The 221,119-nt window shown below is 62.9% G+C and carries 224 protein-coding genes, 1 tRNA gene and 4 pseudogenes (2 of these 229 only partly in view); 123 read left to right on the forward strand and 106 right to left on the reverse strand.

The genetic code is table 11. The annotated features are described in order from the left end of the window. On the forward strand, nucleotides 1–375 hold the 3' portion of the coding sequence (locus WDX12_RS00295; RefSeq protein ID WP_434723556.1) for a CBS domain-containing protein. It extends 327 nt beyond the left edge of the window; 375 of the gene's 702 nt are visible here — the last part of the coding sequence; its start codon lies off the left edge, out of view; it ends in the stop codon at nucleotides 373–375. Nucleotides 376–491: 116 nt separating this feature from the next. Here the strand turns inward: WDX12_RS00295 and WDX12_RS00300 are convergent, their stop codons facing one another. The 4 genes and pseudogenes from WDX12_RS00300 to WDX12_RS00315 form a co-directional block, all read right to left on the reverse strand. Next, the gene (locus WDX12_RS00300) at nucleotides 492–1,043 is read right to left on the reverse strand and encodes a hypothetical protein (RefSeq protein WP_434723557.1); all 552 of its coding nucleotides are present in this window, start codon (nucleotides 1,041–1,043) and stop codon (nucleotides 492–494) included. Between the two features lie 18 nt (nucleotides 1,044–1,061). Further along, a pseudogene (locus WDX12_RS00305) lies at nucleotides 1,062–1,315 on the reverse strand (cytochrome c maturation protein CcmE domain-containing protein); the annotation flags it as partial. Between the two features lie 69 nt (nucleotides 1,316–1,384). Further along, complete coding sequence (locus tag WDX12_RS00310) at nucleotides 1,385–1,645, reverse strand: DUF6455 family protein (protein ID WP_320297223.1); 261 nt, start codon at nucleotides 1,643–1,645, stop codon at nucleotides 1,385–1,387. A gap of 128 nt (nucleotides 1,646–1,773) precedes the next feature. Then, on the reverse strand, nucleotides 1,774–2,469 hold the full coding sequence (locus WDX12_RS00315) for a VIT1/CCC1 transporter family protein (RefSeq protein WP_434725749.1): 696 nt from the start codon (nucleotides 2,467–2,469) through the stop codon (nucleotides 1,774–1,776). A 261-nt stretch (nucleotides 2,470–2,730) separates the two neighbouring features. Between WDX12_RS00315 and WDX12_RS00320 the strand changes: the two genes are divergently transcribed. The 3 genes from WDX12_RS00320 to WDX12_RS00330 are packed head-to-tail and all read left to right on the forward strand — an operon-like array spanning nucleotide 2,731 to nucleotide 5,766. Next, nucleotides 2,731–3,513: an FMN-binding protein gene (locus tag WDX12_RS00320; RefSeq protein ID WP_434723558.1), complete on the forward strand. Its 783-nt coding sequence runs from the start codon at nucleotides 2,731–2,733 to the stop codon at nucleotides 3,511–3,513. A 31-nt stretch (nucleotides 3,514–3,544) separates the two neighbouring features. After that, nucleotides 3,545–4,258, forward strand: a complete 714-nt coding sequence (locus WDX12_RS00325) for an FAD:protein FMN transferase (protein WP_434723559.1) — start codon at nucleotides 3,545–3,547, stop codon at nucleotides 4,256–4,258. Continuing rightward, nucleotides 4,255–5,766, forward strand: coding sequence for an RnfABCDGE type electron transport complex subunit D (locus WDX12_RS00330; RefSeq protein ID WP_434723560.1), 1,512 nt, complete (start codon nucleotides 4,255–4,257; stop codon nucleotides 5,764–5,766). Before WDX12_RS00325 ends, WDX12_RS00330 begins: the two co-directional genes overlap by 4 nt. 4 nt (nucleotides 5,767–5,770) lie before the next feature. Here the strand turns inward: WDX12_RS00330 and WDX12_RS00335 are convergent, their stop codons facing one another. Genes WDX12_RS00335 through WDX12_RS00345 form a run of 3 tightly spaced genes read right to left on the reverse strand, consistent with a single transcriptional unit; the run spans nucleotide 5,771 to nucleotide 8,117 of the window. Then, entirely contained in the window at nucleotides 5,771–7,111 is a 1,341-nt protein-coding gene (locus tag WDX12_RS00335) for an ATP-binding protein (protein ID WP_434723561.1), read from the reverse strand. Next, on the reverse strand, nucleotides 7,111–7,776 hold the full coding sequence (locus tag WDX12_RS00340; protein ID WP_320297228.1) for a response regulator transcription factor: 666 nt from the start codon (nucleotides 7,774–7,776) through the stop codon (nucleotides 7,111–7,113). Before WDX12_RS00340 ends, WDX12_RS00335 begins: the two co-directional genes overlap by 1 nt. After that, complete coding sequence (locus tag WDX12_RS00345; protein WP_347349931.1) at nucleotides 7,773–8,117, reverse strand: PepSY domain-containing protein; 345 nt, start codon at nucleotides 8,115–8,117, stop codon at nucleotides 7,773–7,775. The genes WDX12_RS00340 and WDX12_RS00345 overlap by 4 nt, the downstream gene beginning before the upstream one ends. 110 nt (nucleotides 8,118–8,227) lie before the next feature. On the opposite strand from WDX12_RS00345, the gene WDX12_RS00350 reads away from it, so the two are divergent. Together WDX12_RS00350 and WDX12_RS00355 are read left to right on the forward strand one after the other, a co-directional pair. After that, on the forward strand, nucleotides 8,228–8,491 hold the full coding sequence (locus tag WDX12_RS00350) for a hypothetical protein (RefSeq protein WP_320297230.1): 264 nt from the start codon (nucleotides 8,228–8,230) through the stop codon (nucleotides 8,489–8,491). A gap of 48 nt (nucleotides 8,492–8,539) precedes the next feature. Further along, a complete protein-coding gene (locus WDX12_RS00355) occupies nucleotides 8,540–9,007 on the forward strand; it encodes a DUF2231 domain-containing protein (protein ID WP_320297231.1) in 468 nt (155 codons plus the stop codon). Between the two features lie 41 nt (nucleotides 9,008–9,048). Here the strand turns inward: WDX12_RS00355 and mgtA are convergent, their stop codons facing one another. Together mgtA and WDX12_RS00365 are read right to left on the reverse strand one after the other, a co-directional pair. Next, nucleotides 9,049–11,724: a magnesium-translocating P-type ATPase gene (gene mgtA / locus WDX12_RS00360; RefSeq protein ID WP_434723562.1), complete on the reverse strand. Its 2,676-nt coding sequence runs from the start codon at nucleotides 11,722–11,724 to the stop codon at nucleotides 9,049–9,051. A 10-nt stretch (nucleotides 11,725–11,734) separates the two neighbouring features. Continuing rightward, complete coding sequence (locus WDX12_RS00365; RefSeq protein WP_434723563.1) at nucleotides 11,735–12,544, reverse strand: universal stress protein; 810 nt, start codon at nucleotides 12,542–12,544, stop codon at nucleotides 11,735–11,737. A gap of 266 nt (nucleotides 12,545–12,810) precedes the next feature. Here WDX12_RS00365 and WDX12_RS00370 point away from each other — a divergent pair, with 266 nt between their 5' ends. The 6 genes from WDX12_RS00370 to WDX12_RS00395 all read left to right on the forward strand — a co-directional run bounded on the left by WDX12_RS00370 (nucleotide 12,811) and on the right by WDX12_RS00395 (nucleotide 18,364). Beyond that, entirely contained in the window at nucleotides 12,811–14,298 is a 1,488-nt protein-coding gene (locus WDX12_RS00370; protein ID WP_434725750.1) for a PAS domain S-box protein, read from the forward strand. Beyond that, on the forward strand, nucleotides 14,288–14,899 hold the full coding sequence (gene fixJ, locus WDX12_RS00375; RefSeq protein WP_434723564.1) for a response regulator FixJ: 612 nt from the start codon (nucleotides 14,288–14,290) through the stop codon (nucleotides 14,897–14,899). Before WDX12_RS00370 ends, fixJ begins: the two co-directional genes overlap by 11 nt. Nucleotides 14,900–15,362: 463 nt before the next feature. Then, a complete protein-coding gene (hemA, locus tag WDX12_RS00380; protein ID WP_434723565.1) occupies nucleotides 15,363–16,640 on the forward strand; it encodes a 5-aminolevulinate synthase in 1,278 nt (425 codons plus the stop codon). A 70-nt stretch (nucleotides 16,641–16,710) separates the two neighbouring features. Next, the gene (locus WDX12_RS00385) at nucleotides 16,711–16,899 is read left to right on the forward strand and encodes a hypothetical protein (RefSeq protein WP_434723566.1); all 189 of its coding nucleotides are present in this window, start codon (nucleotides 16,711–16,713) and stop codon (nucleotides 16,897–16,899) included. A gap of 3 nt (nucleotides 16,900–16,902) precedes the next feature. Beyond that, nucleotides 16,903–17,625 carry a phosphoribosyltransferase gene (locus tag WDX12_RS00390; protein ID WP_434723567.1) on the forward strand — a complete coding sequence of 241 codons (723 nt, stop codon included), beginning with the start codon at nucleotides 16,903–16,905 and terminating at the stop codon, nucleotides 17,623–17,625. Between the two features lie 205 nt (nucleotides 17,626–17,830). After that, on the forward strand, nucleotides 17,831–18,364 hold the full coding sequence (locus tag WDX12_RS00395; protein ID WP_320293781.1) for a flavin reductase family protein: 534 nt from the start codon (nucleotides 17,831–17,833) through the stop codon (nucleotides 18,362–18,364). 590 nt (nucleotides 18,365–18,954) lie between these two features. Here WDX12_RS00395 and WDX12_RS00400 read toward each other — a convergent pair. From WDX12_RS00400 to WDX12_RS00425, 6 genes are read right to left on the reverse strand one after another with little or no spacing between them, the layout of a single operon-like run. Further along, on the reverse strand, nucleotides 18,955–20,217 hold the full coding sequence (locus tag WDX12_RS00400; RefSeq protein ID WP_434723568.1) for an ABC transporter substrate-binding protein: 1,263 nt from the start codon (nucleotides 20,215–20,217) through the stop codon (nucleotides 18,955–18,957). A gap of 49 nt (nucleotides 20,218–20,266) precedes the next feature. Further along, nucleotides 20,267–20,695: a DUF4440 domain-containing protein gene (locus WDX12_RS00405; protein ID WP_434723569.1), complete on the reverse strand. Its 429-nt coding sequence runs from the start codon at nucleotides 20,693–20,695 to the stop codon at nucleotides 20,267–20,269. A gap of 5 nt (nucleotides 20,696–20,700) precedes the next feature. Further along, nucleotides 20,701–21,756: an aldo/keto reductase gene (locus tag WDX12_RS00410; RefSeq protein ID WP_434723570.1), complete on the reverse strand. Its 1,056-nt coding sequence runs from the start codon at nucleotides 21,754–21,756 to the stop codon at nucleotides 20,701–20,703. Further along, nucleotides 21,753–22,112 (reverse strand): TIGR04076 family protein, encoded by a 360-nt coding sequence (locus WDX12_RS00415; RefSeq protein ID WP_434723571.1) that lies wholly within the window; start codon nucleotides 22,110–22,112, stop codon nucleotides 21,753–21,755. Before WDX12_RS00415 ends, WDX12_RS00410 begins: the two co-directional genes overlap by 4 nt. Nucleotides 22,113–22,115: 3 nt before the next feature. Next, complete coding sequence (locus tag WDX12_RS00420; protein WP_434723572.1) at nucleotides 22,116–22,604, reverse strand: DUF3830 family protein; 489 nt, start codon at nucleotides 22,602–22,604, stop codon at nucleotides 22,116–22,118. Nucleotide 22,605: 1 nt separating this feature from the next. Further along, complete coding sequence (locus tag WDX12_RS00425) at nucleotides 22,606–23,334, reverse strand: GntR family transcriptional regulator (RefSeq protein ID WP_320293743.1); 729 nt, start codon at nucleotides 23,332–23,334, stop codon at nucleotides 22,606–22,608. A gap of 140 nt (nucleotides 23,335–23,474) precedes the next feature. Between WDX12_RS00425 and WDX12_RS00430 the strand changes: the two genes are divergently transcribed. From WDX12_RS00430 to WDX12_RS00455, 6 genes and pseudogenes are all read left to right on the forward strand, one after another. Then, nucleotides 23,475–24,275: an ABC transporter ATP-binding protein gene (locus WDX12_RS00430; RefSeq protein WP_434723573.1), complete on the forward strand. Its 801-nt coding sequence runs from the start codon at nucleotides 23,475–23,477 to the stop codon at nucleotides 24,273–24,275. Beyond that, nucleotides 24,272–25,039: a branched-chain amino acid ABC transporter ATP-binding protein gene (locus WDX12_RS00435; RefSeq protein WP_434723574.1), complete on the forward strand. Its 768-nt coding sequence runs from the start codon at nucleotides 24,272–24,274 to the stop codon at nucleotides 25,037–25,039. Before WDX12_RS00430 ends, WDX12_RS00435 begins: the two co-directional genes overlap by 4 nt. After that, nucleotides 25,036–25,944, forward strand: a complete 909-nt coding sequence (locus WDX12_RS00440) for a branched-chain amino acid ABC transporter permease (protein ID WP_434723575.1) — start codon at nucleotides 25,036–25,038, stop codon at nucleotides 25,942–25,944. Before WDX12_RS00435 ends, WDX12_RS00440 begins: the two co-directional genes overlap by 4 nt. Beyond that, nucleotides 25,941–26,918, forward strand: a complete 978-nt coding sequence (locus WDX12_RS00445; protein WP_434723576.1) for a branched-chain amino acid ABC transporter permease — start codon at nucleotides 25,941–25,943, stop codon at nucleotides 26,916–26,918. The genes WDX12_RS00440 and WDX12_RS00445 overlap by 4 nt, the downstream gene beginning before the upstream one ends. Beyond that, complete coding sequence (locus tag WDX12_RS00450) at nucleotides 26,915–28,213, forward strand: NAD(P)/FAD-dependent oxidoreductase (protein ID WP_434725751.1); 1,299 nt, start codon at nucleotides 26,915–26,917, stop codon at nucleotides 28,211–28,213. Before WDX12_RS00445 ends, WDX12_RS00450 begins: the two co-directional genes overlap by 4 nt. A gap of 423 nt (nucleotides 28,214–28,636) precedes the next feature. Continuing rightward, nucleotides 28,637–28,816 (forward strand): annotated as a pseudogene (locus WDX12_RS00455) (hypothetical protein); the annotation flags it as partial. Nucleotides 28,817–29,176: 360 nt separating this feature from the next. Here WDX12_RS00455 and WDX12_RS00460 read toward each other — a convergent pair. Continuing rightward, nucleotides 29,177–29,374 carry a hypothetical protein gene (locus tag WDX12_RS00460; protein ID WP_320293737.1) on the reverse strand — a complete coding sequence of 66 codons (198 nt, stop codon included), beginning with the start codon at nucleotides 29,372–29,374 and terminating at the stop codon, nucleotides 29,177–29,179. A 698-nt stretch (nucleotides 29,375–30,072) separates the two neighbouring features. Between WDX12_RS00460 and WDX12_RS00465 the strand changes: the two genes are divergently transcribed. Next, nucleotides 30,073–30,363, forward strand: a complete 291-nt coding sequence (locus tag WDX12_RS00465; protein ID WP_320293736.1) for a DUF982 domain-containing protein — start codon at nucleotides 30,073–30,075, stop codon at nucleotides 30,361–30,363. Between the two features lie 440 nt (nucleotides 30,364–30,803). Beyond that, complete coding sequence (locus tag WDX12_RS00470) at nucleotides 30,804–31,103, forward strand: DUF1236 domain-containing protein (protein ID WP_320293735.1); 300 nt, start codon at nucleotides 30,804–30,806, stop codon at nucleotides 31,101–31,103. 354 nt (nucleotides 31,104–31,457) lie between these two features. On the opposite strand, the gene WDX12_RS00475 is transcribed toward WDX12_RS00470, so the two are convergent. The 4 genes from WDX12_RS00475 to WDX12_RS00490 all read right to left on the reverse strand — a co-directional run bounded on the left by WDX12_RS00475 (nucleotide 31,458) and on the right by WDX12_RS00490 (nucleotide 33,409). Then, entirely contained in the window at nucleotides 31,458–31,967 is a 510-nt protein-coding gene (locus WDX12_RS00475) for an Hsp20/alpha crystallin family protein (protein ID WP_320293734.1), read from the reverse strand. An 84-nt stretch (nucleotides 31,968–32,051) separates the two neighbouring features. Then, the gene (locus WDX12_RS00480) at nucleotides 32,052–32,528 is read right to left on the reverse strand and encodes an Hsp20 family protein (protein ID WP_434723577.1); all 477 of its coding nucleotides are present in this window, start codon (nucleotides 32,526–32,528) and stop codon (nucleotides 32,052–32,054) included. Between the two features lie 241 nt (nucleotides 32,529–32,769). Then, nucleotides 32,770–33,048 (reverse strand): usg protein, encoded by a 279-nt coding sequence (locus WDX12_RS00485; RefSeq protein ID WP_320293732.1) that lies wholly within the window; start codon nucleotides 33,046–33,048, stop codon nucleotides 32,770–32,772. 13 nt (nucleotides 33,049–33,061) lie between these two features. Beyond that, a complete protein-coding gene (locus WDX12_RS00490) occupies nucleotides 33,062–33,409 on the reverse strand; it encodes a hypothetical protein (RefSeq protein WP_320293731.1) in 348 nt (115 codons plus the stop codon). Nucleotides 33,410–33,756: 347 nt separating this feature from the next. Here WDX12_RS00490 and groES point away from each other — a divergent pair, with 347 nt between their 5' ends. The 5 genes from groES to WDX12_RS00515 all read left to right on the forward strand — a co-directional run bounded on the left by groES (nucleotide 33,757) and on the right by WDX12_RS00515 (nucleotide 36,802). Next, nucleotides 33,757–34,071 (forward strand): co-chaperone GroES, encoded by a 315-nt coding sequence (groES, locus tag WDX12_RS00495; protein ID WP_320293730.1) that lies wholly within the window; start codon nucleotides 33,757–33,759, stop codon nucleotides 34,069–34,071. 62 nt (nucleotides 34,072–34,133) lie between these two features. Then, complete coding sequence (groL, locus tag WDX12_RS00500; protein ID WP_320293729.1) at nucleotides 34,134–35,762, forward strand: chaperonin GroEL; 1,629 nt, start codon at nucleotides 34,134–34,136, stop codon at nucleotides 35,760–35,762. 67 nt (nucleotides 35,763–35,829) lie between these two features. Further along, nucleotides 35,830–36,042: a hypothetical protein gene (locus tag WDX12_RS00505; protein ID WP_320293728.1), complete on the forward strand. Its 213-nt coding sequence runs from the start codon at nucleotides 35,830–35,832 to the stop codon at nucleotides 36,040–36,042. A gap of 72 nt (nucleotides 36,043–36,114) precedes the next feature. Continuing rightward, on the forward strand, nucleotides 36,115–36,516 hold the full coding sequence (locus WDX12_RS00510) for a hypothetical protein (RefSeq protein ID WP_434723578.1): 402 nt from the start codon (nucleotides 36,115–36,117) through the stop codon (nucleotides 36,514–36,516). Then, entirely contained in the window at nucleotides 36,497–36,802 is a 306-nt protein-coding gene (locus WDX12_RS00515) for a DUF982 domain-containing protein (RefSeq protein ID WP_320293726.1), read from the forward strand. The genes WDX12_RS00510 and WDX12_RS00515 overlap by 20 nt, the downstream gene beginning before the upstream one ends. A 343-nt stretch (nucleotides 36,803–37,145) precedes the next feature. Here the strand turns inward: WDX12_RS00515 and WDX12_RS00520 are convergent, their stop codons facing one another. After that, the gene (locus WDX12_RS00520) at nucleotides 37,146–38,123 is read right to left on the reverse strand and encodes a LysR family transcriptional regulator (protein WP_434723579.1); all 978 of its coding nucleotides are present in this window, start codon (nucleotides 38,121–38,123) and stop codon (nucleotides 37,146–37,148) included. Between the two features lie 126 nt (nucleotides 38,124–38,249). Between WDX12_RS00520 and WDX12_RS00525 the strand changes: the two genes are divergently transcribed. The 8 genes from WDX12_RS00525 to WDX12_RS00560 all read left to right on the forward strand — a co-directional run bounded on the left by WDX12_RS00525 (nucleotide 38,250) and on the right by WDX12_RS00560 (nucleotide 47,401). Beyond that, nucleotides 38,250–39,290: a Rieske 2Fe-2S domain-containing protein gene (locus WDX12_RS00525; protein WP_434723580.1), complete on the forward strand. Its 1,041-nt coding sequence runs from the start codon at nucleotides 38,250–38,252 to the stop codon at nucleotides 39,288–39,290. Next, the gene (locus WDX12_RS00530) at nucleotides 39,287–40,399 is read left to right on the forward strand and encodes a 2Fe-2S iron-sulfur cluster-binding protein (protein WP_434723581.1); all 1,113 of its coding nucleotides are present in this window, start codon (nucleotides 39,287–39,289) and stop codon (nucleotides 40,397–40,399) included. The genes WDX12_RS00525 and WDX12_RS00530 overlap by 4 nt, the downstream gene beginning before the upstream one ends. A gap of 53 nt (nucleotides 40,400–40,452) precedes the next feature. Beyond that, nucleotides 40,453–41,580: a histidinol-phosphate transaminase gene (hisC, locus tag WDX12_RS00535; protein ID WP_434723582.1), complete on the forward strand. Its 1,128-nt coding sequence runs from the start codon at nucleotides 40,453–40,455 to the stop codon at nucleotides 41,578–41,580. Nucleotides 41,581–41,729: 149 nt separating this feature from the next. Next, nucleotides 41,730–43,064, forward strand: coding sequence for an FAD-binding oxidoreductase (locus tag WDX12_RS00540; protein ID WP_434723583.1), 1,335 nt, complete (start codon nucleotides 41,730–41,732; stop codon nucleotides 43,062–43,064). Further along, nucleotides 43,057–45,024: a DUF2817 domain-containing protein gene (locus WDX12_RS00545; protein ID WP_434723584.1), complete on the forward strand. Its 1,968-nt coding sequence runs from the start codon at nucleotides 43,057–43,059 to the stop codon at nucleotides 45,022–45,024. Before WDX12_RS00540 ends, WDX12_RS00545 begins: the two co-directional genes overlap by 8 nt. A 72-nt stretch (nucleotides 45,025–45,096) precedes the next feature. Next, nucleotides 45,097–45,891, forward strand: a complete 795-nt coding sequence (locus WDX12_RS00550; RefSeq protein ID WP_320293719.1) for a transporter substrate-binding domain-containing protein — start codon at nucleotides 45,097–45,099, stop codon at nucleotides 45,889–45,891. A gap of 111 nt (nucleotides 45,892–46,002) precedes the next feature. Further along, complete coding sequence (locus WDX12_RS00555) at nucleotides 46,003–46,710, forward strand: ABC transporter permease (protein WP_320293718.1); 708 nt, start codon at nucleotides 46,003–46,005, stop codon at nucleotides 46,708–46,710. Nucleotides 46,711–46,714: 4 nt separating this feature from the next. Continuing rightward, on the forward strand, nucleotides 46,715–47,401 hold the full coding sequence (locus tag WDX12_RS00560) for an ABC transporter permease (RefSeq protein WP_320293717.1): 687 nt from the start codon (nucleotides 46,715–46,717) through the stop codon (nucleotides 47,399–47,401). 92 nt (nucleotides 47,402–47,493) lie between these two features. Here the strand turns inward: WDX12_RS00560 and WDX12_RS00565 are convergent, their stop codons facing one another. The 5 genes from WDX12_RS00565 to WDX12_RS00585 form a co-directional block, all read right to left on the reverse strand. Then, nucleotides 47,494–48,693, reverse strand: coding sequence for a mandelate racemase/muconate lactonizing enzyme family protein (locus WDX12_RS00565; protein WP_320293716.1), 1,200 nt, complete (start codon nucleotides 48,691–48,693; stop codon nucleotides 47,494–47,496). Nucleotides 48,694–48,702: 9 nt separating this feature from the next. Next, on the reverse strand, nucleotides 48,703–49,029 hold the full coding sequence (locus tag WDX12_RS00570) for an NIPSNAP family protein (protein ID WP_320293715.1): 327 nt from the start codon (nucleotides 49,027–49,029) through the stop codon (nucleotides 48,703–48,705). 101 nt (nucleotides 49,030–49,130) lie between these two features. Further along, complete coding sequence (locus WDX12_RS00575; protein ID WP_434723585.1) at nucleotides 49,131–50,489, reverse strand: mandelate racemase/muconate lactonizing enzyme family protein; 1,359 nt, start codon at nucleotides 50,487–50,489, stop codon at nucleotides 49,131–49,133. Between the two features lie 60 nt (nucleotides 50,490–50,549). Next, entirely contained in the window at nucleotides 50,550–51,716 is a 1,167-nt protein-coding gene (locus tag WDX12_RS00580; protein WP_434723586.1) for a mandelate racemase/muconate lactonizing enzyme family protein, read from the reverse strand. Between the two features lie 47 nt (nucleotides 51,717–51,763). Beyond that, the gene (locus WDX12_RS00585; protein ID WP_320293712.1) at nucleotides 51,764–52,474 is read right to left on the reverse strand and encodes a GntR family transcriptional regulator; all 711 of its coding nucleotides are present in this window, start codon (nucleotides 52,472–52,474) and stop codon (nucleotides 51,764–51,766) included. 215 nt (nucleotides 52,475–52,689) lie between these two features. On the opposite strand from WDX12_RS00585, the gene WDX12_RS00590 reads away from it, so the two are divergent. The 6 genes from WDX12_RS00590 (at nucleotide 52,690) to WDX12_RS00615 (ending at nucleotide 59,196) form a co-directional block, all read left to right on the forward strand. Beyond that, a complete protein-coding gene (locus WDX12_RS00590) occupies nucleotides 52,690–54,171 on the forward strand; it encodes an ABC transporter substrate-binding protein (RefSeq protein WP_292316210.1) in 1,482 nt (493 codons plus the stop codon). A 79-nt stretch (nucleotides 54,172–54,250) separates the two neighbouring features. Next, nucleotides 54,251–55,210, forward strand: coding sequence for a carbohydrate ABC transporter permease (locus WDX12_RS00595; RefSeq protein ID WP_434723587.1), 960 nt, complete (start codon nucleotides 54,251–54,253; stop codon nucleotides 55,208–55,210). Next, nucleotides 55,207–56,097: a carbohydrate ABC transporter permease gene (locus WDX12_RS00600; RefSeq protein WP_320293710.1), complete on the forward strand. Its 891-nt coding sequence runs from the start codon at nucleotides 55,207–55,209 to the stop codon at nucleotides 56,095–56,097. Before WDX12_RS00595 ends, WDX12_RS00600 begins: the two co-directional genes overlap by 4 nt. A gap of 9 nt (nucleotides 56,098–56,106) precedes the next feature. Beyond that, entirely contained in the window at nucleotides 56,107–57,204 is a 1,098-nt protein-coding gene (locus WDX12_RS00605; RefSeq protein WP_434723588.1) for an ABC transporter ATP-binding protein, read from the forward strand. 61 nt (nucleotides 57,205–57,265) lie between these two features. After that, the gene (locus WDX12_RS00610; RefSeq protein ID WP_320293708.1) at nucleotides 57,266–58,429 is read left to right on the forward strand and encodes a mandelate racemase/muconate lactonizing enzyme family protein; all 1,164 of its coding nucleotides are present in this window, start codon (nucleotides 57,266–57,268) and stop codon (nucleotides 58,427–58,429) included. A gap of 23 nt (nucleotides 58,430–58,452) precedes the next feature. Continuing rightward, nucleotides 58,453–59,196: a ribonuclease activity regulator RraA gene (locus WDX12_RS00615; RefSeq protein ID WP_320293707.1), complete on the forward strand. Its 744-nt coding sequence runs from the start codon at nucleotides 58,453–58,455 to the stop codon at nucleotides 59,194–59,196. Between the two features lie 140 nt (nucleotides 59,197–59,336). Here WDX12_RS00615 and WDX12_RS00620 read toward each other — a convergent pair whose 3' ends face one another. The 3 genes and pseudogenes from WDX12_RS00620 to WDX12_RS00630 all read right to left on the reverse strand — a co-directional run bounded on the left by WDX12_RS00620 (nucleotide 59,337) and on the right by WDX12_RS00630 (nucleotide 61,055). Then, entirely contained in the window at nucleotides 59,337–59,930 is a 594-nt protein-coding gene (locus WDX12_RS00620) for a DJ-1/PfpI family protein (protein WP_320293706.1), read from the reverse strand. Between the two features lie 70 nt (nucleotides 59,931–60,000). Then, nucleotides 60,001–60,197 (reverse strand): annotated as a pseudogene (locus WDX12_RS00625) (ABC transporter substrate-binding protein); the annotation flags it as partial. Nucleotides 60,198–60,356: 159 nt separating this feature from the next. Continuing rightward, nucleotides 60,357–61,055: a GntR family transcriptional regulator gene (locus WDX12_RS00630; RefSeq protein WP_320293705.1), complete on the reverse strand. Its 699-nt coding sequence runs from the start codon at nucleotides 61,053–61,055 to the stop codon at nucleotides 60,357–60,359. Between the two features lie 227 nt (nucleotides 61,056–61,282). Here WDX12_RS00630 and WDX12_RS00635 point away from each other — a divergent pair, with 227 nt between their 5' ends. From WDX12_RS00635 to WDX12_RS00645, 3 genes are read left to right on the forward strand one after another with little or no spacing between them, the layout of a single operon-like run. Continuing rightward, nucleotides 61,283–62,509: an iron-containing alcohol dehydrogenase gene (locus WDX12_RS00635; RefSeq protein ID WP_434723589.1), complete on the forward strand. Its 1,227-nt coding sequence runs from the start codon at nucleotides 61,283–61,285 to the stop codon at nucleotides 62,507–62,509. A gap of 15 nt (nucleotides 62,510–62,524) precedes the next feature. Then, nucleotides 62,525–64,012: an NAD-dependent succinate-semialdehyde dehydrogenase gene (locus tag WDX12_RS00640; protein ID WP_434723590.1), complete on the forward strand. Its 1,488-nt coding sequence runs from the start codon at nucleotides 62,525–62,527 to the stop codon at nucleotides 64,010–64,012. Continuing rightward, entirely contained in the window at nucleotides 64,012–64,845 is an 834-nt protein-coding gene (locus tag WDX12_RS00645; RefSeq protein ID WP_434723591.1) for an alpha/beta hydrolase, read from the forward strand. The genes WDX12_RS00640 and WDX12_RS00645 overlap by 1 nt, the downstream gene beginning before the upstream one ends. A gap of 45 nt (nucleotides 64,846–64,890) precedes the next feature. Here WDX12_RS00645 and WDX12_RS00650 read toward each other — a convergent pair whose 3' ends face one another. The 8 genes from WDX12_RS00650 to WDX12_RS00685 all read right to left on the reverse strand — a co-directional run bounded on the left by WDX12_RS00650 (nucleotide 64,891) and on the right by WDX12_RS00685 (nucleotide 74,218). Next, nucleotides 64,891–65,634, reverse strand: coding sequence for an amino acid ABC transporter ATP-binding protein (locus tag WDX12_RS00650; protein ID WP_320293701.1), 744 nt, complete (start codon nucleotides 65,632–65,634; stop codon nucleotides 64,891–64,893). After that, nucleotides 65,631–66,605 (reverse strand): amino acid ABC transporter permease, encoded by a 975-nt coding sequence (locus WDX12_RS00655; protein WP_434723592.1) that lies wholly within the window; start codon nucleotides 66,603–66,605, stop codon nucleotides 65,631–65,633. The genes WDX12_RS00650 and WDX12_RS00655 overlap by 4 nt, the downstream gene beginning before the upstream one ends. Before the next feature lie 54 nt (nucleotides 66,606–66,659). After that, nucleotides 66,660–67,493, reverse strand: coding sequence for a transporter substrate-binding domain-containing protein (locus WDX12_RS00660; protein ID WP_434723593.1), 834 nt, complete (start codon nucleotides 67,491–67,493; stop codon nucleotides 66,660–66,662). Between the two features lie 203 nt (nucleotides 67,494–67,696). Next, nucleotides 67,697–68,524, reverse strand: a complete 828-nt coding sequence (locus WDX12_RS00665; RefSeq protein ID WP_320293779.1) for an alpha/beta fold hydrolase — start codon at nucleotides 68,522–68,524, stop codon at nucleotides 67,697–67,699. Between the two features lie 2 nt (nucleotides 68,525–68,526). After that, on the reverse strand, nucleotides 68,527–69,603 hold the full coding sequence (locus WDX12_RS00670) for an LLM class flavin-dependent oxidoreductase (RefSeq protein WP_320293698.1): 1,077 nt from the start codon (nucleotides 69,601–69,603) through the stop codon (nucleotides 68,527–68,529). A gap of 32 nt (nucleotides 69,604–69,635) precedes the next feature. After that, entirely contained in the window at nucleotides 69,636–71,147 is a 1,512-nt protein-coding gene (locus WDX12_RS00675; RefSeq protein ID WP_320293697.1) for an aldehyde dehydrogenase, read from the reverse strand. Nucleotides 71,148–71,169: 22 nt separating this feature from the next. Further along, the gene (locus WDX12_RS00680; RefSeq protein ID WP_320293696.1) at nucleotides 71,170–72,147 is read right to left on the reverse strand and encodes a flavin reductase family protein; all 978 of its coding nucleotides are present in this window, start codon (nucleotides 72,145–72,147) and stop codon (nucleotides 71,170–71,172) included. A gap of 277 nt (nucleotides 72,148–72,424) precedes the next feature. Then, the gene (locus WDX12_RS00685) at nucleotides 72,425–74,218 is read right to left on the reverse strand and encodes a helix-turn-helix domain-containing protein (protein ID WP_320293695.1); all 1,794 of its coding nucleotides are present in this window, start codon (nucleotides 74,216–74,218) and stop codon (nucleotides 72,425–72,427) included. Between the two features lie 162 nt (nucleotides 74,219–74,380). Here WDX12_RS00685 and WDX12_RS00690 point away from each other — a divergent pair, with 162 nt between their 5' ends. Continuing rightward, nucleotides 74,381–74,962: an amino acid synthesis family protein gene (locus WDX12_RS00690; RefSeq protein ID WP_320293694.1), complete on the forward strand. Its 582-nt coding sequence runs from the start codon at nucleotides 74,381–74,383 to the stop codon at nucleotides 74,960–74,962. A gap of 146 nt (nucleotides 74,963–75,108) precedes the next feature. Further along, nucleotides 75,109–75,473 (forward strand): annotated as a pseudogene (locus WDX12_RS00695) (bifunctional hydroxymethylpyrimidine kinase/phosphomethylpyrimidine kinase). Nucleotides 75,474–75,520: 47 nt separating this feature from the next. Here the strand turns inward: WDX12_RS00695 and WDX12_RS00700 are convergent. Continuing rightward, the gene (locus tag WDX12_RS00700; protein ID WP_320293692.1) at nucleotides 75,521–75,751 is read right to left on the reverse strand and encodes a hypothetical protein; all 231 of its coding nucleotides are present in this window, start codon (nucleotides 75,749–75,751) and stop codon (nucleotides 75,521–75,523) included. A gap of 114 nt (nucleotides 75,752–75,865) precedes the next feature. Beyond that, a complete protein-coding gene (locus tag WDX12_RS00705) occupies nucleotides 75,866–76,150 on the reverse strand; it encodes a hypothetical protein (protein ID WP_320293691.1) in 285 nt (94 codons plus the stop codon). Between the two features lie 231 nt (nucleotides 76,151–76,381). On the opposite strand from WDX12_RS00705, the gene WDX12_RS00710 reads away from it, so the two are divergent. The 8 genes from WDX12_RS00710 to WDX12_RS00745 all read left to right on the forward strand — a co-directional run bounded on the left by WDX12_RS00710 (nucleotide 76,382) and on the right by WDX12_RS00745 (nucleotide 85,593). Then, a complete protein-coding gene (locus tag WDX12_RS00710) occupies nucleotides 76,382–77,533 on the forward strand; it encodes a helix-turn-helix domain-containing protein (RefSeq protein ID WP_434723594.1) in 1,152 nt (383 codons plus the stop codon). A gap of 416 nt (nucleotides 77,534–77,949) precedes the next feature. Next, nucleotides 77,950–79,599 carry a putative bifunctional diguanylate cyclase/phosphodiesterase gene (locus WDX12_RS00715; protein WP_320293689.1) on the forward strand — a complete coding sequence of 550 codons (1,650 nt, stop codon included), beginning with the start codon at nucleotides 77,950–77,952 and terminating at the stop codon, nucleotides 79,597–79,599. Nucleotides 79,600–79,775: 176 nt separating this feature from the next. After that, nucleotides 79,776–80,291, forward strand: a complete 516-nt coding sequence (locus tag WDX12_RS00720) for a ubiquinone biosynthesis methyltransferase UbiE (RefSeq protein WP_320293688.1) — start codon at nucleotides 79,776–79,778, stop codon at nucleotides 80,289–80,291. A gap of 2 nt (nucleotides 80,292–80,293) precedes the next feature. Then, entirely contained in the window at nucleotides 80,294–81,472 is a 1,179-nt protein-coding gene (locus tag WDX12_RS00725; RefSeq protein ID WP_434723595.1) for a methyltransferase domain-containing protein, read from the forward strand. Next, nucleotides 81,469–83,835, forward strand: a complete 2,367-nt coding sequence (locus tag WDX12_RS00730) for a SpoIIE family protein phosphatase (RefSeq protein WP_434723596.1) — start codon at nucleotides 81,469–81,471, stop codon at nucleotides 83,833–83,835. The genes WDX12_RS00725 and WDX12_RS00730 overlap by 4 nt, the downstream gene beginning before the upstream one ends. Nucleotides 83,836–83,837: 2 nt before the next feature. After that, nucleotides 83,838–84,398, forward strand: a complete 561-nt coding sequence (locus WDX12_RS00735) for a slr1658 superfamily regulator (protein ID WP_320293685.1) — start codon at nucleotides 83,838–83,840, stop codon at nucleotides 84,396–84,398. 18 nt (nucleotides 84,399–84,416) lie between these two features. Continuing rightward, nucleotides 84,417–84,755, forward strand: coding sequence for a slr1659 superfamily regulator (locus tag WDX12_RS00740; RefSeq protein WP_320293684.1), 339 nt, complete (start codon nucleotides 84,417–84,419; stop codon nucleotides 84,753–84,755). 229 nt (nucleotides 84,756–84,984) lie between these two features. Then, a complete protein-coding gene (locus WDX12_RS00745; RefSeq protein ID WP_434723597.1) occupies nucleotides 84,985–85,593 on the forward strand; it encodes a DNA ligase in 609 nt (202 codons plus the stop codon). 117 nt (nucleotides 85,594–85,710) lie between these two features. Here WDX12_RS00745 and WDX12_RS00750 read toward each other — a convergent pair whose 3' ends face one another. Beyond that, nucleotides 85,711–86,163 (reverse strand): hypothetical protein, encoded by a 453-nt coding sequence (locus tag WDX12_RS00750; RefSeq protein ID WP_320293682.1) that lies wholly within the window; start codon nucleotides 86,161–86,163, stop codon nucleotides 85,711–85,713. Nucleotides 86,164–86,445: 282 nt separating this feature from the next. On the opposite strand from WDX12_RS00750, the gene WDX12_RS00755 reads away from it, so the two are divergent. Both WDX12_RS00755 and WDX12_RS00760 read left to right on the forward strand, forming a co-directional pair. Beyond that, nucleotides 86,446–86,745, forward strand: coding sequence for a hypothetical protein (locus WDX12_RS00755; protein WP_434725752.1), 300 nt, complete (start codon nucleotides 86,446–86,448; stop codon nucleotides 86,743–86,745). Between the two features lie 38 nt (nucleotides 86,746–86,783). Next, nucleotides 86,784–87,056, forward strand: a complete 273-nt coding sequence (locus WDX12_RS00760; protein WP_434723598.1) for a hypothetical protein — start codon at nucleotides 86,784–86,786, stop codon at nucleotides 87,054–87,056. 199 nt (nucleotides 87,057–87,255) lie between these two features. On the opposite strand, the gene WDX12_RS00765 is transcribed toward WDX12_RS00760, so the two are convergent. Further along, nucleotides 87,256–88,158 carry a GNAT family N-acetyltransferase gene (locus WDX12_RS00765; protein WP_434723599.1) on the reverse strand — a complete coding sequence of 301 codons (903 nt, stop codon included), beginning with the start codon at nucleotides 88,156–88,158 and terminating at the stop codon, nucleotides 87,256–87,258. A 236-nt stretch (nucleotides 88,159–88,394) separates the two neighbouring features. Between WDX12_RS00765 and argE the strand changes: the two genes are divergently transcribed. From argE to WDX12_RS00795, 6 genes are all read left to right on the forward strand, one after another. After that, nucleotides 88,395–89,519 carry an acetylornithine deacetylase gene (gene argE, locus WDX12_RS00770; RefSeq protein ID WP_434723600.1) on the forward strand — a complete coding sequence of 375 codons (1,125 nt, stop codon included), beginning with the start codon at nucleotides 88,395–88,397 and terminating at the stop codon, nucleotides 89,517–89,519. A 12-nt stretch (nucleotides 89,520–89,531) separates the two neighbouring features. Next, nucleotides 89,532–90,455 (forward strand): 2-hydroxyacid dehydrogenase, encoded by a 924-nt coding sequence (locus WDX12_RS00775; protein ID WP_434723601.1) that lies wholly within the window; start codon nucleotides 89,532–89,534, stop codon nucleotides 90,453–90,455. A gap of 23 nt (nucleotides 90,456–90,478) precedes the next feature. Continuing rightward, entirely contained in the window at nucleotides 90,479–90,832 is a 354-nt protein-coding gene (locus WDX12_RS00780) for a cupin domain-containing protein (RefSeq protein WP_434723602.1), read from the forward strand. Nucleotides 90,833–90,981: 149 nt separating this feature from the next. After that, nucleotides 90,982–92,445 (forward strand): aldehyde dehydrogenase family protein, encoded by a 1,464-nt coding sequence (locus WDX12_RS00785; RefSeq protein ID WP_434723603.1) that lies wholly within the window; start codon nucleotides 90,982–90,984, stop codon nucleotides 92,443–92,445. 10 nt (nucleotides 92,446–92,455) lie between these two features. Further along, on the forward strand, nucleotides 92,456–93,499 hold the full coding sequence (locus WDX12_RS00790; RefSeq protein ID WP_434723604.1) for a tartrate dehydrogenase: 1,044 nt from the start codon (nucleotides 92,456–92,458) through the stop codon (nucleotides 93,497–93,499). A gap of 18 nt (nucleotides 93,500–93,517) precedes the next feature. Further along, complete coding sequence (locus WDX12_RS00795; protein ID WP_434723605.1) at nucleotides 93,518–94,975, forward strand: NAD-dependent succinate-semialdehyde dehydrogenase; 1,458 nt, start codon at nucleotides 93,518–93,520, stop codon at nucleotides 94,973–94,975. Between the two features lie 8 nt (nucleotides 94,976–94,983). Here the strand turns inward: WDX12_RS00795 and WDX12_RS00800 are convergent, their stop codons facing one another. Both WDX12_RS00800 and WDX12_RS00805 read right to left on the reverse strand, forming a co-directional pair. Further along, nucleotides 94,984–96,258 (reverse strand): NAD(P)/FAD-dependent oxidoreductase, encoded by a 1,275-nt coding sequence (locus tag WDX12_RS00800; protein WP_434723606.1) that lies wholly within the window; start codon nucleotides 96,256–96,258, stop codon nucleotides 94,984–94,986. Between the two features lie 16 nt (nucleotides 96,259–96,274). Then, entirely contained in the window at nucleotides 96,275–96,943 is a 669-nt protein-coding gene (locus WDX12_RS00805; protein ID WP_434723607.1) for a haloacid dehalogenase type II, read from the reverse strand. A gap of 319 nt (nucleotides 96,944–97,262) precedes the next feature. Between WDX12_RS00805 and WDX12_RS00810 the strand changes: the two genes are divergently transcribed. From WDX12_RS00810 to WDX12_RS00840, 7 genes are all read left to right on the forward strand, one after another. Then, a complete protein-coding gene (locus tag WDX12_RS00810) occupies nucleotides 97,263–98,102 on the forward strand; it encodes a GNAT family N-acetyltransferase (RefSeq protein ID WP_320293670.1) in 840 nt (279 codons plus the stop codon). Between the two features lie 125 nt (nucleotides 98,103–98,227). Then, complete coding sequence (locus WDX12_RS00815) at nucleotides 98,228–99,601, forward strand: aspartate aminotransferase family protein (RefSeq protein WP_320293669.1); 1,374 nt, start codon at nucleotides 98,228–98,230, stop codon at nucleotides 99,599–99,601. 267 nt (nucleotides 99,602–99,868) lie between these two features. Then, entirely contained in the window at nucleotides 99,869–100,561 is a 693-nt protein-coding gene (locus WDX12_RS00820; RefSeq protein WP_434725753.1) for an HAD-IA family hydrolase, read from the forward strand. A 64-nt stretch (nucleotides 100,562–100,625) separates the two neighbouring features. Next, nucleotides 100,626–102,236: an ABC transporter substrate-binding protein gene (locus tag WDX12_RS00825; protein WP_434723608.1), complete on the forward strand. Its 1,611-nt coding sequence runs from the start codon at nucleotides 100,626–100,628 to the stop codon at nucleotides 102,234–102,236. Between the two features lie 86 nt (nucleotides 102,237–102,322). Then, entirely contained in the window at nucleotides 102,323–103,273 is a 951-nt protein-coding gene (locus tag WDX12_RS00830; protein ID WP_320293666.1) for an ABC transporter permease, read from the forward strand. Further along, entirely contained in the window at nucleotides 103,270–104,121 is an 852-nt protein-coding gene (locus tag WDX12_RS00835) for an ABC transporter permease (RefSeq protein ID WP_434723609.1), read from the forward strand. Before WDX12_RS00830 ends, WDX12_RS00835 begins: the two co-directional genes overlap by 4 nt. Beyond that, nucleotides 104,118–105,773: an ABC transporter ATP-binding protein gene (locus WDX12_RS00840; RefSeq protein ID WP_434723610.1), complete on the forward strand. Its 1,656-nt coding sequence runs from the start codon at nucleotides 104,118–104,120 to the stop codon at nucleotides 105,771–105,773. The genes WDX12_RS00835 and WDX12_RS00840 overlap by 4 nt, the downstream gene beginning before the upstream one ends. Nucleotides 105,774–105,874: 101 nt before the next feature. On the opposite strand, the gene WDX12_RS00845 is transcribed toward WDX12_RS00840, so the two are convergent. Then, nucleotides 105,875–106,351 carry an Lrp/AsnC family transcriptional regulator gene (locus tag WDX12_RS00845; protein ID WP_320293663.1) on the reverse strand — a complete coding sequence of 159 codons (477 nt, stop codon included), beginning with the start codon at nucleotides 106,349–106,351 and terminating at the stop codon, nucleotides 105,875–105,877. A 224-nt stretch (nucleotides 106,352–106,575) separates the two neighbouring features. On the opposite strand from WDX12_RS00845, the gene WDX12_RS00850 reads away from it, so the two are divergent. Beyond that, nucleotides 106,576–107,901, forward strand: a complete 1,326-nt coding sequence (locus tag WDX12_RS00850; protein WP_434723611.1) for an NAD(P)/FAD-dependent oxidoreductase — start codon at nucleotides 106,576–106,578, stop codon at nucleotides 107,899–107,901. Between the two features lie 128 nt (nucleotides 107,902–108,029). Here WDX12_RS00850 and WDX12_RS00855 read toward each other — a convergent pair whose 3' ends face one another. From WDX12_RS00855 to WDX12_RS00875, 5 genes are all read right to left on the reverse strand, one after another. Next, nucleotides 108,030–109,397, reverse strand: coding sequence for an FAD-dependent oxidoreductase (locus tag WDX12_RS00855; protein ID WP_434723612.1), 1,368 nt, complete (start codon nucleotides 109,395–109,397; stop codon nucleotides 108,030–108,032). Then, a complete protein-coding gene (locus WDX12_RS00860) occupies nucleotides 109,394–109,696 on the reverse strand; it encodes a (2Fe-2S)-binding protein (RefSeq protein ID WP_434723613.1) in 303 nt (100 codons plus the stop codon). Before WDX12_RS00860 ends, WDX12_RS00855 begins: the two co-directional genes overlap by 4 nt. Then, nucleotides 109,693–111,678, reverse strand: a complete 1,986-nt coding sequence (locus tag WDX12_RS00865; RefSeq protein WP_434723614.1) for a hydantoinase B/oxoprolinase family protein — start codon at nucleotides 111,676–111,678, stop codon at nucleotides 109,693–109,695. Before WDX12_RS00865 ends, WDX12_RS00860 begins: the two co-directional genes overlap by 4 nt. A 4-nt stretch (nucleotides 111,679–111,682) precedes the next feature. Beyond that, the gene (locus tag WDX12_RS00870; RefSeq protein WP_434723615.1) at nucleotides 111,683–113,761 is read right to left on the reverse strand and encodes a hydantoinase/oxoprolinase family protein; all 2,079 of its coding nucleotides are present in this window, start codon (nucleotides 113,759–113,761) and stop codon (nucleotides 111,683–111,685) included. Nucleotides 113,762–113,851: 90 nt separating this feature from the next. After that, nucleotides 113,852–114,757: a LysR family transcriptional regulator gene (locus tag WDX12_RS00875; protein ID WP_434723616.1), complete on the reverse strand. Its 906-nt coding sequence runs from the start codon at nucleotides 114,755–114,757 to the stop codon at nucleotides 113,852–113,854. 115 nt (nucleotides 114,758–114,872) lie between these two features. Between WDX12_RS00875 and WDX12_RS00880 the strand changes: the two genes are divergently transcribed. Then, a complete protein-coding gene (locus tag WDX12_RS00880) occupies nucleotides 114,873–115,991 on the forward strand; it encodes an NAD(P)/FAD-dependent oxidoreductase (RefSeq protein ID WP_434723617.1) in 1,119 nt (372 codons plus the stop codon). A 160-nt stretch (nucleotides 115,992–116,151) separates the two neighbouring features. Here WDX12_RS00880 and WDX12_RS00885 read toward each other — a convergent pair whose 3' ends face one another. Then, entirely contained in the window at nucleotides 116,152–117,057 is a 906-nt protein-coding gene (locus tag WDX12_RS00885) for a LysR family transcriptional regulator (protein ID WP_434723618.1), read from the reverse strand. A gap of 143 nt (nucleotides 117,058–117,200) precedes the next feature. Here WDX12_RS00885 and WDX12_RS00890 point away from each other — a divergent pair, with 143 nt between their 5' ends. The 4 genes from WDX12_RS00890 to WDX12_RS00905 all read left to right on the forward strand — a co-directional run bounded on the left by WDX12_RS00890 (nucleotide 117,201) and on the right by WDX12_RS00905 (nucleotide 121,735). Next, a complete protein-coding gene (locus WDX12_RS00890) occupies nucleotides 117,201–118,640 on the forward strand; it encodes an aldehyde dehydrogenase family protein (RefSeq protein ID WP_434723619.1) in 1,440 nt (479 codons plus the stop codon). A 51-nt stretch (nucleotides 118,641–118,691) separates the two neighbouring features. Beyond that, entirely contained in the window at nucleotides 118,692–119,915 is a 1,224-nt protein-coding gene (locus WDX12_RS00895) for a DSD1 family PLP-dependent enzyme (RefSeq protein ID WP_434723620.1), read from the forward strand. Then, complete coding sequence (locus WDX12_RS00900) at nucleotides 119,912–120,310, forward strand: RidA family protein (protein WP_434723621.1); 399 nt, start codon at nucleotides 119,912–119,914, stop codon at nucleotides 120,308–120,310. The genes WDX12_RS00895 and WDX12_RS00900 overlap by 4 nt, the downstream gene beginning before the upstream one ends. A gap of 102 nt (nucleotides 120,311–120,412) precedes the next feature. Continuing rightward, the gene (locus tag WDX12_RS00905; RefSeq protein WP_434723622.1) at nucleotides 120,413–121,735 is read left to right on the forward strand and encodes an NAD(P)/FAD-dependent oxidoreductase; all 1,323 of its coding nucleotides are present in this window, start codon (nucleotides 120,413–120,415) and stop codon (nucleotides 121,733–121,735) included. Nucleotides 121,736–122,304: 569 nt separating this feature from the next. On the opposite strand, the gene WDX12_RS00910 is transcribed toward WDX12_RS00905, so the two are convergent. The 3 genes from WDX12_RS00910 to WDX12_RS00920 form a co-directional block, all read right to left on the reverse strand. Further along, nucleotides 122,305–122,796, reverse strand: coding sequence for a hypothetical protein (locus WDX12_RS00910; RefSeq protein WP_434723623.1), 492 nt, complete (start codon nucleotides 122,794–122,796; stop codon nucleotides 122,305–122,307). After that, on the reverse strand, nucleotides 122,793–123,377 hold the full coding sequence (locus WDX12_RS00915) for a DUF5343 domain-containing protein (RefSeq protein WP_434723624.1): 585 nt from the start codon (nucleotides 123,375–123,377) through the stop codon (nucleotides 122,793–122,795). The genes WDX12_RS00910 and WDX12_RS00915 overlap by 4 nt, the downstream gene beginning before the upstream one ends. 543 nt (nucleotides 123,378–123,920) lie before the next feature. After that, nucleotides 123,921–123,996: transfer RNA gene (locus tag WDX12_RS00920), tRNA-Ile, on the reverse strand. 224 nt (nucleotides 123,997–124,220) lie between these two features. Here WDX12_RS00920 and WDX12_RS00925 point away from each other — a divergent pair. Beyond that, the gene (locus tag WDX12_RS00925; protein ID WP_320293512.1) at nucleotides 124,221–124,931 is read left to right on the forward strand and encodes an SIMPL domain-containing protein; all 711 of its coding nucleotides are present in this window, start codon (nucleotides 124,221–124,223) and stop codon (nucleotides 124,929–124,931) included. Nucleotides 124,932–125,140: 209 nt separating this feature from the next. Here the strand turns inward: WDX12_RS00925 and WDX12_RS00930 are convergent, their stop codons facing one another. Further along, nucleotides 125,141–125,500 (reverse strand): hypothetical protein, encoded by a 360-nt coding sequence (locus WDX12_RS00930; RefSeq protein ID WP_434723625.1) that lies wholly within the window; start codon nucleotides 125,498–125,500, stop codon nucleotides 125,141–125,143. Nucleotides 125,501–126,160: 660 nt separating this feature from the next. After that, complete coding sequence (locus WDX12_RS00935) at nucleotides 126,161–126,607, reverse strand: YcgN family cysteine cluster protein (protein WP_434723626.1); 447 nt, start codon at nucleotides 126,605–126,607, stop codon at nucleotides 126,161–126,163. Nucleotides 126,608–126,802: 195 nt separating this feature from the next. Between WDX12_RS00935 and WDX12_RS00940 the strand changes: the two genes are divergently transcribed. Both WDX12_RS00940 and WDX12_RS00945 read left to right on the forward strand, forming a co-directional pair. Continuing rightward, nucleotides 126,803–129,196, forward strand: a complete 2,394-nt coding sequence (locus WDX12_RS00940) for an OmpA family protein (protein ID WP_434723627.1) — start codon at nucleotides 126,803–126,805, stop codon at nucleotides 129,194–129,196. 405 nt (nucleotides 129,197–129,601) lie between these two features. Then, nucleotides 129,602–130,120 carry a TIGR00645 family protein gene (locus tag WDX12_RS00945; RefSeq protein WP_320293508.1) on the forward strand — a complete coding sequence of 173 codons (519 nt, stop codon included), beginning with the start codon at nucleotides 129,602–129,604 and terminating at the stop codon, nucleotides 130,118–130,120. A gap of 11 nt (nucleotides 130,121–130,131) precedes the next feature. Here WDX12_RS00945 and WDX12_RS00950 read toward each other — a convergent pair whose 3' ends face one another. The 3 genes from WDX12_RS00950 to WDX12_RS00960 form a co-directional block, all read right to left on the reverse strand. Further along, nucleotides 130,132–130,998: an SDR family oxidoreductase gene (locus tag WDX12_RS00950; protein ID WP_434723628.1), complete on the reverse strand. Its 867-nt coding sequence runs from the start codon at nucleotides 130,996–130,998 to the stop codon at nucleotides 130,132–130,134. 103 nt (nucleotides 130,999–131,101) lie between these two features. Next, on the reverse strand, nucleotides 131,102–131,749 hold the full coding sequence (locus WDX12_RS00955) for a response regulator transcription factor (protein ID WP_434723629.1): 648 nt from the start codon (nucleotides 131,747–131,749) through the stop codon (nucleotides 131,102–131,104). 8 nt (nucleotides 131,750–131,757) lie between these two features. Then, the gene (locus WDX12_RS00960; protein ID WP_434723630.1) at nucleotides 131,758–132,633 is read right to left on the reverse strand and encodes a S1C family serine protease; all 876 of its coding nucleotides are present in this window, start codon (nucleotides 132,631–132,633) and stop codon (nucleotides 131,758–131,760) included. Nucleotides 132,634–132,802: 169 nt separating this feature from the next. Between WDX12_RS00960 and WDX12_RS00965 the strand changes: the two genes are divergently transcribed. Next, nucleotides 132,803–133,750 (forward strand): S1C family serine protease, encoded by a 948-nt coding sequence (locus tag WDX12_RS00965; protein ID WP_434723631.1) that lies wholly within the window; start codon nucleotides 132,803–132,805, stop codon nucleotides 133,748–133,750. Nucleotides 133,751–133,765: 15 nt separating this feature from the next. On the opposite strand, the gene WDX12_RS00970 is transcribed toward WDX12_RS00965, so the two are convergent. After that, nucleotides 133,766–134,191: a VOC family protein gene (locus tag WDX12_RS00970; protein ID WP_434723632.1), complete on the reverse strand. Its 426-nt coding sequence runs from the start codon at nucleotides 134,189–134,191 to the stop codon at nucleotides 133,766–133,768. A 66-nt stretch (nucleotides 134,192–134,257) separates the two neighbouring features. On the opposite strand from WDX12_RS00970, the gene WDX12_RS00975 reads away from it, so the two are divergent. Beyond that, nucleotides 134,258–134,884, forward strand: coding sequence for a TetR/AcrR family transcriptional regulator (locus WDX12_RS00975; protein WP_434723633.1), 627 nt, complete (start codon nucleotides 134,258–134,260; stop codon nucleotides 134,882–134,884). Here the strand turns inward: WDX12_RS00975 and WDX12_RS00980 are convergent. Then, on the reverse strand, nucleotides 134,826–135,773 hold the full coding sequence (locus tag WDX12_RS00980) for a LysR family transcriptional regulator (protein WP_434723634.1): 948 nt from the start codon (nucleotides 135,771–135,773) through the stop codon (nucleotides 134,826–134,828). The two genes, WDX12_RS00975 and WDX12_RS00980, sit on opposite strands and share 59 nt — an antisense overlap. 115 nt (nucleotides 135,774–135,888) lie before the next feature. Between WDX12_RS00980 and WDX12_RS00985 the strand changes: the two genes are divergently transcribed. The 3 genes from WDX12_RS00985 to WDX12_RS00995 all read left to right on the forward strand — a co-directional run bounded on the left by WDX12_RS00985 (nucleotide 135,889) and on the right by WDX12_RS00995 (nucleotide 137,931). Then, entirely contained in the window at nucleotides 135,889–136,518 is a 630-nt protein-coding gene (locus WDX12_RS00985) for an FMN-dependent NADH-azoreductase (protein WP_434723635.1), read from the forward strand. A 156-nt stretch (nucleotides 136,519–136,674) separates the two neighbouring features. Further along, nucleotides 136,675–136,953, forward strand: a complete 279-nt coding sequence (locus WDX12_RS00990) for a hypothetical protein (RefSeq protein ID WP_434723636.1) — start codon at nucleotides 136,675–136,677, stop codon at nucleotides 136,951–136,953. A gap of 45 nt (nucleotides 136,954–136,998) precedes the next feature. Continuing rightward, nucleotides 136,999–137,931 carry a 3-keto-5-aminohexanoate cleavage protein gene (locus WDX12_RS00995; protein WP_320293498.1) on the forward strand — a complete coding sequence of 311 codons (933 nt, stop codon included), beginning with the start codon at nucleotides 136,999–137,001 and terminating at the stop codon, nucleotides 137,929–137,931. Between the two features lie 33 nt (nucleotides 137,932–137,964). Here the strand turns inward: WDX12_RS00995 and WDX12_RS01000 are convergent, their stop codons facing one another. Both WDX12_RS01000 and WDX12_RS01005 read right to left on the reverse strand, forming a co-directional pair. Further along, nucleotides 137,965–138,258 (reverse strand): HlyU family transcriptional regulator, encoded by a 294-nt coding sequence (locus tag WDX12_RS01000; protein WP_434723637.1) that lies wholly within the window; start codon nucleotides 138,256–138,258, stop codon nucleotides 137,965–137,967. A gap of 51 nt (nucleotides 138,259–138,309) precedes the next feature. Further along, entirely contained in the window at nucleotides 138,310–138,951 is a 642-nt protein-coding gene (locus WDX12_RS01005) for a TetR/AcrR family transcriptional regulator (protein WP_434723638.1), read from the reverse strand. 169 nt (nucleotides 138,952–139,120) lie between these two features. On the opposite strand from WDX12_RS01005, the gene WDX12_RS01010 reads away from it, so the two are divergent. Together WDX12_RS01010 and WDX12_RS01015 are read left to right on the forward strand one after the other, a co-directional pair. Beyond that, nucleotides 139,121–139,798, forward strand: coding sequence for a PspA/IM30 family protein (locus WDX12_RS01010; RefSeq protein WP_434723639.1), 678 nt, complete (start codon nucleotides 139,121–139,123; stop codon nucleotides 139,796–139,798). Between the two features lie 53 nt (nucleotides 139,799–139,851). Then, a complete protein-coding gene (locus WDX12_RS01015) occupies nucleotides 139,852–140,112 on the forward strand; it encodes a YiaA/YiaB family inner membrane protein (protein WP_040996673.1) in 261 nt (86 codons plus the stop codon). A 176-nt stretch (nucleotides 140,113–140,288) separates the two neighbouring features. On the opposite strand, the gene WDX12_RS01020 is transcribed toward WDX12_RS01015, so the two are convergent. The 6 genes from WDX12_RS01020 to WDX12_RS01045 all read right to left on the reverse strand — a co-directional run bounded on the left by WDX12_RS01020 (nucleotide 140,289) and on the right by WDX12_RS01045 (nucleotide 147,022). Then, nucleotides 140,289–140,945 carry a PadR family transcriptional regulator gene (locus WDX12_RS01020; RefSeq protein ID WP_320293494.1) on the reverse strand — a complete coding sequence of 219 codons (657 nt, stop codon included), beginning with the start codon at nucleotides 140,943–140,945 and terminating at the stop codon, nucleotides 140,289–140,291. A 138-nt stretch (nucleotides 140,946–141,083) separates the two neighbouring features. Continuing rightward, entirely contained in the window at nucleotides 141,084–141,464 is a 381-nt protein-coding gene (locus WDX12_RS01025) for a thiol-disulfide oxidoreductase DCC family protein (RefSeq protein WP_434725754.1), read from the reverse strand. Between the two features lie 163 nt (nucleotides 141,465–141,627). Further along, the gene (locus WDX12_RS01030) at nucleotides 141,628–141,921 is read right to left on the reverse strand and encodes a GYD domain-containing protein (RefSeq protein WP_320293493.1); all 294 of its coding nucleotides are present in this window, start codon (nucleotides 141,919–141,921) and stop codon (nucleotides 141,628–141,630) included. Between the two features lie 198 nt (nucleotides 141,922–142,119). Continuing rightward, nucleotides 142,120–144,147, reverse strand: coding sequence for an RNA polymerase sigma factor RpoD (gene rpoD / locus WDX12_RS01035; protein ID WP_320293492.1), 2,028 nt, complete (start codon nucleotides 144,145–144,147; stop codon nucleotides 142,120–142,122). Between the two features lie 429 nt (nucleotides 144,148–144,576). Then, nucleotides 144,577–146,523 (reverse strand): DNA primase, encoded by a 1,947-nt coding sequence (dnaG, locus tag WDX12_RS01040; RefSeq protein WP_434723640.1) that lies wholly within the window; start codon nucleotides 146,521–146,523, stop codon nucleotides 144,577–144,579. 136 nt (nucleotides 146,524–146,659) lie between these two features. Then, nucleotides 146,660–147,022, reverse strand: coding sequence for an RcnB family protein (locus WDX12_RS01045; protein ID WP_320293490.1), 363 nt, complete (start codon nucleotides 147,020–147,022; stop codon nucleotides 146,660–146,662). 363 nt (nucleotides 147,023–147,385) lie between these two features. Here WDX12_RS01045 and WDX12_RS01050 point away from each other — a divergent pair, with 363 nt between their 5' ends. From WDX12_RS01050 to WDX12_RS01060, 3 genes are all read left to right on the forward strand, one after another. Continuing rightward, a complete protein-coding gene (locus WDX12_RS01050) occupies nucleotides 147,386–149,050 on the forward strand; it encodes a Na/Pi cotransporter family protein (RefSeq protein WP_434723641.1) in 1,665 nt (554 codons plus the stop codon). A gap of 184 nt (nucleotides 149,051–149,234) precedes the next feature. Next, on the forward strand, nucleotides 149,235–149,444 hold the full coding sequence (locus WDX12_RS01055; RefSeq protein WP_095766624.1) for a DUF2061 domain-containing protein: 210 nt from the start codon (nucleotides 149,235–149,237) through the stop codon (nucleotides 149,442–149,444). 126 nt (nucleotides 149,445–149,570) lie between these two features. Continuing rightward, nucleotides 149,571–150,752, forward strand: coding sequence for an MFS transporter (locus WDX12_RS01060; protein ID WP_434723642.1), 1,182 nt, complete (start codon nucleotides 149,571–149,573; stop codon nucleotides 150,750–150,752). 28 nt (nucleotides 150,753–150,780) lie between these two features. Here the strand turns inward: WDX12_RS01060 and WDX12_RS01065 are convergent, their stop codons facing one another. Continuing rightward, the gene (locus tag WDX12_RS01065; protein ID WP_434723643.1) at nucleotides 150,781–152,157 is read right to left on the reverse strand and encodes a PLP-dependent aminotransferase family protein; all 1,377 of its coding nucleotides are present in this window, start codon (nucleotides 152,155–152,157) and stop codon (nucleotides 150,781–150,783) included. A 115-nt stretch (nucleotides 152,158–152,272) separates the two neighbouring features. Here WDX12_RS01065 and WDX12_RS01070 point away from each other — a divergent pair, with 115 nt between their 5' ends. After that, nucleotides 152,273–152,659, forward strand: coding sequence for a DUF983 domain-containing protein (locus WDX12_RS01070; RefSeq protein ID WP_140804369.1), 387 nt, complete (start codon nucleotides 152,273–152,275; stop codon nucleotides 152,657–152,659). 3 nt (nucleotides 152,660–152,662) lie between these two features. Here WDX12_RS01070 and WDX12_RS01075 read toward each other — a convergent pair whose 3' ends face one another. Both WDX12_RS01075 and WDX12_RS01080 read right to left on the reverse strand, forming a co-directional pair. Then, a complete protein-coding gene (locus WDX12_RS01075; RefSeq protein ID WP_434723644.1) occupies nucleotides 152,663–153,220 on the reverse strand; it encodes a GNAT family N-acetyltransferase in 558 nt (185 codons plus the stop codon). 46 nt (nucleotides 153,221–153,266) lie between these two features. Beyond that, nucleotides 153,267–153,977 (reverse strand): DNA helicase, encoded by a 711-nt coding sequence (locus tag WDX12_RS01080; RefSeq protein WP_434725755.1) that lies wholly within the window; start codon nucleotides 153,975–153,977, stop codon nucleotides 153,267–153,269. 287 nt (nucleotides 153,978–154,264) lie between these two features. On the opposite strand from WDX12_RS01080, the gene WDX12_RS01085 reads away from it, so the two are divergent. Further along, complete coding sequence (locus tag WDX12_RS01085) at nucleotides 154,265–155,263, forward strand: hypothetical protein (protein ID WP_434723645.1); 999 nt, start codon at nucleotides 154,265–154,267, stop codon at nucleotides 155,261–155,263. Nucleotides 155,264–155,373: 110 nt separating this feature from the next. On the opposite strand, the gene WDX12_RS01090 is transcribed toward WDX12_RS01085, so the two are convergent. Beyond that, complete coding sequence (locus WDX12_RS01090) at nucleotides 155,374–155,823, reverse strand: GatB/YqeY domain-containing protein (protein ID WP_320293482.1); 450 nt, start codon at nucleotides 155,821–155,823, stop codon at nucleotides 155,374–155,376. Between the two features lie 316 nt (nucleotides 155,824–156,139). Between WDX12_RS01090 and carA the strand changes: the two genes are divergently transcribed. Both carA and WDX12_RS01100 read left to right on the forward strand, forming a co-directional pair. Continuing rightward, nucleotides 156,140–157,342: a glutamine-hydrolyzing carbamoyl-phosphate synthase small subunit gene (gene carA, locus WDX12_RS01095; RefSeq protein ID WP_434723646.1), complete on the forward strand. Its 1,203-nt coding sequence runs from the start codon at nucleotides 156,140–156,142 to the stop codon at nucleotides 157,340–157,342. Between the two features lie 323 nt (nucleotides 157,343–157,665). Next, entirely contained in the window at nucleotides 157,666–158,049 is a 384-nt protein-coding gene (locus WDX12_RS01100; RefSeq protein WP_434723647.1) for a helix-turn-helix domain-containing protein, read from the forward strand. A gap of 108 nt (nucleotides 158,050–158,157) precedes the next feature. Here the strand turns inward: WDX12_RS01100 and WDX12_RS01105 are convergent, their stop codons facing one another. From WDX12_RS01105 to mntR, 4 genes are all read right to left on the reverse strand, one after another. Next, nucleotides 158,158–159,426 carry a TCR/Tet family MFS transporter gene (locus WDX12_RS01105; protein ID WP_434723648.1) on the reverse strand — a complete coding sequence of 423 codons (1,269 nt, stop codon included), beginning with the start codon at nucleotides 159,424–159,426 and terminating at the stop codon, nucleotides 158,158–158,160. Nucleotides 159,427–159,591: 165 nt separating this feature from the next. Further along, the gene (ypfJ, locus tag WDX12_RS01110) at nucleotides 159,592–160,494 is read right to left on the reverse strand and encodes a KPN_02809 family neutral zinc metallopeptidase (protein ID WP_320293477.1); all 903 of its coding nucleotides are present in this window, start codon (nucleotides 160,492–160,494) and stop codon (nucleotides 159,592–159,594) included. A gap of 177 nt (nucleotides 160,495–160,671) precedes the next feature. Continuing rightward, the gene (locus WDX12_RS01115) at nucleotides 160,672–160,860 is read right to left on the reverse strand and encodes a hypothetical protein (protein WP_140640705.1); all 189 of its coding nucleotides are present in this window, start codon (nucleotides 160,858–160,860) and stop codon (nucleotides 160,672–160,674) included. Nucleotides 160,861–160,957: 97 nt separating this feature from the next. Continuing rightward, nucleotides 160,958–161,416 (reverse strand): manganese-binding transcriptional regulator MntR, encoded by a 459-nt coding sequence (gene mntR / locus WDX12_RS01120; protein WP_040996705.1) that lies wholly within the window; start codon nucleotides 161,414–161,416, stop codon nucleotides 160,958–160,960. A gap of 226 nt (nucleotides 161,417–161,642) precedes the next feature. On the opposite strand from mntR, the gene WDX12_RS01125 reads away from it, so the two are divergent. The 4 genes from WDX12_RS01125 to WDX12_RS01140 all read left to right on the forward strand — a co-directional run bounded on the left by WDX12_RS01125 (nucleotide 161,643) and on the right by WDX12_RS01140 (nucleotide 165,426). Continuing rightward, nucleotides 161,643–163,001 carry an Nramp family divalent metal transporter gene (locus tag WDX12_RS01125; protein ID WP_434723649.1) on the forward strand — a complete coding sequence of 453 codons (1,359 nt, stop codon included), beginning with the start codon at nucleotides 161,643–161,645 and terminating at the stop codon, nucleotides 162,999–163,001. 39 nt (nucleotides 163,002–163,040) lie between these two features. Beyond that, nucleotides 163,041–163,883 carry a protein-L-isoaspartate O-methyltransferase family protein gene (locus tag WDX12_RS01130; protein WP_434723650.1) on the forward strand — a complete coding sequence of 281 codons (843 nt, stop codon included), beginning with the start codon at nucleotides 163,041–163,043 and terminating at the stop codon, nucleotides 163,881–163,883. Nucleotides 163,884–164,038: 155 nt separating this feature from the next. Continuing rightward, entirely contained in the window at nucleotides 164,039–164,689 is a 651-nt protein-coding gene (locus WDX12_RS01135) for a dihydrofolate reductase family protein (protein ID WP_434723651.1), read from the forward strand. An 86-nt stretch (nucleotides 164,690–164,775) separates the two neighbouring features. Beyond that, complete coding sequence (locus WDX12_RS01140; protein WP_434723652.1) at nucleotides 164,776–165,426, forward strand: glutathione S-transferase family protein; 651 nt, start codon at nucleotides 164,776–164,778, stop codon at nucleotides 165,424–165,426. A gap of 16 nt (nucleotides 165,427–165,442) precedes the next feature. Here the strand turns inward: WDX12_RS01140 and WDX12_RS01145 are convergent, their stop codons facing one another. Beyond that, the gene (locus WDX12_RS01145; RefSeq protein ID WP_434723653.1) at nucleotides 165,443–166,318 is read right to left on the reverse strand and encodes a LysR family transcriptional regulator; all 876 of its coding nucleotides are present in this window, start codon (nucleotides 166,316–166,318) and stop codon (nucleotides 165,443–165,445) included. A 91-nt stretch (nucleotides 166,319–166,409) separates the two neighbouring features. Between WDX12_RS01145 and WDX12_RS01150 the strand changes: the two genes are divergently transcribed. Then, nucleotides 166,410–167,009 (forward strand): LysE family translocator, encoded by a 600-nt coding sequence (locus WDX12_RS01150; protein ID WP_434723654.1) that lies wholly within the window; start codon nucleotides 166,410–166,412, stop codon nucleotides 167,007–167,009. A gap of 402 nt (nucleotides 167,010–167,411) precedes the next feature. On the opposite strand, the gene WDX12_RS01155 is transcribed toward WDX12_RS01150, so the two are convergent. Continuing rightward, nucleotides 167,412–168,206 (reverse strand): SDR family NAD(P)-dependent oxidoreductase, encoded by a 795-nt coding sequence (locus WDX12_RS01155; RefSeq protein ID WP_434723655.1) that lies wholly within the window; start codon nucleotides 168,204–168,206, stop codon nucleotides 167,412–167,414. A gap of 190 nt (nucleotides 168,207–168,396) precedes the next feature. Here WDX12_RS01155 and WDX12_RS01160 point away from each other — a divergent pair, with 190 nt between their 5' ends. After that, entirely contained in the window at nucleotides 168,397–168,861 is a 465-nt protein-coding gene (locus WDX12_RS01160; RefSeq protein WP_434723656.1) for a MarR family winged helix-turn-helix transcriptional regulator, read from the forward strand. A 176-nt stretch (nucleotides 168,862–169,037) separates the two neighbouring features. Here the strand turns inward: WDX12_RS01160 and WDX12_RS01165 are convergent, their stop codons facing one another. Further along, nucleotides 169,038–170,216 carry an MFS transporter gene (locus tag WDX12_RS01165; protein WP_434723657.1) on the reverse strand — a complete coding sequence of 393 codons (1,179 nt, stop codon included), beginning with the start codon at nucleotides 170,214–170,216 and terminating at the stop codon, nucleotides 169,038–169,040. A gap of 194 nt (nucleotides 170,217–170,410) precedes the next feature. Between WDX12_RS01165 and WDX12_RS01170 the strand changes: the two genes are divergently transcribed. The 4 genes from WDX12_RS01170 to carB all read left to right on the forward strand — a co-directional run bounded on the left by WDX12_RS01170 (nucleotide 170,411) and on the right by carB (nucleotide 176,126). Then, complete coding sequence (locus WDX12_RS01170) at nucleotides 170,411–170,767, forward strand: ArsR/SmtB family transcription factor (RefSeq protein ID WP_320293467.1); 357 nt, start codon at nucleotides 170,411–170,413, stop codon at nucleotides 170,765–170,767. 3 nt (nucleotides 170,768–170,770) lie between these two features. Continuing rightward, complete coding sequence (locus WDX12_RS01175; protein ID WP_434723658.1) at nucleotides 170,771–171,529, forward strand: metallophosphoesterase family protein; 759 nt, start codon at nucleotides 170,771–170,773, stop codon at nucleotides 171,527–171,529. Between the two features lie 16 nt (nucleotides 171,530–171,545). Further along, entirely contained in the window at nucleotides 171,546–172,358 is an 813-nt protein-coding gene (locus tag WDX12_RS01180; RefSeq protein WP_434723659.1) for an SH3 domain-containing protein, read from the forward strand. Nucleotides 172,359–172,622: 264 nt separating this feature from the next. Further along, nucleotides 172,623–176,126, forward strand: coding sequence for a carbamoyl-phosphate synthase large subunit (carB, locus tag WDX12_RS01185; protein WP_434723660.1), 3,504 nt, complete (start codon nucleotides 172,623–172,625; stop codon nucleotides 176,124–176,126). Between the two features lie 9 nt (nucleotides 176,127–176,135). Here carB and WDX12_RS01190 read toward each other — a convergent pair whose 3' ends face one another. Beyond that, the gene (locus tag WDX12_RS01190) at nucleotides 176,136–177,227 is read right to left on the reverse strand and encodes a site-specific DNA-methyltransferase (protein WP_434723661.1); all 1,092 of its coding nucleotides are present in this window, start codon (nucleotides 177,225–177,227) and stop codon (nucleotides 176,136–176,138) included. 80 nt (nucleotides 177,228–177,307) lie between these two features. Between WDX12_RS01190 and WDX12_RS01195 the strand changes: the two genes are divergently transcribed. Further along, nucleotides 177,308–178,516, forward strand: a complete 1,209-nt coding sequence (locus WDX12_RS01195) for a DNA adenine methylase (RefSeq protein WP_434723662.1) — start codon at nucleotides 177,308–177,310, stop codon at nucleotides 178,514–178,516. On the opposite strand, the gene WDX12_RS01200 is transcribed toward WDX12_RS01195, so the two are convergent. The 3 genes from WDX12_RS01200 to WDX12_RS01210 all read right to left on the reverse strand — a co-directional run bounded on the left by WDX12_RS01200 (nucleotide 178,517) and on the right by WDX12_RS01210 (nucleotide 180,445). Next, complete coding sequence (locus WDX12_RS01200) at nucleotides 178,517–178,960, reverse strand: hypothetical protein (RefSeq protein ID WP_434723663.1); 444 nt, start codon at nucleotides 178,958–178,960, stop codon at nucleotides 178,517–178,519. It abuts the gene before it with no gap. 205 nt (nucleotides 178,961–179,165) lie between these two features. Beyond that, nucleotides 179,166–179,558, reverse strand: a complete 393-nt coding sequence (locus WDX12_RS01205) for a Rid family hydrolase (RefSeq protein ID WP_434723664.1) — start codon at nucleotides 179,556–179,558, stop codon at nucleotides 179,166–179,168. A 326-nt stretch (nucleotides 179,559–179,884) separates the two neighbouring features. Further along, nucleotides 179,885–180,445 carry a DUF4142 domain-containing protein gene (locus WDX12_RS01210; protein WP_434723665.1) on the reverse strand — a complete coding sequence of 187 codons (561 nt, stop codon included), beginning with the start codon at nucleotides 180,443–180,445 and terminating at the stop codon, nucleotides 179,885–179,887. A gap of 160 nt (nucleotides 180,446–180,605) precedes the next feature. Here WDX12_RS01210 and WDX12_RS01215 point away from each other — a divergent pair, with 160 nt between their 5' ends. Then, nucleotides 180,606–180,950 carry a hypothetical protein gene (locus tag WDX12_RS01215; protein ID WP_434723666.1) on the forward strand — a complete coding sequence of 115 codons (345 nt, stop codon included), beginning with the start codon at nucleotides 180,606–180,608 and terminating at the stop codon, nucleotides 180,948–180,950. Between the two features lie 27 nt (nucleotides 180,951–180,977). Here the strand turns inward: WDX12_RS01215 and WDX12_RS01220 are convergent, their stop codons facing one another. The 3 genes from WDX12_RS01220 to WDX12_RS01230 all read right to left on the reverse strand — a co-directional run bounded on the left by WDX12_RS01220 (nucleotide 180,978) and on the right by WDX12_RS01230 (nucleotide 183,315). Next, nucleotides 180,978–181,505 (reverse strand): phage tail protein, encoded by a 528-nt coding sequence (locus WDX12_RS01220; RefSeq protein WP_434723667.1) that lies wholly within the window; start codon nucleotides 181,503–181,505, stop codon nucleotides 180,978–180,980. Nucleotides 181,506–181,844: 339 nt separating this feature from the next. After that, nucleotides 181,845–182,342 (reverse strand): GNAT family N-acetyltransferase, encoded by a 498-nt coding sequence (locus WDX12_RS01225; RefSeq protein ID WP_434723668.1) that lies wholly within the window; start codon nucleotides 182,340–182,342, stop codon nucleotides 181,845–181,847. A gap of 40 nt (nucleotides 182,343–182,382) precedes the next feature. Beyond that, entirely contained in the window at nucleotides 182,383–183,315 is a 933-nt protein-coding gene (locus WDX12_RS01230) for a transglycosylase SLT domain-containing protein (protein ID WP_434723669.1), read from the reverse strand. Between the two features lie 245 nt (nucleotides 183,316–183,560). Between WDX12_RS01230 and WDX12_RS01235 the strand changes: the two genes are divergently transcribed. Further along, nucleotides 183,561–184,130 (forward strand): methylated-DNA--[protein]-cysteine S-methyltransferase, encoded by a 570-nt coding sequence (locus WDX12_RS01235; RefSeq protein WP_434723670.1) that lies wholly within the window; start codon nucleotides 183,561–183,563, stop codon nucleotides 184,128–184,130. 11 nt (nucleotides 184,131–184,141) lie between these two features. Here the strand turns inward: WDX12_RS01235 and WDX12_RS01240 are convergent, their stop codons facing one another. After that, nucleotides 184,142–184,468 (reverse strand): hypothetical protein, encoded by a 327-nt coding sequence (locus tag WDX12_RS01240; RefSeq protein WP_320293454.1) that lies wholly within the window; start codon nucleotides 184,466–184,468, stop codon nucleotides 184,142–184,144. 258 nt (nucleotides 184,469–184,726) lie between these two features. On the opposite strand from WDX12_RS01240, the gene WDX12_RS01245 reads away from it, so the two are divergent. The 3 genes from WDX12_RS01245 (at nucleotide 184,727) to WDX12_RS01255 (ending at nucleotide 185,718) form a co-directional block, all read left to right on the forward strand. Beyond that, nucleotides 184,727–184,939: a cold-shock protein gene (locus WDX12_RS01245; protein ID WP_027168154.1), complete on the forward strand. Its 213-nt coding sequence runs from the start codon at nucleotides 184,727–184,729 to the stop codon at nucleotides 184,937–184,939. 327 nt (nucleotides 184,940–185,266) lie between these two features. Continuing rightward, a complete protein-coding gene (locus WDX12_RS01250) occupies nucleotides 185,267–185,467 on the forward strand; it encodes a hypothetical protein (RefSeq protein ID WP_320293453.1) in 201 nt (66 codons plus the stop codon). Between the two features lie 86 nt (nucleotides 185,468–185,553). Beyond that, nucleotides 185,554–185,718 (forward strand): ParE family toxin-like protein, encoded by a 165-nt coding sequence (locus WDX12_RS01255; protein ID WP_318012247.1) that lies wholly within the window; start codon nucleotides 185,554–185,556, stop codon nucleotides 185,716–185,718. Between the two features lie 252 nt (nucleotides 185,719–185,970). Here the strand turns inward: WDX12_RS01255 and WDX12_RS01260 are convergent, their stop codons facing one another. The 3 genes from WDX12_RS01260 to WDX12_RS01270 all read right to left on the reverse strand — a co-directional run bounded on the left by WDX12_RS01260 (nucleotide 185,971) and on the right by WDX12_RS01270 (nucleotide 188,489). Next, nucleotides 185,971–186,579, reverse strand: coding sequence for a glutathione S-transferase family protein (locus WDX12_RS01260; RefSeq protein WP_434723671.1), 609 nt, complete (start codon nucleotides 186,577–186,579; stop codon nucleotides 185,971–185,973). 150 nt (nucleotides 186,580–186,729) lie between these two features. Then, on the reverse strand, nucleotides 186,730–187,590 hold the full coding sequence (locus WDX12_RS01265) for an EAL domain-containing protein (RefSeq protein WP_320293451.1): 861 nt from the start codon (nucleotides 187,588–187,590) through the stop codon (nucleotides 186,730–186,732). After that, nucleotides 187,587–188,489, reverse strand: a complete 903-nt coding sequence (locus WDX12_RS01270) for an EAL domain-containing protein (RefSeq protein ID WP_434723672.1) — start codon at nucleotides 188,487–188,489, stop codon at nucleotides 187,587–187,589. The genes WDX12_RS01265 and WDX12_RS01270 overlap by 4 nt, the downstream gene beginning before the upstream one ends. Nucleotides 188,490–188,711: 222 nt before the next feature. On the opposite strand from WDX12_RS01270, the gene WDX12_RS01275 reads away from it, so the two are divergent. Further along, entirely contained in the window at nucleotides 188,712–189,914 is a 1,203-nt protein-coding gene (locus WDX12_RS01275) for a pyridoxal phosphate-dependent aminotransferase (protein ID WP_320293449.1), read from the forward strand. A gap of 61 nt (nucleotides 189,915–189,975) precedes the next feature. Here WDX12_RS01275 and WDX12_RS01280 read toward each other — a convergent pair whose 3' ends face one another. Further along, complete coding sequence (locus tag WDX12_RS01280; protein WP_434723673.1) at nucleotides 189,976–190,371, reverse strand: (R)-mandelonitrile lyase; 396 nt, start codon at nucleotides 190,369–190,371, stop codon at nucleotides 189,976–189,978. Nucleotides 190,372–190,682: 311 nt separating this feature from the next. On the opposite strand from WDX12_RS01280, the gene WDX12_RS01285 reads away from it, so the two are divergent. From WDX12_RS01285 to WDX12_RS01295, 3 genes are all read left to right on the forward strand, one after another. Next, on the forward strand, nucleotides 190,683–192,212 hold the full coding sequence (locus tag WDX12_RS01285) for a putative bifunctional diguanylate cyclase/phosphodiesterase (RefSeq protein WP_434723674.1): 1,530 nt from the start codon (nucleotides 190,683–190,685) through the stop codon (nucleotides 192,210–192,212). 224 nt (nucleotides 192,213–192,436) lie between these two features. Then, entirely contained in the window at nucleotides 192,437–194,485 is a 2,049-nt protein-coding gene (locus WDX12_RS01290) for an elongation factor G (protein ID WP_434723675.1), read from the forward strand. Nucleotides 194,486–195,170: 685 nt separating this feature from the next. Continuing rightward, on the forward strand, nucleotides 195,171–195,671 hold the full coding sequence (locus tag WDX12_RS01295) for a methyltransferase family protein (protein WP_320293445.1): 501 nt from the start codon (nucleotides 195,171–195,173) through the stop codon (nucleotides 195,669–195,671). A gap of 15 nt (nucleotides 195,672–195,686) precedes the next feature. On the opposite strand, the gene WDX12_RS01300 is transcribed toward WDX12_RS01295, so the two are convergent. Continuing rightward, the gene (locus tag WDX12_RS01300) at nucleotides 195,687–196,583 is read right to left on the reverse strand and encodes a LysR family transcriptional regulator (protein WP_027168144.1); all 897 of its coding nucleotides are present in this window, start codon (nucleotides 196,581–196,583) and stop codon (nucleotides 195,687–195,689) included. A gap of 72 nt (nucleotides 196,584–196,655) precedes the next feature. Continuing rightward, nucleotides 196,656–197,630: a thioredoxin-disulfide reductase gene (trxB, locus tag WDX12_RS01305; protein ID WP_140541479.1), complete on the reverse strand. Its 975-nt coding sequence runs from the start codon at nucleotides 197,628–197,630 to the stop codon at nucleotides 196,656–196,658. Nucleotides 197,631–197,907: 277 nt separating this feature from the next. Here trxB and WDX12_RS01310 point away from each other — a divergent pair, with 277 nt between their 5' ends. Next, nucleotides 197,908–198,384 (forward strand): Lrp/AsnC family transcriptional regulator, encoded by a 477-nt coding sequence (locus WDX12_RS01310; protein ID WP_140629863.1) that lies wholly within the window; start codon nucleotides 197,908–197,910, stop codon nucleotides 198,382–198,384. Between the two features lie 173 nt (nucleotides 198,385–198,557). Here the strand turns inward: WDX12_RS01310 and WDX12_RS01315 are convergent, their stop codons facing one another. From WDX12_RS01315 to WDX12_RS01330, 4 genes are all read right to left on the reverse strand, one after another. Next, nucleotides 198,558–199,187 (reverse strand): D-glycero-alpha-D-manno-heptose-1,7-bisphosphate 7-phosphatase, encoded by a 630-nt coding sequence (locus tag WDX12_RS01315; RefSeq protein WP_434723676.1) that lies wholly within the window; start codon nucleotides 199,185–199,187, stop codon nucleotides 198,558–198,560. Next, entirely contained in the window at nucleotides 199,180–199,752 is a 573-nt protein-coding gene (locus tag WDX12_RS01320) for a D-sedoheptulose-7-phosphate isomerase (RefSeq protein WP_434723677.1), read from the reverse strand. The genes WDX12_RS01315 and WDX12_RS01320 overlap by 8 nt, the downstream gene beginning before the upstream one ends. Nucleotides 199,753–199,759: 7 nt before the next feature. Further along, the gene (gene rfaE1, locus WDX12_RS01325; protein ID WP_434723678.1) at nucleotides 199,760–201,244 is read right to left on the reverse strand and encodes a D-glycero-beta-D-manno-heptose-7-phosphate kinase; all 1,485 of its coding nucleotides are present in this window, start codon (nucleotides 201,242–201,244) and stop codon (nucleotides 199,760–199,762) included. A gap of 153 nt (nucleotides 201,245–201,397) precedes the next feature. Beyond that, a complete protein-coding gene (locus tag WDX12_RS01330; protein ID WP_434723679.1) occupies nucleotides 201,398–202,030 on the reverse strand; it encodes a LysE family translocator in 633 nt (210 codons plus the stop codon). A 139-nt stretch (nucleotides 202,031–202,169) separates the two neighbouring features. On the opposite strand from WDX12_RS01330, the gene rfaD reads away from it, so the two are divergent. The 3 genes from rfaD to waaC are packed head-to-tail and all read left to right on the forward strand — an operon-like array spanning nucleotide 202,170 to nucleotide 205,071. Continuing rightward, nucleotides 202,170–203,120, forward strand: coding sequence for an ADP-glyceromanno-heptose 6-epimerase (gene rfaD / locus WDX12_RS01335; protein WP_434723680.1), 951 nt, complete (start codon nucleotides 202,170–202,172; stop codon nucleotides 203,118–203,120). After that, a complete protein-coding gene (gene waaF / locus WDX12_RS01340) occupies nucleotides 203,093–204,100 on the forward strand; it encodes a lipopolysaccharide heptosyltransferase II (protein WP_320293437.1) in 1,008 nt (335 codons plus the stop codon). Before rfaD ends, waaF begins: the two co-directional genes overlap by 28 nt. Continuing rightward, entirely contained in the window at nucleotides 204,097–205,071 is a 975-nt protein-coding gene (gene waaC, locus WDX12_RS01345; protein WP_434723681.1) for a lipopolysaccharide heptosyltransferase I, read from the forward strand. Before waaF ends, waaC begins: the two co-directional genes overlap by 4 nt. Before the next feature lie 294 nt (nucleotides 205,072–205,365). Here waaC and greA read toward each other — a convergent pair whose 3' ends face one another. Both greA and WDX12_RS01355 read right to left on the reverse strand, forming a co-directional pair. Beyond that, complete coding sequence (gene greA / locus WDX12_RS01350) at nucleotides 205,366–205,839, reverse strand: transcription elongation factor GreA (protein ID WP_027168132.1); 474 nt, start codon at nucleotides 205,837–205,839, stop codon at nucleotides 205,366–205,368. 262 nt (nucleotides 205,840–206,101) lie between these two features. Continuing rightward, nucleotides 206,102–206,638 (reverse strand): tetratricopeptide repeat protein, encoded by a 537-nt coding sequence (locus tag WDX12_RS01355; protein WP_320293435.1) that lies wholly within the window; start codon nucleotides 206,636–206,638, stop codon nucleotides 206,102–206,104. Nucleotides 206,639–206,816: 178 nt separating this feature from the next. Here WDX12_RS01355 and WDX12_RS01360 point away from each other — a divergent pair, with 178 nt between their 5' ends. The 6 genes from WDX12_RS01360 to WDX12_RS01385 all read left to right on the forward strand — a co-directional run bounded on the left by WDX12_RS01360 (nucleotide 206,817) and on the right by WDX12_RS01385 (nucleotide 213,004). Next, nucleotides 206,817–207,242, forward strand: coding sequence for a DUF3775 domain-containing protein (locus WDX12_RS01360; protein WP_320293434.1), 426 nt, complete (start codon nucleotides 206,817–206,819; stop codon nucleotides 207,240–207,242). Nucleotides 207,243–207,317: 75 nt separating this feature from the next. After that, on the forward strand, nucleotides 207,318–208,364 hold the full coding sequence (locus tag WDX12_RS01365; protein WP_434723682.1) for an extensin-like domain-containing protein: 1,047 nt from the start codon (nucleotides 207,318–207,320) through the stop codon (nucleotides 208,362–208,364). A 159-nt stretch (nucleotides 208,365–208,523) separates the two neighbouring features. Further along, a complete protein-coding gene (locus tag WDX12_RS01370; RefSeq protein WP_430699216.1) occupies nucleotides 208,524–209,333 on the forward strand; it encodes an extensin family protein in 810 nt (269 codons plus the stop codon). Nucleotides 209,334–209,399: 66 nt separating this feature from the next. Next, nucleotides 209,400–210,107, forward strand: a complete 708-nt coding sequence (locus WDX12_RS01375) for an LssY C-terminal domain-containing protein (RefSeq protein ID WP_320293431.1) — start codon at nucleotides 209,400–209,402, stop codon at nucleotides 210,105–210,107. Nucleotides 210,108–210,274: 167 nt separating this feature from the next. After that, entirely contained in the window at nucleotides 210,275–211,585 is a 1,311-nt protein-coding gene (locus WDX12_RS01380) for a hemolysin family protein (RefSeq protein WP_320293430.1), read from the forward strand. 123 nt (nucleotides 211,586–211,708) lie between these two features. Then, nucleotides 211,709–213,004, forward strand: a complete 1,296-nt coding sequence (locus WDX12_RS01385; protein WP_434723683.1) for a glucoamylase family protein — start codon at nucleotides 211,709–211,711, stop codon at nucleotides 213,002–213,004. 46 nt (nucleotides 213,005–213,050) lie between these two features. Here the strand turns inward: WDX12_RS01385 and WDX12_RS01390 are convergent, their stop codons facing one another. The 5 genes from WDX12_RS01390 to WDX12_RS01410 form a co-directional block, all read right to left on the reverse strand. Then, a complete protein-coding gene (locus WDX12_RS01390) occupies nucleotides 213,051–214,613 on the reverse strand; it encodes a DHA2 family efflux MFS transporter permease subunit (RefSeq protein WP_320293428.1) in 1,563 nt (520 codons plus the stop codon). A gap of 7 nt (nucleotides 214,614–214,620) precedes the next feature. After that, nucleotides 214,621–215,715, reverse strand: coding sequence for an HlyD family secretion protein (locus WDX12_RS01395; protein ID WP_434723684.1), 1,095 nt, complete (start codon nucleotides 215,713–215,715; stop codon nucleotides 214,621–214,623). Beyond that, a complete protein-coding gene (locus WDX12_RS01400; RefSeq protein WP_434723685.1) occupies nucleotides 215,712–216,260 on the reverse strand; it encodes a winged helix-turn-helix transcriptional regulator in 549 nt (182 codons plus the stop codon). The genes WDX12_RS01395 and WDX12_RS01400 overlap by 4 nt, the downstream gene beginning before the upstream one ends. A 351-nt stretch (nucleotides 216,261–216,611) precedes the next feature. Beyond that, the gene (locus tag WDX12_RS01405; protein ID WP_320293425.1) at nucleotides 216,612–216,977 is read right to left on the reverse strand and encodes an avidin/streptavidin family protein; all 366 of its coding nucleotides are present in this window, start codon (nucleotides 216,975–216,977) and stop codon (nucleotides 216,612–216,614) included. Nucleotides 216,978–217,171: 194 nt separating this feature from the next. Continuing rightward, the gene (locus WDX12_RS01410) at nucleotides 217,172–217,777 is read right to left on the reverse strand and encodes an NADPH-dependent FMN reductase (protein WP_320293424.1); all 606 of its coding nucleotides are present in this window, start codon (nucleotides 217,775–217,777) and stop codon (nucleotides 217,172–217,174) included. Nucleotides 217,778–217,867: 90 nt separating this feature from the next. On the opposite strand from WDX12_RS01410, the gene WDX12_RS01415 reads away from it, so the two are divergent. Continuing rightward, nucleotides 217,868–218,236, forward strand: a complete 369-nt coding sequence (locus WDX12_RS01415) for a winged helix-turn-helix transcriptional regulator (RefSeq protein ID WP_320293423.1) — start codon at nucleotides 217,868–217,870, stop codon at nucleotides 218,234–218,236. A gap of 170 nt (nucleotides 218,237–218,406) precedes the next feature. Here the strand turns inward: WDX12_RS01415 and WDX12_RS01420 are convergent, their stop codons facing one another. Next, entirely contained in the window at nucleotides 218,407–218,610 is a 204-nt protein-coding gene (locus tag WDX12_RS01420; RefSeq protein WP_434723686.1) for a hypothetical protein, read from the reverse strand. A 117-nt stretch (nucleotides 218,611–218,727) separates the two neighbouring features. Next, nucleotides 218,728–219,123: an acyl-CoA thioesterase gene (locus WDX12_RS01425; RefSeq protein WP_320217521.1), complete on the reverse strand. Its 396-nt coding sequence runs from the start codon at nucleotides 219,121–219,123 to the stop codon at nucleotides 218,728–218,730. Between the two features lie 188 nt (nucleotides 219,124–219,311). On the opposite strand from WDX12_RS01425, the gene WDX12_RS01430 reads away from it, so the two are divergent. Next, complete coding sequence (locus WDX12_RS01430) at nucleotides 219,312–220,928, forward strand: GMC family oxidoreductase (RefSeq protein WP_434723687.1); 1,617 nt, start codon at nucleotides 219,312–219,314, stop codon at nucleotides 220,926–220,928. Beyond that, nucleotides 220,925–221,119, forward strand: partial view of a mandelate racemase/muconate lactonizing enzyme family protein gene (locus WDX12_RS01435; protein WP_320293420.1) — the beginning only. 1,017 nt of this gene lie beyond the right edge of the window; only the first 195 of its 1,212 coding nucleotides appear in the window; it begins with the start codon at nucleotides 220,925–220,927; the stop codon falls past the right edge of the window. The genes WDX12_RS01430 and WDX12_RS01435 overlap by 4 nt, the downstream gene beginning before the upstream one ends.

Raw genomic sequence — 221,119 nt, forward strand, 5'->3', positions numbered from 1 at the left:
ATCGTAGACCTCATGGCGACCCACGACATCAAGAACGTCCCTGTCCTTGACGCGGGGAAGATCGTCGGCATCGTCAGCCGCTCCGATCTGATGCGCACCCTCCTTCGCACATTGCCAAAATCAGGCGCGGCGACGGTCGATGACGAGGTCATCCGCAGGAACATTCTTGCCGAGCTGAGAGGGCAATCCTGGAGCGTCGGTGCCGACCTCATCGGCGTTACCGTCAGAGAGGGAGAGGTCGAACTGAACGGCGCCATTTTCGACGAGCGCCAGCGACAGGCCGCCGTCGTTGCCGCGGAGAACGTCGCCGGGGTCAAGAAAGTCACGGACAAGCTCTTCTACGCCGGACCGTTCTCGGTCGTGCTCGTCTCCTGACGAGCGTGGCAGCGGGCTGATCGCTCGATGTCGGCCATGCGCCTTGCCCTGCGGGCTATTGCTCCGCTGCGATCATCGCGCCGAGATGGATATGGCCCGGATTTTCCCGTCGGGCGTTAGAGCGCGGCCACGGCTAACAGTGGTCGAAGCAGGAGCAGGGCAAATCCAAGAAGCGCCGCGCCCGCCACCCTATCGGCGATCCTCCTGCCTCCGAGAAGCCGCTTGCCCAGCAGAATCCAAAGCGACCCCGTGGCGGCGGTAATCCCGACAAGTACTATCCAGGAGATCCACAGAACGCCGGGCCCGGCACCCATTGGCACCATCGCCAAGCAATAGATGAAAGCCTTCGGATTGAGGGCGGTGGTTGTCAGCACGGAAAGGCCGTCACCGCGCTCGGATATCTTCATGGGGTTCCTGCCCATCAGGCGCAGGCCCAGAACCGAAAGCCATCCAACCGCGACCAGCCTGAGTATCTGGATGGCATCGAGCGGCATCAAGCGACGCGAAAAAAACCAGAACCCCGCCGCAATCCCATAGCCGCACGCCTGCGCCACCAAGAGCTTGGTCGCCTTCTCACGCTTGACGGCGCCCGCCATCAGGAGGGCGTTGGTCGGCCCTGGGGCCGCGAAAAGCAGGAACGCTTCGAGAATAAACAGGCTGTTCAACATCGGTCGGCCGCCGTGTTACTATTTGCTGGCACTTTCGTTCCAGACGCCCTTGGCTTTCAGCCCGTCGGCGACATCCTTTGGCATACAGCGCTCGTCATGCTTGGCAAGCACGCTGTCGGCAATGAAGACTTCGTCCTGACCGAAAGCACCCTCGGTTATGACGCCCTGTTCTTCGCGAAACAGATCGGGAAGGATGCCGGTATAGGTGACCTTGACCGATCGTTGCGTGTCGTGACCGAGAAGGCGACGGTGGCGCCCTGCCCGCGCACGACGGCGCGACGGCAAGAGCGCGGTCAAGGCGCTTCGCCACGCTCCCGATTGCGCTCAGCGCCGATGCTCGATCAGCGGACAGACTGCAGCCGAGCGATCAAGTCGCTGTTGCGGCAATAGGCCGGCGGATGATCCACATGCGGGGTTTCGTCGAGCCAAATCGCGCATTCGTCCTGGTGCCCGCAAGACCGGCACCGATCCACGGCGCGACTGGTGACGGCGGCGTGATCCGCCACAACTTTCAGCTGCCTGTCGACGCCCATCTTCTGCATCATGCGCCCCATCAAGGCAGTTCTGGCGTCAACCCCGATCAGATATTCGAGAAAGCTCATGTCGTCACACTCCTCAGTTGACAATTCATTGCCATCTCAGGCGGCCTGCGACGTTGATCTCGATCAAGGAGCGCTATTCATTTCGTGGAATTGCTTCGCCAGACGGGCCAAATTTCTCGCCCAGGAGCCTAGCTGACGGTACCGAATATTGCTCCAATGCCTGCGGTCAATGCCATTGCCAGCGCTCCCCAAAAAGTGACGCGAGCAGTGGCTTTCAGTACATTGGCGCCGCCGGCCCTCGCGCCGATTGCGCCGAGCACGGCCAGGAACAACAGCGATGCGATCGAAACGACGGCAACAAGTCGGGAGGGCGGTGAAAGCAGCACCATCGCCAGCGGCATGATCGCGCCGATTGAAAACGCCGCCGCCGACGCCAGCGCGGCCAGAATCGGTCGTGCCGCGGTTGTCTCGGAAATACCAAGTTCGTCGCGGGCGTGGGCGCCGAGCGCGTCCTTGGCCATCAACTGGTCAGCCACCTGCAACGCCAACTGAGGTTCCACGCCGCGATCGATGTAGATCTGGGCAAGCTCCTGCCGCTCGAACTCGGGTTGGCTCGCCAGTTCCTTTCGTTCACGCGCGAGATCCGCGTGCTCGGTGTCGGCTTGGGAACTGACGGATACATATTCGCCGGCGGCCATCGACATGGCGCCTGCCACCAGGCCGGCAACGCCAGCTACCAGCACGCTGGCGGTGGTGGCGTTGGCGCTTGCGACCCCAATGATCAAGCTGGCGGTCGAGACGATGCCGTCGTTTGCGCCGAGCACCGCGGCGCGTAACCAGCCGATGCGTGAAACCAGGTGATTTTCGGTATGAAGACGACTCATCTGAGCAAAGCAACAATTGTCGGTTCGGTCATGGTTGGCGTCCACATCGGCAAGCACAGAAAGGCAGTCCAACCGTTCACTGGCCCTGGACCCGAGCAAATGCCTTGATCAAAGTCAAATAGCGCCCCCCAGTTCGCCGATCGGACATTTCTCGCAAGCCAAGGCGCGCTGACAGCCAGTTGTCAGCTAGCCCATGAGATATTGTTCCCAACATGCACGCAACGGCTCGGCCGCAGCGCGCTCGAAACTGGAACAATGCTTATGAAACAGATCGCCTTGTCTCTCTTCGTGATCGCCTCGTCCGGGGCTTATGTCTGGGATCAGACGGGCAAGCTTCCCGACAGCGATCTGATCGACACACAAGGGGCCAACGCGGCGGAGCAGACTGCGTTGCCGCGGGTCACTCCGCTTCCCACTGCCGATCCGGTCCTGGCGCCGGCGGCGACCCAGCCGGTAATTCCCCAGTCGGATGTACCAAAGGCGCCGGCGCCACGCACAACCGTCGAAGCCTGGAAGGATCCCCCCGCGGCGATTGCGGCCGCAGTACCGCAGGCCATCGTTGCCGATAGCCAGCCGGAAGTCACACAGCCACCGCCTTCGCCGCCGGAGCCAAAAGTGGAGCTCCCGAGAGTAAACGCCGCGCCGCTTCAGACACCGTCATTCGCCATCACGCCTGCCGTCTACATTCCCATCCCGAAGCCGCGGCCGGACTATCCTCAAGTACGCGCCATCCATACGGGCATGAAGTTCGCGACACACAGCTATACCGACGGAGTCTACACCGGCCCTTCGGCCGACGCCTACTACGGCATCATTCAGATCCAGGCACTTGTTCAGGGCGGCCGTGTCACGGCACTCAAAGTGCTGAAATACCCCAATGATCGTCGTACCTCCGTCAACATCAACCGGCAGGCGTTGCCCATGCTGCGTGACGAAGCGATCAACGCGCAAAGCGCCGATGTGGACATCATTTCGGGGGCCACGCTGACCAGCAAAGCCTTCATCCAGTCGCTCGGCGGCGCCCTGAAAAAGGCTTCCTCCTGACGCCATGCGTGAAACGCGGATCCTGATGGGAATGCCGATCACGGTCGACATTGGTGGCGCGCGTGCCAGCCTGGTCGATTCCGTCTTCGACTATTTCGAGCAAATCGATCGGCGCTTCAGCACATACAGGACCGACAGCGAGATTTCCGCCATCAACCGGGGCGACGTTCCGGTCAAGGATTGGAGCGGCGAGATGATGGAAGTGCTGGCGCTGGCCGAGCGGACCAGGAACGAGACGGGCGGATATTTCGACATCCGCAGGGCCGACGGTTCGCTTGATCCTTCCGGGATCGTCAAGGGCTGGGCCATCCGCAATGCCGCCGGTATCGTTCGCAAGGCCGGGGCCGGTGATTTCTTCATCGAGGCAGGTGGCGATATTCAGTCTTTAGGCAGGAATGCGTCCGGCGGAGACTGGAGTGTCGGCATCCGCAACCCCTTCAAGATGGATGAGATCATCAAGGTCGTATATCCGCGCGGTCGCGGCGTCGCCACATCCGGCACCTATGCGCGCGGCCAACATATCTACAACCCCCATGAGCCTTCCGACGCCATCTCCGACATCGTCAGCCTGACGGTCGTCGGATCCGACGTGCTTGAAGCCGATCGCTTTGCCACCGCTGCCTTCGCCATGGGCCGGGACGGCATCCTGTTCATCGAGCAGACTCCGGGGCTGGAGGGATATCTCGTCGACATCAACGGCCGCGCCACGCCGACAAGCGGCTTCGGAGACCTTTGCGAACCATGATCAAGGCAGTCGACCGGTTCCTCGATCACCTGACCATGTACCGGCTGGTGCTCAACTATTTGGTGGTGCTTCTGGGCACGGCCTTCGCCTTTGGCTTCGTCAAGCTCGTGCCGCATGATCCGCTTGCACTCGCTTTCACCACCGCCCTGGCAGTCGGCGCCTGCTGGGTCACCAACAAGGCTTTCGCGCTGGTCTTCGAGGTCCCGGCAAACAGCGAATCCGTCTATATCACCGCGCTCATTCTGGCCCTCATCCTCGATCCGGTCGCCGTCACGGACCTGAAGGGTATCGCGGCAGTTGCTTTCGCCTCTGTTTGGGCGATCTCATCGAAATACATCCTGGCCGTTGGTCGAAAACACCTTTTCAATCCAGCGGCCGTCGGCGTGGCACTGTCGGCATTGCTGCTGAACCAGCCCGCCACATGGTGGGTCGGTGGCAACCCCTGGCTGCTTCCCCTGGTGGTGATCGGCGGCATTCTTATTGTCCGAAAGCTGCGTCGCCTGGATCTCGTCGCGACTTTTGTGGCCGTGGCCCTGGTTACCGTCCTGGCAACAACCCAGCCAGCGCAATATGGCACTGCCTTCAAGGAAACGTTGAGCTCGTCACCGCTATTGTTCTTCGCTTTCGTGATGCTGACCGAGCCGCTGACGGCGCCCGCACAGCGATGGCCGCGGGTCGCCTTTGCGGCCATCGTCGGCTTCCTTTTCGCGCCCAACATTCATGTCGGCTCGCTCTATTTCACGCCCGAGCTTGCGCTTCTAGCAGGCAATCTTTTCGCCTATGCGGTCGGTCCGAAAGGTCGCTTCGTGCTGACGTTGGACCGTATCGAGCAAACCGCCGCCGACAGCTACGACTTCATCTTCAGGTCACCGCGAAAGCTTGCCTTCCAGGCAGGCCAGTACCTTGAATGGACGCTTGGCCTCGACCGTTCCGACAATCGCGGTAACCGCCGCTACTTCACCGTCGCCTCATCGCCTACCGAGCAATCGGTACGGCTGGGCGTCAAGTTCTATCCACAATCGAGCGCCTTCAAGCAGGCGCTTGGCAGCATGAAGCCCGGTGCCACGATCCACGCTTCACAACTTGCCGGCGATTTCACGTTGCCGTCCGACCCGAAAACCAAGATCGCGTTCCTGGCGGGCGGCATCGGCATCACGCCGTTCCGTTCGATGTTGCAGTATCTTGTCGATCGCAAGGAAGTGCGGCCGATCGTCGTCCTCTACGGAACAGAGGGACAAGACGACATCGCCTATCGCGACGTGCTTGGCTTGGCGAGACGCGAACTGGGGATAAGGACGTTTCATGCCGTGGCCAAAGGTGCTGAGCGCGGCCAATATCCCGGCTATATCGATGCCCGCCTGGTGCGGCTGACAATGCCCGATTATCTCGAACGCACCTTCTACATTTCCGGCCCACAGGCGATGGTCAAGGCATTGCGCCAGAAGCTCCTGGCCATGGGCGTCAGCCGTTCGAAGATAAAGGTCGACTATTTTCCCGGTTTTGCCTGAGGTCTCAACCATGCCGAGGCAGGTAGATCGTTACCGCCAGACCAGGGCTGGCATTCGCCATTTCGAGGCGGCCGCCATAGGCTTCGACGATATCCGAGACGATCGCCAGGCCGAGACCGCTGCCGCCGCCCTTGCTATCGAGCTGAACGCCACGCAACAACGCCGCATGTCTGGCGGCCTCGGGAATACCCGGCCCATCATCGGCGACCTTGATGATCGTCTCGCCAGCGCTCGCGGATGCGCTTACGTGAACCAGGGATTTCGCGAAGCGCGTCGCGTTTTCCACCAGGTTGCCGAGAATCTCAGATAGATCGCCCTCTTCGACCGGCGCCATGAAATCCTCGGCGGCATCGATCCCGAATGACAGCTGCCTGCCCCTTGGCGTACGTTTGACAACGGCAACGACGCCCTTCGCCACTTCTCGGACAAGGCACGCGGCATCGCCCGAAACGCCAGGCGCCAACCGGGCGCGCGCCAATTCCCGCTCGACGTGGCGGCGAATCGCGCCGGCGCTTTTCTCGATCTCGTCGGCAAGCTCGGTCTCGCCTTTCTTGCGCAGCGCCCGGATATCGGCGGACAGCACCTGCAGGGGCGTCTTGAGGCCGTGCGCCAGGTCAGTGGCGCGCGAGCGCGCGCGAGAGAGGGCTTTCTCCTGGGCGGCGAGCAAGCGATTGATTTCGTCGGCGAGTGGCTGCACTTCGCTTGGCGCGGCCACGTCGAGCCGAGCCTTGCGCAGCGCGATCACGTCTCTGACGGCGACCCGCAGGCCTTCCAATGGCGCCAGACCGACGGTGATCTGGATGAAGAACGCGCCCATCAGGGCAAGCGCGAGCACCATGAGTGCCGGCGCGAGGTCACGGACATATTCGCCTACGGAGACTTCCACATTGCGATGGTCTTCCGCCACGACGGCACGAAACGCCCGCCCGTCGGCATCGGTGATCGTGCGCACAACGGCAACGGTGAGCTCGCCGCCCGGCCCGTTGAGCTCTTCCTTGCGCAGCTCGCCGCCAGCTGCCAGGTCAGGCAAGGCAAGCGTGGCATCCCATAGCGAACGCGATCGAACGAGGTTGTGCGTGGCCAGATCCTCCACTTGCCAGTAGTGCCCGGATAGCGGGCTGGCGAAGCGCTGGTCCGACAGCGTCGAAGCGACCGACAGGCGGCCATCGGCTGCGAAGCTCGTCGCGCCGATCAGCTCGTTGAGGTCGACGGTCAGCTCGCTGACGACCCGCCGCTCGACGTTGAGCTCGAACAGATAGCGCAGGCCGACACCAGCGATGGCAAGCGCAACCACGATCGATATGGCCGCGGCCGACCAAAGCCTGAGGCGGATCGAATTGCGCATCAGCCGGGCCCGTCCGGCACGAAATATCCGAAGCCGCGCCGGGTTTCGATGATATCGCTGCCGAGTTTCCGCCGAAGCCGCGCAACGATAACTTCGATCGTATTCGGGTCGCGATCATGCTCGGAGCTGTAAAGATGTTCCGCCAGTTCAGTCGGCGCAACGACACGGCCTGCATGATGCATCAGGAACGCGAGGAGCCGATACTCAAGCGGCGAAAGCGCCACGGGGATGCCGCGGAGCAAGATGCGCATCTGGCGCGTGTCGAGCAGCAAGGGGCCCGATTTCAGCACCGGAGCCGCCTGCCCGCTCGAACGGCGCAGGATGGCGCGCAATCGCGCCAGCAGTTCCTCCATTTCAAAGGGCTTCGGAAGGTAATCGTCGGCGCCGGCATTGATGCCTTCCACCCGCTCGGTCCACAGTCCCCGCGCCGTCAGGATCAAGACCGGAAAGCGCCGGCCATTGGCACGCCAGCGCTTCAGCACCGTGAGGCCGTCAAGCTTCGGCAATCCCAGATCGAGGATCGCGGCATCGTAGTTCTCGACATCCCCTGCAAACCAGGCCGCTTCGCCATCGCCGACGATATCGACGGCCATGCCCGAGGCCTTCAGGACCGCCGCGATATCGGCCGCGATGCGCGGTTCGTCTTCCGCCACGAGGATCTTCATTTATGGTCACCTTCACTGCGCAAGACGCCGCCGGCGCCGGCATCGACGTCAACGATCCTCCGCCGGCCATCGGCCGCAACCACCTGGAACCTGTAGATCCACTTGTCCCCGGCGCGAATGAGGTCGACCGCGACGATCTCACCGGGGGCCTTGGCGCGGACAATGGCCATGATGTCGGCGAGGCCCTCGATCTCGCCGCGCTCATGGAGATCGCGCGCCCGATCGTGGTCATCATCGTCATCCTGTGCCCTGACGACCAGCGGCGAGGCCAACACGAGCGCGGCCACCCCCAGAGCCGCCAGGCGTATCAAAGCGGTTTTCATGGAGGAGAGCTGTCGCATGCCGAAGCTGTCAAAACGCTGTCAGTCATCGTCAGCCGGCGGCAAGCAGAAGGCCTCTATCAAGGCCATCGCGCCCGATGACGGGTGTGCGAAGAAGGATACGAAAAACCATGCGCAATCTCCCTGTCCTGCTCGTCTCCCTTGGGGGGCTCACCGCTTTTTCCCTACCTGCCGCCGCGGAATCCATCCAGACATCATGCGCGGCCGCGTCGACCACTGCGACAACCATCGACCTCCAGGCCATCCCCATGATGAGCACCACCGGGCCTAAGTCCGTCGAAGGCGTCGGCGATGACGAGTGTGACGGCGGCAAATCCGCGTCCGGCGCTCGTGCCGGTCACCAAGACGAGGAATTCGGCGACAGCGACGATTGATCGACACTTGAGCTCCATACCTGCCCTCATTCCCCGGAGACATTTCGGATGCCCGCGATTCAGCACGTCCATCCCATTCTGGTGCATTTCCCCATCGTGCTCATCTACACGCTCGTGATCATCGATCTTGCCGCGCTTGGCGGCAGAAATGCCATAACGATGCGATCAGGCGTAGGAACGATATCCACCTTTGTCGCCGTCGCCGCCGGATTGTTCGCCATCGCCACCTGGCTCTTCGGCGGCATGGCCCTCGATTACGCCGAGGCTGCCGGTTTCAGCAGCGAGATAGCGGAGATGCATGAGAGCTTGGGCACGATCAGCGCCTTCACCTTTCTGACCTGGGGCGTCATCCGGCTCGCATTGTGGGCACGAAATCGCGAACTGGGAACGTTGGCTCTCGCCATTCCCGCCGTTGAAATAGCCGGCGCGGCCCTGGTCACGATAACTGGCTACTATGGGGGCCAGCTTGTCTATGACCTCGGCGTGAACGTCACCAAGACCGCCATCGGAGGCTGACACCGGAATGCTCTCCCTTGCTTGCCGGCTTCCCACCTGGTTCAGCCGGCCAAGCGGACCGATTTGCTTGTGGCCCGGTCCCGGTGTGGATTCTCTCGTCCGCGCCGGCTGCCGTTTCCGCGGTCGAAGAGCCAATGCTTGGTCAACTCAGACACAAGAACATATGTAGCCGTGATCGCGAGCAATCCCAAAAGCACAGGCAGGGGCAAAGGCACCATGGCCAACCAATTTGCGACGGGCGTGTAGGGAATCGCTATAGCGATACCGCCAACCGTTAATGCGAGCGCTGCGAGCAACCGGCTGGGGCGGCTCGTCCAGAAGGTTTTCCGGGTACGAATGACGAGCAGGATCAAGAGCTGCGTCAGCAGGGATTCCACAAACCAGCCGGTCTGAAATGTCGAGGCCCCTGCGTGCACCACGTATAGGAGGAAGGCAAACGTCAAAAAGTCAAAGAGCGAGCTGACGAGCCCGAAGCTGATCATGAACCGTCTGACGAAATGAATATCCCAATGACGGGGGCGTCGGAGTTGATCCGGATCGACGTTGTCACTCGCGATCGCGAGCGCGGGGATATCCGCCAGAAAGTTGTTCAGCAGGATCTGCTTGGCCAGCAGCGGCAGAAACGGCAGGTAGAGGGACGCGGCCGCCATGCTGATCATGTTGCCGAAGTTCGCGCTGGTCGTGATGGAGATGTATTTCATCGTGTTGGCGAATGTTCTGCGACCGTCGTCAACGCCCTTGACGAGAACGCCCAGGTCGCGTTTGAGCAGGATGATGTCCGCGGCCTCGCGGGCCACGTCGACAGCCGTATCGACCGAGATGCCAATGTCGGCCTCATGAAGCGCCGGCGCGTCGTTGATGCCGTCGCCGAGATAGCCGACGACGTGTCCGCTGCGGCGCAGCGCCTCGACAATGCGCTCCTTCTGGTTCGGATCGATCTCGACGAAAAGATCGGTCTTGCGCACGCCGGCGAGAAGGCCGTTTTTCGTCAGCTTCGAGAGATCTTCGCCGGTCATGATCCTGTCGGATCGGAGGCCTACAGCGTCGGCCAGATGCGCCGCCACGTAGCGGTTGTCGCCGGAAATGACTTTTACCCCGATGCCTCGATCGACGAGCGCCGACAGTGTCTCCCGCACTCCCTCCTTTGGCGGATCGAGAAAGAGCAGGAACCCCGCGAACGCCATTTCGGTCTCGTCGTCGCGGCTGAAGCCAGCCTTGTTGCGAAAGCGTCGGATCGCAAGGCCAAGAACTCGATATCCTTGTGCACTCCAGCGTCGGAATTTCTCATCGACAGCCTCGCGCTCCGACAAGTCCAGGGATTTCAAACCGTGCGGCCCCTGCACGAAGGAACACGCATCGAGAACGTTCTGGATGGCTCCCTTGGTGATGAGTGTCTGTTCGCGCGCCTCGTCCCGAACAGCCACCGACAACCGCTTGCGAACAAAATCGTATGGGATCTCGTCGATCTTGGTGAAATGGGACAGATCTTCCTGGCCAGGCTGCGCTGTCGTTATTGCTTCGTCCAAAGGGTTCTTCAATCCGGTCTGCAGCGTAGCGTTGAGCCGTGCCCAAAGCAGGACTTCATTCGAAGGATTGCCCTCGACGTCGAACGATCCGTCGAGGTGAATGACGCCTTCCGTCAGCGTTCCGGTCTTGTCCGTGCACAGCAAGTCCATGCTGCCGAGATTCTCGATCGCATCCAGACGGCGCACGATGACACCGCTGGCAGCCATGGTCCGTGCGCCCCTCGCCAGGGTGACGCTGATGATTGCGGGAAGCAGTTCGGGTGTCAGGCCAACCGCGAGGGCGAGCGAAAACAGCAGCGACTCTATCAACGGCCGCTCGAGCGTCACGTTGGCGAAGAACACCAGGACGACGATCACAAGCATGATCTCGGTCATCAGATATCCGAACATTCTGATGCCGCGCGCGAATTCGGTCTCCGGGATGCGTCGCTTCAGGGCCTCGGCGATCGATGCGAACTCAGTCTGGGTTCCAGTGGCAACGGCAAGCACCTTTGCCGTTCCACTGCGGACCGACGTGCCGGTGAAGACCGCATTTGTCCGCTGCGCAATGCCGGCATCGGGCGCCGACTGGCCAGCGGACTTCACAACGGGAAAGGTCTCGCCGGTAAGAACAGATTCGCTGACATTGAAATCCCGCGACTCCAGGATCACACCGTCAACGGGGATGAGATTGCCGGCTGACAGGCAGACGACGTCGCCGGGAACGATAGTCTCGACATCCACACTTCGCTCGAAGCCATCCCGAAGCACGGTGGTCTTGCGGGAGATACGCTGCTGCAGCACCTCCATGGCGCGGGAAGCGCCATATTCCTGCGTGAAGCTGAGAACACAGCTGGCAAGCACGATAGCGCCGATGATCGCGGCCTCGTGACCCTCGCCGACGAACACCGAAACCACGGCGGCAAAGACAAGGATAAGGACCAGTGGGCTGCGAAACTGGCGAACGAAGACAGCGAATGCAGATCCGCTTGAGCGCTGGGTCAGCGCGTTTCGCCCGAATTTGGCAAGCCGGGTCGCTGCATCGACGCTCAAAAGACCAGAGGTAGAGGTCTCCAACTGCTGGACCAACTGATCTGTCCCGAACGACCAGTAGGCGTGCTCGACAGCGCCAGCTCTCCAGCGATCGATCAATTGCTGTCCGGTTGCCCCGGCTGACGGCCGGTCCTTGTCGTCTGCCGAACGGGTCGCCATCGCCGGCACATCAATTCGACAGCAGGCGAGTAATGCCGCTTTGGCCGATCAGCGAGCGCGTGACGCCACCGAAGGCCCATTCCCTCAATCGGCTGTGCCCGTAGGCGCCGGAAACGATCAGATCGGCATGGATCGAGCGTGCAAATGCGACCAGCCTGTCACCGTCCGCGTCCCCTGCGATCACCTCGGTTCGTGTGGTGATGCCATGCTGCTCCAAAAATACCGCGACGTCGGCCAGGCTGTTTCGAACATCCTCGCTCGAGTGAGGTTCCATGCTGGCGACAACCACTTCATTGGCCGTGACCAGGAATGGCAAGGAGTCCGACAAGGCTCTTCGCGCTTCCCTACCGTCCTTCCAGGCGACCAGCACGGTCTTTCCAAGGAGGTGTTCGGCATTCTCAGCGGCGATAAGCACCGGGCGGCCGACGCCGAGCACGAGGCCACCGATATCGACGGCGCGGAAGACATCCTCGCCGCCGTTCGCAGTCACGATAAGATCGGCCGAACGCGCCGCCACGCCCAGGGCGCGGGTCGGACCGCAAATATGTTGCGTCCATTCGTTGCTGATCGAGGAGGGAACAAGCTCCTCGAAAATGTCGCGCAATTCGGCAAGGCGCTTCTCGATCTCGGTGCGCTGGATCTGCATGACCTCGCCTTCGTAGACCAGGCCTTCACCCGTGGCCACCAAAGGCGGGACGTCCGCTGCCGCCAGGCCGATGAGGTGGGCATCGAAACGCTTCGCCAGTTCGGCCGCAAGCTTCACAATTGGCGCGGGTTTCGTGTCGACGGCCAAGTTGACGACGATCGTTCTGTAGGACATGCGGGCACCTCGCTGGAGACGCGTAATGTCCCGTCATTTGCACTCTGCGGGGATGCAATGCCTTGATACCGATCAAATCGTCACGCGATCGTTTGGCGGGCCGGCGGATCAGTGCTAGATCAGCGGCTGATGCTGTTCCTCGATCCGGAGACTGCTTCGTGAGCAACAAGAGGCAAGCTTCGCCCGAGACCGCTGCCAAACCCGCTCCGCCGGACGGCAAACCGCTGGAGCACGACAATCAGCCGGAGCATGAGCTTCTTGCGCTGATGTTCGATCAGGCTCCGGGCTTCATGACGCTGCTCAGCGAGCCGGACCATGTTTTTCAATTGACCAATGCCGCTTACCAGCGCCTGATCGGTCACCGGCAGGTTATCGGCAAGCCAGTTCGGGAAGCCCTGCCGGAACTTGAGGGTCAGGGGTACTTCGAATTGCTCGATCGCGTGAGCGACACCGGCGAGCCTTATGTTGGCCGCAACGCCAAAATCATCCTGCACAACGCTGAAACTGGCCTCGCGGAAGAACGCATACTGGACTTCGTCTATCAACCCATCAGAGCCGAGAATGGCAGGATCACTGCTATCTTCGTTCAAGGCACCGACGTCAGCGACCTGTCGTTCGCCAATGCTTCGCTGCAATTGCGTGAGGACCACTTGCGCTCGATCCTGGCGACCGTGCCGGATGCAATGATCGTCATCGACGAAAGCGCGAACATCCAATCCTTCAGTACGGCGGCCGAGACATTGTTCGGCTACAAGGCCGGCGAAGTCATTGGTCAAAACGTCAGGATGCTGATGCCCTCACCATATCGGGAAGAGCACGACACATACCTGCAGCGTTACCTCACGACGGGAGAACGCCGCATTATCGGACTCGGCCGTACGGTAACTGGGTTGCGCAAGGACGGGTCGACCTTTCCGATGGAACTAGCCGTCGGCGAAATGCATCCGGGAACGGGCCGTTTCTTTACGGGCTTCTGTCGCGACCTGACCGAGCGCCATAGAACGGAAGCGAGGATGCAGGAACAACAGCAGGAACTGCTTCATATGGCAAGGTTCACGGCGCTCGGCGAAATGGCCTCGACATTGGCGCATGAAATCAATCAGCCGCTGACGGCCATCACCAACTACCTCAAAGGCAGCCGCCGTCTGCTCGAGAAGAGCAACGACGAGAACGCCGCAATGTTGCGAGAGGCTGTCGAAAAGGCTGCAGAGCAGGCCTTGCGTGCCGGCGACGTCATTCGTCGTCTCAGGGATTTCGTCGCCAGGGGCGAAAGCGAGCGCCAAGTCGAACGCCTGCCAACACTTATCGAAGACGCTTCATCGCTCGCTCTGGTTGGCGCAAGGGAGGCCAATGTCCGCGTCACCTACGATCTCGATCCGGCGGCCGAGCTCGTTCTGACCGATCGAATCCAGATCGAGCAGGTTTTGCTGAACCTTATGAGAAACGCCGTGGAGGCCATGCAGGGCGCGTCGCGCCGGGAGCTGCGCGTCTCTACCACCGCTCGGCATGACGGGATGGCGGAGGTTGGCGTGGTCGACACCGGTCCGGGGCTGGCGCCGGAGGTTTCGGCCCAGCTTTTCCAGCCCTTCGTCACCACGAAAAAGCAGGGGATGGGCGTGGGGCTGTCTATTTGTCGCACTATCGTCGAGTCGCACGGTGGTCATATCTGGGCAGAGTCGATGCCAGGCGGCGGAACCGCCTTCCGCTTCACTTTGCGCGCGGTGGAAAAGGAAGAGGTCGCCAGTGGTCAGTGATGTCGTGCATGTTGTCGACGACGATGTCGACGTCCGCAAATCGCTGGGCTTTCTTCTCGCGACAGCCGACTTTGCCGTGCGACTCCACGAGTCGGCAACCGCATTTCTGGCGACAGAGCCGAAGGAGGTCGAGGGCTGCATCGTCACCGACGTGCGCATGCCTGGTATAGACGGCATCGAGTTCCTGCGGCAACTGAAGTCCCGCGGTTTGAACGTGCCGGTGATTGTGATGACCGGGCACGCCGATGTCGCGCTGGCCGTCCAGGCGATGAAGGAGGGCGCCGCCGACTTCATCGAAAAGCCCTTCGACGATCAGGTTCTCATCGACGCGCTGCGTTCGGCCCTGGACAACCGCAGCCAGCCTGTCGCCGCGCACCCGCAATCAACTGAGATCCGGAAGAACCTTGCCACTCTGTCGGAGCGCGAGCGCCAGGTGCTCGACGGGCTTGTTTCCGGATTACCGAACAAGACGATTGCCTACGATCTCGGGATCAGCCCGCGCACGGTTGAAATCCATCGTGCCAATGTCATGAGCAAGATGGGTGCCGGCAGCCTCTCGCACCTTGTGCGCATGGCGTTGATAGCCGAGCCCAAGCATTAAGGTAGGTCGCACTGGTGGTTGATGTTGCGCTTTGAGGCAACCCTCAGGACAGGTCTCGCAGCAAGCTCGCCCGCCGCTCTCTTGGATTCCAGTCTCGCCAGTGGGTCGGCCTGATGTCGACACGAACGTGCGTAGCGACGTCCACCCACCCTTCCCGACCCCTTTCGCAAGGAAAAACAAGCGCGTGCAGGCCATCCTCATCCAGAACGGCTAGTTCGAGGCTTCGGCCAAAGGGGGCGCTTGCTATTGGATTCCACATCCGGTCATCGTGGATCGAGACGCCGACGATCGCTTTGATTTGAATCAGTTTTCGCAGGGATATTCGCGGCGAAAACAGCTCGTTCTGAGTTCGAAGCGCAAATTGATGTGGCTCAAAGCTGAGCCCTGCAAGCCGAGTATGGTGACGTTCGAGGGACGAGACCTGCCGCGACCGGTGGCGGGTGTCCGGCACAAGGAGTCCACCATGAATTACCAGCGGTTCTTCGAAGATGCGATCGACCAGCTCCACGCCGAGCGTCGCTACCGCGTTTTCGCCGACCTCGAGCGCATCGTTGGCAAGTTCCCGCGCGCCATCTGGCGTTCCAACGGCCGCGCCCAGGAAATCACCGTATGGTGCTCCAACGACTATCTCGGCATGGGCCAGAACGCGGATGTGATTGCCGCCTTCCAGAACGCGGCAGGCCGGATGGGTTCGGGCGCCGGCGGCACCCGCAACATCTCCGGCACCTCCAACCCGCTGGTCGAGCTCGAGCATGAGCTCGCCGACCTGCACGACAAGGAAGCGGCCCTGGTCTTCACCTCCGGCTTCGTCTCCAACGAGGCCTCGATCTCGACCATCGCCAGGCTTTTGCCCAACTGCCTGATCATCTCGGACGAGCTCAACCATGCCTCGATGATCGAAGGCGTGCGCCGCTCGGGCGCGGAAAAGAAGATCTTCCGCCACAATGACGTCGCGCATCTGGAAAGCCTCTTGCAGGCGGCCGGCCGCGAGCGCGCCAAGCTGATCGTCTTCGAGAGCGTCTATTCGATGGACGGCGACATCGCACCGATCAGGCAGATCGTCGAGCTCGCCGAACGCTACAACGCCATGACCTATATCGACGAGGTCCATGCGGTGGGCATGTACGGGCCGCGCGGCGGCGGCATCACCGAGCGCGAGGGCCTGGCCGACCGCATCGACGTCATCCAGGGCACGCTGGCCAAGGCGTTCGGCACGCTGGGCGGCTACATCACCGGCACGAGCGCGGTGATCGACGCGGTTCGCTCCTATGCGCCGGGCTTCATCTTCACGACCGCGCTGCCGCCGGCGATCGCCGCCGCCACCACCGCCTCCATCCGTCACCTCAAGCGCTCGCAGGCCGAGCGCGACGCACAGCAGCGCCAGGCAGCCAGGACCAAGCAGGTGCTTGCCGCCGCCGGCCTGCCGGTGATGGAATCGGCCACCCACATCGTGCCGGTGCTGGTCGGCGACCCCGAGCTTTGCAAGATGGCGAGCGACCGCCTGCTTGGCGTGCACGGCATCTACATCCAGCCGATCAACTACCCGACGGTGCCGCGCGGCACCGAGCGGCTGCGCATCACGCCGACGCCGTTCCATTCGGACGCGCTGATCGCCGAATTGCAGGACGCGCTGGTCGAGACCTGGGATGCGCTGGGCATCCCCTATGCCGGCTCCGGCCGTCCCGCCGTCGCCAAGACCGACCGGATCATTCCGCTCCTGGTGAACAAGGCAGGTGGGTGAAAACCACAGGACGCCGAACTTGATCCCGCGCAACGCGTGTGGATCTCCGCAGACTTGAGAGCCAACGACGATGACCCACTCGGTTTCGCACGCTTCCATCCAACATGCCGCCGACCAGGCGCAGCAATGGGTGAACGAGCTCGCCAGAGATCTGAGCTGGAACGAGCAGAGCGCGTTCCGATTGTTGGAAGCGGTCCTGCACACTTTGCGCGACTGGCTCTCCCGGAAGTCGCTCCGTCAATTGTGGCCGGAGAATTGACCTATGTTCCGCGATCGCCAGGAAGCCGGACAGATGCTCGCATTCGAGCTCGCCAAACTGACCCTGCAAGATCCGATAGTCATGGCTTTGCCGCGAGGCGGCGTTCCCATCGCAGTTGAGGTCGCCAAGACCCTCCAGACACGACTCGATCTGATCCTCGTCCGCAAAGTCGGAGCGCCGGGAAACCCCGAGCTGGCGGTCGCGGCCATCGTCGACGGGGATCCCCCGGACGTTGTTCTCAATCGGGAGATCGTTGAAACCTATGGGCTGGGCGACGATGCGCTCCGGGCGCGGATTGCGAACGAGCGTCCGGAATTGGCGCGCCTGCGCATGGCGTATCGCGGCGGCGAGGCACCTTTGCCAGTCGACGGCAAAACCGTGATCCTCGTTGACGACGGGGCTGCTACGGGCACGACAATGAAAGCTGCCATCAGGGCGCTGAAGCGACGCTCGCCGCGAAAGATCATCGCTGCGCTTCCGGTGTCGCCCCCAGATACCGCGACCGAGCTGGCTCAGGAAGCCGATCTGGTCATCTGCCTGAGTCAGCCGGCTCGTTTCCGCGCGCTGAGTTATTACTACATGAGCTTCCCACAGCTGACGGATCGGGATGTTCTGGATGCCATGAATATGGTCGCGCAGTCGGGACCAGTCGCTGGCAGCGGCAACGGAAAACAGCCCGCCGCGCGCTCCGCCAGAGCACGACGAGAGGCAGACACCAAGGAATAGGCGTCATGCACATTCGGACGCTTTCCTTGCAAGGGCGGGACACGCTCAAGCCGGCATCGATCGTGATCAATCGGTGCCGGTTGTCACGCTGGTCCGAGCGCCCTCCCCGCAACCCGGCATCGAAGCTTTGACCCTGATCAAGGCGAAGGAAGATATTGGCGGCAACAAAGTCGATGGGGGAAGAAGTGCAAAGCGAGGGATAAAGATGAAGGAACTGCCGCTTGCCGAAGTGTATCGGCTCATCGAGCCCGGTCCGGTCGTCCTGCTGACGACGAGGTCCAAGCGAGGCCGCGCGAATGTCATGGCTATGTCCTGGCACATGATGGTGCAAATTGCGCCGCCGACGATTGCCTGCATCGTGTCGAGCGGCGACTTCTCGTTGTTCGCCTTGCGTCAGACAAGGGAGTGCGTGATAGCAGTGCCTCCCGTGGGATTGGCGGACAAGGTCGTCAAGGTCGGCAATTGCTCTGGCCGCGACACGGACAAGTTCGCAACGGCCTGGCTGACACCGTTGCCCGCCGAGCGGGTGTCGGCGCCGCTGGTGGCCGAATGTTTCGCCAATCTCGAATGTCGCGTCGTCGATACGCGCATGGCCAACAGGTACAATCTATTCGTTCTGGAAGTCCTCAAAGCCTGGATCGATCCGGCACAACCGAAGCCGAAAACAATCCATCACGTTGGAAACGGTGCCTTTACGGTGGACGGCGAAGTGATCCATTTCGAGTCTCGGATACCTTGATGGTCCGATGCCGCGACATTGATCCTCATCAATCGGCTGATGTCGAGTTGAAGCCAGCTGAATGCATGCAGCTGAGATTCACTTGCCGAAGGGTGTGAGACAGCGTTGGAGATGGCCGATCGACATGTCCCTGATTATGTCCACGGCGGCGACAGGCGGGAGGAAACCCACCGGTGCAAAATGCGCGTCGCGCCAGGCGCTGATGGCCAAACAAACGGTTATGCTTGGTGGATCTCGTGGATCAGAACACGCAGTTGACCGAGACCATCAAGGCTCTCACCGAGCGTGTCGAGGCATTGACGACCGAGCTTCACAGGCGATTGATCGACGCGGCGACCTGAAAGAAAGATCGCACGCTTTCCATTTGCGCCTGGCTTGGCAGAGCGTCGACTAAAGCATGTCTCCCGAAAGTGGGCCCGGTTTCGGGACAAAGACATGCTTAAAATCAAAAACTTAAAGCAGGTCGCGTGAATTCTTTTTCACGCGACCTGCTTTAGGTCGACGCCAAGTACCGGTCCAGGTGGTCGGCCGTCTCACGTCCTCCCGCACGAAGACCCCGGATCGGGCGACCCGGGGTCTTCGCGGAGGGGTTATTTGTTCAATTTCGCCTGCAGCGCGTTGACGTCATCCGTCGTCATCTCGCCGTCGGTCGTCACCTTGCCGTCGACGATCTTCCACAGCCGGAATGGCCCGGTGATGTCGCCATATTTGTCGAAGGAAACCGGGCCAATGACGCCTTCATAGCGGATCGGCTTGCCATCCTTGATCAGGCCGAGTGCCTTGGCGAATTCCTCCTTGCCGGCATAGATCGGCGTGCCCGTCGGATCGACCGCCTTGTAGATGGCGTCCTTGATCTTGGCCGGGTCTTCCGAACCGGCGATGGCGATGGCAAGCCCGACAATGGCGCCGGCGTCGTAGGAGCGGTCGGCGGCCGGGTTCGACGGCTCGATGCCGGAGAACTCCTTGTAGTTCTTGTTGAAATAGTCGGTCGACGCGGTAGGGCTGGTGCCGGAGGAGGTGCCATAGGCGTCCTTGAGATAGTCGGCCCCAACGGAATCGATGAAATCGGGGCTGTTCATACCGTCATTGAGCAGGAACTTCTGCACGCCGCCCTGCGAGATCCAGGTGCGCGCAACAGTGGCGCCGTCGACCGGCGTGCTGACGAGGTAAAGCCCGTCCGGTTCGCCGGCCATCGCCGCCGTCACTTCCGAGGCATAGCTCGACTGCTTCTCGTTGTAGGGCGTGTCGGAGACGATGGTGCCGCCGAGCGCCTTATAGGCGCGCGAGAACTCGGCCACCATGTTGGCGCCGAAATCGTTGTTGACGTGGATGATCGACAACTTCTTGAAGCCCTTGTCGATGGCGTATTTGGCGGCGGCCACGCCCTGCAGCGCATCCGAGGTTATGGTGCGGAAGAAGATGCCGTTTGTCTTCCCGTCGCGGCCGAGCGCGGTCAGCGTCGGCGAGGAGGACGCAGGCGACACCTGCACGATCTTGGCCGGCGCGGTCACCGAGGTGAGGATCGGGATCGAGACCGAGGAGATGATGCCGCCGATGATCACAGGCACTTTCTTGACCTGCACGAGCTGGGTCGCGGCGTCGACCGCCACATTGCCCTGGCTCTGGCTGTCGCGCGTGTCGGTCGCGAGATCGCAGCCGCGCACGCCGCCCGCGGCATTCATGTCGCGAAAGGCCATCTCGACCGACTTGGCGCCGGCCTGGCCGTATTCGCCGGCCGGGCCGGTCAGCTCCATGACGAGGCCGACGGTGATCTTGCAATCGGCGGCCTGAGCCGCACCTGCCAGCGCGACGAGAGCAATCGCGCTGGTGAGTTTCAGTATCGTGTTTCTCATTGTTGTTCCCCTTGAGTTACTCGACAGTGGTTTGATCTCTTGAGCCTGTTCAGTGTTCCGGCACCTGCAGCCAGGTCTCATGCAGATGTCGCCATTCGACGCCGTTGGGCGCCGATGAACTGGTGGTGAAGACGGCGCTCGACTGGCGGCGGCTGCGCTTGCCGTCGCGAAGCTGCGCCTCGACATAGAGGACGACGATCGTGTCGTCAGTCTGCCAGCCGGGCCGGATATCCTCTATCGAAATCGCAAGGCCGTCGTCGCAGGTGGCGCGGCTTTGCCTGACATGGTCGACGACGGCGTCGCGATCGAGGACCGCACCGCTCGGCGCGACCATGGTCAAGCCTTCGCCCATGACGGCTTCGAAACGTGCGAAGTCGACAGTGTCGGCGCGCGCGGCGACGAACCAGTCAACGAAGAAGCGGTGCAGGTCGACGATCTCGGTGCTGGCGCGGGAAAACAGCGAGGCCTCCTGGCTCATGGCGCTCATACCCGGCCAGCATTCAGATTGTAGTGCATGATCGAGCCGTGGCGGCCATAGCGGTCGCGCTCCAGCGTGTAGACGTCGCCTTCGAGACCTGGGCTTTGCGCGATCACCGCCCCGATCGCCGCCTTGTCTTCAAGGCTCAGTTGCACGTCCATGATTGCCGCGTTGGCAAGCGCATGCGCCTGGTTGCGGGCGCCCACGATGACGGCCGCGACCTGAGGCTGTTGCAGCACCCAGGCGCTGGCGATGGTGGCGATGTCGACGCCGTGGCGGTCGCCGACCACCTTCAATACGCGTAGCAATTGCTGGAAGAGATCCCAGCCGCCGAAATCGTCGATGATCAGCTTGTATTTGACCAGCGAACGGTTTTCGAGCGGCGTCGCCGGTTCGGCAGCGCCAAGCCATCGATCGCTGAGGAAGCCGCCGGCGACGGAACCGTAGCAGAGGAAGCTGACGTCGTTCCTGGCGGCAAGAGCTGCAAGGCTGCCCGCCGGCCGCTGGTCGAGCACGGAATATTGCAACTGCTGACTGACCAGCGGAATGCCCGCCGCGAGAATCTCGGCGAGCCGCGGCGTGTCGAAATTGGTGGCGCCGAGATTGCGAACCTTGCCCTCGCGGCGCAGTTCGTCGAGCCAGGCCATAGCCTCGACATAGCGAGGTTGCGCATAGTCCCACCAGTGGAACTGCACGAGGTCGATGCGCTCGGTCTTCAGCCTGCGCAGCGACTGGTCGACGATTCCCCTGATATAGTCGCGGCTGATGCCGGCCAGCCGCTCGAGGTCGGGCACCAGCTTGGTGTGCACCTTCATCCTGGCGGCGGCATCGAGGCCGCGTTCGTTGGCAAGCCGCAGACGCGTGGCGCCGATCAGTTCCTCGACGCCGGTGTAGATGTCGGCGCAGTCATAGGTGAAGATGCCGGCGTCGAACGTGGCGATAAGATCGGCCACCGCCTGCTCACGGTCTATCGCGCCATGGCCGCCGGCCAGTTGCCAGCCGCCGCGAATGACGCGCGAGATGGTGTAGCCCGAGGCGAGTTCGAAAGTCTTGGCGGTCATTTATGCTCCGTCTTCCCGGGCAACGGCACCGCCGTCGTTTCGGCATGACTGAACCGCCGCTTGGCCACCCTGACGATCCTGAGCCGGCTGGCGCAGTTGGGATCGGGACAGGCGATCTCGGCGTCAGACGTCATCCAGTCGTTGGCGTGCGTCGGCCGCTGCTTGGCCGCCAGCAGCGGAAGCACGGCGGCAATCGAATAGATCGAAAAGCCCTGCCCCGCCGGCAGCGACAGCATCTCGCCCTTCAGTTCGAAATAGTCGCCGGTCTTGGCGCCGCAATAGATCGGCTTGCCCTCGGGGATGACTGCCTCGACGCGAAGGTCGAAGAGCTCGAAACTGTCGTCGCGCTCGGCCATTTTTCAGGTCTCCACTCGCGTGAAGGTGACGTCGCAGGCGCCATTGCGGCGGATGACGCCGCAGCCGGCGGCGAACTGTTCCCGCTGCTCCGGCAGCACCTGTGCTACGACGCTTCCAGCGAGCCACCCAATCGGAAACAAGAGCCGCGCGCCCTGCCCGTAGAACAGGCCGATGTCGAAGATCGCGTCAGGATTGCCGCCCCACATGCGGGGCGGCACATAAGAGAGCACGATGTCGCCGGGCTGAGGCGTCAGTGTCGCATTCTCGGCCGGCAACGGCTGGACATAGAGCTGGCCCTCCAGATGCGACGGCGGCACCGGACAGGAGATTTCAGGACCGGTCCACATCGCGTGGATGCCGGCGACCACGCGCGGCTCCTCCAGATAGCTCCAGAGAAAGGCAGCATTGCCCGGCGCCTTTTCCGGCAGCAGCAGCGCCGTCGCCGACAGGCCCGAACGCGGCTCGGTGATTTTTATGGCGCGCTTCGTCATGTCACTCCGTTCGGGCCTTGGATTGCAGCTTGTCGCGAAGGAAGGCAAAGGGCCGACTGATGTCGGCCACCAGTGCTTCGCGCGCGGCCTGCGCGTTCTGCGCCGCAAGCGCGGCGACGATGCTGCGATGGTAGTGCGCGGTGTCCACTTCGCCGGCTTCGGAAAAGGCGTAGATGGCGACGCGAATGCATGGGCCGGATTGCAGCCAGAGACTCTCTATCATCGGTATCAGCACTGCAGACCCGCAGGCACGGTAGATTTCGAAGTGAAAGCTCTGGTTGAGCGTAACCTCGCGGTCGACATCCTTCTTGTGCTTCAGCGCCCGGACCTCGTCCCATTCGCGCAGCAGGGCCTCGACGGTCGCGATTCCACGCGGCCCCATCCGCGTTGCGGCGAGCGAGATCGCCTCCCCCTCGATCAGGATGCGCACGCGCAGCAGGTCGTCGATCCGCTCCAGCGTGATAGGCGGCACGCGCACCGAGCGGTTGGGCAGCGCCTCGAGCGCTTTTTCCGTGATCAGCCGTCCGAGCGCCTCGCGCACCGGCATGGTCGAGGTGACCAGCGCATCGGCAAGTCCGCGAATGGTCAGCACCTGGCTTGGTTCGAACAGGCCGCCAATCAGAGCGCGGCGCAGCTCCGAATAGACGCGATCCTGCACAGTCTCGCGGCCGACCGGCGCGAGTTGCGCGGCGAAAGCGTCATTGTTCCGCTCCACGGCTGCCTTGTGCATGCGCTCCCGACTCCAGCCTTTTTGGCCGACCTGCCTGTTTTCGGCTTGCGGAGAAAATTAAAGCTGATTAGCGTGATCAAAGCAAGTGTGATCACATATCAAAATCAGGAAACGATAAACGCTTCCGGCCCGAGGGACTGATGGGTGAGACAGTGAAACGGCACGGGCCTGGAACTCAGGAGCCGGTGCTGGCGGCAAAAAACGTCGTCAGGCGCTTTGGCGGGCTCGTCGCCGTGAACGATGTCTCGTTCGATGTCCGCCCTGGCGAGATTCTGGGCCTGATCGGCCCGAACGGCGCGGGGAAAACGACGATGTTCGACCTGCTTGCCGGCAGCATCCTGCCATCCAGCGGAGAGATCTATCTGGGCGGTCTCCCCGTTTCCGGCGAGGCCGCGCACCGCCGCATCGGACGAGGCCTCGGCCGCACGTTCCAGATCCCACGGCCGCTTCCCAACCTGACGCTGATCGAGAACGTCATGCTTGCCGCGCAAGGGCAGACCGGCGAACGGCTGCTTGCCAATTTCCTCACGCCGTGGCGGGTCGCCGCCGAGGAGAAAGCCGCTGCGAAGAAAGCCGCCGAGCTGCTGGAGCTCGTCTCGCTGACCCGTCTGGCGTACGAGCCGGCTCGAGTGCTTTCCGGCGGCCAGCGCAAGTTGCTTGAGCTCGCCCGTGTGATGATGGCCGATCCGGCGATCATCCTGCTCGACGAGCCGGCTGCCGGCGTCAACGCGACACTGCTCGAAGTCATCATCGACCGTATCCGCGATATCAACGAGAGTGGCATTACCTTCCTGTTGATCGAGCACAACATCGACATGGTGACGCGGCTTTGCCACCGCGTTCTGGTGATGGCGAGCGGCGAACTCCTGCGCGAGGGCACCGCCGACGAGGTGGCGCGCGACCCACGCGTCATCGAGGCCTATCTCGGGGGTGTGGCATGACCGAACCCGTGCTTGACGTCAGCGATCTCGAGGCCGGCTACGAGCCTGGCGTGCCGATCGTGCGCGGCGCCTCGATCACCGTCAACAAGGGCGAGATCGTCGTCGTCCTCGGCCCGAACGGCGCCGGCAAGTCGAGCCTGATCAAGGCCATCGCCGGCCTTGTCCCGATCAGCCGGGGCAAGGTGCTGCTCGATGGCAAGGACATCACCACGGCGCCCGCCCACACCATGGTCCGCCTCGGCCTTGCCTTCGTGCCGCAGACCGAAAACGTCTTTCCGCGGATGTCGGTGGAGGACAATCTGAAGGTCGCCTGCGGGATCCTCGAACGACGCCAGGCGCCCGCCCGCATCGACGAAATGTACGCAGCCTTTCCCGACCTTCTGCGCCAGCGGTTGACCCCTGCCGGCAACCTCTCGGGCGGACAGCGGCAGATGCTCGCGGTGGCGCGGGCGCTGATTGTCCATCCCAAGGTGCTGGTGCTGGACGAGCCCTCGGCCGGGCTGTCGCCGAAATTCGTGTCGACGGTGTTCGAGATGCTTTCGGCCATTCGCAAGTCCGGCGTCACCATCCTGCTGGTCGAGCAGAACGCCAAGGCAGCCCTCGCCATCGGTGATCGCGCCTATGTGCTGGTCGAAGGCAAGGAACGGCACGAGGGGGCTGCCTCGACGCTGTGGAACGATCCAGTCGTCGCGGAGCTCTATCTCGGCCAGCGGCCGCTTCACAAGGACAGCGCAAGACGCACCGAGACGGGAGGCGCGGCATGAGCCTGCAATTCGTCGTCGACGGGCTGCTCACCGGTTCGATGATCGGACTTGGCGCCATCGGCGTGACGCTGACCTATTCCATCCTGCGCTTCTCCAACTTCGCCCATGGCGATTTCATGGCCTGGGGCACCTATGCGACCTTGGCCGTCGTCGGCGCCATTGCCGCCATGTTCGGCAAGGTGGCGCCGATGGCGCCCTTGTCCTTCGGCTGGCCGCTCATCGTTGCGCTGGTCGCCGGCATGGCATTTACGGCCCTGCTAGCGCTGCTGCTCGACAAGGTGCTGTTTTCGCGACTGCGCAAGCAGGAGCAAGCGATCATCGTGGTGATGGGAAGTTTCGGCGCCTCGATGGCTCTCAGAAGCCTGCTCGAATTCATCTTCACCTCGCGCCCAACCTATTTCAGCCGTGCCATCCAGATCGCGATGCCGGTCGGCTTCGGCATCCGCATCACCCCCGATCAGATCGCACTGCTGCTGCTGACCGCCGTGCTTGTGCTTGGCGTGCACCTTTTGACCACACGCACCCAGACCGGCCGCTCCATGCAGGCGATGAGCCAGAACCCGGCGCTAGCCCGCATCGCCGGCATCGACGTCGCCAGCGTCGTGCGTGTCACCTGGGTCATCGGCGCCGCACTCGCCTGCGTCGCCGGCGTGATGATCGGCGTCCTGGTCCAGATCCGCCCGCTGATGGGCTTCGACATGCTGCTGCCGATGTTCGCCGCCGCCATTCTTGGCGGCATCGGCAGCATTCCGGGCGCCGTGCTCGGCGGCCTGATCATCGGCCTCGCCGAAGCCTGCGCGGTACAGTTGATCGGCGCTGAGTGGCGCGCCGCCGTTTCTTTCATCATCCTGATGGCAGTGCTGATCGTGCGCCCCATCGGGCTCTTCGGGGTGCGCGAAAGATGATCGATCTGGTGGGCTACGGCGCCTTCTTCCTGACGACGGCATTGATCTTCTCGCTGATCACGCTGGGCCTCAACCTGCAATGGGGGCTGACCGGCCTGTTCAATGTCGGCCTCGCCGGCTTCGTCGCCATCGGAGCCTACACCTCGGCGCTACTCACCACGCCCGACGACCCCGCGCGGCTGGGCGGCTTCGGCCTGCCGATCCTCATCGGCTGGCTGGGGGCGATGCTCGTTGGTGGGGTTGCCGCGGCGCTAACCGGCATCGCCACGCTGCGGCTCAGATCGGATTATCTGGCTATCACGACTTTCGGTGTCGCGGTCGTCGTCCAACTGGTCGCGCTCAACGCGCAGAAGCTCACGGGTGGTCCCTTCGGCATCGGCTTCATCCCGCGACCCTTCGGCGACCTCGCCGAAACGCCGTTGCTCTTCAACCTGTCGAATCTGGCTATCATCTCGGCCGTGACGCTCGCCGCATATCTGGCCCTCGAACATCTGACGCGCAGTCCGTGGGGACGCGTCCTGAAGGCCCTGCGCGAAGACGAACGCGCCGCAATCTCGCTCGGCAAGAGCGCGCGCTTCTATCGTGTCCAGGCCTTTGCCGTCGGCGGCGCGATCATGGCGCTTGCCGGCGCGCTCCAGGCGCATTTCATCGGCTTCATCGCGCCCGACAATTACCTGTCGATCCTCACTTTCCAAGTCTGGGTGATGCTGATTGTCGGCGGCTCCGGGAGCAATGCCGGCGCCGTTGCAGGCAGCGTGCTGGTCTGGGCGATATGGGCAGGCTCGGGCGCGCTCACCAGCGTGATCTTCGCGCCGGAGCAACAGGCACGAGCCGCATCTCTGCAAATCGTCGCCATCGGCGTTATGCTGTGCGTCATCCTGCTGGTTCGGCCAAACGGCCTGTTCGGTCAACGGCCAGGGCAGGTTCGTTTCGGCAAAAAGGCGAAGGTCATCGCCGGCGAGAGCGGGTCCTGAACGCAATGGCGCGGCAGGAGGCGCTTTCCCTGTGGCACGCGGTCAGCCGCGATCGCCATCCCCGGCCAATGCTGGAAGACAGGCTCGATGTCGACCTTGCCGTTGTCGGCGGCGGTTTCACCGGCCTGTCGAGCGCGCTGCATGCCGCCGGCAAAGGCCTTTCGGTTGCTGTCCTCGAAGCCGAAATCATCGCCTGGGGCGCGACCGGCCGCAACGCAGGCTTCGTCGTGCCGAACTTCGCCAAGATGGATCCGGACGCCATAGTGGCGCATCTCGGCGCGCAGCTCGGCGAGCGGCTGATCGGGTTCGCCGCAGGCAGCGCCGACCTCGTGTTCAACCTGATCGAGCGCCATGGCATCGCCTGCGACGCCGTGCAGAACGGCTGGATACAGGCGGCGCACTCACAGGCTGCTCTCGGAACAATACAATCCCGCGCCAGGCAGTGGGAGGAGCGCGGCAGGCCGGCGGTGATGCTGGACAGTCAGCAGACCGAAGCGTTGACCGGCGCGCGAGGCTATGCCGGCGGATGGATGGATCGCTCTGGCGGCGTGCTCAATCCGGTTGAATTCGCGCGCGGCCTGGCCGATGCGGCCGAAAAAGCCGGCGCGCGGATTTTCGAGCGCGCGCGCGTCACCTCGATCGACCGTGCGTCCGATGGCTGGACGCTGACGACGCCGTCGGGTCCAGTCCGTGCCGGCAAGGTGCTGATCGCCACCAACGCCTATGGCGGAGCGCTCAACCCGACACTTCAGCGGACCTATTTTCCGCTGAAGGTTTTCCAGATCGCGACACAGCCCCTGCCGTCGAAGATGCGTCAGCGCTTGCTGCCTGGAGGGCAGGGTTTCTCCGACACCCGACGCAATCTCATCACCTTCCGCTTCGATGCCCGAAATCGGCTGATCAGCGGCGGCATGCATGTGGTGGGCGCGGGCGCCGACACGCGAGTGCCACAGACAATCTGGCGAAGGCTAGCGCGGTGTCTGGAACTGCCTGACTTGCCGCCGCTCGAGTATAGCTGGTCGGGGATCGCCGCCGTCGAACCGGATTTTCTGCCGCATCTGATCGACCTCGGCCCAGGTCTGATGGCGGCCCGCGCCTGCAATGGGCGCGGCATTGCCATGACCACGGCCATGGGCAAGGTGCTGGCCGACTGGGCGGCTGGGACAGAAGGCCGCGACCTACCGCTGCCATTCGCGCCGCCGGCGCCGATCCCGTTCCACAGCCTGTTGCGCTACGCGCCCAACATACTGCTGCCTTGGAGCATGTTGCGCGACCGGCTGGATCAGGCTGGTTAGGGCAGGTTCCGACCAAAAGATCGCTGGATTGTGTTTCAGGGCCAAATTCAAACCATCGCCTCATTTCGACAGATGGAAAGGCAGATGGTCCGCGATACCTCGAAGGACGGACAGTGAGGGAAATCGGCTCGCAGCGAAGGTCAGGCTGAAAGCCGGTCCAAGTTGGAGCCGGCTCTTTATGTCTGTCCGATGACCGTTATTGGGCGGCTTGTTTCTGACGACTAACGTCCACTTGGCGGCGCAAAGCAGCCGTTCGCTTCGCGGAAAACGTACGTCGACAACGGGGCAACCATACCGTTCCCTGGTCTTTTGTAGATCCGAGACAGGCCAACTCGTGGAAAATATCAAAGCGTTTCCGAATGTACGAAAACACGGTAGCGCTCTCGCGATTCGGTTCAGGCGGCCGACGAGACCATGTCTCCGGATCATCTGCAGCGTCAGGCGGATGCAGCACCCTACCTGGCCAAGCAGGCCGGCCGCAACCGGGTGGTGCCTCACAGACCGGAGTCTGTCGCGCCAAAATATTCGGTCGACACGATGATACCTCGATTAGGCCGCGGGCGCGTAAATCCGCGCGGCGTTAACCACGACAGCATCCAGTAGCGAACTCCCGCGCCGGTTTCCCGTTTCTGAACCATGGAAGGTCGCGGAAAAGCTGGATTCCATTACCGTTCTGAAACATCTGGCACACGAAGATCGGGGAACGTACCTGCGAGCTTTGTTGGCCGCACTTGGCGGCGCGCCAAGATAGCTTGCCTGAAGCGCTTTTATGGCACCGGCCGGAGCTCGATCGTCGGAAGCAGCATGAAACCATCGGTCGAGCCGGCAGACCGCGTCAGCGACCTCATCAAATCCATCCGTAAGGGGCGATTGGAAGGCAGCGGAGACTGCAAACCACAATCCTCGTCTCGAGAGAACCTTACGAGTCCGTAAGGTCGTTTTCCATAAGCCGCAGTCACCGGCTTAGGTTCCTCGGGTGATCTTATCCAACCCTAGCCGTATGCGCTGGCCTTCCGCGAAAGCCAACGCATACGATTCCAGTTCGAATGAGCGGGTGAGTTCTTGCTGGTCTTCCACCACGAGGACGAGCCATTCGTCGCTGGCTTTCACCACCTCGACGCGAGCTGACATCTTGGGTCTTATCGGAATGACGTTATCCATCGCATGCTTCCCGAGAAAGCAATGGGAACGTCATGTTTTATAAGTCGGGAAAATTGGGCATTTCAACTGAATTTTTCGTGCGTGTGCTGCGCAATGAAAGAGCCCGCTCTTCTGGCGTGGGGCGGGCTCTTTGTCGGGACCTCCTAAGGAAAGCCGGCGTCTCCCATCTTTGCGGTGAAAGGCGACAATCCATCCCGACGCGGCGCGCTCTAGGTTGGAGAGAAGATGCGCCGTCCAATGAATCAACATGAGCTGAGAACAAAGGTTCCGACCCCATCAGCTCACTCATGCAGAATCGCTAAAATAGCTTGTGCAAATGACTCCTTTGAGGTCGCCGAGTTCGGCCTGTCGGTTCATTCTGATCGCGCGGCGAACTCCGATTCGCCGGGCCGGCGCCAGGACACTCTCCCAACAGGCAACAGGCGCCGGTCACCTATCAAGGGCTCTCCGGCGCGGCGGCCCTCATTGGCCGGTTGCTTGAAGCTGGAAGTCCCGCATCCAATATCTTCCGAATGGCGCCGCGAGCGCTATTCGACACGTTGTGGATGTTTGCTTCTAATGCATGTCGCGCAAAAGTGACCTCGGTTTTGCGGCAACGACATGCATCAAACAAAGGACCTAAAGCGCGTCGCCTGAATCCGTTTCAGCGCGACGCGCTTTAGCCGCCGCAGAGCGGCCGAAACTAAGCGGAGGAAAGTATGGCAGACATTTTTGAACCGCCGGTGCTGGTGGACGACCCATCTTTCGGCATGAGGGCGATCCGGAATGCGATGGACGCGATCGAGTTCCTCGAAGAGTGGCCTTTCGAACAACGAAGCAAGTTGCATGCATGCGCCTGCGAGGCCTGCTGCGCCGCGTATGATGGACGCGGTGAGGCCGACGTGGCTCGGAAAGCGTTTATTGCATGGGCACGCTGGGCGGGCATCCGCGCCTGTGGATCGGCGATGTTCGATGGGGTGGAACGGAGCGGCGTCGTCGAATTGTTCTGAGAAAGACCTCGGCCTCAAACAGCCACTCCTGTTTGGGCCCGGCTGGGCAGGATAATCCGGCGGCACGTAAGTCGTGCCCCCGGCAATGCCGAGATAGCCCTTATCTATTTCGATGCCGATAAAATAAGAGGACCTGCTTCACAAGCCACCACCGGACCTGCCCGAGCCCATGACAGAGTCTAGCGACGTCCCTCCCCGGCAGGAGGGTGAGGCGAGGCAAAGCGCTACCCCCGGCCCCAGAACTGGCGGATGATCACCTCCTACTGATCCATGGGACTTTAGTCCGACGGCTGCGCGCATTGGTCTCAATCGACCTTCGCAGTGAAACATCAAAGCCGGAACGACATTGCTTTGGTGGATCGCTGAGAACGGCCCCTATCGGCGGCTCTGCCGGTCTCGCATCGGCATTGGGCAAGGGGCACATATAATGGAGGTATCGAATGAAGACGATGATCACCAATTCTATCGCCGGCCTGTTGCTCTTGTCAGGCATCAGCGTCGCAATAGCGGATACGGTGGTTCTGGCACCTGAACAGGAGACGACCATCCGCGAGTATGTGAAGAAGGAGCCTCTTGCCTCGATCAAGTTGCCAGGCGTGGAGTTGAAGATCGGGAGCACGGTGCCGGAAAAGGTCGAGCTGCATAAAGTACCCAACGTGACGTACGAATACACCGTGATCGACAATCGGACCGTGGTCGTCGATCCGAAAACCCGTACCGTCGTCAAAGTTCTCGACTGACAGGCGAACCCTGGCGGGAGCGCAATTCGGCGCCCCGCCATTTATTCGGAGTTCGCAACATGTTTGGAACTGACGCTCCTACAAACTGAAGGGCAAGCGCAGGATAAATCTCCCCGAACATAGGTGCGATTATCGATCGCAAGCTCTTCAAGCGGGCGTAGGCATCTGGGGCACGCAGTTTGCGCGCCCGAGCTGGATACAGGCTGAGCAGAGAGCTGCGGCTGTGGAGCGACGTGGGTCACGACTGGGGTTATGGCACCTGATTGGGCCTCTACCCGGACGACCAGCTTCCAGAGAGCGTCAACCAAGTCGCCCGGGCTGCGGCGTGCGGGCCGCAACCCAGGCGTCGATGCATCAACTCTTGATGTCAATGCGCTTGACTTGCGACTGTGCCTTCTCGCTCTTCGGCAATGTGACAGTCAGCACGCCATTCCTGAAGCGCGCCTCCACCTCGTCTTCCTTGACCTCGTAGCCGACCGGGATACGGCGCTCGAACCGGCCATAGTAGCGTTCGGAGAACTGCCTATCCTTGTCGTCCGTCTCGGAGCGTTTCTCGCCCCGCAGCGTCAGCACGCCGTCGTCGAGCAGGACCTCGATGTCTTTCTGTTCGAGGCCCGGCACCTCGGCGGTCACCTTGATCTCCTTCTCTCCGTTGGAGATCTCGACGCTCGGCCAACCGGCGCCGAGGGCGGAGACACCGCCGAAAGACGGCAAACGGCTGTCGAAGCCGCGGAAAACATCGTCGAACAGGCGGTTTACCTCACGATGCAGCGACAGGAACGGATCGCGTTCGCCGTCGTGGAACACGCTTGGAAGCTGGTTGCCGTTGCTCCGGCCCCAGGGGATCAGATCACGGACACTCATAATTTCCTCCTCTCTGTTGAAAAGGCTTCCTATTGCGCCGGGCAATGTGCCCGGCGCTTGCGCGAGTGCGCCGACAAGAGACACTCAGGCAGCCTGCTTGTCGGCTTCGATCTTCTTCGTCGCGCCTTTGGGCATCGCCTTGTCAGCTGCGATCTCGATCCGGCGCGGTTTCATCTCTTCCGGAATCTCACGCTTCAGATCGATCGTCAGCAGGCCATTGACCAGGCTGGCGTCGACGACCTTCACATGATCGGCAAGCTCGAAGCGGCGCTGGAATGCGCGACCGGCAATTCCGCGATGCAGGTATTCACTCTTATCCTCGCCGGCTTTCTGGCCTGAGACCATGAGCATGTTCTGCTCCTGGGTAAGGTCCAGTTCGTCCTGCGCGAAGCCGGCCACCGCCATGGTGATGCGGTAGGCGTCTTCGGCGGTCTTGGCGATGTCGTAGGGTGGCCAATTGTCGACGGTTTCGATGCGGCTCGCCGTTTCGAGCGCGTTCAACATTCGATCGAAACCGATGCTCGACCGGAACAGCGGAGTGAAGTCAAAATTGGTTCTCATAGCTACATCCTCCATTGAGCAACATAGATACGAGGCGCGCCAAGGAAGCGGCGCCCCTTGACCTTGCCGGTCTCTCAAGCACCGGCAAAATCGATCTGGGAATTCAACACCGGAACGTCAAGACCCGGCCGCGAACCCGCCTTCAAGGTCGTGAAAAAGTCACCCTTTTCGTCTGCATCCAGGCGAGCAAATGATGAAGTGAAGGCGGCCGCACGACACGACCGCCTTGCGGCGCTGATCTTCACTGGAGCGCGATGACCCCGTCGACAGCCCGCCATTCTGAGGGCCTAATGAGCCGATGGTGGGCGACCCGGACGGAATGCAAGGCGCCCGCCAGTTCGCGTTCCCAAAAGCCTAGAAAGCCCCTCAGCGCGGGGAAATCCGGGGCGAGATCATAATCCTGCCACACGTAAAGCTGGAGCAGGCCGGGATGGTCGGGCAGATGATAATGGATCTCGGCAGTGGTCAAGCCGTAGCCGTTCATCTGCAAGCGGAATTCCCTGCTGACCGCGTTCGCCATCGCCTTCTGCGCCTCACGCGCTCAGCCGATCGATCAACTGCGGATGGTCGTCATCGGCAGCGCCGCTGGGCGGCGGGGCGAGCGCATCAAGCCGGCGCAACGCATCCATGATGTCGTCGAAGGAGACCGGCCGCCCGGTGCCTGGCGGCTGGCGCAGTGCCGGCATCGATTCCACGGCGCAGGCGTCGGACGCCCAGGACGAAAGGATCGCCCGCTTTTCCCATATGTCGAGCGAGCCGTCCTCCAGCACATCCCGCGGGTGCTGAAAATGGCTGGCCGGCGACAGCAGCCGATCGAGGGAAAGGTCTGATATTTCGGGAGCAAGGGAAGGGATGATCGGCGAAAGCGTCTGTCGGTTCATTTCTGTCCTCCGTCTCCAAAACTCCTTGTTTCGGGGTGCAACTTCTCAGCGGCCCCGGCGGTGCCGGGGTGCCGGGGTGCCGGGGTGCCGATAATTTTGTTCAGCTCAATCGCGAATTCAAGTCTCTCATTTCGTCGACGCGACCCGAATTTACCGCATGTTTTCAGAGCAGTAGCACTCAACATTCGAGAGTGCCAAAAAATTTTCGCCCCCCTCTTGAAAGTGAACGAAGGCAAAATTAGCTCGACATGCGCGCGACGCCGAAAGGGTCGCGTGAGCCCCGCTCCGGTCCTACCGGCCCGGAGCGGAGGAACCTCAAAAATCTGTTTGTCCTGAAGGAGAACGATATGACGTTCCGTCCATTGCATGACCGTATCCTGGTCCGCCGCATCGAAGCTGAAGAGAAGACCGCCGGCGGCATCATCATCCCCGACACTGCCAAGGAAAAGCCGCAGGAAGGCGAGGTTATCGCCGTGGGCCCGGGCGCCCGCGACGAGAGCGGCAAGCTCGCGCCCCTCGACGTGAAGATCGGCGACCGCATTCTGTTCGGCAAATGGTCCGGCACCGAGATCAAGCTCAACGGCGAGGACCTGCTCATCATGAAGGAAAGCGACGTGATGGGCGTGATCGAGCAGGTCGCGACGCTGAAGAAAGCCGCCTGACCGGGGGCTTCGATCGAACCGCAACCCAGTCAAAGACAACTGCCTAGAAAAGGAGTGATCCAATGGCTGCCAAGGAAGTCAAATTCCATTCCGATGCCCGCGAGCGCATGCTGCGCGGCGTCAACATCCTCGCCGACGCGGTGAAGGTCACGCTTGGTCCGAAGGGCCGCAACGTCGTCATCGACAAGTCGTTCGGCGCTCCGCGCATCACCAAGGACGGCGTCACCGTCGCCAAGGAGATCGAGCTCGAGGACAAGTTCGAGAACATGGGCGCGCAGATGGTCCGCGAAGTTGCTTCGAAGACCAATGATCTCGCCGGCGATGGCACGACCACCGCTACCGTTCTCGCCCAGGCGATCGTTCGCGAGGGTGCCAAGGCGGTGGCTTCCGGCATGAACCCGATGGACCTCAAGCGCGGCATCGACAAGGCGGTGGACGCGGTCGTCACCGAACTCAAGACGAATGCCCGCAAGATCACCAGAAACGACGAGATCGCTCAGGTCGGCACCATCTCGGCCAATGGCGATGCCGAAATCGGCCGCTTCCTGGCCGAGGCTATGGAAAAGGTCGGCAACGAAGGCGTCATCACCGTCGAGGAGGCCAAGACGGCCGAGACCGAGCTGGAAGTCGTCGAAGGCATGCAGTTCGATCGCGGCTATCTCTCACCCTACTTCGTCACCAACCAGGACAAGATGCGCGTGGAGCTCGACGAGCCCTATGTGCTGATCCATGAAAAGAAACTTGGCAACCTGCAGGCGCTGCTTCCCGTGCTCGAGGCCGTGGTGCAGGCCGGCAAGCCGCTGCTGATCATCGCCGAGGACGTCGAGGGCGAGGCCCTGGCTACGCTCGTCGTCAACAAGCTGCGCGGCGGGCTGAAGGTTGCCGCCGTCAAGGCTCCGGGCTTCGGCGACCGTCGCAAGGCCATGCTGGAGGATATCGCCATCCTAACCGGCGGCACGGCCATCAGCGAGGATCTCGGCATCAAGCTGGAGAACGTAACGTTGGCGATGCTCGGCCGCGCCAAGAAAGTGGCCATCGAGAAGGAGAACACCACCATCGTGGACGGCGCCGGCAAGAAACAGGAAATCCAGGGCCGCGTCACGCAGATCAAGGCGCAAATCGAGGAGACCACCTCCGATTACGATCGCGAGAAGCTGCAGGAGCGGCTGGCCAAGCTCGCCGGCGGCGTCGCGGTGATCCGCGTCGGCGGCGCGACGGAAGTCGAGGTCAAGGAGAAGAAGGACCGCGTCGACGACGCGCTGCATGCCACGCGCGCCGCGGTCGAGGAAGGTATCCTGCCCGGCGGCGGCGTTGCCCTGCTCAGGGCGGCCAAGGCGCTCGACGCCGTTGCGGTCGACAATCCCGACCAGAGATACGGCGTCGACATCGTGCGGCGGGCGATCGAGGCTCCGGCGCGCCAGATCGCTGAAAATGCCGGATCGGAAGGCTCGATCGTCGTCGGCAAGCTGCGCGAGAAGACCGACTTCGCCTTTGGCTGGAACGCCCAGACCGGCGAATATGGCGACCTCTACACGCAGGGTGTGATCGATCCAGCCAAGGTAGTGCGCACCGCGCTTCAGGATGCCGCTTCGGTAGCAGGACTGCTCGTCACCACGGAGGCCATGGTGGCCGAAAAGCCGAAGAAGGAAGCCGCCCCCGCCATGCCCGCCGGCGCCGGCATGGACTTCTAAAACGCAGACGTCGCCCGCTCCCGGTCCGGGGAGCGGGCGCTTGCGACGGACAAGATGGGAGAAATCTATGGACACGATAAGCGGGTCGGTTCCGGGACCGACGCATCCGGCAAGCGAATTCCTCGCCTACGAAGCCGAATGCCGCAACGCGCTGAAGCCGCTGCTGGCAGGCTTGCTGGACACCGCCGAATCCGTCGGATGGAACCGGCGTACTGTCGCCTCGACGTTGATGTTTTTGGCGGCGCAGCATGTGTCAGCGGAAACGTCTGGACGAAGTTGACCGGGACGGGCCAGCCTCGGCTTCTATCGCCTCGGGACGACGTTTCATGATCGCGGATGGAGGAGGATAGCCATGATTGCGGGACGATTGCGCGAATGCCTGAAAAGACTGAGATGGGGCGCCGCCGACTTGGCAGAGGAACTTGACTATCCGCCGAGCGAGGTGGCTCGCTGGCTGGACGGTAGCGCCCAGGTGCCGCTTGCCGTCGCCGCGTGGCTCGAGGCATTGGTGAAGGCTCACAAGGCGCTGCCGCCGCCAGGACTGGCCCAGTCGGGATCCGTGTTGCTGGCTTGGCCAATGGAGCGGTTGGCTGTCCTGAGTTCTGCGACCGACACAACAAAGCATGAAGCGTCGAAAGGGATTGTCCTTCGACCTTCCTATCCGCGTCGCCACGCCGTCGCCGGTAACCGTCGCGCCGGCGGGATGGCGGCACAGTCGAAAGGAGCTTCAGACAATGAAACACGACCACTTTAAGGAAGCGGTTACCATCCTCGTCGGCATGGGCCTGCCGGTGAGACTTGAGACGGTGATGCAAGCCTATGCCGTGCTCCAGGACTGGCCTGCCGCGACCAGGAGCAATGCCCATGCCATTGCTCTCAATGCCTGCAAGGCTGGCCTTGCCGGCGATATCGAGCCCGAAACAGTCAGAGCAACCCTCGTTGCCTTCGCCCGTCGTCACGACATCCTGGTGCCGGATATCGTTTCGCTGGCGCCGGCGGCACTGGCGGGCAAACCTGCCACCACAAGCAGCAACAGCTGAAAGACTGGAAACGCAGCACCCAAGGCAACCCATATCCTCCGTATGATCTCATATGGTCTGGCGAACCCGTGGCCGAAGGGAGGAACCACGCTGCATGCTTTGGCAGCGTCGCGCCACCACGTCCTTCCAGTCAAGTCTTAGCTGACGTTCGCCCTCGCTAGAGCCGGTCTCGTGTCGACGATGCAGCGATAACCGCTTCCGCCGTCTGGGCAATTCAGGCTGTCAGCCATCGGCCGCTGCTGTGGCCGATCCAGGCGCAAACCGCACTCCAAGAAAATGTCTGGAACGGGGCCGGAAGCGAACTGGCAGCGTAGCGTGCGAAACCGGCCCGAAGGCGGCTCTTCTATCCTAGCGGTCCGCCGCGCCTTACCCCAAGCGAGGCGCCTACGCCCTCTGAACGCGGCAAATCCGAATACTCCGCCTCCTGGCGGTTTGCGATCGAGACGATCCAGGCGCGAAGCTCCGCGCCATGAGGCTTTTGCAGCGCCGATCGATCCCAGGCAAGGAAATAGGGATCGGGCAGTCGAAGGGGGACGTTGAATGGCACAACCAGCCGACCGGAGGTAATGTCGTCCTTCGCCATCGACAATTGCGCCAGGACGAAGCCGCGACCGTTGATGGCTGCGTCGATGGCCGCGCTAGACAGCGAGAATGCAACCTCGCCCGATGTCTTGCGGTATTTCGCGCCGATGCTTGCCGCCCACTCGCTCCAGGTCGGCGGCGAGCGATGCTCGCGTGCCCATTCGATCGCCAGCAATGGCCGTTCGAGGATGTCGACCGGCTTGCGCAAAGGCAGCCGCTCCAGCAGCGCCGGCGAGCAGGCCGGCACGACCCAGTCGGTGAATAGTTCGACATAGTGGTCGTAGCCACGATTCTTCGCGCCATAGGAAATGCGAAAGTCGAGCTGCTCGTCGCCGAAGCGCGCCTCGGCCTCGGCGCCGATCAGGCGCACTGTGGCGCCCAAATGATGCGCCTGCCAGTCGAAAAGCTGAGGCGCCAGCCACTTGCCGGCGAGCGAAGGCAGGCACGAGACAGTCAGCGCGCTCTCGGTGCGCGCCCGTTCGAGCAGTTCTCCGGCGCCCCGGATGCGATCGAAGCCCTCTGACACCGCCGAGTGGTAGAGCCGTCCCCAAGAGGTCAGCGTGAGCATCCTGCCGCGGCGTTCCAGAAGTTGCACACCGAGAAATTCTTCCGCCTTGCGGATCTGCTGGCTGACAGCGCCGGGCGAAACGCCGAGCTCGTCGGCAGCGCCCGTCACGCTGCCCAGACGTCCGAAGGCTTCGAAGGCCTGTATCGCGCGCAAGGGTGGCGAGGTTCTCACGATATATGTTTCCGAGGCTTTGTTTTAGTTTTTCTAAAATAGAAGCCAGCTGCAAGCGCTTTTTGCACCCCCGCCGCGACACTAGAACTTTTCCCGAAGGATCGATATCTCGGAGAGGAAGCGGCCATGTTTCTCAGGAATTGCTGGTATGTCGCCGCTTGGGATCACGAGGTTGGCTCCAATGAGCTGAAGCCGGTGAAGGTCCTCGGCGAGGACATCGTCCTGTACCGCAAGACCAACGGCGCCGTCGCCGCCCTCGAAGATGCCTGCCCGCACCGCAAGCTGCCGCTGTCGATGGGCCGTATCAAGGGCGACGATGTCGAATGCGGCTATCACGGCCTCACTTTCGATTGCACCGGCACCTGCACCCGCGTTCCAGGCGCGGAGAAGATTCCGCATGTGGCACAGGTGCGCAGCTATCCGATCGCCGAGCGCTACGGCCTGCTCTGGATCTGGATGGGCGAGGCTGGCAAGGCCGATCCGGCCAAGATCTTCCAGGTCGAGCATTGGGGCGACCCAGCATGGGGCGTCAATCGCGGCGAGTCGATGATGCTCGAATGCAACTATCTCTACATGACCGACAACCTGCTCGACCCCTCGCATGTCGCCTGGGTCCACCAGAGCTCGTTCGGTAACGCCGCCGCCGAGGAGGCCCCACTCGAAACGACCGTCGGCGAGGACGGCGTCACCGTCTGGCGCTGGATGGTGGATGTCGAGCCCGCGCCATTCTACGCACCCTATCTCAAGTTCCGTGGCAAGTGCGACCGCAAGCAGCATTACGAGGTACGCTATCCAAGCCACGCCATCATCAAGGCGATCTTCGTGCCAGCCAACACAGGCGGGGAGGACAAGCCCCTTCATGAAGATGTCTTCCTCATGGACAGCTACAACTTCATGACTCCTGTCGATGGGAACCACACCAGGTACTATTGGTTTCAGATGCGCAATTTCGCGCCCGACGACGAGGAGATCTCGCGCCAGTTCGCCAAGTCCGTGCGTGGAGCCTTCGACGAGGATCGCGTGGTGCTCAACGCCGTGCACAAGGGCATGGCCAACATGCGCACCCCGAATCTCGACCTGAAGATCGACGTCGGTCCGCTGCGCTTCCGCCGCAACCTGGCGAGGCTGATCGCGGCTGAGGAACAGCAGCTGGCGGCCGCCGAATGAACGCCTACGCCGCGCCCGTCAGCGCAGGCCGGAGCGGGTTTCGCGAACTTAAGGTGGTGGCCAAGGTGCGTGAAAGCGCAACCATAAGCTCCTTCCACCTGGAGCCGCTGGAACCAGCAGGTTGGCGGCCTTTCGAGCCTGGCCAGTTCCTCGTCTTCCGCATACCAGTCCAAGACGGCAACGCGTTCGTGCTCAGGAATTACAGCGTGTCGTGCTCGCCGCGGCGGCAGGGCAGCTACCGCATTACCGTCAAGCGCGAGGCTGCACCGAGCGCCGATGTGCCCGACGGCGTCAGTTCCTGCTATTTGCATGATCATGTCGAGGTCGGTGACGTCCTGCTGGCCGAGGGGCCCCGCGGCGATTTCACGCTCGATGGCGAGAGCAAGCGGCCGGCGGTGCTGCTGAGCGGCGGCGTCGGACTGACGCCACTGGTCGCGATGCTGCATGCCCTGGCCGCCACAGAGCGGAAGGCGTTCTTCATCCATGCCTGCGATAATGGCGTCGTGCACGCCCTGCGCGACGAGGTCGAGGAGGTCGCCGCTTCTCGATCAGGTATGACGGTGCATTTCTGCTACCGCTTCCCGACCGAAAAGGACAGGATCGCCGGCCGCCACCACAGCGAAGGTGTGGTGACGCGAGAGCTATTGCAGCGGCTGCTGCCGCTCGACGACTACGATTTCTATCTTTGCGGCCCTTCGCCCTTCATGCGGGCCGTGTATGGGACGCTGCGTGGGCTCGGGGTTCCCAAGCAGCGCATCAGCCACGAGTTCTTCGGTCCGGCAACCCTGCTGGAAACACCAGCCAAGGCGGCGCCGGTCGAGCTGCAGCCGACGGCACGGGCGGTTTCGGACGAAGCTCCGACGGTGGAGTTTCGCAAGTCGCGCCGCACTGTGGTTTGGGACGCGACTGCCGAATCGCTGCTCGCTTTTGCGGAGGATCAGGGCCTTTCCCCCGAATTCAGCTGTCGCGCCGGCGTATGCGGCACCTGCAAGTCGCGCCTGATTTCCGGCGAGGTCGATTACTTCGAGGAGCCGTTGGACGAGCCGCCTGCCGGCGAAGTCCTGTTGTGCTGCTCCAAGCCAAGAGGATCGGTCATCCTGGACATTTGACCGGGCGGAAGCCCGTTAAAGTACGCACTCCCTCAGAGAACGGAAGCTTCGGCGTGGACAATTCGGTCAAAAGCGGCTCGCAAAACGGCTTGGCATTCAACCCCAACGTCGCTGCCCTGCCGCCCTACAATGCCGGCATGAATATCGCGGTCGCCCGTTCGATCTCGGGGCGCAACGACATCGCGCGTCTGGCCAGCAATGAAAATCCGGACGGGTGCTCGCCGGCCGTCCTCGCGGTGCTCGCCTCGCCGACGCTGGAGCCATGGCGTTACGCCGACCCCGCCTGCGCAGCTCTGCGTGCCGCCCTCGGGCAGAGGCTGTCGATCCAGCCGGACACCATCGTTGCCGGCAACGGTTCGGAGGAACTGATCGCCGCGGTGTCGCGCGCCATGCTTGTTCCAGGAGTGGGCGTGGTCACTGTGGTTCCGAGCTTCGGGCTGCACGAGATCGAGCCGCTGGCGCAGGGCGCGGTCGTGACAAAAGTAGCGATGACCGACGATCTCGGCTTCGACATAGCGGCACTCGAGCAGGCTGTCGCCAGCGGTCCCCGCCTCGTCTTCCTGTCCTCACCGTGGAATCCCGTCGGCCCTGCGCTCGATCGCAAGTCGCTGGATCGGCTGATTGCAGCGGTGAGACCCGGCACGTTGTTGGTGCTGGACGAAGCCTATTTCGAATTCGCTGACGGTTCCTGTCCCGACGGGCTCGAAGTGCTGCGCTCAAGCGACATTGCCTTCGTCGTGCTGCGAACCTTCTCCAAGGCCTACGGATTGGCGGGACTACGCGTCGGCTATGCCATCTGCTCCGACGCCGAACTGGCGCGCGTTGTGGCGGCGGCCAAGACGCCCTTCAACGTCAACGCCGCGGCGCAGGCTGCTGCCATCGCGGCACTCAGCGACGAGGCGTGGATGCGTGGATCGGTCGCTCGCCTGCGCAGCGAGCGAGCTCGCGTCGGCGCCGCCCTCGAAGAGCTTGGTTTCCGTGTCGCGTCCTCCCAGACGAATTTCCTGTTCTTCGATTGCGGCCGCGACAGCGCGGCCCTGGCGAGCGCCTTGCTTCAAGAAGGCATCATCGTCAAGGCATGGCGTGAAAGAGGCTACGAAGCCTATGTACGCCTCACCATTGGCTCACCCGCCGACAATGACCGCCTGATCGGCGCGCTGGCAAGGATCGCGCGTCAATGAACGGCCAACACGTCAGCCAGGCGAGATTGCAACATGCTCCTCGGGCAGTCCCGCATGCGCTTCTCGACGACCTCGGCGCCGTCGTCGGCGCGCAGCACTTGCGAACCGGCGCAGCCGCGGATGTCGATCCCGGCACCAATCTTGAGAATTTGGCCGCCGGCATCATCGTCGCACCCGCCACAACCGACGAGGTTGCCGCAGTGATGCGCTTGTGCAGCCAGTATGCGGTGCCGGTCGTTGCCCAGGGGGGACGCACAGGATTGGTCGGCGGCAGCATTTCAAAGCCCGGCGAGATCGTGCTTTCGCTTGAGCGGATGAACCGCATCGAAAGGCTGGACGCCGTCGAGCACACGGCCGTTGTGCAAGCCGGCGTCGTTTTGGAAAATCTGCAGAAGGCGGCTGCCGAACACAGGCTCGAACCGGGCATCGATCTTGCGGCGCGCGGTAGTGCCACCATCGGCGGCATGATCTCGACCAACGCCGGCGGGGTCATGGCCTTCCGCAACGGCGTCATGCGCCACCGGGTGCTCGGCCTTGAGGCGGTCCTGCCGGATGGCAGCGTCTATTGCGATATGACCCGGGTGGTAAAGAATGCCGCGGGCTATGACCTGAAGCATCTTTTCATCGGCGCGGAAGGCACGCTCGGCGTCGTAACGTGCGCGGTGCTCAAACTCGATCCCATGCCGTGCGCGACGGCAACGGCGCTGTTCGGCCTGCCGTCGGTCAAGGCGGCGCTGGACCTCATCCGCTTGGCGCTCGACTGCGAAACGGGCGAGCTTCGCGCGGCCGAGGCGTTGTGGCCGTCTTTCATCGATCTCACAGCTGCCGCGCGTGGCTGGTCGGAGCCCGACTTCGAGCTCGGCCGGCCGATCTATCTTCTGCTGGGGCTTGGCGGCGCGCGCGAGGAGGCACTGCGCGTCGAGTTCGAAAAACTCTTCGGCGATATTCTGGATCGCCATCCCGGGACGACCGGCATCCTCGCCAGCTCGAAGCGACAGGAAGAGGCGCTATGGGGACTGCGTGAGGACACCGAGGTCATCTATCGAGCACATCCGGCGGCGCCTTCCTACGACGTGTCGGTGCCGCTCTCGGAGATCGACGGATATGTCGAGAGAATCCTCGCGGGGCTGGCCGGTATCGACCCTGAATTGAAACCGTACGTCTTCGGCCATCTCGCCGATGGGAACCTGCATATCGTGCTCAACCGCGGCGGACCTCTACCGGCGGCGCTCGCGGCGGCCGTAGAGGCGGTGCTGTACGCCGATCTTGTCGCTCTTGGGGGCTCATTTTCGGCCGAGCACGGCGTCGGTTCCAAGCGCATCCACTCGCTGCTCGCCACCGCCGACGAGACCAAGCTGAAGCTGATGAGACGCGTCAAAGATACGCTCGACGGCCATTCGCTGATGAACCCGGGAAAGGTGATGCCGCTTGCATCGCATCCCATCAACGACAGCAGCCGGAACGGAGTGGAAGCCCATGCGTGATGTAGCCGCGGCGCGCTCCTATTCGGTCGGCTTTGCCGAGCTTCGCCAGCGCTTCCGCAACGCGGCCCAGCGCGCCGGTGCCGAGCTGACGGAATACGTGCATCCCCTCCACGGCCCGGCCGGGGAGGTGCTGGCCACCGACATCGCCTTCATCGGTCGTCGCAGCGCGCCCAAGGTGATGGTGCTGATCTCGGGCACGCATGGCGTCGAAGGCCAGTTCGGTTCGGCCTGCCAGACGGCCTGGCTGGAGGAGAATGCGCCGTGGCGGCTGCCGGACGATACGGCAATCCTCGCCATTCACCTCATCAACCCCTGGGGCACGGCCTGGTCGCGCCGCGTCAACGAGGACAATGTCGACCTCAACCGCAATTTCATCGACTGGCAGGCCGCGGCGCCGAAGAACGAGAAATACGCAGATCTACATGCGGCGCTGGTCTGCCATGAATGGGAAGGCCCCGACCGCGTCCGGGCCGACGAGGCACTGGACGCAGCAAGGAAGCGGCTCGGCGGCCATGCCGGTATCGCGCCGATCGTGGAGGCCGGTCAGTACCAGTTTCCTGACGGTCTATTCTACGGCGGTGCGGGACCCGTCTGGTCGAACCGCACGCTCAACGACATTCTGGCCACATTCGCCGCGCAGGCGCGTCACGTCCTGGTCTTCGACATGCACACCGGAGCTGGCCCCTATGGCTATCCCGCGCTGCTGTCGGTCGCCGAAAGCAAGCATGACGGCCTGGCATGGGGCAAATCCGTGTTCGGCCCGGCGCTCTCGGTGGTGCTGACCGGCAGGGACGCCAAGACGGACACCGGTATCGCCGCGACAGCGACAGGCTATGTCTCGGCGGCCGTTCGCAAGGCGCTGCCCGACGCGCGCGTGCTGCCGCTGGTCGTCGAGTGCGGCACGCTGGACGGCGCCACGGTCATGGACGCGGTGCAGGCCGACAACTGGCTGCATCTCTACGGCAAGGTCGATTCCCCGCTCGGACAGCGCATAAAGGCTGCCTTGCGCGCCGCCTTCATTCCCGAGGATGCCGACTGGCAGTGGAACTCGCTGGCAACGAGCCTACGCTATTTCGATCGCGCCTTCGCCGATCTCAAGGCGGTGGACGCCGCCATCGACGACAAGCCGCGAACGGCCGCGCCATTCGCCGTGACCAGCATCACCCAGCCACATCCCGCGGCCGTCGCCGTGCGGCCTAGGCCGGCCGTCGAGATACTCGACCTCCACAAGAGCTTTGGTCAGGTCGAGGTGCTGAGCGGCGTCAACCTCTCGGCCAGCGCGGGCGAGGTGGTGTCGATGATCGGTTCGTCCGGTTCCGGCAAGAGCACCTTCCTGCGCTGCATCAACATGCTTGAGCAGCCCAACGGCGGCCGCATCATCGTCGACGGCGAAGAGATCAGGATGAAGAAGACCGCGGACGGACGCTCTCATCCGGCCGACATGCGGCAGGTGGAGCGCATCCGCGCCCGCGTCGGCATGGTGTTCCAGAGCTTCAACCTGTGGCCGCACTTGACAGTGCTCGAAAACATCATCGAGGCGCCCGTTCACGTGTTGAAGGAGCGCCGCGAAGAGTCCGTCGAATACGCCCATGCGCTGCTGAAAAAGGTCGGGCTGTCCGACAAGCACGCCCAATATCCCGGCCAGCTGTCTGGAGGCCAGCAGCAGCGCGCGGCGATCGCCCGCACGCTCGCCATGCGGCCCAAGGTGATCCTGCTTGATGAGCCCACGTCCGCGCTCGATCCCGAACTGGTCGGCGAGGTCTTGCGCGTCATCCGCCAGCTCGCCGAGGAGGGCAACACCATGATCCTCGTGACGCACGAGATGCAGTTCGCGCGCGAGGTGTCGCACAAGATCCTCTTTCTCCATCGCGGCAAGGTGGAGGAGGAGGGAGCGCCGGCGGAGCTGTTCGCCAATCCGCGCTCGGAACGCCTGCGCCAGTTCCTGGCTCGGACGCTCTGACCGTGGCGCAATCAAGAAGCAACAGGGCGTAAGCCCGATGCACACCCACAAACGCCAACAATGGGGAACTCAATGAAACTGAAAATCTTGTCACTGCTCGCCTTCCTCGCGGTGGGAATGAGCAGCTCTTACGCCGGAGACGAACTCGCGATCGGCACCGAGGGCGCCTATCCGCCTTGGAGCATGGCCGATGCCTCCGGCAACGTCACGGGCTTCGATGCCGATGTCGGCGCCTTGTTGTGCGCCAAGCTCAACAAGAAGTGCCACTTCGTCGTGCAGGCCTTCGACGGCCTGATCCCGGCGCTGAAGGCAAAGCGCTTCGACGTCATCATCTCGGGCATGTCGATCACCGCCGAGCGCAAGAAGGAAATCAACTTCAGCGTCGGTTACGCTGAGCTCGCCAACATGTTCGTGGCGCCGAAGGGTTCCGACCTCGCCGGCATCAAGGACATCGACACGCTGCTCAAGTCGCTCGACGGCAAGAAGGTTGGCGTGCAAGCCGGCACCACCCATGCGCATTTCCTCGAGAAGCGCGCCCCCAATGCCGATCTCAGGACCTACGACACCCTCGACCAGATGCAGATCGACCTCGCGTCCGGCCGCATCGACGCTGCCTTCGCCGACGCTTCGGCGCTGCAGGACTTCCTCGACAAGCCGGATGGCAAGAACTTCCAGTTCGTCGACGTGAAGATCAAAAGCAGCTTCGATCCGTCGCTGGGTGAAGGCATCGGTGTTGGTATCGCGCAGGACAACACTGCGCTGAAAGCCGACATCGACAAGGCGCTGTGCGAGCTGATTGCCGATGGTTCGGTCGGCAAGGCGAGCGAGAAGTGGTTCAAGTCCGACATTTCTCGCCCCTGCAAATAAGCACCCCGAGGCGACCGTCCGCACGAAGCGAGGACGGTCGCCTCGACTAGGTCCGGAGGCGGCAATGTCGCCGTCCGGGCGAAATTGGCATCGGAACGCTTGGGTCACGCAATGGAATTTGGTCTTTGGCAGGTGTGGGAAGGTGGCTGGGTCAGCGCCATCATGCGCGGCGCGGCAATCACCATTGCCGTGGCTATTGCCGCCATGGTGGGTGGCTTCGTCGTCGGCGTGATCTGCGGCCTGATCAAATGGGGGCGCGTGCGTCCGCTGACGTATGTCGTGGACGGCTACACGGCGCTGGTTCGCGGTGTACCCGAATTGCTCATCATCTACCTGCTGTTCTTCGGTTCGGTCGAGTTTGTGACGCGGGTGGCGACGGCCTTCGGCTATGCCGGCCTTGCCGACAGCGGCTATGCTTTCGTCATCGCGGTCATCGCCATCGGCTCTATCTCGGGGGCCTATTCCACCGAGGTGGTGCGCGGCGCGCTCGCCGCCATCCCGCAAGGTCAGATCGAGGCGGCCCGGGCGCTGGGCATCCCCGGCGTCCGCATCTTTCGCCGTATCATCCTGCCGCAGATGCTGCGCATCGCGATCCCAGGGATGAACAATGTCTGGCAGGTCACCATCAAGGACACAGCCCTCGTCTCGGTGGTCGGCCTTCAAGAGTTGATGCGAACGGCCTTCATCGGCTCCAACACAACCCGCCACCCCTTCATCTTCTATCTCATCGCGGCGGTGGTGTATCTCGCGATCACACTGATCAGCCAGGCCGGCGTCGACCAGGCCGAACGCATGCTCAGGCTTCGCGCAAGGAAGTGATCCGATGGACCTCGAACTCATCCAGCAGGCGGTTCCGGTGCTGTTGAAAGGGCTGAAGGTCACCGCCATCCTCACCGTCCTGTCGGTGCTGATCGGCTTCAACCTCGGCCTGGGGCTCGCCATGATGCGCCTGTCGTCGAACAGGCTCGTTTCCGGTTTTGCCAAAGGCTACAGCACGGTCTTTCGCGGCACGCCGCTGCTGGTGCAGATCTTCCTGTTCTATTATGGCCTCGGCCAACTCTCCTTCGTCAAGGACAACGCGGCACTGTGGTGGGTGGTCAGCGACGGCGCGCGCTGCGCGGTGCTGGCGCTGGCGCTCAACACGGCCGCCTACACGTCGGAGATCCTGCGCGGCGGCTTGCTGTCGGTGCCGACGGGTCTCGTCGAGGCAGCGCAGGCCTGCGGCATGTCGCGCGCCTTGCGCTTCCGCCGCATCGAGTTTCCCCTCGCAATCCGCCAGGCGTTGCCTGCTTATGGCAACGAACTGGTTCTGACGCTGAAGGGCACCAGCCTTGCTTCCACAATTACGGTCCTGGAAGTCACTGGCTACGCGAAGCGGTTGATGAGCCAGACCTTCGCAGTGTTCGAGATATTTGCCATCGCCGGAGTGTTCTACCTGGCGATCAATCTCCTGCTGATCACCTTAGTGCGTCTGCTGGAGCGCTATCTCAATCGCCACCAGTCGCAATGAAAATGTCCGCTTGCGGGAAACATCGCAGTCGACGTCGCCCGATCGAGCCGCGACAGTGAAGCGTTGGCGTAGGCTGGCGAAGCAAGCGGGGCTCAGTCGAAGAAGCCCGCGTCCTCTTCCTTGAGATACTTCCGGGCGGCTTCGGCGTCGATATCGAGACCGAGCCCCGGCGCTTCCAAGAGGTCCACCATGCTGTCCTTCACGATCTGCTTCGGCAGACCGATGACCAGATCCTCCCACCAAGGGTCGGAGGCGCTCGGATATTCGAACGCGATGTAGTTGGCCGGCAAGGTGGCGCAGACGTTGATCAGCGCGCCGAGGCCGAGCAGGCCGTTCGCCGTGCCGTGCGGCGCCATCAGGATCGAGTGCATATAGGCGTGCTCGGCGACCCATTTGAGCTCAGCGATGCCACCAATATCGGCCGGATCGGGGCCGATGACGCGCACCGCCTGCGTCTCGATCAGCTCCTTGAAATTATGCCGCAGGTAGATCTGCTCGCCGGTATGGATCGGCGTCGAGGTGGAGGTGGTGAGCTCGCGATAGGCCTGCGGATTGACCCACGGCACATAGTCGCCGGTCAGCATGTCCTCGAGCCACATCAAATTGTACTTTTCGACGGCGCGGGCGAATTTGATCGCATCGGGCAGCATCCAGCCCGGGCCGCAGTCGAGCGCCAGGCTGACCTTGTCGCCCAGCACCTCCTTCATCGCGATCACGCAGTCGAGCATGTGGTTGAAACCGCGCTCGCTGATCACGCCTTGGTCCATGGCGCCGTGATAGCCGGCCTTCTTCTGCGTCACGCCGTAATGGAAGCCATCGACGCTGTCCTTCATGTTGGAGTGGAACGAGATGCCCTGCTTGACCATGAAGAAGTTCTGCGGCTGCTCCATCATCCATTTGACGTCGGCGGCATAATCCTCCGGCCGGTCGCCCGTGCGCTTGCGGCGGATCGAGCCGTTGTAGACGCGCACCTTGTCGCGCACCTTGCCGCCAAGCAGCTTGTAGACGGGCACGCCCGCGGCCTTGCCGGCAATGTCCCACAGCGCGTGCTCGATGGCGCTCACCGCCGCGCCATAGGGCTTGAACGAGCCGCGCTGGCGGATCTTCAGCATCACCCGCTCGACATCGGTCGGGTCCTCGCCGATCAGCGCCTCGCGGAAGTGCAGCACGAAGGGTTTCAGGTAGGTCTTTGTGTATTCGACTTCGCCCAGCCCATAGAGCCCCTCGTCAGTCACGACGCGGACGATCGGGTGCTTGCCGATGACAGCGCAGCGCAGGTCGGTGATCTTCATGACGCAGTCCTATTTCACAGACGAGAAAGCTGTCGGCGTGAGCAGCTGGCTGCTGATATTGGCGATGATCTGCCCGTCGCGCTGAGACTCGTCCACGGCCCTGTGCCATGCCGGATCGGCGACGAAAGCCGCCCATTTCGCCTCACGCTCGGCCATCGATTCCCAGGCGAGGAAATAGGTGAGGCGATTGCTGTTTTCGCCGATCGCCGTGGTGAAAAACCCGGCCTGGCGGATGCCATGCCTCTCCCAGATGGCCAGCGTTTGTTCGGAAAAGCGCTTGAGCAAAGCCGGCAGCCTGCCCGGCAGGCAGTCATAGATACGCAGCTCGTAGATCATGGTTTCGTCCGTTTCTTTCTTCGCCTCTCCCTTGGGAGAGGTCGATACCAATGGTCGGTCGTTGGCCCTCTAAATCTTGGGGAATGAGGCAGGGGGCCGGGCTAACTCCAGGTCCGGTCCCAGCTATATTCATTGTCCCAATGCTCGGTGGATTGCCATATCCCCGTGACACCGGGCTGCAGATGCTGGCTGATCACCTCGTCGACGACGTCGTCGATCCCCAGGCCCGGCTTGTCCGGAACGGTGATGAAGCCGTCCTTGACGAGCGGCTTGGGAAGGCCGGTGACGATATCGTCCCACCAGTCGACATCGACGGAATGGTATTCGAGCGCCATGAAGTTCTCGGTCGCGGTCGCGACATGGGCCGCAGCCATCGCGGCGATCGGACTTTCGGCCATGTGGATGGCCATGGCGACGCCGTGGTCCTGCGCCATGTCGCCGATCTTCTTGGTCTCGAGGATGCCGCCGCTGGTGAGCAGGTCCGGGTGGATAATGGAGAGGCCACCGCTCGCAAGCAGCGGCTCGAAGCCCTCCTTGAGATAGATATCCTCGCCGGTGCAGATCGGCACCGAGGTCGCCTGCTGCAGCTGCCGGTATTGCGCGGTGTACTGCCAGGGAATGACGTCCTCGAGCCATGCGGGGACATATTTTTCGATGCGGCGCGACAGGCGGATCCCGTCCTGCAGCGAGATGTGGCCGACATGGTCAATGGCTAAAGGGATCTCGTAGCCGATGACCTCGCGAACCTCGTGGATATACTGCTCGAGCAGGTCGATGCCCTTTTCGGTGAAATGCAGGCCCGTGAACGGGTGCTGCACGTTCTGCGCGTCATAGGTGAGATTGCGGGCCTTGCGTTCCTCCAACGAGCCGCCGCGGCCGCGCGGATTGCCGCGAAGCCCTTCGAGCACGCCGGCGGGCGCGACAACCGCGCCCGGGACATGGGCGATCTGCATCAAGCCGAGGTCCATTTTGAGGAAGGTGAAGCCGCGCTCCATGCGCGCCTTGAGGCGCTTGCCGGTCTCGGTGCCGCTCGGCTTCTCGGCGTCGGTGTCGCAATAGACGCGCACGTGATCGCGAAACTTGCCGCCGAGCATCTGGTAGATCGGCACGCCATAGGCCTTGCCGGCGAGATCCCAGAGCGCGATCTCGACCGCTGACACGCCGCCGCCCTGCCGCCCATGGCCGCCGAACTGTTTGATGCGGCGAAACAGACGGTCGATGTCGCATGGGTTCTCACCGAGCAGCCGGCTCTTCAGCATGAGCGCAAAGGTGGCGCTGGCGCCATCGCGCACCTCGCCAAGCCCGACGATGCCCTGGTTGGTGTAGATTTTGAGAAGCGCCGAGGTGAATGGCGCGCCGACGATCTCGGCCACCCGCATGTCGGTGATGCGCAGCTCGGACGGATTGGAATTCGTGTTCACCCGATTGAGGGCCTCATCGGCTCCGCCGGTCTTTGGCATGACTTATCCTCGTTCTGGTCGATAGGGTTTATGCCCCGCCCTTGCCGACTTGGAACGCCGCTAGCCCAACTCGATCTCGTGGGCCTGCAAATAGTCACGGTTCATCTCGACGCCGAGGCCAGGCTTCGATGTCAGCTTGAGGTTGCCGTTCGAAACATCGAGCGGTTTGTCGATGAGGTGATCGTATTTGGAGAGGTCCCACTCCGAGGTTTCGAGCTTGTAGAAATTGGGAACCGTCATCATCACCTGCGCCCCCGCGACCACGTTGATCGGTCCGGCAGCGTCATGCGGTGAGACCGGCACGTAGTAGGCTTCGCACAGGGCGGAAATCTTCTTGAGCTCGGTGATGCCGCCGGTCCAGGTGACGTCCGGCATGATGTAGTCGGCGAGCTTGCCCTCGAGCACCGGCACGAAATCCCACTTGGTGTGGCCGCGCTCGCCCCAGGAGATGGCGGCGCTAACCTTGTCGCGCACCTGCTTGAGGGCATTGAGGCTTTCGGGCGGGCACGGCTCCTCGAACCAGTCGATCTGGCCCGCCTCTTCGAGGCTGCGGCAGAGGCGGATGGCGGTCGGAACGTCGAAGCGGCCATGCGCGTCGATGAGAATGTCGACATCGGGCCCTGCCGTCTCGCGGATCAGGGCCGTGAGCTCGGCGGCTTCGCGCTCGTCCTTGCGGGTCATGCCGCCGTCGAGGTAGCCGTCGCGCCTTTCGCGGGCCACGCCATCGACGCTGGGGCCTTGGTGGGGAAACGGATCGAATTTGAGCCCGGTGTGGCCGGACTCCACGATGTCGCGAATTTCGCGGACCACCGCCTCCTTGCCGGTGAACTTGGCCTGGTTGGGATGGGTGTAAAGAGCGATCTCATCGCGTACCGGGCCGCCCAGCAACTCGTAGATCGGCTTGCCGAGGACTTTGCCGCGGATGTCCCAAAGCGCAATGTCGATGGCGCTGACGCATTCGACCGCGGCGCCGCGACTGCCCATGTAGGTGAAGCTGCGGAAGATCTTGTGCCACAGATGCTCGATGCGCGCCGGATCCTCGCCTGCGACGGCTAGCCCGATCTGGCGCAGGATCGTGCACAGCGCGCGGTTGGCGAGCTTCGTCGTGGTGGTGATCTCGCCCCAGCCGCTCACTCCCTCGTCGGTCGTCACCTCGACGAACAGATACTCGCCCCAATAAGACGCATCGGACTTGATCAGCCATGGCCGAATGCTCGTGATTTTCATCTGAACTATCCTCTCTGAAATGGCCAGGCTGACGTGTTGTGGATCGGCTACCCTGCCCGGGCGGCGCTGCGCGCGCGCATATGTTCCAAGACATGTCGGCCGGAACCCTCGACATGGCGAGCAATGAGCTCGGCCGCCTTGTCGGCCTCTCCCGATTTCACGAGCGCGATGAGTTCGCGGTGCTCGCGGATGATCGCGGCGCGACGGGCAAGCGTGAAATTGAAACGCCGGCTGACTGCCCGCAGCACCTCGCGATGCTTCCACCAGAGCTCGGCGGCGTGGCGGTTGTAGTGCCGCTGGTACATCACGGTATGGAAAGCGGTATCCAGCTCGCTGTGCCTCAACGGATCAGCGAAGTTGTTCTCTTCGATCAGGCCCTGGAGACGTTCGAGCTCGGCGATGTCCTCCTCGGTCGCCATTCCCACAAACCAGCGCGTCAGGGCGGGCTCGATGAGAACGCCGATCTCGTAGATATCGCGCACGAAATCCTGATCTATGGGTCGGACGCGCGCACCCCGGTTGGGAATGAAGGTGACGAAGCCCTCGCCGCGCAACAGCTGAAGCGCCTCGCGCACGGGGTTGGTCGAGGTGCCGTGACGGCGGGCGAGATCGGTGACCACGAGCCGCTCGTTGGCAGCCAGCCGTCCCTCGATGATGTCTTCCCTTATCTGCTCGTAAAGCGAGGCGCCCTCGCTTGATGCCCCGAGAGCGTCAATCCCCTCGGGTGGCTCTGCTTTGAAATCGCTCGTTTCCGCCAAGGCCGTCCCCCTTAGTCCAATACACGATCTGACCGATATCATGCACATCTTCGACAAACAATGTACGATTTGTTGCGTTGACAGCTATTCTGCGATCTGAAAACGTATAAAGTGATCGAAGGGATACATTAGGGCGGAGGAATATCCCGACGATCGAACGACCAAGGACCGCTTGCCTCGACGCAGAGCGGCATGGGAGAACCTGGAGGAGACTTATGAGGAGGATCACAGTCGGCGGTGCCGTTTTGCGCGGCGCTGTCTCCACTGCTTTGACGATATCGTTGATGTCCGCTTCGGCGCTTGCCGCGCCGCCGGTCGACCTGAGCAAGTGGTCGCCGGAATATGTGCGTTCGATTGCCGGCACGCAGGATTTTGACACGGCGGGCGATTGCGCCAAGGTCACCCCGCTCGACTACAAGGGGCGACTGACATTCTGGTACCAGGGCGTGTTCGAGGGCGACCCCGACCTCCTGCGCCAGTACTACAAGGATTTCTTCGCTACCTTCCGCAAGACCTACCCGAACATCCAGCTCGAGGAACAGGCCCTCACCTACAACGACCTGCTCGACAAGTTCCGCACCGCGCTCCTTGGCAATGCCGCGCCGATGGCGGTCCGCCTGCAGATCCTGGGCGGAACCGAGTTCGCCTCGAAGGGCTATCTGCAGCCGCTCAAGCCCGAGGACGTCGGCTATTCGACCGAGGATTTCTGGCCCGGCGCCATGAAGGCGGTCACCTGGGACGGCGTGACCTACGGCATTCCGACCAACAACGAGACGATGGCTTTCATCTGGAACGCCGACATCTTCAAGCGTGCGGGCCTCGATCCGAACAAGCCCCCGGCAACCTGGGACGACGTCGTCAAATATTCCAAGCAGATCCACGACAAGCTCGGCATTGCAGGCTACGGCCTCGTGGCGCGCAAGAATGCCGGCAACACGCCCTACCGCTTCATGCCGCAGCTGTGGGCCTATGGCGGCGGCGTCTTCGACGAAGCCACCGCGAACCCCACCTACAAGGACATCGAGCTCAACAGCCCGCAGAGCAAGGCGGCGCTGCAGGCTTCCTACGACATGTATGTTCGCGACAAATCGGTTCCGGTTTCGGCGCTCACCAACCAGCAGGCCGACAACCAGCCGCTGTTCCTCGCTGGCCAGCTCGGCATGATGATCTCGCACCCGTCCGACTACAACGTCATGCTCGACCTGCAGAAGAAGGCGACGGGCACCGACAAGGACAAGGCGCAGACCGTCATCGACAACATGCGCTACGGCCTGATCCCGACCGGCCCGGACGGCAAGCGCGCCGTCGTGTTCGGCGGTTCGAACATCCACATCCTCAAGCCGGAATATGTCGAGGGCGGCAAGGTGGACGAGCCGGCCGCAAAGGCCATCATCTGCATGTGGACTAGCCCCGAATGGTCGCTGAAGATGGCCTATGCCGGTTCGAACCCCGGCAACCTCAACGGCTTCAAGACCAAATGGATGAAGGAACGTCTGGACAGCATCAAGTTCCTCGACGTCACGACCTCGATGCTGCCATACGGCATCCCCTTCCCGGCGCTGCCGCAGTCGCCCGAGATCATGAATATCATCGTCCCGGACATGCTGCAGAATGCCCTGACCGGCGCTATGACCGTCGACCAGGCGGCGGACGACGCGGCCAAGAAGGTGAAAGACCTGATGGGCGGCGGACTGTAGCCCAGGCCTGACCTGAGATCCGACCGGTTGCGCGCGCAGGGCGCAGCCGGCCCATTCCTGAAAACAAGGGCACGCCACAGTGACGATCGTGACCGGGAAGGCCGAGGCTCGCCCAGGATTGCAACCCGGTGGATCCGGCATGCTGCGCCAGGTCTGGCAGCATCGCGCCGACTACGCCTATGTGCTGCCGGCGATCGTCGTGATGCTCGTCGTCATTGCCTATCCGATCTACTACACGATCGAGCTGTCCTTCTTCAACACGCCGCCCGGCCTGCAGCTGCGCGACAAGATCTTCGTCGGTTTCAACAACTACACGGCGATCCTGACCAGCGAGGTCTTTTGGCAGGTCACCTTCAACACCCTGATCTGGACGATAGGGTCCACCTTGATCTCATTTGTCCTGGGGTTTGCCGCCGCGCTGGCGCTCCACCGCGACTTTCTCGGCCGCGGCGTCCTGCGCGCCATCCTGATCATTCCCTGGGTCATAAGCGCGGTCGCCGCATCCTATATCTGGAAGTGGATCTACCATTCGGATTTCGGGATCATCGGCGCGGTCCTGGTCGAACTCGGGTGGGCCGATCGGCCGCCGAATTTCATCGACAGCGTCTCAACGGTGCTGCCCTCGCTTATCGTCGTCAACATCTGGCGCGAGTTCCCCTTCGCCATGATCATGATGACGGCCGGCTTGCAGACAGTTCCCGAGCAGTTGCTGCGCGCCGCCAAAGTCGACGGCGCCGACGCGTGGCAACGCTTCTGGCACGTCACCTTCCCGCATTTGCGCAATGTCTCGACGGTGACGATCCTGCTGCTCGCGGTCGCCAATTTCAACTCCTTCATCATCCCCTGGATCATGACCGGCGGCGGTCCGTCGAACGCGTCGCATATCTGGATCACCCATATCTACGAGCTCGCCTTCGGCCGCCAGCGGTGGGGCGTGGCATCGGCCTATTCGGTGCTTCTGTTCATCATCCTGATGACGCTTGGCTACTTTTATGTCCGCGCGCTCAGCGGCAACGAGCGCAAGGATGGCGGCGCATGAGCACGGTTTCCGAGACAGCCTTTCGAGCGCAGCCCGTTCGTCGCATGCGCTTCGACGGATGGCGATGGGGCGGGCGCGCCTTCCTGGTGTTTATGCTGCTTTACACCGCCTTGCCGATGATCTGGATGCTGCTCACCTCGATCAAGTCGGGCTTCGCGGCAATGCAATTTCCGCCGCAATGGTGGCCTGACCAACCTACCCTCGCCAGCTACCAGAAACTGCTCGATCCGCAGAACAGCGTCGGCCAGGATTTCCTCCGCTTCTTCTGGAACAGTCTCATTGTCTCGACCGCCACAACCATCCTCTCGGTCATCGTTGCGGTGCCTGCGGCCTATGCGTTCTCGCGCTTCACCTTCCCGGGCCGGAACTTCCTGTTCTTCGCCGTCCTGTTGCGCAACATGTTCCCGGCGGTGATCTTTCTCGTGCCGCTCTTCATCCTGATGCGCGCGATCGGACTGGTGAACACGCACGGCTCGCTTGTTCTCACCTACCTAACCTTCGGCCTGCCGCTCGCGATCTGGTTGCTCAAGGGATTTTACGACAACATTCCCGTGCAGCTCGAGCAGGCGGCGCGCATCGATGGCGCAACGCGGTTCCAGGCCTTCGTCCTGATTGTGATGCCGCTCTCGACGCCGGGCATCATCGCGACCGCGATCTATTCCTTCATCGGCGCGTGGAACGAATACATCTACGCCTATACCTTCCTCTCCAAGAACGAGCAGTTGACGCTGCCCGTCGGTATCCAGCGCTTCTTCTCGGAGAACACGACCGATTTTCCGGGCCTGATGGCCGCCAGCTTCATGATGAGCGTGCCCGTCGTGGTGCTGTTCCTCCTCCTGCAACGATATTTTGTGCGCGCCCTCACGGAAGGCGCCGTGAAGCACTAGGAGCTGCCGATGGCCCATGTGGTCCTCAAAGATCTCGTCAAGACCTATGGCAGCTTCAAAGCCGTCAACAACGTCTCGCTGACGGTCAATGACGGCGAGTTCGTTGCGCTGGTCGGTCCTTCAGGCTGCGGCAAGACAACCACGCTCAATCTGGTCGCGGGCCTGACCTCTGTCACATCGGGCGACATATTCATCGGCGACCGGGTGGTCAATGACCTCGACCCCAAGGACCGGGACATTGCCATGGTGTTCCAGAACTACGCGCTCTATCCGCAGAAGTCGGTTTATATGAACCTCGCCTTCCCGCTGCAGATGCGCAAGTTGCCCAAGGACGAGATCGACAGGAAGGTCAGGGAGGCGGCGCGGGTGCTCGATATGACCCAGTTGCTCGAGCGCAAGCCACGCGAGCTTTCCGGCGGGCAACAGCAGCGCGTGGCGCTCGGTCGCGCCCTCGTTCGAGATCCGGCGGTGTTTTTAATGGACGAGCCGCTCTCCAATCTCGACGCAAAGCTGCGCGTGCAGATGCGGTCCGAGATCAAGCGGTTCCATCAGGACCTGAAGGCAACGATCGTTTATGTGACGCACGACCAGCTCGAGGCCGTGACCATGGCCGACAGGATGGCGGTGATGAATGGCGGCTATCTGCAGCAATATGATTCACCGGCGCAGGTTTTCGCGCATCCCGTCAACATGTTCGTGGCAAGCTTCGTCGGCAGCCCGGCGATGAGCCTAATTCCGCTGGAGGCATCCGCGGCTAACGGCGACGCCGTCCTCACAAGCGCGGAAGGCTGGACCCTCCAGCTGTCGCAACGCAACGCCCGCAAGGTCCAGAACGCGACCACCAGGAAGATCGTGCTCGGTGCGCGCCACTCGACGATCAAGCTGCACAAGAGCGCGATGCCGGGCGCCATCCCGGCCAAGGCCTATACGGTGGAACCGACCGGAGACGTCACCTTCGTGCAGGCATTCCTGTCCGGCGCGATCGTCAATGTCAGCGTGCCGCCGAGCGTTGCCGTCGCGCCCGATGAGCGGATCTGGCTCGAGTTCGACCAGGAGCGGGTGCATCTGTTCGATGGCGAAACCGAAATGGCCCTCAAATCCGACTGAGATCCGGGTGACGGATACGGGGCCGACTGAAAGATGGGACGCGCGCGGAACGTGGGTAGGAATGACTGCGAAGCTTAAAATCACCGCGATCAAGCCCTACCCGGTGTGGGTCGGAACGCGCAACCAGATGCTGGTCAAGGTCGAGACCGACCACGACATCTCGGGCTGGGGCGAGAGCGGCTTGAGCGGCCGCGAGAAGGCCGTCGCAGGCGCGGTCGAGCATTATCGCGAGTTTCTCATCGGCCGCGACGCCATGCAGATCGGCCGGATCTGGCAGGAGCTCTATCGCAGCCAGTACTTCGAAGGCGGGCGGGTCCTGCAAGCGGCGATTTCCGCCATCGACATCGCCCTGCATGACATCAAGGGCAAGGCGCTGGGAGTACCGGTCTACGAGCTGCTCGGCGGCAAGCAGCGCGACCGCATTCCCACCTTCGCCTCGACCGGAGACGAGGCCGAGGGCGACGCGGCCATCGAACGAGCTCGTGAGCTTCGCTCGCAAGGATGGCAGGCGATCCGCTTCTTTCCCGCAGGGCAAAGCAGCAAGGACATCTTCGAGCCGCGCGAGTCGATTGGTACTACGGCGAACATGCTGAACAAGGCGCGCGAGGCGCTTGGCGACGAGGTCGTCCTCGGCATCGACTATCATCATCGGCTGTCGGTGGCCGAAGCGGCGAGCTTCTGCAGCAAGCTCGACCGCGGCGTGCTCGATTTCCTCGAGGAGCCGATCCGGGACGAGACACCGGAGGCCTACGAATCCCTGCGCAGGATGACGGACATCCCCTTTGCCATCGGTGAGGAATTTGCCAGCAAGTGGCAGTTCCTGCCCTATATCGAGCGCGGCATCCACCAGTTCAATCGGCTCGATGTCTGCAATGTCGGCGGGCTCACCGAAGCGATGAAAGTCGCCGGCTGGAGCGAGGCGCATTATGTCGACTTGATGCCGCACAATCCGCTTGGTCCGGTATGCACGGCCGCGACTATCCATCTCGGCGCGGCGGTGCCCAACTTCGCCTGGCTCGAAACCAGGGCGCCCGAAAGGAAGCTGGGCTTCGACAATTCCGACTTTTTCCCCGTGCAGCCGCGGCTCGACGGCACCGATTATCCGGTCGGCGATTTGCCGGGGCTTGGTGTCGAGGTCAACGAGGCAGCGATCCAGGCGCAGAGTTTCAGTTTCTGGGAAGCGCCGCATCTCAGGCGCCGCGACGGTTCCGTCACCAACTGGTAGTTCCATTCCAATCGGAGTCCATCATGACGCATACCCCCGACATAACCCGGCCGCCCAGGGACCTGATCGACGCGCTGCGGGAGATCGGCGCCGCGACGGTTGCCGGCACGCTCGGCCACATGGGCTTCCGCAGTCCGCACATGGTCGGTCCGGTGGCGCAAAACCATGGCAAATCGATCGTCGGGCCGGCGCTGACGCTGCAATTCCTGCCGCAGCGTCCGGACCTCTTCAACGAAGGAGAATATGCCGATCCGGAAACGCAGTTGCATCGGCACGTGCTTTACCATGCACAGGAAGGCGACGTGGTCGTGGTCGACGCTCGCGGCGACATGAGGTCGGGCGTCTTCGGCGATATGATGTCGACCTATTTCAAGGGTAGAGGCGGCGCGGGCATCGTCATTGACGGATGCATGCGCGACCGACCCAATGTCGAGAAGCTCGATCTGCCTTTATGGCTGCGCGGCTGGACGCCCAACTATCATGTGCAGACCAGCATCTATCCCAATGCCGTCAACGTTCCGATTGCTTGCGGCGGTGTCACGGTCATTCCCGGCGACATCATCGTCGCCGACGATGACGGTGCGGTGGTGGTTCCCGTCGCAATGGCTGCCAAGGTCATCGAGGAAGCGAAGAAGCATCACGACTGGGAGGAGTTTTCCCGCGAGAAGCTGATGCAGGGCGCACCTTTGCAGCGCTACTATCCGCTGCATGACGATGCCCGCGGGGAGTATGAGGCCTGGCGTAACTCCAGGAATATGCCAAGCTAGCGAGGCCGGCGCCAACGGGCGCCGGCCTGATGCTGGTCTAAAGCGCGTCGCGCAGAAACGGATTCAGGCGACGTGCTTTAGGTCCTTTGTTTGATGCATGTCGTTGCCGCAAAACCGAGGTCACTTTTGCGCGACATGCATTAGCTGTGCCGGATTTCCGTGCCGAGCACCTTCAGGCACTCGCGGATGAATGCGGCAAGAGCGGTCCAGCCTTTCGCCGAAACCATAGTGCCGTCGACATAGGCCTCGGTTGGCGACAGATCGATGTAAGTACCGCCGGCAAGCGTCACTTCCGGCTCGCAGGCCGCCAACGCGCCGACCTTCTTGCCGCGCACCACGCCGTCGACCGCGATCAGGATCTGCACGCCGTGGCAGATGGTGAAGATCGGCTTTTTGGTCTCGTGGAAATGGCGCACCATGGCCTGAACCCGCTTGTCGGTGCGGATGTATTCCGGGCCGCGGCCGCCGGCGCAATAGACGGCGTCGTATTGATCGAGCTGCTTTTCGGCGTCGGCGAACGTCTTGTTGATCAGCGCGTAGTGGCCGAGCTTTTCGGTGTAGGTCTGGTCGCCTTCGAAGTCGTGCAGCGAGGTTTTGATCACGTCGCCGGCATTCTTGTCGGGGCAGACGACGTGGACCGTGTGGCCGACCGCCTCCATGGCTTGTTGATAGACGAAGATTTCGTATTCCTCGGTGAACTCACCGGTCAGCATCAGGATTTTCTTGGCTGGCATGACTTGTCCCTTTCGATTGAGATGACGAGGCGTGAGCGCGCCTCGCCAAGGATTGCGACGGCGGTCCTCGGAACGGAGAATCGGGGAAGTAATACTCCCTGGCGTTGGCCTGGGTGATCAGCGGCCGTCGAGCTTGACGTGACCGCGAACCGGCGCCTGGCCGATCAGATTGGCAACCGTCATGTAGATGGCGGTCTTGATCATCGCCGGCGGATAAGGCGTCTCGACCGGCGTCATGGCGTCGCCGTCGATGACTTTCCTGACGACGTGGCAGGACATCGAGCGTGACATCCGACAGGACCATCGCCGCGCCGTATTGCTTGGAAAGCCCTTGGGCACCCAGCACCGCGGGAGCGACCAGCATGCCGTCTGCCGGCGCGATAACGCAATCTTCGTCGATACGAGCGGCAATGGACATCGGTGCGGTTACTCGAAGGCTGGCAGGAGCCGGTCTCGCGAATTCTCGATATGCACTCGCATGGCCTTCGCGGCGGCGCCCGCATCGCCCGCTGCGAAGGCAGCCAGGATCGCCTCGTGTTCGTCCAACGCCTCTTCGGTGACGCGCGAATGATACATCAGGCGAAAGATGTGGAAGTGCGTGTGCTGGTGGTTCAGCGTCTCGCGGATGAGCTCGTTTTGGGCGAACTCCATGATCTTGTCGTGGAAGATCGCGTCCTGGCGCGCAAAGTTCGAATAGCGCAGACGCTCGTCCTTCCCAACCCGCCGCGCCATCACGCCCGCCGCCTCTTGCAAGGCCGCAAGGCGCTCCTCGTCCAGGGTTGCCACGGCCTTCGCCGCGGCGGCTGGCTCGAGCAGAAGGCGCAGTTCATAGAGCTCGTCGAACCGGCGCCGGGTGATCTGCGGAGCGGCGCGATAGCCGATCAAATGGGTCTTCAACACCAGCCCCTCACCTTCCAACCGGCCGAGGGCTTCGCGGATGGGGGTGTGGGAGACGTTGAATTCCCTGACGAGATTGTCGACGGTGATCCGCGATCCTGGGGGAATCCTCAGCGACATCAACTGCGCGAAGATCGCCTCATAGACATCTCCAGCCAGGCTGTTGGCCCGCTGGATGCGGCCGCTTGCGCGGGCCTCGTTGTCGACGGTCAGACCGTGGTCTTGCATCGTTTTGCCTCTTGACAGGCGAAAGCCCTAACACGATGCTCCGGCCAATTCAATACTATATCCTATACGATTTTATAGAGGATATAAGCGGATGCGCTAGAACCCTTTATGGACGCGGCCGTGGCTGCCGGTCCGCCAAGAAAGCTGAACGCATGAAACTCGCCAAGCCGGGTTCGGCGACGAACACGGCGCTTGGCCAATCAGTTTTGTTTGAAAGATCTTGATCCATGACCTTGTTTGCAGCCGCGCGCCTTCCGCGCGAAATCCTGTTCGGCAAAGGCCAGCGCCATGCGCTGCCGGCGATCGCGGCACGCCACGGCGGTCGCGCCTTCATCTGCACGGACGAGCGCCTGTCAAAGACGGCTGAATTCGTCGAGATCCTCGCCGGCTTCAAAACCGCCTCGGTCGAGACACTGGTTTATGACAGGACCTTGCCCGATGTGCCGCGCGACATCGTGGCGACCTGCGTCGCCGAGGCGAAGGCGTTCAAGCCGGACATGGTCATCGGCATCGGTGGCGGCAGTTGCCTCGACATGGCCAAATGCGCCGCGCTGCTTCTCAGCCACGGCGGCCAGCTCCAGGACTATTATGGTGAGTTCAAGGTCCCTGGACCCACCCTCCCCGTCATCGCCGTGCCGACGACAGCCGGCACGGGCTCGGAAGTCACCCCGGTCGCGGTGATCTCCGATCCGGACCGGACGCTCAAAGTCGGCATCTCGAGCCCGCATCTGATCGCTGCTGTGGCGCTTTGCGACCCCGACCTGACCGCAACGTGCCCGCCTTCACTCACCGCCATCGCCGGTGCCGACGCCCTGACCCATGCCATCGAAGCGTTCACCGCTTCAAAACGCGGCACCGATGCCGACCTGCCGCAGAAACACGTTTTCATCGGCAAGAGCGCATTGACGGATCATTTCGCGCTTTTGGCGATCAAGCTGCTGGGCCGCAGCCTGGAAACCGCTTGCCGCGACGGCTCAGATGAATCGGCACGCGCCGACGTCATGATGGGCGCGCTCGCCGCGGGCTGCGCTTTCGGCACCGCCGGAACCGCTGCCGCCCACGCCGTGCAGTATCCGGTCGGCGCGCTGACCCACACCCCGCATGGGCTCGGCGTCGCCACCATGCTTCCCTATGTGATGCGTTACAATCTTCCCGTCGCGGCGGCGGAGATTGGCGAGATCGGCATTGCCCTTGGCCTGTCCGGCCAAGGCCATGATGCCCAGAGCCTGGCCCGCGCGACCATCGCTGAGATTGCCCGCCTTTTCCGGGCCATCGGCATCACCGTGACGCTGGCCGAACTGGGGCTTGCCGAGGACAAGATCGACTGGACGGCCGAGCAGGCGCTGGGCATAGACCGGCTGATCAAGAACAATCCGCGACCCTTCGACATTGCCTCGATGCGCAGCCTGGTCAGGGCAGCCTATGATGGCCAATCGAACCCCGGCACCGTGTGAGCTGGAGCCAAATCCATGAACATCCTCCAAGACCAATTCGACCAGGATCAAGATATGTCCGACTACATCACCTTCGCCCACGGCCTCTATATCGGCGGCAAGTGGCGGCCGGCGTCCGACGGCCGTGTCATCGAAGTGGTTGACCCTTCGACCGAAGCCGTGATTGCGGCGGTGCCGGACGCGACGCTCGGCGACGCCGCCGACGCGGTGGAAGCGGCCGCAGCCGCGGCCGAAGCGTGGCGCGGAACCCCGCCGCGTCGCCGCTCCGAGATCCTGCGGCGCTGCTTCGAGCTGATGACCGAACGCGCTGAGACCTTGGCCGCGCTGATCTCCCTGGAGAACGGCAAAACCCTGCGCGATGCGCGCGGCGAAGTCGCATACGCGGCCGAGTTCTTTCGTTGGTATGCGGAGGAAGCGGTTCGCATCAGCGGCGAGTACAATCTTGCGCCGTCAGGCGCAAACCGGATCGTGGTGGACTACCAGCCCATCGGCATTTGCGTTCTGATCACGCCGTGGAATTTCCCTGCCGCCATGGCGACGCGCAAGATCGCGCCGGCGCTCGCAGCGGGTTGCACTGTGATCCTGAAGCCTGCCAGCGAGACGCCGCTGACAGCTTATGCGCTTGCGGCGCTCTACGAAGAGGCAGGCGTGCCGCCCGGCGTCGTCAACGTCATCACCACGTCCGATCCTGGACCGCTGACCGCGGCCATGTTGGCCGATGCGCGCGTGCGCAAGTTGTCGTTCACCGGCTCGACCGGTATCGGGCGATTGCTCCTGGCCGAGGCCGCGAAGCATGTCATCTCCTGTTCCATGGAGCTTGGCGGCAACGCGCCGTTCATCGTCTTTGACGACGCCGATCTGGAAGCCGCCCTCGACGGCGCCATGATCGCCAAGATGCGCAATGCCGGCGAGGCCTGCACGGCGGCCAATCGGCTCTATGTCCAGGCCGGCATCCATGACGCTTTCGCCGAGGGCCTGCGCAGACGCATGGCGGCGCTGCGTGTCGGCCCGGGCACGGAGGCCGATACGGAATGTGGTCCGATGATCAGCAGGAAAGCTGTCGCCAAGATCGACCGCCTTGTCCAGGACGCGGTGACGCGGGGCGCCAAGGTCCTGTGCGGCGGCGAGGCGCCGGCGGACAGGGGGTTCTTCTATCCGCCGACGGTGCTCGCCGACGTCCCTTCGGATTCAGAAATGGCGCATGAGGAGATCTTCGGGCCGGTGGCCCCCATCAGCCGATTCGAGAATGAGGCGGAGGCCATCGCTCGGGCCAACGACACCGAGTACGGTCTCGCCGCCTACATCTACACCCGGGACTTGGCCAAGGGCATGCGGGTTGCTTCCAGGATCGAGTCCGGCATGATCGCGCTCAATCGCGGCCTGATGTCGGACCCCGCCGCGCCCTTCGGCGGCGTCAAACAGAGCGGGCTCGGACGTGAAGGCGGCCAGAAGCACGGCATTGCCGAGTTCATGGAGGCGAAATACATCGCCGTGACGATCTGATGAGCCAGACGCCGAAAGATCCGTTCCGCATTCGTGATCACGTCGCAGAGTTCGACGAGATCGTCGCGGACATCGTTCAGCGCAGCGCTAAGACGAGGCACAACATCCCGATGGTCGCTGACGTCGCTTACGGTGCTGCGCATACCGAAACCCTCGACCTGTTTTTTCCGCAAGGAGAACGGCACGGACTGCCGGTGCACATGTTCATTCACGGCGGCTATTGGCGCATGTTTTCCAAACGCGATTATTCCTATATCGCCGACACGGTGACGGCCGCCGGCGCGATAGCAGCCATTGTCGACTATGCGCTCATGCCGACCGTCAGAATGGCGACGATTGTCGACCAGGTGCGCCGTGCGCGGCATTGGATAGAGCAGAATATTGCCAGCTACGGCGGCAACGCCGGCCAGTTCACAGTTAGCGGCCACTCTGCCGGGGCACATATCGCGACAATGCTCTTCAACGATCCTGACCGCCTGTCTGGCGTCAGAGCCGCGCTGCTGCTCGGAGGACTCTATGACTTGAAGCCGCTGCAAGACTCCTTCCTCGCTGCAGAGATCGCGATCACCGACGATGAAGTGGCCCGGTTCTCCCCAGTCACCCATCGGTTCGACAGCACGGTGGCGGTCGAAATTCTTTTCGGCGCCACGGAAACACTCCCATTTCAAGCCCAAGCTCAGGCAATGGCCGAACATTTTTCCCAACAGAAACTGGCCGTGTCGATCTGTAGCCTTCCGAACGCCAACCACATGAGCAGTGTGCGCGACCTCGGACTTACGAGCACTCGTGCCGGCGCCAAGTTGGCGGAGCTGATCGAAAGTATCAATCAATAACGGAACTAACGCTTCTAACCGCGCAACCCTGCCTAAAGCGCGTCGCTAATGCTTCAGGATCTGGCTGAGGAACAGCTTCGTCCGAGCATGCCGCGGGCGGGCGAAAAACTCGTCTGGCGTGCCCTCTTCGACGATCTGTCCGGCGTCCATGAAGATGACACGGTCGGCCACGGCGCGGGCAAAGCCCATTTCATGCGTCACGCACACCATGGTCATGCCGTCGCGGGCCAGTCCGGTCATCGTCTCCAGCACCTCCGAGACCATTTCCGGGTCAAGAGCTGAGGTCGGCTCGTCGAACAGCATGACATCGGGTTTCATGCACAGGCTGCGGGCGATCGCCACGCGCTGCTGCTGGCCGCCGGAAAGCTGGACCGGGAACTTGTTCGCCTGCTCGGGAATGCGGACCCGTTCCAGGAACTGGAGAGCGGTCTTGCGCGCCTCCGCGGCGGACACCCCCTTGACCCACATCGGTCCGGCCATGCAGTTCATCAGCACCGTCATATGCGGGAACAGGTTGAAGTGCTGGAAGACCATGCCGACGTTGGAGCGCACGGCAGCGACGTTGTTCATCTTGCCATGCAGGGCAATACCGTTGATGACGATGTCGCCTTCCTGATGCGCTTCAAGGCGGTTGAAGCAGCGGATCAATGTCGACTTGCCCGAGCCGGACGGCCCGCAGATGACGATGCGCTCGCCCTTGTGCACAGTGAGGTTGATGTCCTTCAGCGCGTGGAACTGGCCGTACCATTTTGAAACGGCCTTAGCTTCAATGATGGCTTGAACACTCATCGCACCTTGCTCCTGGCATAGTGCCGTTCGATGCGGGACTGGATCAGCTCGAGGCAGATCGACAGCACCCAGTAGATCATGGCGGCCGAGATCAGCATTTCCATGTGCTGGAAGGTCTTCTGACCGAGCGTGCGCGCGAGGAACATCAGCTCCCACACGCCGATGACGGAGACCAGTGAGGAATCCTTCAGCATCGAGATGAACTGGTTGCCGGTCGGCGGAATGATGACCGGCAATGCCTGCGGCAGGATGATGCGGCGCATGGTCAAGGCGAAGCCGAATCCCATCGAGCGCGAAGCCTCCCACTGGCCGCGATCGATGCTCTGGATGCCGGAGCGAAAAATCTCGGTCATGTAGGCGCCGTAGCAGAGCGACAGCGCCAGGATGCCAGCGGGCACGGCATTGATGACGAAGCCGAGCTGCGGCAGCCCGAGATAGATCAGATAGACTTGCATCAGCAGCGGCAGGCCGCGAAAGAAGGAGGTGTAGAAGCTGGCGATCGCGTAGGCGAAACCGTTGCTGGAGAGCTTGGCGACCGCGCCCGCCACCGCGATGACCGAAGCGATGACGATGGAGATCGCCGAGACGTAGAACGTGGTTACCACGCCCTGGCTGATCAGGAACGGAAGCTTCTCGCGGATGAAAGGCAGGCTGAGGTGAAACGTCTCGAAGAAGGCGATGAACAGGAGCAGCAGTTCGAGCCATACGATGCCGATCTGCAACTTAAGCGGCGCGAAACCGATCAGCACGACGTTCAGTGTGAAAATCACCGCAATCGCAAAGCCGATGGCGAAGCGTCCGTAAAGGCCGCTCGTCGAGGGCTCGCCGATCACCGGACGCATCAGTTCGGCGAAGCCGGTGCCAGACAGGTTGAAGGCCATGAACACCAGCAGGACGACGCCGAACATTGTCGCCACGAACCAGGGCTTGTGAACGAGGACTTCGGCCTCGACGGTATCCGGGTAGAGCATATTTGAGCACCGGCGGTTCGGCGGCCCGCCAATGGCAGGCCGCCCTTGGAGGGACTAGTTCGTCTTCGAATAATCCTGGCCGTACCATTTCTCCGAAAGCTTGCTCAGCGTGCCGTCCGCCTTCATCGCCTTCACGGCGTCGGCGATCTTGGCCGACAGTTCCGGATCGCCATGCTCGATGGCGATCGCCAGCGGCTCGTAGAACACCGGCTCGCCGACCTGCTTGATCGGATAGCCGGCCTTCACCGCATCGAGGATCGACGGAAGCGAGGAAACCACCGCGTCCAGCCGCACGCCGTCGCCGAGGCGCAGGTCGTCGAAGGCGGTGGTCGAGTTCTCGTAGGAATGCACTTCCTTCGGGTTGAGCTTGTACTCGAATGGCGGCGCGCCGGCGGCGTCGAGCGTCAGTTCCTTCTTGGCATAGGCTTCGAAGGTGGAGGTGCTGGTGGCGCCAACCACCTTGCCGTCGAGGTCGGCAAGCGTCTTGGCCTTGCTGTCCTTGTGCACGGCGACCGCCGCCGGCGTGTAGTAGTATACTGCCGGGAAATCGAAGATCTCGGCGCGCTTCTTGGTCGGCGTCATTGAACCGACATGCATGTCCCAGCGCCCCGCCCAGTTGCCTGCCGTGATGATGTCCCAGCCGGGTGTGACGAACTCGACTTTGACGCCGAGATGCTTGCCGATCTCCTTGGCGACGTCGACGTCGAAACCGTCGAGCTCATTGTTGGCATTCATGAAGGATTGCGGCGCCCAATTAGCGTCTGTCGCAACCTTGAGCGTGCCGGCTGAAGTCACGCGGTCGAGCACAGCCCCGGCGTGGGCGGGATATGCGCCAAGCGCAAGCGCCACAGCGGCCATCGTCAGCTGTCGTCTGTTCCAGAATGTCATGTCTCTATTCCCCTGTTGTTGTTCAGTTCCATGCGGTCACGATCTTTCTGTCTGGTCATGACCCGCAATTTCGTGCTGGCCGGGCCGGCGTGCTCCCCCAAAAAGCATGCGGATTTAGCGACGGGCTGGCCGCTCCAGTCTTCCGATGCCGCGGAGGATGTTTGCCGTTCCCCTTCCCCCGATCACAGGGAAAGCCGGCGCTGTCAGCCATGAGAGGCAACTCCCTTCGTCCGACCGGCGCCCGACAGGAAGTCGCCCATCACGGCGGCAACTTGGGCCGGTGCCTCGATCAGGATCGAATGGCGAAGCCCGGGCAGGATGGCGAGCTCGGAACCCTGCACCTGTTCGTGCATCAGCCGCGCCATGCGCGGGCTGGAGCCCTGGTCGTCCTCGCCGGTCACGATCAGCGTCGGGCAGGTGATGCGATCGAGGATGCCGCCGAAATCGGTTTCGGCCAGAACCCGGTAGGCGGCGGCATAACAGTCACGGTCGTTCTCGGCGTCGCGCCCGCGCAGCTCGGCGATGATCTCCGGGTTCCGGTCCTGGAAATCCTCCGTCAGCCAGCGCGACAGCGAGGCGGCGTGATGCGCCGAGGCGTCGCTCGCCATCAGCGCCGCCAGCCGGCCGCGCACCGCCTGCCGCTCCTCGGGCGTACGGCCGGCGACGGTCGACAAAAGCACCAGTTTTTCCAGCCGCTCGGCATGCGTCAGCGCAAGCCGCTGCGCGATAAGGCCACCCAGCGAAAACCCGGCCAGATTGAAAGTCGAAAACCCCAGATGATCGGCCAGCGCCAGCGTCTCGCCGACGAAATCGTCGATCTCGTAGCGGCCCTTGACCCGGCTGGAGCGGCCATGGCCGCGCAGGTCGAAGGTGAGCACCGCGAAGTGGTTCTTCAACCGGTCGGCCACGCCATTCCAGGCTTCGAGATAGGAACCGACGCCGTGGATGCAGACCAGCGGCACGCCGCCCTCGCCCTCGAGACGCCAGTTGAGCAGCACGCCTTCGACGTCGAGCTGGCCCGAGCGCGCCATGGTCACGCCCTCGCTGCCTGGCGCGCCTTGTCGCGCTCGCGCGCGGCAAAGATCGGCATCACCTCGTCGACCCACAGCTTGATCGTCTTCTTCTGCAGTTCGAACGGCAGGTTGAACGTGAGGCCGAGGCAATATTGATCGACGCCCGCCGCCTCATAGTCGAGCAGTTTCTCGATCACCTCGTCCGGCGTGCCGAACATGAGGTTGCGACGGATGTTTTCGGGATTGTAGTTGTCCTTACCCTTGACGCTCTCGTAGGGCACCGCTTCGGGGAAGCCGTTGTTCACAGTGCCTATGTTCTGGAACAAGTTCTCGAAGGCGCGGCCGTAGTCGATGGCATGCCCAACCGCCACCTCCCAATCCTGTTCCCGTTCGTAGACGCAGGTCCGGCGCTGCATCATCAGGCGCGGACGTGGCACCTCCGGATGATCGGCGACGGCCTTGCGGAATTTCTCGCCGAGCACAGCGATCTCGGCCGCCGGCGCCGACAAGGGCGTCGACAGGATCGAGGCGCCGATGCCGACCGCCCAATCGAATGTGCCGGGATCGCGCGCCGCGACCCAGACCGGCGGATGCGGCCTCTGCAGCGGCTTCGGCACACCGGCGGCTAAAGGAAACTTCCAATAGTGCCCGTCATGGGCATAATCCTCGGCCCACAGTTTCTTCACGGCCGGAACCAGTTCCTTCAGATAGGCGACGCCTTCCTGCTGCGGCATGCCGCCTGCCATGCGGTCGAACTCATACTGGTAGGAACCGCGCGCGATGCCGAACTCCAGCCGCCCGCCGGTCAGGTGGTCGCAAAGCGCGGCCTCGCCCGCCAGCCGGATCGGGCTCCAATAGGGCGCGACCAGCGTCGAGGTGCCGAGCCTTATCTGCTCGGTGTGCTGAGCCAGCCAGGTGAGCGTCATCAGCGGATTGGGCGAGATCGTGCATTCGATCGTGTGGTGCTCCGCTGTCCATAGCGTCTCGAAGCCGCCCTCGTCGGCCATGCGCGCGAGTTCCAGCAGATTGCTCTTCACCCTTTCCATCGGGATGTCGGGCGAGAAGCGCTCCATGGTCAGCGATACGGCGAATTTCATGTCGGTCTCCCGGTCGTTGCGTCGGGTTATGGTCAGCGAAGGCGGATGACGAACGGGTCCTGCATGGCGCCCGAATAGTCGATGACGACGTTCTTCAAGCGCGAGAACTCCTCCATGGCGTCGAAGCCGCCGCGCCGCCCGTAGCCGCTCTCCTTGAAGCCGCCATTGGCGGACATGAAGGAGGACGCGCGATAGGTGTTGATCCAGACCGTGCCGGCCTCGACATTCCTGGCGAAGCGCAGGGCGCGGTTGATATCGCGTGTCCAAATGCCGGAGGCGAGCCCATAGCGTGTGTCGTTGGCGAGCCGGATCATCTCGTCTTCCGACGAGAACGGAATGACGCCGACGACGGGACCGAACAGCTCCTCCTGCATGAACTCCATGCCGTTGTCGGCATCGGTCATGACGGTCGGTTCGAAATACCAGCCGCCCGCGAGCTCGTCCGCCTGCGGCCGCTTGCCGCCGGCCGCGATCCGGGCGCCCTGGCGCACGCCCGAGGCGACATAGGTTTCCACCTTGGCAAGCTGCGCCGACAGCGCCAGCGGGCCGATGTCGGTGTCCTCCTGCATCGGCAACCCGACCCGAACGCGACGGGTGCGCTCGACCAGCGCCTCGACGAAGCGGTCATAGGCGCTCGCCTCGACAAAGCAACGCGAGCCGGCGACGCAGGTCTGGCCCGCGGCCGCGAAGACACCGGACACGACGCCGTTGACGGCATGCTCGATATCGACGTCGCCGAAGACGACATGGGGTGACTTGCCGCCGAGCTCCATCGAACAGGGGATGAGGTTCTCCGCCGCGTTGGCGGCAATCCGGCGCCCGGTTCCGGTCGAGCCGGTGAAGACGAATTTGGCGATGCCTGGATGCCGGGTCAGCGCGTCGCCCGCCACGGCGCCGGTGCCGGTCACCACGTTGACGACGCCGGCGGGAAACCCGGCCTCCATGATCAACTCGGCCAGGGCGAGCGTCGAAGCCGAGGCGTGCTCGGACGGCTTGACGACCACCGTGTTGCCGAGCGCCAGGCATGGCGCCAGCGTGCCGGTGAGCAGCATCAGCGGCGAATTCCACGGCGTGATCATGCCGACAACGCCGATCGGCTCGCGCAGATTGAAATTCAGCATGTCGAGCTTGTTGACGGGAATGGTGTCGCCGAGCAGCTTGTCGGCCATGCCGGCGAAATAGGTGTAGCTGTCGGGCATGGCGCGCATCTGTGCCCGCATTTCCTTGAGCAGCTTGCCATTGTCGCGCGTCTCGATCAGCGCGAGCTCGTCGGCGTGCTCCAGCACCAGCTCCGCCAGCCGGCGGACGAGCTTGCCGCGGTCGGTCTGGGTCATGCGCCGCCAGGCCGGATTGACGAACGCGGCTCGAGCTGCCTCGACGGCCGCCCCAACATCCTCGGCGTCGGCCTCGGCAAACTGGTACCAGGGCTTGCCGGTAGTCGGGTCGAAGCTGTCGATATATTGCCCCTGCTTCGGCGCTACGAACGCGCCGTCGATGAACAGGTCCTGGCGTGAGCCTTCGAGCGATCCGACCGTCGTTTTCATGCTGTCAGTCCTGCGTGGATCATCATTCGGACGCGGCCTGCGTCCACGATTGCGACTGGCCGTCGATCATGGCGACGCGGCCGCCGTCGCCGGTGTCCATGTAGATGCCGAAGCGCTTGTCCTGGCGCTCGCGCGCATAGCGGCGCAGCATGGCGCGCAGCTCGTGCGTGGTGATCTTTTCGTAGGGCAGCGCATCGACGGCAAAGAAGGCGTGACCGTCCGGCAGTGCGGCTTCAGTGCTCTCACGGTTGAGCTCGGCGCGGTAGATCAGGTAGCCGGGATCGCTATCGGCGACGTCGAACACCGAATAGAGGAAGGTGTTTTCAGGAACGAGGCTCAACGCCTCGCCTCCATCGAGGACGAGCCGGCTGTCGGCCTTGCGGCGCTGCGCGGTCGGCAGCACCCAGCCGCCCTTGCCGTCGCCGCGCAGAAGGATGCGGTTCCCCGCTTCGACCAGATAGCCGATGATCATGTCCTGCGAGGCCAGCCAACCGGCCGGCAGCGGATCCTTCACGCTGGCGTAGCGGCCGCGGCAGAAGCCGAGCGGCGCCGACGGGCTGGTTCCGAAGGCCTGGACCCGGCCGATCAGGATGATGTGATCGCCGGCCTCGATGCGGTTGTGAACGGTGCAGTCGAACCAAGTCAGGCTGTCGGTGAGGACCGGCGCGCCGGTGTGCGCGCGGTCATGTTTGACCGACTGGAATTTGTCGGCCGACTTCGAGGCGAACGCCGACGAGACATCCACCTGCCCCTCATGCAGGAAATTGACCGCGAAGGACTGAGTTTCGTTGAAGGCCGGAAAGCTCGCCGCCGACTTGCCGACGCAGACCAGGAGCAGCGGCGGGTCGAGCGAAACTGAGGTGAAGGAATTGGCGGTCATGCCACGCGGATTGCCGTCGCGATCGCGCGTGGTGATGACGGTAACCCCGGTGACGAAGGTGCCGAAGGCACGACGCAAAGCGATCGGGTCGATCGTCCTTTGTGCCACCGCGTCCGCCATTGCTTCCTCCATTGTGCGGGATGGAAGCTAGGCAGGTGCCGGCACCGGTTCTTCCTCCGATCTGTAGGAAAGACTTCGCGACAGGCTGCTGCCATCCCGAGCAAGCACGAGCGCGACGAGCCCGTGCCCGGCGCGGATGCGATGTGGCGGCAGCGATCTTGAGATGGAGTGGTTTAATGCATGTCGCCCAGAAGTGTGCAGCGGTTCTGGGACAACGACATGCATCAAAACAAAGACTTAAAGCGCGTCGCCTGAATCCGGTTCAGCGCGACGCGCTTTAGCGGGCTGCCGGCACGCGGCTGTCGATGATGCCGCTGAGGCGGATTGCCAGCTCGACCGCGAAGCGTTGTTCGGGCGTGTCGAGCTTGATCCCGAACAGCTCCTCCATGCGTGACAGGCGATAGCGCAAGGTGGTGACATGCAGCCCGATGGCGTCGGCGCAGGCCTGGCTGCGGCAGCCTTCGCGCAGATAGGCGAACAGGGTGTCCAGATAGGGCGTGCCGTGCTCGCGGTCATGCGCGATCAGCGCGCCGACGCTTTTGTCGACGAAGTTGCGCACGTCGGGCACGTCGGCGGCGGCGACCAGCATCGGCAGCGGACCGAAGTCCTGGCCGGCGAAGACGCCGGTGCGTCCGAAGGAACGGCCGATGCGGATCATGCGGCGGCAACGGTCCCACGCGGTCGGATAATCGGCCAGCGAGGTGCACACTTCAGAACCCAGGATCGCCGGCTCACGCTCGAAATAGCGGCCAAGCTCTGAGGCTATTTTGTTGAGCAACTTCCCCACGCGTATGCCGTCCTGCCCGATATCGTCTGCGACGAGACAGACAAGGCCGCCTTCAACGGCGATAACGGTGCCGGCCACGCCTGTCTGTTCCAGCAGCCGGACCAGGGCATGATGCGGATCGGCGCCGCTGCCGTCCTTCGCCGCATCGGCGTAGTCGACGACGATCAGCCTTTGCGGCGCCGTCAGGTCGACGCCCAAGCGGCGGGCGCGGTTGACGATATCGGCCTCATCGCGCCAGCGGCGCTCCACGACCTCCAGGAAAAGCTCGGTCAGCGACCTGGTCTCGAAGCGGAAGCGGACGAAGCTGCGCATCATCTGCACGCTGAGCGCGAATTTGGCGCTGTCCAGCAGCATCTGGTCGAGTTGGCCGGACTGCTGCGGCGTCGGAAAAATCATCAGCGCGCCAACCACTTCGTCATCGATGGTAAGCGGCTCGATACGCACCGAAAGCCTGAGCCGGTGCTTGCCGTCGTCGACGAACAGCGTCTCGTTCTGGCGCGCTTCGGGCGCACCGCGCGCGACCTTGACGATCTGCCGGTTGAGCGGACCGGCCACGGCCTGCTGCCAGGACGCTGCATCGAAGTGCGCTTCGCTCGGCGAGCGACCGGCGACGATCAGATTGGCGTGGAAATCGATGACCACGACCGGATTGGGTAAGAGCTCGCCGACCTTGTCGGCGAGCGCGGCAACTGCCCCTTCCGACAGCGCCTGCTGCAAAAGCGTGGTGTGCGCCAGCAGGGCACGCTGCAGTCGCTCGCCGGCCTGCTTCTCCTGACGCAGGCGATGCTGCTTCTCCACCGCGATCTCGCCGAGATGCACGATCATGCCGATGAAGGCGATATCCTCGGCGCTCACCTCGGTGATTTCGCGCGAGACCACCGTCAGCACCATCGGCCGGCCGTCCTCGTCGACGCAGTTCATCGGCATGACGAGAACGCTGCGATAGTCGCGCTCGAACGCCTCGCGGCGATAGCCGGGAAACTCCTCGGATACACGCGCGTCCCTGATATAGACGGGCTCGTTGCGATTGAGCGCGACGATCGACGGACTGGTCGCAAGTTCCCAGCGGTCCGGCAATGTACGTTGAATGAGCGTCGGGTCGTGGCGCACGATGACATAGGCGTGGCCATGCGGTGCATCGATGCTCATGATCGAGCCCAGGGTCCATTTGGCATGACGGCAGGCTGCCAGCACGAGGTCGCGCAGCACGGACTGGAGATCGCCACCCGAATTGATAAGGCTGGCGGCGTCCCGCAAAGAGAGAATTTGCGACTCGTGGTCCACGCCCGGTCTTCCGCCTCGCGAAGAGCTAAATTAAGCCCTCGCGGATATACGAACGCTACACCGCTTCCAAGCGGGGTGCACGCCGATTCTTCCTACGAACCGGAGGAATACCAGTCCCTTGGGCCTTACTAGGCTGGACTTCCACCAACGGGGCCCAAAATCATGGAATTGCGAAAAGTCTGCACCTTCATCGAGGAAGTGCGCATCGAAGGCGGCAAGGCGGGTGCCAGGCCGGTAACATCGATCGTCGTTGCCGCCGTCCTGCGCAATCCATGGGCCGGGCGCGGCTTCGTCGAGAATTTACGGCCGGAGATCGTGGCCATCGCACCTCGGCTGGGGCATGAGCTTACGCACCGCCTACTCGGCCTTATGCCGGCAGAGCGTATCGAGAGCTATGGCAAGGCCGCGGCCGTTGGGGTGGCAGGCGAGATCGAGCACGCCTCGGCCATGATCCACACGCTGCGCTTCGGCAATGTCTTCCGCGACGCGGTCGGCGGCACGACCTATCTCGAATTCTGCAACACGCGCAACGCGCCGGGCGCCCTGCTGTCGCTGCCGATGATGCACAAGAGCGAGAACGGCCGCCGCTCGCATTTCATCACCGCCAATTTCCAGATAGCCGACGGCCCGGCCGCCGACGAGATCGTCGTGGCCATCGGCGCCGCCGACGGCGGCCGCGTCCACCCGCGGATTGCCGACCGTTTTCAGGACATGAAAGAGATGGAGCAGGAGACCGCTGGATAACGTTGTACGCGACACGTTCGCTTTGTTGTTGATGATGTCCGCTTCAGGAACATGCAAGCCGGCTTCAACGGCCGAGATTGAGGCGCAGAGAAGCCATGTCCGATCTGGTGGAACCGAATGCTGTCGAAGTCATGAAGCGTGATCTCATGCCGCTTTGCCGTCTGATCACGCCGAATCTCATTGAACTGGCGGTGCTGGCCGGCTCGGAATTGGCCGTCAACGACGAAGAAGTGCTGCGGCAGGGAAGGCGATTGCTTGCGGCCGGGCCGCGGCCCTGCTCATCAAGGGCGGACATGCGGCGGGGGCAACATCAACAGACATGCTGTTGACATCCGACGGGGAACCGGTTCGTTTCGACATGCTCCGGCTTGCCGGTTCGATGCGCGGGACGGGCTGCATGCTGGCCAGCGCGATCGCCGCGCATCAGGCCAAGGCGAAGTCGATTGAAAGCAGCGTGCGAGACAGCAAACGATTTGTGTTCGAGCAGTTCTTGAAGAGCTCAATCGAATAACTTGCGGCTGCCGGACTATTCATAGCGCGCGTCCTCGGCGACATGCACTATTGCGGGGTTCCCGCGTTCTTTTGCCGGCGAGATCTGACCGCCTCCAGCAGTTCGCGTTCGCTGGTGTGAGCATTTCGATAAATTGCCACAACCATCACCGCCAGAATTTCGGCGTCCGGGTCCAAGGGATCGAGCCGTTCATCCGCGCAAACCTGATTGAAGACGCGTTCGCAAACAGCCAGATCGAGAGGGCTAAGACAGGTGCGATTGAAACGCTGACGCAGCATTTGAGCGAACCTTTCAGGGTCCGCCGTCCGTGCTTTGCGGCGGGCTTGTATCACTGAAGCTCGAGCGATGGTATTGCTCGCAATCTTATTGCCGTACTAATCAATACATCACGACTATGGTATTAGTATTCCTAGAATCTGGGCGCACTCGCGAGATCTGTATTGCCCGGATGTCATCAGTTGGTAATAGTCTTGCCGCTTGTTTTCCGGTACGTGAAAACCCCGCCGGAAATCCGCCGCCTCTTTTGGGGTTCTGGTGCAGCCGAGTTTGCTGGCGCTGACTTTCAAACTCGCCAGCGAGCATCCGAGCTTTGCCGCAATATCTTTCAAGGGTTCGTTGTTAAAGTACCCATCGAGAATGATCTTCCGGCGAGCTTCTCCTTTCAGCTTTGCGTTCATTTCGTGGTCTCCTCAACTACGCTTTCACGGTGCCAGATTCTATACGCACGAGGTTGAAGAGTGTCGTTAGCTCCGCATCCAGAAACTTATCTCGGAATGCATTTCTTACTGCCACCCAGCATGGGACAGCTTCTGTGGACTCCAGCCCCACCGGTCTTGCCAGATGCCTGGCGCACACCACATGATTGAGGATGGGCGCGGGCATACCGGATTCGGATATGGCACCCTGCGATGGACGCTAAGAAACAGGACGAGGCGCGTGCGCGGCAGTCGCCGGAACGTGATCGACGTCGTTGGCCGCGCGAAGCTCAACCTGACGAAGCAGACCGTGAGGTTGCAACCTCACTTCCGCCGGCGCTCAAACCCTTGGCGTTTTCAACGCGCGAACTGGCGCCGCCGGATCAGTTCGCCGCCTGGCAGGCACTCATGGCACCGCTTGTCGAGGTCAAGTTGGCGGATGACAAATCGCGCGAAGATGGCTTTCCCGCTGACCATGTGACCTGGAACCTCGGTGGCATGCTGATTGTCCAACAGCGCGCGCCGGCGCATAGCTATCTGCGTTCTTCCGCAAAGCTTCGGTCCAGCTCGATCGATCACTGGTATATCGCCTTGCTACGGAATGGCCGGTCGTGGACGGAGGTCGATCGCCGCGTTGCGGAAAACCAGCCGGGCAAATTGGAGATCAGATCGCTTGGCTACCCGTTTCGCGGCAGGACAACGGAATCCGAAAGCCTGTTTGTCTATTTGCCGCGTGATCTGTTCGCCCAGGCGACGGCGACCCTGGACGCAAAGAACAATTCAATTCTGTCCGGCAACTTTGCCAACCTCTTGCTCGACTACGTCAACAGCATCGAAGCCAGGCTGAGCAGTCTCACGGCTGATGATCTGCCTCGTATCGTGCACGCAACACGCAGCATGATCACTGCCTGCCTCTCGCCCCAGGCGGACCAATCGGCAGCCACCGAACAATTGGCGAGCGTCGCGCTGATGGAGCGAGCGCGCCGATACGTCCACAACAATCTGGATGCGGCTCATCTGACCCCGGATTCGATGTGCCGGGCGCTCGGCGTATCGCGCTCTCGTCTCTATCAGTTGTTCGAACCGAGCGGTGGTGTTCTCCACTACATACAAAGTCGCCGACTTCTGGCCGCCCATGTTGCGCTTAGCGATTCGGCGGACAGCCGGCGCATTGCCGATATTGCGGAAGCCGTGGGGTTTAGTTCGGGGGCCAATTTCAGCCGGGCATTCAGCAAGGAATTCGGTTACAGCCCGCGCGAGGTCCGAAGTTCCACGGGGTTGCCCCACCCCACCTCCTCTGTCTCGCCTGTCGAACATGAGAAGGCCCCATCCTTTGAAGGTTGGCTAAAGGCGCTCGGCAGTTGATTCGGGATTGGGCGATGGCTGGGATGGCGCGCTCGAAACAGGCTTGCCGGCGCGCGCAGGCAGTCCCGCCTTACGAATCACAATATTTTGAATCACGTCCGACGTGCGCTCTTTAGAATGGCCAAATTTGCGGCAATTCCGGTTGTCAACGAACTGTGACTATTAACCATTGTCGATAATACAACGCCAATCACTGCGGAGCTTACATCGTAACTGCGTCGCGCATGCCGCTTGTTGAGAACGCGCGTTGAAAGTTTGCCAAGTTCGACAGTCATGCTATTTCTAGACTGGGGGACGCACATTGACACCGCCTATGGAGGTGACACTTGCATCCAAAGGCGTCAGGCGCCGGCAAGGAGAGTAAGGGGGCACCCGCTAGCGCCCCACGTGCCGACGAATCGCTTCTCGCCGACCTCTTGTCGAACACCGCCGATCTCGTATCGTTCTATGACCGCGACTTCCGCCTGACGCACTACGCAGCCAGTCTCAAAGACATCTGCGGAGGCGCAGTGACGCCGGGTGCCGCCATTTGGGAGGTCTACCCTGGCTTCCTCGATGCGAGGTGTCGCGACGAATTTCTTCGTGTGTTCCAGGGCGGCTCTCCGGCAAACATTGAATTGCCGCGATCGTCAGGCGAGGCTCCCCGGTCCGTTTTCGTCTTCGGCTCTGCAAATGGTGTAGGCATCATCGAATCGCGGCAGCATGGCAGGCGGAGTGCGGCGGAGGAGCAGGAACATGTAATTCTGCTCCATCAGGCGACGCACGACGTGCTGACCGGGCTGGAGAACAGGCGGCGTTTCGGCGAGCGGCTGCAGCAGGCGCTGACCGCCGTCGGCGGATCAAAGCCGAAAGCTGCCCTGCTGCAAATCGACCTCGACGACTTCAAGGCGGTCAACGACACGCTCGGCCATGGAGCGGGCGACACGCTCCTTCAACTCGCAGCAGGCCGAATCCGCGACGCGCTGCGGGACGGCGAATCGGCGTATCGGTATGCCGGCGATGAGTTCGCTGTCATCCAATTGGGAAAGGCGCAGCCCGAGGAAGCAGAGCGCCTCGCCGGATCGCTGGTGGATGCGTTCAAGGAGCCGTTCGTCATCAACGGCATTCCCGTCTTCGTCGGCTCGAGCATCGGAATTGCGTTCGGGCCGGAGCACGGGACCGATGGCGAACAGCTGATGAAAGCCGCCGACATTGCTCTTTACGCAGCCAAGACGGATGGGCGCGGTTGCGCTCGAACGTTCAACCGTTCGATGCTGCTCTTGCTCGAGCAACGCGAGAATCTGCGGCGCAGCCTTCGAACGGCGCTGGAACGGGACGAGCTCTACCTTGAATATCAGCCGCTCATTCGGCCGCCTTCGTTGGTGATCGGTTTTGAAGCGCTGCTGCGGTGGCGGCACCCCGAGGTCGGGATCATTCGGCCCGGCGTGTTCATACCGATCGCCGAAGCCGACGGGCTGATGGACGAGATTGGACGATGGGTGATTGAGGAAGCCTGTCGCCAGGCGTTGACGTGGCCTTCCTCGCTTACGGTCGCGGTTAACCTGTCGCCGGCTCAGTTCCTTAGCGGTTCGCTGACCGACACTGTCGCTCAGATCATCGACGCCGTTGGAATCCGGGCCGAGCGGCTTGAGCTTGAGATAACCGAAACGGTGCTTCTCGAGAAGACGGTCGACAATATCGATACGTTGAATACGCTGAATGTGCTGGGAATACGAATTTCGCTAGACGATTTCGGCACCTACTATTCGTCGCTGAGCTACCTTAAGAACTTTCCCTTCGACACCTTGAAGATCGATCAGTACTTCATCGCGGACTTGGAGACGGATCTCAAAAGCCAGACGATCGTGCGATCGATCATAAATCTGGCGCACGGCCTGGGAATAAGCGTCACCGCCGAGGGGGTGGAGACGTCAGGCCAGGCGCGGTGGCTGATCAACGAGAATTGCGATTGCCTGCAAGGCAATTTCCTGGGACTGCCGCTCGGAGCCGAGCCAACCAGGGATTTCATCAGGCGGTCGCCGCGGAAGGTGCTGCGGGCAATGGAGGAATCAAATCGGGCGCTATAGCGCCTTGCACCCTTTGTTAACGATGAAGTCGAGATTTGTAGAAACGTTCGAGGTAGATACCGCGCAATTCTAACGTCAGTGCGAGACTGGTTCATCCAAGGGCCGCAGCGAAGTCTTCCGCCTCGGAGGCTGTCGCCGCATCAGTGCTCGAATACGGATGAATAGGGAGGATGCCGATGGGAGCTGTTCATCACGACCTGGCCGGCGAGCCGACCTTCGAGCCGATGATCCAGATCGACATGGAAATGAACGCTTTTGTCTCCACCTGGAGGCACTGCGACTATGTCTCGACCTATATGGCCCGGATGATCGGGCAAAACAGGTCCGATTCGGTCCGCCACTCAAATCTCTTTTCCTCCGCCTTCAACGAATTGCTGGAGGTCGCCTTTCGCACGCGCCATACCGACGGCGAACTGGCATGCAGGGTGTCCCGTCAAGGCGCGACGGACAGGATCGAGCTGACATTTCCATGCGTGCCGGAGGAACGCCGGTTCTACGAGGAAGCCGTGGCGCAGGTCGCGGGGTCCGAAGCCAGGGAGCGATATCTCAACTCCGTATCCGGGGATCTAGCGCCCACTCGGGAGATCCTGCTCCTCGAACTGGCCGTCGACTACGACGCGACACTCAAGGTAGAGGAAGCCGACGGCGATGCGATCAAGCTTGTCGTGGATATTCCGCTTGAGGGCTTATAAAATTGCGCCCCGACAGCCTCCTCCCGCGTTTCAAGGCGCATTACGACGCCAACAATCAGGAGTTCTCCATATCGGGGGTCGTCCGGCCCCAGGCGATCGATGAGCTTGCGCCCAGCATAGCCTTGCTCCGCGATGCGATCGGCCGTGTGCGCGGCGTTCTTTACATCAATGTCAGACGCCTGACGCAGATGAACAACGCTGCATTTCATGCCTTTTCGAGGATCATTCTTGACACCTGCCGCGCTCGACCGGATTTGAAATTCGTCGTCGTCACCTCAAGCGTCGTTGGATGGACGTCACGGAAATTTGGTCACTTGAACGCGATCGAGCCGAACATAGAGGTCGCGGAGTACGACACCCAATTCTATCCGGGGCAGGGCTTCCTCGAGGAAGGCGGCTTCGTTCCCATCCTGCGTACGCAGACAAAGATGACCTGGCGCCACGAGCGCGCAATCTTGCCGCGACACGGCATGAAACCCGGCATCGTCATGGCCGACATCTGTTGCGGGATCGGTGATTTCGCCGTGCTTGTGCAGAAGGAATTCCAGCCATCGCGGATCGTCGCCCTGGACCACTCCATGTCCAGCCTCGCCTATGCCCGACAGGTGATGCAGGAGTTCGATATCCGCGGCATCGAATATACCTATGGCGATGCGTCGGAAATGCTGCTCGACGAAGCGCAGTTCGACTTGGTCACCTGCCGGCATTCCCTTCAGATCTTCAACCGACCCGAACTCATCCTCAAGGAACTCTATCGCATCTGCAAACCGGGCGGCCGGGTCTACATCACCAACGAGAAGAATTCGCATTGCCTTGGCGAGCCTCGCGCCGAAAGCATTCGCTGGACCTACAACGAGGTGGCGAAGCTGTTTGCGCACTTTGAGATGGACGTCGAGCTTGGACCGAAGAGTCGGCGATACCTGGTCGAAGCCGGATTCGAAGATATACGGGTCGAAACCTTCATGGTCACCAACCTGGACGGCGATCCGCAGGACTTCGCCGATGTCATCGCGGCCTGGGCGGATGTCTATGCGGGCGAGATGGCGGCCAGACGCGGCGATGACCCGGAATTCGTCGCACGGTTCCGGCGGGGCTTCCAGGACCACATTTTCGCTGCGCTTCACCCCAAGGGTTACGCGGGCTGGCCGATCTGGGTGGCCTCGGGGCGAAGACCACAATGAAAGCCGACAATGAGCAGACGCCGCGTTTCGGCCTGCGCTCCTTTCGGGCGAAATTTGTATTGGTCGTTGGCGGCGCCGTGCTGTTCGACCTCCTACTGAGCGGTGGGCTGGCGCTTTGGAATGTCCAAAAGCTGTCGCGCGATGCAACGTCGGAGGTCGGTGAAGGCCTGACGACCGCGAACCAGGAATACATTCGTTCCTATGCCGACTCGACGGCGTCGAGTGTGGACCTGCTGCTTGATCGGGTTCATGGCGACGTGAAAGCGCTCGCCGGCGTGCTGCAGGCCCAGATCGACGATCCGGCGAGACAGCAACAGGTCGGAACGACGCTTGCGCATGAAGAGCCGGGTTCCGTGAAGGTCGTCTACGACGCGAAGGGGAATTGGGCGCAGAACCTGCCGGGCGCGCCTTCTGTGATCAGCGTCTGGGGCTACCTGCTGAGCGCCGACCACACTCCGCTGCCAGGCGTTCAAAAAGAGATAGAAGACAGTACCGTGATCGATCTCGTCGCGCCGACTCTCATGGCGAGCGGACCGTCCAAGCTGCAGATGTACTACATCGGCCCGAAAGAGCGACCAATCTTCAGGACGGTGCCGTATACGGACCAGGCACAGACCTTCGACCGGCTCTATCCAGGCCACAACAAGGCGGAGTTCTGGGAGTTCTTCTTTCCAGGGATCTATGGGTCCTGGCAGCAATGGGCCAGGGATCCGGCTTCCCGCCCGGTCCCTGACGATATTACCCAGACGGCACCCTACACCGATGCCATCACCGGCAAGCTGATCGTCAGCTTCTTCCACCCGCTATGGACGCGCGATCGCACCGGCATCGCCGGTACGGCGGGGGCGGATATAACCCTCGACCAGCTTGCGGAAGTCGTCGAGCGCGTGAAGATCGCCGATACCGGCTTCGGCTTCCTGACGATGTCGACTGGGAACGTGGTCGCGATCAATCCGTCGGGCCAGGCGATTATCGGCCTGAGGTCATCGAGCGATGCCGGCACGCAGGGCGTGACCGGCCTGGAGAGGTCCCTGCGGGGAAGCACGCAGCCGGCCATCGCGTCGCTGCCCCTGGACCGGAACAATGATGGTGTCATTCAGCACATTACGCTCGACAACAACGGCGAACGCGTTCCCTACATTGTAGTCCTCAAGGGATTGAAGCCGACCAATCTATGGAGTTCGGGGCCGATCAAGTCCGAAGCCATGTCGGTCGGCATCGTCGTTCCCGAACGAGAGATCTACGCGTCCCTGTTCGCCGCACAGGAGAGCATTTCGCGCGCGACCAACCGTATCCTGCTCTTTCAGATAGGCGCGATCATCGTTTCGCTTCTGATCGTCTTTGCGGCCGTGCTCGGAATTTCCAAGCGGATCACCGCGGGCCTGAGGGCGCTTGCCAGCGCCGCTCAGCGACTGCAGTCCAAGGATTACTCCGTGCGGGTTAACATTCCAACGCGCGACGAGGTTGGAGCGGCTGGGATTGCGTTCAACCGCATGGCCGAAGAGATCAGCTTTCACACTGAAAACCTCGAGCAGCTCGTCGACGAACGAACCAGAGAACTCGGCGACGCAAATCAGGAGATATCCGCGCTCAACGAAAAGCTGCGCGACGAAAACGTCCGCCTCGGTGCCGAGCTCGCGGTTGCCAGGCACATCCAGATGATGGTTCTGCCGAAGCCAGTCGAACTCGAAGCGATCCCGGGACTGGAGATCGCAGCCTATATGCGGCCAGCGGACGAGGTCGGTGGGGACTACTACGACGTCCTGCAGAACGGATCACGGGTCAAGATCGGCATTGGCGACGTGACAGGCCATGGTCTCGAGAGCGGTGTACTGATGCTGATGGTCCAATCCGTCGCACGCGCGCTGCAGGAGACCAACGAGGGGGATCCGCACCGGTTTCTGGATCGGCTGAACAGAGCGATCTACAAGAACATCGAGCGGACGAAGACCGATAAGCATCTCTCGCTGGCCTTCCTTGACTTCGAGGACGAGCAGGTGACGCTCTCCGGCCAGCACGAGGACGTGCTGGTCATGCGCGCAGATGGGGAAGTCGAGCGCATCGATACGATTGATCTGGGTCTGCCGGTTGGTCTGGAGAATGACATCTCGCCGTTCATTGCCACGCGCGATATCCCATTCGGGAGCGGCGACGTGATCGTGCTGCACACCGACGGCGTGACCGAGGCGGAAGACCAGGAGAGAAAGATGTTCGGGTTCGAGCGCCTCCGCCAGAGCGTGGAAGACCGTCACGGCAGGAGCGCGGAGGAAATCAAAGCCGGTATCATCGAGGATCTGATGGCTCATATCGGCATCCAGAAGATCCACGACGACATTACCCTTGTGATCATAAGGCGCACATAGGAATGACAACGCTGTTCGGTACCCCTGACATTGCAATCGGGATGAAAGAGAGCATCAGTCGGGTGCGGCTGTTCGACGGGCCTCTCGATTTGAGTTGGCGTCATTGTGCCACCACATCTGACTTCATCGCCGATCTTTTCGCGTTGCGCTTTCAGTCGTCCCGCAATGACTACGTGGAGATGCGGCACAGCATCGGGTATCTGGTCAACGAGCTCATTGAAAATGCCGTCAAGTTTCGCGCGCCGGGCGAAATCGTGATCGAGGCGTCGATGGATTCGGACTCCTTCAAGCTCAAAGTCTCGAACGATGTCGACGGCGAGAACGCGTCCGAATTCCAAAGTCTCCTGGCGGACATCACGGTTGGCGACCCCAGGGATCGGCTGATACAGCGAATTGAAGCGAATGCTGCGAACCCCGACGTCGCAGGCTCCGGTCTCGGATTGCTGACGCTGATGAGCGACTATGGCGCACGCTTGGCCTGGATATTCAGCTCCGCCGACGAAAGCGATCGGATTTGCTTGGAAACCTATGCCTCCATTCCGATCTCGCAAACGCAAAACTAGATGAAACGAAGCCACATTATGGAAATCAAGACAGACGACTACCGGGTGTGGGTTGAAGGAAGCGAAATTTTTTTCGACGGCGCGATGCGGCTTGCCAGTTCCGAGGCCGGTGCGCCTGTCACGGCCTTGGCGGCCAGCGTTCTTGCCTCGAACCCATCCTCCATCACGCTCAATTTAAAGGACCTTCAGTTTCTCAACTCCTCCGGCATCAATCTGCTGGCGAAATTTACCATCGAGGTGCGCAAGCATCCCGACGTTAGACTCATCGTGCGTGGAACGCCCGACATACCCTGGCAGTCGAAATCATTGCCGAATCTGAAGAAGCTGCATCCTGCTGTAGTGCTTCTGATGGACTAACCCGGTCGTCCGAAAACCGACCAAGGGCCGAAACCAGAGCGCTGTCCCCAGCGAGATATGTACGCCAAGATAAGTAAATGGATGCGAGGCTAACGACAATCCGGCCGCGATCGAAGATGCTTGCAACGGCTCGGCGGGGGCTCGGCACAGGCGGCAGGCGTCCAGGTTGGGGGGATGTGGCGCTGCCTGTGCCGATACGCCGTCGCTGCCCGGTCCAAAGGTGGCGTCATTGAGTAAGCGTGCCAAGTTCAATGGCGGCCGGCTGGAGTTCATTCCGCCGCAGTTAGCGAGTCGGGTCCAGCAGCCTCCCCAAGACGAGGGATGGGTTCACGAGATCGATTTTGACGGTTACCGAACGCAGGTCATCATCGATAAGGGCGGCATACGTCTTTACAGCAAGAACGGCCGCGACTGGACCGCGAAATACTGGGCCATCGCGCTGGCTGTCGATCTGCCATGCCAGGCTGCCATTATCGACGGCGAGGTCATCGTACCAGGTGAGCAGGGCGGCGCCGATTGCGCTGCGCTGGAAGCCGCGATTTGGTACGAGCCGAACCGGCTGGCGTTCGTTGCGTTCGACATCCTCCATCTCGACGGCCGCGATCTGGCCTCCTTGCCCCTGCTGCGGCGCAAGCAGACGCTGTGTCGCCTGGTTGGGGCGGGCCTTGGCAAAGTCCAGTACAGCCAACATTTCGAGGCCAGCGCGCTGGCGATCTCCCACGCCGTCGCGAAGACCAAGCTCGAGAACATTGTCTCGAAGCGCGCCGATGGCCACTACAGGAGCGGACCATCGAGCACATGGCTGAAAGCCAAGTATTTCCAGGAAGCCGATTTCTGAGCATCAACGACCGCTTTTGGGCGCGAAGCGGACATCCGCAAGCTTAGGCATGCTTTGCCAGCCCGGCGATCTTCGGACGATCCGGAGGGCCAGGCGGACTGATCAGCACGGCCGATCTCACGTCTTTAACATCGTCGAACGAAGAAGAGCCTGTATTTGTTCCGGCAGGTCGAGCTCACCGCGCGCCTCGATCTCTAAAAGATATCGGGCCTTGGCAAGACGATCGCCTTCGATGACCGCAGGATAAGCGCAGATAGCTAGCAGCGCCCTCTCCTCCTCTCGGTCGGCTTGGTCATAGTCGCGGCTGCTGCAACCCATTTCGCGGACGGCCTTGCCAAACGCGGCGTATGCTGTCACGTGCGCCTGAATCAATGCCCGCAGTTTGGGCGCTACTCGTTCTCGGTGCGGCTCTGCGTGAGCCGCTGCCGACACCATGGAGGCGAAAATGCCGCTGCTGGAGTGGAAGAGCAAGGCGCGGCGGTTGATACTGGACGTGGCGACTTTCTCCCCTTGATTTGATGGCAAGCCCGGTTGGTGTTCATTGGCATCGTAACATGACGGCTCGCGCATTCATGTCAGGATGGATAGTCCCATTATCTAACTTGGCGCCGCCGCCTCTGGACGCGCTCCCTTCCCGGCTACAGCCCCTGCCGGTCTCGCCAGCGCGCGTTCGCTGCCGCGTACGGCCGATGCGCCGTTCGCATCCCGGCGCCCTGATCGTGGCAGCCCTCAGACACAATCCAGAAACACACCAGAAAAACTCCAGAAATCGTTAAGGCGTAGAATTGAGTGGAGGGTCAGTTCATCGGCTGCTGCACTGCGGCAGCACTTGCTCGGGTTTGCGACAAGGCGATGCAAAGGGTCTCGATCAGCTTGATGGGTGCGTCGCTCGGCATTTTGCTCATCACGGCCGCGGTTGGAGTATCCGACGCAAAGGTGGCGATTACCCGGGCTGAGCGCTGCAGCAATCTCAGCCGTCAAGTTGATGAAGCCCTCGAAACCCATGCCGCAGCAACGCAGGTCGCCGCGGCGAAGGCGCTTCAAAGAAAGGGAAACCGGTACTGCGCCAAGAAGAAGGAGGCGCAGGGAATCCGAATGCTCGCGAACGCTTTGAAGTTGCTTGGAGTGACACCGGTCGATCCGATCGAGTGACACTTAAAAAACCGACCCGCAAAGAAGGAAATGAAACAATGAAAAAGTCCCTCATCTCCGCTCTCGGTCTTGCGTTTGCGCTGACTGTCTCGATGCCGATTCTCGACGTCAGTACTGCCGATGCTGCCACCAAGCCGGCCGCCCCCGCGGCGACCGCAACCACCACCGCGCCGGCCTCAGATGCTATGACGAAGAAAAAGCCAGTCAAAAAGCACGTCGTGAAGGCCTGCAAGGTGACGAAGAAGCACAAGTGCCCAGCGAAGCACAAGAAGCACGCCGCGAAGAAGGCCGCCCCCAAGAAGGCCTACTAAATTCTGCTGTTACAAAGGCCGTCCCAACTCCGGCATTTACGTGGACGGCCTTTTTCTTGCACCCGCCGCCATCCTACACCGCCCGATGCGACCTTGGTGTCCTGGTGCCGCGCTGTTCCGTCGTGGCAGCCACGGAGCCTTGCGCTGGTGCGCTCTGGTTGAATGTTGGCCGGCTCTTTTCGTCGGCGAGAACACCGAACTACCCGAGAGTTTGGCTCGCCAGAGCATAGGCCTTCGGCACAGCGCCGCCGCCGGCAACAAAATCGGCGAGACGCTTGCCCAACGACATGGTCAGCACCGTGTCGAAGACCGGCATTGCGGCGTGCGAGAGGAAGGCGGCGAACTCTCCGTTGGCCATATGGGTGTCGACCCGAAGGAAGGACCCCGAATGGTCGGCCACGTGCGGCCGGACGATAGCCACGGCGTCGGCATCGTTTTCGGCCACGACCGGCCCCACGACATGGCCCCGCCCGAACGGCCGGCACAGCGCGAAAGCGCTCAGTTGGTTCCCTTTGAAAAGCCCATAGCCGACCGAATGCGCGAACAGCTTTTCAATGAGCGCTGTTCGCCTCACGCCAAATCCCGCCGCGTCGAGCGCGATCGCTGACGGAATATCGCTTGTGTCCAAAGTCCGGATATCGCCGCGCGGCTCCGCCGGACGGCCCGTTGCCGGCACGCGGGCGACGCCCTGGCATTGATAAACGGTCTTCTCCGGCTGGAAGTCGAGCGAGAGATAAAGCCGCCGAGCAGCACGGGTCGCGTTGAGACGCAGATCGCGCCCGGGGATCCTGTCGAAGACCCGCTTCATCAGCCATTGCGCCGCCCCCTGTGTCTGAAGGCGCGGCGAGGTGATGACCATACCGACGGTCGCGAAACCGGCGCCATGCCCGAACCACATGGCCGAACCCAGAACCCGGCCGATCTCGTCGAGCGCCACGAAGCCCTGTCCCGTTTCGCGCAGGAATTGCCAGTCCTCAGCCCGATGCGGCCAACCCACCGACAGCGAGAGCGCGTGCAACCGGTCCAGTTCGACACCCTCGATGTCGGCGATCCGCATTGAAAAGGCATCGATTTTCAAGCTTCCGGACAGCTTCAATTTCATGCCTCTGAAAGGTCGCGAAAAGGGTGACATATAATGGCCGCCCTGCCCCTGCCTAACGCTAGACAACCATACCGGTACGATTTGCTTGAAAGCCACGCACCAACGCAAGATTCAACTGAAACACTTCCGCTTTCGGCATGCAATCGCGAAAGAAGGCGCACATGCTCTCAGGAATTGTTGCAGCTTACGGTCGACGGCACCAATCCCGGCGCACCCAGATGCTTTGAGGACTGGAAATGGATGTCTTCGACCTCCTCGACCGTCTCGTCGCCTTTCCATCGGTTGCCGGCAAGCCGAACGGCGACATCGCAGGGTGGATCGGGGCCTACCTCGCGGGATACGGAATAAAGGTCACCCTCCTTCCAGGGCCGGAAGGCGACCGCTCCAATCTTTTCGCAACGATCGGCCCTGCCGATGTCCCGGGCTACATCCTGTCCGGCCACATGGACGTCGTTCCCGCTGGCGAGCCGCAATGGACCTCTGCTCCTTTCACGCTGCGGCGGGAGGGTGAGCGGCTCTATGGACGCGGCACCACCGACATGAAGGGATTTCTTGCCGCCGCGCTCGCGGCCGTACCTCATATGGCCGGGCAGCGCCTCGCCAGACCGATCCACCTCGCCTTCTCCTACGACGAGGAGGTAGGATGCCGCGGCGTGCCGCATCTGATCGCCCGCCTTCCCGAACTATGCGCCAAGCCGCTCGGCGTCATCGTCGGCGAGCCGAGCGGCATGCGCGCCGTGCGCGGCCACAAGGGCAAGGCGGCCGCCCGCGTGACCATCCACGGGCGCAGCGGCCATTCCTCGCGGCCCGATCTCGGGCTCAACGCGATCCACGCCATGGCCGATGTGCTGAGCGCGGCCGTCAGCGAAGCCGAGCGGTTGACGCATGGTCCGTTCGATTCCGCCTTCGAGCCGACCTATTCCTCGCTGCAGGCGGGTGTGATTGCAGGTGGACAGTCGGTCAACATCATTCCGGACATCTGCACTTTGGATCTGGAGGCGCGCGCCATTCCCGGCGTCGACCCAGCCGGCCTGCTTGCGCTCGTCAAAGCCAGGGCCGAGGTCATTGCGGCAGACGGCTTTAAGATCGAATGGACGCCGATCAGCGCCTATCCGGCGCTATCGCTACCGCAAGACGCAACACTGGCGGCACTGCTGCCTGAGTTGACCGGCGAAGCAGCACTTGCCGCCGTCAGCTACGGCACGGAAGCCGGGCTCTACCAGGCCGCCGGACTCGACGCGATCATTTGCGGCCCCGGCGACATCGGCCGCGCCCACAAGCCGGACGAATACATTCTCGCCAGCGAACTCACCGCCTGCCAGCGGATGATCGAGGCGCTTGGCGCCCATTGCGCGGCCTGAAGAGGAACTGCAATGACGTTCCTGTTCAATTCCGATGCGCGGCGCGGCGCGGTCTTCGCCGAGGCCTTCGCCAAGGAATTGCCCGATCTCCCCTTCGCCATGGAGGCGACGACCGTCGATCCCGACGCCGTACGCTACCTCATCACCTGGACCGCACCAGAAGACCTCGCGCGCTACAGGAACCTGGAGATCCTGTTTTCCATTGGCGCCGGCGTCGACCAGTTCCGCCTCGATACAGTGCCGGAACAGGTGAAGATCGTGCGCATGGTCGAGGAAGGCATCGTGCGCATGATGCAGGAATATGTGACGCTGGCCGTGCTCGCCCTGCATCGCAACCTGCCCGCCTATCTGGCACAGCAACGCGCCGGCCAATGGCGTGACATCCCACAGATGCAGGCCGGGTCGCGGCGGATCGGCGTGCTTGGCCTCGGGCAACTCGGCCAGGCTGTCCTCGACCGGCTGAAGCCCTTCGGCTTCCCCCTCGCCGGCTGGAGCCGCTCGCCGCGGCGGATTGACGGCGTGACGTGCCATCATGGTGAGCCCGGGCTGGAGCAGATGCTCGCGACCAGCGACATACTGGTCTGCCTGCTGCCGCTGACTGAGGATACGCGCGGCTTCCTCGATGCCGGCCTGTTCGCGAAACTGCCCGAAGGCGCAGCGCTCGTTCACACGGGCCGGGGGCCGCAGCTCGACCACGCCGCGCTCGTCGCTGCACTCGACCGCGACCACCTTTCAGCGGCGATAATCGACGTCACCGATCCCGAACCGCTGTCCGCGGGGCATCAATTCTGGTCGCACCCGAAGGTCATCCTGACCCCGCATATCGCGAGCGTCACCCAGCCCGCGACCGCCGCGCGAGCCGTCATCGACAACATCAGGCGCCACCGCGCCGGGCTCGATCCCATCGGGCTCGTCGACCGGTCGCGCGGTTATTGAAATCCAACCAGAAAGGCCATCCTTTGTCCCTGCTCAAAACCGTCGACACCAACCCAGCCTTCCCGCCGCGCGAATCCAGGGCCTTGCCCGAGCGGCTGATTGCCGGTGACCCCGCCTTCAAGACCTGGGCACAGGACGTCGCCAAGGACGACCTCGTCCATACCGGCGTCTGGGAGGCGACGCCGGGGGAGACGCGCTCGATCAAGGGAGACACCTTCGAGTTCTGCCACATCCTCTCCGGGGTGATTGAAATCACGCCGGACGCGGGCGAGACGATGACCTACCGCGCCGGCGACAGCTTCGTGATGAAGCCTGGCTTCACCGGTGTTTGGAAAACTATTGAAACGGTGCGCAAGATCTACGTCACCGTGGGATGACGGGATCCGAGCGAGGCGCTGACCCTCGCGGAAGATTTTGCCGTCCCTCGCATTCGGCACGCAACATTCGTCGGCGGCGGGTCATCGAACAGCGCATGCTGCGCGCCAGCCCGCGTTAGGCTCAGGCAGATGCTGCTGAGTGATTGCCCATGAGCCTGAGCTTCAATCCGGACACGGTCCCCCTCCCCATTGGCCATTTCGTCGGCGGAGAGCTGATCGCGGCCGAGGGGGCGATCGAGATGCGGCGCCCGTCCGACAGCAAGGCTTATGCCGCCTGTCCAGTGGCAGACCTTGATATTGTCGATCGGGCGGTGGAAAGCGCCAGGGCGGCGCTGAAGGCCAGCAACTGGGGCGGCGTTCGGCCGCGCGAGCGCACCAGGGCGCTCCAGACCTGGGCCGACCTGATCGAGGCGGAAGCCGAAACGCTGGCGAAGATCGAGGCGCTGTGCTCGACGCGGCCCGTCGGCCAGCTTGTCGCCGGCGACATTGCCATAACCGCCGAGCAGATCCGCTTTTTTGCCGAGTTCGCCGACAAGGAGGGCAGCGGGCTTGTGCCCACCGACGATGCCACCCTTGGCATGATCATGAGCGAGCCCTATGGCGTGGTCGGCGCGATCACGCCCTGGAATTTTCCCATCTCGATGGCCGGATGGAAGCTTGGCCCGGCGCTCGCCGCCGGCAATGCGGTCGTGCTGAAGCCATCTGAAATGACGCCGTTTTCGGCTGTCTATATGGCGCAGCTCGCCGTCAGGGCCGGCCTGCCGGCCGGGCTGGTCAACGTGGTGCTCGGCGACGGTCCGATGACCGGCACGGCGCTGACCGGCCATCCCGAGATCGCCAAGGTCTCATTCACCGGCTCAACTCGCGCCGGTTCGGCAATCATGGAGAATGTCGCCCGCACCGGCGTCAAGCCGATGACGCTGGAACTCGGCGGCAAGAGCCCGCAGATCGTCTTTGCCGATGCCGATCTCGACAAGGCGGCGACGGCGATCGCTGGCAGCGTCACCTTCAACGCCGGCCAGGCCTGTGTCGCCGGCACGCGCCTGATCGTCGAGAGGAGCGTGGCCGACAGGCTGACGGCCGCCATCGTGGATAAGATGAAAGCGGTGCGGCCCAGCCCGACTTGGGACGAGGCGACGCAGTATTCGCCTGTTATCTCGGAACGGCAGCGGGCGCGTGTCGATAGCATCGTGCGGGCCGCGATCGAGGCCGGCGGCGAATGCCTGACCGGCGGCGGCGCCATGGACAATCCCGGCTATTTCTACGAGCCAACGCTGATCGCCAATGTCGACCAGGCCAATCCGGCGATCGTCGAGGAGATCTTCGGCCCGGTCCTGACTGTCCAGACCTTCGAGACCGAGGACGAGGCGCTGGCATTGTCCAGCCATCCGACCTACGGACTGGCTTCCGGCCTGTTCACTTCCGACCTGTCCCGTACGATCCGCTTGGCACGCAGGCTCGAAGCGGGCACGGTCTGGGTCAACCGTTACAGCCGCTCGCGGGACCATATTCTGCCCACCGGCGGCTACAAGCGCTCCGGCATCGGCAAGGACCTTGGCCGCGAAGCCTATCTCGCCAATCGCAGGACCAAGAGCGTCCTGATCAGCCTGTGAAGAGATGCCGATGAAATCCTACTCGATCGCCCTGATCCCCGGTGACGGCATCGGCCGCGTTGTGACCGCCGCCGCCTGGACGGTGCTGGAAGCGGCGGCCAAACAGTCCGGCTTTGCCCTGACCGGAACCGAATTTCCCTGGTCCTGCCGCTTCTTCAAGGAGACAGGCCGCATGATGCCCGAGGACGGCATCGAGACCTTGCGCGGCTTCGACGCCATCCTTCTCGGCGCGGTCGGCTGGCCGGCGGAGGTGCCGGATTCCGTCTCGCTCCACGGCCTGCTGCTGCCGATCCGCAAGGCGTTCGTGCAATACGCCAACGTCCGGCCTCACCGCCTGCTGCCTGGCGTCACGGGCCCGCTGCGGGCGGAAGGCTTCGACATCCTGTGCATCCGCGAGAACACCGAAGGGGAATATTCCGGCGCCGGCGGGCGCGTGCACCAAGGCACGCGGGACGAGGTCGCCGTGGAGACCTCGATCTTCACCCGGGCGGGCGTCGAGCGCATCCTGCGCTTCGGCTTCGAGCGGGCGCGGTCACGGCGAGGCAAACTGGCCTCGGTCACCAAGTCCAACGCGCAGAAACATTCGATGGTCTTCTGGGATGAGATCACGAGGAAGCTGGCGCCAGATTATCCGGACGTCGAAGTGACCAGCTATCACGTCGATGCGCTTGCTGCGCGCATGATCATGGCGCCGGAAAGCCTCGATGTGGTCGTCGCCTCCAACCTGTTCGGCGACATCCTGACCGACATCGGCGCGGCGATCCAGGGCGGACTGGGCTACGCCGCCTCGGCCAACATCAACCCCGACCGATCGGCGCCATCCATGTTCGAGCCGGTGCACGGCTCCGCGCCCGACATCGCCCATCTCGGCATCGCCAATCCAATCGCTACCATCTGGTCCGGCGCCATGATGCTCGATCATCTCGGTGAAAAGGCTGCCGCCGGCCGCGTCATGAAGGCTCTCGAAGCGACAACTGCCGGAGGCATTGGAACCACCCCCGGCAAGGATCGCACGGATGCCATCACGGCCGCCGTCGCCGCGGCTCTCAATTGATTTGCAAGGTCGTTTCCGATGAAAAACCTGAAGGACGAAAGCCTCTTCCGCGAAGCCGGCCTGATCGGCGGCGAATGGATCGCTGCCGGCTCCGGCAAGATGGTCGATGTCGTCGATCCGGCAACCCAGGCCGTGATCGGCACGGTGCCCGATATGGCCGGTGCCGACACACACGCAGCGATAGAGGCCGCGGCTTCGGCCTATCGCGTGTGGAAAAAGAAGACCAACGCCGAACGCGCTCGTCTGCTGGAGGCCTGGCATGACCTGATGCTTGCGCATCTGGATGATCTGGCTTTGATCCTGACCACGGAGCAGGGCAAGCCGCTGGACGAGGCCAGAGGCGAGATCCGTTACGGCGCGTCCTTCGTCAAATGGTTTGCCGAGGAAGCGCGCCGCATCAACGGCCACACCATCCCCTCGCCCACATCCGACCGCCGCATCATCGTCCTGAAGGAACCGGTCGGTGTCTGCGGCATCATCACGCCGTGGAATTTTCCCAACGCGATGATCACCCGCAAGGTCGCGCCGGCGCTCGCCGCCGGCTGCACGGTCGTCATCAAGCCGTCCGAGTTCACGCCCTATTCGGCGCTTGCGCTCGGCGTGCTCGCCGAGCGGGCCGGCATCCCTGCCGGCGTCATCAATATCGTTACCGGCATGCCGTCCGAAATCGGCAACGAGATCATGGCGAACGAGACCGTTCGCAAGATCTCCTTCACCGGCTCGACACGGGTCGGTTCGCTGCTGATGCGCGGCGCGGCCGACAGCGTCAAGCGGCTCAGCCTCGAACTCGGCGGCAACGCGCCTTTCATCGTCTTCGACGACGCCGATCTCGACCTCGCCGTCGAGGGCGCGCTTGTCTCGAAGTTCCGCAATGGCGGCCAGACCTGCGTCTGCGCGAACCGTATCCTTGTCCAGGCCGGCGTCTATGACGCGTTCGCAGCAAAGCTCACGGCTCGAGTCAACGCCATGACGGTGGGGCCAGGCACGCAGCCCGGCGTCGCCATCGGGCCGATGATCAATATGGCGGCGGTCGAGAAGATCAACCGCCACGTCGAGGATGCGCTCACCAAAGGCGCGGCGATCGTCACGCAGAAGCCTGCGCTGCCCGACGGCCCTCAATATGTCGCACCGTTGGTGCTGATCGGCGCCACAAAAGACATGCAGCTTGCCAGCGAGGAAACCTTCGGCCCGGTCGCGCCGCTTTTCCGTTTCGAGACGGAAGAAGAGGCTATCGCGCTCGCTAACGGCACACCCTACGGCCTTGCGTCCTACTTCTACACCGAGAATCTGAAGCGCGCCTGGCGCGTCGGCGAGGCGCTGGAGTTCGGCATGGTCGGGCTCAACACCGGCTCGGTGTCGATGGAGGTGGCGCCCTTCGGCGGCGTCAAGCAGTCCGGCCTCGGGCGCGAGGGCGCGCAGGCCGGCATCGAGGAATATCTCGAGATGAAGAGCTTTCACATGGGCGGGCTGGGCTGACCCCCCAATCACTGGATCCGGTCGAGCGCCTTGTAGTAGAGGCCGACCATCGGCAGGAACCAAGGCTTGCCGGAATAACCCGGAATGGAAGGCCACTCGAGCCCCTTGAGCGGGTTGCGGTCCTCGCGGCCTAGAATGGCATCGGCCATGATCATGCCGAGATGGGTCGAAAGCTGCGCGCCATGGCCGGAATAGCCCATCGCGTACCAAACCCCATCATGATAGCCGGCGCGCGGAAAGCGGTCCTTGGTCATATCGACCAGGCCGCCCCAGCAATAGTCGATCTCGACCCTGGCGAGTTGCGGGAAGATCGCGGCAAGGCTTGCCCGCAAAATCTGTCCGCTCCTGGCGTCGGAGCGCTGGTCGGACGTCGCCGAGAAGCGTGCGCGACCGCCGAAGATCAGCCGCTTGTCCGGCGACAGCCGGAAGTAGTTGCCGATGTTCATCGAGGTCACGCATGTCCGGTTGCCCGGCATGGTGGCGGTGATCTCGGCGTCGCTGAGCGGCCGCGTGGCGATGATGAAGCTGCCGACCGAGATGAGCCTGCGGCGGAAATAGCCGAAATTCGGCGTGGTGTAGGCGCCGGTCGCCACCAGCACATTGTCGGCGCTGATCCGGCCACGCGAGGTGGTCAGCTCATGCCGGTTGCCTGCCTGCTTGTGGTCGGTCACCCTGGTGTTCTCGTGGATGACGGCGCCATGGCGTGCCGCGGCCGTGGCGAGACCCGCCACATAACGGCCCATATGCATCATGGCGCTCTTCTTCGACAGCATCGCGCCATGGAAGGGCGAGCCGACCTCGGATTTGAGATCGGCCGCCGACAGCAGCGCCGTGTCCGGATCCACCTCGGCATGGATGGCTTCGAAGTTGCGAGCGATTGCTTCGAAATGCTGCGGCTTGGAGGCGAGCTTCAGCTTGCCGGCGCGGCGGAAGTTGCAGTCTATGCCTTCCTCGGCGACCAGCGCCTCGATGGTATCGACGGACGAGTCCAGCGCCCGGTAGAGCGTGATCGCGCGCTCCTTGCCGAGCTCCGCCTTGGCCGAAAGATAGCTGTGGGCAAGGCCGTTGTTCAGGTGTCCGCCATTGCGCCCGGATGCGCCCCAGCCCACCCGCTCCGCTTCCAGCACGACCACTTTGGCGCCGGCCTTGGCCAGTTGGCGCGCGGCGGCAAGACCGGTGAAGCCGCCGCCGATGATGGCGGCGTCGAAATGCCCTTCGACGGGGCCTTGTGCCGCACCGGAAAAGACCGGAGCGGTATCGTGCCAATAGGAGACCAGCTTCATCGGCAATCCGCCCGTTTCAAAGCCCGACCACGCCCGGAAGACCTGAAATGTCCGATATCTCGACATAGCCATAGTACGGGTTGGCCGGTTCGTGGCCGCGATTGACCCAGACCTTGTTCTTGATGCCGAGATCGTGTGCCGACATCAGGTCGTAGCGGAAAGAGGACGAGCAGTGAAGAACGTCCTCCGGGCCGCAACCCAAATTGTCGAACATATATTCGAAGGCCTTGAAACGGGGCTTGTAGGCCTGCGCCTGCTCGGCCGTGTAGACGGCGTGGAACGGCGCGCCGAGCTTCTCGACGTTGGACATGATCTGTGCGTTCATGGCATTGGACAGGATGACCAGCGGAATTTCCTTGGCAACCTTCGCCAGACCCTCAGGAACGTCCGCGTGCGGTCCCCAGGTCGGGACACGCTCATATATCATTTTGGCGTCGTCGGGGCTGAAGGCGACACCGTTGCGCTTGCAGGCGCGCTCGAGCGCGTTGTGGATGACGTCGGCATAAGGCTTCCAGTCGCCGAGGATCTCGTCGAGCCGATAGGCGGCGAAATTCTTGATGAATTCCTGCATGCGCGGTTCATCGAGCCGGCTGCCATAAAGATCGCGCGCCGCTTCCGCCATCTGGAAAAAGGTCAACGTGCCATAGCAGTCGAAGGTGATGTATTTGGGCCTGAAAGGAGCCATGTCCGTCGATCTCCGGTGGAAGCAAACCCGCTTTGGGATGCATTTCATCATAGGCCGGTGGGCAGCGAGCCACTTGACCGAAATGGGCCTCCAGAAAGCAGAAAGTACCGTATCAGCTGCCCGGTTTGGCACGCTGTTGCATCCTGAAGGCCAATGAAAGCGCCTTCCGCAACCTGAAACGCATCCGCTGCGGCTGTCGCCAGCAGAAGATGCGGCGCACACCCCGCGCAAAGGCGAAAGATATCGCAGAGACCGAGACCTTCAGACGATCTGCGGCGCGTCGATGACCGAGACTTGCGCGCAGACGGAAGGATGCCTCATGCAGCAGAGCGAGATCGAAATCCGGGACTTCGGGCCGGACCATATAGAGGGCGCAGTGGCGCTTTCGCGTCAGGAGAACTGGCCGCATCGCCCGCAGGACTGGCAGATGGCGCTGCAGCTTTCTCGCGGCGCGGTTGCGCTCGACGACGAGGGCCGGGTTGCCGGCACCATCCTGGTGACGCCCTACGGCATGGACTGCGCCACGATCAACATGGTGATCGTCGACAAGAACGCGCGCGGCAAGGGGCTCGGGCGCAAGCTCATGGAACAAGCCTTCACCCTTGCCGGCAACCGTCCGCTGCGGCTGGTCGCGACGGCGGTCGGCATGCCTCTCTATGAGAAGCTGGGCTTCGTGCCCGCCGGCACCATCCTGCAGCACCAAGGCAAGGTTGCGGAGCTTGGCTTACCCGAAGGCGTGGAAGCCGCGAGCGCCGACGATCTTCCGGAAATCAAGGCACTGGACCGTGACGCTTACGGTGCCGACCGCGAAGCTCTGATCGATGCGCTGGCGCAGCGGGGGCAATTCGCGGTCATCCGCCGCAATGGCGCCATCGAGGGCTATGCGGCAATCCGGCCGTTCGGACGCGGCGAGGTGATCGGTCCGGTCATCGCGGCAGGTGCCGAGGCCGCCAAAGCCCTGATCAGCTTCTTCGCCGCGCAGCGCGCCGGCGCCTTCCTGCGCGTGGATACGGGCAGTATGACCGGCATCGCCTCCTGGCTGACAGAAGTCGGCCTCGCCCATGTCGGCGGCGGCGTGGCCATGGATCGCCCGGCCAGGAAGGCATCGGAACAGGCCAGGCCAAAAGTTTACGCCCTCGCCAACCAGGCGCTCGGCTAGAGCCGGATGATTTCGGATCGAGTCGATCCGAAATCTGAATCCGGGTCTAAATCAAGGAGATAGAGCATGATGTCGCCCGAAAACCGCTTAACACTTTTCGGCATCATGCTCTGGGGAGGACAACAATGCTCGCCAATTCATTGATCGAACTCGACCGCGCCCATCTCATCCATCCGGTCTCTTCATACCGCGGCCACGAGGCGCTCGGCGTGCGCGTGCTGAAGTCGGCGAAGGGCGCGACTGTGACCGACGCATCCGGCAAGCAGCTCGTCGATGGCTTCGCGGGTTTGTGGTGCGTCAATGCCGGCTACGGCCATGACAGCATCGTCGAGGCGGCGGCCCGCCAGATGCGCGAGCTTCCCTATGCCACCGCCTATTTCGGCCTCGGCTCCGAGCCGGCCATCCGTCTCGCCTCGGAACTGGCCGAGCGCGCGCCGGGCGATCTCAATCACGTCTACTTCACGCTGGGCGGGTCTGACGCCGTCGACAGCACGATCCGTTTCGTCCGCTACTACTGGAATGCCAGGGGCGAGCCGAAACGCGACCAGTTCATTTCTATCGAACAGGGCTACCACGGGTCGTCAGTGGTCGGCGCAGGCCTGACCGCCCTGCCCGCCTTTCACGCCGGTTTCGGCATTCCCTTCGAATGGCAGCACAAGATCCCCTCGCCCTATCCCTATCGCAACCCTGTCGGTGAGGACGGCAACGCGATCACCGCCGCATCGCTCGCGGCGCTGAAGGCTAAGATCGAGGAGATCGGACCGGATCGCGTCGCCGCCTTCTATGCCGAACCAATCCAGGGTTCGGGCGGCGTCATCGTTCCACCGACGGGCTGGATCAAGGCGATGCGCGAGCTCTGCAAGGAGCACGGTATCCTGTTCATCGCCGACGAAGTGATCACCGGCTTCGGTCGCACAGGCCCCCTGTTCGCCTGTGACGAGGAGGACATCGTTCCCGACTTCATGACGACCGCGAAAGGCCTGACCTCAGGCTATGTTCCCATGGGCGCCGTGTTCATGACCGATCATGTCTACAACGTCATCGCCGATGGCGCGGGTACTTCTGCGGTCGGCCACGGCTACACCTACTCGGCCCATCCCGTCAGCGCCGCCGTCGCGCTCGAAGTGTTGAAGCTCTACGAAGACGGCCTTCTGGAGAATGGCATCAAGGCCGGCGCCCGCCTGATGGAGGGATTGGCAAGCCTGAGCGACCATCCTCTCGTCGGCGATGTACGCGGTCGCGGCATGCTTGCCGCGATCGAACTGGTGGTCGACAAAAAGAAGAAGACACCGCTTCCCGCATCGGCCATGCCTGCGCGACGCGTCTTCGACAGGGCGTGGGACAACGGTCTCATCATCCGTGCCTTTGCCAACGGGGTTCTCGGCTATGCTCCCCCGCTCTGCTGCACCAACGACGACATCGATGCGATCATCGAGCGCACGCGCCGGACGCTCGACCAGACGCTGGACGATGCCGATGTCCGCAAGGCCCTAGCATGACGGGCGACGAATACCGCGTGTTTCGAAATAGCGCCGGGGCAGACGATTTCGCAATTTTGTGCCGCCCCCTCACGCCTTTTCGGCGAATTCAGCGCGGGGGAAGTGCCAGACTGCTCTTAAGACAAGGCCAGAAGGCTCGAATTTTCGGGCGTTTGAAGAGGCCGATGCCCCGGACAGCACCGAATTTTGTTCTGTTCAGCACCATGCAATTCGGCCACGCGCAGAGGAGAGCCAGTCTTGGCCAGGGGCTTTAGCGAATTCAAATACATGACCTTCGACGTCGTCGGCACGCTGATCGACTTCGAAGGCGGCATAACGACCTGCCTGGCCGGGATTGCCGCCGACGCTGGCGTTTCCATCGATGACGAAGCCGCGCTGGCCCTTTATCGGCAGGCCCGCTACATGCCCGATGCGGGGCTGTTTCCTGACGATCTCGTGCGTGTCTACATGGTCATCGCGCCGCAACTCGGCCTGCCGGCCGAGGAGAAATATGGCGTCCGGCTGCGGGACTCTGCAAGCGCCTGGCAAAGCTTCCCCGACAGCGCGGCGGCATTGGCCGAGCTTGCGAAATCCCACAAGCTGATTGCCATGACCAATGCCCGGCGCTGGGCGCTCGGTCATTTCGAGAGGCAGCTCGGATCGCCCTTCTTCGCCACCTTCACGGCCGACGATACCGGCACGGAGAAACCGGATCCGGCCTTTTTCCAGAAGGTCTTCGATTTCGTCGCCTCAAGGGGCGATAGCAAGGACGACATCCTGCACGTCGCGCAAAGCCAGTATCACGACATCGGCATATCCCGCGCGCTTGGCGTGACCAATTGCTGGATCGAACGCCGACACGCCCAGAAGGGCTATGGCGGCACAATCGAGCCCGAGCGCTTCACCGTACCAGACCACCACTTCACCTCGATGGCCTCCCTTGTAGCGGCCGTCCGGGAAAGCCTGAAGGAACGAGCCTGAGCCAAAGCCCGGAAAGCCGCAGCAAGACGAGCATCCCGACCAAACAAACAGAAAGGGGAATAACATGACCGACACGATCACGAACTGGACCAGCGCAGACGATGCCATGGTCGAAAATGCCATTCGACGCGGCGCCAACCGTCGGGAACTTCTCAAGATGCTGTTGGCCGGCGGCGCCGCGGTGGCCGCGGGCAGCCTGGTGCTCGGCCGCGCCACCAATGCCGTCGCCGCCACGCCGGTTTCCGGCGGGAATCTCAAAGCCGCCGGCTGGTCGTCATCGACCGCCGACACGCTTGATCCGGCAAAGGCGTCACTCTCCACCGACTATGTCCGCTGCTGCTCGCTCTACAACCGCCTGACCTTCCTCGACAAGGATGGCGTCACGCAGATGGAGCTGGCCGAAAGCTTCGACAGCAAGGACGCCAAGACCTGGACCGTGAAGCTGCGCAAGGGCGTCACCTTCCACGACGGCAAGGACCTCACCGCCGAAGACGTGGTCTTCTCACTGAAGCGCCATCTCGACAAAGCGGTCGGCTCCAAGGTCGCCAAGATCGCAGCGCAGATGACCGGCTTCAAGGCGGTCGACAAGTCGACCGTGGAAATCACACTCGCCGACCCGAATGCCGACCTCCCGACCATCCTGGCGCTGCACCATTTCATGATCGTCCAGGACGGCACTACCGACTTCTCCAAGGGCAATGGCACCGGCGCCTTCGTGCTGCAAACGTTCGAACCGGGCGTGCGTTCGGTGGTCACCAAGAACAAGAACTATTGGAAGTCGGGCAAGCCCTATCTCGACTCCTTCGAGTTCATCGCCATCAGCGACGACAGCGCCCGCGTCAACGCCCTGCTTTCCGGTGACATCAATTTTGCGGCTTCGATCAACCCCCGCGCGATGAAGCTCATCGGCGGCCAGCAGGGCTTCGAATTGTCGAAATCGACTTCGGGCAACTACACCGACCTCAACATCCGGCTCGACATGGATCCAGGCAGCAAGGCCGACTTCGTTGCCGGTATGAAGTATCTCGTCAACCGCGAGCAGATCGTCAAGTCGGCATTGCGCGGCCTCGGCGAGATCGGCAACGACCAACCCGTTTCGCCGGCGAATATCTTCCACAATCCTGACGTCAAGCCGAAGGCTTTCGACCCGGACAAGGCGAAGTTCCACTTCCAGAAGGCCGGCCTGCTCGGCCAGTCCATCCCGGTGATCGCTTCCGACGCCGCCACCTCGTCGATCGACATGGCGGTGATCATCCAGGCCGCCGGCGCCGATATCGGTATGAAGCTCGACGTCCAGCGCGTCCCGGCTGACGGCTACTGGGACAATTACTGGCTCAAGGCGCCAATCCATTTCGGCAACATCAATCCGCGCCCCACGCCGGATATCCTGTTCTCGCTCCTCTACGCTTCCAACGCGCCGTGGAACGAAAGCCAGTACAAGTCCGAGAAGTTCGACAAGATGCTCATCGAGGCGCGCGGCTCGCTCGACCAGGCCAAGCGCAAGGAGATCTACGGCCAGATGCAGGCTATGGTCTCCGAGGAGGCCGGCACCATCATCCCGGCCTACATTTCCAACGTGGATGCCCTCTCCAGCAAGGTGAAGGGTTTGGAAGCGAACCCGCTCGGTGGCATGATGGGCTACGCAATGGCGGAATATCTCTGGCTCGAAGCCTGAGAGAAGCCAGCCGGGGGCCGTTCAGCCAGCCCCCGGCACTTCATTGCGCAAGATCGCTTGGCCGAACAACCGCAGGGAGCGCTTCCATGAAGTCTGGGGTTCCGAACCTCGTGATGAAGCGGCTGGGTATCGCGGCCGTCACGCTTTTGATCGTGCTGTTCGCGGTGTTCTTCGCCACCAGCATGCTGCCCGGCGACACCGCATCGATCCTGCTCGGCCAGGCGGCGACTCCGGAAGCGGTCGCCGGCCTGCGCGAGGCCATGCATCTCAACGATCCAGCGATCCTGCGCTTCCTGCTCTGGCTTGTCGGCCTGCTCCATGGCGACCTCGGCACCTCCTATGCCAACCAGATGCCGGTCGCGGCGCTGATCGGCGGGCGTCTGGTCAACACCATGAAGCTCGCCGGCATCACCACGCTGCTCTCGGTGCCACTGGCGCTGACGCTCGGCATCACCGCCGCCATGCTGCGCGGCTCTGTCTACGACCGCACCATCACCATTCTTTCGATCGGTGTCATCTCCGTGCCGGAATTCATGGTCGCGACCCTCGCTGTCCTGCTCTTCGCCGTCTATCTCAAATGGCTGCCGGCGCTGTCCTCGGTCAACGAGGCGCATTCGCTGACCGACCTCGTGCGCATCTATGCGATGCCGGTGATCACGCTCACGTTCGTCATCTCCGCGCAAATGATCCGCATGACCCGCGCCGCGGTGATCGAGACGCTCTCCACGCCTTATGTCGAGATGGCGCTTCTGAAAGGCGCCTCGCGCAGCCGCATGGTGCTGAGGCACGCGCTCCCCAATGCGCTCGGGCCGATTGTCAACGCGGTCGCGCTCTCGCTGTCCTATCTGGTCGGCGGCGTCATCATTGTCGAGACGATCTTCAACTATCCCGGCATCGCGAAGCTGATGGTCGATGCCGTCGCCACCCGCGACCTGCCGCTGATCCAGAGCTGCGCGATGATCTTCTGCCTCGGCTACCTCTTCCTCATAACCGCCGCCGACGTCGTCGCCATCATGTCCAACCCGAGGCTCAGATGACGATAGCGCGCGCGACAATCTCCCGACGGTCGTTCCTGGGCCACAGCTACAGCCTCGTGGGCGTCGTGGCCGCTTTGGTCATCCTGGCTTGGACGCTCGTCGCGATCCTCGCGCCCTACATCATTCCCCATTCGATCGGAGACATTGTCGACGACGACTATTTCGGCCCGATGCGCCAGGGGCTGTGGCTCGGCTCGGACTATCTCGGGCGCGATATGCTCTCGCGGGTTCTGATGGGCGCACGCTACACTGTCGGCATATCGCTCGCGGCCGTCTCCATCGCCTGCTTTTCCGGCGTCGTGCTGGGGATGATAGCGGCCGTCACCGGTGGCTGGCTCGACACGTGCCTCAGCCGCTTCCTGGACGCGATGAACTCCATCCCCAGTAAGCTTTTCGGTCTTGTCGTCGTTGCCGCCGTCGGCTCGTCGATCCCTGTACTGATCCTGACACTCGCGGTCATCTATATCCCTGGCGCCTACCGCTTCGCGCGGGCGCTCGCCGTCAACATCAACACGATGGACTTCATGACCGTCGCCCGCGTGCGCGGCGAAAACACCATCTATCTTATCGGCTCCGAGATCCTGCCCAACATCATCCGCCCGGTGCTGGCCGACTTCGGCCTGCGCTTCGTCTTCATCGTGCTGCTCCTTTCGGGCCTCTCCTTCCTGGGCCTCGGACTCCAGCCCCCGCTCGCCGACTGGGGCGCGCTGGTGCGCGAGAACATCGGCGGCCTGCCCTTCGCGGCGTCCGCCGTTATCGTGCCCTCGCTGGCGATCGCCAGCCTCACCATCAGCGTCAACCTGCTGATCGACAATCTGCCGCAGAAGATCAGGGACCGGGACGCATGACCAATCTCGTCGAGGTCAGGGATCTGAGGATCGAGGCGACCACCGACGCCGGCCGGATTGTCGAAATCATCAAAGGCGTCAGCCTCGACATCCCCGACGGCGAGATCGTCGCCTTGATCGGAGAAAGCGGCTCCGGCAAGACGACGGTGGCGCTTTCTCTGATGGGTTATGCAAGGCCCGGCTGCCGGATCACCGGAGGCGAGATCAACGTGAACGGCAAGGACATGGCAGCACTTTCCGAGAAGGAACGCGCCAGGTCACGCGGCACAGACATCGCCTACGTTCCACAGAGTGCCGCCGCAGCCTTCAATCCCTCTTCGACGATCATGGAGCAGGTGATCGAGGTCACGCGGATCCACAGCCTGATGCCGCCCGAGCGAGCGCGTCAGCGTGCGGTCGAGCTGTTCAAGGCCCTGTCGCTGCCGGATCCGGAAGGGATCGGCGCCCGCTACCCGCACCAGGTTTCGGGTGGGCAATTGCAGCGCCTGGCGGCGGCCATGGCACTTATCGGCGATCCCAAGCTGGTCATCTTCGACGAGCCGACGACGGCCCTCGACGTGACAACCCAGATCGACGTGCTGAAAGCCTTCAAATCGGTCATGCGGGCGGGCGGAATAGCAGGTGTCTATGTCTCCCACGACCTGGCGGTCGTTGCCCAGATCGCCGACCGCATCGTAGTGTTGAAGGGCGGCGAAGTGCAGGAGACCGGCACGACGGCCGCCATCCTTTCGGCGGCCACGCACGCCTATACGCGGGAACTGCTTGCCGCCTTCGAACCAAAGCCACGGCAAACGCAGGCCAATGCAGATGTCGGCGCGAAAGCGCTGTTGCGGATCGACAACCTGACGGCAGGCTACGGACCGGTGCGGACCAACGGACAGCCTGTTGTCCGCGCAGTCGATTCTGTCAGCCTTCTCGTCGAAAGGGGGCGCAATCTCGGCGTCATCGGCGAATCCGGCTGCGGAAAATCGACGTTGGCGCGAGCCATTGCCGGCATCCATCCGGCGGCTACCGGCGACATCGTCTTTGACGGCAAGGCACTGGAGCGTGCCGCGAAGAACCGCAGCCGGGACCAACTGCGCGAGATGCAAATCGTGTTCCAGTATGCCGATACCGCGCTCAACCCGGCCAAGTCGGTGGAGGATATCATCTCTCGCCCGCTAACCTTCTATCACGGGCTGAACGGGCAGGCACGCTCGAAGCGCGTCGATGAGCTGCTCGACATGGTGCGCCTGCCGAGGACGCTTCGTTACCGTCGTCCATCGGAACTCTCTGGCGGCCAGAAGCAGCGCGTGAACTTCGCGCGCGCCCTGGCGGCTGACCCCAAGCTCATCATCTGCGACGAAATCACCTCGGCGCTCGACACGGTGGTGGCGTCCACGGTGATCGAGCTGCTCAAGGAGCTGCAGCGAGAGCTGGAACTTTCCTATATCTTCATCAGCCATGACCTCTCGGTCGTCGAGGCCATCTGCGATCAGATCTTGGTCATGTACAACGGGGAGCGGGTGGAGCAGATCACGCCCGACAAGGTGCAGGCACCCACCCACCCCTATTCCAAGCTGCTGTTCTCCTCCGTGCCGAAGCTCGATCCGACATGGCTCGACGGTCTCGTCCGCGACCCCGAGCTCGTCAGCCAGTACGGCCATCGCTGACTAGAGCGGTTCACCGTTTCACGGAAACGGCGAACCGCTCTATCTCCTTGTTTTAACGCAATTCCGGACGGAAAACCGCGTACACTTTTCCTGGAATTGCTCTAAATCGGAAACAGGCTGGGCAGCGGCATGTGCGTCTTGACGATGGGTGACTTCAGCACGACGAAGCTGAAATACTTGTCGATGCCGATGTCCATGTCGGTCAGCCGCTCCATGATCGTCTGGTATTCGCCGATGCCGGCGGTCACAAATTTCATCAGGTAGTCGTAGCCACCTGAGACAAGATGGCATTCGATGACCTGGTCGATCTTCTCCACGACGGACAGGAAGCGGGCGAAGTCAACCTGACGATGGTTCTTCAAGGTGATTTCGGTGAAGACGGTCAGCGCCTGGCCGAGCTTGCCGAGATTGATCTGAGCGGAATACCCTTCAATATAGCCTTCGGACTGGAGTCTCTTGACTCGCATCAAGCACGGGCTCGGCGACAGATGCACGAGTTCCGCCAGTTCCACATTGGTGATGCGGCCGTTCTTCTGTAATTCGTGAAGTATCCTGATGTCGATCCGATCCAATTTCACGGCCGCCTCCGGAGAAAACACATCACAGCACAAAATGCTGCCTTGCCCACGATTCATGGAGACTATCACAGCCGGCTGGCCTGTCCATCCAGGCGGATACCCTCCGAGAGGCAGGGCCTCCCGATTCCGGCGGAGCTGCCAGAATAAAATTCTGCTTCGGCCTTAACTGCAGCAGCGGCTGCCTGCGCTACGCGCTAGATTGAAGCGTCGAAGCAGGGAAGACCATGCGCGCGCCACTGCAGCAAATCGAGACATCCGGCGAACTGCCGCGATCCGCGGATACAGTCGTGATCGGCGGCGGCATCGTCGGCGTCTTCGCAGCCTATCACCTGGCAAGGCGCGGCATGAAGGTCGCGCTTGTGGAAAAGGGATTTGTCGGCGCAGAGCAATCCAGCCGGAACTGGGGATGGTGCCGCCAGCAGAACCGCGACGCCCGCGAGCTGCCGATGGCGATGCGAAGCCTCGATCTTTGGGAGCGCTTTGCAGCGGAAACAGGCCAGGACACGGGCTTCCGCCGCTGCGGCCTGCTCTATCTCAGCAATGATGAGGCGGAGCTGGCCGGCTGGGCGCGCTGGCGTGACTTCGCCAAGACGGCCGGTGTCACGACGCATATGCTCGACGGCGCGGCGGCGAGCGAGCGCGGCCGCGCCACGGAGCGGGCATGGAAGGGCGGCGTCTTCTCACCGACCGACGGCACTGCCGATCCGTCACGGGCCGCACCGGCGGTCGCCCGCGCCATTCTTGAGCGTGGCGGCAGCGTACATCAGAATTGCGCAGCGCGCGGTATCGAGACCGAGGGCGGGCGCCTGAGCGCCGTGATCACGGAACGCGGAACGATTCGGACAAAGGCGGCGGTGATGGCCGGCGGCGCCTGGGCCTCGTCATTCTGCCATCAATTCGGCTTCCGCTTCCCACAAGCGTCGGTCCGTTCCTCCATCCTGTCGGTGTCGCCCGGTGCCGCGGGCCTGCCGGATGCGCTGCACACGGCAAGGATCTCGGCCACGCGTCGCGGCGACGGCGGCTACACGCTCGCCATAAGCGGGCGAGGCCGCGTGGACGTCACGCCGCAGCAGCTGCGCTTCTCCTCGCAATTCCTGCCCATGTTCCTGAAGCGGTGGCGAAGCCTGGCGCCCGGCGGCCTGCAAGGCATGCGCTCGGGGCACGAAACGCTTCGACACTGGCCGCTCGACCAGCCGACGCCGATGGAGCGGATGCGCATCCTCGATCCGATCCCGGACCGGGCGACCATTCGCCTGACCCACGCCCGCGCGCTCGAGCTGCTGCCCGACCTCCGAAAGACGAAGATCAGCGCGGCCTGGGCCGGCTACATCGACAGCACGCCGGATGGCGTGCCCGCCATCGGCGAGATAGCTACCCTTCCTGGTTTCTTCCTGGCTGCCGGGTTTTCGGGGCACGGCTTCGGCATCGGGCCGGGCGCCGGTCACCTCGTCGCGGACCTGGTGACCGGGTCGGAACCGATCGTCGATCCGACATCCTATGATCCCCGGCGCTTCGATGCTTCGGCCTGGGGAAAGGTCGCCGATTTCTAGAACAATTCCAGGAAAAGTGCGTAGCGGTTTTCCGTCCGGAATTGCGTAAAAACAAAGACTTAGAGCGGTTCGGCGATTCCGTGAAACGCTGAACCGCTCTAGGATGTGACCGTCATCCATGCACGGCCTCAGCCGTCCCGCAGAAAGGCGCTGATAGGCGCTGGCCGGGCGGGAGCCTGTGCTCGAAACCGGCCGACGGCGTTGGGCGTGCAGCCTGCTTGCGCCGCAACAAGCTCAACGGCAGCCAAAAGGCAGTAACGCCCCTGACAGCGCCCCATGCCGGCGCGCGAGAGCGACTTGACCCTGTTGGCCTCGCCGCCACCGAAATCCACACTTCGGCGTACATCTCCGGCACTCACATTCTCGCAGCGGCAGACGATCGCATCGTCGGGGAGTGCCGGCGCCATCGACGCCGGCCAGGGAAAGGCGCAAGCCAGGCCACGGGCAAAGCGCGCAAGCCGCGCGAGCTTACGCAGATCAGCTGCGGTGGAGGGCGCCGGATGTCCGAGATCGGCAAGGCATGCCGCCGCCGCGAGACGCCCAGCGATCTCCGCGCCGTCCGCTCCCAGAAGACGAACTCCATCGCCCGCAAGGTAGACGCCATTGCCGGCCCGACCCTTCTCGTCGGTCTTTGGCAGCCATTGCCGCCACTGTGCGTCATAGGTAAAGGCGCATCCCGCCAGATCGGGCAAATGCGTTTCCGCCCGCAGGTGCCAGCCCATGCCGACCATGTCGCATGGGGAGAGGCGCTGCCTTCCGCCAGCGTCGCGCCAGCGCATGGCGGTGACACCTTGTTCGTCGGCCTCGATTCGGTCGAGCGTCACACCCGCATGATAGCAGGCGCCGAGCCTCGCCCGCAGGGCCAGGCCGCGCAGCGCGACCAATGGCCGGGCGGCAAGTCCCCCGAGCCCCCGCATCTGCTGGCGCCAGGACGAGGTGTCGAGCACCGCCGCCACATCCGCTCCAGCCTTGACGAGCTGGGCGCCAACCAGCGTCAGCAGAGGCCCTGATCCCACCAGGACGATCCGCCGCCCGAGGGCCACGCCTTGCGCCTTGAGCGCGATCTGCGCCGCGCCAAGGCTGTAGACGCCGGCACTCTGCCAGCCCGGGACCGGAGCGACGCGGTCGGACGCGCCGGTGGCAAGGATCAGGCGGTCATAGCCGATCACTTCAACGCCACCCTCCCCCAGCACGTGCAGTTGCCCCTCGTGCACGGCGATGACGGAGCAGTGCGCGCAATGGGTGAGCCGCCCCTCTTTGGCCATCCGATCGAAAAGCGCATGCAGCGCGCGGGCCTTAGCAGCCTCGGAGCCATAGAGCTGCTCGGGCGTGCGGGCGAAGCCGGCAGGCGGGCGGCGATAGATCTGGCCGCCAGCGCGATGCCCCTCGTCGATCACCACCGGGTGGAACCCTGCCTCGACCAGCGTCGCAGCCGCTCTTACGCCGGCGGGACCGGCGCCCACGATCACGATGCGCGGCGATAAGGTCTCGCTCACGGCCACCTCTCTGGCGGCGCCGTGCGCAACCGCATGCCCTCAGCGACAGGCGTCGAACATGCCTGCAGGCGCGGCCCATCCTCTTGCCATATCCAGCAATCCTGGCAGGCTCCCATCAGGCAGAAGCCGGCGCGCGCTTCGGGTCCGAACTCGGACTCCCGCAACGCATGCCCCGACGCCAGCATGGCGGTCAGCACGGTGTCGCCGGCAAGCGCTCCGCGCACCTCACCGTCCAGAAAGAAATACAGCTCCGCGCGGTCGCGCTCGACCAGCCGGACGATGCGGCCGGCGGTGATCATTCCGCGGCCTCTCGCACGGGGTGAGGACGAGGCAGTTCGGGGAACCGTTCGCAGACCGCATCGAACGCTACCTGGACGCCTTCCGGTCCCGAGCGCCCCTCCATGCGGCGGAATATCTCCGTCTTGGCGAAGAACCGCCAGTGGATCGGCAAATCCCTCAGTATGGCAGTGAGCCGGTCATAGGCGTCCGGCGTCCACTGCGCTTCGTAGCCGTCGCGCTCCGGGCCGAAATGGAAATGGCCGGTGGCCGAACGCTGCCGTGCACGCCGTCCTTCCGTCGCCTGCTCGTCGACCTCGCCGTCGCGGATGACGACGCCATAGTCGCGCTCCGCCGATGCCACTGAGACATAGCCGCGGCGAACGTCCTGCGCGACCCGCCAAGGCTCGCGTTGATGCGGATCGCCCCGCCCGCCGCCTCCGGCAGAGCGAATATCGAGCATGTCACCGGGCTGCAGCACCGCGGTGTCGATGTTGCCGAGCCGCCGCTCGTGTTCGGCCCCAGGATTGACTATCATGTCTGACAGGCCGCCCGCCTTGCCGCCCAGCACGCCCCAGGGACGAAAGAAGCTGCGGTCGCGGTTGCGCGCCGTGATCCTGGAATCGGGGGCGAAGACACGGAAGGCCATCTCGGTCGCCAGCCCACCGCGCCAGCGGCCCGCCCCGCCACTATCCCGGGCGAGCCCGTATTTCAGGAATTCGACCGGGGTCTCGGTTTCGGTGATCTCGATCGGCGTGTTCTTGAGATAGGCGGCATCGGCGCCCGATCCGTTGGTCCCGTCGCGATGCGGCATCGCGCCGCCGCCCCCTACCACCGGGTTCACTGCAGCGATGACGGTCCGGCTGGTGCGCTCGTCCGTCGTCATGACGTTGACGATGCAGTTGTTGCCAGCCGGTGCCGCCGGCAGGCGTGCCGGCACCGCTTGCGAAAAGGCGCCGAAGATGACCGACCGCAGGCGGGCGCAGGTGAGCGATCGCATGCCCACGGCAGCGGGATAGACCGGGTTCAGCACCGAACCTTCGGGGGTAATGCAGGTGAACGGCCGGGTGAGGCCCGTGTTGAGCAGGATCTTCGGGTTGAGCGTATAGAGCACATAGTAGACGCCGACGAGCAGGATGGTGTGGCGCGGGTCACCGCCCGCGGGCACATTGAGTGAGGAGCCGAGCTGCGGATCTGAACCGGTGAAGTCGAGCACCGCCTCGTCGCCCCTGATCGTCAGCGTCAACTTCAGCCGGCAGGGATTGGCCTCGACCGAATCCTCGTCGGCATAGTCGGCGAATTCCCATGTGCCGTCTGGCATGGAGCGCAGCACGTCGCGTGCCTGCGCCTCCGCATGGTCGAGAAGAGCGGCAACGCCTTCGACGAAGCCGGCCTTGCTGAACTTCCGCACCATCGCGTGGATCTTGCGCTCGCCGGTGTTGAGCGCGCCGACCAGCGCCTTGATATCGCCGATGTTGAGATCTGGCTTGCGCACATTGGTGCTCATGATCCGCAGGATCATCTCGTCGAAAACGCCTTCATTCACGAGCTTCATGGGAGGAAAACGGATGCCTTCCTGATGGATTTCGGTCAGCGCCCGGCTGAGAGAAGCGGGCACCGCCCCGCCCATGTCGGTGTTGTGGATGTGGCCTCCGGTCCAGGCGATGATCTCGCCATCGACGAAGACCGGCTTCCACAAATGCGTGTCGGGCGCGTGGGTGGCAACGTAGCCGGAATAGGGATCGTTGGTGAAGGCAACGTCTCCCTCCCGGTAGTCGTCCACCATCGCGATCGCGCGGTGATACGAAACCCCGGGATGCCAGGTGGTGCCGAGTTCCATTGGGACGGCGAAGGTCGCGCCGGAGCGGTCCAGCAGCATCACCGTGAAGTCTTGCGTCTCCTTGACGAAGGCGGAGTGCGCGGTGCGGTGCAGCGTATGGGCCATATTTTCGGCGGCCGCGCGGGCGTGGTTCGCCAGAACCTGAAGGTTTGTTCGGTCGAACATGGCGTCACTCCCCGAAGGTCAGAAGTAGGTTGAGATGGCGATCGACGCGTGCCTGCGTTCCGATGGGGATCGCGAAGGTGGTGTCTTCCTGCACCACCACGGCAGGCCCCTGGAACACGCTGCCCGGCACGAGCGCCTGCCGGTCGTGGAGATCGACGGTCTCGACGCTCAGGCCGGTGTAGACCGGGAGCCGGCGCGCTGGGATGGCCGGGGCGTCCTTCTCGTCGATCTCCGGGAAGGACAATGCCGGACCGGCGCCCACGGCGGCCAGCCTGGCATTGACGAGTTCGATCTCGCCGTCCGGGTCGTGGAAGTCGTAAAGGCGCTCATGCGTGAGGTGGAAAGCCTGCGCGATGGCAGCCGCGTCGCCGTCCATGAGCCATTCCGGCGAAAGGACGACCTCGATCTCATAGCTCTGCCCGACGTATCGCATGTCGCAGGAGAGACTGAGTTCCGCTGCCGCGTCGTGGCCCTGTGCCGCCAGCCAGTCACGACCTTCCCGCGCGAGAGCCTCGAAGGCGCTGTGAATTCCTGGAAGTGACGCATCCGACAATGGAGCGAAGATGGTGCGTATGAAGTCTCCGCGCAGATCCGCCACCAGCCCGCCCAGCGCCGACACTACACCGGGGCGACGAGGCGCCATGAGGCGTGTCATCCCGAGTTCGCGGGCAAGGAAGGCGCCGAGCATAGGCCCGCCGCCGCCAAAAGGCATCAGCGTGAAATCCCGCAAGTCCACGCCTGCGCGCGAGGCGAGTTTCTCGACCTCGACGAACATTTCAGACACCGCAATGTCGAGGATCGCCTGCGCGGTCTGCTCAACCGTGCGGCCGAGTCGGGAGGCAAGGTCGCCGACCGCGCGATGGGCCAACCCGACATCGATCTTGAGCTGGCCATAGGCCATCTCAGTGTGGCCGAGCCATCCGCACACCACCATGGCGTCCGTCACCGTCGCGCGCTCGCCGCCACGGCCGTAGCATGCAGGCCCAGGCGTCGAGCCGGCCGACTCCGGCCCGACCCGTAGCACCCCTTGGGCGTCGACGCTGGCGATCGAGCCGCCGCCTACGCCGATCGAGCTTACCGACACGGAAGGAATGTGGAGCGGAAATTCACCGATCAGCTCGCCGGTGCCGAATTGCGGCTCACCGCCGATGATGAGAGCGAAGTCGGCCGAGGTCCCACCGATATCGAGGGTCAGGATCTTATCCTCGCCTGCCTGACGCGCCAGCCACGAGGCGCCGATGACGCCGGAGGCCGTTCCCGACAGCAGCATGTTTACGCAGGCGTGCTTACCTTCGGCAGCGTTCATCAACCCGCCGTTCGATTTCGTCAGCATCGGGCGCGCTGGCACGCCGCTTCCTTTCAGCCGCTCTTCCAGCGCCGTCAGATAGCCCGAGACGCGCGGATGGACGTAGCCGTTGAGAATGGCGGTCGAGCTGCGCTCGTATTCGCGGATGACCGGCCACACCTCGGCCGAGGAGAAGACGAAGAGTTCGGGCGCAAGACGCGCGATCGCCGCCTTCACCGAAGCCTCCTGTTCGCCGTTGCGCCAGGAGTGGAGGAAGGACACGATGATCCCTTGTGCCCCGGTTGCTTTCGCCGTCGCGACTGCCCTTTCCACGGCGTCCATGTCCGGCGCCTGGGATTCACTGCCATCGGCGCGCATGCGAACCGGAATGCCGAAGACCATATCTCGCGAGATCAGCGGCTCCGGCCGCGTGCAGAACAGCGAATACATGTCCGGCATGCGAAGCCGTGCGAGCTCGATCACGTCCTCGAAGCCGGCATTGGTGAACAGTGCCAGCGGCGCGCCCTTGCGCTGGATGATCGTGTTGATGCCGACGGTCGTACCGTGCACGAAGCGCGTCATACGGGTAGGATCGAAGCCTTCGCGCTCGGCCAGAAGAGCAAGACCCGTCATCAGCTCGGCACCCGGATCTTCTGGTGTCGTCAGCACTTTCAGCGAGGCGACCCGCCCGGAATTTACCTCGAGCGCACAGAAGTCGATGAAGGTGCCGCCGATATCGACGCCGACCTTCCAGTCGGCTCCGTCCTGCGCTAGATCCGCCGCGATGGCACCATCCATGATGCGTCCCTTCCTGTCTGCCACCTGGATGCTGGCACGACCGGATGGTCCACGTCCAAGACGCATGATGGACAAGGATATAAGTCTTGCTTATGGTCTTGCGCGATGTTCGCCGAGGATTGCGTAACAGGCCGCACGGATCTCATCTCGCATCATCTCATCGGCCCGTGAAAGCGCTCGTATGCGCGAGGTAAGAAGCGCGACCGGAAATTCCGGTCCCGCCGCCAGCGGCCTGACCGCGAGCCCGGCGAACTGCTGCCAAGGCAACAGGGCGTCGACCAGGGCAATACCCAGACCAGCCTGGACGAAGCCGATCGCGGAGATGGAAACATCGATCTCAAGCGACGGTGAAAGTTTGACACCCTGCGCGCGCGCCGCCAGGGCCAATTCGTCGGCAGGGCGTGTGTTTCCGTGATAGGATATCAGCTCTTCCCGGGCGAGATCGGCGAGCGTCAGCTCAGTTTTCCTTTGCAAGGCGTGCCCGGCGGGTAGCAGGCATGCAAAGCCGACACTTCCGATCACCTCCGCCTCGATGTCGGGAGGCAGGCGGTCGTCCATGGCCACGCCGAGGCTGGCGTCGCCCGTGCGCAGCATGTCTACGATTGTGGCGATCGGTGCGCTATGGGAACGCAGCAAAATATTGGGATGCTGGGCCCGGAATTTGGTGAAGGCGCGCGGCAGGATCGCCATGGCGGGCGGCGGTGAGGCCGCAACCCGGACTAGCCCAGTGCGACCCAGCCGAAGGTCGGTGGTCTTGCGGCGTAGTCCGTCAAGCCCTGCCGACAGCCTCTCGGCATCCGGGAAAATCTCCAGCGCGTCCGGAGTCGGGCGCAGCCTGCCCTTCACCCGTTCGAACAGCGCGAAGCCGAGTTCGTCCTCGGTGTGAAGCAGGATCTGGCTCAGCGCCGGCTGGGAGATGTTCAGCATCCGAGCCGCAGCTGTCACGGTGCCGGCGCGCATGACGGCGATGAACACTTCCAGCTGCCGGGCTCGCATCGCTACTCCATAGGTACAACTTATGACTCTGGTTCAAACCTGTCTTTGACGCAATGCCGCGGCGCGGACAAGATTGGCGTATTCAAGGATCATCCGCCCTGCTCAAGGAATGACTATGGATGTGATCGCGCTCGGCGGCGGACTGATGGGGACGGCTTCGGCGTATTTCCTCGCCAGACGCGGCGCGCGCGTGACGCTGATCGAGCGCAATCGGATCGGCACCGGAGCGACTGTCGCCTCCTTTGGCAACATCCGGCGCACGGGTCGCCATCTGTCCCAGCTTCCGTTGGCCCATCGCTCGCTCAGGCTGTGGAGCGAGGCCGAGAAAATGCTTGGCCGGGACGTGGAATTCCGCGCCACCGGTCATATCCGCCTGATCTTCGATGAAGGCAGTCTCGCCGACATGCGGGCCTATGCAGAGGCGGCGCGACCCTGGGGCCTTGACCTGGAGGAACTCACTTCGCGCGAGATTCGTGCCCGTTTTCCGGGTCTCGGCCCTGAGGCCATCGCGGCGTCGTTTTCGCCGCGCGACGGCAGCGGCAATCCGCGGCTGATCGCGCCGGCCTTCGCCGACGCTGCCCGGAGGCTCGGCGTGGAAATCGTCGAGGGAGCCCAGGTCGAGGCGATCAGGCACACAGGCTCCGGCTTCCTTGTCACCACCTCAAAAGGTTCATTCAACGCCGAGTGCCTGCTCAATACCGCCGGTGCCTGGGGCGCGCGCATCGCCGCGCAGTTCGGTGAGGAGGTTCCACTCGATGCCCGCGGCCCGCAGATGGGGGTGACCGAGCCGCTGCCCTATCGAGTACCGCCGGTGATTGGCATCTGGACGCGCGACAAGGACCATGGCGCCTATCTGCGTCAGGTCGAGAGGGGCAACATCGTGTTCGGCGGAGCCGCTGAAAGGGTGGCGGTGGACCTCGACCCAGGTCACGCGGTCGCCGACCCCACGCGGCTGTCGACCCAGTTGCGCGCCGTCGCGCGGCTGCTGCCGGCGATCGGCCAGGTGGCAGTCATCCGAACATGGTCCGGCTGCGAGGGCTATGTTCGGGACATGTTGCCCGTCATGGGACGCTCGATGACGACGCCAGGCCTGTTCCATGCCTTCGGCTTCAGCGGACACGGCTTCCAACTCGGTCCAGGTGTTGGAGACGCCATGGCCGAACTCATTGCGACCGGCCGTTGCGAAACGCCGCTTGATGATTTCAGGATCGATCGCTTCGGCCGCGCGGCCTAATGCATGTCGCCCAGAAGTGTGCAGCGGTTCTGGGACAACGACATGCATCAAAACAAAGACTTAAAGCGCGGCGCATGAAGCCGTTTCGATGCGACGCGCTTTAGAGGAGCAAGATATCGGACCGGCGTCTTAGAGAAGGCCGCACGAGAAGGCGGGCATTTCACCGACGCCATGGAGGTGAGTTCAGGCTATCCCTAAGCGCCTGCAGAAACTTATTGGTCCGACTGCTACGTCCATGGCGGGCATGGAGCAGTGCAACCACGTCTGCCTGTGGCAATGACCAGCATGGGAGAATGGCCTGCAATCTTGCTGCTGCCAGATCATCCGCCACATCCCACTCGCTTCGTACCATGACCCCCAGGCCGGCGAGCGCCCAGTCGCGGACGATCTCGCCATCATTGCTCGACATGGACGGCTTCACCCGAACGGTGGCGTTGCCTTGCTTGGAATGGGCAAAGCGCCAAAGCGTTACGTCTTCGTTGTTTTCTCGAAGGGCGAGACATCGATGCAGGACAAGATCGTCCGGCTTGAGGATAGGCAAACTATGCTGCAGATAGCTGGGGGATGCACAAAGAACGCGCTTGTTCGGCGCGAGCGTGGTTACCAGGCGATCGCTCTCCGGCAATGATCCTATGTGCACCACGATGTCCCAGCTTTCGGACATCTGTCGTATCGGGCTATCGAAGAGTTCCAATGTGACCGATACCGCAGGATGCTTGCTCGCAAATGCCTGTACGATCGGTGCGATATATCGCCTTCCAAAGCCATAGGGCGCGGCAACACGCAAATGGCCCCGCACCTGGCTGGTTCGGCTGGCCAGTCGCTCCGACAGATCGTCAACGGCTGCGATGATCGTAGCCCCCTCCGAAGCCACCAGTTCGCCCTCATCCGTAAGGCTGAGACCGCGTGACGTTCGCTCGATCAGTTTGACGCCGACGCGGCCCTCGAGTGCCCGCAGGCGCTGTGTCACCGCCGGAGGCGTCACATCGAGCCTCCTTGCAGCTTCCGCGAGCGAGGGCGCGGTCGCAAGGACATGGAAGAAGGTCAGATCGTCGGTCGAGATCATTAAGCCAGACCTTAATCAACAATGAAGATTGGATTAATTGTAATATTCATGTCGTGGCATATTCTCCCCAATCAGGCAACGGGCGCCGATAAAGCAGCCTGACCCGCCGCCTCTGTTGGTGTGCGAAGGGAGAAAGCGAATCGATGGACATGTCGCGATGCGATCTGCTTTATCTCGACGGCGGCTGGAGACTCCCTGCAAGGCCAGCCGCGGCGATCCCAATCATCAGCCCGGTGACGGAAGCGGTGATTGGGTCTGTCGCTCGAGGCAGCGGACTGGATGTCGACATTGCCGTTGCCGCTGCTCGGGGAGCGTTTCCGTCATTCGCAGCGACATCACCGTCCGAGCGCATCCATTTGCTTAAGCGGATTCTCACTCTCCTCGAAGAGCGATTTGAGGATCTGGCTCAGGCAATATGCCATGAGATGGGATCAGCCATCGGCTTTGTCCGCGCCTCGCAGGTTCCTTTCGGGCTCGCACATATCCGCGCTGCGATCGAGGTGCTGGCAGATTTCCGCTTCATCAAGGAGCAGGGCACGACCGCGATCGCGAAGGAAGCGATAGGCGTCTGCGGTCTTATTACACCATGGAATTGGCCGCTTTATCAGATCACGGCGAAGGTTGCCCCGGCGCTCGCTGCCGGCTGCACCATCGTCCTCAAGCCCAGTGAACTTTCTCCGTTCAGCGCCCACCTGTTTGCGCAGATCATGCATGATGCCGGAACGCCGCCGGGTGTTTTTAATATGGTGACCGGCACGGGGGAAGATGTCGGCGCAGCGATCGCTTCACACTCTGACATCGACATGATCTCGATTACAGGATCGACACGCGCGGGCGTGCTGGTGGCGCAGGCCGCGGCGCCCACGGTTAAGCGCGTAACCCAGGAGTTGGGAGGCAAATCACCCAACATTCTGCTCGACGACGCCGATTGGGCGCGGGTTGTATCTCTCGGGGTAGCCGCCGCATTTCGCAATGTCGGCCAGTCGTGTAGCGCCCCCACGCGAATGCTCGTACCCGTCAAAAGACTACGGGAGGTGGAAGAACTGGCGGCGTCGGCTGCGGCTACCATGACTGTCGGCGACCCACTCAACGAGGCAACCGTCCTTGGTCCGCTCGCCAATCTTAACCAGTTCGACAAAGTGCAGGACATGATACGCATCGGGATTGCCGAAGGCGCCAAGCTCGTCTGCGGCGGCCCTGGACGACCTGAAGACCTGTCGAAGGGCTATTTCGTGAAGCCGACCATCTTCTCCGAAGTGCGGTCGGGAATGCGTATCGCCCAGGAAGAGATCTTCGGGCCGGTGCTGTGCCTCATCCCCTATCAGGATGAGGATGAGGCAATCCGCATCGCCAATGACACTGTCTATGGTCTGGGTTCCCATGTTCAATCCGGCAATATCCAGCGCGCGCGTCGCGTTGCGGGGAAAATTCGCGCCGGCCAAGTGCATATCAACCATCCCGCATGGGACGGTTTTGCGGCTTTTGGAGGGTACAAGCAGTCAGGCAACGGTCGGGAATATGGCGTCTTTGGTCTCGAGGAGTATCTCGAGACCAAAGCCATCCTGGGATTTTTTCCGGGATGAGCGGCCCGAGTTTCAGCTGCCGGTCTCGCGCCGCTCGCCTTTCGAGAATCGATGCAAATGATCATCAAAATAGACGCAAGGAAGCAGACGGTGGGTGAGGTAGAAGCCTTGGACCAGGTGCAGCACGAGAGCGCCGCCAGACGTCTCGACGATCTGGAAACGCCTTGCCTAATCCTCGACGCCGATCGTATGGACCGCAACATCGTTCGACTACGCGAACGGCTCGTACCTCTTGGCGTGTCGCTGCGCCCGCATCTCAAGACTGCAAAGTCAATCGAGGTTGCCCGCCGCGTCATGACCACCAGAGAGGGGCCGGCGACCGTCTCCACCCTCAGGGAAGCGCGGCTCTTTGCGAATGCCGGTGTCCGGGACATCATCTATGCCGTGGGCATCGCACCATGGAGGCTGGCCAAGGTGATCGAGCTGCGGAGGCAGGGCGTCGACCTTGCCGTGATTCTCGACTCGGTCGAACAGGCGGAAGCGGTCGCCGCAACATCGCGAGAAACCGGCATAGCCATCCCCGCCCTGATCGAAGTCGACTGCGACGGCCACCGATCCGGCGTCCTCCCAGACGACCGGGATCGGCTGGTTGCAATCGGCAGAGCCTTGATCGACGGGGGAGAGTTGCGCGGCGTCCTGACCCATGCCGGCGGCAGCTATGCGGCGCGAGGAGATGAGGCGCTGCAGCGCTGCGCCGAGGAAGAGCGGCATGCTGCCGTCGCCGCGGCCACCATTCTGCGCGACGCGGGCTTGCCCTGCCCCGTCGTCAGCGTCGGTTCGACGCCGACCGTGCATCATGCTGTGGACCTGAGCGGCGTGACTGAAGTCCGTGCGGGCGTTTTCGTGTTCTTCGACCTGGTGATGGCTGGGATTGGCATCTGCCGGATTGAGGATATTGCGATCTCCGTGCTGGCGACCGTCATTGGCCATCAGCATGAGAAGGGCTGGATACTGATCGACGCCGGGTGGATGGCGATGTCTCGGGATCTCGGAACCTCCAGGCAGGAGGTCAATCAGGGCTATGGCGTCGTCTGCGACAGCAGTGGCCGGCTTTTTGACAATATTATACTGGCCGATGCGAACCAAGAGCATGGCATTATCAAGGTGCGCCCAGGCTCCGGCGCGACTTTGCCCGAGCTCAAGATCGGCGACCGGGTGCGGATTTTACCCAATCACGCTTGCGCGACCGGGGCCCAGCATCGCAGCTACCATGTCGTCCGTAGTGCCTCCGACTTTGTCGAAAGCGAGTGGCAGCGCTTTGGCGGTTGGGAATGAACAGCAAGCCGCGAACCACCCTGACTGAGGACGCGCCAGCGCCGGCGGGCCATTATTCGCAGGCTGTCCGATCGGGGAACAGTCTGTACATTTCAGGCCAGCTTCCGATCAGGGCCGATAAGGCGCCACTCGCTGCCACGAGCTTCGAACTCCAGGCACGCCTGGCTATCGCCAACATGCTCGCGATCCTGGAGGCGGCTGGCGGCAAGCCGGACGACCTCTGCCGGGTGACGGCCTATATCGTCGGCGTACAGAACTGGCCGGAGTTCAATCGCGTCTACGGGGAAATGCTGGGCAAGGCGCGGCCCGCGCGTACGGTCGTTCCTGTGCCTGAATTGCACTATGGCTATCTGGTAGAAATAGACGCGATCGCGAGCCTCCCTCGCCAAGGCTGAACGCGTAAGCCCAACGGACCATCTTCCCATCGCTCTGCGAGACGATCATGGCCGCTCTCACAAATCACACCGCAGCAAAGACGGTCAACAAGGTTCTTACGCATGTCTCCTGTCGTCCGGTCTGTCTCCAGCGATGAAGCCCTTCCGAAGGCAGTGGACGCTGTGGTCGTAGGCGCAGGAATCGTCGGCACCGCCTCCGCCTATTTTCTTGCAAAGCGTGGGCTCTCCGTAGCGCTGCTCGAGAAAGGCCACGTCGCATGTGAGCAATCGAGCCGCACCTGGGGCTGGTGTCGGCAGCAGAACCGCGATCCTCGCGAAATGCCTCTGTCGCTCATTTCCATGCGGCTGTGGGCCAATCTGGCGACCGATATAGGACAGGATCTGGGCTTCCGCCGCACAGGCCTCATCTACACGACGGATGATGCCGCGATGCTGGCTGGCTGGGAAGCCTGGAGGCCAACGGCGAGAGAGTTCGGCGTCGAAACCCATATGCTGAGTGCGGCTGAAGCCGGAAACCGAATTCCGGAAACAAGACGCAAATGGGTCGGTGGATTGCACTCTGTCGCGGACGGCAAGGCCGAGCCCGCTATCGCCGCTCCGGCGCTAGCGGAAGGCGCCCGCGCGCTGGGCGCGACAATCCATCAGAACTGCGCCGCACGCGGTCTGGATGTCGCCAACGGCCGGGTAACAGGGATACATACCGAAAAGGGCTACATCCGTGCCGATGCCGTGCTGTGCGCCGCCGGTGCCTGGGCCTCTGGCTTCCTGGGTCGCCATGGAATCGTCTTCCCGCAGGCGAGCGTGCGGCAAACTGCGGTGCGCACGAAGCGGACGGTTAACGTCGGCGAGGTCCTCTATAGTCCCGATTTCGCGATGACCCGGCGGCTTGACGGCAGCTATACCATGGCGATCAGCGGCCGGGCCTCGCTGGAAGTGACGCCGCAGGGCATCCGCTTCGCCCGCGAGTTCCTGCCACAATTCATCAAGCGCCTAAAGGCGGTGCAGATGGGGTTCGGCAGGTCGTTTTTCGCCGGCCCCGAGTCCCTGGACGCCCTTTTGGGGAAGGATCCGAAGATTTTCGAGCGCAATCGCGTTCTCGATCCTGCTCCAAATCGACGGCTGGTCAATGCGATCATGGATAATGTGCGTGGCACATTTCCCCAACTGGCAGGCCTCGAAATCGATCACGCATGGGGTGCCTACGTCGACTGCACCCCTGACGCGGTGCCGGTGGTGTCCGGGATCGAAGAGTTGGGAGGGTTTTATCTGGCAGCGGGCTGCTCCGGTCACGGCTTCGGCCTTGGCCCAGGCCTAGGTTACCTTGCCGCGGAATTGATCACCAATGAGACGCCAAGCGTCGATCCGACTCCCTTCCAGCTCGCGCGACTGACCAATGGTTCGAAGATAAAGGTAGGGTCCCTCTGACGCCCCGCCCCAAGCGGCCGATCTTGCCAATATGCATAGCGCCAGCACGCCAGAATATCTTTCACTACCGAGAACGCGGAGATTGTTTGAAGCGGCTGCACCCCTGCCAATGGTGGAATGCTCCCACTGTCGAGTTCGCGATCACCACTAGTATGGCAATTGAGAATGTCTGCTTGGGGGACGCGACCTCAACAAACGATCAGAATGGGGTCAGTTGTCTGCCTCAACATCTTCGTAACTGGCGCACGTACGACCAATAAGTGGTTGGTCAGAAATAGGGGGTTCGAGTCCACCTTGTGGGGCCAATTGAGAAAAATGGCATAAAAATCAGCCACTTAGGTGGTCGTTTTGGTGGGCCCGGAGGAAACGTTTTATTTAGCGATTTCAATTACTTATGGGAAAAATACCGTAACTCGATGCCGTAGTTCGTTGGGATGCATTGGGACTTATGAGAACCCTAAAAGCGCCCTATTCCATTAACTTGTACCAATCTCTAATTGCCAGCTTCAGTCGGATGGCCTCTTCCTCAGGTAGAAAATTACAATGAGCAATCGGCCCTCGCACTAGGTTTAGCCTGTTAATAACTCGCAGAACGCGATTCCGCGATGCATTCGAGAACATTCCAGAGAACACGTCCCAATTCTCTCTGACGATTTCCCCCAACTCCCGAAAGTCGTATAGTCGATCAACCGATCCGAGCGAGGCGGCAGGCCCTCAGCCGCCTCACGGTCGTAGTTCTTTTGAGCGTTCTCACGGACCACTTGCGGCACGGCTTCGATCCACCATTGCCTTCCCTTGCTGTCAGCCATCGTGGACTCAATAAGGTCACGCATATCATTCTCAAGCGCGTAAAAAAGCTTGTAGAACTCGCTCATCCGCTCTGCATCGGCCAAGGTCTCAAAATCAACTTGGCGCAGGTAGTCAGCCACCAGCGAATCGGCCTGAGTTTCTAATGCTCCCCTCGCACTGCCAATGCGCTGATTTGCAAAGACTGAGCGCAGATTATGCGTCACAACTGCATTCTTTAGGATGAAAAGCTCGATATCCCGCTCGCTGCTCATCGGAGAAGATTATCTCTCAAGCTCTTGAAAATCGCATTAAAAACAGCGATATTTTCAGTTTCAGGCAACACAATATTAATCTGATACGACAAACCGATACCAATATCACGACCTGGACGGCCTGTTACTTCTGATGCAGGCAACGATTCAAAAATAGATTCATCATTTGTACTTTCTGAAACCTTTGATATATCGGCAGTGATAAAGCTTCTAATCGCATCAAAACTTCCATACATCATCCTAACAATCTGGTCACTTTTCTTTAACCCAGTAATTTCTACAATTGTGTCCTTCACCGAATTCTCATCCGCTCGATGTATGTACTCATTGCGGCGGAAAAGTTCCGAGAAAGCGTTCTTCAATCCATCAAAAGCTGCTTGGCTACGGCCGCCATCAGTTTTAAATTTGGAATATAGTATCGTGGGCGTTCCGTCAGCACCAATAAATTGCGTCTTCTTCAGAAACGGTGGCACTGCGCGGGCCGCACCTCCTGTCATTTTCAGGATGGTCGTCATATAGCTTGCACCGAACTTTTCCGGGCGCTCAGCAAGAATTATGGAGTCCAGCGCTTTTTTCAGCACCCCAGGGGACACCATGTAAGGAATGCCCCCTTAATCTCACGACGCTCTGTTTTTTCGTCGCCAGTTTTGTTGTTTCCAATCGAACTCTCGCCGCCTTCCTTAGCTGCGCTTGCGATCTTACCGTCATCTGTCATCGGATTTCCCCTCTATGACTTATAACATAATCCGGTCTATTACTTTCGCAAGGCAGTGCGATCCGGCACTTTCACTACCGGTCGATTCGCTTAAAGGGGACTTGCAGCGGACCTATCTGCCTGCCGTATAGTTTCTGCCCAAGCGCCCGATGTGGTTCCGCTGTAAGGACTCGAACCCGCAACGCACGACGCGAACAAAATCAATAACTTATTGGAATCATTAGCCGATTAATCGTTGACTTTCGAATCTTACGGTATTTTTGATGTCGCTACCGTATCAAATACCGTAGTTCGCGCTTGGCTGCATTGTCAGAACAAATTCCTCATCATTGATTTCATTGGGTTTTTTAGCTTTCAACTGACATTGAGTTGATAGCTAAGTCATTGATTTTATTATGCTTTTTTAATTTGGTGGGCCCGGAGGGACTCGAACCCCCAACCAAGCGGTTATGAGCCGCCGGCTCTAACCATTGAGCTACAGGCCCCACGCGGGCTGGCTTAGTGTTTTTCGCTCGTCTGCACAAGGCTTTCAAAGGTTCTGGCGGGAACCGTCAAAATCAGCCCATATTCGCTGCGTAGAGCGGCTTGCGCCCATAAGGCGCGTGAACAGGTCCAGGCCCATGCACCGCATCGCAGGGAATCGGCGCCTTTGCGGGGTCGAGTGAGATGCGGCGCGGGTGCTGCGGACTGCAGACTTCGAGGAGTTTTCATGACCAGACATCTTTTGCCCATCGCGCTCGCTGCCGCGGTCGCGTTCCCGGCGCTTGCACGCGCCGCCGACACCCAGCCCCCGCCCCGCATCATCGTGTCCGGCGAAGGCGAAGCAACCGTGGCGCCCGACATGGCGATTCTTTCGCTCAGCGTCATGCGCGAGGCCAAGAGCGCGCGCGAAGCGCTCGATGCCAACAACGACGCCATGGCGGCGGTGATCGCGGCGATGAAATCCGCAGGCATCGCCGACCGCGACCTGCAGACCGCCGGCATCCAGATCAACCCGCGCTACAATTACACCAACAAGGCCGACGGCAGCCAGGAAGCCGAGCTCGTCGCCTATCAGGTGACCAACACGCTGTCGGTGCGCGTGCGCAATATCGACAAGACGGGCGAGATCCTCGACAAGGCGGTGTCGCTCGGCGTCAATCAAGGTGGCGGCATCACCTTCACCAATGACGATCCGAAGGCGACGATCACCGAGGCGCGCAAGAAGGCCGTCGCCGACGCGATGGCCAAGGCAAAGACGCTCGCTGAAGCTGCCGGCGTTAGCCTGGGCAAGGTGCTCGAGATCACCGACCAGAATGTCGCGCCGGTGCCGATGCCGATGGCAGCCAAGTCGTTCGATGCGGCCCGTTCGGCCGTGCCGGTGCAAGCCGGCGAGAATTCCTACAACGTCCAGGTCGCGGTCACCTTCGAGCTGAAGTGACATCCGGCCGGCGTCGCAAGGCATGCCGTTAATAAAAAGCCCCGGAGGATCGATCCTCCGGGGCTTTTTGGAGCCGCGCCTCATTTGAGGGGCTCCGCTAAGAGGCGATCCTCGCAGAGGATCGTCCTTCCAGCTCATCGATGCTTTGGGATTGATCTTCGCAGAAGATCATATCCAGCGGCAATCCTCTTTGAGGATCAGCTCCAGTCTCAGCGATAGATGATCGGGCAGCCGCGCTCGTTGGCGAACACCACCACGACACGGTCGCCATACTGGCGGCCGGCCACCTTCACGGTACGGCGGCTCATGTCGACGATGCGCGCGCGATCGAGACCCATGCGCTCGGCCTTGTCGAGGGCGCGTTCCGGCGAGCAGCCGCGCCAGTCGCGGTCGCGGTTACGGCGCCAGTCACGGCGATAGCCGTCGTCGTCGCCGGTGTAGATGCCGAAACGCGGGTCGTGCCTGTCCCCGAAACCGAGATAGAGGCTGTCCGCATGCGCCGGGATGGCGGCCAAAGTGCCAAGCCCGACAAGGGCCGAAAGGGCTGCCGTCTTGATCGTGTTGAACATCGTCTTCTCTCCTTGTTGTGGGCTGTCGCCCGTAGAACCAATGATTGGAAAATGCCTTTTTGTGTCTGAACTTTCCGCGAACCGGCCATTCATGCTCGGTTCATATAAGCGCGAACCCGCCAGGGTTCGTCGCTCGTCTAAGCGCGAACCCGCCAGGGTTCGTCGCTCGTCTAAGCGCGAACCCGCCAGGGTTCGTCGCTCGTCTAAGCGCGAACCCGCCAGGGTTCGTCGCTCATCGCCAAAAACGCCACCCCCCTCAGGGCCTAAGCGCGAACCCGCCAGGGTTCGTCGCCCGTCTAAGCGCGAACCCGCCAGGGTTCGTCGCTCATCGCCAAAAACGCCACCCCCCTCAGGGCCTAAGCGCGAACCCGCCAGGGTTCGTCGCCCGCCTAAGCGCGAACCCGCCAGGGTTCGTCGCCCGCCTAAGCGCGAACCCGCCAGGGTTCGTCGCCCGTCTAAGCGCGAACCCGCCAGGGTTCGTCGCCCGTCTAAGCGCGAACCCGCCAGGGTTCGTCGCCCGTAGTGCTTAAACGCGAACTCACCACGGTTCGTCCTTAAACGCGGACGGCTCAGCCTTGGTCATCAATATGCGTTGCGAACCGGTTACGATTCGGCGCCAGACGTGAACCCGTCAGGGCTCGTCATCCAGATGCAAACCCGTCAGGGTTCGTCGTCCAGTATATAATCAAAGTAGTCATCCGGGTCGGCCAGATCGGTCTCCTTGGCCTTCACACGGCCCCGGATTGAAATGCCGGCATCGTGCACAGTCTCGGCGCTCCCCGAAACAAGCCTGTGCCACCAGTAGAGATCATGTCCCTCGGCAATAAGCCGGTAGGCGCAGGTCTTTGGCAGCCAGGTGATGGTGCGCACATTCTGCGGCGTCAGGCCGACGCAATCGGGCACCCGCGCCAGGCGGTTGGCATAGTCGGAGCAACGGCAGTTCTGCGCGTCGAACAGCCTGCAGCCGACGCTTGTCCAGAAGATCTCGCCCGTATCCTCGTCCTCGAGCTTCGACAGGCAACATTTGCCGCAGCCGTCGCAAAGCGATTCCCATTCGGCCGGGGTCATCGCCTCAAGCGTCTTGGTTTTCCAGAACGGTGCGGTCATTTTGCTGGATTTGGCCCTCCGCGGCCTTCCGGTCAAGCGCTGCTGTGACGCTGACCCCGTATCAACATTAGAAAAACACGAAATTGCCTTCAAAACGCCGGTCGGGCATCCTTGGCTGGCGCCAATGCCTGACGGAACCAATTGCGGTTGATGAAAGTTTGGGCAGGGATGGGACCCCACTAGGAGAAAATTGATATGAAACGCCAACCACGGATTCTGGCGGGCACGGCAATCGGCCTGCTGATGGCATCCGCGCCGTTGGGCGCGTACCCGCTGCAGGGGGGTGTCGCTTCGGGCAGCCTGTATGGCGCGCCACTCATTCTCGCGCAGGCCGCCTGCGCCGAAGGCCAGTCGGCCGAGGAATGCGCCCAAGCCGGCAGCGGCCAGCAGGGGGAACAGCCGCGCAAAAAGAAGCGCGACCAGCAGCAGCAAAGCGAATCGGCGCCGGCAGCCGAACAGGCCGCGCCTGCCGAGACCGAGCAGAAACCGCGCAAGAAACGGCAAGACCAGCAACAGATGGATAATGGTCAGTCCGGGGAAGCCGCGCCCGCCGAGCAGCAACTCAAGCCGCGTAAGAAGCACGACCAGCAGCAGCAGACCGAGGCGGCGCCCGCCGACCAGGGCGGCCAGCCCGCGACCGACGAGCAGCCGATCAAGCCGCGCAAGAAGCGCGATCAGCAGCAGCAGATCGAGGCGGCCCCCGCCGATCAGGGCGGCCAGCCTGCGACCGACGAGCAGCAGCCGCGCAAGAAGAAGCGCAACCAGCAGCAGATCGAATCGGCGCCGGCTGAACAGCCCGCGCAGCAGATCGCGCCCGCCGCGAACGACCAGCAACAGGGCGACCAGCAGCAAGGCAACCAGGGCCGCAAGAAGCGCAAGCACGATCAACAGCAGAGCGAACCGGCCGGGCAGGCCGGCGAGCAGGCTGCGCCGACCGAACAGACCGCCCCTGCCAATGATAACCAGCAGGGCGGCAACCAGTTCAAGAAGAAGCACAAGCAGAACCAGCAGAACGAGACCGCTCCGGCAGGACAGACACCGACCGAGCAGACCCAGAAGACCGCGCCGGCAGGCGAACCCGTGCAGCAGGCGCAACCGTTGCAGAATGGCGAGCAGCCGGCTCAGGGCGAACAGACCCTGGACAAGAAGAAGCGCGGCAAGAAGCCGACTGCCGAACAGCCGGCAAATGGTGAACAGCCCGCAACCGGCGAGCAGCCTGCAATTGGCGAGCAACCAAAGATCGGCGAGCAAACAAAGACTGGCCGTAAGCCCCTCACCGGCGAGCAGCAACCTGCCACCGGCGAACAGCCAGCCACCGGCAACCAGCCCGCCAACAATAACCAACCGGCCGCCGGCGGCAACGCCGCGCAGGGCGAAACCGCCAACCCGAACGAGGCTCCGGTTCTGGATAGCCAGAAAGATGCCGTGCGCAAGCACCGGGGCCGCAACGACAACGGCCAGAACGGCGGTGCCCAGACCGGTGGCGCTCAAACCGAAAATGGCCAGGCCGGCAATGGCCAGAACGCCAATCGGGCCGGACAGCAGCAGGGTGGCGAGCAGGCGCAGCAGCCTGCCCCGGTCGATCAGGGCCCGCCGCCCACCGACGACAAGACGGCGCAGCAGGCGATCCAGCCTGAAAAGATCGCTCCTGTGACCGAGGAAAAGGGCAAGCGCGTCGAACTCACGCCGCAGGACGTTGTCCGCGAGCGCCGGCGGCCGCAGGGTGCTGACGTGGTCAAGCAACTCGGAGACCGCGTGATCCTCCAGTTCAACAACCAGACATTCGTGGAAAGCAACGAGGCACCTCGCATTACGCGCGGCGCCAGAGACGTCTACTACGAGGATCTTTCGGGCGGCCGAACCCGTGAAATCGTGGAGCGCGACAACGGCGTCAGGATCGTCACCATCCGCAACCGAAACGGCGATGTCGTCAGGCGTTCGCGCATCATGCCGGACGGCCGCGAATATGTGCTGAGCTATGTCGACGAGCGTTATTACAATGACGTCGACGAGTGGCGCGATCCTGGTGACGACCTGCCGCCGATGCGGCTCGACATACCCCGCCGGGACTACATCCTCGATTCCGAGGACGTCCAGAGTGACGACGACTACTACACCTTCCTCGAGCAGCCGCCGGTGGAGAGGGTGCAGCGTCTATACTCGATCGACGAGGTGAAGCGGTCGGCCCGCGTGCGCGATATCGCCCGGCGTATCGACCTCGACACGCTGAACTTCGACTTCGGCTCGGCCACCATCTCCGACACCGAGGTGCAGAAGCTCGATGGCGTCGCCAACGCGATCGAAAAACTGCTCAAGAAGAACCCGGCCGAGACCTTCCTGATCGAAGGCCACACCGACGCCGTCGGCACGCCGGAGGCAAACCTCGCCCTCTCGGACCGCCGCGCCGAGGCAGTCGCCGAGGCATTGACCAACGCCTTTGGCATCCCGGCCGAGAACCTCACCACGCAAGGCTATGGCGAGGAATACCTCAAGGTGAACACACCCGGCCCGAACCGGGAGAACCGTCGTGTCGCGATCCGCCGCATCACCTCGCTGGTGGCGCCGGTGGCGAGCAACAGCGAGCAGTGATGCACGTTTGATTTCAAAAGCTTGATCGGATTTTTGGAATCAGCGCGAAAAGCCAAGGCCCGTCCCTCACAGGACGGGCCTTTTGTTGTCCGGCTCAAGAAGATTTGTTCCGGTTATCCCGCTAACTCATTGAATTGCCGCATTACGACACCCAAATTTTCTTCAGGGCGTTCCCTGCCCTGTCCCGACTCCAGCGGGACACACTGAGCCCCGCCGGGCCCCTCCCCGGCGGGGTTTTTTGTCTTGAAAACGGGGGCTACCTGACCGAAATACGGCCCAGAGCAATTCCAGGAAAAGTGCGAAGCGGTTTTCCGTTCGGAATTGCGTCAAAACAAAAGAGATAGAGCGGTTCGCCGTTTCCGTGAAACGGTGAACCGCTCTATCGCAATTTGACCGGAACCCTTTATGAAGCGTCTCGAACTCGCCATCGAATCCGTCATCCTGGCCTCGCGCTGGCTGCTGGTGGTCTTCTATCTCGGGCTCGGCGTGGCGCTGGCGACCTACGCGCTGTCTTTTGGCAAGAAGCTCTATGAGTTCATCATGAGCGCCTTCACGCTCGGCGACACCGACACGATCCTGAAGATGCTGGGGCTGATCGACGCCGCACTTGTCGCCTCGCTGGTGGTGATGGTCATCATCTCGGGCTACGAGAATTTCGTCAGCCGTTTCGACGAGCAGGACGGCGAGGTCCATTGGCTGGGAACGATCGATGTCGGCTCGCTGAAGGTCAAGGTCGCCTCGACCATCGTCGCGATCTCGTCCATCCACCTTTTGCAGGTGTTCCTCAACCACGCTTCCTACACGAGCGATCAGCTCATGTGGCTGACCGTCATGCATCTGGCCTTCGTCTTCTCGGCGCTTATGCTCGCCTATATCGACCGGGTGATGGCGTTGGCGAAGGGCAAGAAGGCCGAGGCGGAATAGATCCGCTCCTTTCAGTAGATGTTCCTGATGTTGGTGTCGGTCCTCGCAAACACTTCGTCCGGTACGAAGAAATCGCCTGCCAGTTGCCCCTTGGCGCCGGGCGCATAGATCGAAAAGTCCGCGACGCCTTCGGCACGCAGCACCTCTTCATCGATATAGAAATTGCCGGTCGCCTCGCGCGATGGGCGCAGGAAGATCGTGTGCGCGGCGTCGGCCATGATGTCGGGCGAGCGGCTCATCGCCGCGACCGTGGCGCCACCCAGCAAATTGCGCACGGCGGCCGTGTCGATGGTCGAGATCGGCCATAGCGAATTGACGGCAATGCCGTCCTTGGCAAACTCGGCGCTCATGCCAAGCGTGCACATCGACATGCCGAACTTGGCCATCGTGTAGGCGACGTGGTTCTTGAACCACTTGGCCTTCATGTCGAGCGGCGGCGCCAGATTCAGGATGTGAGGATTCTTTGCCAACTTAAGGTGCGGAATGCACATTTTGGAGACCAGGAAGGTGCCGCGCGTGTTGATCTGGTGCATCAGGTCGTAGCGCTTCATGTCGGTCTCCAGCGTGCCGGTGAGCTGAATGGCGCTGGCATTGTTGACGCAGATGTCGATGCCGCCGAACCGTTCGACCGTCTTGGCCACCGCCTCGGCGACCTGCGCCTCGTCGCGAATGTCGCAAAGCACCGGCAGCGCCTTGCCGCCGGCCTGTTCGATCTCCTCGGCCGCGCTGTAGATCGTGCCCGGCAGCTTCGGATGCGGCTCGACGGTCTTGGCCGCGATCGTCACATTGGCGCCGTCGCGCGCCGCGCGCAGCGCGATCGCCAGCCCGATGCCGCGCGATCCGCCCGAGATGAACAGCGTCTTTCCGTTGAGCGACATCCTTCGCCTCCTCCTCAATGTGCAGGCAAATTGCGCGGCGTACGGCCGTGGCGCAAGACCCAAGGAGCCAATCGGAGATTACGCTGCGTCGTGCGGGAGAGGCCTAGACCAGAACTAGCCCTTGCCGCATGGCGATTGCGATGGCGTCGGTCCGGTTGGCGGCGCCGAGTTTGATCAGGATGGCGGCGACGTGGAACTTTGCCGTGTGGACGGAAATGTTGAGCCGCCGGGCGATGACCTTGTTCGGCGCACCTTCGGCCAGCAGCGCCAGCACTTCGGCCTCCCGCGGCGACAGAGCCGGACGAGGCTGGTTGTCGTCAGGCGTCTCTTCCCCGGCAAGCTCGTCATCATGGAAATCGTCATGCAGGACCTTGGACGGCGGCGCCTTGCCGACGCGGTAGCCTGAGGCCGCCAATCGCGCCGCGGCGGCGATCAGCAGGCCATCTGCGGAGGTGGGCAGCACGGCCAGCACATTGTCCGCCGCCCGCTCGCTGCCCACACGCCTAGAAAGCAGGACTATGGGCGTGGCCGAACTGACGACCCGGCTTTCGAGGCCAGCTTCATCGGCGATGGCGACATCCGCCATCTGGCCGACGCCGCTTCCGGCCAATGCGGGCGCCAGATCGTCGCTCGCGGCCAGCGCATCGGCAAGCTGCTCGGCCCGCTGGGCATCGGCGAGCGCGACGAGCACCGTCAGCCGGTGGCTTGCCGGCTCTGGTCTCGCGATCGTTTGTGCTGCGCTGCTTGCCATCGGCCCTCTCAGCTCAGCGGCTTCTCGCCGATGGTGATCGACACGTCGCGCTCAGCGCCGCCGCTCGAAACGCCGAGCGTCACGGTGGTGCCGGCGCTGTCCGGTCCGAGCTTGCGGATCAGCTCGCGCGGGCCATGTACCGCCTCGCCGTTCCAGGCGACGACGATGTCGCCGACATGCAGGCCGGCGGCCTTGGCCGGGCCGTTATCGTCGAGGCTCATCACCATGGCGCCTTTCGTGTCGCCGTTGCGGATCGGATGCAGCCCGGCGCCGAGATAGCCGCGCGCGACATGGCCCTTCTCGCGCAGCGTCGCGACAGCACGCTCGATGGTCTCGTAAGGCATGACCAGCGCGCGCCGGCGCGGCCCGAACAGAAGCATGCCGATCAGGCCGCCCTTGGGGTCGAGCACCGGCCCGCCCTCGAAGCGCCCGCCGGTGTTGATGGCGAGGTTGATGCGCCGGTCGATCGTGCCGCCGCGCATCGAGCGCCAGGCCGGCCCGACCTCGCCGACCGTGCCGAACACCGCAAGCGCGGCGCCATCACTGTTGCCGGCGGCGATCGCGATATGGCCGGGCCGCACGGCGCCGGCCTGAGCCAGCTGTGGCAAACCGGCAGTGGCGGAAGCCGGCTTCAGCAGGGCCACGCCCGTTGAGGGATCGCGGCCGACAAGCTCTGCCTTCATGGCTTCACCGGAGGCCAGCGTCAATTCGATCTCCTCGCCGGCTTCAACCGCTTCCTCGGCGGTGACGAAGAAGCCGTCGCTCCAATGGAAGGCGCTCGCGGTGCGGTGGTGGTGCGTGACGAAGCTCGCCACTGCCGGAGCAGCAGCCGCCGCGACATCGGCGATCGCGTCGGAAAAGGCACTGAGGTTGAAGTCGCTCATAAGACTGTCTCCTGGGTTCGGTGACCCAGATATCGCTCCGGAACGCCGACGGGGGTACTCGCCTGACGGCTAGTCGCCTGCCGGACTGGCCATATGGTCAGGTCGCGGCAATCGCGACCGCTCCGCACATATAGTGATCATTTTCGCCAGATCACACGGGAGCCCGCCGATGGCCTTCGCCGCCGAAAAACTCCAATCCGACGACGCTCTGCTCGATGCCTATTCGTCTAGTGTCGCCGACGCCGTCGACCGCATCGGACCGGCGGTCTGCCGCATCGAGCGCATCGGCGCCGGCGGTCACGGCTCCGGCTTTGTCATCGCGCAGGATGGGCTGGTCGTCACCAATTTCCATGTCGTCGGCGATGCGCGCGCCGTGCGCGTGACGATGCCGGACGGCGCTTCGCGCGAAGGCCAGGTGCTCGGCCGCGATCCCGACACCGACATCGCGCTCGTTCGTGCCGACGGCAGCTTCGCCGACATCGCGCCGCTCGGCGATTCCAAGCGCCTGCGCCGCGGCCAGATCGCGATCGCGATCGGCAATCCGCTCGGCTTCGAATGGACCGTCACCGCCGGCGTCGTCTCCGCGCTCGGCCGCTCGATGCGCGCTTCGACCGGCCGGCTGATCGACGACGTCATCCAGACCGATGCCGCGCTTAATCCCGGCAATTCGGGCGGACCGCTGGTGTCGTCTGCCGGCGAGGTGATCGGCGTCAACACTGCCATGATCCATGGCGCGCAGGGCATCGCCTTTGCGGTCGCCTCCAACACCGCCAACTTCGTCATCTCGGAAATCATCCGCTTCGGCCGCGTGCGCCGCGCCTTCATCGGCGTCTCCGCCGACACGACCAACCTGCCGCGCCGGGCGGCACTCCTGTCGCAGGTGACCACGAACACGGCGGTGCGCCTGCGCAGCGTCGAGAAGAACGGTCCCGCGGCCAAGGCCGGCCTGAAGGAAGGCGACATCATCGCGGCAATAGACGGCCGGCCGGTGACCGGCGTCGACGACCTCGTGCGCATGCTCGATGCCGAGCGTATCGGTCGCGAGACGCTGTGCACCGTCGTGCGGCGTACCGGCGTCAGCCAGGTGGCGGTGATGCCGGTGGCGCGGGCGAACTGAGAGCCCTCGCGCGGCTCAGTTGCCGGCCGCACCTTCCGCGTACTGCGCTAAAAATTCCTCGCTTGGCGCAATCGGCTTGATGACGTCGATCAGCACGCCGTTGGGATCCCTGGTGATGAAATGGCGCTGGCCGAAGGGCTCGTCGCGGATCGTGCGCAGGATCGGCAAGCCTGCGGCAACAACCCGCTCATAGACAGCGTCGGGATCGCGCACCTCGAAATTGATCAGCAGGCCGGATGCGCGACCCCGCCCCTCCTCCGGGATTGTCTCATGGTCGCCCTGGACGATGCCGAGATTGACGCGCCTGTCCTCGCTGGAGCGCAGATGGACATACCAGTCGCTCTCGAACAGCGGCGCGAAGCGGAAATGCTCGACATAGAAATCCGCGGTGCCTGCGACATCGCCGGTCATCAGCACTGGATAATAGCTTGTCGTCTTCATCTTTCTTTCTCCCCTCATCCAACATACAGTCTGTATGTAAGTTTAAATAACATACAGGCTGCATGTATGCAACATGGATCCGGACGTCGGTCCAACCGCGACCGCACCGAGGCGACGCGCGCCGATCTGATCCGCGCGGCGCGAAAGCTGTTTACGGAAAAATCCTATGCCGAGACCGGCACGCCGGAGATCGTCGCCGAGGCCGGAGTGACGCGGGGCGCGCTCTACCATCACTTTGCCGACAAGCAGGCGCTGTTCGCGGCGGTCGTCGAACAGGAGGCGGCGGCCGTGGCGGCGGAGATCGACCAAGCCTCCCCGCCCTCGCTCTCCGCGCGCGACGCGCTGATCGCCGGATCGGATGCCTATCTGGCTGCAATGCGCGCGCCCGGCCGCACGCGTCTCCTATTGCTTGACGGGCCGGCGGTGCTCGGACGCGCGGCCATGGACGAGATCGACAACCGCCATGGCAACCGCTCGCTGCGCGAAGGCTTGGTGGCCGCAATGCGCGCGCAGGCGATGACCAGATTGCCGGCCGAGGCGCTGACCGCGCTGCTGGCGGCCGCCTTCGACCGGGCGGCTTTGGCCATCGAGGCCGGCGCGTCCGCCGCGGATTACCGCGCGGTGCTGATCGCGCTCATGGACGGCTTGTCTCCGGCCCCTCCTCGGTCCACACGCCCGGCTCCATCTCGTTGAAGCAGCCGAGTTGCCGCTTGAACTCGTCGATCAGCCAGGATGCCGCCGGCTTAGGGCTGCGGTCGGCCCGGTGCATGGCATAGAGCGGCGAGCGCACCTCGCGATAGGGCTCAAGATCGAGTTCGACCAGCCGGCCGCTGGCAAGGTCGTCGGCGATCAGCCAGCGCGGCAGGCCGCCCCAGCCAAGGCCTTCGCGCATCAAGGCATGCTTGGTGCGCACATCCGTCAATCGCCAGGTCCGATAGGCAAACACGCCATAGTCGCGCCCACGCGTCCGCTCCGATTGGTCGGTGACGACGAGCTGGGTATGCTCGCGCAGGTCCTCGACGGCCACCGGCTTCGGCAGCTTGGCCAAGGGATGGCCCGGCGCCGCGGCCGGCACCAGCGAGATGAAGCCGATGCGCAGCAGATTGACGTCGGCATCGCCTTGCAAGCCGCCGAAGCCAAGATCCGACTGGCCGCTGACGACCTGGTCGATGATCAGGCCGAGCGAGCCGATATAAAGCCGCAGCGTCACCGCCGGGAACTGGGCTTCGAAGGCCTTGAGCACGCGCACCAGCGCGGGTGAAGGCAGCGCCACGTCGACCGAAACCGCCACCTCCGCCTCCAGCCCTTGCCGGTAACCGTCGGCGCGCGAACGGATACGCTGTAGCACGCCGATCATGCGCCGCGCATCCTCCAGCATCGCCTTGCCGACATCGGTCAGTTGCGGCTCGCGCACACCTTCGCGTTCGAACAGTTTCAGGCCGAGCTGTGCTTCGAGATTGGCGATGCCGTAGCTCACCACCGACTGCGCCCGGTTGAGCTTGCGGCCCGCGGCCGAGAAGCTGCCGGTATCGGCCACCGCCACCAGGATTTGGAGCTGATCCAATGTCGGATTCGGTTGCATGCTCATATCATCCATTTTATTGATGGATTGTATACATATTATACCAGTTATCCTGATAGAGCGGCAATCCCATATTGGCGGGGAAAGTTCAATCCAACCCCAAGGGGACACCGCCATGTCTATTCTTCTCGTTACGTCCAGCCCGCGCGGCGACGCTTCGCACTCGACCCGCGTCGCCACCGATCTTGCCCAGAAGCTCGTTGCCGCCGATCCGTCGAACACGCTCGTCGTGCGCGATCTGGTCGCCAATCCGCTGCCGCATATCGATCCTGATTACGCCACCGGCATCTATACGCCCGCCGAGGCCCGCACCGCGCGCCAGGCCGAGGTCGTCGGCGTTTCCGACGCCGTGCTCGACGAGGTTTTCGCCGCCGACACCGTGATCCTCGCCACCGGCTTCATCAACTTCAACATCTCATCGACGTTGAAGTCGTGGGTCGACCACGTCGCCCGCTCGGGCAAGAGCTTTGCTTATGGCGAAGGCGGTCCGAAGGGCCTCGTCAACGGCAAGAAGGTCTATATCGTGCTCGCTTCCGGCGGCATCTATTCGGAAGGCGCCGCAGTGCAGATGGACCATGCGGTCCCCTACCTGCGCAGCGTGCTCGGCTTCCTCGGCATGACCGACGTAGAAGTCATCCGCGTCGAGGGCGTCGGCATGGGCGCTGACGCCGTCACCGCAGCCCTTGCCAAGGCCACCGCCAAGGTCGACGCGATCGCGGCCGCCACCGCCGCCGTCGCGGCCTGACCGCCAACGCCGGAAAATGAGATAGGCAGGCGCCCGCCAGCGCCTGCCTCTTTTTGCGTCTGGTCTTTCTATTGCCCTTCCTAAGTGGGGAGCACCACGGGCGGATGGCGGTCCTCGCGCAGGATTAGTCCCAGGCTGTCATCCAGCGCCAGCTTCATGGCGCCGAGCGCGGTTCCGACATCTTCCAGCGTGCTGACGGCGATCGGCGTCGGCGCAATAAAAAAGCTGGAACGACTTTTTCTCCCCGCTGGTCCTGATCACGTCCGACAATTTGAAGACACTGCCGCAAGGGCTGACCGTGTTCGTCGGCGAATTCACCACCGACTGGGGGTGCTGTTCACCGGGCTGACACTGGCGGCGCTGCCGATTACGCTGCTCTACATCGTGCTGTCGAAGCAGTTCATCTCCGGCATCACGCAAGGCGCGGTCAAATAGGCGGGCCGTCAAACAAGACGCGGTCACAGCGAGTCAGGGCATCAAATGGCGAACCAGAACAAGATCATCATCACCTGCGCGGTAACGGGTTCGATCCACACCCCGTCAATGTCGCCGCATCTGCCGGTGACGGCCGAGGAGATCGCGACCGCGGCCATCGAGGCGGCCGAGGCGGGTGCGGCGATCGTCCACCTCCATGCCCGTAATCCGGTCGACGGACGCCCCGACCAGTCGACCGAGGCCTTCGCGCCTTTCCTGCAGGTCATCAAGCAGCGCTCCAATTGCGTCGTCAACATCACCACCGGGGGCGCCGCGACGATGAGCGTGGAGGAACGCGTCAGGCCGGCGAAGGTGTTCGCTCCGGAAGTCGCGTCGCTCAACATGGGGTCGATGAATTTCGCGCTGTTCCCGATGCTGGAGCGCTTCAAGACCTTTGAGCATGATTGGGAGCGGCCCTATCTCGAATCCTCGCGCGACCGCATCTTCCGCAACACCTTTGGCGACATCGAGCACATTTTGCGCACCTGCGCCGACAACGGTACGCGCTTCGAGATCGAGTGCTACGACATCGGCCATCTCTACACGCTGGCGCATTTTGTCGACCAGGGCCTGGTCAAGGCGCCGTTCTTCGTCCAGAGCGTGTTCGGCATCCTCGGCGGCATCGGCACGCATCCGGAAGACGTCGCGCATATGAAGCGCACGGCCGACCGCCTGTTCGGCAACGACTACCACTGGTCGGTGCTGGGCGCCGGCCGCCATCAATTGCCGATCGCCACGCAGGCTATCGCGCTGGGCGGCAATGTGCGGGTCGGCCTCGAGGACTCGCTGTGGATCGGCAAGGGCAAGCTCGCCCGCTCCAGCGCCGAGCAGGTGACCAAGGTGCGCCAGATCATCGAAGGCCTCGGCGCCTCGATCGCCACGCCCGACGAGGCGCGCCAAATCCTGCAGCTCAAGGGCGGCGACAAGGTCGCGTTCTGAGCGAGATGAAAGGGCAACGAGCCGCCGTGATGGCTAGCCGAACATCCGCTCGCCCTGCTCGTCGACCAGTTGGATGCCCTTCTTGATCGATATGTCGACGGCGTCGTCCAGTCCGGCGAAGCGGTCGGCGCGGATGAAGCGGTGCTCTTTCATCACGCCGTCCACTTCCTTCGAGACGACGCCGCAGGTCTGGTACTGGCCTTCGGCCTTGTAGGGCGTCGCGCTGATCAGGAATCCCTTGTGTTCGACCTGCTTGGCCGGCTTGGTGGAACCGGTCTCCGTCGCCTCGCTACTGCCGCCGCCAAAAAGCTTTTTCAGAAAAGACATTTTTCAAAACTCCCATTCACGCGGGCGCCCGAGGATTCACGGCGCCCCTGTTCATTCGGACTTTGTCTCAGCATGCGCGAATGCGCCGCCGTGTTCCAGCCCCTTGACGAAAACGCCAACCAGGAGCTCGATCTGATGCCAGATCTCCTCGGCCTGCCTGCTGTTCGAATTCGCCACATAGCCGCTGGTCACGATGCCATGCACGCTTGACCACAAGGTTCGGGCAGCAAGCGCGCGGCGGTCGTCGTCGAGGTCGAAATCGCCTGCCTTGAGCACGCCGGCGACGATGTCGAAGAGTGCGTCCAGCAGCGCGTCATAGGCATCCGGGCCGGGTTGCGTCGCGCGGCGGCGGTTGAAGGCAAGCACCGCCGGCCAACTGCCGGGATGCGCCTCGACGAAACGCACATAGGAGGCGGCCATCGCCAGGATGCGGTGCCGGACATCGGTCACCCCTTGCCTTTCGAGATCGGCCATCGCGGCGATGCCTGTCGCGCCGAGCCGGTCGAGCAGCCGCATGTTGACGGCGCGATGCACCTCGTCGAGATCGGCGAACAGGTTGTAGACGGATCCGACCGAGATACCGGCCTGCTCGGCGATGGTGCGCGCTTTCAGGTTTTCGGCGCCGCCCTCGTTGAGCAGCGCCTCGGCAATGGCGAGCACCTTCTCGCTCATCTCTTCCTTGTCCAGCGCCATGCTCTTTCCTGTCCTTATGTCCGGAGCCGGCAAGCCCCGGTCCCGGATTCATTCCCGCGTTTACCATGTCCGGCACCTCATGAACAGCGTTCAAAATAATTCTTGAACAATGTTCATTTCATGTTATGTTGACTTCGTGAACATTGTTCACAACAACAGGGAGAAGACCATGCTTAGCCTGATCAAGACATTGCTGGACGGCGCCAGCGCACGGGCCGAGGACAATCTGAAAGACCGCTTCGCCATCGACCTCCTGGCCCAGCACATCCGCGACGCAGAGGCGGGCCTCGCCGCCGCCAAGCAGACGCTCGCCTCGCTGATCGTGCGCCAGCGCTCCGAGCAGACCAGCCTCGACCAGCTCGACCGCCGCATCGCCGACCTGGAGACCCGCACGCTCAGCGCGCTTTCGGCCAACAACCAGGCGCTTGCCGAAGGCGGCGCTTCGGCGATCGCCGAGCTCGAGAACGAGCGCGAGGTCCGCCGCGCCACCGTCAAGAGCCTCGGCGAGAAGACCTTGCGGATGCGTCTGTCCGTGGAGCAGGCGCATCGCCGCATCATCGATCTCAACCAGGGCATGATTTCCGCCAGGGCGATCGATGCCGAACGCAAGGCGCAGTCGCGCCTCAACCGCTCGATCGGCCGCACCGCCAGCATCAACGAGGCGGAGGAACTGCTCGCCCGCATCAAGGACAGCTCCGACCCGTTCGAGGAGGCCGGCATCCTCGATGAGATCGACGGCGAGCTGCGCCATGAGGCGATCCGCGAGCGCCTCGCCGAAGCGGGCCACGGACCGGCCACCAAGGTGCGCGCCGAGCACGTCCTGGCACGCCTGAAATCGCTGAACTGAACCCGCAATTTCCCCAGACAGATCAAATCAGATCAAACCGAAGGAACGCTACGATGAACGGCAATCAGACCTACATCCTGTTCAACACCGTGTCGGTGGGCGCCGCCTATTTCATGCTCGGCCTGTCGCTGTGGCTGGCCCCGGTCGACCTCTCGACCAAGGGCTACTGGGCGATGGGCGTGCTCTTGCTCACCGGCAGCCTGGTGAACCTGGTCAAGTACCGCACCGACGAGCGGATCGCGGCCGAGACCACCGCCAAGATCGAGAAGGCGCGCAACGAGAAGCTGATCAGCGAATATGTCGGCAAGGAATAATCCCCTGCCCGATCTCTGACTGAACGCAAGAGGCCCGGATCACTCCGGGCTTCTTGGCTTTCCAAATCAAATGCCTTAGAGCAATTCCAGGAAAGGTGTGAGCGGTTTTCCGTCCGGAATTGCGTAAAAAAAAAGGGATAGAGCGGTTCGCCGTTTCCGTGAAACGGTGAAACGCTCTAGCGGCGCGACAGCGCCTCGATCGCCTCGGCGGCGTCTTCGAGGATGCTGATTGCCTCGGCCTGCTTGTCTTCCGGCGCGTCGGCGATGTCGCCAAGCGCGGCGCGCAGCCGATGGCGCAGCGCCCGGAACCGGTCGCGCGTTTCCGAACGGCCGCGGCGCCCCTCGTCCTTGTCATCGCCCCAGCCGAACCACTCGCGCGCCGCGGCCATCTTGCGGCCGAAACGCTCGAGATGCTCGAGCACGCTGTCGATCATCTCGCGGTTCTCCTCGAGATGCGCCTTGCCGGCCTCGGTGATCGAAAACACCTTCTTGTTGCCTTCGCTGGACGATACCGCGTAGCCCGCCTCCTCCAGGAAGGTCAGGGTCGGATAGACCACGCCCGGGCTCGGGCTATAGATGCCGCTGGTGCGCTCTTCCAAGGCCTTGATGATGTCGTAGCCGTGGCGCGGCGCATCGGCCAGCAGCGACAGCGTGATCAGCTTGAGATCGCCGTCGGCCAGCATGCGCCCGGCGCGGAACATGTCGCCCGGGCCGCCGCGTCCGCCGCCCCTGCCGCCATGGCCGAAGGGGCCGAAGCCGCCGCCACCGCGGCCACCGAATTTGCCGGCCATATGCATGAACATGCGCTCGCCGAAGTGGTTGTGTCTGTGCATGGATTGCTCCCTGAGTTATATCTTACGATACATCGTAAGTAAGGCGCACCGTTCGCGGAGTCAAGATATATCTTACGATGTATCGCAGGCTGCACCAAGACCCGTCGCATGTCGCGGTGATGCGAGAGGCGGAGCCGCCTACCAACGGCCCTTGCGCCGATTCCAGGCGTAGAGAAGGTCCGCGAAACGGTTATAGGCAAAGCGCGTGAGCGGCAGCGCGACGGGGTTGCCGAACAAGCTCGCCAGCCATGCCTCGCCCGGCGTGATCCGCCAGACCGCGATCGCCACGTCGGCGCCGACCAGCAACCGTCCGCCGGCATCGGTCGCGTGCAGCCGCCGGCGAATATCCTCGAGCGAGGCGCCAAAGGCGGAGAGCGCCTCAGGTTCGAAATTGATGTCGCGGAATTCCACGCGGCCGGCCTTGACCGCTTCGACCAGCCGCCGCCTCTGGTGGTTGATGCCGGCATCGCACACCGGACAGCGTGTGTTGTACCAGACGGTGAGCAAAGGCTTCGGCATGGCGCGACTATCGGGAATGCGGCGCGGCTTCGCAACAGCCACGCCGATCCCTAAAGCATGTCTCCCGAAAGTGGTCCCGGTTTCGGGACAAAGACATGCTTAAGATCAAAGACTTAAAGCAGGTTGCGTGAATCCTTTTTCACGCGACCTGCTTTAAGTCGCCTTACCCAAGCGAGCTGATGATCTCGCGATAGGCGAATTCCGGGAATGCCTTCATCGTCCGCGTCTTGACGTTGCCGCCCGACGACAACAGCAGCGCGAAGCGGGCGAGCACCGCATCGTCCGGGGCTTCGACGATGGCGACCATGTCGAATTCGCCCATGGTCAGGTAGAACGATTTGAACGAGCCTCCCATTTCCCCCAGCAGCTTCTTGGCGGCATCGAGCCGTTTGGGCGACTCCCGCACATTCTTGGCGCCCAGTTCGGTCCAGTTGATAAGCACGATGTAGGTTGTCATGGCACACCTCCCTCCGGGGCCACGGTGCGGGCGCCTGGCCATTGACGGCTGGCGTCGGGCGGGCATCCGGCTTGTCGCCCATAAATGCATCCGACCCCGAATTATCCTCCTGTCCAGCGAACCCGGCAAGGCGGCAGGCCGGAAATACAAAAAGGGCGCCGTGGCGCCCTTTCGATTTTCGTATGGATGCGTTTCCGCTCAGCTGTCGAGGAAGCTTCTCAGCTTGCGCGACCGGCTCGGATGCTTGAGCTTGCGCAGCGCCTTGGCCTCGATCTGGCGGATACGCTCGCGGGTGACCGAGAACTGCTGGCCGACTTCTTCCAGCGTGTGGTCGGTGTTCATGCCGATGCCGAAGCGCATGCGCAGAACGCGCTCCTCGCGCGGCGTGAGTGAGGCCAACACGCGCGTCGTCGTCTCGCGCAGATTGGCCTGGATCGCCGCGTCGATCGGCAGGATCGCCATCTTGTCCTCGATGAAGTCGCCCAGATGCGAATCCTCCTCGTCGCCGACCGGCGTTTCGAGCGAGATCGGCTCCTTGGCGATCTTCAGCACCTTGCGCACCTTTTCCAGCGGCATGGCGAGCTTCTCGGCCAGCTCCTCCGGCGTCGGCTCGCGACCGATCTCGTGCAGCATCTGGCGCGAGGTGCGCACGATCTTGTTGATCGTCTCGATCATGTGCACCGGAATGCGGATTGTGCGCGCCTGGTCGGCGATCGAGCGGGTGATGGCCTGCCGGATCCACCAGGTGGCGTAGGTCGAGAACTTGTAGCCGCGGCGGTACTCGAACTTGTCGACCGCCTTCATCAGGCCGATGTTGCCTTCCTGGATGAGATCCAGGAACTGCAGGCCGCGGTTGGTGTATTTCTTGGCGATGGAGATGACCAGGCGAAGGTTCGCCTCGACCATTTCCTTCTTGGCGATCGCGGCTTCGCGCTCGCCCTTCTGCACCTGGTTGACGATCTTGCGGAATTCCAGGATCGAGATCGCCGTTTCGGTGGCGAGGTTCTGGATCTCGGCGCGCAGCTCCTTGATCGCATCCTTCTCGTTCTTGGTGAACTCCTTCCAGCCGCGCGAGGTCAGGTTGGCGATCGAGCGGGTCCAGTTCGGATCGAGCTCGGAGCCCTGATACTCCTTGAGGAATTCCTCGCGGCGCACGCCATAGCTTTCGGCGAGACGCAAGAGCTTGCCCTCGTTCTGCACCAGGCGCTTGTTGATGTCGTAGAGCTGCTCGACCAGCGCCTCGATGCGCGCGGCATTGAGCGACAGCGACTTCACCGCCTTGATCAGCTGATCCTTCAGCTCCTTCAGGCGGCGGTCCTGGCTGGGCGAGAGCGTGCCGGCGGCGGCCAGACGGTTCTCGACCTGCTGGTCCTGCAGCTTCCTGAGCTTCTTGTAGGTGTCGGCGATGACGTCGAGCGTCTCCATTACCTGAGGGCGCAGTTCCGCTTCCATCGCGGCCAGCGACAGGCTCGCCTCGTCCTCGTCGTCTTCCTCTTCCTCAAGCCCGCGCGTGTCGCCGCCGACATTGGTGATGTCGTCTTCTTCCTCGCGCGCCGCCGCGCGGCCGCGCGGCTTCTCTTCGGGCTTGGGCGCTTCCTCGATGCGTTCGACGACAGGCGCCTGCTTGGCTTCGGGGCCGGCATAGGTCGCCTCGAGGTCGATGATCTCGCGCAGCAGGATCTTCGATTCGTTGAGCTCGTCGCGCCAGATGATGATGGCCTGGAAGGTCAGCGGGCTTTCGCACAGGCCCGCGATCATCGTTTCGCGGCCGGCCTCGATGCGCTTGGCGATCGCGATTTCGCCCTCGCGCGACAGAAGCTCGACCGAGCCCATCTCGCGCAGATACATGCGCACCGGATCGTCGGTACGGTCGGTCGGCTCTTTCTTGGCGGGCGTCGCGGCGACGGCGGTGCCGGTCTGCTCGGCGAGTTCGTTGGCGTCTTCCTCTGCGTCGGCGGCCGGCTCGGCTTCGGTCTCTTCACCCTGCTCGTCGTCCTCGACGACGTTGATGCCCATGTCACTGAGCATCGCATTGATGTCTTCGATCCGGTCCGGATCCGTCTCTTCAGAGGGGAGCACCGCGTTTAGCTCGTCGAGCGTGACATAGCCGCGCTTCTTCGCGGCCTTGATCATCTTCTTGACAGCATCGTCGGAAAGGTCGAGCAGAGGGCCATCGGTGGCGCCTTCGCGTTCGGTCTCGACCTCTTCCTTTTCCTTTGTCGCCATTCTTTGTCGTCTCCAAGCGGCCGAATATCGAGGCCGCGTAAACTGTCGGACCGGTTAGGCCTGATGCGCTCGCACCGGAACGCTTTTTACCGGCCCGGCAACCGCGTCATCTCTTTTGTTTTGTGCATCTCGTTTGCCCCAAACCGGTTTCCACTTTTGGGCGACATGCATTAAGTCCAGATTAACCCTGATATCTGGAGCAGGCGTTTTGCCTGTCCAGCCGTCACCGGCACCTCACATCGCTCGAATTTCCCGCCGATGCCGGGGCACGGTTAACGTTTCGAATCGTCCTGATTCCGCCAATCTGCCAGAAGGTCAAGCGCCTCTGGCATGATTCGCATGAAAAAAGCGAATCAATTACCCGACTTAGAAGCGTCGATTCGACGCGCTGCGCATTTCCACTTCACTTCCAATGGCTGGTGTCCGGCCCTAAACGCGGCCAACCCTGCCCGATGAAACGCCGAACCCTTCGATCAGCGCTTCCGTTGCCTGCACATCGTTGAATTGCGCTTGAATCTCGATGAGATGCCGGAAGTTTTCATCCGAAGGGTCTGCATCGAGCGCTGCTTGCGCCTGTTTCAGCTCTCTATGTAATGTGCGGGCGCTGCGCTGCAAGTGCAGCGCCTGGTTGAAGGCGTCGCGGGCATCGTCGAGCGCTGCGGTCTCCAGCGCCGGCCACTGCCGCGCGCGCTTGATCAGCTCCACCGCCCGCTCCCAGATGCCGCCGCAGCCGGCGCGCTCGATGGTCGCGATGACCGCGCCGCGCTCATCAGCCGCGTCATGCGCCATGGCGTCGAGAATGGCCGCGTGGAGTTTTCGCAAATCCGAATTGGCCAGGTCAAGGAATTCGACATGCGCGAAATTCTCGTCGATCAGCGCCGGATGGTTGACCAGAGCCACGATGATCGTCGCCTCGCGCACCGACATGCCCTCGCCGCCGCGCTTGACCAGCGCCGACTGTCCAAGGCTTTCTGTGATCGCGATGCGGCCGCCTCCGCCCTTGGCGAACTGTCCGCCGGGCGCCGTGGCCTTGCCCTGGCCGCGCTCTCCCGGCCGGCCGCCATCCTTACGACCCTGTCTGGCCTCGCGTTGGGAGCCGAAGAAGCTCCGCACCCGCTCGCGCATCACCTGTTGATATTCGTAGCGCACACTCTCGTCGCGGATACGGCTGGCGAGTTCACCCAGCCTCTTTCCCAGCTCGGCGCGCCGCTCCGGCGTTTCGAAGACGCCACCGGCGGTCTCCCGCATCCACAGAAGGTCGACAAGCGGCCGCGCCTCCGCCAACACAGTTCGAAAAGCGTCCGACCCCTCGGCCTTGACCAGATCGTCGGGGTCCTTGCCTTCCGGCAGCAGCGCAAAACGAGCCGAGCGCCCGACCTGCACCGAAGGCAGGGCCAGATCGGCCGCCCGCCACGCCGCTTTCAGCCCGGCCTTGTCGCCGTCGAAGCAAAGCACCGGCTCCGGCGCCATGCGCCACAGAAGCTCGAGCTGGTTTTCGGTGAGCGCCGTGCCGAGCGGCGCCACGGCGTTCTCGAAGCCGGCCTGGGCCAGCGCGATCACGTCCATATAGCCTTCGACCGCGATCACCGTGCCGCCTTTTGCCAAGGCTTTGCGGGCGCGCGCGAAATTGTAGAGCACATTGCCCTTGTGGAAGAGCTCCGTCTCCGGCGAGTTCATGTATTTGGCGAGCGCATCGGGCGCCAAGGCCCGCCCGCCGAAGGCGATGATCTTGCCGCGCGAATCCGGGATCGGGAACATGATGCGGTCGCGGAACCAGTCATAGGAGACCGGAATGTCGTCGCCATGCCGCACCAGGCCGCAGGCCTCGATGTCGGCCTTCGGCACGCCCTTGGCGGCGAGATGTTCCTTGAGCGCGTTGCGACTGTCGGGCGCATAGCCCAGCCGGAAGGATTGCTGCGTCGCCGGCGTCAGTCCGCGGTCGCGCAGATACGCGCGGGCTTTGGCACCGTCGGCGCTCTGCAGCCTGTCCTGGAAGAAGGCGGTCGCCATTTCCATGACGTCGGTCAGGCTGGCGCGTTCCTTCTCGCGCCGTTCCTCCCGTTCGTCCCGCACCGGCATCGGCACGCCGGCCATCTCGGCGATCTTCTCGACCGCCTCGGGAAAACTCATGCCGTCGAGCTCGGTGAGAAATTTGAAATGGTCGCCCGAAACCGAGCAGCCGAAGCAGTGATAGCGGCCCTTCTTGTCCTCGCAATGGAAGGACGGGCTTTTCTCGCCGTGGAACGGACAGCAGGCCCAGTAGTCGCCGCGCGACGCGTTGGTCTTCTTCCTGTCCCATGCGACGCGCGTGCCGATGACCTGCGAAATCGGCACGCGGTCGCGTATCTCGTCGAGGAAGGCGGGCGGAAAGCGCATCGGGAAAGCTCGTTTGCCCTCCATATAATCAAGCCGCCCGGGCACGGCGACTCTGTCTCACTCATCGTACCCGCTTTTCACAGACGAAAAGAAGGCGGCCAGGCGGCCGCCTTCTGAATTTCCGGATTGCGGCGGATTACTGCGCGGCGATTGCACCGAAGATGATGCCGGAGAGGATGCTGACCAGCACATAGTCGTTGCCGACGCGGATCCACTCCTGGCCGGGGCCGGGACGGCGCAGGCCGTAGCGGTTCCAGTCGCGGACCGGCTGGTGGCGCTTCCAGTTGGAGTATCTCTGGCCGTTGCGCCAATGGCTGCGCTTCACCACCTTCTTCTTGACGATGACGCGCTTGTCGACATGCCGGTCGGGCTTCTGCCAGTCGACCTGCGTGTAATTCGACCGCGGCGCGCTCGGCTGGGCGAGCGGCGCGGCCTGGCCGGTGAAGGCCGAAGCGGCCAGCATCGAGGCGGTGACGGCGCAAAGTATGAGACGCTTCATGGTCAGTACTCCTTGTTGTCGATAGGCAGAGGAGTAGCCGCCGATGGATGAACTGAAACTGAACATGAGAATTACAATTCTGTAATGGTTTCCGATGCTTGCGCAGACTGCTTCAACAAGATTCCGGATCACGCCCGGCCCTGCCGTCCAGGTGTCGCTTCATTCCGGGCGAAGCGTCGTCGCGCGGCCCGCGCAACCAATGCGCTCCGCGCTCATTTCCGACATGGCGCGTCGAGCAAAGGCTATCATCGCATCAGAAAAATCTATTATTCGGCTAATCTTAACTGGTATATTTCCAGGCCACGATATGGCTAAGATTCGCATCCCTCTCCGCGTCGCCGGAGCCGCCCCGCGAGGTCGGCCATGAGCGGCTCCGTCGTCCTCTTGCACCTTGCCGGCGCGGTGGCGCTGATGCTGTTCGCCACCCGCATGGTGAAGACAGGCGTCGAGCGCGCCTATGGCGACGTGCTGCGCCATAGGCTGCGCGCCACCATGCGCAATCCGATCATGGCGGTGCTGGCCGGCTGTGGGCTGGCGGTCGCGCTGCAGAGCTCGACCGCGGTGACGCTGCTGGTCGGCTCCTTCGCCGGCGCCGGCATCGTTTCGGGCGCCGCCGGACAATTGGCGGTGCGCGGCGCCGAGATCGGTTCGGCGCTGGTCGCCAAGCTGCTCACCTTCGACCTCACGCTTTTGGTGCCGCTCTGCCTGATCGCGGGCACGGTCATGTTCATGGCCACCGAGCGGCGCGACTGGCGCCAGTTGGGCCGTATCCTGATCGGTGTCGGCCTGCTGATCCTGTCGCTGGAGATGATCGGTCAGGCGTCGGAGCCGCTGCGCAACAGCCAGTTGATGCCGCTGATCATCAATTATTTCTCGGGCGATTCCATCACCACCTATCTCCTGGCCGCGCTGGTCACCTGGCTGTTCCAGTCGAGCATCGCCGCGGTGCTCTTGATGGCGACGCTGGCGGGCCGCGGGCTGATCACGCCGGAACTCGGCGTGGTGCTGGTGCTTGGCGTCAACCTTGGCTCGTCGCTGATCGCGCCGATGCTGACGCGGTCGGCGCCACCGGAAGTGCGCGTCGTGCCGATCGGCAACCTTTTGATGCGCGGCCTCGGCTCGCTGATCATGCTGGTCCTGATCATGACCTTCAAGCCGGATGTCGCCTTCCTCGGCAAGACCGCGCCGGATCAGATCGTCAACGCCCACATCCTGTTCAACGTGCTGATCCTGCTGGCCGGACTGCCGCTGGCCGGGCTCGTCTACCGCGCTTCCGAAAAGATCGTGGCGCTGGGCAGCGAGCCGCAACCGGCCGCCGCGCTCGAGGTCGTCGAGCTGTCGGCGCTGAACGAGAGCGCCCTCGATACGCCGAGCCAGGCGCTGGCCAACGCGACGCGCGAAGTGGTGCGGGTCTGCGAGACGGTCGAGATCATGCTGAAGCGCATCATCGAGCTTTACGAGGATGCCGACCCCGCCAAGATCAAGGCGCTTGCCGCGCTCGACGACCGCGTCGACAGGAAGCACGCCGCGATCAAGCTCTATCTCGCCAAGATCACCAGGAATCCGCTGAGCGAGGACGAGGCATTGCGGTGCCAGGAACTGATCGGCGCCTGCGTCAAGCTGGAGCAGGTCGGCGACATCATCGTGCGCAACATGCTGGTGCATGTCAGGAAGAAGCTGGAGCGCGGCCTGGAGTTCACCCCCGAAGGCTGGCAGGAGCTTTGCGCCTTCCATTCCTCGGTGCTCGCCAATGCGCGGCTCGCCTTCAACGTGCTGGTCTCGCGCGATCCGGAAACCGCCAGGCAACTGGTGCTGGAAAAGGACCTGCTGCGCGAACGCGAGAAGGAAACCAGCGCCAGCCATTTCCTGCGCCTGCGCGAAGGTACCGCCAAGAGCGTCGAGACGAGCTCGATCCACCTCGACACCATCCGCGACCTGAAGCAGATCAACTCGCTGCTCGCCTCGATCGCCTACCCGGTGCTCGAGGAGCGAGGCCTGCTTGGCGGCTCGCGGCTGAAGGCGAGCTAGGGCAATTCCAGGAAAAGTGTGAAGCGGTTTTCCGTCCGGAATTGCGCAAAACAAAAAGGCGGTTGACCGGTTTTTGTGAGACGGTCAACCGCTATCGAAGGCAGCCGGAAAAATTAGTCTTTGCTCATCCTCGCTTGCGTCGGCTAAGGATCGCCTGAGGACCTGTTGGGAGGACGATCCGTCGATGGACACGCATTCGCGCAGCTTCGCCAAGGCGCTTTCCTGGCGCGCCACCGGCACGATCGACACGATGATCATATCCCTGGTGGTCACCGGCAGCATCAAGCTCGCGGCCACCATCGGGCTCACCGAAGTCGTCACCAAGTCGCTGCTCTATTACCTGCATGAACGGGCCTGGCTGAAGATCCCCTACGGGCGCAAAACGGCGGCATAGTCGCGGCGACAGGCCGGTTCTGATCGGTCCAGTCAAGAAAAGCTAAAGCGCCATCGCCAATTTCTGCATTGCCGCGCCCGCCCGGGCGTGGTTTGAGGCATGCATTCCTCGCTTATGTTTTGAACCATGCTGCCGCTGATTGCCCTTTTCCTTGCCGCCTTCGCCTTCGGCACCACCGAATTCGTCATCGCCGGCGTGCTGCCGGAGGTGGCGCAGGGCCTTGGCGTTTCGGTGCCGACCGCCGGTTATCTCGTCTCGGGCTATGCCTGCGGCATTGCCATTGGCGGCCCGCTCTTGGCTTTGGCCACTGGCAAGGTCTCGCGCAAGACGCTGCTGATCGGGCTGACGATCGCCTTTACCCTTGGCCAGGTGGCCTGCGCGCTGGCCCCCGATTTCACCTCGATGCTCCTGCTGCGTATCGCAACCGCGGTGGCGCATGGCTGCTATTTCGGCGTCGCCATGGTGGTTGCGGTCAGCCTGGTGCGCGAGGACCAGCGCGGCCGTGCGGTCGCGGTCATCCTCTCGGGATTGACGGTTTCCAATATCATCGGCGTGCCAGTGGGCACGGCGATCGGCAGCCTGTGGGGTTGGCGCGCGACCTTCTGGGTGATGGGCGCATTGGGCATCATCGCGATCGTCGCCATGCTGGCGCTGCTGCCGCGCACGGCGGGCGCCGCCAACCGGCCGGCCGGGCTGGCGCGCGAAGTTCGTGTGCTCGGCCGCCAGCAGGTCTGGACGTCGCTGATCCTGATGCTGATGCTGATGATCGGCCAGTTCGCGCTGTTCACCTACATCACGCCGATGCTGCTCGAAGTCACGGGCCTCGACGAGAGCCTGATCCCCCTTGTGCTTTTGCTCAACGGCGTCGGCGCCACGATCGGCGTCCTGGTCGGCGGTAAGCTCGCCGACTGGAAGCTGATGCCCTCGCTGATCGTCATGCTTGCCCTGCAGGCGGTGGCGCTTGGCGTCATCCATCTCGTCAGCCCCTACCCGGTGCCGATGGTCGTCGCCATCGTCATTTGGGGCGGTCTCAACTTCGCCATCGGCGCGCCGATCCAGACGCGCATCCTCGCCTGGACGGCCGATGCCTCCAACCTTGCCTCCTCGCTGATCCCGTCCGGCTTCAATGTCGGCATCGCGCTGGCCGCCTCGCTGGGCGCGGCTATGCTCAATGCCGGCTACGGCTATCGCAGCCTGCCGCTGGCCGGCGCCCTGGCCATGCTTGTGGCGGTGGTGGTGGCTGCCGCCTCGCAGGCCTGGGAATGGCGCAGCCGGGCGACGCCGCCGCTGCCCGCGGCGGCCGAGTAACAGGCCGCCAAGCTTTCAATTTGCTGCCTCAGACCTTCGGTCGCGAGGAGTCTGGCGCTCCCGAAAGGATGGAGGCCAGGCTTTCAAGGCCTTCCTTCAACCGTTCGCGGTTGGGCGTGGCGCCCAGCGCCAGGCGGAAGCCGTTGGGAAACTCCTGCCCGGCGGCAAACTCTTCCGCCGGGCTGATGGCGAGCCCTCGGCGACGGGCGATGTCGGCGAGTTCTGCGGAGCGCAACTGGCTCGCCAGCGGATACCACAGATGCAGGCCGGACTCCGATGCCACAAAACCCTTGGGCAGGATGCTGCGCGCGATCTCCTGCCTGGCCTGCGCTTCAGTGCGCACGGCGGCGGCGATTTCCCCGGCAAGACCGCTGCGCAGCCATTCGCAGGCGAGGCCCGTCATCAGCGGCGGCGCCATCATCGTCGTGCCGCGTATCGCAGCCGCGATCCGCTCGGCGGCCAGCGGGTCAGGGGCCGCCAGGAAGGCCGTGCGCAGGAAAGGCGAGATGCATTTCGCCAATGTCGCGACATGGAAAGTCCGCTTCGGCGTCAGGTTTAAAAAGGCCGGTGGAGGGCCTGCCAGCAACCTTCTGTAGGGATCGTCCTCGATGACGGTCAGCTCGAGCTTGTCGGCCATGCGGACGAGTTCCCGCCGCCGGCCTTCGGGCATGACGGATGCGGTCGGATTTTGAAGCGTCGGATTGAGGTAGAGGACACGGGCGCCATGCCGCCGCGCCGCCTCTTCGAGGTCGTCCGGCCGCATACCCTCGCCGTCGTTTGCGACAGCAGCGAGCTTGCGTCGCGCGGCTCCGGCCAGCGCGATCAGCCCGGGATAGGTCAGCGTATCGGCGAGGATCGTATCGCCCTCGCGGCTCTGAGACAGCACGACGGCCGTGAGCAACGCCTGCGCGCCCGATCCGACAACGACCCTGTCAACCGGCGGCCTGTCCCCCGCTTCGGCGAGCCACAACGAGCCGACGGCGCGCTCCACGGGCGAGCCCGGACCGGGATGGTAGGAAAGCAGCGCTTCGGCGCTGGAGCGCTTGAGCAACCCCTCGATCCCCGTCCTGATCAAGGTCGGCAGGTTGAGACCGACGGGTGCCGGCGGAATGTTCATGCTGAGATCGAGGACAGGCTCTTCCGGTTCGCCTGGCGTGACGAAGGTGCCCCGGCCCGCCGTCGCGTCGATAAGGTTCCTGCGCCGGGCTTCTGAAAACGCCCGCGTGACGGTCGTGAGGTCGACCCCCAGCGACCGGGCGAGTTCCCGCTGCGGCGGCAACCTGTCCCCGGGCTGCAACCGGCCGTTCGAGCGGGCATCCGCGAGCGCCTCGACGATCTTCAGATAGACCGGTCGCGGCCCTGTCTCCAGGACCGGGAGCCAGCCGATGTCGCTTTCGCCGGTCACTTATCACCAATCCATACATTTTGTCGCATTGTATGCATACAAGTATGATATATGTATGCATGCGAGACCTCAAGGCCAGGCTGGGCCTCACGCGAGGTCCGTTGGAGCGACGATCATGGAAGACCTTGCACATTATCCACGTCTGATACCTTGGCAGGTAGGGATCCGGGGCCGCTGCCCGCGTTGCGGAGAGGGCCACCTGTTCGAGGGGTTCTTGAAGCTGGCTCCGAAATGCGATGTCTGCGGGCTCGACTATTCCTTTGCCGATCCCGCCGACGGCCCGGCCTTCTTCGTCATCTGCTTTGCCTGTGTGCCTTCGGTGCTGTTCGCCGTCTGGGCGCAGGTGACTTTCGAGCCCTCCATGTGGTTCCACGCCTTCGTTTCGATCCCGATCGTTCTGGCGACTTGCATCCCGCCGCTGAGGCCACTCAAAGGCTGGCTCGTGGCAAGCCAGTTCTACCACAAGGCGGAAGAAGGACGGCTGGCCAGGCCCGGCGAGTAACCTTCAAAGGTCGATGCGGAACTTGAGGCTCTCCGCGCCACCATAGGCGGCATCCTCGAAGAAATGGCCGGCAAGCCTGCCGCCATTGGCCGTGATGACCTTGTGCGAAGCCGGATTGCCCGGCTTCGCGGTGATCTCGACATAATCGAGCCCGACCGCCCTCGCCTCGTCCAGCATCAGCCGCAGCGCTTCAGTGGCATAGCCCCGGTTCCGCTTCCACGGCACCACCGCATAGCCGATATGGCCAAGCACATGCGAGGGCAGCGCCGACGTGCCCTTCTGCCAGCGAAAGCCGATCGAGCCGGCAGCCTCGCCATCCCAGAGCCAGCGCCGGAAGCCAGGCAGCCGCGCGACCTTGGTGCCGTCGGGCAAGGTGATGGGCGGCCCCTTCGCTTCGGGGTCGTCAAGGCTGGCGAGAAAGGCGACAGGATCTTCCTCGATCGCCTCGAGCTGCTCGCGCGTAGCTTCGAGGAGCCGCACATTGTCGGGCGACCACCCGCGCTCCAGCGCCGCCTTGTAGGAAGGCAAATGCTCGAGCGCCGGTCTGACGATTTCGATCATGGTTCGTTTCCTGTCATGGCCCGCATAGCCGCGAGACGGATCGCCCTCAAGTCGCGTGAAACCGGATTTCGCCCTTGTTCAGGAAACAGGCCTTGTCGAACAGCGACAGGTCGATCGGGTTCGGCAGCCGGATATCGCCGATATCCGGGACCGGTTTCCCGGAGGAATCAAAGGACCTGTCGACCTGCGAGATGAAGACCAGCACCAGTCCCCGTTCCCTGGCAAACGCCTTCAAGGCGCGGATCTGGACCATGAGCTCGGGATTCTCCCGCTTCTGGTCGAGCAGTTGTAGATAGTCGATGACCGCCAGTGTGCCGCGCGGCGCCGACCGCAACGTCTCGATGACGTAGTCGGCGCTGATCGCGTCGGAATTGTCGAAGTCGAACTGATGGTCGAAGGCGGCCGGGTCGATCCCGATGTCGCGGAACCGGTCCAGGATGTCGGCGTGCATGTATTCCAGGGTGAAGAAGACGGCGCGATTGCCTTGCTTCATGGCCGCCACGGCGAGCTCGAGGCTCATCAGCGTCTTGCCCTGGCCCGGCCGCGCCGCCACGAGAACCATGTCGCCGGGCAGCAGCCGCGCCAACAGGGTGCCGGCGGGCTTGACGTCGGCGGCTTTCGCCGCAAGCAGGCTCCAACTGCCAAAACCTTCTTCACCGGCAATGCGGTCGAGTGCCGTATGGAGTGGAACATTTTCCCGTCGGGACAGCAGCCTCGCCTGGCGCTTCAGACGATAGACGGGTGCGGAAAGCCGCATCGAAAAACCTCCTGCCGCGAGCAGTCTCGACAACCCCTCCTTATGCCTGGCGCTCGAACAGTTGGTCGGGTGACGGATTGCCCTGCATGAACGATGCTTCCCGATGGAGGGAGGGAGGAGGCGTGGGCGCGCCGGAATCAGATCATAGCGCAATCGAAGCGGTCCGAAAATCCAACCTGCAAAAGGCGTCGCTGAACTAGAAGTGTTTCGCCGATCGATGCAAGACCTTCTATGATCGGCCCGTATGATTCACGGGTGCGAGACATTTCGACAGGAGGGGCAAACCGGTGCGGTTGAGATCTGTTCCGCTGGGCGCGGCCATCTTTTGTCTTGTTGCGATTCTCGCCGCCTTGACGGCGTCCGTCAGCTCGTTCGCGGCCTTGCGACCGTCGACCGTTCCCGACTGGCTGCAGCGCCATGTCGGCGACGGCGAGGGCCAGATTTCGCAGGTCGTTCTGGAGCGGGCGCGCGCGCTCTACCAGAAGAAGGTCAGCGATGGCTCGGTCAGCAACCCCTGCTATTTCGCCATGGACGCGACGCGTCCCGGCGATTTGGGCAACAGCGTGCTCGGCCAGCGCTATTACGTCATCTGCGAAGCCAAGCAGCTTTTCCGCGCGGTTTCCTCGGGGCATGGCGGCGGCCGCAACCTGAAAGGGGTCGCCGATTTCTCAAACGGCCGGCGTTGCGCGAAGAACTTCGGCAACGCGATGGACTCCGAGCTGACGGCCGGCGGCGCCTATATGACCGCCGAGACCAAGACCTCCTTCAAGGGCTACTACCGCGTCGGCGCGCAGAACGCCGTGTTCATGCGCACTTTCATCCAGTTCGACGGCGAGGGCGAGGCCGCCAATGCCCGGGAGCGCGTCATCGGCGGCCATCCTGCAGCTATTCTGAAGGGCTTGTGCATGCGCAAGAACCCGCAAAGCTCTTACGCCGACCATGACGGTTTTGTCCCGTTCGGCAAGCTGGTGAACTATGCTGGCGGCCGCAGCAACGGCTGCACCAGCTGGTCGCCCGCCGATGCCGAGCAGATCATCCCGATGGTCAAGAACAGCCCGACGACGCTCTACATCTATCCGGAATCGCGCGACATCGCCGCTGTCGTCCGGGCCAAGGCCGCTGGCCAGGCGCTCTCAGGCTCGGCTACCTATTGGAACGCCTCCTGCCTGAAGGAGATCGGCACGCCCAAGTTCTGGCCGAAGAAGACGCTGGAGCCGATCATCGCGCAGTACAAGAAGGACCATCCGGCGCCGCCGCCGCAGCCAGTGCCGATGTGCAAGGACTAAAGCAATTCCAGGAAAAGTGTGTAGCGGTTTTCCGTTCGGAATTGCGTAAAAACAAAAACCTAGAGCGGTTCAGTGATTCCGTGAAACGCTGAACCGCTCTAGGCTGTTGTCTACTGCAGCAGCCCCTTGATGATGGCGCTCGCCTTGGCAAAGTCCATCTGGCCGGCATATTTCTGCTTCAGCGCGCCGATCACCTTGCCCATGTCCTTCTGGCTGGCGGCACCCGTCGCCGCGATCGCCTCGCGCGCGGCGGCCGTGATCGCCGCATCGTCGAGCTGCTTCGGCAGGAAGCCGAGGATGACCTCCATCTCGGCGCGTTCCTTGGCGGCAAGTTCCGGCCGCTTGCCGTCCTCGAATGCCTTGGCCGATTCCTCGCGCTGCTTGGCCATCTTGGACAGGATCTGCAGGATTTCGTCATCGCCCGCCGCCGGCCTGCCGGCGCCGCGATTGACGATGTCGCGGTCGTGGATCGCGGCCTGGATCAGCCGCAACGTTGGCAGGCGATCCTTGTCCTGCGCCTTCATCGCGCTCTTGGTGGATTCGGCGATTTTCTCGCGCATCGTGCTTCTCCTTCGAATGCGGCGGACAATAGCTTTGCCGAACGGGCAAGGCAAATCCTTGCAAGCCGCTGATATTGCTGGACGAAAGCAAATTGTGTCTGGTCTGAGGTCGCGACATTGACCGCTTGGGCGCCTTCCCCTATGTACTCGGTCCTGCATGAGACAATGGAGTCATGTCGCCCAAAAGTGCTTAGCGGTTTTGGGAAAACGACATGACCAACGAGAGTCAACGCGTGGGAGCTGAAATATCCAGCTTGCGCGCCTTGCCGCGAAACGGTCCCGCCGACCGATTGAGGCGACCGACAGGAGTGCCGCCATGGCCACGACCACCGCCCCATGGGCCACCGAAAAGCCGACCGCCCTTCTGGTCCTCGCCGACGGCACGGTGATCGAGGGCCGCGGCCTTGGCGCCACGGGATCGGCCGTTGCGGAAGTGTGCTTCAACACCGCGCTGACCGGCTACGAGGAAATCCTCACCGATCCTTCCTATGCCGGCCAGATCGTCACCTTCACCTTCCCGCATATCGGCAATGTCGGCACCAATGACGAGGATATCGAGGATTTGCATCCAGCCGCCCGCGCGGGCGCTGTCGGCGCCATCTTCAAGGCCAATGTCACCGACCCGTCAAACTATCGCGCAGCCGGTCATCTCGACCAGTGGCTGAAGCGGCGTGGCATTGTCGCGCTGTCCGGCATCGACACCCGCGCACTGACCGTGCTGATCCGCGAGAAGGGCATGCCCAATGCCGTCATCGCGCATGCGCCCGATGGCGTCTTCGACATCGAGGACCTGAAGCGCCAGGCCGCAGCCTGGTCAGGCCTGATCGGCCTCGATCTCGCCAAGGAGGTCACGTCCGGCCAGTCCTCGGTCTGGCGCGAGACGCCTTGGATCTGGAATGAAGGCTATGGCGAGCAGGGCGAGCCTTCGATGCATGTCGTGGCCGTCGACTATGGCGTCAAGCGCAACATCCTGCGCCTGCTGGCGGGCCTCGGCGCCAAGGTCACTGTCGTCCCGGCCAAGACGGGTGCGGACGAGATCCTGGCGATGCAGCCGGACGGCATTTTCCTGTCGAACGGCCCCGGCGACCCGGAAGCGACCGGCGAATATGCCGTGCCGGTGATCCAGAGCCTGTTGAAGACCGACATCCCGGTGTTCGGCATCTGCCTCGGCCATCAGATGCTGGCGCTCGCGCTTGGCGGCAGGACCGAGAAGATGCATCAGGGCCACCATGGCGCCAACCATCCGGTCAAGGACCACACCACCGGCAAGGTCGAGATCGTCTCGATGAACCACGGTTTCGCCGTCGACGCCGACTCGCTGCCCGAAGGCGTCGAGGAAACCCATGTCTCGCTCTTCGACGGCTCGAATTGCGGCATCGCGCTGACCGGCCGGCCGGTGTTCTCGGTCCAGCATCATCCCGAGGCCTCGCCCGGCCCGCAGGATTCGCACTACCTCTTCCGCCGCTTCGTCAACCTGATCCGCGAGCGGCGCGGCGAGGAACCTCTGGCGGAACGTTGACACACTCCGTATGTTAGCTATAATATCGCCGAAATAGAGATATGAGCGGCGATATCCGTGAAGACTATCATCCTCTCGGCAGCCGCGGCTCGTGATCTCGACAATCTACCCGCCGACGTTCGGAATCAGGTATCCGAGGGCCTGATAGGTTACGCGATAAGCGGTCGAGGAGATGTCAAGCGTTTAGCTGGTAGAGATGGCTACAGGCTGCGCATCGGTCGCTACCGAGTTATATTCGATGAGGACCGCGCCACTATCCTGGCGATCTACATAGGAAAACGCGAGACAACAACCTACAGCAGGTCATAGCAGGACAAGAAGTCATGAATGCCCCGCAAATCATTAAAACCTCAACCGGCGAGGAATTGGTCGTGATCCCTAAAGCGGATTACGAGGCGTTGCTGCATGCCGCCGAGGAGGCTCTCGAAGATGCTGCGGATGTCGCCATCTATGACGAGCGCGAAGCCGACCTCAAAACCGAAAGGGCGCTGCCGGCGGACGTCACCATGGATGTCTTGCGCGGCTCCAGTCGACTAAAGGCGCTGCGCAACTGGCGAAAGCTCACCCAAGCCGAACTGGCCGCGGCGATCGGTGTGAGCCAGGGTTTCCTGTCGGACCTCGAATCCAATCGCCGTAAGCCGTCTGAGCAGACCAGCGCAATGCTGGCGAAGGCGCTCGATATCCCCGGAGAATGGATCGAGCCTTAAAGCATGTCTCCCGAAAGTGGGAACCGGTTTCGGGATAAAGACATGCGTAAATCAAAAACCTAAAGCGCATGGAGCGAATCTGAAGATTGCGACGCGCTTTAGTCGTCCTCAGGCCGGGTCCGTCACAGCCTCCTGTGTGTGCATGCGCTCGACTTCCCTCGGGGTCGGCCTGGCCACTTTCGTCACGAAGACGATGACCGCCAGCGTCAGGAAAATCGCACCGAGCACATAGGGCGCGCCGCCGAACACAATCGGCGCCGTCGGGCTCGTGAACCAGGAAAAGATCGCGGTGTAGAGCAGCGGCGTGATGATCGAGGTGATCGAGAAGATCGAGGTCATCGCGCCCTGCAATTCGCCTTGCGCCGAAGGCGGCACCTTGGCGGCGGCGAGGCTTCTGAGCGGCGGATCGGCCAGCGCTTCCAGGCAGCCAGCCACGATCACCGCATAGATCATCCAGCCTTGCGTCGAAAACGCGTAGCCGAAGGCGCTGAGCGCGGTGAAGGTCAGCCCGATCGCCGCCGTCTTCCACTCGCCAAGTTTCGGAATGATCCGCGGCAGCACCGTCGCCATGACGATCGCGCCGCACAGGCCGAAGGCGCCGAGCGAAAGGCCTATCTGCTGCTGGTTCCAGCCATAGCGATACGTGGAGACGAATGACCAGACCGCCGGATACATCATGTGGCCGAGCGTCATCAGGAAGAACACCAGCCCGATCCAGCCGATGCCCGGATAATTGCGCATCTGCATCAGCGTGCCGACCGGATTGGCGCGCTTCCACTCGAAGCGGCGACGATGCTTCTCATCCAGCGTCTCCGGCAGCAGGAACATCGCGATCAGGAAATTCACCAAGGCAAGCGCGGCGGCGAAATAGAACGGCACGCGCGGCCCGAACGTGCCGAGCAGCCCGCCCAGCACCGGGCCGATGACGAAGCCGACGCCGAAGGCGATGCCGAGCAGGCCGAAATTCTTCGCCCGGTTCTCGTCGTTCGAGATGTCGGCGATGAAGGCGGATGTCGTCGAATAGCTGGCGCCGGAAATGCCGGCGAGCACCCGGCCGATGAACAGCATCGGATAGGACCAGGCGACGGCGCAGATCAAATTGTCGATCGAGAAGGTCAGCACCGAGGCAAGCAGGACCGGCCGGCGCCCGAAGCGGTCGCTCAGGCCGCCGATGATCGGTGCGAAGAAGAATTGCATCGCCGCATAGACGAAGAACAACCAGCCGCCCTCGATCGCGGCCTCACTGACGCTGACGCCGCTCAGTTCCTCCAGATAGGCCGGCAGCACCGGCATGATGATGCCGAAGCCGATGATGTCGAGCAGCAGCGTCGTGAAAACGAGCGCAAGGCCCCGCTTGGCGGTTTTCGGGTCGATCATGGTGACAAGCTCCTCAGGCCGCCTCGGGGCACAGGCGGGAGGCACCTTATAGGCGAGGTAAGCGACTGGAACAATCCGCGAACGCAGGCAAACGTCCTATGCTGACATCCCTTGCCAGCCATCTTCGATCGTCGTCGTCACCCTAAAAGAAGCGGCAGCGACGCCTCAGATCGGACCGCTCATCGTGTTGCAGTCGGACAGCTTGCCGCTCTTGTAGCCGCGCGCCAGCCATGTCTGCCGCTGCTGCGAGGTGCCATGGTTGAAGCTTTCCGGCACGACATAGCCCTGCATCTTCTTCTGCAGCGTATCGTCGCCGATCTGCTTGGCGGCATTCAGCGCGCTTTCGATATCGCCCTGCTCCAATATGCCTTTTTGCTGGGTGTAGTGGGCCCACACGCCGGCGAAGCAATCGGCCTGAAGCTCGATGCGCACCGAGAGCTGGTTGGCGTCGGCCTCGCTCATGCCTTGCCGCATCTGGTTGAACTTTTCCATGATGCCGGTGAGGTTCTGCACATGGTGGCCGACCTCATGCGCCACCACATAGGCACGCGCGAACTCGCCGGAGGCGCCGAACTGCTGGTCGAGCTGCTGGAAGAAGGTCATGTCGAGATAGACCTTGTGATCACCCGGGCAATAGAACGGCCCGGCCGCCGCCGAGGCGAAACCGCAGGCCGAACGGACCTGGCCGCTGAACAGCACCAGCTTGGGATCCTCATAGGTCAGGCCCTGGGACTTGAAGATGCCGGTCCAGGTGTCTTCGGTTTCCGCCAGCACCGTCGCCACGAACTGCTTCATCTCGTCATTGGCGGGCGCGCCGCCATTGTCCTGCGAGCCGCTGTTGTCGGTGATCTGGCCGCCATCGCCGCCGCCCAGGATTTGCGACGGGTCGAAGCCGAAATACCATCCCGCGAGCACGACCAGGATAACCAGGAGGATGCTGCCGCCACCGCCGGTACGGCCACCGATGGGAAGCTGGAACTGGCCGCCGCCACCCAATCCACCGCCACCGCCGCTGTCACTGCGTTCATCCTCGATGTTGTCGCTCTGACGACGGCCTCTCCAAAGCATGGCAACTCCTCGCAAACGCGAATGTCCTGGAGGGACTGGCCCGCGACCGCCCCCTACAGACAATTATCGCAACGGCTGGCCTAAGTCACAGAATTTTTCGCTCCGGCCAGATGTCGGCCGCGCCGGAAACTTCAATCAGGCAGGTAAAGCCGACCGACCATAAACTGGCTAAAAACCTCAACTTTTCTGCTTGGCGCCTGCGCTCTTGCCGTCCGAACTCTTCGAACGTTCCTCGAAACGCGCCGCGCCCTTCTTCAGCGGATGGCCGGTCTCGGCCTCGGTCTTGCGCTCGTCCTTGGCGGCCGCCTGCCGCAATCCCCTGGCTGCCTGCTTTCCTTTAGCGGTCGGTGCCTGTTCGACGCCCATTGCTTCCTCCTTGAGCGCGATAATCGCGCGATGTGTGGGAAGTAATGCGGCGGAGATGCGTCGGTTCCGCTTCAATCCAATCGGACTGGCCGGAGACCTAGGCCTGGCGATGCGTCATCGCCCGGCGGAAAGCTTCCAGCGTTTCGGCGCTGACATGGTGCTCGATGCCCTCGGCGTCGATGCGCGCCGTCTCGGCGCTGACGCCGAGCGAGCGTAGGAACGCCTCAACCGTCTGGTGGCGGATGCGGCTTTCCTCGGCGACCTTGCGGCCGGCTTCGGTCAGGAACACGCCGCGATAGGGCTTTCGCGACACCAACCCATCGGCGCACAGCCTGGTCAGCATCTTTGCCACCGTCGGCTGCGCAACGCCGAGCCTTGCCGCGATATCCACCTGCCGCGCCTCGTTGCCGTCCTCGATCAGGTCGGCGATCAGCTCGACATAGTCCTCAACCAGCGCGCTGCGGCGCGCTTGGCGCTGCTGCCGGAACCCTTCCGAATGGATTTCGGCATCGGGAAGCGGCTCCTCGCGTCGAACTGGTTTGTTCCTCAGCGCCAATACGCGCTCCTCCTTGAATCGGGATCGCATCCATAACACGAACCCTGATGGTCCGGCCGTTTATTTGCATTCCCGCGCATGCGCAACCGGCGTCTGCGGCAGCCTGCCGCCAGCCTTGCTTTAGCGTACACGAAAGCATAATCAATGAAATATAGCCTATTGCATAATGTTGAGCCATGGCGTAGATAAAAGGCACATTCGATACATTCCAGCGGAAATCCCCCCAATGTCCGACGCCGATGCAGCAACCGTAGCCCGACCCGCATGGCGATTCGACAGGCCCGACGACGAGCAGCCGAGTCTGCGCGAGGTGAATGCCTCGATCGCGGTGCCCCAGACCGGCGTCTGGTTCCGCCGCCTGTTCGCCTTCATGGGGCCGGGCTACATGGTCTCGGTCGGCTATATGGATCCTGGCAACTGGGCGACCGACCTCGCCGGCGGCGCCCAGTTCGGCTACAGGCTGCTTTTCATCATCATGTTGTCGAACCTGATGGCGATCCTGCTGCAGGCGCTGTCCGCCCGCCTCGGCATCGCCACCGGGCGCGACCTTGCCCAGGCCTGCCGCGCCTACTATCCGCGCCCGGTCAATTTGATGCTCTGGATCGCCTGCGAGCTGGCGATCATCGCCTGCGACCTCGCCGAAGTGATCGGCACGGCGATCGCGCTGCAGCTTCTGTTCGGCATTCCGCTGATCGGCGGCGCCGTGCTGACCGCGCTCGACGCCTTCCTGGTGCTTCTCCTGATGAACAAAGGCTTCCGCTATCTCGAAGCCTTCGTCATCGCGCTCCTGATCATCATCTTCGGCTGTTTTGCCATCCAGATCTTCGTCGCCGCGCCGCCGGCCGGCACGATCCTGCATTCGATGTTCGTGCCGTCACCCGAGATCGTCACCAATCCAACGATGCTCTACATCGCCATCGGCATCATCGGTGCGACGGTCATGCCGCATAATCTCTATCTGCATTCCTCGATCGTGCAGACCCGCGCCTACGAGCGCACCGATGCAGGCAAGCGCGACGCCATCAAATGGGCGACGATGGATTCGACCATTGCGCTGATCCTGGCGCTGTTCGTCAACGCCTCGATCCTGATCGTCGCGGCGGTCGCCTTCCACAACACCGGGCACCAGGACGTTGCCGAGATCGGCCAGGCCTTCGAGCTCTTGTCGCCGCTGCTGGGCTTGAGCATCGCCTCGATCCTGTTCGCGGTCGCGCTGCTGGCCTCCGGCCTCAACTCGACGGTCACCGCGACGCTTGCCGGCCAGATCGTGATGGAAGGCTTCCTGCGGCTGCGCATCCCGCAATGGGCAAGGCGCCTCCTGACGCGCGGCATCGCCATCGTGCCGGTGGTGGCCGTCACCGCGTTCTACGGTGAGAAGGGCACAGCTCATTTGCTGGTCTTCAGCCAGGTGGTGCTGTCGATGCAACTGCCCTTCGCGGTCATCCCGCTTGTGCAGTTCGTGTCGGACAAGAAGAAGATGGGCAATTTCGCCATACCGCGCGGCGTCGCGGCGCTGGCCTGGGTGGTTGCCGCCGTCATCCTCGTTCTCAACTTCAAGCTGCTCTACGACACCATCGCCGGCTGACCGCGACATTCGCGGCTGGCCGCGCTATCTTCTTCAAGCATGGCCGGATCGGACGACGCCCGCAAATTCTACGCCAGGCTGATGGCCGCGCAGGCGCGTTCGGCCGACCCGCGCATCGAGCAGGTGTTTGCTTCCGTTCCGCGTGAGGCCTTTCTCGGCTCCGGGCCCTGGACCGTCTTCGCCGGCGAGGGCAGAATCCAGACACCGACGGCCGATCCAAGCTATATCTACCAGAACGTGCTTGTCGTGCTCGATGCCGACAAGGCCATCAACAATGGCGAGCCACTGCTGCATGCCATGTGGCTCGGCAAGGTCGGGCCGAAGCCTGGCGAGCACGTCGCCCATATCGGCGCCGGCACGGGCTACTACACGGCGCTGCTGGCGAAGCTGGTCGAGCCGGGCGGCAGCGTCACCGCCTTCGAACTCGAGGCCGGTCTCGCCGCGCGCGCCAGGACGAACCTCGCCCGGTACGGCAACATCGAAGTGATCCATGGCGACGCCGTCGCCAATCCGCTGCCGCTATCCGACATCATCTATGTCAATGCCGGCGTCGTTGCTCCGCCCGCCGCATGGCTGAAGGCGTTGAAGCCCGGCGGCCGCATGATCTTTCCGTGGCGCCCGTCCGAAACCGTCGGCCTCGCGGTCCTCGTAACCCGCCTGGAAAACGGCTTTGCTTGCCGACCCTTCATGGGTTCCTGGTTCATCCCCTGCGTCGGCGCCTCCACCGCCGAGCCGGGCGCGAAAATACCGACCCGCGAGCGTGCCGCGCGCACCCGCTCGATCTGGCTGGCGGCAGCCAGGACACCGGACCGGACGGCAACCGCCGTGTTCGGCGACGTCTGGTTCTCATCGCGTGCTGTCCCCGCCGACAGCACGCGATAGAAATTTTAAAGGCCCTTGTCGAAAACGCGCCTTGCCGTTCGTCCTAGGAGCAATTCCGGGAAAAGTGCGAAGCGGTTTTCCGTCGGGAATTGCGTCAAAACGCTCTAACCAGAAATCCGGCCGCGACGGCGCGGATCAGCCAAAAGGAAAACCAGATGCGCAAGATCATCGCCGCCACATTCGTAAGCCTCGACGGCGTCATGCAGGCGCCCGGCGGCCCGGAAGAGGATCCGGTCGGCGGCTTCAAGTTCGGCGGCTGGACCTTCCATTACTTCGACGAGGTGGGGGGCGCGGCAATGGAGGAGCTGTTCTCCAAGCCCTTCGCCCTGCTGCTCGGCCGCAGAACCTACGACATCTTCGCCGCGTATTGGCCGTATCAGAACGATCAGATCGCCGATGTCTTCAACCCCGCGGTCAAATATGTGGCGACGCACCGGCCGGATACGCTGACCTGGCAGAACACGCAGTCGCTCGGGCCCGATATCGTTGCAAGGCTCAAGGAACTCAAGCAGGAAGACGGACCCGACCTGCTCATCCAGGGATCGGGCAACCTGATCCAGACCTTGCTCGCCAACGGACTGATCGATGAGATCCGGCTGATGGTCTTCCCGCTGGTGCTGGGCAAGGGCAAGCGGCTGTTCGGCGACAACGCGATGCCGGCGGCCTTCAAGCTCGTCAAATCGCAGACCTCCACCACCGGCGTCATCATCGCGACCTATGAGCGCGCGGGTGAAATCCGCACCGGCTCGTTTGCTCAACAGGAGCCTTCGCAAGCCGAGATGGAACGGCGCAGGAACTGGAAGTAGTGCGATCGCGCGGCGGGCCGGGCCACCGCGTATTCGCTTTATGAAGCCCCCTTTCGCAACGACGACTGAACGGTCAGGAGCCGCCGATGATACCCACCATCACCGCCTTCGAACGATCGCCCGACGGCGGCAGGGGGCTGGCGCGCGACATGCACGTGCGCTGGGCGCTCGAGGAAGTCGGCCAGCCTTATGACGTTCGTCTCGTTTCGTTCGATGCGATGAAGCAACCCGCGCATGTTGCGATCAGCCCCTTCGGCAATATCCCGACCTATGAAGAAGGCGATCTCGCTCTGTTCGAGTCGGGCGCGATCGTCCTTCACATCGCGGTGCGTCACCCTGGCCTGATGCCCGAGGATGCAAACGCACGGGCGCGCGCGATCGCCTGGATGTTCGCGGCCTTCAGCACCATCGAGCAGCCGATCCTCGACCGCACGACGGCCGTGATCCTGGAGCGCGACGCGCCGTGGCGCGACCAGCGCCTGCCCCTGGTCGACGACCGGATCCGCAAGCGACTGGCCGAGCTCTCCCGCCACTTGGGCGATCGCGACTGGCTCGAAGGCGCCTTCAGCGCCGGCGACCTCGTCATGGTGGGCGTGCTGCGCCGGTTGCAAAGATCGGGTCTGCTGACCGAGTTCCCGAACCTCGCCGCCTATGTCGCCCGCGGCGAGGCGCGGCCGGCTTTCAAGCGCGCTTTCGAGGCGCAACTGGCGGTCGCCATCGCCGCGTCGAGCGGCTGACCGGCCCCCCAGCCGTTCACGCCGCCTGGCGGTAGCGTGAAAGGCCCTCGCGGATATGGCCGGCAAAAGCCTGCGCGGCCGGCTGGGTGGCGTGCTTCGGCAGATGCAGGTTGACGGAAAAATTCGGCAGCGCCGGAAGGCCGGCATCGGACAGGATGTCGAGATCGGCCGGAACCGTCGAGGCAAGCCAGGTGGTCACCGCCAGGTCCGAGCGCACCGTCGCGGTGGTCGCATCGATGTTGCCGTTCTCGAACACGGTGCGCCAGTCGAGCCCGTGCTCGCCAAGCGCTGCCAGCACCGCCGGCCGGAAGGCGCAGGTGTCGGCGACGATGGAAACCGGCAGCGGCCGTTTCAGGCGTGCCGCCCCGCCTCTGGCGCCGACCCATACAAGTCGGTCGACGAGCAGGCATTCGCCGGCAGTGGGACCGACGCGCTCCTCGATGACGGCAAGGTCGATCGTGCCCGCCGCCAGGGCCGCCGCGAGTTCCGGCGAGGAAGCGCAGACCAGCGAGATCTCGACCTGCGGATAGGCCTCGGCATAGGCCTTCAGCACCGGCGCGAGCAGCGTCCCGACGAGATCGTAAGGCACGCCGATCCGCACCTGCCCCGCAACCGCCCCGCCCCTGATTTCGGCTAGGATCTCGTCATTGAGCTGCAGCAGGCGCCTTGCCCTGTCGAGCAGCCGCTCGCCGGATCGCGTCAGCTTCAGGCCGCGGCGGCCGCGCTCGAACAGGCTCTGACCGAGCACCTCTTCCAGCCGCTTGACCTGCTGGCTGACGGCGCCTTGCGTCAGGTGAAGCGCATTGGCGGCCGCCGTCATGCTGGCCTTGTCGGCCGTCGTGACGAAGGTGCGGATGAGAGTCATGTCGAGGTCGCGGGTCATGGTCGGCATTATAGTCCCTAATGCAAACCATATCAAACATTGCATTTACTGATGCCGCGAAGCGCCTAAGCATGCCGGCTTCCTCCACTGGGAAGCCCGCATGTCCGAAACCATCATCCCGCTGGTGCTGTTCGCGCTGATCTCCACCTCGACGCCCGGCATCGCCACGACTTTGTCGACCGCGTCCGGCGCGCAATTCGGCTTTCGCCGTTCGGTGCCGTTGATGGCCGGCAGTGCCGCGGGGCTGGCTAGCGTGGCGGCCGCGGGCGCGGCGGGCCTCGCCGGCTTGCTCGCCGCGGTGCCGTCCCTGCAGCTTGCCATGAAGATAGCGGGCTCGCTCTATCTCATCTGGCTTGCGGTCAAGATCAGCCGCAGCGGTCCGCCCAATCTCGATATCAGCATGGCCAGGCCGAGCAGCTTCTTCGGCGGCGCCGGCATCCAGTGGATGAATCCGAAAGGCTGGGCGATGGGGCTCGGCGCCGCCGCATCTTTCGCGGCACTGGCGGACGGTCCGCTGCAACTCGCGCTGCTGCTGGGCGCGGTATTCGGGCTGGCCGCGGCTTTCTCGCTGTCGCTGTGGTGCGTGGCGGGAACTCTCCTTGCCCGCCTGCTCAAGACGGAGCGGCAGTGGCGCACCCTCAACATCGTGCTGGGCCTGCTGCTGGCCGCCTCGATCCTGCAGATGTGGCGGCCAGTGTAAAAGCGCTGTTTCCTCGCCCCCATGCAGGTGGCTACGGCATGCACACATTTCCAAGCGGCTGGCCTTTGGCGATAGCGTGCATGGCAGCTGGCGCATGCATTAGCGCTGGTCGACCCCCACTCCGTCTCGGCTTCGCCGAGCCACCTCTCCCCCGATCGACGGGGTAGAGGAAGGTGCCAAGCTTTTGCCGTCAACGCTCGTCCAGCAACGCCCCCTTCCTTTCCCTCCGGAGGGGGGAAAGGTGGCGCTGCGAAGCAGCGACGGATTGGGGGAACCACGTGGCAATCAAGCCTCGGCCTGATCAGTCGGCAACCAGTATCCGGGGACAGACTCGCCCTGCGAAAGCCCCTCTCCGGCCGCTCCGCGGCCACCTCCCCACTTCGTGGGGCGAGGAACCAGCCTTCAGACGGCGTAGCGCGCCGCCGGCTTGCCGGAGAACAGGCTGCCGAAGAACCGGTCCCGGGCACCGAGATAGGTGGCCAGCCCGGCCGCATCGGCAAGGCCGGGCGCGGTGACGGTCTCGCCTTGGGCGAGCCCTGCAAGCGCCGCGTCGACCAGATCTTCGGCACTCATGATCCAGTCCGGATTGATCCCGTCGAGGCTGATGCCGGAGACGTCCCACAGCTCGGTGCGGATCGGCCCGGGCACGACGGACTGCACCTTTACATTGGTGCCGGCGACTTCCTTCTGCAGCGCTTCCGTGAAGTTGGCGACATAGGCCTTGGTGCCGCTGTAGATGCCGCCGACGGCAATGCCATAGGCGACGACCGAGGCGATGTTGATGATGGCGCCGCGGTTGCGCGCAAGCAGGCCCGGCAAGACCGCGCGGGTCAGCCTGGTCAGCGCCACGACATTGACCTTGATCATGCGCTCCGCCGTGTCGGCGTCGGCGTCGGCAATCGTCTCCAGGCCGGCCACGCCGGCATTGTTGATCAGCAACGTCACGCTGTCGTCCGTCGCGACCGCCTGCTCGACGCGGCGCAGATCGGCATCGACGGAGAGATCGGCGACAATCGTCTTCACCTTGCGGCCATAGGCATAGGCCAGCCTGTCAGCCACTTCCTGCAGGCGGTCGGCGCGGCGCGCCACCAGCACCAGGTCGTAGCCCTGCCCCGCCAGCCGGTCGGCATAGACCGCACCGATGCCCGACGATCCGCCTGTGATGACGGCCGTGCCCTTGTTGTCCTTCGTGCTCATTGTCCTGTTCCTTTGTTTGGCTTCTTTTGGTTCGGCGCCGACGACGACATCATCCGCCGAGCCTATGATTTCAATTAGTGGCATATGCCACTTTTGCCGAAGTAGGTATATGCCACTATCTTGTCAACGGCAGCGGCAAAAACTATTTCTGCGACAGGCTGGCGCATCTCATCGCCGGCAAGGAGTGATCATGACCGAAGCTCGGAAGCCAGGATTCAGCGACTGCAACAACGCCACGCTGCGGCGCGCCGCGCGCAGCCTCGGCCGCTTCTACGACGACGCGCTGGCGCCTTCGGGCCTGAAGAGCACGCAGTTCGGCCTGATCTTTCAGATCCACATCAGCGATCAGCCGGCGATGGGCACCATCGCTGAAGCGATGATCATGGATCTCTCCGCGCTCGGCCACACGCTGAAGCCGCTGATCCGCGACGGCTATGTCGAGACTTTTGCCGACAAGGACGACCGCCGCGTCAAGCGCGTGCGGCTGACGCCGCAAGGCCAGGCCAAGCTCGACGAGGCGCTCAAGCTTTGGAGCGTCGCCCAGCGGGAATTCGAGGATAAGGTCGGCGCGGAACAGGCGGCGAAGCTGCGCGCCGCGCTGGACGCGGTCGCCGACCTGAACCTCGAAATGCCGAAGGCCGCTCCTTCAGACTGAAGAAGCGGCCATCGTTCAATTCCTTGGTTGTGTTAAGGCGTGATGAGATTCAGGTCAGGCCGAGCCGAAAATGGCGGGTTCCGAGAACCGGAGCGGAGCGTACTTAAGGTACGTGAGCACCGGAAGCGCAGGAAACCGTCATTTGCAGGCCGGCCTCACCTGAATATCATCACGCCTTACTCCGCCGGCATGGCGACCGGCCGCGCCAACATCCGGCCGGCAAGCACGACGGCCAGGCCGACGATCGGGAACACGGCGGCTATCAGGCCGAGATCGGCCGGGGCGCCGAAGCGCAGCACCGCGGCTCCGACCACCGCGCCCAGCGCGACGCCGAGATAGAGCGCCGAGGCGTTGAGCGACAAAACGATGGGCGCGGCGTCGGGCGCCAGCTTGATGATGCGGCTCGCCTGCGCCGGCGGGAAGGCCCAGCCGACGATGCCCCATGGCACCATCATGGCCATCAGCGCCGGTCCGGCGAGATGATGCGGCAGGAAGGTCGGGATCAGCGAGAAGGTGACGAGCATCGCGGCCGACAGTGTCAGCGACCAGGCGACGGTGCGGGTGGCGCCGAAGCGGTCGGCGGCCTGCCCGCCGGCGATGTTGCCGATGACGGCGCCGACGCCGAAGGCAAGCAGCATGCCCGGCAGCGCGATCGGCGAGAGCCCGCCGCCTTCGATGGCCAAGGGCGCGATGAAGGCGAACACCGTGAAGGCTCCGACCAGCGCAAGCGCCGTCGTCACAAGGATCGGCATCACGCCGGGGCGGATGGCCGCCGCCAGCCGGCGCTTCAGCGGCAGCCTGGTGCCGATAATGCCGCGCGGCAGCCGCCACCACAGGATCGCGCCGGACAGCGCGCCGAGCGCCGCGATGGCGAAGAACGTGCCGCGCCAGCCGGCAATCGCCGCGACCAGCGCGCCGAGCGGCGCGCCGACCGCCACGGCCACAGTGGTGCCGCCGACGACGACGGCGATGGCGCGCGCCCGGTGATGGTCGTCGACCAGCGCCACGGCCGTGCCTTGCGCGGTCGCCGCGAACAGGCCGGACGACAGCGCCATGACGATGCGCGCGATCAAAAGCAGCTCGAAGGATGAGCTGAGCGCGGCAGCAACATTACCAACGACGAAGAAGACCAGCGTCCACAGGATGACGCGCCGCCGGTCCCAGTCGCCGGTCAGCGTCGCCAGCACCGGCGCGCCGATCGCATAGGCGAGCGCGAAGGCGGTGATCAGCGAGCCGGCAAGCGGCACGGATATGCCGGCATCGGCGGCGATATCGGGAAGAAGGCTCGATATGACGAAGCCTTCGGTCGAGATCGCAAACGATCCGAGCGCAAGCCAGAAGATCCGCTTGTCCATGAGGAATTGTCCTTAGTTCAAAAGTTATTGAACAATTGGACACGGCAGGGCATGATGTCAACCGAGCCGAGACAAAATAGCTGAACCCTGCTGACAGCCCTGTGTCAGGACGGGCGGGAAATGAAGAAGCTGTGCCTGTCGGCCAAGAAAGGAGCCGCGTTGAAGTTCGTGCCGTTTGTGCTTAATTCTGGGTCATGAGCCTGCCCCATCCAACCGCCGACCAGATCAGCCTGCCTATCGTGCTTGCCGTGCTCGGCGACCCGACCCGGCTTGCCATCGTGCGCTATCTGGCGAGCAAGGAAGGCGTGCCGCTGAACTGCAGCAAGTTCCTCGACCTCGCCTCGAAGACCAATCTCAGCTACCACCTCGCCAAGCTGCGCGAGGCGGGCGTCACCCGCAGCGAAGCGGTCGGCACCAGCCGGCTGATAACGCTGCGCCGCGACGACCTCGACAGGCGTTTCCCCGGCCTGCTCGACAGCGTGATTGCCGCGGCCGACGGCGACCCGGCGCTGCCGGCCGTCGGTGTGTCCGAGGCCGAGGTTTCGGTCTGACCCATGCGCATTGCTGTCCTTGCTGACATTCACGGCAACGTGCTCGCCCTGGACGCCGTGCTGAACGATCTCCAGCAGCGCGGCGGCGCCGACATCACCGTCAATCTCGGCGACTGCGTCTCCGGCCCGCTCTGGCCGCGCGAGACGATGGAACGGTTGCAGGCGCTCAACCTGCCGACGGTGCGCGGCAATCACGACCGTCGCGTGGCGCAGGACGCGGCCGATGAGACCATGTGGCCGTCCGATCGCTACGCCCAGGAGCGGCTGACCGCGCCGCAGCGCGAGGCATTGCTCGCCCTGCCGATGACGCTGGATGTCGCGCCCGGAATCGTCGCCTTCCACGCCCGGCCGGACCATGACGAGAAATATCTCGCTGACGCCATTGTCGATGGCCAGCTGGTGCGCGCGCCGCTCGCCGCCATAACGCGCCGGCTGAAGTCGCTCGATCCGGCCTGCCGCCTGGTGTTGTGCGGCCACAGCCACCGCAACGAATTGATCCGCATTCCTGGAGGTCCGGTCCTCTTCAATCCCGGCAGCGTCGGCTGCCCGGCCTATGACGACGACACGCCGCCGGCGCATGTCTCCGAACAGGGCTCACCGCACGCCCGCTACGGTATCGTCGAGCTTGGCAATGACGGCCGTCCCAGCCGCTTCGAAAGCATCGCCGTCGACTATGATCATGAAGCCGCCGCAAAGCAGGCCGAACAGGCGGGGCGGCCGGAGTGGGAGCACGCGCTGCGGACCGGGTTCATGAAGGATTGAACGGAGTTCATATCCATTGAGCGAAGCTCATATGAAGCGCAAGGTCACGCTCCCATCAACGCTGCTCTTGGCCGCTCCATTGCTGCTCGCCGTGCTGCCGGCCTTGGCTCAGAATGCGCCGCAACCGATCATTTCGATTATCGGCGGCCTCGCGCCGGACGATCTCCTCAACATCCGCGCCACCGCTTCGCCGGGTGGCAAGGTGGCAGCGCGCCTGCCGAACGGCACGGCCGTCAAGAATTACGGCTGCAAGACCGTCAACAACTATCCCTGGTGCAAGGTCGAGGATACGCAGGACGCGCACATCACCGGATGGGCGCCCGCCCGCTATCTCAGCCCCAGCAATCCCGCGCCGGCGCCTGAAGACGTCTCCGTGCCCGCCGCCGAAGCCGTCGCGCCTCAGCCACCTTCCGAGGAGCCGCCGCCTGATATCGCTGCGCGCCTGGGCGGCGGTGAGCCGGCCGAGCCGCCATCCGCGGCCGAGATCGGCAGGACCGCAATGCAGGACGCTTATGGCCTCGCCTTCGCGGCCTCGGCAAGCGCCGATCCCGACGCCCCTGCCCCGGGCGCCGGCATCCCCTGCGCTCGTCAGGTCGGCCAGCCAATGACCCGTTGCGAGATAAGCGTCGCGCATAAGGACGGCGACAGCACCGTGACTGTGACCTGGCCGGATGGCGGTAGCCGCGTCATCACCTTCCATGGCGGCAAGCCGAGCGGCTCGGATTCACCCGAAGACTTCCGCTTCACCCGCGAGGGCAACCTCAACATGATCCGCATCGGCGTCTCCGAGCGTTTCGAGATCACCGATGCGCTGGCGCTGGGAGATTAGGGACTAGGCAGTAGGCAATAGGGACTAGGCAGTAGGGCAGGCGGACGCATCCCCCTACTGCCTACTGCCTACTGCCTACTGCCTACTGCCTACTGCCTACTGCCTACTGCCTACTGCCCTACTCCCGCATTTTCGGGGTTACATCGCGCAAAACTCTTCCCTATAAGGCCCTCCTAGCCTGATACCAGAATCGCAAGCACAACCGGCCGGGTCCTCCCGTCCCGGTTTTTCGTGCAAGCCGCTCGCCGAACGGATTTTTCGAATATGCCAAGACGCACCGACATCAAGTCGATCCTGATCATCGGGGCCGGCCCCATCGTTATCGGCCAGGCTTGCGAGTTCGACTATTCCGGCACCCAGGCCTGCAAGGCGCTGAAGGAAGAAGGCTTCCGCGTCATCCTGGTCAACTCCAATCCGGCCACGATCATGACCGACCCGGAGCTGGCCGACGCCACCTATATCGAGCCGATCACGCCCGAAGTGGTGGCCAAGATCATCGCCAAGGAACGGCCGGACGCGCTGTTGCCGACCATGGGCGGCCAGACGGCGCTCAACACAGCACTTTCGCTGCGCCGCATGGGCGTGCTGGAGCGCTATCAAGTCGAGATGATCGGCGCCGACGCGCACGCCATCGACAAGGCCGAGGACCGCGCGCTGTTTCGCGAGGCGATGAGCAAGATCGGCCTGGAAACGCCCAAGTCGATGCTGGCCAACGCCACCGACGTCAAGAACGCCGACCGCAAGACGCATGAGGCCGAGCGCGCGGCACTGAAGGCGGAAAACCCGGAAAACCTCGATGCCGCGCTCGACGCGCTGGAAACCCGCTGGAACCTCGGCGAAGGCGACCGCAAACAGCGCTATATCAGCCATGGCATGGCGATCGCCGCCCAGGCGCTCGACCATGTCGGCCTGCCGGCCATCATCCGCCCCTCCTTCACCATGGGCGGCACCGGCGGCGGCATCGCCTACAACCGCGCCGAATTCTACGACATCGTCCAGTCGGGCCTCGACGCCTCGCCCACCACCGAGGTGCTGATCGAGGAAAGCGTGCTCGGCTGGAAGGAGTATGAGATGGAGGTCGTCCGCGACAAGGCGGATAACTGTATCATCATCTGCTCGATCGAGAACCTCGATCCGATGGGCGTGCACACCGGCGATTCCATCACCGTCGCGCCGGCGCTGACGCTGACCGACAAGGAATACCAGATGATGCGCAACGCCTCGATCGCGGTGCTGCGCGAGATCGGCGTCGAGACTGGCGGCTCCAACGTGCAGTTCGCCGTCAACCCGGCCGACGGCCGCCTCGTCGTCATCGAGATGAACCCGCGCGTCTCGCGCAGCTCTGCCTTGGCTTCGAAGGCAACCGGCTTCCCGATCGCCAAGGTCGCGGCCAAGCTCGCCGTCGGCTACACGCTGGACGAGCTGGAGAACGACATCACCGGCGGCGCGACGCCGGCCTCCTTCGAACCGACCATCGACTACGTCGTCACCAAGATCCCGCGCTTCGCCTTCGAAAAATTCCCCGGCGCCGAGCCGGTGCTGACCACCGCCATGAAGTCGGTCGGCGAAGTGATGGCCATCGGCCGCACCTTCCAGGAATCGCTGCAGAAGGCCTTGCGTGGACTTGAAACCGGCCTGACGGGATTGGACGAGATCGAGATCCCCGGCCTCGGCCATGGCAGCGCCGCCGCCAGCCATGTCGACGACCGCAACGCGATCCGCGCCGCGCTCGGCACCCCGACGCCGGACCGGCTGCGCATGGTGGCGCAGGCGATCCGCATGGGCACCTCGCTCGAAGACGTGCACGCCATGTGCAAGATCGACCCGTGGTTCCTCGAGCAGATCGCCGGCATCATCGCCATGGAGGAGCGCGTCCGCGAGCATGGCCTGCCGCAGGACGCCGTCAATCTGCGCATGCTGAAGGCGATGGGTTTCTCCGACGCCCGCCTCGGATCGCTGACGAAGGCCGACGCGGACATGATTCAGAAGGCTCGCGCAAAGCTCGACGTTCATCCGGTCTACAAGCGCATCGACACCTGCGCCGCCGAGTTCGCCTCGCCGACCGCCTACATGTACTCGACCTATGAAGTGCCTTTCGTCGGCGAGCCCGCCAACGAGGCGCGCGTCTCGGCGCGCAAGAAGGTCGTCATCCTCGGCGGCGGCCCGAACCGCATCGGCCAGGGCATCGAGTTCGACTATTGCTGCTGCCACGCCGCCTTCGCGCTGCGCGACGCCGGCTATGAAGCGATCATGATCAACTGCAACCCGGAGACGGTCTCGACCGACTACGACACCTCCGACCGCCTCTATTTCGACCCGCTGACGGCGGAGGACGTGCTGGAGATCCTGCGCGCCGAGCAGGCGTCGGGCGAGCTGGTCGGCGTCATCGTCCAGTTCGGCGGCCAGACGCCGCTGAAGCTGGCCGACGCGCTGGAGAAGGCCGGCATCCCGATCCTCGGCACCTCGCCCGACATGATCGACCTCGCCGAAGACCGCGATCGCTTCCAGAAGCTGCTGCACAAGCTCAACCTCAGCCAGCCGAAGAACGGCATCGCCTATTCGGTCGAGCAGGCGCGCCTCGTCGCCGGCGAGCTCGGCTTCCCGCTGGTCGTGCGCCCGTCCTATGTGCTCGGCGGTCGCGCCATGCAGATCATCCATGACGAAGGCATGCTGCAGACCTACCTGCTCGACACCGTGCCCGGCCTGGTGCCGGAGGACATCAAGCAGAAATACCCCAACGACAAGACCGGCCAGATCAACACGCTGCTCGGCAAGAACCCGCTGCTGTTCGACACCTATCTGTCCGGCGCCATCGAGGTCGACGTCGATTGCCTGTGCGACGGCAAGGCGACCTTCGTCTCCGGCATCCTGGAGCATATCGAGGAGGCCGGCATCCATTCGGGCGATAGCGCCTGCTCGCTGCCGGTGCATTCGCTGCCGTCCGACCTCGTCGACGAATTGGAACGCCAGACGGCCGCCTTGGCGCGCGCGTTGAACGTCGGCGGCCTGATGAATGTGCAATATGCGATCAAGGACGGCACGATCTATGTGCTGGAAGTGAACCCGCGTGCGTCGCGTACCGTGCCCTTCGTCGCCAAGACCATCGGGCGTCCCATCGCCAAGATCGCCGCCCGCATCATGGCCGGCGAGACGCTGGAAGATGCCTTCGCCCACTACGGCGCGATGCCCGACCCGCGCAATCCCGGCCATATCGCGGTCAAGGAAGCCGTCTTCCCCTTCGCCCGCTTCCCCGGCGTCGACATATTGCTCGGGCCGGAAATGCGCTCGACCGGCGAGGTCATGGGCCTTGACCGCGATTTCGCGCTGGCCTTCGCCAAGAGCCAGCTCGGCGCCGGCGTCGATCTCCCCCGCTCCGGCACGCTGTTCGTCTCGGTGCGCGACGAGGACAAGAAAGGCATCCTGCCGGCGGTAAAGCGCCTCGCCGGCCAGGGCTTCAAGGTCCTCGCCACCTCCGGCACCGCCCGCTTCCTCGCCGAAAATGGTGTCGACGCACAGAAGATCAACAAGGTCCTCGAAGGCCGCCCCCACATCGAGGACGCCATCCGCAACCGCCAGGTCCAGATCGTCTTCAACACCACCGACGGCCAGAAGGCGGTGTCGGATTCCAAGTCGCTGCGCCGCGCAACGCTGATGCAGAAGGTGCCGTATTACACGACGTTGTCGGGGGCGGCGGCTGTGGCGGAGGCGATTGCGGCGTTGCGGGCGGGGAACCTCGAAGTGAGGCCGCTGCAGGAGTATTTTGGGTGAGAGCCGACTTTACGCGACAGCGGAATCTTCCAAGTCGAAATCGCCGCCGCCGAGCCAATTCACGGCTTTTGAGATACCACCCTGCTCGCCCTGGCAGACACTCCTCAAACGCCTAACGCAATGACTGGCAATGTGCTCACCGAGTTCTATCCCGACATAGCGGCGATCCATCTTGTGGGCCACGGAAGCTGTGGTCCCGGAGCCCAAGTAGGCATCCAATACCAAGTCTCCCGGATTGGAAGCAATCGACAGTATTCGCGAAATCAGCTGTTCGGGCTTGGGCGTTTCAAAAACTGATACATCTGCAAGTACATCGAGCAAATGCTTCTTTGCAGAGGCCGTGGTTCCAACTTCGTCCGCTTTCCATAACGTGTGCGGAGTAAGTCCCCCTTTCACCTCCCTTAGATACCTCTTTATGCGAGGCACACCGCTGCCGCCCTTGCCAAAGTAAATTCGGCCCTCACGCATAGCCTCGTTCATCCTTGCTTGGGTGTATAACCAGCACCGGCCCTTCGGTGGTAGATGTCGTTTACCGCTCGGTGCGACTAATTCATAGAATTGACCTGCAGTCGCATGACCGGCTTGAGCGTTGGCCGAAACAGATTGCCAAGGGCCTCTAGGATCATTGTCGGGGTTCTTGAACCTGTCCTTCCATTCGTCAGTGAATGGAAGGGGGTTTCGGTAGGATTTGAACTTCTCGAAATTCTTCGCATATACAAGAATATACTCATGATTATTCGAGAATATTGCCCTATTCTCGCGCGTTGTCCGATGCTCCCAGACAACCGTCGATATAAAGTTTTCTCTGCCAAAAACGTTATCTAGAGCTACCTTAAGATAATGCATTAACTTGTCATCGATCGAAACCCAAAGGCTCCCCTCTTCACTCAGGAGAGAGCGGATTTTAGACGACACCGCAATAATCTCAGCTTCCCATATATCGTAATCTTTATTGTCTTCGTAGTGATCAAACCTATCTTTGTTATTATATGGCGGATCAATATATGCGCAGGAGACGACCGTTCCTTCCGCAATCATGCGATCAAGAACGACACTGTTGTCTCCCTTGATTAGCTTGCCCTGGAACCCGTCTTTTGGCATTGAATGCGTCGCCCCGATTCATGTCACACCAGTCATCCTTCACGGATGGTTAATCCCGGGTTAAGTAGGAATTTTATCTTATGGCCGACTCGACAGCGCCGACCGTCTACTACTTAGGCAACAAGGCAAAGTCGGCGGAATTGATCGATCACGTATGCACAAGCCATTTCGGCACGAGCGGCGTGGTTCTAGACCTGTTTGCCGGGTCTGGCAGCATAAGCCGACAGTTCGCCCAAAGCCGTCGCGTGATTGCAAATGATATACAGACGTACTCACACGTCCTATGCACCGCCCTATTGATGGGCGAGCAGCACACCGGTGAGCGAGCTCTCGAGGTTGTGACCACCAAGCGATTCCGCGACACCTGTGATTTTCTCAAGACCCAGTTTTCACGGGCGATCACCGCCGAACGGAATATATCGCCTGATTCTGATCCATCTGAAGTTCAGCAAATGTTGCGGGAAATTGAGTACATCTCAAAAGAGGGCAATCGATATGCGATAGTGTCTCTTTTTGGTGGCCGGTATTTTTCGATGGAGCAAGCCTGCGAACTCCAATCCATGCTGGAAGCATCAAGAAATCTGACCGGGCAAACAAAATTTCATTTTCTGGCTGCCTTAATATCTACGGCCAGTCGGATAACATACACGGTCGGCAATCAATTTGCACAGCCGATAAAATGGATCAATACGGACGGGTCGGTCAGATGGAGTACTGTCAAAAAATTTTCCAACAAACGTAGCGCCAATGTTATAAAAACTTTTATTGATTGCCTGTCGATATACAGTACAAATTATCTGTTCTCTCAAGATAACACCGTATCAAATATGACTGACCTGGAAGCTATTAGTAAATTCGGCAGTGAAGTTTCATTCATATATATGGATCCACCATATGGGCGCGAACATTACAGCCGATATTATCACGTATTGGAAACCATAGCTCTGGGTGACTTTCCGAAAATAGACAATAAAAATACAATGATAAGAAATGGGCGCTATCAGTCTCTCTACTCAATCAGAAGCTTGGCCAGAAAGGCATTTGAGGCTCTTTTATCAAACGCGAGCCGTCAAAATATACCAATAGCATTGTCGTATGCCGACGACTCCAATGGAGACAAAGTTGCTAATCGGGTAATGAACCTCGCATCATTGATAGAAATATCTCGTATGTACTATAACAACGTCAGTGTAATTAACATTCATGATAGAAAATATTCTCAATTCAACTCAGGAGAATTGTCGTCACCCAAGCGCGATAATTCGGAAGTTCTAATAGTGGCCCGCTGATCAAATTTGCAATCCAAGGCGACCAGCTCCTAGGGAAGCTCGCGGAACAATAGTGCGCGACAGATGCACCAGGGGCGTCTGTCTGTGAGCGGCCAAGAACGCTGCCACTGCCGGATAACGGCCGTCGTTCGGCATCAGCAACTCAAATGATGACCGCCCGCCAGGTCGTTGGGCTATTACAAGCAATGGCCTGGTTTGCTTGTTGACAGGGTATTTAAGTCCATGCGCCCCCGGAATCTCGAAAGCCCAGTTTCGACTATTGGGCTTAAAAACAGCCGGCTGATTATAGTTTTGAACAGACACCCCTGCGGCATTTAGCTCGCAGAGTCTCACCAAGGTCATCGCTGCCGGGGGACTGCCGAAAAAAGGTTGAACCCAGGTAAGCTTCAGGTTGAACTGCGTCCAGCGGCCACGTCCCGCAACTTCCGAAATCAAGACGTCCATTTTGCCTCCCAAATGGGGCATCTTCCAAGTGGTACACAAGTCAAGTGCACCTAAATTATGCTTTTGGATAATGCCCGAACCCGGCGAGTAGCTTTATAGCTTTTTTGTAAATGAGGCAAATGGAAGTGCAACAGATGACGCACCGTCCCTGTCGCCACGGCCGCTAGCCTTGGCGGAGGTCGCACATCGCTGGGCTCAACGTACCTCACGCCACCGCCACGCACTCGATCTCAATATCGAACTCCATCGGCCACGACGCCACCGGCACGAAACTGCGCGCCGGCGGGTTCACGCTGAAATACTTCGCATAGACCCGGTTGATGGCGCTGTAGAAGCCGGAATTGACGGCGTAGATGCGCACCATCACCACCTTGTCCAGCGAGGTGCCGGCCGCTTCCAGGCAGTGTTTCAGCGCCTTCAGCGACGCCTCGGTCTGGGTTTCGATGTCGCCGCGCACCATCTCGCCGGTTACCATGTCCACCGGCGGCGTCGCCGAGATGAACACGAAGCCGTTGGCCCGCACCGCCGTCGAGCATGGCAGGCCGAGCGCGCGCACCTTGGCCGACATCACGGGCACTTCGATGACTTCCTTGTCCATGGTGGTCCACCCTTGTTTGCGGAGGAGATTACAGTGGCGGCAAGGGAACGCCAGCCTTCCCTTCTCCCCCTGTGGGCGGGCGGTTCGGCATTTGCCAGTGGAAAGCGCGCAACGTAGCGTTCCTTCGCCCCCCTCTCTGTCCTGCCGGACATCTCCCCCTCAAGGGGGGAGATTGGCAGCTTCTGCGCCTCACCTTTCCTGCAACGTTGGAGATTGGCGAAAGCCGGCGTGACGGCTGATCTCCCCCCTTGAGGGGGAGATGTCCGGCAGGACAGAGAGGGGGGCCGTAGAGCGCGTCGCTGGCCGATTAGCTTCGGCCAGAACCCTCACTGATGCGCGACCGCCAGTGCCTTCACGTGCTTCTCGTGCATCTTCAGCACGGGCAGCGTCTTCTTGGCGAATTCCTTCATCGCCGGGTCGTCGCCGGAATTGGCATAGGTGGAAAACAGCGCGACAGCGTCCTTGTGCGCGTCGGTCTGCATCTTGATGTATTTGGCGTCGAACTCCTTGCCGGTGGCGCCCTTCAATTCGTCGAGCATCTGCTGCTCCTTCGGCTGCAGCGCCGGGCCGGCGGGCTTGATCGACGCGGTGGTCTGGCCCTGGCTGAGTGCGGCCTTGAAGTCCTCAGCAACCTTGGTGTGATCCTTGATCATCTGCGCCGCGAATGCCTTGACGTCGGCCGACGCCGATTTCTCTTGCGCGAGCTTGCTCGACTGGATCTCGAATTCGTTGGCGTTGGGCACGGTCGTGGCGAAGGTCTGGGTGTCGACCTTGTTGTCGGTCACCATCGGTCCCACGGCATCCGTGTTGGTGTCGTTCGATTGGGCGAACGCGGCGGGCGCGCCGGCAAGCAGCGCGACGGCGACCAGGGGCAGCAGCGTTTTCATCTCCATCTCCGATCCGAAACAGCCCCTCCGCTATCCCCAACGCGGCATCTCCGTCAGGGTTGCTTCGAAAACCCGGGTCGCCAGAAAAGCCGCGCCGGAACCCCGCCCCGCTTTGCCGCATTCCCTTTCATCGGCTAAACCTTCCGAACGGGGACAAAGAATGCGCCAGACCAACAGCGACGAAATCGACCTACGCTGCCCGCAGATCGTGGCCGACAATGCCGCCAAGGGCCTCAGGCTGCGCGCGGAGTTCGGCCGCGGCGGCACGGAGATCGGCGTCGCGCGTGCGACGGAGCTCAAGAACCGCAGGAACCTGTCACCTTCGACCATCCGGCGCATGGTCAGCTATTTCGCCCGCCACGAGGTGGACAAGAAGGGCAAGAATTACGGCAACGAGGACAACCCCTCGGCCGGCTACATCGCCTGGCTGCTGTGGGGTGGCGACGAAGGGCGCGCCTGGGCGCTGGACATGAAGAAGAAGGTCGGCAACGCGCCCGATATCTGAACCGGCGGTGCTCAGGGTTCGCGTTGGTCAGGCCGGCGGATCGCTGAAGCCGGGCTCGGCCGGCTCGACCACGGCGGTGTCGCGCTCCCAGCCTTCATTTTCCAGCTTCATCGATTGGATCGCCACCGCATTGGCGTTGGCATCGAGTTCCGGCAGCATCTGCACTTCGGACGGCCAGCAGCGATAGATCCTGTAGGCGAGCGCCAGCTGTCCGGCCTCGTTGAGGAATTCGAGGATGATGTCCTTGCGGAAGTCCTTCAGCGAAACTTCCGCGCCGACCCCCATCTGCAGATCCCACACCTTGTTCGCCCAGCGCTCGAATTCCAAGTCGTGGGTCACCCCGCGTTCGATCGTGATCGGCTCGAAGCGGGTTATGCCGGGCGATTTGCGCGTGTTGCCGGCCGCGCTGCCGTCACGGTGCTCGATGACTTCGGTGGTGCGCTTCAACGCGCTGATCCTCGAAATGCCGGCAACATACTTGCCGTCCCATTTCAATCGGAACCGGTAGTTCTTGTAAGGGTCGAAACGCTGCGGATTGACGGTGAACGGGGCCATGCCGGATCTCCTTCATCTCGCTACACGCAAAGCGGACGGGCTCCGAAACCCCCGCCCCGGAGCCCGCCTGGGAGTGGCTGACGCATGCCGGCACAGCCTCCTCCGACGCCTTGCCCGCGTCGATCCGCCGATCGGCCGCCCGGCACGACGACGCATTAGCATGCCCTAACGTCAGCCTATGTGAAGTCGTTCACAATGAATGCGCGCAGGTGGTTGCAACGCCGCGCTTCAATGCATGTCGCCCAGAAGTGTGCAGCGGTTCTGGGACAACGACATGCATCAAAACAAAGACTTAAAGCGCGTCGCCTGAATCCGTTTCAGCGCGACGCGCTTTAAGCGTCAGCCTTCCCAGTCGACCGGGACCATGCCGAGCCGCTCGTAGAGCCTGAAGGCCGCGGTGTTCTTCACCGTGTTTGTCTTGAGATCGACATGGGCCGCCCCACGAGCGCGAAAGATCAGGAAAACGTGCCGCATCAGCGCCTCGCCGAGGCCCTGCCGTCTCGCTTCCGGATGGACGGCGAGGTCCTTGACGAAACCGGACGTCCAGCAGAGCGCCGCGCCCGCCAGCAGGCCCTTGCCGTCGATCGCCAGGAAACAGAGGGCGGGGTCGAACTCGGCATCGCCGGCGATGCGCGGCCACCATTCGTCGAACGGCCCGTCGGCGCCGTCGTCGAACACCTCGTGCAGCAGCGCGTGCAAAGCCTGCGCGTCCCGATACTCGAACGCGCGCATGACAAAGCCCTCCGGCCAATGCGGCGCGGTGAGCGTGTCGTCGAGCAGCTTGCGCAGGCGGATGTCGTTGGGAGCCGGCGGGCGGGGCGTCGTGTCTTCATGCATGGCGCTGTCTCGAAACGCCGCGCGGAACCGGACAGTCCTATCAGGCGTCGGGTTGCAGGCGACGCCGCTTGCGGTCGACGCCAAGGCCCGTCGCCTCAAGCAGGCCCTTGCGCTTGGCGTCGTAGTAATAGCCGGTCTGGTAGAGCATGTCGGCCCGCTTGGCATTGCCGCCCGAGACCAGCCAGGCGCCGCGCAGATATTTCACCGCGTATTTGAGATTGGTCTCGGCGTCGAACAGGCCGGTCGCCGGTCCGTCATAGCCCATGCCGCGCGCCGTCGCGTGCTTGATCTGCATCAGTCCCCAATGGCCGTGATTGAAGGCTTTCGGGTTGAAGGTGCTCTCGCGGTTGACGACATGGCGCACCAACTCGACCGGCACTTCATAGATCGCCGAATATTTCTCGATCAGCCGTTCGATCTCGCCGCGTGGACCGCTGGCATGCACTTCGGGCTGGCCGGGTGCGGCAAGCAGCGCCGGATTTTCCGGCGCCACGTAGGCGACCTGCTGGACACCGGGCATCGGCGCGACTTTCGCCGACTGGCCGGTGACCGGCATGGCGACGCCCGCGGTCGTATAGACCGCCGCCTGCTTGATCGATGCTGCTTGCTTGATGGATCCGGGGCCGGTCGGCGAGCCACCAGCGGTCAGCACCGGGGGCGGCGGAAACTTGCCGGCCATCGGCGTCGCTCCCGCGAAAGCCGCGGGTTGCGCCAGCGGAACGCTGGACAGGGGTGCGCCAGGCTGGACAGGCGGCGGCAAAAGCGCGCTTTGCGTCGCGGGCGCGCCTTGCGTCGCCGGCGCGCCAGGCGTCGTGGCCATGGCGACGGCATCGCCGGCCAGCGCCGCGGTCTGCACCTGCGCAAGACCGGAAGGCTCCGGCAGGACGGCCACCGTTTCGGGCAGCGCGAGGGTCGGCGTATCGTCGGCGACGACAGGCGTCGAGGCGGCCGCAAGCGCGGGCGCGGCCTTCATTTGCGAGGTCGAGGTACAACCGCTCAGACCAGCAGCGGCAACGAGCACGCCGATCGCGGTGATTATGATTTTAGCAGGCAAGCCGTGCGGTCCGGTTTGTCGGTTGTTAAGGAGTCCTTACACCAGCGATTCACCCCCGGCAATCGGGGCCGCCAGACGGTTTTCGGGTGGTGATAACAGGGCGGGAGTGCCATATTGTTCTGGATATGTACTCGTTTTTCGCTGTTTTGCGGAAGGAATACGCCATGAAACCCACATCTCAGATCACGGCCGGCCACGCAGTGTTAGAAACAGTGATCGGCTTCATGGGCATCGCCTGGAGCGAGAAGGGCCTGATCCGGCTTTGCCTGCCGGAGCGCAGCCGCGAAGCGGTCGAGCGTCGGCTGCTTCGCCACCCCGGCGTCTCAGCCTCGACAAACCAACCTTCCTGGGTGGTCGAGTTGATCGCGTCGATCAAGGCCTATGCGGCTGGCGAGGATGTCGACTTCACCGGCGTGCCGGTCGATCTCGACGGCGTCGATGATTTTCGTCTCGCCATCTACGATGCCGCACGCAAGCTCGGCTTCGGCGAAACCACCACCTACGGCGAACTGGCCAAGCGCGCCGGCCATGCCGGCCTTCCGCGCGAAACGGGCGCGGCGCTCGGCGCCAATCCGGTGCCGCTGGTCATTCCCTGCCACCGTATCCTGGCGGCCGGCGGCAAGATCGGCGGCTTCTCCGCGCCGGGCGGCTCGGCCACCAAGGAAAAGATGCTCGCCATGGAAGGCGTTCGCGTCGGCCCGCCGCCGGCGGCGCAGGCCTCGTTCGGTTTCTGAGGCGCTGCCTGTCAGTCCTGCAGGAACCGGCGGCGGAAGCGCCGCTCGAAATCCGGACGCTTGCAGACATAGACCATGCAGGACCTGGTGTCGGCGCTCGGCACATAGGCGCGCGCCCTCACCTCGCCCGCGTTGCAGAAACGCTCGTCGCGCACATAGCGGTCGTAAAGCGGCAACCCCGGCACGCGCGTCGACTGGTAGCGCAGGATGACGGCGCCCTGCCTGGCGATCGTCGCCTGCACCCGGTCGCAGCTCATGCGCGTCGGATCGTAGCGCGACACCGCCTGCGCCTCGGCGGCCAGCAAAAGGAAGCAGGCGGCAAGCAAAATGGTCTTCATGGTTTCCCTCCATTGAGCGACGGGCATCTCATCCGTCCACAACGCGCGGCCGCTGTCAAAATTTCCATGCAGCCGTGCGCAGCGCGCCGGCAACCCATCTTGTATTCTTTCGCAAACTGTCCTATATGCGGGCCATTGAATTTGGCCGATCGATCGGGCCTCGCGATCCCTCGCGTTTGCTGACGTCTCCAAAATTTCGATACCACCGGCCGGACTTCGGGTCCGGTCAAACTAAAGCAAATGTGGAAGGGCATTTAGATGGCAACTGGTACGGTCAAGTGGTTCAACGCCACCAAGGGCTACGGCTTCATCCAGCCTGACAATGGCGGCGCGGACGTTTTCGTCCACATCTCCGCTGTCGAGCGCGCTGGCATGACCAGCCTCGCCGAAGGCCAGAAAATCAACTTCGAGATCGAGCAGGACCGCCGCACCGGCAAGTCCGCCGCTGGGTCTCTGAGCAAGGCAGCCTGATTTGGCTTAAGCATTTTGCAGCCAAGCGGAATCGCTTGGCGTTGCAGAATGCGGCTAAGCAAAGGCGCGCGCCGGACGAAGGTTCGGGGCGCGCGGCAAGTCACGGATGTACTGACGGTCGCGCGAGAAGCGCGCCGGAGCGAAAAGACCCGACAAGCTGGAACAGCAGATAGCTGCCAGCCCGGACCAGACGCTCCCGATCAGGCTACCGGCATAGGAAGGCGGGCATTGCCCGCCTTTTTTGTTGCCCGGATTTTGGGCGAGTTCCTCTCCGGACCGGCAGGCCCACGGATGGCACTTTTGGCCCATTAGTGCTACCTTTGATGCATGACCAAACTCGAACAGATCGAAAAATCCGTAGCAGAGCTCAGCCCAGATGAGCTCAAAGCGTTCGCTGCATGGTTCGAAGCGCTGCGGGCTGATTTGTGGGACCAGCAGATCGAGGCCGACGCAAAATCGGGCCGGCTGGACAAGCTGGTGGCAGAAGCACGTGCCGAAATATCCGCTGGCAAACTGCGTGACCTGTGAGGCACAGAGCCACCGCTAGCTTCTGGACAAAATACAATTCCTTACCAAAGGCGGTTCGGCGCATAGCCGACAAAAACTTCACTTTGATGAAGACCAATCCGCGACATCCATCCCTCCATTTCAAAAAGGTGGGAGAGCTTTGGTCGGCGAGGATAGACGACAATTATCGGGCCCTGGCCCTTGAAAGCGGCGATGGCTTTGACTGGATCTGGATCGGCACCCATGCCGAATACGATCGACTTATCAAATAACCCCCGCGCTGATGCTCCAGCGAAAGCGGCTAATGCATGTCGCCCAGAAGTGTGCAGCGGTTCTGGGACAACGACATGCATCAAAACAAAGACTTAAAGCGCGTCGCCTGAATCCGTTTCAGCGCGACGCGCTTTTAAAGCATGTCTCCCGAAAGTGGTCCCGGTTTCGGGACAAAGACATGCTTAAGATCAAAGACTTAAAGCAGGTTGCGTGAATCCTTTTTCACGCGACCTGCTTTAGCAGGCGCTAGATCATTCCTTCCACTCGATCGGCACATGCCCCTTGTCCGCCTCGACGCGCTTCAGCCAGGCGGCTACGGCCGGATAGGCGTCGAGCTGGAAGCCGCCTTTCTCAGCCGTGTGGGTGTAGGCATATAAGGCGATGTCGGCGACGCTGTAGGCGCTGCCGGCGAAGAACGCGTTTTGCTGCAGGTGGCTGTTCATCACGCCGAGCGCCTTGTTGCCGCGTTCCAGCGTCTGCGCCAGTCGTTCCGGCGTGGCATCCTTCGCCCGTTCCGGAAAGGTCAACAGCGCCTTGCGCACCGCGATATAGGGCTCGTGGCTGTATTGTTCGAAGAACAGCCACTGATAGGCCTGCGCCCGGTCATATTTGTCGGCCGGCAGGAAGCGCGTGCCTTCGGCGAGGTAGAGCAGGATGGCGTTGCTCTCGGCGATACGCCTGCCATCGTCGAGCTCGAGCATCGGCACCATCGCATTCGGATTCTTGGCGACATAGTCGGGCTTGCGCGTTTCGCCGGTATGCGAGCTCACCTCGACCCGGGTGAAGGGGATGCCGAGCTTCGCCATCAACAGCCGCGGCTTGTAGCAATTGCCGCTGTCGGCCATGTCGTAAAGGATCATGCCTCTTGCCCTCTCCGAGTCTCCTGGGAACGCTCTAACGCGCGCGGCTAGGTCTCATCCAGTGATTTGTTTTTGAGAAGAAACATCAGCGACGCTGATATGTCTTCTTTGGTCGGCGTCAGCGATGCTGATACGTTTTCCTTGGTCGCATCAGCGATGCTGATGCAGGGGCACGACCTTGTTGCCGACGTCGAGCAAGGCATCGACGGAAAGCGGCTCTTCCTTGAAAATCGTGCCTGCGAGCGCCGGGCGGGCGAGGTGGAAACCCTGCAAAAGGTCGACGCCGCCCTCAAGCGCGACGCGCAGATGCTGTGCGTTTTCGATGCCCTCGACCAGCACTTTTGCGCCGCGATCGTGCAGCGTCGCCACCAACGGCCGGAAGAAGCGCTCGGCGGCGGCGTGGCGGCAGAGCTCGCCGAACCACGCGCCGTCGATCTTGACGATGTCGGGCGCAAGCAGGTTGATGCGCGCCTCGGTCGAATGCCCCGTGCCGAAATCGTCAACGGCGATGCGGATGCCGTCGCGCCGCATTTCGCGCACGAGGCTGGCAAGGACACGGTCGTCGGCTGCCTGTTCGGTGATCTCGCAGACCAGCAGGCCGGGCTCCAGCTCGAAATCGCCGAGATGCCTGGTCATCAGCCGGATCTCGGCGAGCGCCCGTCCGAGATGGTCGTTGATGTTCGGATTATAGTTGAAGAACAGCGTCAATCCCTCGACGCCGATGTTGCGGTAATTGCCGAGATGCAGCATCCGGCACATCGTTTCGACGAACAGAAGGTCGGGCGCCGGAATGCCGCCGAAGAAGACCGAAGAGGCAACCGGCTGCGCAACGCGGCGCGGCTCGATCAGCCCCTCGACGGCAACCGCCCTGAGTGCTTTGCCCTCCGGCGCGAAGATCGGCTGATAGGCGCTCCACAGCCGGAACTCGCCATAGATGCCGAACTGAAGGCCGATCTCGTCGGCGAAGATCGCCTCGGCGACGTTGCGCCGCCTGTCTGGTTGTTCGCTCATGGCGCGACCTTGCGCCCGAACACTCTTGCAGGCCGCGGCTGCCGGACCGGCGCCACAGGGCTTGCGGCTGCCGGCGCCTTGTTCTCCGCGGCCTGGGGTTGCTGCGCGCCCTCGCTGAAAACGCGAAAGCTGGTGGAGGCAAGTTCCGGCCGGGCAAGCACGTAACCCTGCACCATGGAGGCGCCGGACCTCTCGGCAAGCTCCAGTTGCCAGCCTTCCTCGATGCCTTCGAAGACGGTGCGGATGCCCTGGTTCTCGAAGCTCTGCACCATTGCCGTCAGTAACGCGAAGCCGGCGCCTGACTCCATCAGATGGGTGATCCACTGCGCATCGAATTTGACGATGTCGGGCTTGAGCTCCTTGATCCGGTTGATGTCGGATTCATCGGCGCCATAGTCGTCGACCGCGATGCGGAAGCCGTTGGCCCTCAGCGCCTCGACAAATTCGTAGAGCGTTTCCTGCGAAGCGGATTTCTGCTCGGTGACCTCGCAGACGATGCGGCGCGGATCGATGCCGGCTTCGTGCAGCACCAGCCGCATGTCGCGCAACGCCTTGTCGGCGATGCCGCGATCGGTGAAGACCGACGGATCGAAATTGACGAAGATCGACGCCTCTTGCGGCAGGCAGGCGCCCGCGTTCAAAAGATGCAGCGTGCGCGTCAGCGCCTCGATATGCAGCCGGTCGGGCGCCGGGCAGGTGCCGAAGAATGCCCCCGGCGACTGTAGCTCGCCGTCGCGGAACGGCCGGATCAGCCCCTCGAAGGCGGCGACTGAAAGCTTGCCCTCCTTGAAGGCGAAGATCGGCTGGAACGCGCTCTGGAGCGTATAGATGCCCCAGACACCCGTCGAGGTGCCGTCGTCATGACGGATGATGTGGGCAAGCCCGATGCTGCGCGACAAAGCTTCCTCTTTCCGTGCAACTGGCGCAATTCGATCTGCGATCCTGCCAGCCAAGGGTTTACCGGCCGTTGATGAATTTAGCGTTGCCGCTCACGCAGGCTGACTTTGGTCACGCCTCCTTGACCTCTGGCTCATCGCACAATGCTTGCGCTTAGCCCGATGATGCGACATGAGAGGCGCCGCGGCCGCTCCTGGCCGCTTTTTCCTAGGAGACATTTTGTCATGGCTTTTCTCGCCGACGCCCTTTCCCGCGTTAAGCCTTCCGCGACCATCGCGGTGACGCAGAAAGCGCGCGAGCTGAAAAATGCCGGCCGTGACGTGATCGGCCTCGGCGCCGGCGAGCCGGACTTCGATACGCCCGACAACATCAAGAACGCGGCGATCGAGGCGATCCGCCGCGGCGAGACCAAATACCCGCCGGTTTCCGGCATCGTGCCGCTGCGCGAGGCGATCGCCAAGAAGTTCAAGCGCGAGAACAATCTCGACTACCGGCCGGAGCAGACCATCGTCGGCACCGGCGGCAAGCAGATCCTGTTCAACGCCTTCATGGCGACGCTGAACCCGGGCGACGAGGTCATCATCCCGCGCCCTTATTGGGTGAGCTATCCCGAAATGGTGGCGATCTGCGGCGGCACGTCGGTCTTCGCCGACACCTCGATCGACAACGGCTTCAAGCTCACACCGCAGGTGTTGGAAAAGGCGATCACGCCGAAGACCAAATGGCTGTTGATGAACTCGCCGTCGAACCCGTCGGGCGCCGCCTACACGGAAGCCGAGTTGCGCGCGCTGGCCGACGTGCTGCTCAAGCATCCGCATGTCTGGACGCTGACCGACGACATGTATGAGCACCTGACCTATGGCGACTTCGTCTTCAAGACCATCGCCGAGGTCGAGCCGAACCTCTATGAGCGCACGCTGACCATGAACGGCGTGTCGAAAGCCTATGCCATGACCGGCTGGCGCATCGGTTATGCCGCCGGCCCGGTGCCGCTGATCAAGGCGATGGACATGATCCAGGGCCAGCAGACCTCGGGCGCCTGCACCATCGCGCAGTGGGCTTCCGTCGAGGCGCTCAACGGGCCGCAGGATTTCATCGCCAGGAACAAGGCGATCTTCCAGGGCCGGCGCGACCTCGTCGTCTCGATGCTCAACCAGGCGCGCGGCATCTCCTGCCCGTCGCCCGAAGGCGCCTTCTACGTCTACCCGTCATGCGCCCAGCTGATCGGCAAGAAGACAAAGGCGGGCAAGGTGATCGACAATGACGAGACCTTCTGCTCCGAACTGTTGGAGGCCGAAGGCGTCGCGGTGGTGTTCGGTTCGGCCTTCGGCCTCGGACCGAACTTCCGCATCTCCTACGCCACGTCGGATGCCTTGCTGGAGGAAGCCTGCACGCGCATCCAACGCTTCACCGCGTCGCTGACCTGATCGACGCAGCCTGACGAGAAGAAACCTGGCTTCAGTCCGGGTTCTTCTCGTCGGGTCCGTCCTAACCGCCATATTGCTCGTCGGAAACCTGCTCCAGCCAGTCGGCGTGGACGCCGTCCAGTGCCTCCTGCATGGCGATATGGGTCATGGCGGTTTTACGTCCGGCGCCATGCCAGTGCTTTTCGCCTGGCGCGAAGGAAATGACATCCCCTGCCCTGATCTCCTGCACGGGGCCTCCCCAGGTCTGGGCAAGTCCGGCGCCGGCGGTGACATAGAGCGTCTGTCCAAGCGGATGCGTGTGCCAATGGGTGCGCGCGCCGGGCTCGAAACTGACCAGCGTGGCTCTCAGCCGCGCCGGCGCCTCCTTCTCGATGATCGGCGTCTGCAGCACCCGCCCGGTGAAATACGTCTCCGGCGCGACGATCGTCGGCACACTGCCGCACGCAATGATCTTCATCCTTGATATCCTCGAACGCGTTGGTCGAACAAAAGGCCGCGCGCGGCCCATCTCATGCGGTAGTTTCGCCTCGCAGGGAGGCCGTTGCAACCGGCTTTGAGCTGCTGCCGGGCGGCAGCCTCGATTTCGCGCTCGGGCATCGAACGGAACGCCATATCAGGGTGTCTAAAAACTGTCATAAATCGTTGCTTTTTAACCATAAAATCGCGATCTCCACGCAGCCGCGAAAGAAGCGGCCGAGGCGGCGCTCACACTCAGCGTTTCTTAACGGCTGAGGTCCTAGCCATGTCGCGTGCTGTGGGGGCGCGGACATGAGTATCTTGGCGACAATCAAGGATCACAGCGGCCGTATCTATCGCGGCATCCAGGCCTTGCTCGTGATGAGCATCGCCGCCACCGGGCTTGCGGCTTTCGCGCTGACGGGGAACGCCTCCCGCGCAGGCGCGCTCGCGGTGTCGGTGACATCGACCTTAATGGCGCTTCTGGTGCTGATGTATATGCGCTCGAGCGTCGTCCAGCGCCTGCAGTCGGCGGCGGATGCCGAGGCCGAGAAGCATCGCTTTCTCACCGTCGATGCCATGACCGGCGCCATGACCCGGCGCTATTTCATCGAAGCGCTGGGCGACTGGCTGGGCGGCTTGCGCAACCGCCGACAGGCAAGCCTGCTTCTGATCGACCTCGATCATTTCAAGCAGCTCAACGACACGTTCGGCCATCAGTTCGGCGATCTGGCGCTGGCGCATCTGGTCGCGGAAGCGCAGCGCATCTTCGAGGACGGGGTCATCGGCCGGCTCGGCGGCGACGAGTTCGGTATCATGGTTCCGCATGGCGACGTCGCCATTATCAGCAAGGACGCGCGCCGGCTGCTCGATGCGATGCGTGCCGGCAAGAGACATGAAGGCAAGATCATTCCCCTGTCGATCTCGGTGGGCGTCGCGCTCGCGCCGTTGCACGCTTCGAACGGCGCTGAATTGATGCTGCTGGCCGATCTCGCGCTCTACGAGAGCAAGGCGGGCGGCCGCGGTCGCATCACCGTTTTCGATGAGGAGATGCTGTCGGACAAACGCTATCGCCGGCTGGTGGAACGCGAGCTGCGCGCGGCGATCTATCTCGGCGAGCTGGAGCTGCACTACCAGCCGATCGTCGATCCCGACGGCTCGGTCGACGCGCTGGAAGGCTTGATCCGCTGGCGTCATCCCGTGCGCGGCTTGATCTCGCCGGCGGAATTCATCCCGATCGCCGAGCGCTCGACGCTGATCGACATGATCGGCGAATGGGTCTTCAAGCGCGCCTGCGCCGACATCGGGCATTTTCCCGGACGGCGCATCTCGATCAACGTCTCGGGCGAGCAGTTGAAGCGCGACGAGATCGTGACGATGTGCGACCGGATCCTGCGCGAAACCGGCCGGTCCGCCTCGCAGTTCATCATCGAGATCACCGAGACGGTGGCGACGGCCGCCACGCCCGAGGTCCTCAGGCGTCTCGAGGCGCTGCGCGGCCTCGGCTTCCACATTGCGCTGGACGACTTCGGCACCGGCCATTGCGGCTTCAACTATCTGAAGTCGCTGCCCATCGACAGCGTCAAGATCGACCGCTCCTACATCCGCAGCCTCGCCCATGACCAGGTGGCGCAGATCTTCGTTTCCGCGCTTGCCCAGATCGCCCGCATCCAGGATATCGCCATCGTCGCGGAAGGCGTCGAAACCGCGGAGGAATTCACCCTTGCCAAGACCGCCGGCTGCAGCCGCTTCCAGGGTTATTTCTTCGGCAAGCCGGCGCCGCGCGACAAGGCAAGCGCGTTGTGCGTCGCCGCTCGCGAGCCGCGTGCCCTCACAGCCTGACAAACAGGAAATGGCGGCCTGACGACCCCAAGCCGGCGAACATCCTATTTTTCTTGCCCTCCCGGCGAACCCGTGTGACGATGGCTTTGGGAAGGGGTGGATAAACCCCGCCCGCGACGGCCGAACAGGCCGGCCGCCGCTCTGCATAGGGTGCGATCGGACGCAAAACCGGTTTCCACTTTTGCTGATCGCTCTCTTGGGAAACGCCTGAGTGGAGGTCAGCCATGGGTACTCGCGCCGGAGGACGACGCACGGGACCGAAATGCATCGCCATAGTCGGTCCCTTCGCAAGCGGTAAGACGACACTTCTCGAAGCAATACTCGCCCGCACGGGCGCCATTCCCCGCCAGTCACCCGTTTCATCGGGCAACACCGTCTCCGATCATTCGCCAGAGGCCCGCGCTCACGCCATGAGCGTCGAGGCGACCTTCGCCACCACCGATTTCATGGGCGAGCAGATCACCTTCGTCGACTGCCCCGGTTCCATCGAATTCGCTTTCGAGGCCGAACCCGTGCTTGCCGCCTGCGACCTCGCAGTCGTCGTCGCCGAGGCTGACGAGAAGAAGATCCCGGCGCTGCAGCTCATCATGCGCAAGCTCGACGATCTCGCCATTCCGCGCATCCTGTTCCTCAACAAGGTCGACAAGGCGGTCGCCGGCGTGCGCGACACGCTGAAGATGCTGCAGCCGGCAAGTTCGGTGCCGCTGTTGCTGCGCCAGATTCCGGTGCGCAAGGATGGTGTCGTCATCGGCTCGATCGATCTGGCGCTGGAGCGCGCCTACATCTACCGCGAATATGCCGAAAGCCAGGTCGCCGAAATCCCGAACGACGACAAGGCGCGCGAGCTGGAAGCGCGTTTCTCCATGCTGGAGACGCTCGCCGACCATGACGATCACCTGATGGAGCAGTTGCTGGAGGAGATCGAGCCGCCGAAGGATGCGATCTTCGACGATCTCTCGGCCGATCTGCGCGCCGGCGCGGTGACGCCGGTGTTGATCGGCACCGCCGAGAAGGGCAACGGCGTGCTGCGCCTGTTGAAAGCCATCCGCCACGACGCGCCGGACGTCGAGGCAACGCGGAAGCGCCTCGGCGCGCCGGACGGCCAGACGGTTGTGCAGGTGATGAAGACCATCCACACCGCGCATGGCGGCAAGCTTTCGGTGTCGCGCGTGCTCTCGGGCCAATTGGCCGACGCGGCCGAGCTCTACCTTTCCAACGGCGATACGGCGAAGGTCTCCGGCATCTACAAGATGCTCGGCAAGGATCAGTCGAAGCTGACATCCGCCAAGGCGGGCGACACGGTTGCGCTCGGCAAGCTCGACAACGTCAAGACCGGCCAGACGCTGAGCTCGGCCAAGGGCGGCATCCGCCCATTGGTCACGTTGGAGCCGCCGCAGCCGGTCTTTGCCTTCGCGCTTCGCCCCAAGGAGCGCAAGGACGAGGTCAAGATGTCGGCGGCGATCCAGCGGCTTGCCGAGGAAGATCCATCGCTCAACCTGCGCCACAACCAGGATTCCGCCGAAACCGTCCTGTCGGGCCACGGCGAAATGCATCTGCGCGTGGTGCGCGAGCGCCTCGAGGGCAAGAACCAGATCCCGATCGAGGGGCATGCACCGGCGGTGCCCTACCGGGAGACGATCCGCAAATCGGCGCAGCAGCGCGGCCGCCACAAGAAGCAATCCGGCGGCCACGGCCAATTCGGCGACGTGGTGATCGAGATTAAGCCGCTGCCGCGCGGTTCCGGCTTCCAGTTCTCCGACACCATCACCGGCGGCGTGGTGCCGAAAACCTACATCCAGTCGGTCGAGACCGGCATTCGCGACTATCTGAAGACAGGCCCGCTCGGCTTCCCGGTCGTCGACGTCGCGGTCAATCTGTCGGACGGCTCCTACCATGCGGTCGATTCCTCCGACATGGCCTTCCAGATGGCGGCGAAGCTGGCGATGAAGGAAGGCATGGCGGCCTGTTCGCCGGTTCTGCTGGAGCCGATCATGAAGGTCGAGATCGTCACGCCCTCCGACGCGACCTCGAAGATCATCGCGCTGATCCCACAGCGGCGCGGCCAGATCCTCGGCTATGATGCAAGGCCCGACTGGCCCGGCTGGGACGTCGTCGAGGCGACCATGCCTCAGGCCGAAATCGGTGACCTGATCATCGAGCTGCGCTCGGCGACCGCCGGCGTCGCCAGTTACAAGGCTGCTTTCGACCATATGGCCGAGCTGACCGGCCGGCTCGCCGACGAGGCGATGAACGCCAACGGCAAAGCCGCCTAGCAGGTCGGCCTGCCTGAGCGACTGCGTTGATGAAATGAAAACGGCGTCCGGATGATCCGGACGCCGTTCCTATTGCGGACCGTTTTCCTGGGAGGCAACGGCTGGTCCGCCGCATCCGGAAAAATGGTTCGGACGCGGTGCTTGCCTGAGCCCGGTCTTTCGAGTGATGCCCCCATCTCCCGAACCGACCAACCGCGTCCTATCGTCTACTTAAACCATAGAGTGCGTTTGCGGCATGTTACCCGATGTTACATGTCACCGTTACGTGGTGGATCCGGTCGTTTTTTTGCCGGCCCGAAGGCGCGCAGGCAACAAAAAAGCCGGATCAATAAAGATCCGGCTGAGTTTGATTGGAAGTGCCGATTAAGGCTAACCTCCAGAGGGGAACACTCGAGGGCGCTAATGGGAGGAGAACGCGCCCCGGAGATGTGACTATATATGTGCTCATCATGCCCAAGAAACAAGCATCTATTTTGCAACTCACGCATGCAAAAAGACGCAGGCTGTGGTCCAACCTATTCCCGGAACCCGTAGGACCAGAAAAATCGCCAATTCCGACGCGTTTCCGGCCCTAAAGCTACTGCTTAAATGCAAAATCGAGCCGATTTTGCTCGGAAATATGTGACCCAGAGAAATGATGCCGATTTCGGCAAGCCGAGTTTATTTTTACGGCAGGAGACCGATGATGCGAACTTTTTCAGCAATCGCCGGCAGCGCGCTGTTCCTTGTCGTTGCGCCCGGCGTTGTTGCCGGCCTGGCGCCGTGGCTCTTGACCGACCACTATCGCAACCCGCTATCGGTTCTGCCGGGCTTCGTGCCTGGGGGCTCGCTTCTCGTGGTCGGAGCTGTCGCCGTCCTGCTTCATGCCTTTGGCCGTTTTGCCCTCGAGGGCCTGGGCACGCCCGCTCCCGTGGCACCGACCGAGAAACTGGTCGTTGGCGGCATCTACCGCCATGTGCGCAACCCCATGTACGTGGCCGTGCTGACGATCATCCTTGGCCAGGCGCTGATCTTTTCGAGCTGGGCGGTGCTGGTCTACGGCCTCATCGCCGCGGCGGCGATGGTCTCCTTCGTCAAGATCTATGAAGAGCCGACGCTGGCCAGCCGGTATGGCGAAGAATACGAGGTCTACCGCCGCGCCGTCCCCGGCTGGCTGCCGCGCATCACACCCTGGCGCGGGCAGTAGTCTCGGCCGGCCGTTTCAATAGGACCAGCTGCGCGCCTTGGCGATGATAAAATCGCGGAACACATGCAGTTTCGCCTGGTTCTTCATCGCGTCGGGATAGGCGAAATAGGTATCGAAGGACGGCACCTCGGTCTCCGGCAGCAGCTGCACCAGGTTCGAGTCCTTGTTGATCACATAGTCCGGCAGCATGGCGATGCCGGCGCCGCCCTGCACCGCCCGCTTGATCGACAGGATGTCGTTGATCTGCAGCGTCGGCACACGCTGCGCGCCCTCGAAATCGCCGACCGTCTCCAGCCAGTTCAGCTCCGACAGATGCGAAGGCACCGGCACGCCGAAAGTGACGATGCGGTGGTTCCTGAGTTCGGCGATCGAGGCCGGCCTGCCGAACTTGGCGATATAGGACGGCGCCGCGTAGAGGTGGAAATGCACCGTGAACAGCCGGCGCTGGATGAGGTCGGGCTGCTGCGGCTGGCGCAGCCGGATCGCGCAATCGGCCTGGCGCATGGTGAGGTCGAGCTCCTCATTGGCGAGGATCAGCTGCAGGCTGATCTCGGGATAGAGCTCGATGAATTCCTGCACCCGTTCGGTCAGCCAGCCGGCACCGAGCCCTACCGTGGTCGTTACCCTGAGCACGCCCGACGGCCGGTCCTTGGTCTCGGTCAGCCGCGTCTTGATGGTTTCCAGCTTCATCAGCACGTCATGCGCCGTGCGGAACAGCATCTCGCCCTGCTCGGTCAGCACCAGGCCGCGCGCATGGCGGTGGAAGAGTGCCACGCCGACGTCATGCTCCAGCGCGCTGACCTGCCGCGAAATAGCCGATTGCGACAGATGCAGCGTCTCGGCGGCATGGGTGAACGACCCAGCCTCCGCCGCTGCGTGAAATACGCGTAATTTGTCCCAGTCCAGCGCCATGATTCCCCTCGCGTTGCTTTTGGCGTCTGAATGAAAAATCAGGCTTTTAAACGGCTTCTTTCAGCCGATCTGTCATTCCGCCGCTTCGCGGTGAACCTCGATGCCCGCCAGATATTTTTCCGCCTCGAGCGCCGCCATGCAGCCAAGCCCCGCCGCCGTCACCGCCTGGCGGTAAACGTCGTCGGTGACGTCGCCGGCGGCGAACACGCCGGGCACGTCGGTGCGGGTCGAATCCGGCGCCGTCCACAGATAGCCGTTCGGCTTCTGCTTCAGCTTGCCGGCAAAGAGCTCGACCGCCGGCGCATGGCCGATCGCGACGAACACGCCATCGACCGGCAGCTTCGATTCCTGGCCGGTCACGACATTGCGCAGCGTCAGGCCTTCCACCGAAGGCGGCAGCGGCGCCTTGCCCGGACGTCCGGTGATCTCATCGACGACCGTGTCCCAGATGACGCGGACATTGTCCTTCTTGAGCAACCGCTCGCGCAGGATGCGCTCGGCGCGGAAATCGCTGCGCCGGTGGATGACGGTGACGCTCTTGGCAAGGTTCGACAGATAGAGCGCTTCCTCGACCGCGGAATTGCCTCCGCCCACCACTGCGACATCCTTGCCGCGATAGAAGAAGCCGTCGCAGGTGGCGCAGGCCGAAACGCCGAAGCCCATGAAGGTCTGCTCCGACGGGATGCCCAGCCACTTGGCCTGCGCGCCGGTGGCGATGATCAGCGCGTCCGCGGTATAGACCGTGCCGGAATCGCCGGTGGCGCGGAACGGCCGCACGTTGAGGTCGACCTCGGTGATGATGTCGTTGATGATGTCGGTGCCGACATGCTCGGCCTGCTTGAGCATCTGCTCCATCAGCCAGGGGCCCTGGATCGGATCGGCGAAGCCGGGATAGTTTTCGACGTCGGTGGTGATCATCAATTGGCCGCCCTGCTGCAGGCCGGCGACCAGCATCGGCTTCAGCATGGCGCGGGCGGCGTAGACCGCCGCCGTGTAGCCGGCCGGGCCGGAACCGATGATAAGAACGGGCGCATGTTTGGTGTTCATGAAAAGTCCCCTGCGGCTCGCAGCCGTGGTTTGTCGCGCGTAATGTAAGTGTTGCCCGGGAGACCAGCAAGGCAAGTTGGCCTTCGTCCCCGGAAAGCTTCGCGCCATGCATATCGGGCCATATCGCCGCCCGTCATGAACGCGCGTCACTCAGGAGTACGCGTGGCCCGCGATCACCGCATGCCATCAAAACAAGGAGAAAATCATCGCAAAGCTATGGCCTCTTGCGCGAAACCAAATTACAAAATCGCGAAAGATTCTTGCGCGAAAGCCCTTCATGCCGCTGAAAGCCGATCTCGACGCCATCGACTGGAAGATCCTGCGCGAGCTGCAGGGTGACGGACGAATGACCAATGTCGAATTGTCCAGCCGGGTTGGCATCTCGGCGCCGCCTTGCCTGCGCCGTGTCAGGCGGCTGGAAGAGGCCGGCATCATCCGCGGCTACCGCGCACTCTTGAACGCGCCGGCGCTCGGCATGGATGTCGTAGCCTTCTGCCTGATCGGCCTGCATCACCAGGCCGACGCCGAGCTGAAAACCTTCGCCGAGCGCACGCGCGGCTGGCCGATCGTCCGCGACGCCTGGATGGTTTCGGGCGAATCCGACTTTCTGCTGCACTGCGTGGCGAGCGACCTCGGCACCTTCCAGACCTTCGTCATCGAGGAACTGGCTTCGGCACCGAATGTGGACACCGTGCGCACCGCCTTGACCATCCGCCGCGTCAAGGACGAGGGGTTGGTCGCCTTTCCAACTTGATACATGTCGCCCAGAAGTGTGCAGCGGTTCTGGGACAACGACATGCATCAAAACAAAGACTTAAAGCGCGTCGCCTGAATCCGTTTCAGCGCGACGCGCTTTAATGTGCCGGCTTCCGGAAATTCACCCGCAAAAACAACCGGTTTAGCTCCAGGCTTTGAATCAACTTGCGATCAGAGCGATCGTATCGTCGTCAGCAGGTCCTCAAGGTCATGAGCGCCGCGCAACGGCGAAACCGAAAGCCCGCTTATCGTCGAGCCTTCGCCGTCGACCAGCCAGCCGCGCTTGAGGCCGGCGCGCTGGCCGGCTTCCATATCGGCCGGCTTGTCGCCGACGATCAGCGACCGCTCCAGATCGAGGCCGAGCTGGCGGCCTGCCTCCAGCAGCATGCCAGGATTGGGCTTGCGCATCGGGTGATCGGCAATCGCCAACGCGCCCCTGCCGGCCTCGTGGTAGGCGCAGGCAAGCACCATATCCACGAAAGCGTTCTTTTCGCTCAGCAGGTCGAGGACCCGCCCGTTGACCCGGGCGAACGCGTCCCAGCCGAAATAGCCGCGCGCGATGCCGGACTGGTTGGTGACGACAATGACCGGAATGCCGTGCTGGTTCGCGGCCTCGATGACCGGCGCGATGCCGTCGCGCAGTTCCATCGCCGCCGGGTCGTCGGGATAGCCGGTATCGACATTGATCGTGCCGTCACGATCGAGGAACAGCGCCGGCCGGCCGGCCGGAAACATCCTGTCGCCGATCCGCTCGACCCACAGGCCGGGCTCTGCAAGCGGAAAGCCTGCGCTCTCAGCCATTGCTGAGGCGCGCTTCGACCGCCTCGCACAGATAATGGTAGAGGCACAGGTGCCCCTGCTGGATGATCGGCGTCGAGGTCGACGGCACGTTGAGCAGGATGTCGGTCAGCGGCTTCAGCTTGCCGCCGGTCTCGCCGGTCAGGCTGATCACCGTCATGCCCATCGCCCGCGCTTGTTCGGCGGCGGCAAGGATGCTCGGCGAATTGCCGCTGGTCGAGATGGCGAGCAGCACCGCGCCTTCCGACCCATGCGCCTCGACCTGGCGCGAGAAGACGGTGTCGAAGCCGTAGTCGTTGCCCCAGGCGGTCAGCACCGCGGCATTGGCAGGCAGCGCGATGACGTTGTAGGCCTTGCGTTCCTTGAGGAATCGGCCGACCAGCTCGCCGGCGATGTGGATGGCATCGCTCGCCGAGCCGCCATTGCCGCAGATCAGCAGCGCCTTGCCTTGCGAAAGCGCCGTCACTACCGTGCTCACCGAGCGTTCCATTTCACCGGTCAGGTCGCGCTCGACCATCGCCGTGATCGCCGCCGCGGAGCGGACCAGATAGTCGTTCAGTTCGGACATGGAACCCTCAGTTTGCGGCGCGCATCTTGCCGATCGTGTTGGTCGTGCTTTTGCCGGCGACGAGGTCGACCAGCACCACGCGCCCGCCCGCCTTCTGCACGACATCGGCGCCGACAACGGTTTCGACCGTGTAATCCGCGCCCTTGACCAGGATGTCCGGCAGGAGCGCCTCGATGAGCTTCAGCGGCGTGTCCTCCTCGAAGACGACGACGGCGTCGACCGAGGCAAGTGCTGCCAGCACGCAGGCGCGGTCGTGCTGGTCGTTGACCGGGCGCCCCGCCCCCTTCAGCCGGCGCACCGAGGCGTCGCTATTGAGGCCGAGCACCAGCCGGTCGCACTGGCTGCGCGCGGCATGCAGCAGGCTGACATGGCCGGCATGCAGGATGTCGAAACAACCATTGGTGAAGCCGACGGTCAGCCCCTCTTCCTTCCAGGCTGCGACCATCCTGGCCGCAGCGTTGGCATCGAGAATGGCGTCCTGGTGACCGGTCGGCCCGTGTGAGCGGAACAGCGCGCCGGACAGTTCCTCGACGTTCAGCCGCGCCGTGCCGCGCTTTCCCACCACCACACCGCCGGCCGCATTGGCGATGACGGCCGCATGCACCCGGTCGGCGCCGGCGGCGAGCGAAAGCGCGAAACTGGCGATGACCGTGTCACCAGCGCCGGAGACGTCGAAGACTTCGCGCGCCTGGGTGGAGATGTGGCGGGCATCCTCGGCGGAGACGACGCTCATGCCCTTTTCGCTGCGCGTGGCGACGATGAACTCGAAATCATGCGCGGCGATCAGGTCGCGCGCCGCGGCCACGATCTCGTCGTCGCCGAACACCTTGCGCCCGACCGCCTCGCCGAGTTCCTTGCGGTTCGGCGTCACCGCCGTGGCGCCGGCATAGCGCGCATAGTCGCGCCCCTTCGGATCGACCAGCACCGGCTTGCCGGCATCGCGGCAGATCGCGATCAGCTCGCCGGCGACGCCGTCGAGCAGGATGCCCTTGCCGTAGTCGGAGAGGATCACGATGTCGGCGCGGCCAAGCGCTGCCTGGAAATGGTCGATGAGCTTCGCCCGCTCGGCGGCCGTCAGCGGCTTGATCTCTTCCTCGTCGAAACGCAGCACTTGCTGGTTGAGCGCGCTGAAGCGGCTTTTCGACGACGTCATGCGGCCCTCGCGCTGCAGGAGCCCGTCCGTGTCGACGCCGATCTCGCCGAGCATCCGCATCAGATTGTTGCCGGCCTGGTCGGCGCCGATCACCGAAACGGGGATGGCGGCCGCGCCGAGCGAAACGATGTTGGAGACGACATTGCCGGCGCCGCCCATGTTCGCGGTCTCGCCCTTGCCGTGCAGCACGGGAATGGGGGCTTCCGGCGAGATACGCTCGATTACGCCGCTGACGAAGCGGTCGAGAATGAAATCGCCCACCACCAGCACGGTGACGTCGCCGAACCGGGCGATGGTGCGATGCAAAGGCTCGGGGGAAGGCGGATGGTGCTTGATCATCTCACTCGAAATATGCCTGAAGACGGCCGGACTTGATTAGATTTCAGCGCCGGAATTGTGGCGCGGGCTGCTCAAGGCGATGCCGATATACCGCAATTCGAACGAGCGCAACGGCAGGCCCGGCGCCGACCCCAGCCGAAGCCGACTGCGCGATCAGCTCCTCTGCAGGGCGACGTGGACGCCGAGCCCAACCAGCACCGCCCCGCCCGCGCGCTGCATCAGCCGCTGCGCCCGGCCCGAACGTCGCAGCCGCGCAATCATCGCGCCGGCAAGGAAAACGCAAACGACGTCGGCGGACGAGAACATCAGATTGACGATGGTTCCAAGCACGACGAACTGCAGCCAGACCGGGAACGCCGCCGAGGCGTCGATGAATTGCGGCAGGAACGCCATGAAGAAGATCGCCGTCTTCGGATTGAGCACCTCGACGGTGATGCTTTCGAAAAAGGCGCGACGGGCCGATTTCCGCTCGATCAAGGGCAGAGCCGCATCGCCATCCGTCCGTTTGCGGAACATAGAGACGCCGAGCCAGATCAGATAGAGCGCGCCGACGAGCTTGACCGCCAGATAGAGCGGCGGCACCGCATGGAACAGGACGGACAGGCCGGCGGCGGCCGCGAAGACATGGAAATAGCCGCCGAGATGGATGCCGAGAGCCCCCGTCAACCCCGACCAGCGTCCGCGCGCCATCGTCTGCGCCGCGGCGTAGAGCATGGCGGGCCCCGGGATATAGGCGAAGATCGCCGTCGTGGCGAAAAACGCGATCAGCAATTCAGTCGACGGCATTTTGTCCCTCAAGAGTTGGGCATGACTGCAGCGGGAGGTTTGCGGCCTCACTGTGGTCCACGGGCGGCCTGCTTTATCGACACTCCCGCCCGCCTCCCCTATAAGGGCCGGAATCGGCAACGGAGCAAGGCTGAAAAGCATGATCATCGTCACGGGCGGCGCCGGCATGATCGGCTCCAACATCGTCGCTGCTCTCAATGCCGAGGGCCATGACGACATCGTCGTCGTCGACGATCTCACTGACGGCCACAAGATCGCCAACCTCGCCGACCTGCGCATCGCCGACTATCTCGACAAGGACGAATTTCTCGCCCGGCTCGAGGACGGCGCGCTCGGCCGCATCGAGGCCGTCTTCCATCAAGGCGCCTGCTCGACCACCACCGAATGGAACGGCAAGTTCATGATGGAGGTGAACTACGCCTATTCGAAGCGGCTGTTGCATGCCTGCCTGGCGCTGCGCGTGCCTTTCCTCTATGCCTCGTCGGCTTCGGTCTATGGCGGCGGCAGCGAGTTTCGCGAGGAGCCCGACTTCGAGCGTCCCCTCAACGTCTATGCCTATTCGAAGAAGCTGTTCGACGATTATGTCCGCCGCACCGTCTTCGACACCGATCATTCGCAGGTTGCCGGCCTGCGCTACTTCAACGTCTACGGGCCGCGCGAGGCGCATAAAGGCGCCATGGCCTCGGTCGCCTTCCATCTGTTCAACCAGGTCGAGCGCGGCGAAAACCCGAAGCTGTTCGGCGCTTATGGCGATTTCGGTCCCGGCGAGCAGAGCCGCGACTTCATCCATGTCGGCGACGTGGCGGAGGTCAATCTGTGGCTGTGGAAACGGGGTTCAAGCGGTATCTTCAACTGCGGCACCGGCCGCGCCCAGCCGTTCCGGGCGATTGCCGAGACGGTGATCGACACGCTGGGCAAGGGCGAGATTGAATTCATCCCCTTCCCCGACCATCTCAAGGGCAGCTACCAGAGTTTTACGCAGGCTGATATGTCCCGCTTGCGCGCGGCCGGCTACAATGGCCAATTCCGCACAGTCGAAACCGGCGTCAGGGACTATGTCGAATGGCTGAAGGCCCAACGATCCTCGTGATCGGCCCACGCTGGGTGGGCGACATGGTCATGGCGCAGTGCCTGTTTGCGGCGCTGAAGGAAAAGCATCCGACTGCGGCCATCGACGTGCTGGCGCCGGCCTGGGCGGCGCCCTTGGTCAAGCGCATGCCCGAGATACGCTGCCAGATCGACTTTCCGCTGATGCCGGGCGCGCTCGAATTCCGCAGCCGCAGGCGCTTCGGCCGCCTGCTGCGCGGCCGCTACGACATGGCCTATGTGCTGCCGGGAAGCTGGAAATCGGCCTTGATCCCGTTCTTCGCCCGCATCCCGCACCGCGTCGGCAATCTGCGCGAGATGCGCTACGGCCTGCTGACGGATGTCGTGCCGCTGCCCGAAGCCCTGAAACGGCGCACCGCGCGCGCCTATTTCGGCCTCGCGCGCGGCGGCACTTTTCGCGCGCCGCATCTTACCGTCGACAAGGCCAACCAGGCCGATCTGCTGGCGCGCTTCGGGCTGACCGGGAAGAAATTCGTGGCGCTCATGCCCGGCGCCGAGTTCGGCCCGGCAAAACGCTGGCCGAGCGACCACTATGCAGGGCTGGCCCGGGACATGATGGCCAAGGGCCTGGCCGTCGCGCTGCTCGGCTCGAAGAACGACGCCGACGTGACCGGCGAGATCGCAGCGCTTGCCCCGGGCGCCATCGACCTTGCCGGCAAGACACGCCTCGAGGACGCCATCGACCTGATCGCCGCGGCGAAGCTTGCTGTCTCGAACGACAGCGGGCTGATGCATGTGGCGGCCGCCGTCGGCACGCCGATCGTGGCCGTCTACGGTTCGACGTCACCGGAAAACACGCCGCCGCTCAGCGAACGCTCCGAGCTGATCTGGCTGCATCTGTCCTGCTCGCCCTGCCACAAGAAGGTCTGTCCGCTTGGGCATCTCAACTGCCTGAAGACGCTCGATGTCGCCCGCGTCACCGCCGCCGCTGAGCGCTTGCTCAAGGTTCCAGCGGCCGCATGAAGGTGCTGATCGTCAAGACATCGTCGATGGGCGATGTCATTCACACCTTTCCCGCCGTCGAGGAGGCGACGCGCAACCGCTCCGACATCAGCTTCGACTGGTGCGCGGAGGAGCCTTTTGCCGGGATCGTGGCGCTGCATCCGGCGATCAAGACTATCCACAAGGTGGCTGTCCGGCGCTGGCGCAAGACGCTGTTAGACGGCGGCACATGGCGCGAGATAGCCGCGCTGCGCAAAGCGCTGCAAGCCTCCCGCTACGATCTTGTCATCGACGCGCAAGGCTTGCTCAAGTCGGCCCTGGTCGCCATCCAGGCTGGCGCGCCGATCGCCGGCTTCGATCGGGCAAGCGTCCGCGAGCCTTCGGCAACGCTGTTCTACCAGCGCAAATACGCAGTGCCGCGCGACCTGCACGCCATCGAGCGCACCAGGCGGCTGTTCGGCCTGGCGCTTGGCTATCAGCCGGATTTGTCGACGCTCGAGTCAGGCATCGTGCCGCCGGCGGGCAGCCCACCCGGCATTGAAGGCAGAACGGCGTTTCTTTTGCACGGCACTAGCCGCGAAGACAAGAAATGGCCGGTCGAGGACTGGATCGAAACCGCCCGCCAACTGGCCGACCGGCAATTCGTGCCGGTGGTCACATGGTCGAACGAGGCGGAAAAGAAAGTGGCGCAAGCCATTGCCGGTGCCGTGCCGGGAACGGTGCTGGTTGCGAAATCGCCGCTCGCGGATGTCGCCGCGATTCTCGGCCGCTCGACGCTGGTCATCGGCGCCGACACCGGCCTCACCCACCTCGCCAGCGCCTTCGGCCTGCCGACCGTCGCCGTCTTCCTGGCAACGGAGCCGGGTCTCACCGGCCCGCGCGGGAAGTTTGCCTCGACCTTGATGGCGCCGACCGGCGGCAGGGTAACGCCTGCTGAGGTGATGGCGGAAGCGGAGCGCCTGCTGGCGCTCAACTCAAGGGCACCAGCGTAAGGACCTTTTCAGAATTCGCTCTGGCGAGTCGAATGGCGTGGTTTTCGAGAACCGGCCTACGCCGGCCGTAGCCTTCATAGGACGGAGACCCTTATGAGGGCTTCGGCCGGCGAAGGCCGGAGCGGAGCGTACTTAAAGTACGTGAGCACCGGAAGCGCAGAAAGCCGCCGGCGCATGACCCCGAAAATCGCACCCGATTTTCGGAAAGGATCATGCGCAAACCAAAGTGCTACAGCGTCCTAAAGGACGCGCGGCGCTGTAGTCGGCCGCCAGAGTAGAATTATCAAAAGGTTCTTAGATAAACTGCACCTGGACGATCTCGTACCCCCGAGCACCGCCCGGAGCATTGACCTCGATGGCGTCGCCGACTTCCTTGCCGATAAGCGCACGCGCGATCGGCGAGGAGATCGAGATGCGGCCGGACTTCACGTCCGCTTCCTGGTCGCCGACGATCTGGTAGGTTTTCTTTTCCTCGGTGTCCTCGTCGACCAGCACGACGGTCGCGCCGAATTTCACCTTGTCGCCGGAAAGCTTGGAGACGTCGATGACCTCGGCGCGTGCGATCAGGTCCTCGAGCTCGTTGATGCGGCCTTCATTGTGGCTCTGCGACTCCTTGGCCGCGTGATATTCGGCATTTTCGGACAGGTCGCCATGCGAGCGCGCTTCGGAAATCGCCTCGATGATGCGAGGCCGCTCCTCCTGCTGACGCCAGCGAAGTTCTTCCTTCAATGACGCGAACCCCTCGCCTGTCATCGGGACCTTGATCATATGCCTGACCTTTCCAGCCGCCACCCCCGTTTTCGGGAGGGACCTTGTCAATGGGTACAAAAAGAAAACGGTCCGGCAGCCTCGGGCTAACGGAACCGTCTCACCACAATTTCGCTGAATATAGCGATCTTTGCGCGATTTTCACGCCCAAAAATTGAAGTTCGGCAAAATGATCACCGCTTTCGCGGGCCATTGGCCGGCGGCGGATAACAGAAACCGGCTGCGATTGCTCACAGCCGGTTCGAGGAATGTCGAAGCTCGATCAGCTCCTCAGGAAATGATCGATCTGCTCGGACAGCATGCCGTATTCGCGCGAGCCCTTGCCGGTCCGCTTCTCGATCTCGTTAAGCTGCTGCTGGGCGCCGGCGAGATCGCCGATCTGCAGATGCGCTTCGCCCAGATATTCGCGCACCAGCGTGTAGTTCGGGTCGATACGCAGCGCTTCCTCGTAATAGCCGAGGCCGACAGTGACGCGGCCCGAATGGCGATGCGAATAGCCGAGATAATTGAGGATGCGCGGATCCTGCTTGTTGGCGGCTAAAGTCAGCACCGAGATCGCCTCGTCATAGCGCCCGGCCATCGCCAGATCGTGGCCCGCTTCATAGATGCTGTCGTCATCCAGCATGCCATATTGCGGCTTCACGCATTTGTTCTTCTTCTTGTCCCAGACCTCGCCTTTCTTGCAGGTGGTGGTCGTCTGTCCACCGCTGCTGCCGCTTTCACCGGCTGCAAAAGCCGGCGCTACGAACAGCGGCAGCGCCGCAATAGCCATGACCTGAACAAGCAAACGTCTGCGCATCGAAGCCTCCATGAGGGTGACAATGCCAGATTAACGCCGCCTTGGCGCGGTTTCATCCCGAAATGCGAGCGGCTGCCGAACTATTTTGGACGGCCGGAAGGAAGCCGCTGCCTGCGGACGTGACGCGCGCTTTAATTCAGCTATCATCGGAGCCAAGCGCATCACGTGGAGAAGGACCGTGCAGCAGCGCCTCGAGAAGGAGTGGGATCTTTCGATCGATCCCGACACCGTTCGCCTGTTCATCCTCAAGGCGAAGGCGCTGAGCGCCGCCGTCAACGAGGACTATGACGACGGCGCCGAGCACGAGGTCGAATTCGACGGCGACGCGCATGCCAGCCACCACCATGACGGCCTTGTCGAGGAAGCCTCGGAAGACCTCACCGAGGAGGAATTCCGCGAGCTGATCAACGATCTCAATATCGACGAAGCCGCCGAGCTGATCGCGCTCGCCTGGGTCGGACGCGGCGATTATGACGCATCCGAATGGGCGGATGCGGTGGCCGCTGCCAGGGAACGACCCAGGAAGCGCGCCGCCAAATATCTGCTCGGCCTGCCTATGCTTGCCGATTGGTTGGAGGAAGGCCTTGAAGCCATCGGCGCGTAACGCGCCGGTAACCGATTGTGATCGGCAAGGCGAATCTTGCAGGCAACTTCGCAACGCGACCGTCGTTTCCGGGCGATGGCAACGCTGAGCCTTTCGCGACTTTACAGACTGGCGCTGCCTGTGGCGGCTGCCATGCTGCTGGTCACGCCGGCCACAGCCAAGCATCATCACCGGCATAAGGGGCACCTGCCGCCGGCCAGCCAAAGCGCCGCTCCGGCTCCGGAAACGCCGGCGGCGACACCGGTACCAGGTTCGCGTCCGCAGGATCTGGAAAACAGCGCTGAAAAGTCCCGACAGGGCAAACCTCGCCTCGACAGCAATGACGACTTCCTCAATCAGGACAAGTCGCATCCGAAATGGGACGCCCGCCCACCGCGTTCGAAAGGCGCTCAATCCGGATCGCGGACGGAATCCGAGCTACAGACGCCGGACGTCGTGCCCACGCCGCCCCAGAAGCCCACCGAACTGGAGCCGGAGCCGCCGGAAACCGCGCCGCAACCATCGGAAAAACCCGAACCGCCGGGAGAGGAAAAGATGCTCCCCGATCCGCGTTCCGCCGAGATGCCGGCCGACAATATGCCGGCAGAGGAGATCGCATGCCGCGAGCGGCTGAAGGCGCTCGGCGTCGAGTTCGAGGAGCATAAGGCAGAGCACGATCCCGAGATCGGCTGCTCGATCCCCTACCCTGTCGTCATAAGGACACTGGGCAAATCCATCGGCATCGATTCGGGCGCCGAGCTCAACTGTCCGATGGCCGAGGCAGCGGCGCGCTTCGTGGCCGATGTCGTCCAACCCACGGCAAAGGCCGAGCTCGGCGCCGACCTGAAATCGATCAACCAGGCCTCGGCCTTTGTCTGCCGGCCGCGCAACGGCACGCGCAAGCTGTCGGAACACGCCTTCGGCAACGCGCTCGACATCGCCAGCTTCACCTTGTCGGACGGGAGGAAGATCGAGGTCGGGCCGGCGCCGCCGGACAAGGACGCGAAGTTCCTCGACGCGGTGCGCAAGGCTGCCTGCGGGCCGTTCAAGACGGTGCTTGGGCCGGGCGCCGACCCTGACCATGCGCTGCATTTCCACTTCGACCTGGAGCCGCGCCGCCACGGCGGCACTTTCTGCCAGTAAGCATGATCTCGAAAGTTTCGAGTCGCTCCCTGGCAAGATCAGCGCCGCAATTCCGCCCCATGCGTGAATGCCGGCGCTGATCTTTCCTTTACTGTTGAGGGTTAACCTTGTGCCATTCGGGGACAAGGACGCCTTTCGATGGCTCGAAGACTTGGCGCTATGCTTGGCTTGGCGCAACGGAACAAACGTGCGCGCGTCACGGTCGCCGGACTGGCCGCGGGCGCAGCCATCGCGACGATATCGGCCTGCACGACCGGCGACGTCTTTGCGCTGCAGCCGGCCGTCGATGTCGGCAGCCAGACGGCAGCCGTGCCGCAGCCCGACGCGCCGCAATATGCCGGCATGCAGCGCCTCGTTCCGTCCAATCCCTACATGACCCAGGCCGCCTATCCGCGCATGGATGAGCCGATGTCGCCGGTCGAGCAGATGCCTGCCAGCGAGATCGACTGCCGCAACGAGCTGAAGCGGATGGGCGTCGTCTATCAGGACGTCCAGCCGATCCATGAAGGCCAGTGCGGCATCGATTTCCCCGTAAAAGTCTCGGCCATCGGCAGCGTCGCCATGACGCCGGCGGCAACGCTGACCTGCAACATGGCCGCGACCTTCGCCGCCTGGACGAAAAACGAGCTGCAGCCGGCCGCCCGCTGGCGCTATTTCTCCGGCGTCAAGGCGATTCACCAGGGTTCCAGCTATTCCTGCCGCAACATAGCCGGCGAAGGCGTGCTCTCCGAACACGGCAAGGGCAACGCCCTCGACGTCATGAGCATCGAGCTCAACAATGGCGACGACATCGACGTCCGCAAGCCCGGCCTCTTCGCGTTCCGCACACGCGGCTTCCTCAACAACGTTCGCGCCGACGGCTGCGAGTATTTCACCACCGTGCTCGGCCCCGGCTACAATTACGACCACCGCAACCATTTCCATTTCGACATCAAGAACCGCAAAAGCGGTTATCGCGCCTGTCGCTGAGGCTCTCTGCCAAAAACGGCCAACACCGCATAAAATGGTCGCCCGTGGATTTGGGAGCGGTCGGCTGTGGGTGAGCGAAGCCTGAAGCGGCGCGCGGCAATCTGGCTGGCGGCGTTTTTCGCCTTCTACGTGACGCTCGCTTATGTCGCCGCGCCGGAATTCTGGACCTGGCGGGAGCGCGGCTTCCGCACCCGGCCCTTCGAGATGGTGACGCACACGCCGCAAGGCATTCCCGGCGATCCGATCAATCTTGGCCTGGTCGGCACCGAAAAGGAGGTCGTCCACGCCTTCGCCGTCGCCGGCTGGGATACGGCCGATGCCGTCACCCTCAGGACCGCGATCGACATCGGCGAAAGTGTGTTGTTTTCCCGTCCCTACCCCGATGCGCCGATGAGCCGCCTTTTGTTCGAGGGCCGCGCCCAGGACCTTGCCTTCGAAAAGCCCGTCGGCGACAGCGCCGACCGGCGCCACCACGTCCGCTTCTGGGAGACGGATACCGTCGGCGACGACGGCCGCCCGCTCTGGCTGGGCGCCGCGAGCTTCGACCGGGGCGTCGGTCTCAGCCACGATACGGGCGCGATCACGCATCACATCGGGCCCGACATCGACGCCGAGCGTGATTTCCTCATCGGCGACCTGGATGCTGCCGGTCTGCTGGCCTCGACCAGCAGAATACCAGGGATCGGCGCCACCAAGACCGGACGCAACGGCGGCGGCGATCCCTATTTCACCGACGGCATGGCCGTGATCGGCGTTTTGAAGACGCTGCAGTGACGGCGCCTCACGCGCGCGCTGACGCCGAAGGTGCGCGTCGTCGTCGACGCGCTTGTCGGGCATTTCTCGGCGCCGATCTGGGATCTGGCTTGAACACGCGCCTGTCATCTTCCAAAAATACCGGCAAGCTATTTTCGAATGCGCTACAGCAATGCTATTGACCGCCCATGCTTTATGTTGAAATCGCCGTCGTGGCCGTCCTCATTCTGGTGAACGGCCTTCTGGCCATGTCGGAGCTTGCCATCGTCTCGTCGCGGCCCGCCCGCCTCAAGGCGATGATCGACCGCAACGTGAAGGGTGCCGGTCGCGCGCTGGCGCTCGGCTCCAATCCCGGCAAGTTCCTGTCCTCGGTGCAGATCGGCATCACCCTGGTCGGCGTTCTCTCGGGCGCGTTCTCGGGCGCGACGCTCGGCGAAAGGCTGGCGCAATATCTGACGTCGACCGGTATCCGCGAAAACATCGCCGACCCCGTCGGCGTCGGCATTGTCGTCGCCATCATCACCTATGCCTCGCTGATCGTCGGCGAGCTGGTGCCGAAGCAGATCGCGCTCAAGGACCCGGAACGCGTCGCGGTCAGGGCCGCGCCGGCAATGACCATCCTCGCAACCATCTCGGCGCCGCTCGTCTTCCTGCTCGACCTCTCCGGCCGTGCCGTTCTGTGGCTGCTCGGCCAGGCCGGCGAAGCGGAAGAGAAGGTCACCGACGAGGAGATCAAGATGCTTGTCGCCGAGGCCGAGCATCACGGCACCATCGAATCCGACGAGCGGCGCATGATCGCCGGCGTCATGCGCCTCGGCGACCGCGCCGTGCGCGCCGTCATGACGCCGCGCACCGAGGTCGACTGGCTGAACCTGCAGTCCGACGAAGCCACGGTTCGAAAGCTTTTGATGGATACCCAGCACTCGCGCCTGCCCGTCGGCGACGGCAATGTCGACGCCATGGTCGGCGTCATCCAGACGCGCGACGTGCTGGCCGCCCTTCTCGCCGGCAGGGTGCTGGATCCGCGCCAGCATGTGCGCGTCGCCCCCATCGTGCATGACCAGGCCGACGCGCTCGACGTGCTGCAGAAGCTCAGGGAATCGGACGTGCCGATGGCGCTGGTCCATGACGAATACGGCCATTTCGAAGGCATCGTCACGCCGGCCGATATCCTCGAAGCCATCACCGGCGTCTTCCGCTCCGACCTCGAGGCCGGCGAGGAAGAAAACGCCGTCAAGCGCGATGACGGCTCCTGGCTGCTTGCCGGTTACATGCAGGCCGACGAGATGGCGGAGGTGCTGGGCATCGACCTGCCGGAGAACCGCGACTACGAGACTGTCGCCGGCTATGTGCTGTCGCATCTGCATCATCTGCCGACCACCGGCGAATGCGTCGACGCGCAAGGCTGGCGTTTCGAGGTGGTCGACCTCGATGGCCGCCGCATCGACAAGCTGATCGCCACCCGCCTGCCCGACGGCCATCGCCCGGTCGCACGCTGACCATCCGGCAATGCTCGACTTGGCATGGGGCGGTTGACGCCGCCGTCAAGCTTCGCTTTCCTCACTTAGGATTGACTGGCCAGAAAGCTTTGAAGCGCTGCAAAAGCGTCTATATCGGCAACCATGGATGCATCGAGCGACCACGCGCTGAACGACGAGCTTCTTTCGGACATCCAGCGCCTGTCCTTCGACTATTTTCTGAAGGAGGCGAACCCGGTCAACGGCCTGGTCGCCGACCGCAACACCGCCGCATCGCCGGCCAGCATAGCCGCCGTCGGCCTTGCTTTGTCGTCCTACCCGGTCGGCGTTGAGCGCGGTTTCATGACGCGCTCTGCCGCGGTCGAGCGGACGCTCGCCACGCTTCGCTTCTTCTGGAACGCGCCGCACGGGCCGGAGCCCGACGTCACCGGCTACAAGGGTTTTTATTATCACTTCCTCGACATGCGGACCGGACGCCGCGTCTGGAACTGCGAATTGTCCACCATCGATACCGCGCTTCTGCTTGCCGGTGTCCTGGCCGCCGGCGCCTATTTCGACGCCGACGACGCGCCCGAGCTGGAGATCCGCCGGGTCGCCGATGCGCTCTACCGCCGCGCCGACTGGCGCTGGGCGCTCAATGGCGGCGCCACCGTCACCCATGGCTGGCGACCCGAAAAAGGCTTCCTGCGCTACCGTTGGGAAGGCTATGACGAGGCGCTGATCCTCTATATGCTGGGCCTCGGCTCGCCGACTTTTCCGCTGCCGCCCGAAAGCTACGCCGCCTGGCTGTCGAGCTACAAATGGAAGAAGATCTACGGCCGGGACCTAGCCTATGCCGGTCCACTCTTCATCCACCAGTTCTCGCATATCTGGATCGATTTTCGCGGCATTCGCGACGCCTTCATGCGCAATGTCGGCAGCGACTATTTCGAGAACAGCCGCCAGGCGACCTTTCTGCAGCGCGACTATGCCATCCGCAACCCCAAGGGCTTCGTCGGCTACGGCGAGAATTGCTGGGGCATCACGGCCAGCGACGGGCCGGGCCCGCAACAGAGCCGGGCCGGCGGGCGCCGCTTCTTCACTTACCTGGCGCGCGGCGCGCCTTTCGGTCCCGATGACGGCACGCTGTCGCCCTGGGCGGCGATCGCATCACTGCCTTTTGCGCCGGAGATCGTGCTACCGACGCTGCGCTACTTCCACGAGATCGACCTGCATGACGGCAATCCCTACGGCTTCACCGCAAGCTTCAACCCGACGATTGCCGACGCCGGCGGCCGGCCCTGCGGCTGGGTGTCGCCGGACCATGTCGGCATCAACCAGGGGCCGATCGCGCTGATGATCGAGAATTACCGATCGGACTTCCTGTGGCGACTGATGCGCGGCGTGCCGGCTATCGCCACGGGCCTGCGGCGGGCCGGATTTTCGGGCGGCTGGCTGTAGGTGCAAGCACAGCAATGCCGATCCACACCTTATCGCAACGGCGGCCTCAATGCGCGTCCGGCGGCGGCGCCTTCGGCGTCACGTTGCGCAGGAACGGAACCAGCGCCGTGGCGATGACGAACGCAACCATGATGACCAGGAACGCATCGGCATAGGCCATCGTCGAGGCCTCGCGATAGGCGAGCTGCCAAAGCTGCTTCAGCGCGGCGGCGTGGCCGTCGTCGATGGCGCCGGGCAACTGTCCATAGCGCTGCGCCACGGTGTCGACCATGCGCATGGCGGCTTCGTTCTGCGGCGTCAGGTGCGAAGCGATCGTCAGGAAATGGAAGTTGGTCCGGTTGTTGAGGATCGCACCGCAAATGGCGATGCCGACCGCGCCGCCGAGATTGCGCATCGTGTTGAACAGCCCGCTGGCATATTTCAGCCGGTCCGGCGGCAGGCTGCCGAGCCCGAGATTGACGCTGGGCGCCACGGCAAAGACCTGCGGGAAGCCGCGGAACAGCTGCGGGATGAGGAGCTCGGCGGAGCCCCACTGGCTGGTGATGGCGCTGAAACTCCACATCGACGCGCCGAAGGACGCCAGCCCGAACATCATCAGCCAGCGCGTGTCGAAGCGCTTGGCGAGGAAGATGTAGACCGGGACGCCAACCATCGAGGCGACGCCGGTGGAAAACACCGCCAGTCCGGTTTCGAGCGCGTTGTAGCCGCGCACATAGCCGAGGAACAGCGGCGTCAGGTAGATCGTGGCGAAGATGCCGATGCCGGTGATGAAGGACAGGAAGCAGCCGATGGCGAAGTTGCGGTTGCCGAAGGCGCGGAAGTCGACCACCGGCTGCGCATAGGTCAGGCTGCGCACAACGAACAGAACCAGCGTCACCACGGCGACGACGGCGCCGTTGCGGATCGTGGCGTCGTCGAACCAGTTCCAGCGCGAACCCTCCTCCAGGACGTATTCCGCCGTGCCGAGACTGACCGCCATCAGCGCCATGCCGATATAGTCCGCGCCCTTCAGCAAGGACGGATCGGCCTTGTCGATCCTGACCAGCAGCGCGACCAGGACCGTGATGATCGCGCCGGGAACGACGTTCACATAGAACAGCCAGTGCCAGTTCAAGGTGTCGGTGATCCAGCCGCCGATGACGGGGCCGAGCGTCGGCGCGATCGAGGCGATGCTGCCGACGACCGCCGCGGCATAGACGCGCCTCGGGCCCTGGAAATAGTGGAAGGACGAGGTGAATACCGTCGGGATCATCGAAGCGCCGAGCAGCCCTTGCAGCGCCCGGAACACGATCATGCTTTCGATGTTCCAAGCGAAACCGCACAGCATGCTGGCCAGCGTGAAGCCGGCCGCCGAGATGGTGAAAAGCCATCTCGTCGAGAAGACGCGGGTGAGCCAGCCCGACAGCGGGATGACGATGATCTCCGCCACCAGATAGGAGGTCTGGACCCAGCCGATCTGGTCCTGGGCGGCCGACAGCCCGCCGCCGATATCCTGCAGCGAGGAGGCGACGATCTGGATGTCGAGCAGCGCGATGAACATCCCCACGCACATCACCATGAACGGCAGGATGCTGGCGAAGAAGGATTGCGGGGCGGCCGGCGCTGACATGGCGCCGTCAATGCGATCCGGTGTCGACGGTGACGACAGTCGACAGGCCTGGCCGCAGCGCGACCTTGGCCGCCTGGTCGGCGTCGATCGTGATCCTGACCGGCACCCGCTGGACGATCTTGGTGAAGTTGCCCGTCGCATTCTGCGGCGGGATCACGCTGAAGATCGCTCCGGTGGCCGGCCCCAGGCTGGTGACATGGCCCTTGAGCGGCCGGTCGGGGGCGATATCGGCATAGACGGCGGCTGCCTGTCCATCGGCCATCGCGCGCAACTGGTCTTCCTTGAAATTGGCGTCGACCCACAGGCCCGATGCGGGAACGATGGTCAGCAGGTAGCTGCCCGGCGAGACATAGGTGCCCACCTGCGCCAGCCTGTTGCCGACGATGCCGTCGATCGGCGAGCGGATTTCGGTGAAGCCGAGGTCGAGCTGAGCGGTGTCGAGATCCGCCTTGGTGGCCGCGACTTCCGCAGTCGCTTCCGAAATCTGGGTGTTGAGGACATCGAGCTGTTGTCTGGATGCGGCGAGCGCAGCCCGCGCGGCGGCGACGGATGCCTGCGCCTGGCCGTCGGCCGCAGCGCTCTTTTGCGCATCCTGTTGCGAACCGGTCCTGGCACTGGCAAGCACCGCGTAGCGCTTGGCGTCCTGCGCGGTGAACGCGGCGGCGGCGCTCTTGGCCTCGAGATCGGCCCTGGCCTGCTCGATCAGCGAGTTCTGCAGCGACACCTGGGCGCGCAGATTGTCGAGCGCCGACTGCTTCTGCTGCACCGATGCCTGCGCGCGTTCCAGCGCCGCCTTGAACGGCCTGTCGTCGATGCGGATGACCGGCTGGCCGGCGTTGACATACTGGTTGTCCTCGACGAGCACCTGGTCGATATGCCCGGCGACGCGCGGCGCGAGCGGCGTGACGTTGCCGCCGACATAGGCATCGTCGGTCGTCACCAGGAAGCGGTTGGCCTGCCACCACTGCGCGCCGTACCATCCGGCGGCAGCGATCGCGATCAGCGCTGCGCCCAGCAGCAACGGCTTGCGCCGCTTCCTGGCCGGCTTCGGGACATCAACGACGGAGGCCTGCAATTCGGCCGGGGAAAGAGCCTTGTTCATCTGCTTGTCGCCTCTTCCTCGCCGCCAGAAGCGTTCTCCACAAGCGGCAGGCCCGAGCCCTCGCTGCTGAAGCGGTAGCGCTGCCGCATGCGGTCGCTCGCCTTGGGCCCGGTCGCCATGGTGAAGCCGCCATCATCCAGCTCCCTGCCGGTCTCCCGGTCGACCAGAACGGGATCGGCCCAGCGCCCATCCGCCGTGTCGACCACGACAAGGCTGGGACCTTCGGGCGCCAGATGCCTGTTGCCCCAGGCAAGCAGCGTAAGCAGCACCGGCCGGAAATCGCGGGCCTTGGCCGTCAGCATATATTCATAACGAAGCGGCCGCTCGCAGTAGGCGCGTTTCTCGAACAGCCCGCGCTCGACCAGGCTGTTCAGTCGCCGCGTCAGGATGTTCGGGGCGATTTCAAGACTCTTCTGGAACTGGTCGAAGCGCGTCAGGCCCTGGAAGGCGTCGCGCAGCAACAGGATGCTCCACCATTCGCCAACCTCGTCGAGGCTGCGGGCTATAGGGCATGGGCGCGTTTCGAAGCTTGTCCTGGCAACCATTTTCGTGACTCACTATCAAGATGCAAGTGACAAATAGCCAAGTTAGTTGCATAATGCAAGTCACCAAACAGCGCGACTTGGGATCTGGGCCGACACAGAGTCGTGAGCGGCGCCTCCGGGCCTGCCGGAGAGAAGCATGAGGTTTCATCGCGTAGATCGAGTCAGCGGAGAGACGGCTTGGTCAACCATACGATGCGGACGATGGCGCCATTTCTGGCGATCAAAAGGCTTGGCGTAGACATCACGCAAATTTCGGCATGTACATGCCGCAGAAGGCGCGAACTGATTGCCAACAACGATCGCGCGATAGTGGAGCGCGAGGACGGCGCTTAGTGCATGCTGGCTGTTTGGCTATTCTCGGACGAAGGTGTCGAGGCTGGTGCCGAAGGCGCGCCAGGTTCCTACTTGCTTGCGGGAAGCGGTTTCGCCCTCCTTGCCGGTGATGGTGCTGCCCGCCACCGTCAGCCACATCGTCTCCAGTTTGCCGTCCCGCAATATGCCGGTGTAGCTCACCGCGGCGGGGCCGGCCGTACCCTCGCCGGCGGCAGTCACTCCAATCACATCGCCATGAGCGATGCCGAGTATCGGCACCGTTTGTCCATAGAAGCTGCTGTCTTCGAGCGCCGTGCGAAACGTGCCTTCGATCCGGCCGCCGTCCTCGCCGGTTATGTCGAGGACGGACCCATATTGATTACGCCATCTGCCAAGCCAAGGCATTTCGCTCCTCCACGACTATATCGTCTTCGTCTTCGGCGGATTCGGGCCTGCATCTAACGCGCCGTCCCGGGCGGTCAAGTGACCGCCAAAACGTGGCCGGGACCAAGCAAGGCAGGCAGCTTGGTTCGCAAATTGAAAAGGGGCGGTGCTGGCGCCGCCCCTTTTCCACTGGGAGGATAAACTCTATCGACCGTTTAGGCGGCCTGGGCTTCGCCGGCGATCGCGTCGGCGGCGCGGGCCGCCTTCAGCACCTTGGCCCACCACGCGACGTCGTTGACGAGTGCTGCGGCCGACTGGTTCAGGTGCTCGAGGTCCTCGAGCTTCTTCTCGCCCTGGCGCACCGCAAGGAAATCGCCCCAGGCGATATGAACGGCCGACTTGACCGGCGCCATCTGCAGCTCGACGGCGATCAGGCGAAGCTGTTCGACCGCGCGCGCGCCGCCGACCGAGCCGTAGCCGACGAAACCAGCCGGCTTCTTGTTCCATTCATTGGCGGCGTAATCGATGGCGTTCTTCAGGACACCGGTCGGAGCGTGATTGTATTCGGCGGCGGTGAAGATGAAGCCGTCGAACTCGGCGACCTTCTTCTGCCAGCGCTGCGCCACTTCGTTCTGCGACGGCGCCCAGGCGGAGGAAGCGACCTCGTCGAAGAAGGGCAGCGGCCAGTCGCGCAGATCGACGATCTCGACGTCGATATCGGCGTGCGACTTGGCGATCTTGGCGATCCACTGCGTCGGCACGTCGGCGAAGCGGGCGGCGCGCGTCGAACCGACGACAATGGCGATTTTGGGTTTGGACATAAGGGGCTCTCCTTGCGGGAATTTCTGGTATCGTTTGGATACCGGCGCTATATGTGATACTGACAAATCGGCGCGCAAGGAGGCACGTTTTTGTTACTGAGGCACCCGCACATCACCGAGGACTGCCGTGCCGTGTCGGAGATCCTGCAACGGGTCGGCGACAAATGGACCGTCCTCGTCGTCGGCAAGCTGGGCGACGGGGCGTTGCGCTTCAACGAATTGCGCGCCGCCGTCGGCGGCATTTCGCAGAAGATGCTGACCACCACCTTGCGCGGTCTCGAACGCGATGGCTTCGTGACGCGAAAAGTGTTTCCGACCATTCCGCCGCGTGTCGATTACGAGCTGACAGAGCTCGGCCACGAACTGCTCGTGCCGGTCGGCGCGCTTGGCGAATGGGCGCGCAAGAACACCAATCGGGTCCGCGAAGCGCGCGCGAAATTCGACAGCCAGCAGGCCTGAAACCCTTGTAGTTCAATGGTTTCTGAACCATTGGATGAACCGTGCGGCTGGGCGCCGGCCCTGTCTCGCGTTTTGGCTTCGATCAGATCCGCCGCGGCCACGCCGCCAGCCTCGCCTGCGTCTCCGCGCAACCGCCTCGACAAGGATGACTGTCTTTAACCGGCCACCGATCAGGCGCTTGGAGCGGTGCTGCCGCAGCACGCCGTCGAGCAGTTCTCCGGCTGCGCGGCCTTCTTGCCGGCTACCGCGTGATCCCGCATACAGGCGACGCGTGGAAGGTCTTTCCTGACCTCCATATAGGCCGTTATGCAGAGCAGACAGACCAGAGCAAGAAGGGCTGCCACGAGCCAGCCGTTCAGCATGTGTTGACGCATTGTCTTTCCCCCCGCGCCCGCAAACTGGGGCGCGAAGGCAACCATTGGATGTCGCGAAGCGCATCTCCCGCGCGTGCGTTGTTACAAAACGGCCAACCTGGGAGAATCGGTATCCCGTCAGCTCTCGGCCGGAACCGGCTTCGGCTTGCCTTCGCCGTCGAGCGCCACCATGACGAAATCGGCATGGGTGACCTTCTCCATCAGGTCGGAAAGGTAGCGCTGCGCCCAGGCCTCGACCTTGAGCACCATCGAGGTGCGGCCGACACGCTCGACATGGGTGTAGATGCACAGCGTATCGCCGATCTTCATCGCCTTGGCGAAGGACATCTCCTTGACCGCGGCGGTGACCACGCGGCCCTTGGCACGCTCGGCGGCGCGGATGCCACAGGCAAGGTCCATCTGCGCCATCACCCAACCGCCGAAGATGTCGCCGGCGGCATTGGCGTCGGAGGGCATGGCGAGCGTCCTCAAAGTGAGATCGCCGAGGGGTTTTCCGTCCGCGTAATGCACCATGGCGAAATCCTTGGAGGTCAGCTGCTGTTGCGTAGCAACGCGACCGCCATGTCGCAAGCTCTGCTGAAAGCGAAATGTGCGCCACGTCGCCGGTCGCTTTTTTCACAAGCCATGCCGGAAGCCACGGCGACGCCGCAAGCCGGCAATGTCTAGGGTAAGCCCGACATTGCGGAGCCCGCCTTTCCACCATGCAGACTTATGATTTCATCGTCGTCGGCTCCGGTTCGGCCGGTTCGGTCGTTGCCGACAGGCTGTCGGCGTCGGGCCGTTTCTCGGTACTCGTGCTGGAGGCCGGCGGAACCGATCAAAGGTTCTATGTCCAGATGCCGCTCGGCTACGGCAAGACCTTCTTCGACCCGGCCGTCAACTGGAACTACAAGACCGAGCCGGATCCCGGCCTCGCCGGCAATGCCGATCATTGGCCGCGGGGCAAGCTGCTCGGCGGCTCGAGCTCGATCAACGCCATGGTTTTCATCCGTGGCGCGCGCGAGGATTTCGACGCCTGGGCCGCCGCCGGCAATCCCGGCTGGGCCTATGACGATCTTCTGCCCTCCTTCAAGGCGATGGAGGACAATGCGGCCGGCGCCGACCAGTGGCGCGGCGTCGGCGGCCCCTTGCACATCACCGACTGCACCGACGCGGTGCACCCGCTGACCAAGCGCTATCTTGCCGCCGGCCAGCAGGCCGGGCTGCCGCTCAATCCGGACTTCAACGGCGCCTCCCAGGAAGGCGTCGGCGTCTACCAGATCACGACGAAGAACGGCCGCCGTATGTCCGCCGCCCGCGCCTTCCTGCGGCCGGCGATGAAACGCGGCAACGTCCGCGTCGAGACCAATGCCCTGGCGACGAAGATCCTGTTCGAGGGCAAGCGCGCCGTCGGCGTCGAATATGAGCAGAACGGGCAGAAGAAGACCGCGCGCGCCGGCCGAGAGGTGATCCTTTCGGGCGGCGCGGTCAACTCGCCGCAACTCCTGCAACTGTCCGGCGTTGGCCCCGCGGCACTGCTCGGCGATCTCGGCATCCCGGTCGTCCACGCCAACGACAATGTCGGCGCCAATCTGCAGGACCATGTCGGCATCAACTACACTTTTAAAGGCAAGCTGCCGACGCTCAACCAGATCCTGCGGCCGTGGTGGGGCAAGCTGCTCGTCGGCATGCAGTACATCCTGTTGCGCTCCGGTCCGCTGTCGCTGTCGATGAACAATGCCGGCGGCTTCTTCCGCACCGACCCGTCGATGACGCGGCCGAACATGCAGCTCTATTTCCAGGCCTTCTCGACCGTCATCCCGAAGAGCGGCGAGCGTCCTATCCTGACGCCCGACCCCTGGCCGGGCTTCTCGATCGGCCTGTCCAACTGCCGGCCATCGAGCCGCGGCGAGATCATGATCCGCTCGAACAATCCGCGCGACTATCCGAGGATCACCCCCAACGCCTATTCGACCAATGCCGATGTCGACGAGATGCTGGCGGCGGTGAAGTTCGTGCGCAGGATCGCCGCGATGCCGGCCATGGCCGAGATCATCGAGGAAGAGGTTCTGCCCGGCCCCTCGATACAGTCGGACGCCGACCTGATCCAGGATTTCAGGAAGCGCTCGGGCACCGTCTATCACCCGGTCTCGACCTGCCGCATGGGGCCGGACGCGTCGCGCGCCGTGGTCGATCCGCGGCTGAAGGTTCACGGGCTGTACGGCTTGCGCGTCATCGACGCTTCAATCTTCCCCGACAACATCACGGGCAACACCAACGCCGCCTCGATCCTGACCGGATGGAAAGGCGCCGACCTGGTTCTGGAGGACCACACATGAAGATCACCGATGTGAAGACCTGGGTTGTCGGCAACCCGCCGCCCGGCATCGGCGGCAAGTATTTCATCTTCGTCAAGCTCACCACCGATGGCGGCGTGGTCGGCTATGGCGAAGCCTACAACGCGACCTTCTCCGCGCACGTCACCGCAAGGATGATCGAGGACATGGCCGAACGCTATCTCGTCGGCCGC

Origin of the sequence: Mesorhizobium sp. RIZ17 (assembly GCF_051127865.1) — a bacterium.
Classification (GTDB): Bacteria; Pseudomonadota; Alphaproteobacteria; order Rhizobiales; family Rhizobiaceae; genus Mesorhizobium; species Mesorhizobium humile.

Bases quoted from the DNA above. Each gene is read 5' to 3' on its own strand.
- WDX12_RS00955 (WP_434723629.1), bottom strand. From the start codon at position 131,749: ATGGCAAGCAGCGCAGCACAAACGATCGCGAGACCAGAGCCGGCAAGC.
- WDX12_RS01005 (WP_434723638.1), bottom strand. From the start codon at position 138,951: ATGGCGCTGGACAAGGAAGAGATGAGCGAGAAGGTGCTCGCCATTGCC.
- WDX12_RS01160 (WP_434723656.1), top strand. From the start codon at position 168,397: ATGACCGAAGCTCGGAAGCCAGGATTCAGCGACTGCAACAACGCCACG.
- WDX12_RS00860 (WP_434723613.1), bottom strand. From the start codon at position 109,696: ATGATCACCGCCGGCCGCATCGTCCGGCTGGTCGAGCGCGACCGCGCG.
- WDX12_RS01210 (WP_434723665.1), bottom strand. From the start codon at position 180,445: ATGAAAACGCTGCTGCCCCTGGTCGCCGTCGCGCTGCTTGCCGGCGCG.
- hemA (WP_434723565.1), top strand. From the start codon at position 15,363: ATGAATTACCAGCGGTTCTTCGAAGATGCGATCGACCAGCTCCACGCC.
- WDX12_RS01020 (WP_320293494.1), bottom strand. From the start codon at position 140,945: ATGCACAGACACAACCACTTCGGCGAGCGCATGTTCATGCATATGGCC.
- WDX12_RS00870 (WP_434723615.1), bottom strand. From the start codon at position 113,761: ATGGATGGTGCCATCGCGGCGGATCTAGCGCAGGACGGAGCCGACTGG.
- WDX12_RS01365 (WP_434723682.1), top strand. From the start codon at position 207,318: ATGGCAACGCTGAGCCTTTCGCGACTTTACAGACTGGCGCTGCCTGTG.
- WDX12_RS00945 (WP_320293508.1), top strand. From the start codon at position 129,602: ATGAAGCGTCTCGAACTCGCCATCGAATCCGTCATCCTGGCCTCGCGC.
- WDX12_RS00700 (WP_320293692.1), bottom strand. From the start codon at position 75,751: ATGCTGCGTCAGCGTTTCAATCGCACCTGTCTTAGCCCTCTCGATCTG.
- WDX12_RS00645 (WP_434723591.1), top strand. From the start codon at position 64,012: ATGAGCCAGACGCCGAAAGATCCGTTCCGCATTCGTGATCACGTCGCA.
- WDX12_RS00420 (WP_434723572.1), bottom strand. From the start codon at position 22,604: ATGACGAAGCGCGCCATAAAAATCACCGAGCCGCGTTCGGGCCTGTCG.
- WDX12_RS00680 (WP_320293696.1), bottom strand. From the start codon at position 72,147: ATGGCGGACGCGGTGGCACAAAGGACGATCGACCCGATCGCTTTGCGT.
- ypfJ (WP_320293477.1), bottom strand. From the start codon at position 160,494: ATGCTTTGGAGAGGCCGTCGTCAGAGCGACAACATCGAGGATGAACGC.
- WDX12_RS00410 (WP_434723570.1), bottom strand. From the start codon at position 21,756: ATGACCGCCAAGACTTTCGAACTCGCCTCGGGCTACACCATCTCGCGC.
- rfaD (WP_434723680.1), top strand. From the start codon at position 202,170: ATGATCATCGTCACGGGCGGCGCCGGCATGATCGGCTCCAACATCGTC.
- WDX12_RS00895 (WP_434723620.1), top strand. From the start codon at position 118,692: ATGCAAATGATCATCAAAATAGACGCAAGGAAGCAGACGGTGGGTGAG.
- WDX12_RS00750 (WP_320293682.1), bottom strand. From the start codon at position 86,163: ATGCGCGAGCCGTCATGTTACGATGCCAATGAACACCAACCGGGCTTG.
- WDX12_RS00970 (WP_434723632.1), bottom strand. From the start codon at position 134,191: ATGAAGACGACAAGCTATTATCCAGTGCTGATGACCGGCGATGTCGCA.
- WDX12_RS01140 (WP_434723652.1), top strand. From the start codon at position 164,776: ATGATACCCACCATCACCGCCTTCGAACGATCGCCCGACGGCGGCAGG.
- WDX12_RS00345 (WP_347349931.1), bottom strand. From the start codon at position 8,117: ATGCGACAGCTCTCCTCCATGAAAACCGCTTTGATACGCCTGGCGGCT.
- WDX12_RS01190 (WP_434723661.1), bottom strand. From the start codon at position 177,227: ATGCCAAAAGACGGGTTCCAGGGCAAGCTAATCAAGGGAGACAACAGT.
- WDX12_RS00575 (WP_434723585.1), bottom strand. From the start codon at position 50,489: ATGCCAAAGACCGGCGGAGCCGATGAGGCCCTCAATCGGGTGAACACG.
- WDX12_RS00950 (WP_434723628.1), bottom strand. From the start codon at position 130,998: ATGTCGCTCAACGGAAAGACGCTGTTCATCTCGGGCGGATCGCGCGGC.
- WDX12_RS00965 (WP_434723631.1), top strand. From the start codon at position 132,803: ATGGCCTTCGCCGCCGAAAAACTCCAATCCGACGACGCTCTGCTCGAT.
- WDX12_RS00615 (WP_320293707.1), top strand. From the start codon at position 58,453: ATGACGCATACCCCCGACATAACCCGGCCGCCCAGGGACCTGATCGAC.
- WDX12_RS00460 (WP_320293737.1), bottom strand. From the start codon at position 29,374: ATGGATAACGTCATTCCGATAAGACCCAAGATGTCAGCTCGCGTCGAG.
- WDX12_RS01010 (WP_434723639.1), top strand. From the start codon at position 139,121: ATGCTTAGCCTGATCAAGACATTGCTGGACGGCGCCAGCGCACGGGCC.
- WDX12_RS01265 (WP_320293451.1), bottom strand. From the start codon at position 187,590: ATGAGCGAACAACCAGACAGGCGGCGCAACGTCGCCGAGGCGATCTTC.
- WDX12_RS00445 (WP_434723576.1), top strand. From the start codon at position 25,941: ATGATCGATCTGGTGGGCTACGGCGCCTTCTTCCTGACGACGGCATTG.
- groES (WP_320293730.1), top strand. From the start codon at position 33,757: ATGACGTTCCGTCCATTGCATGACCGTATCCTGGTCCGCCGCATCGAA.
- WDX12_RS01320 (WP_434723677.1), bottom strand. From the start codon at position 199,752: ATGTCCGAACTGAACGACTATCTGGTCCGCTCCGCGGCGGCGATCACG.
- WDX12_RS01295 (WP_320293445.1), top strand. From the start codon at position 195,171: ATGCGAACTTTTTCAGCAATCGCCGGCAGCGCGCTGTTCCTTGTCGTT.
- WDX12_RS01195 (WP_434723662.1), top strand. From the start codon at position 177,308: ATGGCCGACTCGACAGCGCCGACCGTCTACTACTTAGGCAACAAGGCA.
- WDX12_RS01045 (WP_320293490.1), bottom strand. From the start codon at position 147,022: ATGAAGCGTCTCATACTTTGCGCCGTCACCGCCTCGATGCTGGCCGCT.
- WDX12_RS00395 (WP_320293781.1), top strand. From the start codon at position 17,831: ATGAAGGAACTGCCGCTTGCCGAAGTGTATCGGCTCATCGAGCCCGGT.
- WDX12_RS01425 (WP_320217521.1), bottom strand. From the start codon at position 219,123: ATGGTGCATTACGCGGACGGAAAACCCCTCGGCGATCTCACTTTGAGG.
- WDX12_RS01430 (WP_434723687.1), top strand. From the start codon at position 219,312: ATGCAGACTTATGATTTCATCGTCGTCGGCTCCGGTTCGGCCGGTTCG.
- WDX12_RS00810 (WP_320293670.1), top strand. From the start codon at position 97,263: ATGCAGCAGAGCGAGATCGAAATCCGGGACTTCGGGCCGGACCATATA.
- WDX12_RS00815 (WP_320293669.1), top strand. From the start codon at position 98,228: ATGCTCGCCAATTCATTGATCGAACTCGACCGCGCCCATCTCATCCAT.
- greA (WP_027168132.1), bottom strand. From the start codon at position 205,839: ATGATCAAGGTCCCGATGACAGGCGAGGGGTTCGCGTCATTGAAGGAA.
- WDX12_RS00590 (WP_292316210.1), top strand. From the start codon at position 52,690: ATGAGGAGGATCACAGTCGGCGGTGCCGTTTTGCGCGGCGCTGTCTCC.
- WDX12_RS00565 (WP_320293716.1), bottom strand. From the start codon at position 48,693: ATGAAGATCACCGACCTGCGCTGCGCTGTCATCGGCAAGCACCCGATC.
- WDX12_RS00840 (WP_434723610.1), top strand. From the start codon at position 104,118: ATGACCAATCTCGTCGAGGTCAGGGATCTGAGGATCGAGGCGACCACC.
- WDX12_RS00405 (WP_434723569.1), bottom strand. From the start codon at position 20,695: ATGAGCCAGGAGGCCTCGCTGTTTTCCCGCGCCAGCACCGAGATCGTC.
- WDX12_RS00675 (WP_320293697.1), bottom strand. From the start codon at position 71,147: ATGAAAACGACGGTCGGATCGCTCGAAGGCTCACGCCAGGACCTGTTC.
- WDX12_RS01105 (WP_434723648.1), bottom strand. From the start codon at position 159,426: ATGATCGACCCGAAAACCGCCAAGCGGGGCCTTGCGCTCGTTTTCACG.
- WDX12_RS00670 (WP_320293698.1), bottom strand. From the start codon at position 69,603: ATGAAATTCGCCGTATCGCTGACCATGGAGCGCTTCTCGCCCGACATC.
- WDX12_RS00635 (WP_434723589.1), top strand. From the start codon at position 61,283: ATGACCTTGTTTGCAGCCGCGCGCCTTCCGCGCGAAATCCTGTTCGGC.
- WDX12_RS01255 (WP_318012247.1), top strand. From the start codon at position 185,554: ATGAAGACCAATCCGCGACATCCATCCCTCCATTTCAAAAAGGTGGGA.
- WDX12_RS01165 (WP_434723657.1), bottom strand. From the start codon at position 170,216: ATGGACAAGCGGATCTTCTGGCTTGCGCTCGGATCGTTTGCGATCTCG.
- WDX12_RS01260 (WP_434723671.1), bottom strand. From the start codon at position 186,579: ATGATCCTTTACGACATGGCCGACAGCGGCAATTGCTACAAGCCGCGG.
- WDX12_RS01330 (WP_434723679.1), bottom strand. From the start codon at position 202,030: ATGCCGTCGACTGAATTGCTGATCGCGTTTTTCGCCACGACGGCGATC.
- WDX12_RS01385 (WP_434723683.1), top strand. From the start codon at position 211,709: ATGGATGCATCGAGCGACCACGCGCTGAACGACGAGCTTCTTTCGGAC.
- WDX12_RS01145 (WP_434723653.1), bottom strand. From the start codon at position 166,318: ATGCCGACCATGACCCGCGACCTCGACATGACTCTCATCCGCACCTTC.
- WDX12_RS01070 (WP_140804369.1), top strand. From the start codon at position 152,273: ATGGAAGACCTTGCACATTATCCACGTCTGATACCTTGGCAGGTAGGG.
- WDX12_RS00385 (WP_434723566.1), top strand. From the start codon at position 16,711: ATGACCCACTCGGTTTCGCACGCTTCCATCCAACATGCCGCCGACCAG.
- WDX12_RS01175 (WP_434723658.1), top strand. From the start codon at position 170,771: ATGCGCATTGCTGTCCTTGCTGACATTCACGGCAACGTGCTCGCCCTG.
- WDX12_RS00610 (WP_320293708.1), top strand. From the start codon at position 57,266: ATGACTGCGAAGCTTAAAATCACCGCGATCAAGCCCTACCCGGTGTGG.
- WDX12_RS00925 (WP_320293512.1), top strand. From the start codon at position 124,221: ATGACCAGACATCTTTTGCCCATCGCGCTCGCTGCCGCGGTCGCGTTC.
- WDX12_RS01205 (WP_434723664.1), bottom strand. From the start codon at position 179,558: ATGGACAAGGAAGTCATCGAAGTGCCCGTGATGTCGGCCAAGGTGCGC.
- WDX12_RS00335 (WP_434723561.1), bottom strand. From the start codon at position 7,111: ATGCGCAATTCGATCCGCCTCAGGCTTTGGTCGGCCGCGGCCATATCG.
- WDX12_RS00960 (WP_434723630.1), bottom strand. From the start codon at position 132,633: ATGAGCGACTTCAACCTCAGTGCCTTTTCCGACGCGATCGCCGATGTC.
- WDX12_RS00865 (WP_434723614.1), bottom strand. From the start codon at position 111,678: ATGTTCGACCGAACAAACCTTCAGGTTCTGGCGAACCACGCCCGCGCG.
- WDX12_RS00730 (WP_434723596.1), top strand. From the start codon at position 81,469: ATGAAAGCCGACAATGAGCAGACGCCGCGTTTCGGCCTGCGCTCCTTT.
- WDX12_RS00545 (WP_434723584.1), top strand. From the start codon at position 43,057: ATGCGTGATGTAGCCGCGGCGCGCTCCTATTCGGTCGGCTTTGCCGAG.
- WDX12_RS01075 (WP_434723644.1), bottom strand. From the start codon at position 153,220: ATGATCGAAATCGTCAGACCGGCGCTCGAGCATTTGCCTTCCTACAAG.
- WDX12_RS00690 (WP_320293694.1), top strand. From the start codon at position 74,381: ATGGAATTGCGAAAAGTCTGCACCTTCATCGAGGAAGTGCGCATCGAA.
- WDX12_RS00465 (WP_320293736.1), top strand. From the start codon at position 30,073: ATGGCAGACATTTTTGAACCGCCGGTGCTGGTGGACGACCCATCTTTC.
- dnaG (WP_434723640.1), bottom strand. From the start codon at position 146,523: ATGCGCTTTCCGCCCGCCTTCCTCGACGAGATACGCGACCGCGTGCCG.
- WDX12_RS00930 (WP_434723625.1), bottom strand. From the start codon at position 125,500: ATGTTCAACACGATCAAGACGGCAGCCCTTTCGGCCCTTGTCGGGCTT.
- WDX12_RS00350 (WP_320297230.1), top strand. From the start codon at position 8,228: ATGCGCAATCTCCCTGTCCTGCTCGTCTCCCTTGGGGGGCTCACCGCT.
- WDX12_RS00330 (WP_434723560.1), top strand. From the start codon at position 4,255: ATGATCAAGGCAGTCGACCGGTTCCTCGATCACCTGACCATGTACCGG.
- WDX12_RS00800 (WP_434723606.1), bottom strand. From the start codon at position 96,258: ATGAAGCTGGTCTCCTATTGGCACGATACCGCTCCGGTCTTTTCCGGT.
- WDX12_RS00485 (WP_320293732.1), bottom strand. From the start codon at position 33,048: ATGGCGAACGCGGTCAGCAGGGAATTCCGCTTGCAGATGAACGGCTAC.
- WDX12_RS00555 (WP_320293718.1), top strand. From the start codon at position 46,003: ATGGAATTTGGTCTTTGGCAGGTGTGGGAAGGTGGCTGGGTCAGCGCC.
- WDX12_RS00935 (WP_434723626.1), bottom strand. From the start codon at position 126,607: ATGACCGCACCGTTCTGGAAAACCAAGACGCTTGAGGCGATGACCCCG.
- WDX12_RS00430 (WP_434723573.1), top strand. From the start codon at position 23,475: ATGGGTGAGACAGTGAAACGGCACGGGCCTGGAACTCAGGAGCCGGTG.
- WDX12_RS00885 (WP_434723618.1), bottom strand. From the start codon at position 117,057: ATGATCTCGACCGACGATCTGACCTTCTTCCATGTCCTTGCGACCGCG.
- WDX12_RS01055 (WP_095766624.1), top strand. From the start codon at position 149,235: ATGGACACGCATTCGCGCAGCTTCGCCAAGGCGCTTTCCTGGCGCGCC.
- WDX12_RS00890 (WP_434723619.1), top strand. From the start codon at position 117,201: ATGGACATGTCGCGATGCGATCTGCTTTATCTCGACGGCGGCTGGAGA.
- WDX12_RS00790 (WP_434723604.1), top strand. From the start codon at position 92,456: ATGAAATCCTACTCGATCGCCCTGATCCCCGGTGACGGCATCGGCCGC.
- WDX12_RS01200 (WP_434723663.1), bottom strand. From the start codon at position 178,960: ATGGACGTCTTGATTTCGGAAGTTGCGGGACGTGGCCGCTGGACGCAG.
- WDX12_RS00990 (WP_434723636.1), top strand. From the start codon at position 136,675: ATGGCGCCGAGCGCGGTTCCGACATCTTCCAGCGTGCTGACGGCGATC.
- WDX12_RS00505 (WP_320293728.1), top strand. From the start codon at position 35,830: ATGGACACGATAAGCGGGTCGGTTCCGGGACCGACGCATCCGGCAAGC.
- WDX12_RS00880 (WP_434723617.1), top strand. From the start codon at position 114,873: ATGGATGTGATCGCGCTCGGCGGCGGACTGATGGGGACGGCTTCGGCG.
- WDX12_RS00315 (WP_434725749.1), bottom strand. From the start codon at position 2,469: ATGAGTCGTCTTCATACCGAAAATCACCTGGTTTCACGCATCGGCTGG.
- WDX12_RS00415 (WP_434723571.1), bottom strand. From the start codon at position 22,112: ATGGCCGAGCGCGACGACAGTTTCGAGCTCTTCGACCTTCGCGTCGAG.
- WDX12_RS00795 (WP_434723605.1), top strand. From the start codon at position 93,518: ATGAAAAACCTGAAGGACGAAAGCCTCTTCCGCGAAGCCGGCCTGATC.
- WDX12_RS00875 (WP_434723616.1), bottom strand. From the start codon at position 114,757: ATGCGAGCCCGGCAGCTGGAAGTGTTCATCGCCGTCATGCGCGCCGGC.
- WDX12_RS00490 (WP_320293731.1), bottom strand. From the start codon at position 33,409: ATGAACCGACAGACGCTTTCGCCGATCATCCCTTCCCTTGCTCCCGAA.
- WDX12_RS00320 (WP_434723558.1), top strand. From the start codon at position 2,731: ATGAAACAGATCGCCTTGTCTCTCTTCGTGATCGCCTCGTCCGGGGCT.
- WDX12_RS00735 (WP_320293685.1), top strand. From the start codon at position 83,838: ATGACAACGCTGTTCGGTACCCCTGACATTGCAATCGGGATGAAAGAG.
- WDX12_RS00355 (WP_320297231.1), top strand. From the start codon at position 8,540: ATGCCCGCGATTCAGCACGTCCATCCCATTCTGGTGCATTTCCCCATC.
- WDX12_RS00310 (WP_320297223.1), bottom strand. From the start codon at position 1,645: ATGAGCTTTCTCGAATATCTGATCGGGGTTGACGCCAGAACTGCCTTG.
- WDX12_RS00620 (WP_320293706.1), bottom strand. From the start codon at position 59,930: ATGCCAGCCAAGAAAATCCTGATGCTGACCGGTGAGTTCACCGAGGAA.
- WDX12_RS01310 (WP_140629863.1), top strand. From the start codon at position 197,908: ATGCCGCTGAAAGCCGATCTCGACGCCATCGACTGGAAGATCCTGCGC.
- WDX12_RS01125 (WP_434723649.1), top strand. From the start codon at position 161,643: ATGTCCGACGCCGATGCAGCAACCGTAGCCCGACCCGCATGGCGATTC.
- WDX12_RS00525 (WP_434723580.1), top strand. From the start codon at position 38,250: ATGTTTCTCAGGAATTGCTGGTATGTCGCCGCTTGGGATCACGAGGTT.
- WDX12_RS00390 (WP_434723567.1), top strand. From the start codon at position 16,903: ATGTTCCGCGATCGCCAGGAAGCCGGACAGATGCTCGCATTCGAGCTC.
- argE (WP_434723600.1), top strand. From the start codon at position 88,395: ATGGATGTCTTCGACCTCCTCGACCGTCTCGTCGCCTTTCCATCGGTT.
- WDX12_RS00900 (WP_434723621.1), top strand. From the start codon at position 119,912: ATGAACAGCAAGCCGCGAACCACCCTGACTGAGGACGCGCCAGCGCCG.
- WDX12_RS00470 (WP_320293735.1), top strand. From the start codon at position 30,804: ATGAAGACGATGATCACCAATTCTATCGCCGGCCTGTTGCTCTTGTCA.
- WDX12_RS00600 (WP_320293710.1), top strand. From the start codon at position 55,207: ATGAGCACGGTTTCCGAGACAGCCTTTCGAGCGCAGCCCGTTCGTCGC.
- WDX12_RS01315 (WP_434723676.1), bottom strand. From the start codon at position 199,187: ATGGCTGAGAGCGCAGGCTTTCCGCTTGCAGAGCCCGGCCTGTGGGTC.
- WDX12_RS00720 (WP_320293688.1), top strand. From the start codon at position 79,776: ATGGGAGCTGTTCATCACGACCTGGCCGGCGAGCCGACCTTCGAGCCG.
- WDX12_RS01410 (WP_320293424.1), bottom strand. From the start codon at position 217,777: ATGTCCAAACCCAAAATCGCCATTGTCGTCGGTTCGACGCGCGCCGCC.
- rpoD (WP_320293492.1), bottom strand. From the start codon at position 144,147: ATGGCGACAAAGGAAAAGGAAGAGGTCGAGACCGAACGCGAAGGCGCC.
- WDX12_RS00660 (WP_434723593.1), bottom strand. From the start codon at position 67,493: ATGACATTCTGGAACAGACGACAGCTGACGATGGCCGCTGTGGCGCTT.
- waaF (WP_320293437.1), top strand. From the start codon at position 203,093: ATGGCTGAAGGCCCAACGATCCTCGTGATCGGCCCACGCTGGGTGGGC.
- WDX12_RS00835 (WP_434723609.1), top strand. From the start codon at position 103,270: ATGACGATAGCGCGCGCGACAATCTCCCGACGGTCGTTCCTGGGCCAC.
- WDX12_RS01405 (WP_320293425.1), bottom strand. From the start codon at position 216,977: ATGCCTTGGCTTGGCAGATGGCGTAATCAATATGGGTCCGTCCTCGAC.
- WDX12_RS00560 (WP_320293717.1), top strand. From the start codon at position 46,715: ATGGACCTCGAACTCATCCAGCAGGCGGTTCCGGTGCTGTTGAAAGGG.
- WDX12_RS00705 (WP_320293691.1), bottom strand. From the start codon at position 76,150: ATGAACGCAAAGCTGAAAGGAGAAGCTCGCCGGAAGATCATTCTCGAT.
- WDX12_RS01100 (WP_434723647.1), top strand. From the start codon at position 157,666: ATGAATGCCCCGCAAATCATTAAAACCTCAACCGGCGAGGAATTGGTC.
- WDX12_RS01395 (WP_434723684.1), bottom strand. From the start codon at position 215,715: ATGAACAAGGCTCTTTCCCCGGCCGAATTGCAGGCCTCCGTCGTTGAT.
- WDX12_RS00550 (WP_320293719.1), top strand. From the start codon at position 45,097: ATGAAACTGAAAATCTTGTCACTGCTCGCCTTCCTCGCGGTGGGAATG.
- WDX12_RS01380 (WP_320293430.1), top strand. From the start codon at position 210,275: ATGCTTTATGTTGAAATCGCCGTCGTGGCCGTCCTCATTCTGGTGAAC.
- WDX12_RS00650 (WP_320293701.1), bottom strand. From the start codon at position 65,634: ATGAGTGTTCAAGCCATCATTGAAGCTAAGGCCGTTTCAAAATGGTAC.
- WDX12_RS00325 (WP_434723559.1), top strand. From the start codon at position 3,545: ATGCCGATCACGGTCGACATTGGTGGCGCGCGTGCCAGCCTGGTCGAT.
- WDX12_RS01275 (WP_320293449.1), top strand. From the start codon at position 188,712: ATGGCTTTTCTCGCCGACGCCCTTTCCCGCGTTAAGCCTTCCGCGACC.
- WDX12_RS01290 (WP_434723675.1), top strand. From the start codon at position 192,437: ATGGGTACTCGCGCCGGAGGACGACGCACGGGACCGAAATGCATCGCC.
- WDX12_RS00640 (WP_434723590.1), top strand. From the start codon at position 62,525: ATGAACATCCTCCAAGACCAATTCGACCAGGATCAAGATATGTCCGAC.
- WDX12_RS00425 (WP_320293743.1), bottom strand. From the start codon at position 23,334: ATGCACAAGGCAGCCGTGGAGCGGAACAATGACGCTTTCGCCGCGCAA.
- WDX12_RS00785 (WP_434723603.1), top strand. From the start codon at position 90,982: ATGAGCCTGAGCTTCAATCCGGACACGGTCCCCCTCCCCATTGGCCAT.
- WDX12_RS00985 (WP_434723635.1), top strand. From the start codon at position 135,889: ATGTCTATTCTTCTCGTTACGTCCAGCCCGCGCGGCGACGCTTCGCAC.
- WDX12_RS00570 (WP_320293715.1), bottom strand. From the start codon at position 49,029: ATGATCTACGAGCTGCGTATCTATGACTGCCTGCCGGGCAGGCTGCCG.
- WDX12_RS01285 (WP_434723674.1), top strand. From the start codon at position 190,683: ATGAGTATCTTGGCGACAATCAAGGATCACAGCGGCCGTATCTATCGC.
- WDX12_RS00605 (WP_434723588.1), top strand. From the start codon at position 56,107: ATGGCCCATGTGGTCCTCAAAGATCTCGTCAAGACCTATGGCAGCTTC.
- WDX12_RS00630 (WP_320293705.1), bottom strand. From the start codon at position 61,055: ATGCAAGACCACGGTCTGACCGTCGACAACGAGGCCCGCGCAAGCGGC.
- WDX12_RS00830 (WP_320293666.1), top strand. From the start codon at position 102,323: ATGAAGTCTGGGGTTCCGAACCTCGTGATGAAGCGGCTGGGTATCGCG.
- WDX12_RS01115 (WP_140640705.1), bottom strand. From the start codon at position 160,860: ATGGGCGTCGAACAGGCACCGACCGCTAAAGGAAAGCAGGCAGCCAGG.
- WDX12_RS00580 (WP_434723586.1), bottom strand. From the start codon at position 51,716: ATGAAAATCACGAGCATTCGGCCATGGCTGATCAAGTCCGATGCGTCT.
- WDX12_RS00300 (WP_434723557.1), bottom strand. From the start codon at position 1,043: ATGTTGAACAGCCTGTTTATTCTCGAAGCGTTCCTGCTTTTCGCGGCC.
- WDX12_RS00820 (WP_434725753.1), top strand. From the start codon at position 99,869: ATGACCTTCGACGTCGTCGGCACGCTGATCGACTTCGAAGGCGGCATA.
- WDX12_RS01090 (WP_320293482.1), bottom strand. From the start codon at position 155,823: ATGCGCGAGAAAATCGCCGAATCCACCAAGAGCGCGATGAAGGCGCAG.
- WDX12_RS01000 (WP_434723637.1), bottom strand. From the start codon at position 138,258: ATGTCTTTTCTGAAAAAGCTTTTTGGCGGCGGCAGTAGCGAGGCGACG.
- WDX12_RS00940 (WP_434723627.1), top strand. From the start codon at position 126,803: ATGAAACGCCAACCACGGATTCTGGCGGGCACGGCAATCGGCCTGCTG.
- WDX12_RS00365 (WP_434723563.1), bottom strand. From the start codon at position 12,544: ATGTCCTACAGAACGATCGTCGTCAACTTGGCCGTCGACACGAAACCC.
- WDX12_RS01135 (WP_434723651.1), top strand. From the start codon at position 164,039: ATGCGCAAGATCATCGCCGCCACATTCGTAAGCCTCGACGGCGTCATG.
- WDX12_RS00515 (WP_320293726.1), top strand. From the start codon at position 36,497: ATGAAACACGACCACTTTAAGGAAGCGGTTACCATCCTCGTCGGCATG.
- WDX12_RS01170 (WP_320293467.1), top strand. From the start codon at position 170,411: ATGAGCCTGCCCCATCCAACCGCCGACCAGATCAGCCTGCCTATCGTG.
- WDX12_RS00480 (WP_434723577.1), bottom strand. From the start codon at position 32,528: ATGAGAACCAATTTTGACTTCACTCCGCTGTTCCGGTCGAGCATCGGT.
- WDX12_RS01235 (WP_434723670.1), top strand. From the start codon at position 183,561: ATGAAACCCACATCTCAGATCACGGCCGGCCACGCAGTGTTAGAAACA.
- WDX12_RS01150 (WP_434723654.1), top strand. From the start codon at position 166,410: ATGTCCGAAACCATCATCCCGCTGGTGCTGTTCGCGCTGATCTCCACC.
- WDX12_RS01370 (WP_430699216.1), top strand. From the start codon at position 208,524: ATGCTTGGCTTGGCGCAACGGAACAAACGTGCGCGCGTCACGGTCGCC.
- WDX12_RS00530 (WP_434723581.1), top strand. From the start codon at position 39,287: ATGAACGCCTACGCCGCGCCCGTCAGCGCAGGCCGGAGCGGGTTTCGC.
- WDX12_RS01230 (WP_434723669.1), bottom strand. From the start codon at position 183,315: ATGAAGGCCGCGCCCGCGCTTGCGGCCGCCTCGACGCCTGTCGTCGCC.
- WDX12_RS00755 (WP_434725752.1), top strand. From the start codon at position 86,446: ATGCAAAGGGTCTCGATCAGCTTGATGGGTGCGTCGCTCGGCATTTTG.
- WDX12_RS00665 (WP_320293779.1), bottom strand. From the start codon at position 68,524: ATGGCGCGCTCGGGCCAGCTCGACGTCGAAGGCGTGCTGCTCAACTGG.
- waaC (WP_434723681.1), top strand. From the start codon at position 204,097: ATGAAGGTGCTGATCGTCAAGACATCGTCGATGGGCGATGTCATTCAC.
- WDX12_RS01245 (WP_027168154.1), top strand. From the start codon at position 184,727: ATGGCAACTGGTACGGTCAAGTGGTTCAACGCCACCAAGGGCTACGGC.
- WDX12_RS00850 (WP_434723611.1), top strand. From the start codon at position 106,576: ATGCGCGCGCCACTGCAGCAAATCGAGACATCCGGCGAACTGCCGCGA.
- WDX12_RS01240 (WP_320293454.1), bottom strand. From the start codon at position 184,468: ATGAAGACCATTTTGCTTGCCGCCTGCTTCCTTTTGCTGGCCGCCGAG.
- rfaE1 (WP_434723678.1), bottom strand. From the start codon at position 201,244: ATGATCAAGCACCATCCGCCTTCCCCCGAGCCTTTGCATCGCACCATC.
- WDX12_RS01300 (WP_027168144.1), bottom strand. From the start codon at position 196,583: ATGGCGCTGGACTGGGACAAATTACGCGTATTTCACGCAGCGGCGGAG.
- WDX12_RS00825 (WP_434723608.1), top strand. From the start codon at position 100,626: ATGACCGACACGATCACGAACTGGACCAGCGCAGACGATGCCATGGTC.
- WDX12_RS01130 (WP_434723650.1), top strand. From the start codon at position 163,041: ATGGCCGGATCGGACGACGCCCGCAAATTCTACGCCAGGCTGATGGCC.
- WDX12_RS00435 (WP_434723574.1), top strand. From the start codon at position 24,272: ATGACCGAACCCGTGCTTGACGTCAGCGATCTCGAGGCCGGCTACGAG.
- WDX12_RS00475 (WP_320293734.1), bottom strand. From the start codon at position 31,967: ATGAGTGTCCGTGATCTGATCCCCTGGGGCCGGAGCAACGGCAACCAG.
- WDX12_RS00905 (WP_434723622.1), top strand. From the start codon at position 120,413: ATGTCTCCTGTCGTCCGGTCTGTCTCCAGCGATGAAGCCCTTCCGAAG.
- WDX12_RS01280 (WP_434723673.1), bottom strand. From the start codon at position 190,371: ATGAAGATCATTGCGTGCGGCAGTGTGCCGACGATCGTCGCGCCGGAG.
- WDX12_RS00440 (WP_434723575.1), top strand. From the start codon at position 25,036: ATGAGCCTGCAATTCGTCGTCGACGGGCTGCTCACCGGTTCGATGATC.
- WDX12_RS01060 (WP_434723642.1), top strand. From the start codon at position 149,571: ATGCTGCCGCTGATTGCCCTTTTCCTTGCCGCCTTCGCCTTCGGCACC.
- WDX12_RS01400 (WP_434723685.1), bottom strand. From the start codon at position 216,260: ATGGTTGCCAGGACAAGCTTCGAAACGCGCCCATGCCCTATAGCCCGC.
- WDX12_RS01250 (WP_320293453.1), top strand. From the start codon at position 185,267: ATGACCAAACTCGAACAGATCGAAAAATCCGTAGCAGAGCTCAGCCCA.
- WDX12_RS00370 (WP_434725750.1), top strand. From the start codon at position 12,811: ATGTTCGATCAGGCTCCGGGCTTCATGACGCTGCTCAGCGAGCCGGAC.
- WDX12_RS00765 (WP_434723599.1), bottom strand. From the start codon at position 88,158: ATGAAATTGAAGCTGTCCGGAAGCTTGAAAATCGATGCCTTTTCAATG.
- WDX12_RS00760 (WP_434723598.1), top strand. From the start codon at position 86,784: ATGAAAAAGTCCCTCATCTCCGCTCTCGGTCTTGCGTTTGCGCTGACT.
- WDX12_RS00340 (WP_320297228.1), bottom strand. From the start codon at position 7,776: ATGAAGATCCTCGTGGCGGAAGACGAACCGCGCATCGCGGCCGATATC.
- WDX12_RS01225 (WP_434723668.1), bottom strand. From the start codon at position 182,342: ATGCATGAAGACACGACGCCCCGCCCGCCGGCTCCCAACGACATCCGC.
- WDX12_RS01220 (WP_434723667.1), bottom strand. From the start codon at position 181,505: ATGGCCCCGTTCACCGTCAATCCGCAGCGTTTCGACCCTTACAAGAAC.
- WDX12_RS00910 (WP_434723623.1), bottom strand. From the start codon at position 122,796: ATGAGCAGCGAGCGGGATATCGAGCTTTTCATCCTAAAGAATGCAGTT.
- WDX12_RS01025 (WP_434725754.1), bottom strand. From the start codon at position 141,464: ATGCCGAAGCCTTTGCTCACCGTCTGGTACAACACACGCTGTCCGGTG.
- WDX12_RS00805 (WP_434723607.1), bottom strand. From the start codon at position 96,943: ATGGCTCCTTTCAGGCCCAAATACATCACCTTCGACTGCTATGGCACG.
- WDX12_RS01390 (WP_320293428.1), bottom strand. From the start codon at position 214,613: ATGTCAGCGCCGGCCGCCCCGCAATCCTTCTTCGCCAGCATCCTGCCG.
- WDX12_RS01080 (WP_434725755.1), bottom strand. From the start codon at position 153,977: ATGCGGCTTTCCGCACCCGTCTATCGTCTGAAGCGCCAGGCGAGGCTG.
- WDX12_RS00510 (WP_434723578.1), top strand. From the start codon at position 36,115: ATGATTGCGGGACGATTGCGCGAATGCCTGAAAAGACTGAGATGGGGC.
- groL (WP_320293729.1), top strand. From the start codon at position 34,134: ATGGCTGCCAAGGAAGTCAAATTCCATTCCGATGCCCGCGAGCGCATG.
- WDX12_RS01155 (WP_434723655.1), bottom strand. From the start codon at position 168,206: ATGAGCACGAAGGACAACAAGGGCACGGCCGTCATCACAGGCGGATCG.
- mgtA (WP_434723562.1), bottom strand. From the start codon at position 11,724: ATGGCGACCCGTTCGGCAGACGACAAGGACCGGCCGTCAGCCGGGGCA.
- carA (WP_434723646.1), top strand. From the start codon at position 156,140: ATGGCCACGACCACCGCCCCATGGGCCACCGAAAAGCCGACCGCCCTT.
- WDX12_RS01050 (WP_434723641.1), top strand. From the start codon at position 147,386: ATGAGCGGCTCCGTCGTCCTCTTGCACCTTGCCGGCGCGGTGGCGCTG.
- carB (WP_434723660.1), top strand. From the start codon at position 172,623: ATGCCAAGACGCACCGACATCAAGTCGATCCTGATCATCGGGGCCGGC.
- WDX12_RS00980 (WP_434723634.1), bottom strand. From the start codon at position 135,773: ATGCAACCGAATCCGACATTGGATCAGCTCCAAATCCTGGTGGCGGTG.
- WDX12_RS00400 (WP_434723568.1), bottom strand. From the start codon at position 20,217: ATGAGAAACACGATACTGAAACTCACCAGCGCGATTGCTCTCGTCGCG.
- WDX12_RS01015 (WP_040996673.1), top strand. From the start codon at position 139,852: ATGAACGGCAATCAGACCTACATCCTGTTCAACACCGTGTCGGTGGGC.
- WDX12_RS00740 (WP_320293684.1), top strand. From the start codon at position 84,417: ATGGAAATCAAGACAGACGACTACCGGGTGTGGGTTGAAGGAAGCGAA.
- WDX12_RS01215 (WP_434723666.1), top strand. From the start codon at position 180,606: ATGCGCCAGACCAACAGCGACGAAATCGACCTACGCTGCCCGCAGATC.
- trxB (WP_140541479.1), bottom strand. From the start codon at position 197,630: ATGAACACCAAACATGCGCCCGTTCTTATCATCGGTTCCGGCCCGGCC.
- WDX12_RS01355 (WP_320293435.1), bottom strand. From the start codon at position 206,638: ATGCGCAGACGTTTGCTTGTTCAGGTCATGGCTATTGCGGCGCTGCCG.
- WDX12_RS00655 (WP_434723592.1), bottom strand. From the start codon at position 66,605: ATGCTCTACCCGGATACCGTCGAGGCCGAAGTCCTCGTTCACAAGCCC.
- WDX12_RS00995 (WP_320293498.1), top strand. From the start codon at position 136,999: ATGGCGAACCAGAACAAGATCATCATCACCTGCGCGGTAACGGGTTCG.
- WDX12_RS00710 (WP_434723594.1), top strand. From the start codon at position 76,382: ATGGACGCTAAGAAACAGGACGAGGCGCGTGCGCGGCAGTCGCCGGAA.
- WDX12_RS00975 (WP_434723633.1), top strand. From the start codon at position 134,258: ATGCAACATGGATCCGGACGTCGGTCCAACCGCGACCGCACCGAGGCG.
- WDX12_RS00775 (WP_434723601.1), top strand. From the start codon at position 89,532: ATGACGTTCCTGTTCAATTCCGATGCGCGGCGCGGCGCGGTCTTCGCC.
- WDX12_RS01420 (WP_434723686.1), bottom strand. From the start codon at position 218,610: ATGCGTCAACACATGCTGAACGGCTGGCTCGTGGCAGCCCTTCTTGCT.
- WDX12_RS01030 (WP_320293493.1), bottom strand. From the start codon at position 141,921: ATGACAACCTACATCGTGCTTATCAACTGGACCGAACTGGGCGCCAAG.